Here is a 230,686-nt window from a genome sequence, read left to right on the forward strand (position 1 = left end):
GCCGGATCAACGAAGAGCCACCCAAGTGATCACCAACGCCGAACCCTAACGGCAATCAGCCGAACCGATCACCACAGACATAGAAGCGTCTTGCAGTTCCGGCCCCGACAAAGCGCGCCAAACCGGCGTCCCGGAGGCCGAAACTGCAAGATCGTCGGGCCGGGCCAGGCCGGGCCGGGGCGGGCCGGGGCGGGCCGGGGCGGGCCGGGCCGGGCCGGGGCGGTCAGGGCTTCAGGCGGTGGGTCAGCCAGGGGAGCAGGGACTCGCCCTGTAGGCGCTGGAATGCCCGTACGGTCGGGATGCCGGGAGGCGGTGGCTGGCGGGCGCCGTCGAGGAAGAACCCGGTGAACCCGGCGAGCACTCCGGTCAGGTCGGCCGGGTCCACGTCGGCGGCCACCGCTCGGGCGGCCAGCAGGGCGTCCGGGTCGTGTCCGCCGTACACCTGCACGTTGACCACTGTGAGCAGCGTGTCCAGCCAGGCCGGCCCGCGGCAGGCCCAGGGCCAGTCGACCACTGTGACCGATCCGTCCGGGCCGAGCAGCAGGTTGTCGGCGCGCACGTCGACGTGGCAGAGCGTGTCGCCGTCGAGTGCGGCCAGTCCCCGGTCGGCGGCGGCGCACAGTTCGGGCAGGTGGGACCGGGCCCACGGGTCGAGGTCGGCCGGCGGGTCGGACGCGAGGCGCCGCCAGCCGCCGAAGTCGTGTGCGAGCCGCTCGGCGGCGGTGGGGGTGGGCGCGGCGGCCGGCGCCGGGGTGAGCGCGCCGGCCATCGTCTCCAGCGTGGACAGCACGGCGGCCAGCTCGTCGGCCCGCCACGGGGTGACCGGGTGCCGGCCCTCCACGTCGGTGAAGACCAGCGCGATCCAGTCGCCGTCGTCGTAGCTGCCGCGCAGCCGGGGCGCGGGCGTGTCCGGCGGCAGGGCCGTGGCGATCCGGGCCTCGGCGCGGTGCAGGTCGGGACTGCGGTCGTTCTGCGCCGGGCTGACCGCCTTGACGAAGGCCCGGCCACCACCTGCGGTACGGACCCGGTCGGCGGTGCCGGGGGAGAAGCCGCCCGACTGGGACCGCGCCGCCACCACCCGGTCGCCGAGGACGGCCTCGACGCCGTCGCGGACGTGTGCGGGCAGTTCGTGCCAGTGCAGCCGGGTCTTCGTCACCGCTCCACGGTGCGTGCCGCCCGCCGTCCGGGGCAACCGGGTTAACCGTTGCGCGTGTAGTGCAGGACGACCACGCCGGCGTCGAACGGCCGCGCCGAGGTGAGCGTGAGCCGGCGCGGATCGAAGCCGCTGTCGACGAGCTTGATGCCGCTGCCGACGACCACCGGGTTGAGCTTGACCACCAGCTCGTCGATCTCGTCGAGGAGCTGACCGGCGAGCTGCCCGCCGCCGCAGAGCCAGATGTCGCGTCCGGGCCGGGTCTTCAGCTCCCGGACGAGGGCGGCCGGGTCGCCGTCGACGACGTGCACGTCCGGGTAGTCGGCAGGGGGCAGGGAGCGGCTGAACACGTACTGCTCGAGGTGGGCGTACGGGCTTGTCACGCCGAGCTGCAGACCCGGCTCGTAGCTGCCGCGGCCCATCAGCACGGTGTCGAAGCGGCCGTTCGGCGGGGAGTCGATGCCGAGCTGGGCGTGGGCGAACGTGGGCAGCGTCTGGGGCCACTCGGCCACCAGGTGGGGCGCCAGGTCGGGTGTGAGCGGGAGGAAGTCGAACGACCCGTCGGGTGCGGCGATGAAGCCGTCGAGGGTGCTGGCGACGAAGTAGACGAGCTTGCGCAAACCGGCTCCGATGTCCGAGGTGATCCACGACGGCTGTCGTGGTTCGGCGATGAATGTACAACACCTGTCGTGGTTATTGCTAGTGTGTTCGCGTGGCCAGGAATCCGGAACGCCGTACCCTGCTCGCCGACGCCGGCCTGCGGGTGCTCGCCGAGGCGGGCGCGCGCGGGCTGACCCACCGGGCGGTCGACGCCGAGGCGGGCGTGCCCACCGGCACCACCTCGAACTACTTCCCGTCCCGCGCGGCGCTGCTCGCCGGACTGGCCGAACGCATCTTCGACCGGATCGCGCCCGACCCGGCCGTGCTGGCCGACCTCGGCCGCCGCGAGCCGTCGCTCGCGCTGATGACCGACTACCTGCGCGACATCGTCGCCCGCACCACCCGCGAACCGGGCCTCACCCGGGCGCTGTTCGAGCTGCGGCTGGAGGCCGCCCGCCGCCCGGAGCTGCGGGCCGCGCTCGGCGGCGTGCTGCGCCAGGGGTACGCCGACGACGTCGCCCACCACACCGCCGCCGGACTGCCGGGCGGGGCGTACGAGGTGGCGCTGCTGCACTTCGCGGTCGACGGGCTCCTGCTCGACCTGCTCACCACCTCGATCGACGCCGGGTTCGACACCGATCAGGTGGTCTCGGACCTCGTCTCCCGTCTGGTCGGCGAAGCCACCGGTTGAGCCTCCTCGCCGTGCGTTAACCCGGGGCGGCCAGCGGGAACGCTGGCGCGGACGCCCCTGGGAAGGAGCAACGGATGAGGGAACGCACCGGACTGACCATCGGCGTGCTCGGCTCCTACGGCGGTCGCAACCTCGGCGACGAGGCGATCCTCACGGGTCTGCTGGACGATCTGCGCCGCCACGAGCCCCATGCCCGGATCATCGTCTTCTCCCGCAACCCGGCGCACACCGCGCTGGCCCACCCCGAGGTCGAGGCGGTGCCGTGGGAGGGCGTCAGCCGGGTCGACTCGTCCCCGGTGCTCAACCAGCTCGACCTGCTCATCCTCGGCGGCGGCGGGATCCTCTACGACAAGGAGGCCCGGCGCTACCTGCGGGTGGTCCGGGTCGCCCAGGAGCGCGGGCTGCCGCTGATCACGTACGCGGTAGGGGTCGGCCCGCTCACCGACACGCTGGACAGCGGCATGGTGCGCGAGACGCTGGCGCAGGCCGTCGAGGTGACAGTCCGCGACCAGGAGTCCCGGATGGTGCTGGAGGAGGCCGGCCTGGTCAACCCGATCACCGTCACCGCCGACCCGGCGTTCCTGCTCGAACCGGAGGAGTTCCCCCAGCAGTGGCTGCGTGAGGAGGGCGTACCGGCCGGCTCCCGGCTGGTCGGGCTGAGCGTGCGCGAGCCGGGCCGGGCCGCCGAACGGCTCGACGTGGACGGCTACCACCGCCTGCTCGCCCAGATCGGTGACTTCCTGGTGCACCGGATCGACGCGTACGTGCTGTTCGTGCCGATGGAACGCGACGACATCCGGCACTCCCACGGCGTGCTGTCGCACATGACCGCCGCCGATCGGGGCCGGATCCTGCACGGCGACTACCGTCCGGCGCAGATCCTCGGCCTGATGCGCCACTTCGACCTCGCGGTCGGCATGCGCCTGCACTTCCTGATCTTCGCGGCCATGATGGGCACGCCGTTCCTGCCGCTGCCGTACGCCGGAAAGGTCTTCGACCTGGCCCAGCGGCTCGGTGTGCCGGCGCTGCGCGGCGTGGAGCGGGAGGTGGAGGGCCCGTTGCTGGCCGAGGTGGACCGGCTGTGGGACGAACGGGCGGCCCGGGCCGACGAGACCGCGCGCCGGGTCGCTGAGGTCTGCGAGCAGGCGCGCGGCACCTCGCAGGTGACCCGCAGCGTGCTGGACAGCATCCGGGCCCGCACGCTGACGCCGGCGGTGTGAGCCGGGCCGTCAGACCGCCGGGCCGCGCCAAGCGTAGACCCACTCCCGGCCCGGCTGGTCGTCCGACTCCAGCTCGTAGATCTGCGCCTCCGCGAGGCCGTTCGACCCGAGGTGGTGGTGGGTCAGCGGCGGACGGCCGTTGACATCCAGCTCGACGGTGACGGTCTCGCCGTCGGCCGCGCCGCCCACCAGAGGGATCTGCACCGAGGAAGCCATGCGCCCATCCTGCCCCGGCCGGCCCGCCCGCGCAGGGGATCACGCGGGGCAGCGGACCGTACACACCGCGTACTAGGGTCCGGGGATGGCGCACCCGACGATCGATCCGGCACTCGGTCCGGTCCTCGCCCGCACGGGCGACGAACGGGCGATCCTCGACGCGTTCCTCGACTTCCACCGTGCCAACGTGCTGCGCAAGGCGCGCGGCCTGACCGACGCCGACGCCGCCCGGCGCCTGGTGCCCTCGCTGACCACACTGGCCGGGCTGCTCAAGCACCTGACCCTGGTCGAGGGGAACTGGTTCCGCTGCCTGTTCGCCCCCGAGCCGGGCGACGTCTACGTCACCTCCCAGGCCGACGCCGACGCCAGCTTCACGCTGGGCGCCGGCGAGACGGTCGAGACACTCGCCGCCGCGTACGAGGCGGCCTGCGAGCGGTCCCGCCGGGTCGCCGAGCGGTTCGACCTCGACCACGTGGTGCCGCACCCGCAGCTCGGCGAGGTGTCGCTGCGCTGGGTGCTGGTGCACCTGATCGAGGAGACCGCCCGGCACGCCGGGCACGCCGACATCCTGCGCGAGCTGACCGACGGCGAGACCGGCTCGATCTGACGGGTCACTCGCGGGGCAGCAGCCCGTCCGGGTACTCCATCCCGTCGTGGGTGCACGCGGCAGCCGCCACCCGGGCCGCGTACCGGGCCGCGTCGAGGATGCCCGCGCCGCGCAGCCGGGCGGCGATCACCCCGGCCGCGAAGGCGTCCCCGGCGCCGTTGGTGTCCACCACCGGCCCTGGCGGGGTGGCGGCGGGCACGTGCGTCGGCGGCACGCCGGGGGTGTGCAGCGTCGCGCCGGCCGCCCCGCCGGTGACCAGCACCGTGCGCGGCGCCAGCTCGGCCGCCTCCTTCGCGGCCCGCTCGCCGAGCCGCGTGTCGCTGACGAAGACCAGGTCCGCGATCCGGGCGAACGGGCGGTGGTAGTCGTTCTCGCCGTCCCAGTCGTGCAGGTCGGTGGAGATCGACGTGGCGGTGCGCAGCACAGCCAGCGAGTCCCGTGCCCAATCCATGATCGACAGGTGGACGTGGGTGGCCTCGGCGACGAGCGCGGCAAGCTCCGCCTCGCCGAACGGCGCCGGCCCCGACCAGGGACGCGGGTCGTGCAGCGACATCCGCCGCCCCGCCGGGTCGACCAGATTCACCGAGCGGCGGGTGCCGGCCGGCGCGTCGGCGAGCGTGGTCCGGATCGAGGTACGCGCCAGCGCCGCCCGCACCACGTCGCCGGCCGGGTCGGCGCCCAGCACGTCGACGAGCGCCACCCGCAGGCCGAGCGCGTGCGCGGCCAGCGCGACCCCGGCGCCGGTGTTGCCGATCCGCAGGTCGATCGGCGGCACCAGCAGCGAGTCGGCGACGGGCGGCGGCAGGGCGGGCACCCGGGCGCGGATGTCCACGCCGAGCCCGCCGATCACGAGAAGGTCGACCATGGCGCCGACGATAGCGGCGTCCGGCGGCCTATCCTGGCTCCCCGGGGCGCCGTCTTCCGGCCCCGGGGACGTCGTCGAGGGGGAACAGTGCTGGTCATCCACGGGTTGTGGCTGCCCGGCGCCGGGCTCGCCCTGTGGGCCGAGGACAGCACGCTTCCGGCCCGCGCGCCCCGCCGTCCCGGCCGCGTCCCGCGCGAGCGCCCGCACCCGTTCGCCGCCGGCCACGCCGCGCTCGCCGCCGCGCTCGACGGCATGCCGGGCGAGCCGATCTCCGTCCTGCTGGACCTGCCGACCCGGGCCGGCTCGCCGCTGGACTCGCCGGAACTGGTCCGGGCCACCGTCGGGGAACCGGTCCGCGGCCCGGTCACCCGCGCCGGATGGCGGGCTCCCGCCCTGGGGTACGCCCCGGACGACGCGTACGCGTTGCTGCGCGCCCCGATGCCGGGCCCGGTCGGGGCGAGCCTGCGGCACCTGTGCGAGCTGGCCGACTTCGCCGCCGACCTGGTCGTACGCGGGCGGCTGCTGCCGGGCGTGCTGGAGGCGTACCCCGGTGGTGTTCCCGACGGTGGACCGGCCGCGACCGGCCGGCGGACCTCGGCGGTGCGGGTGCCGGCGGCCTCGGGCGTCGCGGGGTCCGGGCGGCGGTTGCGTGCCGTGGGGGCGGACGACGTGGCGACCGGGTGGGCGCTCTGGCGGCCGCTGCTCACCGGCACCGACGCGACCTGGGCGCGTGACCTGGCGATGGCGTTGCCACCGGCGGCTCGCGCCGCCCGGGAATGGCGACCGGAGCCCTGGGGTGCGCCGGTGGCCGTCGCGGCGGCACCGGTCGGGGCGGGCGATCGCGGCGCGGCGGGCGGTCCGGCGGAGGACGCGTGGGGCGGGCGGGCCGACGACATCGGGGCGGGTGAGCTGGTCGCGGAGGCGCTGGACGCGCTGGTCGACGCCGCCGCCCGGGTGGCGCTGGCCGACACCCGGCTGCACCGGGGGATGCGTCCGGTCGGCGCGGTGCCGCGCTGGCTGGCCGCGCTGACCGGCCCGGAGCGCGCCTTCCCGGCCGAGCCGGACGCGCTGGCGACGCTGCGCGACGAGCTGGACGCCTGGCAGCGCGACGCCGCGGGCGGCGCGGTACGGGCCACGTTCCGGCTCGTCGAGCCGGCCGTCGACCCGGTCGCCGAACTGGTCGAGGACGCCGCCTGGCGGGTCGAGTTCGGCCTGCACCCGGCCGACGAGCCGGGACTCGTGGTCGACGCCGCACACATCTGGCAGCGGCCCGCACCGGCGCTCGCCGCCCGGGGCGTGGAGCCGCAGGAGACGCTGCTCGCCGAGCTGGGCCGGGCCAGCCGGCTGTGGCCCGAGGTGGACGCCGCGCTGCGTACCGCTGCGCCCGAGGGCATGGAGCTGGACGCCGAGGGCGCGCACCGGTTCCTGCGCGAGGGCGCGCCTGTGCTGCACGCGGCCGGGTTCGGGGTGCTGCTGCCCTCGTGGTGGCGGCGGTCCTCGTCGCGGCTGGGGGCGCGGTTGCGGGCACGCAGCCGTACCGCCCCGGGCGCTGTCGCCACCACCGCCGGGAAGCTGGGGCTGGACGCGCTCGTCGACTACCGCTGGGAGCTGGCGCTCGGCGACGAGCCGCTGACCGCCGAGGAACTGGCGTCGCTGGCCGACCTGAAGTCGCCGCTGGTCCGGCTGCGCGGCCGGTGGGTCGAGCTGGACCCGCAGCGGCTGGAGGCCGGGCTGAAGCTGCTGCGCTCCTCCGGTGAGCTGACAGTGGCCGACCTGCTGCGGATGGGACTGTCCGGTGACGACCGGGCCGGTGAGCTGCCGGTGCTGGACGTGGTCGCCGACGGCGCACTCGGCGAACTGCTGGCAGGTGAGGCGGAACGGCGGCTCACCCCGGCCGACCCGCCGCCGGGCTTCAGCGGGACGCTGCGGCCGTACCAGCGGCGCGGGCTGGCCTGGCTGGCGTTCCTCCAGTCGCTCGGACTCGGCGGGATCCTCGCCGACGACATGGGCCTCGGCAAGACCGTGCAGCTGCTCGCGCTGCTCGCCGGTGACCCGCCGGAGGCCGGGCCCACACTGCTGGTCTGTCCGATGTCGCTCGTCGGCAACTGGCAGCGGGAGGCCGCGAAGTTCGCGCCGGGGCTGCGCGTCCACGTGCACCACGGCGCCGAGCGCACCCGGGGCGAGGGCTTCGCCGCCGCGGTGGGCGAGGCGGACCTGGTGCTCACCACGTACTCGGTGGCCGCCCGGGACGCGTTCGAGCTGGCTGGCGTCGACTGGCACCGCGTGGTGGTGGACGAGGCGCAGGCGATCAAGAACGCCGCGACCCGCCAGGCCGAGGCGGTCCGGTCGCTGCCCGCGCGGCACCGGGTCGCGGTCACCGGTACGCCCGTGGAGAACCGGCTCGCCGACCTCTGGTCGATCATGCAGTTCGCGAATCCGGGGCTGCTCGGACCGGCCGCGACGTTCCGCAAGCGCTTCGCCGAGCCGATCGAGCGGCACGGCGACGCCGAGGTGGCCGAGCGGCTGCGCCGGATCACCGGCCCGTTCGTGCTGCGCCGCCTCAAGACCGACCCGTCGATCATCACCGACCTGCCGGAGAAGCTGGAGATGGAGGTGGTCTGCAACCTCACCGCCGAGCAGGCCGCGCTCTACCGCGCAGTGGTCGACGACATGATGGCGAAGATCGAGTCCAGCGACGGGATCGAGCGGCGCGGACTGGTGCTCGCCACCATGACCCGGCTCAAGCAGGTCTGCAACCATCCCGCCCAGCTGCTGCACGACGGCTCCGCGCTGGACGGCCGATCCGGCAAGCTGGAACGCCTCGACGAGATCGTCGACGAGGTACTCGCGGCGGAGGAGAAGGCGCTGCTGTTCACCCAGTACGCCGAGTTCGGCGGCATGCTGCGCGGGCACCTGTCGGCGCGTACCGGCCGGGAGGTGCTGCTGTTGCACGGCGGCGTCGGCAAGGCCGAACGGGACGCCATGGTGACCCGGTTCCAGACGCCGCAGGGTCCGCCGCTGTTCGTCCTGTCGCTCAAGGCCGGCGGCACCGGGCTCACCCTGACCGCCGCCAACCACGTGGTGCACGTGGACCGGTGGTGGAACCCCGCCGTCGAGGACCAGGCCACCGACCGGGCGTTCCGGATCGGACAGCGCCGCCGCGTGCAGGTACGCAAGTTCGTCTGCGCCGGCACGGTCGAGGAGAAGGTGGCCGCGATGATCGCCGACAAGCGCAGCCTGGCCCGGTCGGTGGTGGGCAGCGGCGAGCAGTGGGTCACCGAGCTGTCCACGGACACACTGCGCGACCTGTTCCGGCTGGAGTCCGGGGCGGTGGTCGAGTGAGCCCCGGGTTTGACGACTACGGCCCGCCGGTACGGGTCGAGGGTGGCCTGCGGGCGCGCAGCACCCGGGGCGCGATCGGGCAGTCCTGGTGGTCCCGGCGGTTCGTCGAGGTGCTGGAGTCGTTCGCGCTCGGCTCCCGGCTCACCCGTGGGCGGGCGTACGCGCGGCGGGGGCAGGTGCTCCGGCTGGATGTGTCGCCGGGGACTGTCACCGCCGAGGTGCAGGGATCCCGGCCGCGGCCCTACCCGGTGCGGATCGGGCTGGCCGCGTACCCGGAGGAGACGTGGCGGCGGATCGAGGCCGAACTGGCCGGGCAGGCGTTCTTCAGCGCCCGGCTGCTCGCCGGTGACCTGCCGGCCGAACTGGAGGAGCTGTTCGCCGAGGCGGGCGCGCCGCTGTTCCCGGCTGCGATCGGCGAGCTGGACCAGCGCTGCGGCTGCCCTGATTTCGCGGTGCCGTGCAAACATCTGGCGGCCACGTTCTACCTGCTCGCCGAGGCGTTCGACGCGGACCCGTTCCACCTGCTGCACTGGCGCGGCCGGTCCCGCGCCGAACTGCTCGACCGGCTGCGTACGCTGCGCGGCGCCGACGCCGGCAGCTCAGGTGGAACCGGCGGTGCGGGCGGAGCCGGTGGTGCGGGCGGAGCCGGCAGCTCAGGTGGAACCGGCGGTGCCGGCGGAACCGGCGGTGCCGGCGGAGCCGGTGGTGCCGGCGGAGCCGGTGGTGCGGGCGGAGCCGGTGGCGCGGGCGGAAACGGCGGTGCGGGCGCGGAGCCGGGCCCGGGTGCCGGGCCGGAGTCGGGCGCCGGGCCGGAGCCGGCCGGGACGACCGGTGTGCCGGTGGTCGGCGCGGCGCGGGCCCTGGCCGGGTTGCCGCCGGTCGAGGCGGAAGCCGAACCGGACCGGTTCTGGCTGTCGCCGGTGCCGCTGCCGGACCGGCCGCCCACGCTCGCCACCGGCTCGGAGCTGCTGTTGCGCCAGCTCGGTTCACCCGGTGCCATGATCGGCGGGCCGGGCCTGGCCGAGCGGCTGCGCCGGGCGTACCGGGAGTTCGGTCGCGGCGAGGCCGCGTCCCCCAGGGAGTTCGGTCGCGGCGAAGCCGCAGGCGAGCGTTAATAAGGGGCCCTTCCTCTACCGGAAGCGTTAAGAAGGGGCCCTTCCTTGCGCCTAAAGGAGGCGGCGGCGGAAGCGCCACATCACTGCGGCGTTGGCGACGAGCACCACCGCGCAGATCGCCCCGGCGAGCCGTCCGACGAGCACTGTCATCGCCGGCAGCGACGCCCACAGCACGATCGTCAACAGCATCATGTACCGGCCCCGGCGGCCCTTGATCCGGCTGTCCAACCGGGCGAAGAAGCGTGGATCACTCTCCCGCAGATGACGGGTGATCTGTTCGAACCTGCGCTGATCCTCTTGGCTGAGCATGGCGGTGCCCTTCCCCTCACGGCTTCAGCGGTTCGGCGGCATACCCGGATCGGAGGCCGGTCACGCGCCGCCGCTGCTGCTGTTTCGGCGGACCGGACAGGCGGAACGAGGTTCTCAGCGGAGGCTTATCCGTACCTTAATTTTCGGTGAGGCAATGAACGCCCCCGGCGGCGTCGCCGCTGTGCGAAACCTCGCATCCGGGCGGTGCGCGTCCGGGTCGGCCCTGCTCCGGACGCCGCCGCGCCCCCGCCGCCGCGGCGGGCCCTCCCTGGCGGGCCTGAGCACCGTCTTAAGTGCGCTCACGAGCGCGTTCGGCGCGCCTTGAGCGGCCGGGACGGCATGGCTACTTTCCCGTAGGCAACTTCTCCGGCAACCGTCGCCGCCCCTGCGCCACCCCGACCCCCATCGGGTGGCAGGCGTGCCGGCGCTCGAAGAAAACGGGATAGGTACATGGCCGACCTGAACGTGCCACCGCGTCGACCCCGGGACGACCGCGGCTGGGACGGATACCAGCACCCCCATCCGGACGGGTACCGCGACCCGCACGCGCCGCACCCCGGCGCCCACCCCGCCCAGGGCCCGCAGTGGGTCGGGCCGAACGGCTTCGCCCCCGCCGCGCCGGCCCCCGCCGGCTACCCCCAGTCCGGCGGCTACGGCCAGCCCAGCGGCGGGTACGGCCCGCCGCCCGGTGGTGGACTGCCCGACCTGGACGACGACGGCGACGAGGCCCCGAAGCGGGGCCGGCGCCGGGCGCTGGCCACCCTCGGCGGTGCCGTGGTGGTCGCCGGTGGCGCCGCCCTGGCCATGTCCCCGCAGGTGCGCGGCCTGTTCAGTGACGCGCCGGCCGGTGACGCCACCGGTACGGTGACCACCGACGGCAACGCGGCCCGGCCCAGCGGCCAGCAGCCGAGCACGGTACGGACCTACACCGAGCAGAACGAGAGCTACATGGGCTCCCGGGCCGGCGAGGCGCTCAAGCGCAACGCGCCGTCCGGTGGCCGGCTCTACGGCAGCCCGGCCGCCGCCGCCGAGGCGACCAAGGTGACTGTGAAGACGGTCCTCGCCAAGGACCCGATCCGGCACCTCGCCACCCGCACCACGTTCGCCGCCACCCCGAAGGTGATGGCCGACATCAAGCGGCTCGGCATCGACGACTGGCTGCGCCAGCAGCTCGAACCGGAGAAGATCGCCCCGACGAAGGCCGAGCTGAAGCTGGCCGAGCTGCAGTCGCTCAAGCTCAGCCCGACGCAGCTGCGCGACCAGCGCGAGCAGCTCAACGAGAAGGGCGTCGACCCGGCCCGCGAGACGGTGGACGCCACCATCGCCCGGCAGATCTGGTCGGACCGGCAGCTGTTCGAGGTGATGGTCGACTTCTGGAACGACTTCCTGCACGTCGCCGCCGACTTCGACGGCGGGGAGAACTACCGCAACGCGTTCGACCGGGACGTCATCCGCAAGCACGCGCTGGGCAGCTACCCGGAGATGCTCGTCGCCGCGAACAAGCACCCGGCGCTGCTGCTCTACCTGAACCAGGTCGACTCGCGCAAGGACGCGGTCAACGAGAACCTGGCCCGGGAGAACCTGGAGCTGTACTCGGTCGGCGTCGACGGCGGCTACACCGAGAAGGACGTCCGTCAGGCTGCGCTGCTCCAGACCGGACGGGGTGTCGCCGACGGCAAGTACAAGTTCTTCGCCGAGCGGCACTACCTCGGCAAGGTGAAGATCCTCGGGTTCAGCCACGCCAACAACTCCGACGACCCGGTGGCCGCCGACAAGGTCATCGACTCGTACATCCGCTACATCGCGATGCACCCGTCGACCGCCCGGTACGTGGCACAGAACCTCGCCACCCGGTTCGTCTCCGACACCCCGCCGAAGTCCGTGGTGGACCGGCTCGCGAAGGCGTACACCACGAACAAGGGACAGATCCGGCCGGTGCTGGCGACGCTGTTCAGCTCCTCGGAGTTCTGGGCGGCGATCGGCCAGAAGGTACGCCGCCCGATGGAGTACCTGGTCGCCACGTACCGGGTGCTCGGTGTCTCGCCGGAGGCGGCCCCCGGCTTCACCGGCGACAACCGGCGCACCCCGTTCGCGCAGGGCCTGCGGCAGATCCAGGACAAGATGCGCGAACTCGGCCAGTACCCGATGGGCAAGCCCACCCCGGACGGCTACGCCGACGTCTACCTGGCCTGGACCTCGGCCGGGACGATGATCGACGGCTGGAACGAGGCCGGTGATCTGATCGGCGGCTGGCGCAAGCAGTTCACTTTCGTCAAGCCGGAGAAGCTGGTCGCGAAGCCGCCGGCCACCGCCGGGGCGTACGTGGACGCGCTGGCCCAGCGGCTGGTGCAGCAGAAGCTCAGCGCCAAGGAGAAGAAGCTCGTGCTCGCCGTGGCCGGTGTGGCCGAGAGCGCCAAGGTCGACGCCACCTTCAACGGGGCCATCGCCGCTGTCGCGCGGACGATCCTCGCGTCCCCCCAGCACCACCTCCGGTGAGGCATTCGATGGAGATGACCGTGAACCCGTACCCCCTGCACCCCGAGTGCCCCGACCTGCGGCGGCTGGCCGACAACCCGGCCGAGGCGCTGCTGCGCGCGGAGGCGGACATCGTCGCGGCCGAGAACGCGGCCGAGGCCGACCGGTACCGCCGGCTGGAGGAGATCGAGGAGGCGCAGCAGGACGGCCGGGGCGTCACCCGGCGTACCTTTGTCGCCGGTGCCGCCGCGACCGCTACCGCGCTCGCGACGGCGCAGTTCGTCACCACCTCGGCGTCGTTCGCCGCGACCAAGACCGGCACGCTGATCCACGTCTTCCTCTACGGCGGGCTGGACGGGCTGAGCCTTGTCGCACCGGCCGACGACCCGGTGCTCGCCAAGGCGCGCCCCGACCTGCTGCTCGGTGACGACTCGCTGGCGCTGGCCCGCGGGTTCAAGCTGACCAGCGCGTTCGCGCCGCTGGAGAAGTGGCTCAAGGCCGGGCAGCTCGGCTTCGTGCCGGCCGTGTCGGACCCGCGGCTGTCCCGCAGCCACTTCCAGGCCGCCGACGCGTGCAACCTGGGCGGCCTGCCGGGCGAGACCGGCGGCCGGGGCTGGCTGGACAGCCTGGTCGACTCGCTCGGCAAGGGCACCGCGTTCCGCAGCGTCGGCATCGGCAGCACGCTGCCCCGCTCGCTGGTCGGCGTGAACGGCGCGATCTCCCTCAACAGCGTCGGCGACCTGCGGCTCAACGGCGACGACAAGTTCCGGGCGGCCACCGAGAAGGCGATCCGCGGCCTGTTCACCGGCATCAACCACCCGGTCGAGGAGGCGGTGCAGGAGGGGATGGGCGCGCTGGCCACCGCGCAGAAGCTCGCCGCCAAGCCGTACGCCGCCGCCGAGGGCGTCGAGTACCAGGGCGTCGGGAACGCGTTCAAGCAGCTCGCCCAGCTCATCAAGGGCGGCGCGAACGTGCGGGTGGCGACGGTCGGCATGGGCGGCTACGACACCCACGAGAACCAGGGCACCCGCGAGGGCGGCCAGCTCTGGCGGCGGCTCAACGAACTGGCGAACGCGATGGCGGCGTTCTTCACCGATCTGGGCGACCGGGCGGCGGACGTGACCATCATGGTGTCCAGCGAGTTCGGCCGCCGGGTCGGCTCGAACGGCGGCGGCACCGACCACGGGCACGGCGGTGTGGTCACCGTGCTGTCCGGCCGCAAGCTGGCCGGTTCGCTGCTCGGCACCTGGAACGGACTGGACAAGCTGGACAGCGGCGACGTGCCGGAGTACAACAACATGTTCAACGTCTACGGATCGGTCGCGCAGGGACGCTTCGGCCTGACCACCGCCCAGGTGGACAAGGTCTTCCCCCGGCAGAAGTTCACCCCGGTCAAGATCTACGCGTGACGTACCAGGACACCCGCGCCGCCGGCCGTCGTACCGGGCATCCCGCCCCGTACGGCGGCCGTCCGGCTGCCCCCGTACCCCCGGGTCGTCCGCGCCGCGGACCCGGCGGCCGGCGGGCGCTCGCCGTGCTCTTCTGGCTGGGCCTGGTCGCCGCGGTCCTGCCGTGGTGGCTGGACACCCCGGCCGGATCGCTCGCCGACACCGCCGACCTGCTCACCGCCGGTGGCCGGATCACCGGGCTGCTCGCCGGCTACCTGCTGCTGGTCCAGGTGCTGATGATGAGCCGGCTCGGCGTGCTGGAACGCGCGCTCGGCGGCGAGCGGATCTCCCGGCTGCACCGGGACTTCGGCGCGACGCTGCTGGTGGCGGTGCTCGCGCACATGTCGCTGCTGGTGGTCGGCTACTCCCGCCAGGAACGCAAGACGGTGCTCGGCGAGGTCGGCGCGCTGCTGACCGACTACGAGGACATGGTCTCCGCGTTCGTCGCCGCGGGCATCCTGGTCGCTGTCGCGTTCACCGCGGTACGCGCGGTGCGGCGCCGCCTGCCGTACGAGCTGTGGCACCTGCTGCACGCCGCCAGCTACCTCACGCTGCTGCTCGGGTACGCGCACCAGTTCAGCAACGGCGCGCAGCTCTACGAACCCGGTCCGGTGCGTACCGGCTGGATCGCCGCGTACCTGCTGGTCGTGGCCGCGCTGGTGTGGGGCCGGATGCTCGCCCCGCTGGTGTTCAACCTGCGGCACCGGCTGCGCGTCGCCGACGTGGTGGCGGAGAGCCCGGACACCGTCTCGGTCTACCTGACCGGGCAACGGCTCAACCAGATCGACCTGCTCGGCGGCCAGTTCTTCCGCTGGCGCTTCCTCAACCCCGGCTGCTGGTGGCAGTCGCACCCGTTCTCCGTCTCCGCCGCCGCCAACGACAGGTGGCTGCGGATCACCGTCAAGGTCGTCGGCGGGTACACCGCCGAGCTGCGCGACCTCACGCCCGGCACCCGGGTCTGGGCGCAGGGCCCCTCCGGTACGTTCACCGCCGCGCACCGCACCCGGGAACGGGCGCTGCTCATCGCCGGGGGCAGCGGCATCGCGCCGCTGCGGGCGATGCTGGAGGAGCTGCCGCCCGGCGCGGCGCTGATCTACCGGGCGCGTACCCCCGCCGACGTGCTGCTGCACCAGGAGCTGGACTGGCTCGCGCAGGCCCGGCAGACCTCCGTCTGGTACGTCGTCGGCCGCCGCGACGACCCCGGCCCCCGCCAGGTGATGAACCCCGACGGCCTGCGCCGGCTCGTGCCCGACCTGACCCGCCGCGACGTCTACCTGTGCGGCCCCGGCGGTCTGGTCGACGAGGCAGTCGCCGCGCTGCGTGCGGCAGGCGTGCCCCGCCGCCAGATCCACCTGACCGCGTTCGAGCTGTAGGAGAGGCACCGCCCATGCGTCGCGCGCTGCTCGCGATCACCGGCCTGGCCGCCGGCACCACCGCACTGGTGGTGCTCAAGGGCGCGCCGGGCGCCGGGCAGGCCGGAGCGGACGTACCGGCCGCGCTGGCCCCGGTCGCCCCGGGCGGCTCCGCCGCGCCCGAGCCGCCCTCGCCCACCGGCTCCGCGCCCGGCGTCACCCCGTCGCCGCGTGCCTCGTCGAAGCCCACCCCGAAGCCGTCCGCCGACCGCAGCGCGGCCAGCCGCGGTGGCACCCGCACGCGCACCACACCGGCCGCACCGCGGACCACCACCAGCGCGCCCAAGGCCACCACCCGCACGGTGACCGGGCCGTCGGTCACCTATGAGTACGGCTCGCTCCAGGTCCGGATCACGCTCAGCGGAAGCCGGATCGTCGACGCCACGGCGATCGGGCTGCCGCTGGGCGGGCAGTCCGGGCAGCGCAGCGATGACGTGCAGGCCCGCTACAGCGGCACCTCCGGCGAGGTCGTGGCCCGGCAGAGCGCCAACCTGAGCACCGTGTCCGGAGCCACCTACACCAGCACCGCGTACAAGCAGTCGTTGCAGGCCGCGCTGGACAAGGCGTGACCGTGCCGGCTCATGCCGGTGCCGTCGGTCCCGGTCCGTCCGCCCGGCGCGGCCTTCGCCGGGTCGAACACATCATGGGTACGGCGATCAGCCTCGACCTGGCCGACGACCTGCCCCCGGAGACCCTGCACGAGCTGGCCGAGGACACGTTCGGCTGGCTGCGCGAGGTGGACGCGCGGTTCAGCACGTACCGCGACGACAGCGAGGTGTGCCGGATCGACCGGGGCGAGCTGCGGGTCGCCGACGCCTCCGCCGACCTGCGGGCCGTGCTGGCGGCCTGCGCCGACCTGTGGACCGCCACCGACGGCTTCTTCGACGCGTACGCGACCGGTCGCCTCGACCCGTCCGGCTACGTGAAGGGCTGGGCGGCGCAGGTCGCCTCGGACCGGCTGGTCGCCGCGGGCGCGCCGAACCACTGCGTGAACGCGGGCGGCGACGTGCGCGTACGTGGCCACGACGCGGCCGGTGAGCCGTGGCGGATCGGGGTGCGGCATCCGTGGGACGCGGGGGCGACCTGTCTGGTGCTGACCGGCACCGACATGGCGGTCGCCACCTCCGGCGTGTACGAGCGCGGCCACCACGTGCTGGACCCGCGCCGGGGCGTACCGGCGACGGGTTTGCGCTCGGTGACTGTGGTGGGTCCGGACCTGGGCGTGGCCGACGCGTACGCGACAGCGGCGGTGGCGATGGGCGCATCGGGCCTGGCCTGGCTGGACCGCCTACCGTCCCCGTGGCAGCACGCCGTGGTCACGGACGAGGCACACCAACACCACTCCCGAACCCTCCCCACCCTCCCCACCCTCCCCACCTGACCCGCTGCCCCGGGCCCCTGCCCCTGCCCCTGCCCCGTCGATCATGAAGTTAGCGGCACCGACGCCCGGCGTGTCGCACCGCCAACTTCATGATCAACGGTGCGTTGAGCGGGCTGGGGGAGAGGGAGGGGAGTGGGAGGGGAGAGACAGGGGTGGGTCAGCGGAGGGGGCGGTGGAGGATGGCGGGGCGGGAGCCGGTGGGGCGAGGACGGCCGGGGCGCACGCCCAGCGGTCGGGTGAAGGCCCACGGGTGCAGGCGGCGGCGGGGCCGCGCCGGCTCGGTACCGCCGGTGTGGCGGGCAGCGTCGTCCCTGGACATGGTCAAACCCCCGCTCTGGCGCGGACGCGCCCTCGCCAGGAACAACGAGCCCGGTGCCGGGGAGGTCGCTGTCGGCCACCCGTCCGGGTCACCGGACCCGCTGTGACCAGTGAGAACGCTCGGCGTCGGAGCACGCGTTGCGGAAGCACCGGCCGGGTGCTGGGAGGTCAGCGGCCGCGGCGGGGCAGCGGGAGATGACCGGGGAACAGGTCGGCGCCGAGCGTCACCCCGGCCGCCCGTAACGCGGCGATCAGCGCGTTCTGCACCAGGTACGAGTCGGGTAGCTGCCACCGGGCCTGCTCGGGCGCGACCACCCAGCGCACCGTCCCCTCGGGCAGCCGGGTCGGTGGCGCGGGGATCCACGAGCCGGGTCCGTGGCGTACCACGTGGAAGCAGTGCTCCAGCTCGGGCCGCAGCGGGTCGCCGGGGCGTACCAGGAACATCCAGCGGCCGGTCGGGGTGACCAGCGCAGGGCCGCGTACGCCGAAGCCGGCGGGGTGGGTGGCGACCGCTTCCAGGACCTGCCGGCCCAGGTGGGCGGCGACCTCCAGGACGTCGAAGGCGCGGCCGGTGGGCAGCAGGATGCCGTGCGGGCGGCTGCGCCACCAGGTGGCCACCCGGGCCGGGTCGGCGCTGGCGGCGTGTTCCCAGTCCTCCAGCGCCGGGTGGCAGCCCACTGTGGGACAGCCGGCCCGCCCGCAGACGAAGCGGCTGTTCGCCAGGCAGGCGCCGGGGGTGACCGGCCAGCCGTGCAGCGCGTACCGCACCGCGACGCGGCGCAGCCGGACCCGTTCCAGCGGCGAGAGGTGAGCGACGCGCGGCCGGACGTTCCTCCACATGTCTGTCGTCCCCTCTGGTCCCGCCGAACCGTCCACAAGCCACACGTCGAAAGCCGTCACTGCCGTAACCCACGCTCGTTGAGGTGACTAACGGTCGGTGCAACTTGCACGAAAACTACGAGAACTGGCTGGACGGTGGACGCACAACCTGTGCGATCGGCGCGAGCCTGAGGGACGTGGGGGGACCGGCCGGCGCCGTGAGGGGGAGGGAGCGGGAATGGACGAACTGCCCATAGGCCGGCGGGTGGCGTACTGGCGGAGCCGCCGCAAGATGTCCCAGCAGGTCTTCGCCGACCGGCTCGGCAAGTCCAAGAGCTGGGTGGACAAGGTGGAGCGCGGCGTCCGCCGGCTGGACAAGTTCTCCGTGCTCTACGAGATCGCCGACATCCTCCAGATCGACGTGCAGTTGCTGCACGGCAAGGACCCGGAGCGGCGTACCGACGCGCTCAACTGCATCGACCAGGTCGAGGTGGAGGAGATCCGCACCGCCCTGGAGCGGTACGACTCGATGAGCGCCTACTTCGACGCGGCGCCCTACCCTCCGCCGCTGGCCGACATGCGCAAGGCGGTGAACCACGCCTGGCTCACCTACCAGTACGGCCGCTACGGCATGCTCACCCGCGCGCTGCCCAAGCTGCTGCGCGACGCCCAGGCGGCGGACGCCGGCTACGCCGCCGGCGACCAGGTACGCGAGGCCGCCCACCTGCTCGGGCAGGTCTACCAGATCGCCTCCTCGGTGCTGCGCAAGCTCGGCGAGTGCGACCTCGCCTGGCTCGCCGCCGACCGGTCGATGGCGGTGGCCCAGCGGGCCGACGACCCGCTGCTGGCCGGCATCGCCACCACGCGGGTCTGCAACGCGCTCGTCGCGATGGGCCGCCCCCGCCCGGCGCTGGAGCTGAACGTCCGCATCGCGGGGCGGCTCGCGCCCGGCGGCGACAACGACGTCCGGCCGGAACGGCTCTCGGTGTACGGCATGCTGCTGCTCCAGGGCGCGATGGCCGCCGCCCGGATCGGTGACTCGGCGACAGTGGACGACCTGCTCGCCGGCGCGGGTGAGGCGGCCAGCATGCTCGGCGGCGACCACAACCACTACTGGACCTCCTTCGGCCCGACCAACCTGGAGCTGCACCGCGCGGCGGCGGCGGTCGAGCTGGGCGACGGCGGCCGGGCGGTGGAGACCCACATGCGGCTGTCCGAGCCGGCGTTCAACGCGCTGCTGCCGGAGCGGCGCGCGCACCACCTGCTCGACCTGGCCCGCGGCTACTCCCAGATCGGTGACGTCGCCAACGCCGGGGACATGCTGCTGCGCGGTGACCGGCTCGCGCCCTCCGAGATCCGGTGCCGGCCGATAGCGCACGAATTGATGTCCGAGATTCTCCGTCGCACACGTGGTGCGCCGCCTCCGCCGATCGCGGAGTTGGCTGAGCACATGGGAGTCGGAGTATGAGCGGTCCGAAGACCGCCAGCGGGCACCGGCGGGTGCTCTACGTCATCGCCTGCGGTTCGCCGCTGGCCGGTCACGTCGGCCGGCTGGTCGACCTCGCCCAGCGGGAGGACTGGACGGTCTGCGTGGTCACCACGCCGGACGGCGCGAAGTTCGTCGACCGGACGGAGCTGGCCCGGCAGACCGGCCACCCGGTCCGTACGCACTACAAGAACCCGGGTGACCCGGACGTGCTGCCCCCGGCCGACGCCATGCTGGTGTGCCCGGCCACCGTCAACACGATCAACAAGTGGGCGGTCGGCATCACGGACACCCTGGCGCTGGGCCTGCTGATCGAGGCGCAGGGGATGGGGGTGCCGATCGCTGCCGTCCCGTACACGAACGAGGCGATGGCCGCGCACCCGGCGTTCCGGGCCAGCCTGGACCGGCTCGTGCAGTGGGGCGTCCGGATGGTCTTCGGCGACCACGTCGTACGCCTGCACCCGCCCGGCACGGGGGACCGGCGCGCGGACGCCTTCCCCTGGGACGCCGGCCTGGCCGCCCTGCGCGGCGCGGACCGGCCGGTCGCCCCGGTCGGCTGAGAGGCGCGGTGGGCACGGCCCTCGGCAGACGCCGGGGGCCGCGCCCGGCGACGGTCGGCGTGTACCGGCCCGGACGCCGGTAAGCTGGCCGCCCGTGAGCACAACCGGATCGCCGCACACCGTCGCCGACGTGGTGGCCGCCCTGGACCGCCGTTACCCGCCCGCGTGGGCCGAGGAGTGGGACCGGGTCGGCCTGGTGCTGGGCGAGCCCGACCACCCGGTACGCCGGGTCGCCTGCGTGGTGGACGTGGTCCCGGAGACCGTGGACGAGGCGCTCGACGCCGGCGCGGACATGATCGTCGCGCACCACCCGCTGCTGCTGCGCGGCGTCTCCTCGGTGGCCGCCACCACGTACAAGGGCCGGATCGTGCACCGGTTGATCAAGGCGGACGTCGCGCTGCACGTGGCGCACACCAACGCCGACGTGGCCGACCCGGGGGTCTCCGACGCGCTCGCCGCCCGGTTCGGGCTCACCGGGCTGCGTCCGCTGCACCCGCCCCGCCCCGGCTCGCCCGCCGCCGGGCCCGGCCGGGGCATCGGCCGCATCGGCGAGCTGCCCACCCCGATGACGCTCGCCGAGCTGACCCGGCTGGCCGCCGCCGTGCTCCCGGTCACCGCCTGGGGAGTTCGCGCCGCCGGGGATCCCGGGCGTATGGTTCGTACCCTCGCCGTCAGCGGCGGCTCGGGGGACGGCTTCCTCGCCGAGGCGACCGCGGCCGGGGTGGACGCGTTCCTCACCGCGGACCTGCGCCACCACCCGGCCGGGGAACACCTCGCCGCCGGCGGCCCGGCGCTGCTGGACGCCGCCCACTGGGCGACGGAGCGACCCTGGCTGGACGACCTGGCCGCCTACCTGGCCGCCGAGCTGGACGTCGAGACCGTGGTGTCCGACCTGGACACCGACCCGTGGACCGTGCACGCCGCCGCGCCCCGGCCGGACGACAAGGAGCCCCGACGTGAAGGCTGACCCGAAGGTGCAGCGCCGCCTGCTCGACCTCCAGGCGATCGACACCGCGCTGGCCCAGCTCGCGCACCGCCGCCGCACCCTGCCGGAGCGTGCCGAGCTGGAGGCCCTCGCGCGTGAGCTGTCCGCGCTGGAGGACGAGCGGGTCCGCGCCCAGGTGGCAGTCGACGACCTGGACCGGGACATCGCCCGGATCGAGAAGGACGTCGACCAGGTGCGCGCGCGCAAGAGCAAGGACGAGGCCCGGCTGGCCTCGGGCAGCGGCCCGGCCCGGGAGCTGGAGGCGATCCAGCACGAGCTGGTCTCGCTGAACCGCCGGCAGAGCGACCTGGAGGACGCCGAGCTGGAGCTGATGGAGCAGCGGGAGACCGCGCAGGGCGTGCTCGACGGCATCGAGAGCCGGCTCGCCGAGGCCCGTGAGCGCCGCGCCGCGACCGAGCAGCGCCGCGACGAGACCCTGGCGGAGATCGCCAAGGAGGAGGAGTTCAAGCGCACCTCCCGCCAGCCGCTCGCCGGTGACCTCCCGGCGGACCTGATCGGCCTCTACGACAAGATCCGCGAGGACACCGGCATGGGCGCCGCGCTGCTCACCGGTGGCCGCTGCGGCGGCTGCCGGCTGGAGATGTCCGGCGCCGACCTGGCCCGCATCCGCAAGGCCGACCCGGACGACGTGGTCCGCTGCGAGGAGTGCCGGCGGATCATGGTCCGGACCAACGAGTCGGGGCTGTAGCCGTCGTGGCGGTGCGCGCGGTGGTGATCGAGGCCGACGGCGGCTCCCGGGGCAACCCCGGTCCGGCCGGCTACGGCGCTGTGGTCCGGGACCCGGAGACCGGCGAGGTGCTGGCCGAGCGGTCGGAGTCGATCGGTACGGCGACGAACAACGTGGCCGAGTACCGGGGCCTGATCGCCGGGCTGGAGGCCGCCGCCGAGCTGGGCGCGGCCGAGGTCGAGGCGCGGATGGACTCCAAGCTGGTGGTCGAGCAGATGTGCGGCCGCTGGCAGATCAAGCACCCCGGGCTGCGTCCGCTCGCCGCCCAGGCGGCCGGGCTGGTCAGCCGGTTCGCCGCCGTACGGTTCACCTGGGTGCCCCGGGAGCGCAACCGGCACGCCGACGCGCTCGCCAACGCGGCGATGGACGCCGCCGCGTCCGGCGCCGCACCGGCAGCGGCGGCGGCCGAGGCGCGGGAGGCGACTGTCGTGCGCGCCACCGGCACCGACCCGGCCACCACGCCCGCCTCCTGGGAGCCGCGCCCGACCGAGGAGGCCACCCGGCTGATCCTGGTGCGGCACGGCGAGACCGAGCGCACCGTGCAGAAGCGCTACTCCGGCCGGGGCGACGTGCCGCTCACCGAGCGCGGCCGGGCCCAGGCCCGGGCCACCGCCGCCCGGGTGGCCGCGCTGGCGCCGTCCGTCGCCGCAGTGGTCAGTTCCCCGCTGTCGAGGTGTACGGCCACCGCCGAGGCGGTCGCCGCGCAGGTCGGCAACCCGCCGGTACGCACCGACGACGACCTGATCGAGTGCGACTTCGGCGTCTGGGAGGGGCACACGTTCGCCGAGGTACGCGAGGGCTGGGCGGCCGAGCTGGACGCCTGGCTCGCCTCCACCCGGGTCGCGCCGCCGCGGGGCGAGTCGTTCGTGACAGTCGCCGAGCGGACCGGGCGGGCGGTCGACCGGCTGCGGTCGGCGTACCCGGGGGAGACGGTCGTGGTGGTCTCCCACGTCTCGCCGATCAAGCTGGTGCTGCGCGACGCGCTCGCCGCCGGCGACGCGTTCCTGCACCGGCTCTACCTGGACACGGCCGGCATCTCGGTGCTGGACCTGTACCCGGACGGCGGCGTCGCGGTCCGCTCGGTCAACGACACCTCGCACCTCGCGGACGTCTGACGGCCGCTCGGCGCATGCCGGCGGCCGCTCGGCGCATCGACATCACCCGATCGGACGTGATCCCCGTCACAGGGTCGTAGCCTCCGGCCGTCACATGGCCCGCTACGAATGCCCGGAGGGGTGTCACATGTCCGCACCGGAACCGGAGGCGCTCGACACGGCGCGATCCAGGGCGAAGGACAAGAGTCCCTGGAACTGGTTGCTCTTCATCCCGATCGTGGTGCCGCTGATCCCGGCACTGTTCAACGCCGACTCGCCCCGGCTGTTCGGCTTCCCGCGCTTCTACTGGTTGCAACTGGTCTGGATCCTGCTCGGCGTCGGCACCACCACGCTGGTCTACCAGATGACCAAGAAGCGGGGTGACCGCTGATGTGGCGGGACCACCTCACCGAGATCATCGTCTTCACGCTGCTGTTCCTGCTGGTCAGCGCCATGGGTTTCGTGGCTGCACGGTGGCGCAGACCGACGGACATGGCCCACCTGGACGAGTGGGGACTGGGCGGGCGCAGCTTCGGCGGCTGGATCACCTGGTTCCTGGTCGGCGGTGACCTCTACACCGCGTACACGTTCGTGGCGGTCCCGGCGCTGATCTTCGGGGCCGGCGCGGCGGGCTTCTTCGCGGTGCCGTACACGATCGTCATCTACCCGCTGGTGTTCCTGGTGCTGTGCCGGCTCTGGTCGGTCTCGCACCGGCACGGATTCGTCACCCCCGCCGACTTCGTCCGCAACCGGTTCGGCTCGCCGATCCTGGCGCTGCTGGTCGCGATCACCGGCATCGTCGCCACCATGCCGTACATCGCGCTGCAACTGGTCGGCATCGAGGCGGTGCTCAAGACCATGGGCGTCACAGGGGACAGCGCGCTGGCCCGGCACCTGCCGATCATCATCGCGTTCGCGATCCTGGCCGCGTACACGTACCAGTCCGGGCTGCGCGCCCCGGCGCTGATCGCGTTCGTCAAGGACTCGCTGATCTACATCGTGATCCTGGTCGCGGTGATCTGGCTGCCGTACAAGCTCGGCGGCTGGGGCGCCATCTTCGACGCGGCAGACGCGAAGTTCCAGGCGTCACCCGCGCCCGGCGACGGCATCCTGCTCAACCAGAACAACCAGATCCAGTACGTGACGCTGGCGTTCGGCTCCGCGCTGGCGCTGTTCCTCTACCCGCACAGCATCACCGGTGTGCTGGCCAGCCGGAACCGCGACGTGATCAAGCGGAACATGTCCGCGCTGCCCGCGTACAGCCTGCTGCTGGGGTTGATCGCGCTGCTCGGCTACATGGCCATCGCGGCGAACGTGAAGCCGTTGCCCGGCGCGAAGGAGGGCACGACCGACGGCAACACTGTGGTGCCGCTGCTGTTCGACCAGCAGTTCCCGGACTGGTTCGCCGGGGTGGCGTACGCCGCAATCGGCATCGGCGCGCTGGTGCCGGCGGCGATCATGTCGATCGCGGCGGCGAACCTGTTCACCCGCAACATCTACAAGGAGTACCTGAAGCGGGACGCCACCCCGGCGCAGGAGGCGAACGTCTCGAAGATCACCTCGCTGGTGGTGAAGGTCGGTGCGGTGGCCTGCATCGTCTTCCTCGACCCGCAGTTCTCCATCGACCTCCAGCTCATCGGCGGCGTGATCATCCTGCAGACGCTGCCGGCGGTGGCGCTGGGCCTCTACACCCGCTGGTTCCACAGGGGTGCGCTGATCGCCGGCTGGGCGGCCGGCATGGGCCTGGGCATGTGGATGCTCTACCAGATCGGCAACCCGGCGACCGGGAAGAAGCACTTCGCCGGGTCGGCGTTCCCGCTGGAGAAGTTCGGTTTCGACACGCCGAAGACCATCTACGTGGGCATCGTTGCGGTGCTGGTGAACCTGGTGGTGGCCGCGCTGCTCACGCTGGTGCTGCGCGCCGCCAGGGTGGCCGACGGGCCGGACGGCACCACGCCGGACGACTACTTCGCCGACGAGGGCGACCCGCGCGTGACGGCGACCGCCGACCGCGGAGACTCCGCGCGGGAGCCGGTGGCGTGAAAGGAAGGGCCCCTTATTAACGCATTCTGCATAATAAGGGGCCCTTCCTAACACCTCAGCGGCGGCGGTTGCGCGTGTCGAGCGCCTCGTTGAGGCGGTGCAACATGTCCGCCAGTGTCTCCCGGTCCGCCTCGGGCCAGGCGGCGAGGATGTCGCCGTACAACCGGGTGCGGGCCGCCCGGACGGCGGCCATCCGCTGGAGCCCGGCCGCCGTCGCGGAGATCACCGTGCCACGCCCGTCGGCCGGGTCGGGGGTACGCGAGATCAGCCCGTCGCGCTGGAGCGCGGAGACCTGCCGCGTGACGGTGGAGCCGTCCAGGTTCAGCCGCGCGGCGAGCGCCGACACGTTCTGCGGGCCGGCCGCGTCCAGGTGCCGCAGGATCACGTACGCGGCGCGGTCCAGCAGCCGGTGCTCCATCGTGCCGGTGCCCCGGCGGGTGGCCTCACCCAGGCGCATCAGCAACGCGACCTCGGTTTCGATCCGGCCGAGGGTGACCTCGGGAGCGTGGACGTCGTCACTCATAGCTGTATGATACAAGAAAAATACCTGTACGATACAGCTATCTGGGAGGTTGCGGAGTGGATCGCCGATCCGAGCCCAACCGCAGTGCCATCTACGCCACCACGCTCGTGGCGTTCCTCGCCATCGCCGGCATCGCCGTCGTCGACCCGATCCTGCCCGCCATCGGCGAGGCCATCGGCGTCACCGCCTGGCAGGTCGAGCTGCTCTTCACCGCGTACATCGCGGTCATGGCCGTCGGCATGATCCCGGCGACGCTCGCCAGCGGACGGTTCGGTTTCAAGCCGGTGCTCGTCACCGGCGTCTCGGTCGTCGGCCTGGCCGCCATCGGAGCCTCGTTCAGCAACGACATCGTGCAACTCTCCGTGCTGCGCGGCGTCTGGGGCCTGGGCAACGCGATGTTCTTCGCCACCGCCATGGTCGTGCTGGTCAACCTCGCGAACGACAGGGAATGGGTGGTCGGCCTGTTCGAGACCGCCCTCGGGCTCGGCTTCGCGGTCGGCCCGCTGATCGGCGGCCTGCTCGGCGAGGTGAGCTGGCGGCTGCCGTTCTTCGTCTGCGGCGTGTTCATGGTGCTGGCGCTCGGCGTCGCCGCCCGCAAGCTGCGCGAACCGGCGAACAAGCAACAGCCGGTACGCCTCGGCCAGATCTTCGCCACCTACCGCAGACCCGCGTTCGTGGCGCTGTGCGTGGTCACCGCCGCGTACAACTTCGTCTTCTTCGTCGTGCTCGGCTACACGCCGCTGTTCCTGCGCCTCGACGTCATCCCGCTGGGCCTGGCGTTCACCGGCTGGGGCCTCGGCCTGGCCGCCGGCATCCTGCTGATCGGGCACCGGCTGGCCCACCGCATCGGCGCGGTGCAGACAGTCGGCGTCGCACTGCTCGGCCTGCTGGTCTGCATGGTCCTGTTCGCCACCTCCACCGGCACCGCCATGTCGCTCGTCGTCCTCGTCGTCGCCGGCCTGTTCATGGGCCTCGCCAACGCCAACCTGACCGACCTGGCGCTCGGGCTCGGCTCCGCCGACCGGCGCGTCGCCACCGGCGCGTTCAACCTGGTCCGCTGGGGCGCCGCCGCGCCCGCGCCGATCATCTCCGGCAAACTGGCCGAGCACGGCCTCGCGCTGCCGTTCTGGGTCGGCTTCGGGGTGCTCGCCGCCGGCGTGCTCGCGTACCTCGCGTTCGGGCACCTGATGGCGGCCGGCTACGGCGAACGGGTCATCTGGAACCGGGCCGCCCGCCGCGCCGAGCACGCACCGGAGGAGCCGGTGGGGGAGGCCTACTGAGGGGTCCGGTCTTGCCGGGTGGCGTCAGGTCAGCGCGCGCCACAGCAGGTAGAACCCGATGGCGGTGCCGAACACCACGATCACCGTCTTCAACACCACCTGCGGAAGCCGGCGGGCCAGCCGCGCGCCCGCGTACCCGCCGAACAGGGTGGCCGGCGCGACCACCGCGACGGCCGCCCAGTTCACCGGGCCGAACAGGGCGAACACCACGAGCGTGGTCAGCCCCACCACTGCCGAGAGCAGGTTCTTCATCGCCGACACCCGGGCCAGCGTCGCGTCGAGCACCAGCGCCAACCCGGCCACCAGCATCACCCCGAGGGCCGCGCCGAAGTAGCCTCCGTACACAGTGCCGAGCGCGACCATGGTCTGCACCGTGACGGTACGGCGGCGCGCGCCCAACCGTTCCGGATGGCCGACCAGCCGGCGCAGCGGACCCTGGAACGCGAGTACGGCGGTAGCGCCCAGCACGAGGAACGGCACCACCAGCTCGAACGCGCGCGCCGGAGTCGCCAGCAGCAACGCGCACCCGGCGATCGTGCCGAGGACGGCGGTGGGCAGCAGCGACCACAGCTCCCGCCCGCGCGGCAGGTCCACCCGGCTGCCCGCCACGCTCGCCACGTACCCCGGGAAGACCGACACCGAGTTCGAGACGTTCGCCGCCACCGGCGGCAGGCCGGTGGCGATCATCGCCGGGAACGTGATCAGTGAGCCACCACCGGCCACCGCGTTCACAGTGCCCGCGGCGAGACCGGCGGCGAGCAGGAGCGCGGCGTCGGAGAGATCCATGGTCCCCCGAGGCTAGTCGGTCGGGCGGCGAGCGCGCACCGCGCCAGTTCGGGCGCGCATCGCGCCAGTTCGGGCGCGCATCGCGCCAGTTCGGGCGCGCATCGCGCCAGTTCGGGCGCGCATCGCGCCAGTTCGGGGAAGTGGCGGTATCCCGGGCCGGTTGATGCCGCCACCTCCCCGAAGTGGTGGACGAGATGGTGGGGCGGGGTGGAAATGGGCGCGGCGGGTGCGTCGTTAGGATGAGGGCGCGACGGACGAGTCGACCGGGCGGTCGCGTCGACGGGCTCCGGCCCGTCGCCGAGGAACGTCCGGACTCCACAGGGCAGGGTGGTTGCTAACGGCAACCCGGGGTGACCCGCGGGACAGTGCCACAGAAAACAGACCGCCGGCCCGTAACGGGACGGTAAGGGTGAAACGGTGGGGTAAGAGCCCACCAGCACCCCGGGTGACCGGGGTGGCTCGGTAAACCCCACCCGGAGCAAGGCCAAGAAAGGGCCGTCACCGCAAGATGACGACCCGCGCAGACGCTTGAGGGCTGCCCGCCCGATGTCTGCGGGTAGGCCGCTGGAGCCTGCCGGCAACGGCAGGCCGAGATGGATGGCCGCCGCCGGTGCGCCTATGGGCGTGCCGGTCACAGAATCCGGCGTACAGGTCGACTCGTCCGTCGCCCACCCAGCTCAGAGCCGTGATCAAGGCTCTGAGCTGCTTCTAGTACGCGTCGACGGTCGTCGTTGGTCAGCAAGCTCTCGCTGTGCCGACGTCGCCCGTCGTCCCGGCGGTGCTGCCTCCGCGCGGCGTCGTCCAGCCAAACCGGCCGCACGTCGTCGGGATCCTCCGATGGCCGCCGTCTGTACCGGTCACCCGCTATCGGAACTCGTGGATGACCTCGATCGAACCGACGATGTGCGCGTTGAACTCGTCGAGTTCGTCGGCCGCAACCCACAGCATCGGAGCGGCGGATCCACCGAAGGACCGTGTCGAGTAGCGGCCCAGGAAGCCCGTCTCGACGTGGAAGCGGGCCACGTAGCGCACGGGTCCGAACAGGTTCCAGTTCTGCGCAGCCCTGACCGCGAAAGCCTCGTCGAGCATCGGGAAGAAGTGAGTTTGCTCCGGTGAGAGTGGCGGCCACCTGCGCCCCCCTGCCTCGCGGACGAGGTCAAGTTCCTGCTGTCCCAGGGGGCGCCACAGCACTGTGGTTACGTCGCTGCTCACGTCGCCCCCGCTGCCTTCTTGATCGGTCGTGATACCGGACAGTCCCGCCGGAGCGAACATCGCAGCACCTCGTGCCCGTTCAGTGTGAGATTTGCAGATGACCGTGCGGCCTGGAGGAGCGGAACTGAGCGTGCGACGGAGACTTCGGATTTTGCCACGAGCACCGACCACTGTCAGGCTTCGAAGATGACCTTGCTCAGACTGATCGAGACCACTCCCGGACAGTATTCGCTGCTGCTGGATGCCGGGACCACTCCAGTCGACAGTGTGATCGGGGAGCTTGGTCACGAGCCCAACGGGTACTTCTGGGCAGGTGTCGCGGAGGTTCTTGTCAGCACCGAGGCCCCGACGCTCGACGGTCGATTCGCCTACGACCCTGAGGCCGGCATGTTCTGCGCCTACGGCACCGATCGAGGCGCGCTGCAAGAGCTGGAGGCCTTGATGAAGGTGGTAGCCACCGGCGGCGAACGTATGCGGCGGCTGGTCAACGACGCCGAAGCGCGCGGGTTCGAGTTCGACGACTGACAGCTGAAGCGGGCGGTTGACGAGGGAGACGTGGCGCTCCACGCGGTGTCCACCGGCAACCTCCTCGACGATCGCGAGGCTCTGGCTCCGGAGTGGCCGCCGAATTCGCAGGAGTGCCAGGCGGTCGTGGCGCTAGCATCGGCCACCCGTCACTGTCGCGGCGGGCTCAGGGGAGGAGAGGCGATGGCGGACGTATCGGTCGATGTGCCGTCGCCCCTGCGTACGTGCATCGCCTTCTGCGAGGTCGAGTGCGTTGTCGGATGCTGCGGGATCGATGCCGTCTCCACGGACCCCGACCTGATCGAGGAATGGTGTCGCCAGGTGGGCTCGGCCGCGGTGATCGAGGCTCGGCTTCAACTCATCGAGCTGATCGAGGTGGTCGAGGACCGCTCCCGCTGCGTCGCGTCGGACGTCCTGAACCACCGCACGCATGACGAGGCCGCGCGGCGTGAGTTGCTGGACTTCCTGGCCGCGCTCGACGCCGGACTGGCTGCCGGCGATGCGTCCGTGAGCGGCGCTGACACCTAGGGAGCCGGTGGCCGGTCCGGGAACGGCTGGGTAGCCCGGGGGCCATCAGGACTTGCGATGATCCGGTGATGACCTCCTACGTGTCCCACACCACCGTGGACTGTGCCGACGCCTACGCCCTGTCCCGCTGGTGGGAAGCCGTCCTCGACTACCGGGAGGACCCGGACGATCCGAACGAGCCGGGCCACGAGGAGTGCATGATCTACTCGCGGGACGGGCGGCACCGCCTGCTCTTCATCGAGGTGCCGGACGCCAAGCAGGTCAAGAACCGCATCCACCTCGACCTGCGCCCGGTCGAGGGGACGCGCGACGAGGAGTTGGCCCGGCTGACCGGGCTGGGCGCGGCAGTGGTGGCCGACCGGCGAGAGAGCGACGGCACCGGCTGGGTGGTGCTCGCCGACCCGGAGGGCAACGAGTTCTGCATCCTCCGCAGCGACGCCGAGGTGGCCGCCAGCCGACCGTGACAGGTCCGTCCCCCTCCAGCGATCTTGGAGTTGTGGCGCCCGGAACAGCCCTTCCGCGCAGTTTGCGAGGTGCCACAACTCCAAGATCGACGAGTGCCGGAGCGCGGGGCGGCGGAGCGGCGGGGCGCCGCGCGGTGGCACGGCGCGGGGCACGGGGGCCGGTGTGGGACGCTGCGGGGGTGATCGAGCTTGCGGACATCCAGGCGGCCGCCGACCGGATCGCCGACGTCGTCGTACACACTCCGACCGTGCCCAGCCCGGGACTGACCGAGCTGCTCGGCGTACCGGTCACCGCCAAGCTGGAGCTGCTGCAACGTACCGGCTCGTTCAAGGCCCGTGGTGCGGCGGCCAAGCTGCTCGCGCTCGACGACGCGGAGCGGGCGGCCGGGGTGGTAGCGGTCAGCGGTGGCAACCACGGCATCGCGGTCGCGGTGATGGCCGGCGCGCTCGGGGTGGCGGCGACAGTGGTCATGCCCCGGACGGCGCCCGCCCGCGCGGTCGAGGTGGCCCGCGCCGCGGGGGCCGACGTGCGCCTGACCGAGGACATGGCCGGCGCGTTCGCGCTGATGAACCGGCTGCGGGATGAGGGCGTCACGCTGCTGCACCCGTTCGACGATCCGATTGTGCTGGCCGGGCAGGGCACTGTCGGGCTGGAGTTCGCCGACGACGCCGGTGAGCTGACCGACGTGCTGGTCAGCATCGGCGGTGGCGCGCTGATCTCGGGCGTGGCGGCGGCGCTGCGGGCGCGGCGACCGGGGGTACGGATCTGGGGCGTCGAGACCGAGGGCGCGCAGGCGATGTCGCAGGCGCTGGCGAAGGGCGGCCCGGTCGAGGTGCCGCTGTCGTCGATCGTCACCACGCTCAGCGCGCCGAGCGTCTCGCAGCTCACCTATGACCATGTGACCGCGCTGGTCAGCGACGTCCTCGTGGTGTCCGACGCCGAGGCGGTGCGGGGCACGCTGGAGTTGGCCGAGCACGCCAAGGTGTGGGCCGAGCCCGCCGCCGGGTGCCTGCTGCCTGCCGCCCGCCGGGTGGTCGAGCGGGTGGGCGCCGACGCCCGGATCGGCCTGGTGGTCTGCGGCGGCAACGCCACGGTGGCCGACGTGACCGCGTGGGCCGGCCGCTTCGGCCTCTGACCCGCCGCGCCGCGACGGCCGGGCCGCGACCGCCGCGGCAAGCGCGCGACCGCGCCGCTCGACCGCCGCGCCACACGAACGACAGAACCCGGGGGTACGCCGGCCGCCTCCGGTCCGGACGGGTGGGACCGGGACGACCGGCGTACGTCAGGACGTGGCCGGGCTGACGCCGTCGAGCAGTTCGGCGAGCCGGGCCGCGGTGGTCGGGGCGTGCAGGTGCAGCCGCGCCACGTTGATGCTGTCCGTGCCGACCACGGCGAGCAGCGCCTCTCCGTTGATCGCGTACACGCTGAGGTAGCCGCCCGCGTTGCGCACCGTGGACTGCTGGAAGTCGCCCTGTCCGAGCCGGAACCCGACCTGGCGGCCGAGTCCGTACGTGGTGGCGGCGAGCGCGGCCAGGTCGTCCGGGTCGGCGCCGTTCTGCAGGTTGTGCGTGACGAGCAGGCCGTCGACGCCGCCGAGGACGCAGCCGTGCACGCCGGGGATCTGCAACCGCAGCGCGGAGAGTTCCTGGGCGATGGCCGGGTACGGCAGTGCCGGGTTGCCGGCCAGCGACTGTGGAAGCGCCCGTGGTGGCGGCAGGGTGCCGGCTTGGGCGCGCGTACGGCGGGGGAGGTCGTCCACCCGGCTCACAGTTCCAGGCTCTCCTCGATCGTGCGCAGTTGGTGCCGCGCCATCGCGAGGTTGGCCCGGCTCTTGCTCACCATCAGGTAGAGGAACAGGCCCTTGCCGGTGCGGTTGCTCAGCGGGCGGATCAGGTGGTACTGGCTGCCGAGCGTGATCAGGATGTCCTCGATCTCGTCGTCGAGCTTGAGCATCTCGATGGTGCGCAGCTTGGCGCGTACGACGTCGGTGTTGCCGGCGGCGGCGACCGTCAGGTCGATCTCGCCGGTGCCGCCGGCGACGCCGAGGGTCATGCCACTTGTGTAGTCGACGAGCGCGGCCCCGATCGCGCCGTCGATGTTCATCGCGTTCTTCAGCGCGATGTCAAGGTTGCCCACGATTTTCTCTCCCCAGCTCGGGTCGCTGTCCGCTGGAAACGCGACAGCGGATTCGTCCGTCGAGGCTCGCATATGGAGCCGCGCGATGCACCCGGGCCACCGGTGATCCACCTGAGCGGGCCCTGCCGGACCGGCCACCGGTTCCGCCGAAGGGGACACACCGTCCCATTGTCGATCACCGTTCGTCCTGCTACCTCGGGTGCACCCGCCCTATGTAGAGTTCCGATAGAGTGCCGCTGTGCGACTGACCATCCCGGTGGCGAAGGTGCTCTCGGCGCTGCTCGCCGAGCCCGAGGCGCCGCGTTACGGCCTCGACCTGATGCGGCTCACCGGCCTGCCCAGCGGGACGCTCTACCCGGTGCTGCACCGTCTCCAGGCGGCGGGCTGGCTCGCCGCCGACTGGGAGGACGTCGACCCGGTGACCGCCGGCCGCCCGGCCCGCCGCTACTACCGCCTCACCGGCGAGGGCATCCGGTCGGCCCGGCTGGCGCTGGCCGAGCTGCGTGCCCTCGTACCCTCCGAACGTGCCGGCGGCGCGGACCCGGCCGGGGCGCCGGCGTGGTGACCCGGCGGGTGGCGGCGCTGCTGCTGCGGGTCGCGGTACGCCGGTGGCCGGCGGAGCTGCGTGCCGGCCTGGCCCGGGAATGGGCCGCCGAGCTGCACGAGCTGGCCCGCACCGGCCGCCGCTGGGGGATGCTCCGGTTCGCCGCGAGCCTGGCGGCCCGCCGGGCGGCCACACCACTGACCGGCCGGGCCGGGTCGCGGCGGCTGGGGCGTACCGCAGGGGTGTTGCTGCTCGCGCCGCCGGCCTGCGTCGCGGTGCTCGTGCTCGCCGGCGCGGTGATGGCCCTGACCCACGGGTGGCTGGAGATGCGCGTGCCGTGGGCCGCCGCCGCGCAGCTGCCGACCTGGTCGGCGCTCACCGCGCTGCTCGGTACGGCGCTCGCGCTCGGAGTCACCCGGGCCGCACGCCGGACCGTACGCGTGGGGGCGCTGCCCACCGCGCTCGGCGTGGTGCTGCCGATCGCCGCGACGGTGACCGCGACGCTCGCGCTGCTCGCCGCGCGAGGTGAGAGCCGGGTGTGGGAGACGGTGCCCGGGCTGCTGCTCTGGCTGGCGTTGCTGACGGCGGCGCTCTGGACCGCCGGGGCGCTGGCCCGCCGGGGCCGGGTCCGGCTCGCGTGGTCGGCCGGGCTGCTCGGCGCGCTGATGGCGGCCGACGCGGCGGTGGTGCTCGCGGTGGTCACCTCGATCCCGGCCACCGCGCCGGTGGCGGACGGCCTGCCGCCGGACGCGGTGAACCGGATCTCCGCGCCGCTCTGGCTGTTCACCTGCTGGACCGACTCGTCGTTCGGGCTGCCCCGGCCGACCGGGTGGGAACGGTTCCTCATCACCGACCGGGTGCTCGTCGAGCCGATGTTCCATCTGGCCTGCACGCCCTACGCCCTCGCGTACGCGATCGTGGCGGCCCGCCCGGCGCCCGCCGCCGTACCCGGTCCGGAGCCCGTCCCGGCACCCGCCTGAGCGTCAGGCGTTCCAGCTCAGCGCCCGGCCGGCCCGCTCGTAGTGCCCGGCCAGCTCGGCGTCGATCCGCGCGGCGCGCGTCCCGTCTCCACCCGCCAGGTGCCCGGCCCGTGGCCGCCGCGTACCGCGTTGCGTACCGCCGTGGCCACCGAGCCGGTCCGCAGCAGCGTGTCCAGCAGCCGCGACAGCGCCCAGGACGCCAGGTGCCCCAGCCACTCGCCGACCATCACCAGCAGCCCGCCGCCGTCGGACCCGCCCCGGGGCCGGAACAGGTCGGCGGCGTTGCCGAGCATGGTCAGCGCCGGCTGGGTCACCGGCCCACGGCGGACGTCGCCGTTGACGAAGTGGCCCAGCTCGTGGCCGAGCAGCGCGACCCGCGCCGGCCCGTCCAGGGCGCCCCACAGCGGCAGCCCGAGGCCGAGCACACGCCGCCGGCGCAGCCCCACCGACGTCGCGTACGCGTTGATGCCGCCGTCGACGCCGATCACGTGCGGCATCGGCGCGCCCACCGCCGTGGCCACCTCCCGGACCAGGGCGTGCAGCTCCGGCGCATCCCGTTCGGTGAGCACGTCCAGGTCCCGGTCGAGCCGGCCGAAACGCGGCCGCAGCGCCACCGCGAGCGCGATGAGCGCCACGCCGCCGACCACCGCGAGGTTCGGGAAGGGGTACGCGAACAGCAGCCACACCCCGTTCGGACGAGGGCGGGCATGTCCGGGGTCTTCCGCCGTTCCCCGCCGCAACCGCCCCGACCAGGTCTAATGTGGAGAAGGACGTGACTATTTGTGCCGTTCCGGTGGCGGCCGGGCGGTTCCCGGTGCACAGTGATCGCATGAGCGACGACGGAAGTGGTGGGCACTACTACTGGTGCACGCGACACCACCGGGTCGAGGCCGATGCCGACGTGTGCCCCGCCAAGCACGTTCTCGGACCGTACGCCTCAGCCGCCGACGCGGACAACGCCCTGCAGACAGTGCGGGAGCGTAACGACGCGTGGGACGCCGAGGACGCCCGTTGGGCCGGGGAGGGCCGCTAGACGGCGCGGGAGGGCCCGCGTCGAGGTGATCCGTGCTCCGCGAGGGCGAGAGCACGTCCCCAGGAAAGGGAACCGAGATGGCCGAAGCACAGCAGGCCACCCGCCCGGCCGCGAAACGGACGACCGCGAAGAGGACCGCCGCGGGCAGGACGACGACGGTCACCAAGGCGTCGCCGAACGCCTCGGGCGCCGGCGCCGGACGGACACCGGCGAAGAAGGCGGCGGCCAAGAAGGCGGCCGCCAGGAAGGTCGTGTCGGCGGCTCGTAAGGCGCCGGCCACCAAGGCCACCACCAGCAGGACGACGGCGAAGAAGACCGCCGCTCGTACGGCGCCGGCCGGCCGGGCCACCGCCAAGACCGCGCCGGCGAAGAAGACCACGGCGAAGAAGGCGACCGCGACGAAGACCACAGCGGCCAAGAAGACGGCGGCGAAGAAGACCACAGCGGCCCGGAAGACCACGACGCCCCGGACCACCGCGATGCCCCGGACCACCGCGACCGCGAAGAAGGCGCCGGCCCGCAAGACGACGGCGGCGAAGAAGACGACGGCGGCGGCCAAGAAGACCACCGGCGCGCGGAAGGTCACCTCGGCGGCGAAGAAGACGACCGCCGCCAAGAAGACCACAGCGGCGAAGAAGACCACAGCCTCGACGCGTCCCACGGCGCGCAAGGCGGCGGCGAAGAAGGCGCCCGCCCGCAAGACCACCACCGCGCGCAAGACCACCACGACGGCGAAGAAGACCACCGCCGCGAAGAAGGCGCCGGCCCGCAAGAGCACCGCAGCCAAGAGCACCACCGCACGTAAGGCGCCGGCCCGCCGCGCCTGACGCCGCGGACACCGCTCCCTCCCGGGGAGCGGAACGTGCGGGGCGCTGTCAGGATTGACCGCGTGGTGATCCGACGCGTACTGGCGCCCCGTATCGACTTCGGCGCGCTGCGCCGCGAGCTGGGACTGCCCGAGGGCTTCCCGGCCGCGGCGCAGCGCGAGGCCGACCTGGCGGCCGCCGCGCCGCCGCCCGCAGTCGCCGACCGGACCGACATCCCGTTCGTCACCGTCGACCCGGCGACCTCGCGCGACCTCGACCAGGCCATGCACCTCACCCGCCGTCCCGGCGGCGGCTACCGCGTCCGGTACGCGATCGCGGACGTCCTGACCCACGTACGCCTCGGCGGTGACCTGGAGGCCGAGACGTGGCGCCGCGGGCAGACGGTCTACCTGCCCGACGGCAACGTGCCGCTGCACCCGCACACGCTCAGCGAGGGGGCGGCCAGCCTGCTGCCCGACGCCGACCGGGCCGCCGTGCTCTGGACCGTCGACCTGGACGCCGACGGCGGCACCGCCGCGGTCACGCTGGAGCGGGCGCTGGTGCGCAGCCGGGCCAAGCTCGACTACGGCGGCGTGCAGCGCGACGCCGACGCCGGACGGCTGCCCGAGCCGATCGCCCTGCTGCCCGAGATCGGGGCGCTGCTCACCGCGCGGGGCCTGAGCCGGGGCGCGATCAACCTGCCGCTGCCCGAGCAGGACGTCGAGCCCGACGGCGACGGGTGGCGGCTGGTGCTGCGCGGCCCCGGCCCGATGGAGGAGCACAACGCGCAGATCTCGCTGCTGACCGGGATGGCCGCGGCCGACATCATGCTGGCCGGCCGGATCGGGCTGCTGCGCACCATGCCGCGCCCCCGCCCGGAGGCGGTCGATCGGCTGCGGCTCGCCGCCGGCCCGCTCGGCGTGCCCTGGCCGGACGGCACACCCGTGGGTCAGGTGCTCGACGGGCTGGACACCTCCCACCCCCGGGTGGCCGCCTTCGTCGACCAGGCCGCCGAGCTGATGCGCGGCGCCGCGTACACCGCGTTCGACGGTGACCTGCCCGAGCAGCCCGAGCACGGCGGGGTGGCGGCCGCGTACGCGCACGTCACGGCGCCGCTGCGCCGCCTCGCCGACCGCTACGCCACCGAGGTCTGCCTGGCGCTGCACGAGGGCCGCGAGGTGCCCGAGCAGGTACGGGCCGCGCTGCCGAAACTGCCCGAGGTGATGGCCGCGACCGACCGCACAGCGGGCGCCGCCACCCGGGGCGCTGTGGAACTGGCCGAGGCGGTGCTGCTCGCGCACCGGGTGGGGGAGACGTTCGAGGCGGCGGTGCTCGACGTGGACGAACCGCGTCCGGCGGGTAACGGCCGTCCCGGCCGTCCGCCCGGCGGCACGATCGCGCTCGACGAGCCGTCGGTGCGCGCCCGCTGCACCGGTGAGCTGCCGCTGGGCGAACGCGTCCGGGTACGCCTCACCGCCGCCGACCCGGCCCAGCGCCGGGTGGCCTTCGAACGGGCGTGACCAGCGCGGCGATTGTCACAGCATCGGGATGCACCGCTCGCGGCCCCGCTTTGCGAGGATGAGCGCATGGCTTACGACGCGACCACGCTGCCCGACGTCTCCGGGCTGACCGTCGGCATCATCGGTGGCACCGGCGACCAGGGACGGGGTCTCGCCTACCGGTTCGCCCGGGCCGGGCAGACCGTGCTGATCGGCTCCCGCACCGCCGAGCGGGCCACCCAGGCCGCCGCCGAGATCGCCGCCCTGCCGTACGTACCGGAGGGTGCCGTCGTCTCCGGCGGCGACAACGAGGACGTCGCCCGGCGCAGCGACGTGGTGATCGTGGCGGTGCCGTGGGACGGGCACGCGGCCACAGTCGCCGCGCTCGCCGGACCGCTGGCCGGCAAGATCGTGGTGGACTGCGTCAACCCGCTCGGCTTCGACAAGCAGGGCCCGTACGCGCTCACCGTCGCCGAGGGCAGCGCCGTTCAGCAGGCCGCCGCACTGCTGCCCGAGTCCCGGGTCTGCGCCGCGTTCAACCACGTCAGCGCGCCGCTGCTGGCCGACCCGGAGATCGACCGGATCGACCTGGACGTGCTGATCTGCACCGAGGACCGGGAACTGGTGGGCGTGGTCGGCGCGCTGGCCGCGCGGATCCCCGGCATGCGGGGCATCTACGCCGGGCGGCTGCGCAACGCCCACCAGATCGAGGCGTTCACCGCCAACCTGATCGCGATCAACAAGCGCTACAAGGCGCACGCCGGCATCCGGGTCACCGACCTCTGACGCGTCGCGCCGCCGTCGCGGCGGCGCGTGTTAAAAAGGGGCCCCTTCTCTACGCCAGGCGTTAAGAAGGGGCCCTTCCTTACACCTCAGAAGGTGTGCTCGGCCGCGGGGAACTCGCCGCCGCGCACCTCGTCGGCGAACCGGCGGGTGGCGTCGGTGAGCGCGCCCGCCAGGTCGGCGTACCGCTTCACGAAGCGCGGCGCCCGGCCGGTCCGCAACCCGGCCATGTCCTGCCAGACCAGCACCTGCCCGTCGGTGTCCGGGCCGGCCCCGATGCCGACGGTGGGGATGGGCAGCTCGGCGGTGACCCGCTTGGCCACCTCACCCGGCACCATCTCCAGCACCACCGCGAACGCGCCCGCCTCGGCCACCGCCCGCGCGTCGGCGAGCACCTCCTCGGCGGCCTCGCCCCGGCCCTGCACCCGGTAGCCGCCGAGCGTGTGCTCGCTCTGCGGGGTGAAGCCGATGTGCGCCATCACCGGGATGCCGGCGCCCGTGATCGCCTCGATCTGGGCGGCGCAGCGCCGCCCGCCCTCCAGCTTCACCGCGTGGCAGCCGCCCTCCTTCATGAACCGCACAGCGGTGCGCAGCGCCTGCGCCGGCCCCTCCTCGTACGAGCCGAACGGCAGGTCACCGACGATCAGCGAGTGCTTCGTGGCCCGTACCACGGCACGCACGAGCGGCAGCAGCTCCTCGGCGGTCACCGGCAGCGTGGTCTCGTAGCCGAAGACGTTGTTCGCCGCCGAGTCGCCGACCAGCAGCACCGGGATCCCCGCCTGGTCGAAGATCGAGGCCGTGTACTGGTCGTACGAGGTCAGCATCGCCCACCGCTCGCCGCGCTCCTTGGCGGCGATCAGGTCGCGGGTGCGTACCCGCCGGGTGGCCGGCCCGCCGTAGAGGGCGGCCACCTCGGCCGGGGTGGACTCCACCATGACAATCTCCTTCCTCGAGGCCGCGCACGCGGTCCCCGGGTTCCCCGCGATCGTCGCACCGGGCGGCGGGCCGCGGGCAGGTCGGAGTGGAGGATGTCACTCCCCGGCCGGGGGAGCGGTCAGCCGTCCTCGCGCCACCGGTTGGTGATCGGCAGCCGCCGGTCCCGCCCGAACGCCTTCATGGAGATCTTGGTGCCGGGCGCGGACTGCCGTCGCTTGTACTCGGCGGTATCCACCATCCGCAGCACCTTGTCCACCACGGCCGGGTCGTGGCCGGACTCGACCAGGCCGTCGCGGCCCAGGTCGCCGTCGACGTAGCCGATCAGGATCGGGTCGAGCACGTCGTAGTCGGGCAGCGTGTCGCTGTCGAGCTGGCCGGGGCTCAGCTCGGCCGACGGCGGCTTGCCGATCGAGTTCTCCGGGATCGGCGGCGTCTGCCCGCGCCGCACCGCGTCCGTGTTGCGCCACTTCGCCAGCCGCCACACGAGCGTCTTCCAGACGTCCTTGACCGGGTTGTATCCGCCCACCGAGTCGCCGTAGAGCGTCGAGTAGCCCACCGCCAGCTCGCTCTTGTTGCCGGTGGTGAGCACCAGGTGGCCCTCCTGGTTCGACAGCGCCATCAGGATCACGCCGCGTACCCGGGCCTGGAGGTTCTCCACCGCCACTCCGGACAGCGACATGTTCGCCAGGAACGTGTCCACCATCGGCTGGATCGGTTCGACCCGGTAGTCCAGGCCGGTGCGCTTCGCCAGGTCCTCGGCATCGGTGCGGGAGTGCTCGGAGGAGTGCTGGCTGGGCATCGAGACTCCGACGACCCGCTCCGGGCCCACGGCGTCCACCGCGATGGCCGCCGCCACCGCCGAGTCGATGCCGCCGGACAGGCCCAGCACCACCGAGGGGAAGCGGTTCTTGTCGATGTAGTCGCGCAGGCCCAGCACCAGCGCGTGCCACACCTCGGCCTCGTCGGCGACCGGCTCGATGATCCCGCCGTCCGCAGCCGGACCGGACGGCGCGGCCGGGATCGCCGGGATCTCGTGGCGGGCCACCCGCATCCCGTCGGCCGGCGCGACGGTCCCGCCGGGCGCCCCGGTCGCCGCCGGCAACTCCAGGTCGTGCACGAGCAGGTGCTCGACGAACTGCGGCGCCCGGGTCAGCAGCGTGCCGTCCGCGGCGACGACCATCGAGTCGCCGTCGTAGACCAGCTCGTCCTGGCCGCCGACCATGTTCACGTACGCGATGGCGGCCCCGGCCTCGGCGGCGCGCCGGCGCACCAGCGGCAGTCGCACGTCGTCCTTGTTCAGCTCGTACGGCGAGCCGTTGATGCTCAGCACCAGCCCGACGCCCGCCTCCCGGGCCACCGCGAACGGCCCGCCGGCCTGCCACAGGTCCTCGCAGATGGTCAGCGCCACGTCCACCCCGCCGACGCGCACCACTGTCAGCGTGTCACCGGGCACGAAGTAGCGGTCCTCGTCGAAGACGCCGTAGTTGGGCAGATGGTGCTTGAAGTAGGTGGCCACCACCTCGCCCCGGTGCAGCACCGCCGCCGCGTTGCGGGCGCCCCGGCCCGGTTCCGCGTCCGAGCTGACCTGGGGAGGGCCGTCCGCGTCCAGGTAGCCGACCAGGACCGGCAGGTCACCGAGGCCGTCGGCGGCCAGGTCGGCGGCGAGCCGGTGCAGCGCGGCGCGGGACGCGGCCACGAACGAGCGGCGGAACACCAGGTCCTCGACGGGGTAACCGGTGAGCATCAGCTCGGGGAACAGGACGAGCTGGGCGCCGGCGTCGGCGGCCTGACGGGTCCACGAGCGGACCAGGCCGGCGTTTCCGGCGAGGTCGCCTACCGTCGGGTTGACCTGGCACAGGGCGAGACGCAGGGTGGGCATGCGTTTATCTTCCCCCAGCCGTCCGGGCCGAATCCGACAGGTCGCGGGAGACCGGGGCGGCGCAGCGCGCGTCCCGCCCGGCCGGACACGGCGGGACGGCCGGCCGGGGAAGGCGTAACGTCGGCGTAACGAGCCCGGTGGAGACTGGGCGGTCAGGCCGGGCCGGCCCGACCGGTGCGGACGTACGTGTCACGAGGGGTGGAAGTGGACCGTCAGCAGGAGTTCGTCCTCCGCACGCTGGAAGAGCGGGACATCCGTTTCGTCCGGCTGTGGTTCACCGATGTGCTCGGCACGCTCAAGAGCGTCTCGGTGGCCCCGGCGGAGCTGGAGGCGGCCTTCGAGGAGGGCATCGGCTTCGACGGCTCAGCGATCGAGGGCTTCGCCCGGGTGTTCGAGTCGGACATGGTGGCCATGCCGGACCCGACCACGTTCCAGGTCTTCCCGTTCGAGGGCGGGGTCAGCGGCGAGAGCGCCCGGATGTTCTGCGACATCATGCTGCCCGACGGCAGCCCGTCCTGGGCCGACCCGCGGCACGTGCTACGCCGGATGCTCTCCCGGGCGGCAGACAAGGGCTTCACCTTCTACACCCACCCGGAGATCGAGTTCTTCCTGCTGGAGAACGGTCCGCAGGACGGCTCGGTGCCCACCCCGGTGGACACCGGCGGCTACTTCGAGCACACCACGCACGCCGTCGCGCGGGACTTCCGCCGCCAGGCCGTGCTGGCGCTGGAGCGGATCGGCATCTCGGTGGAGTACAGCCACCACGAGGTCGCCCCGGGCCAGCAGGAGATCGACCTGCGCTACGCCGACGCGCTCACCACCGCCGACAACATCATGACGTTCCGGCACGTGGTGAAGGAGGTCGCGCTCTCCACCGGCGTGCAGGCCAGCTTCATGCCGAAGCCGTTCACCGACCAGCCGGGCAGCGGCATGCACACGCACCTGTCGCTGTTCGAGGGGGAGCGCAACGCGTTCCACGACGCCGGCGACCCGATGAAGCTCTCCAAGGTCGCGAAGTCGTTCATCGCCGGGCTGCTCACCCACGCCCGGGAGTACACCGCCGTCACCAACCAGTGGGTCAACTCGTACAAGCGGCTGTTCCCGCAGGCGCTGCCGGACCGGATCACCGAGAGCCCCGCGTACGTCTGCTGGGGTCACCTGAACCGGTCCGCGCTGGTGCGGGTGCCCGCGTACGGCAAGCCGAACTCGGCCCGGGTCGAGGTCCGCTCGCTGGACTCCGCGACCAACCCCTACCTGGCGTTCGCGGTGATGCTCGGCGCCGGCCTCAAGGGCATCGAGGAGGGCTACGAGCTGCCCCCGGGCGCCGAGGACGACGTCTGGTCGCTGAGCAGCGCCGAGCGCCGCGCCATGGGGTACGAGGCGCTGCCGGAGAACCTGGCCGAGGCGATCGACGTGATGGCCGGTTCCGAGCTGGTGGCCGAGGTGCTCGGCGAGCACGTCTTCGACTTCTTCCTGCGCAACAAGCGCTCCGAGTGGGAGCAGTACCGCCGCGAGGTCACCCCGTACGAGCGGCAGCGCTACCTCTCGCTCTAGATCACGCTGGCGCGGTGCCGCTATCGTCTGCGGCACCGCCCCGGCACCACCGCCGGGCGGCGTGAGCCGGGGAGGCGTTGGTGCTGGGAGATCTGCTCGACGGGGCGTGGCAGAGCATCGTGTTCGGGATGGTCGGGGTCGCCCTGATGGCCGCCGGATTCCTGCTCGTCGACCTGCTCACCCCGGGCAAGCTGCGGGAGCTGATCTGGGTGCGCCGCAACGGCAACGCCGCGCTGCTGCTCGCCGCCAACCAGCTCGGCATCGCCGGCATCGTCTTCACCGCCGTGCTGACCAGCTACAGCTCGTTCACCAAGGGGCTCGCGTCCACTGTGGTGTTCGGGCTGGTCGGCCTGCTGGTGATGGCGCTGGCGTTCCTGGTGCTGGACCTGCTCACCCCGGGCAAGCTGGGCGACGTCATCGCCGCCGACGAGCCGCACCCGGCGGCCCGGGTCAGCGCCGCCACCCACTTCGGCGCCGCGCTGATCGTCTGCGCCTGCATCGCCTGAGGGGTGTCGTACCCCCGGGTTAGCGTCCGGGGGTGAACCGCACCGACCGCCTCTACGCCCTGGTCGAGGAGCTGCGGGCGGTCTCGCCGCGCCCGCGCAGCGCGACCTGGCTGGCCCGCCGCTTCGAGGTGAGCACCCGCACCGTCGAGCGCGACATCTCCGCGTTGCAGGGCGCCGGGGTGCCGATCTGGGCCGAGCCGGGCCGCACCGGCGGCTACGTGGTCGACCGGGCGCGCACGTTGCCGCCGGTCAACCTGACAGCGGCCGAGGCGGTGGCGATGGCCGTCGCGCTGCACCGCCTCGGCGGCTCACCGTTCGCCCCGGCGGCCGGCGCCGCGCTGCGCAAGCTGGTCGCGGTGATGCCGCCCGCCGCGGTGGCCGAGGCGCACCGCCTCGCCGGCCGGGTGCACCTGGTCGGCGACGGGCCGGGCACACCCGTCCCGGCCGCCGTCGCCGACGCGGTCGCCGCCGGGCGGGTGCTGCGCCTGCGGTACGCCGACCGCGGCGGTGCCGATTCGGCGCGCGACGTGGAGCCGCTGGCCTACCTGGGCAACTCGGTGCACTGGTACCTGGTCGCCTGGTGCCGGCTGCGCGACGGTCTGCGCTGTTTCCGCACCGACCGGATCCTGTCGGTGCATCCGCTGGCCGAGCCGGTGACCCGGGAGTTGCGTCCCGGCGACCTCGACGTGCCGGTCGATCGGGTGCGTCCGCTCACCCTGGTCTGATCCGGGTGGAAACACCGACAGGACGCTGTCGTGGCCCGATACGAGGCTGAATCCTGACGACGCCGGCCGACCGCCGGCGCGAACCTCAGGAGGAAGCATGTCCAGCACGCCCGTGACCTGGTTCGAGATCGGCTCCGACCGCCCGGACGAGGCGCAGCGGTTCTACTCCGAGCTGTTCGGCTGGAGTTTCGACGAGCAGGGCGGCCCGGGCCTGTCGTACCGGCAGACGGCGGCCGGCGGTGAGCGGGGGATCGGCGGCGCGATCCGGGACACGGACACCGGCAATTACGCGATCTTCTACGCCGAGGTGACGGACGTGCCGGAGACCTGCCGCCGGGCGGAGGCGACCGGCGGCACCGTTCTGACGGCGCCGGTGACCACACCGACCGGTCTGGTGCGTGCCCTGTTGCGCGACCCGTCGGGCAACCTGCTCGGCGTGTTCACCCCGCCCGCCGAGGGCTGAGCGCCGCGCCCTTGCTCCCGGCCCGGCTGGTCGCCGACCGGGAGCAAGTCGTTGCGGGCCGTGCAATCCGTTACGCCCATGTCTACTGTGAACCACTGGTTTCGTGGAATCGAAGCTGGTAACTTCCTGGCACCACGCGTCGCAAGTTCTTGCAACGCCTTCATCCCCTTGCGCCCGTCGTGCGGGCGTGGGTGTCAGGAGAGCGCCATGAGGGGCACCACCACCAACCGCCGCCGGTGGGGAGCGCTCGCGCTCGCCGCCGGCGTGCTCGCCGCGCTGCTGCCGTTCACCGCCGCCGCGGCGGCGAACACCGTCACCGTCTACTACCAGCCACCGGCCGCCTGGGGCACGTCCGTCAACATCCACTACGGCGTGGACGGGCAGGCATGGACGCCGGTGCCCGGCGTGCCGATGGACACCGCCTGCGCCGGCTGGCGTCGCAAGACCGTCGACCTGGGCGCTGCCACCGGCGCCCAGGTCGTCTTCACCAACGGCAGCGGCGTCTGGGACAACAACAACGCTGCCAACTACCGCCTCGGCGCCGGCACCGTGACCGTCGCCGCCGGCCGGATCGGCACGGGCGACCCGTGCGCCACCCCGTCGCCGTCCGGCACCCCGACTCCGAGCCCGTCCGCCACTGTCGCGCCGAGCCCGACGCCGGGGAACACCGCCGAGGTCTGGTACCACCTCACGCCGCGTGGCTGGACCGCCGCGAACCTGCACTACCGGCCCGCCGGCGGCGCCTGGACCACCGCGCCGGGCGTGGCCATGGAGACGCGCTGCGCCGGCTGGGCCCGCCGGATCGTCGACCTCGGCACGGCCACCGGCCTGACCGCCGCGTTCAACAACACCGCCGGCGCCTGGGACAACAACGGCGGCGCGGACTACACCCTGGGCGCGGGGCGCAGCGTCGTCGACAACGGCCGGGTCACCGCCGCCGCCGCGGACCCGTGCGCGCCGGTCACCCCGGACACCACCCCGCCGTCCACGCCGGGCGGCCTCACCGCCGTCGCCGACGGTCTGGCGGTCACCCTGACCTGGACCGCCGCCACCGACGACCGGGGCGTCACCGGGTACGAGCTGACCCGCACCGGGGGAGCCGGCGGCACCACGGTCACCAGCGCCACCACCCGGCACGTCGCGTACGACCTGCGGCCCGGCACCGCGTACACCTGGACCGTGCGGGCCCTGGACGCGGCCGGCAACCGGTCGGCGGCGAGTGCGCCCGCCTCCGCGACCACCGGCGCCCCGCAGACCGGCGGCGCCCCGCTGGGCGGCGACCCGCGCGAGGACACCATCTACTTCGTGATGACCGCCCGGTTCGCCGACGGCGATCCCACGAACAACCGCGGCGGCAGCCAGCACGTCGCCTCCGGCAACGCGGCCAACGACGACCCGATGTTCCGGGGCGACTTCAAGGGGCTGGTCGACAAGCTCGACTACATCAAGGCGCTCGGCTTCTCAGCGCTCTGGATCACCCCGGTCGTGCTCAACCGGTCCGACTACGACTTCCACGGCTACCACGGCTGGGACTTCTACCGGGTGGACCCGCGGCTGGAGAGCGCGGGCGCCTCCTACCAGGACCTGATCAACGCCGCGCACGCCAAGGGCATCAAGATCTTCCAGGACGTGGTCTACAACCACAGCTCCCGGTGGGGCGCCAAGGGCCTGTTCACGCCCACCGTCTACGGCACCCGCGACGACCAGTGGAAGTGGTACTACGACCAGCCGCAGGCCGGCCGGGAGTACGACCCGATGGTCGAGGCGACCGGGAACGACCCGGCGCTCACCCCGGCGCAGAACGCCAAGGCCAAGGGCCGGCCCTACAACGGCGACGTGTGGTCGTCCGCCGCGCCGGCCGGCAACCAGTGCCTGAACTGGGGTACGCCGACCGGCGGGCGCAGCCCCGAGGGCTACACGCTCCACCAGTGCCAGTGGCCGGTCCCGACCAGCAAGCTCTTCCCCGCCGACAAGTACCACCAGTGCTGGATCGGCAACTGGGAGGGTGAGGACTCACGCAGTTGCTGGCTGCACGAGGACCTGGCCGACTTCAACACCGAGAACGCCGCCGTGCAGCAGTACCTGATCGACGCGTACAACCGGTTCATCGACATGGGTGTGGACGGCTTCCGGATCGACACCGCCGTGCACATCCCCCGGGTCACCTGGAACCGGCGTTTCCTGCCCGCCATCCAGCAGCACGCGGTCGCCCGGTTCGGCGAGAAGGGCAAGGACTTCTACGTCTTCGGCGAGGTGGCCGCGTTCGTCAACGACAAGTGGAACCGCGGCTCGGTCAACCACTCCGCGCAGTTCTTCACCTGGAAGGAGCGCAAGGAGTACAGCCCGGACGACGTCCGCGCCGCGATCGAGCAGTACGACCACGAGCAGCTGCTCGGCCCGAACGGGCAGCCGACCACCGACAACGCGTTCCTGCGCGGCAACACGTACCACGCGCCGGACCGCTCGCAGTTCTCCGGCATGAACGTCATCGACATGCGGATGCACATGAACTTCTCCGACGCCGGCAACGCGTTCGGCAACGGGAAGGACTCCGACGACAGCTACAACGACGCCACGTACAACGTGGTCTACGTCGACAGCCACGACTACGGGCCGAACAAGTCCTCCACCCGGTACACCGGCGGCACCGACGCCTGGGCGGAGAACATGAGCCTGATGTGGACGTTCCGCGGCATCCCGACGCTCTACTACGGTTCGGAGATCGAGTTCCGCAAGGGCGCCCGGATCGACTGCGGGCCGACCTGCCCGCTCGCCACCACCGGGCGGGCCTACTACGGCGACCACCTGGCCGGCAGCGTCACCGCGAGCGACTTCGGGGTGGTCGGCTCGGCCGGCGGGGCGGTGGCCACCACGCTCGCCCAGCCGCTGGTCAAGCACGTGCAGCGGCTCAACCTGATCCGGCGGGCAGTGCCGGCCCTGCAGAAGGGGCAGTACTCGACCGAGGGTGTGAGCGGCGCGATGGCGTACAAGCGGCGCTTCACCCAGGGCACGGTGGACAGCTTCGCGCTGGTCACCGTGTCCGGCGGCGCCACGTTCCGCGGGGTGCCGAACGGCCGGTACGTGGACGCGGTCACCGGCGACGTGAAGACGGTCACCGACGGCACGCTCACCGCCGCGGTCGGCGGCAAGGGCAACCTCCGGGTCTACGTGCTCGACCTGCCCGGCAACCCGGCGCCGGGCAAGATCGGCGCGGACGGGCCGTACCTGCGCTGACACGGGCGCGGCGGGGTGGCGGTGCGAGTGCACCACCACCCCGCCGCGGTCCGAGGGGATCAGGCGTGGGTGGCCCCGCCGGGCGCCGGCCAGGAGGAGGGAACGGCCGGTGAGGGGCGGCGGGGCCACCGCGTCACTTGCCGCCCTGGCCCTCCTGCTCGGCCTCGGCGCCCTGGTCGGCCTTGCCCTCCGGGCCGCCCTTGTCGCCACCCTTGCCGTGGTGGCCGGGCCTGCCGTCCGGGCCGCCCTTGCCCGGGCCCGGGAACACGCCCGCCTCGGCGGCCTTGAGCACCGCGTCGGCCTGCTCCTGGGTGAGCTTGCCGTCGGTGACGGCCTGGTCCAGCCGCTCCTTCAGCGCGGCCTGCCGGTCCTCGGTCGACGGCCGCTCCGGCCGCTCCGGGCGATCGCCCTGGCGCTGCTCGTGCAGCTTCTCCAGCGCCGTGGTGACCTTGTCGGTCGAGACGCCCAGCTCCTTGGCGAGCGCCTCGGCGAACTCGGCCTGCCGGTCGGCGTGCTTCTGGCGGCGGTCGTCACCCTGGTCGGTGGTGCTGCTGGCGCTCGAAGACGGGTTCGGGCTCTTGTCGTCGGCGAGCGCCACCGTCGGGGCGGCGATCCCGACGCCGAGCACGCCGGCGGCGGCCAGGCCGGCCAGCAGGTGCTTCTTCGACATCGTGCGGATCATGCGATTCTCCTGTTCGGTGGTGGTGCGATGACGTCACCGACAGTGGTCGCCGGAACTGAGGGCCACCCGTGGCGAACCTGTCAGCGAGCTGGCAATCCCGTCCGGAAGGCCCGAATTATTCGTGTTGCCGGGGTGCCGGAGCGCCCGCGAGGCTAGGCGAAACCCGACGAAAGGCCACTCGATGACACAGCCCGCCATCCGCGAGATCCCGCTCACCGGGCCGGGCTCCGGGCCGTACTCGATCACGGTGGGGCCCGACGGCGCGCTCTGGCTGGCGCTGGCCGGCTCCGGCGGCGTCGCCCGGCTCGGCCTCGACGGTGAGGTACGGACCTACCGCGACGACCCGCCCGGCAGCCGCCCGCTGATCATCGTCGGCGGCCCCGACGGCGCGCTCTGGTACACCCGCTCGGGCGACGACCGGCTCGGCCGGATCACAGTCGACGGCGAGACCGGCTCGGTGGCGCTGCCGCCCGGCTGCGGCCCCTGCGGGCTGGTGGTCGGTGCGGACGGCGCGCTCTGGTACGCCGGCATGAGCGACGACACGATCGGCCGGGTGAGCGTCGACGGGGAGGTGACGTCCTTCCCGCTGCCGGTGACCAAGGGTTTCCCGTCGATGCTGGCGGCCGGCCCGGACGACGCGCTCTGGCTCACGCTCAACCAGGCGAACGCGATCGCCCGGGTCGGCCTGGACGGGTCGGTGACTGTGCATCCGCTGCCCACCGAGGCGGCCGGGCCGGTCGGCATCACCCGGGGCGGTGACGGCGCGCTCTGGTTCGTCGAGATCGTCGCCGGGCAGATCGGCCGGATCACGCCGGACGGGCGGATCGACGAGTTCCCGCTGCCGGACCGGGCGGCGCGCCCGCACGCCATCGTCGCCGATCCGGCCGGTGGCTGCTGGTTCACCGAGTGGGGCGCCAACCGCATCGGCCACATCGACCCGGACGGCCACATCACCGCCCACACCCTGCCCACCCCGGCCTCGGAACCCCACGGCCTCACGGTCACCCCCGACGGCGCGGTCTGGGCCGCCTTGGAGATCGGCGCCGTGGCCCACCTCACGCCCTCGCCGCGTTGATCATGAGGTTGGCGGCAGTTGTGGATCTCTGAACTGCCGCCAACCTCATGATCGCCGGGGTGGGCCTCAGCCTTGGCGGACGGCGGCGGTCGCCGTCAGGGTGCCTGTGGTGGCGTCCAGGGTGGCGGGGGTACCCACCGGGACGGTGAGCTGGTTGGGGCCGTGGCCGATGGGCAGGCCGCCGAGGACCGGCACGCCCAGGTCGCCCAGGCGGTCGGTGAGCACGTCCACGACCGTGGTGTCCCAGCCGTCCGCGCACTCGGTGAACTGGCCGACAGCCACCCCGGCGATCCCGTCCAGCGCACCGCAGCGGCGCAGGTGGGTGAGCATCCGGTCGATCTTGTACGGCGGCTCCTGCACCTCCTCGACCAGCAGGATCGCCCCGGTCAGGTCGGGCATGTCCGGGGTGCCGATGGACGCGGTGATCAGGCACAGGTTGCCGCCGAGCAGCCGGCCCTCGGCCCGGCCGGGCACCCGCACCGGGAACGTCTCCTCCGCCTCGACCGCCGTCACCGTCACCGGCTCGGCGCTGGTCAGCGCGGCGTGCAGCGACTCCGCCGAGCGGATCGGCGTGCGCTCGTCCCGCCACGCGGCGCCCGGCCCGTGCACCCCGGCCAGGCGGGCGCCCCGCCAGAGCGCGAACTGCAACGCGGTGATGTCGGAGAACCCGGCCACCACCTTCGGATCCCGGCGTACCGCCGCCATGTCGATCAGGTCGACCACCCGCTGCGCGCCGTAGCCGCCCCGGGTGCAGATCACCCCGCGGATCTCCGGGTCGGCGAACGCCGCGTTCAGGTCCGCGGCCCGCAGCGCGTCGTCGCCGGCCAGGTAACCCCGCCTGGCGTACGCGTTCGGCGCGGGCACCGGCCGCAGCCCCCAGCCGGTGAGCAGCTCGATGCCGCGGGCCACCCGTTCGGGACGGGTCGGCCCGGACGGGGACACCAGCATCACCGCGTCGCCGGGACGCAGGGCCGGTGGGCGCAGGCAGTCGTCAGGCACGATCGGAGCCTAGGGCCTGCCGGACCGTGCCCTGTCGGGCGTACCGGTTAGCCTCGACGTCGTGGCGACCGCGCTGGTGATCGAAAACGACCCGACCGACGACCTCCGCCGCCTGGGGGAGTGGCTCAGCGAAGGGGGCCTTGAGCTGCGCGTGCTGCGTCCGCACGCCGGTGACCCGCTCCCCGGCGACCTGGAGGGGTACGCCGCGCTCGTGGTGCTCGGCGGCGACCAGCAGGCATACCCGGGGTCCGACGGCGGCCCCGGCGCGCCCTGGTTCCCGGCGCTGGAGGGGCTGCTGCGCAAGGCGGTCCGCGGGCGCGTGCCCACGCTCGCCGTCTGCCTCGGCGCGCAACTGCTGGCCACCGCGCACGCGGGCCGGGTCGAACGCAGCCCGTCCGGTCCGGAGGTCGGTCCGGCGCTCGTCGGGCGGCGCGACGCCGCCGAGGACGACCCCCTGTTCCGGTACGTGCCGCTGATGCCCGACGTCCTCCAGTGGCACGCCGACGAGATCACCGAGCTGCCGCACGGCGCGACGCTGCTCGCCGCGTCCACCCGCTACCCGCACCAGGCGTTCCGGCTCGGCGACCGGGCCTGGGGCCTGCAGTTCCACATCGAGTGCGACACCGCGATGATCGCCGAGTGGTCCCGCGACTCGGCCGTGCTGGCCGAGCTGGGCTACGACCCGGAGCTGGTGGTGGCGGCCTGCGACCGGGTGATGGCCGACGTCGAGGAGGCGTGGCAGCCGTTCGCGATCCGGTTCGCCGCGCTCGCGCTCGGCGAACTCGGCGACGACAACCCGCGCCGTAGCCTGCCGCTGCTCGGGGCCTGACGGTGACCCGGCCGGCCCGCGGGCGCCTGGCCCGCTACGGATTCGCCGAGGGCGACGGCGCCACCCGCGCCGCGGACCTGCTCGGCCCGGACGGGCTTGCCCTGTGGCGGCCCGACACCCAGGAACCCGCCGACGAACGCGCCGCCGAACTGCTCGCCGCGCTGTCCCGCGCCGCCGACCCGGACCTGGCCCTGCGTCAGCTGCACCGGCTGGTCGAGTCCGAGCGGCGCTCCGGCGACGAGGTGGCCGTACGCGACGCCCTGGCCGCCGACCCCGGGCTGCGCCGCCGGCTGATCGCGGTGCTCGGCGCCTCGTCCGCGCTCGGCGACCATCTGGTCGCCAACCCCGGGCAGTGGGCGGTGCTGGCGACCGAGCCGGACGGGCTCGCCCCCACCGCGGAAGGGCGGCTCGACCTCGGCGTCGCCGCCCGGCTCACCACCGTCACCGGCGCGGTCCCGCTGCTGCGGCAGGCGTACCGGCTCGCGCTGCTGCGGATCGCGGCGGCCGACCTGACCGGCGGGCGCGGCCTGGAGCAGACCATGGCGGCGCTGTCCGGGCTGGCCGACGCCACGCTGGCCGCCGCCTACGACATCGCCGCCGACGAGCTGCCGGAGGGCACGCCGCGCCCCCGGCTCGCAGTGGTGGCGATGGGCAAGTGCGGTGGCGACGAGCTGAACTACGTCTCCGACGTCGACGTCATCTTCGTCTCCGCCACCGACGACGACCTGCCCGCCGCGACCCAGATCGCCACCCGGCTGATCCAGATCTGCGGGCTGGTGGCGTGGCCGGTCGACGCGGCGCTGCGTCCCGAGGGCAACCGGGGGCCGCTGGTGCGCACGCTCGCCAGCCACCTCGCCTACTACAAGCGCTGGGCGCGCACCTGGGAGTTCCAGGCGCTGCTCAAGGCCCGCCCGGCCGCCGGAGACCTGGAACTCGCAAAGGAGTGGATCGACGCGCTGGCCCCGCTCGTGTGGACCGCCGCCGAGCGCCCCGAGGCGGTCGAGGACGTCCGGTCCATGCGCCGCAAGATCCTCGACAACGTGCCGCCGAAGGAGCTGGAACGCGAGATCAAGCGCGGCCCGGGCGGGCTGCGCGACATCGAGTTCGCCGTCCAGCTGCTCCAGCTCGTGCACGGCCGGGGCGACGAGTCGCTGCGGGTGCCCGGCACCGTGCCGGCGCTGCGCGCGCTCGTCGCCGGCGGCTACGTGGGCCGCGCCGACGGGGAGGCTCTCCTGCGCGGCTACCGCTTCCTGCGCGCCGTCGAGCACCGGCTCCAGCTCCAGGCCCTGCGCCGCACCCACACCGTGCCGACCGAACCGGCCGCGCTGCGCTGGCTCGCCGCCGCGCTCGGCTACGCGGCCACGCCGGGCCGCAGCGCCGTCGAGGAGTTCCGCGCCGAGTGGGTCACCCACGCCACCGAGGTACGCCGGCTGCACGCCAAACTGCTCTACCGGCCGCTGCTCGAATCCGTGGCCCGCGTACCGGCCGAAGGGCTGCGCCTCACGCCCGAGGCGGCCCGGCACCGGCTGGAGGTGCTCGGCTTCGCCGACCCGGCCGGCGCGCTGCGGCACCTCCAGGCGCTCACCGGCGGGGTCAGCCGGACCGCCGCCATCCAGCGCACGCTGCTGCCGGTGCTGCTCGACGAGTTCGCCGACGCCCCCGAACCGGACCGCGGACTGCTCAACTACCGGCAGGTCTCCGACAAGCTCGGCAGCACCCCCTGGTACCTGCGCCTGCTGCGCGACTCCGGCCCGGTGGCGCGCCGGCTGGCCCGGGTGCTGTCCTCGTCCCGGTACGCGGCCGACATGCTGGCCCGCGAACCGGAGGCGCTGCGGCTGCTCGCCGAGGACAGCGAACTGACCCCGCGTCCACGGGAGACGCTCGTCGACGGCTTCGCCGCCGCTGCCGCCCGCCACGACGACCCGGTCGAGGCGATCCGGGCGGTCCGCGCGCTGCGCCGCCGGGAACTGGTCCGGATCGCCGCCGCCGACGTGCTCAGCCGCGCCGGTTCGCTCGCCCCGCTCACCCCGCGCCCGGTCGGCGGCGGGGAACGCCGGCCCACAGTGGTGGACGTGACGGCTGTCGGCACCGCGCTGTCGCACGTCGCCGACGCCACGCTCGCCGCCGCGCTGCGCGCCGCCCGTACCGTCCACCCCGGACCGTCCGGCCTGCGCTTCGCGGTGATCGGCATGGGCCGGCTCGGCGGGTACGAGTCGAACTACCTCTCCGACGCCGACGTGCTGTTCGTCTACGACCCGCCGCCCGGGGTGGAGGAGAGCGCGGCGAGCGCAGCAGCGCACGCCGTCGCCGAGGAGTTGCGCCGGCTGCTGTCCGCGCCCGCCCCCGACCCGCCGCTGGGCGTCGACGCCGACCTGCGCCCCGAGGGCCGGCAGGGCCCGCTGGTCCGCAGCCTGGCCGCGTACGCGCAGTACTACGCGCGCTGGTCCCGGGTGTGGGAGGCGCAGGCACTGCTGCGCGCCCGGTTCGTCTGCGGCGACGCCGACCTGGGCGCCGAGTTCGAGGCCATGATCGAGCCGGTGCGCTATCCGGCCGAAGGGCTGAGCCGCGAGCAGGTGGTCGAGATCCGCCGGATCAAGGCGCGGGTGGAGACCGAGCGGCTGCCCCGGGGCGCCGACCCGGCCACCCACACCAAGCTGGGCCGGGGCGGGCTGGCCGACGTCGAGTGGGCGGTGCAGTTGCTGCAGCTCCGGTACGCCGGTCAGGTGCCCGCCCTGCGCGGCACCCGTACGCTCGACGCCCTCGCCGCCGCCCGCGACGCCGGGCTGCTCGACGCCTCCGACGCCGCCGAGCTGGCAGCCGGCTGGACGCTCGCCGCCGAGGTGCGCGACGCGCTGATGCTGGTACGCGGCCGGGCCGGTGACCAGTTGCCCCGGCACGGGGTGGAGCTGGCCGGTGTGGTGCGGCTGCTGGGGCGCGAGGACCAGGGCGAGTTCCTCGACGAGTACCTGCGCACCGGCCGCCACTCCCGCACAGTCGTCCAGCGAATCCTGGAGTCCCCCCTCTAGACCCGGGCCCGGATGCCGGCCCGGGTGCCGCGGCGTGCCGGGGCCTCGCTGACCGCCTTCGCTGCTCCTCTACCGAGGCTTGTCCCGACACGCGAGCCATGCGTTCCGCATCTCGGGAGCGCCGAGAGATCTTGGTAGCAAACGGCCCCTATGAGGGCCTTTTCGTACCAAGATCTCTAGCCGGGTCAGCTCGTGAGGGTGTAGGTGCCGGGTTGGGGGACCGTTACGGTGGTCCACTTACCGGCTCGGGTGACCGTGGCGCCGTTGGAGACGGTGAGCCAGCGGTCGTGGCGTACCCGGATCGGGATCGGGCCGGGGGCGAGGGCGCGGAACGTGATCGAAGCGCCGTCCTGGCTGATCAGCTCACCCGGCGCGCCGACGATCGGGGTGGGTTCGGCCACCGCGTACAGCTTCCAGTGCCGGTTCGACCAGACCTCGGTCAGGTACGGCTGGCCCAGCTCGACCAGCTTCGCCTCGGATCGCCCCACCCAGGAGAACTCGGCATCGGGCACTGCCACGTACTGCACCGCGTTGTCGGCCAGCCAGTCCCGGTAGGTAACGGAGGTCAGCGGAATGCCGGTGCCGTCCGCGCCGGGCACCGTGGTGAAGAACAGCGGGTTGCGGTCGATGTCGGCCTGGCGTAGCCAGCCCCGGGCCAGCGGCACCTCACCCATCCGGGCCGCCTCCCAGTAGTTGCGGGTCGGCGGCACCTCCACCCGTCCGGTGAGCCCGCGCCGGGCCAGTTCCGCGCGCAGCGGAGCGAAGTACGCCGGGTCGGCCGTCGGATCGTCGGCGCTGCGCAGGTCGGCGGTGACCACCGGCGGCTGCCACCAGCAGACGACGGCGAGCAGGGCGGCCAGCCCGGCCGCTCCGACAGCCCGGCGGGACCGACCCTGGCCGAGCCGGCCAATGCCATGCGCGTCGCTGTCGGGACGGCCCGCGCCGAGTCGGCCCGCACCGAGTCGGCCGCCGAGGCGGCTCGCGGTGAACCATGCGGGGGTCGTCGCCGCGGCGGCCAGCACCGGCAGCGCGAACATCACCACCAGGCGGGTCGCGTTCAGCCCGACCGGCGTGTGCAGCAGCGCCGACGCCAGCACCCCGGCCGCGGACAGCAGCGCGCCCACCCGCACCGGCCGGTACGCCACGAGAGCCGCCACCACCAGGCTCGTCACCACGGCGTGCACGGTGTCGGCCGTGCTGATGTTCATCCAGCCGCCCTCGCCGAACAGCAGCCCGGTCACTGCGAGCGGCACCGCGGCCGGTACGGCGAGCAGCAGGCCGTCGGCGTACCGGCGGGACAGCAGCAGCGCGACGCCGGCGAGCCCGACGAACAGCCCGGCCACCGGGCTGGCCGCCGAGGCGAGCAGCGCGGCGGCACCGGCGGCGACGGCCGCCCAGACGTTCCGGCCGCCACCGGCAGCGACACCATCGGCAGCGGCGGCGGCGAATCGGGTGCGGCGGGCGGGCAGCGTGAGCGCGAGCAGCGCGGCCAGGCCGAACGCGACGCCGAGGGCGTACGTGACCCGGCCGGACACCAGGTTGCCGGCGATCGTGACCACGCCGACCAGGCTGCCGAGCAGCGGACGGGGCACCCGGGTCCGCACCAGCAGGGCGGCGAACGCGGTGGCGGAGGCGAGCAGGGCGAGCGCGCCGGTGACGCGTACCCCGAGCAGCGCCATCAGCGGCGGCGAGACGAGGCTGTAGCCCCACGGGTGCACGCCGCCGTACCAGCGCAGGTCGACCAGGGCGGCCCCGTGCTCGGCGAAGAACCCGGCGCGGGCGACCTGCGCGGACAGGTCCGAGCCGGTGGCCGGCAGCGTGAGGTAGAGCACGCAGAGGACGAGCGCCGACACGGCGGAGACCGCCACCACCCGACCGCCCCGCATGCCCACCTCCTGATCGCGAACCACCGTACTGGCAGCATGTCGGACGTGCCTCACCACCTCTCGCGCTGGATCGGCCTGGCGGGTTCGGTGCTGCTCGCCGTGGCCGCGTTCCTCGGCGGCGCACTGCCCGACGGCGAGTTGCGTCCCACCCCGGTCAGCATCTGGCAGGGCCCGAACGGGCCGCTGATCATCGGGTTGTGGCTGGTCGGCACCGCGCTGCTGGCGTGGGCCTGGTGGTCGCTGCGGGACCGGGTGCCGTCGTCCCGGTGGGTGCTGGTCACAGTCGCGCTGTGGCTGCTGCCGATGCTGGTCGCGCCGCCGCTGGGCAGCCGGGACGTGTACGCGTACGCCTGCCAGGGCGCCAGCTTCTCCGCCGGGATCAACCCCTACGAGCAGGGCGTCTCAGCGCTGCCCTGCCCCTGGCTGGACACCATCTCCTACATCTGGCGGGACACCCCGGCGCCGTACGGGCCGCTGTTCGTGCTGCTCGCCGGTGCGGTGGTGGAGGCCGCCGGTTCGCTGCTCGCCGCCGTCGCGCTGTTCCGGGTACTCGCCGTGGCCGGGGTGGCGCTCACCGCGTGGGCGCTGCCGGTGCTGGCCCGCCGGTGCGGGGTGCCGCCGCGGCGGGCGCTCTGGCTGGCGCTGGCGAGCCCGCTGGTGCCCGTGCACCTGGTCTCCGGCGCGCACAACGACGCGCTGATGATCGGCTTACTGGTCGCCGGGCTGGCGGTGGTGGCGGCCCGTCCGGGCCGGCCCGGACCGCTGCTCGCCGGTGGGGTGCTGCTCGGACTCGCCGCCGCCGTCAAGGTCACCGCGCTGGTCGTGATGCCGTTCGCCGCGCTGGCCGCGATCGTCGGGGCGTACCGGATCAGGACGCTGGTGCGCGACGGCGGGTGGGTGGTCGGCGGCTCGCTCGCCGCGCTCGCCGCCGTGACCCTCGCCTCCGGGCTGGGGCTGGGGTTCGTCGGCGGGCTGGAACAGGGCGGGCTGGTGGTGGCCTGGACGTCGCCGCCGACGGCGGTGGGGCAGACCGTCGGCTACCTGCTCGCGCCGTTCGGCGTGCACGTCGACGCGCTGCCGGTGACCCGGGCGATCGGCATGGTCGTGCTGGTCGCCGTGCTGATCTGGCTCTGGTTCCGGTCGTTCCGTCGCGGTGAGCCGTTCTGGCACGCCGGGCTGGCGCTGACCGCCACCGTCGCGCTCTCCCCGCTGTTCCACCCCTGGTACTGGCTGTGGCCGCTGGCCGTGCTCGCCGCCACCGCGCACCGCACGCTCTGGTTCTCGATCGTCACCGTGGTGTCGTCGTTCCTGGTGCTGGCCGACGGCACCGGTTTACCCCGGTACACCAAGATGCCCGGTGCGCCCTTGATGACCCTGTTCGTGATCGGGGTGGTCGTGTGGTTGGTACGGTCGGCTCGCAAGGGCCGGCAGCCGGTTCCCGTGGACTGAGGAGTGTGCCGGTGAGCGAGCCCGACGGACCCGTCCGGCCGATCGCCGCCGGTCTCGCCCGCTACGCCGGCCTCGCCGGTGCCGTACTGCTCACCGTCGCCGGATGGCTCGGCGGCGCGCTACCGGGCACACCACCGCGCGGCACGCTCGCCGCGATCTGGGCCGCACCGCACGGGCCGGTGACGCTCGGCTGCTGGCTGGCCGGGACGCTGCTGCTGGTGGGCGCCTGGTGGTCGCTGCGGTGGGGCGCCCCGTCCGGCCGGTGGGCGTACGTGACCGCCGGGCTCTGGTCGCTGCCGCTGCTCGCCGCGCCGCCGATCGGCAGCCGCGACGTCTACTCGTACGCCTGCCAGGGCTGGACGTGGACGCAGGGGCTCAGCCCGTACCGGGTGGGGGTCGCCGCGGCCGGCTGCCCGTGGACCGACTCGGTGTCGCCGATCTGGCGGGACACCCCGGCGCCGTACGGGCCGTTCTTCGTGCTGCTGGCCGGGCTCGCAGTCCTCGCCGGTGGCGGCCTGATCGGGACGGTCGTGGCGCTGCGGCTGGTCGCGGTGGCCGGGGTGCTGCTGGCCGCGCTCTGCCTGCCCGGCCTGGCCCGCGCCGCCGGGGTGCCCACCCGCCGCGCCGCCTGGCTGGTGCTCGCGTGCCCGCTGGTCGGGATCCACCTGGTGGCGGGCGCGCACAACGACGCGCTCGCGCTCGGGCTGCTCCTGCTCGGCCTGCTGGTGCTGGTCCGCCTGCCGGGCAAGCCGCGCGCGCTGCTGGTGGCCGGGGTGCTGCTCGGCCTGGCCGTGGCGGTGAAGGCGGTCGCCGTCGTGGCGCTGCCGTTCGCGGCGCTCGCCGCCGTGCTCGGCCGCTACACCTGGCGGGCGCTGCTGCGCGACGGCGGGCAGCTGGCCGCGTCGGTGCTCGGCACGCTGCTGGTCGTGTCGCTCGCCACCGGCCTCGGGCTGGGCTGGGTGGAGGGGCTCGGCCACAGCGGCGACTCGCAGCAGTGGACCTCCCCGCCCACAGCCGTCGGCTTCGTCATCGACTACGGCGGTGAGCTGGCCGGCCTACGACCGCAGGCGGTGTCGGTGACCCGGGGGGTCGCGCTGGTGCTGCTCGCCGGGACGCTCGTCGCCCTGTGGTGGCAGGCGTGGACGGCGCTGCGGCGGCTCAACGACACCCGGCAGCGGGTGGCCCGGTTGACGCTGGCCCGGCCCCGGGTGGCGCTGCTCGGCGCGGGGCTGGCGCTCGCCGCCACGGTGCTGCTCGCCCCGGTCTTCCACCCCTGGTACGCGATCTGGCCGCTGACAGTGCTCGCGGTCGCGGCGGTGCCGCTGGCCCGGCAGGTCTGGTTCGTGGCGCCCTGCGCGGTCGCCTCGGCGCTCACCCTGCCGGACGGATCCAACCTGGCCCGGTTCAGCAAGGCACCGGGCGCGGTGCTGATGACGGTGCTGGTGGTGGTCGTGGCGGTCGTGTGGACGTTCCCACGCGGTTCTAGGAGATGAAGGCAGGCCAGCGGTGCCTGCGCCACTCGTCCCAGGTGGCGAACCCGGCCGGTGGATCGTCGACAGGTTCACTGCCGTCCAGTTCCCCCGGCGTCGGGATGCTCATGACGGCAGCCCACGTGGCGAGTTCCTCGTCGGACATGTGCCAGGTCGTGTGCGGCTCCTCGGCCTGCCGCCGGTCAAGCCGTTGCCGCTGCTCGGCCGGTGTGAGCTGGAAGTAGCGCATCGTCACCGACGCTCCGAGGTCGGCTGCTGCCTGTCGTAGAGCCGAGCGCTCATCTCGGCCCCAGAGGCCGAAGTCGATGACGACGTTGACGCCGAGTTCGAGCGCCCGCAGCGCGATCTCGATGAGCCGTCCCTCGATGACGTCCGAAGCCGACGGCGGGTTCGCCAGCCCGTAGAGGGCCTTCACCCACTCGTCCTTCGTCAGACGAAGGGCCTTCTCCTCGACCTCTATGCGCCGCGCCTCCGTGGTCTTCCCGGTGCCCGGCAGTCCTACGGTCAGGAACAGCGTCGGTCGTGTTGTCATCACTACCCCTACGAGCGGTCGCCTCATCATCGCTGACATCCGGCCATGCCACGATCAGCACGCGACCGCTCGACACGAAACGGCGGCCACGCCGGCTGTGAGCCGGCATGACCGCCGTCCGTCAGGTCGGACCCGATTCGTGCGGGTCGGCGCCTTGATCTACCTCAGCAGTCGAAGTACATCGCGAACTCGTGCGGGGTCGGGCGCAGACGCACCGGATCGACCTCGTTGGCCCGCTTCCAGTCGACCCAGGTGGAGATCAGGTCCGGCGTGAACACGCCGCCGTCGAGCAGGTAGTCGTGGTCGGCCTCGAGCGCGTTGAGCACCTCGGGCAGCGAACCCGGGACCTGCTTGACGTCGCCCCACTCCTCCGGCGGGAGGTCATACAGGTCCTTGTCGATCGGCGCCGGCGGCTCGATCTTGTTCTTGATGCCGTCCAGGCCGGCCATCATCATCGCCGAGAACGCCAGGTACGGGTTGCTCGACGGGTCCGGCACCCGGAACTCGACGCGCTTGGCCTTCGGGTTGCTGCCGGTCACCGGGATGCGGGTGCACGCGGAGCGGTTGCGCTGCGAGTAGACCAGGTTGACCGGCGCCTCGAAGCCCGGCACCAGACGACGGTAGGAGTTCACCGTCGGGTTGGTGAAGGCCAGCAGCGACGGGGCGTGGTGCAGCAGGCCGCCGATGTACCAGCGGGCGGTGTCGGACAGCCCGGCGTAGCCGGTCTCGTCGTAGAACAGCGGCTCGCCGCCACGCCACAGGCTCTGGTGGGTGTGCATGCCGGAGCCGTTGTCGCCGAACAGCGGCTTGGGCATGAACGTGGCGGTCTTGCCGGCGGCCCAGGTCTCGTTCTTGACGATGTACTTGAACAGCTGGAGCTGGTCGGCGGCGTGCAGCAGGGTGGAGAACTTGTAGTTGATCTCCGACTGGCCGGCGGTGCCGACCTCGTGGTGCGACCGCTCGACCGTGAAGCCACCGTCGACGAGACGCCGCACGATCCGGTCGCGCAGGTCGGCGTAGTGGTCCACCGGCGGCACCGGGAAGTAGCCGCCCTTGTACGCGGTCTTGTAACCGCGGTTGCCGCCCTCCTCGATCCGGCCGCTGTTCCAGGCGCCCTCGATCGAGTCGATGTAGTAGAACGACTGGTGTGCCGAGGTCTCGTGGCGGATGGAGTCGAAGATGTAGAACTCCGCCTCGGCGCCGAAGTAGGCGGTGTCGGCGATGCCGCTCGCCGCCAGGTACGCCTCGGCCTTCTTCGCCACGTTGCGCGGGTCGCGGGAGTACGCCTCGCGGGTGAACGGGTCGTGGATGAAGAAGTTGAGCGCGAGCGTCTTCTGGGCCCGGAACGGGTCGATGAAGGCGGTGGCGACGTCCGGCAGCAGGAGCATGTCGGACTCGTGGATGGCCTGGAAGCCGCGGATCGAGGATCCGTCGAAGGCGAGGCCGTCGGTGAAGACGCTGTCGTCGAACGACTCGACCGGCAGGTTGAAGTGCTGCATCACGCCGGGCAGGTCACAGAAACGTACGTCGACGAACTTCACGTCCTCGTTGGCGAGGTATCGCAGGAGTTCCTCGGAATTGGCGAACACACGTCCTCCTGGCAGGTCCACTCCGTTAGCTGGCTACTGGCGACGCTATGGCCGGGGGGTTGCCCGGCCGTGTCTCGTCTGTTTCCGCCGTGTTACGTCGCTTGCGGAGCGTCATCCCGGCACCCTCTGATGCCGAATGTCGTATTTTTCGTCAGGGGTCGCGGCGGCGCTACCCTGGCCGCTGTGACCGATACCGCCGCCACACCGGTGCCGCCCGCCACCGACCCCGCCTTCACCCCGCCCAGCCTCGGCCGCCGCTTCGGCGCCCTGATCATCGACTGGGTGCTGTGCCTGATGGTCGCCCGGGCCTTCTCCGACCCGGTCCGCGACGGCTGGCCGCCGGTCCTGGTGCTGATCCTGGAGTACGGCTTCTTCATCGGCCTGTTCGCCCAGACCCCCGGCATGTACCTGACCCGGCTGCGCTGCGTGTCCTGGGCCGACGGCGGCCGGATCGGGTTGCTCCGCGGACTGCTGCGCGGCTTCCTGCTGGCCCTCGTGGTGCCGGCCCTGCTCATGGACGAGCACCGGCGCGGCCTGCACGACCGGCTCGCCGGGTCCGTCGTCACCGACGCCCCGCGCCGCTGACCCGCACGAAGAAGGAGCCGGCCCCGCACGGGACCGGCTCCTTTCTCGCGTACGCCGGAGGTCAGCGACCCCGGGTCTGCCGGAACGCGCCACGCGCCGGCCGCATGTTCTTCGGGATCGCGCCCTTGGGCATCTGCGGCCGCGCGGTGAGCGCCTTGAGCCGCTTGTCGAGCGCGTTGACGTCCTTCGGGGACAGGGCGCGGGGCAGCCGCATCAGCGTCATCCGCAGCTTGCGGACCGGCAGCTCACCCTCGCCCTGCCCGATCACGTAGTCGTGCAGCGGGGCGGTGCCGATCACCTTCGCCAGGCGGCGCTTCTCCTGGCCGAGCAGGCCGCGTACGCGCTGCGGGTTGCCCTCGGCCAGCAGGATCACACCCTGCCGGCCCACCACCAGGTGCACCATGTCCATCTGGGTGGTGGAGCTGACCGCCGGGGTGACCCGCCAGTCGCCGCGCATGCTCTCCATGATCTGCGCCGCCGCACCCGGCTGCCCCTCGGCGGCGTTCATCATCGCCTTGTTGGAGCGCAAGTTGAGCACGATCAGCACGGCGAGCAGGGCGAGCAGGATGCCGATCGGCAACCAGATCCAGCCCCAGGCGATCACCGCGACCACGGTGAGCGCGAGCGGGATCAGCACCGCCGCCGCGGTCAGCGGCGCGAACCACTTGTCCTGCTTGGCGGTGAACCGGAACACCATCCCGATCTGCTTCAGCCGCTGGCCGAACGAGACCTTCTCCTGGGGCTTTGCCATACCGCAGAGTCTAGTGGTCGGCGCGCACCCCGTTGATCCGTGGCCGCCCCCTGCGCCGTGGGCTGAGTACCTTACCGCCGCGCCGTCCCGAATCGGCCCGCCGGTAAGGAGGCGGGACGGCCGAAGATCAGGCGGCGTACCCATGCCCCGGGGGCACCTTCGCGTGGAGAGTCGATCTCGACAGGGACACACCGCACGACAGGGAGATCCGAGATGTTCGGCAACGACGCAGACCTCATCCTCAGCATCCACCGCAGCCACGCCGCCGAGCTGCAGGCCGACGCGGCCCAGGACCGGCTTGCCCGGTCGCTGCCACGCCGGCACCCGCGCGGCTGGCTCAGCCGCCGCCAGCACAACGCCCGCCCCGCCGACGCCCGCCGGTGACCACACCGGCGGCCGTCGCCGGGCTCGCCGGTGCGGCCGGTGCTGTGGGTCGTGGGGAGTTCGCCGGTCCGGCCGTCCCCGGGAATGTGGGCGCGGCCGGTGCCGTGGGGGAGTTCGCCGGTCCGGCCGTCACGGGGGCGGCCGGACCGGCGGCCTTCCGCCGTCCGATCGGCCCGGTAGGGCCGTCGGAGGGCCGTGGCATGCTCGACGGCGTGACCGTACGCGCCGCCAGCACCGTCCTCGTCGGCCGCCGGCCCGAGCTGGCCGCGCTCGGCGACGCGCTGGCCCGGTCCCGGACCGGCGAGCCGGCGACGGTGCTCGTCGGCGGCGAAGCGGGCGTCGGCAAGACCCGGCTGCTGGAGGAGTTCGGCACGCAGGTGGACGCCGCCGGCGCGCGCCTGCTCGTCGGCCAGTGCCTGGAGCTGGGCGAGGCGGGCCTCCCGTTCGCCCCGTTCGCCGCCGCGCTGCGCGACGTGCTGCGCCACGACGGGCCGGCCGCCTTCGCCGGCTACGAGGCGGAGTTCGCCCGGCTGCTGCCGGAGCTGGCCCGGATGCCCGCAGGCGTCGCCGCGCCCGCCGGGCCGGCCCTCGCCGACACCCCGCGCGGCTACCTGTTCGACCTGGTCGCCGAGCTGTTCCGGCGGATCGCCGAGGAACGCCCGCTGGTGCTGGTGATCGAGGACCTGCACTGGGCCGACCGGTCCACCCGGGATCTGATCGGCTTCCTGGTGCGGGCCGCCCGCGCCACCCGCCTGCTGGTGGTCTGCACGTACCGCACCGACGAGCTGCACCGGGGGCACCCGCTGCGGCCGTTCCTCGCCGAGCTGGACCGGGTCCGCGGCGTGGACCGGATCGAGCTGGGCCGCCTCGACCGCGACGGCACCGCCGCCGTGCTGGCCGACCTGCTCGGCACCGAGCAGGTCGCCCGGACCGTCGACGACGTGCACGAACGCACCCAGGGCAACCCGTTCTTCATCGAGGAGCTGGCCGCCGCCGGTGGCCCGGTCGGCTGCGCGGCCATCCCGGAGACGCTGCGCGACCTGCTGCTGGCCCGCGTCGACCGGCTGCCCGAGCCGGCCCAGCGGGTGCTGCGGATCGCCGCCGCCGGGGGCACCCGGTTCGCCCACCAGCTCCTCGCCGAGGTGGCCGGCCTGCCCGAGGCCGAACTGGAGGACGCGCTGCGCGCCGCCGTCGCCGGTCAGCTCGTGGTGGCCGACCCGGACGGCGACTACGAGTTCCGGCACGCGCTGGTCCGCGAGGCCGTGCACGACGACCTGCTGCCCGGCGAGCACGCGCGGCTGCACGCCCGGTACGCCGCGGCGATCGAGGCTCAGCCGCACCTGGTCGCCGCCGGTCGCGCGCCGGCTGAGATCGCCCACCACTGGTACGCGGCACACGACCACCCGCGCGCGCTCACCGCGGCCCGGGTCGCCGCCGAGGCGGCGGCCGAGCGGTACGCGTACGCCGAGCAGAGCCGGCTGCTGGAGCGCGTCCTCGAACTCTGGGAGCAGGTGCCCGACGCCGCCGACCGGCTCGGCATGGACCACCTGCGGGTGCTGGAGGACACGCTCACCGCGGCGGTGACCGCCGGAGACCTCAGCCGGGCGCTCACGCTCACCCGGGCCGCGCTGGCCGAGGTCGACTCCGACGCCGAACCGCTGCGCGCGGCGCGCCTGCTCGACCACCGGGGCCGGTTGTTCGCGCTGCTCGGCAAGAGCGACGGCGCGGCCGAGCTGCGCGAGGCGTACCGGCTGGCGGCGGGTGCGCCGCACGGCCCGGAACGTCTCGGCGTGCTCGCCGACATCGCGTCGCACCTGATGAAGGTCGACCCTCGGGAGGCCGCCTCGGTCGCCACCGAGGCCGCGGCCGGCGCGTCCGAGGTCGGCACCGACCTGGTGCTGCTGCCCACCCGGATCGCCCTGCTGCACCGCATCGACGGCACGCCGGAGCTGGGGCTGGCCGAGCTGCGCCGGGTGGAGGCGCGGGCCCGGGCGGCCGACGACTCGTGGGCCCTGGTCAGCGCACTGGTCTTCCTCTCCGACGTGCTCTACGAGCTGGGCCGCTACGACGAGTCCGAACAGGCGGCCGCGGCCGGGGTGAGCGAGGCGCGCCGGGTCGGCATCAGCCGCTCGATCGGGGCGTACCTGCTGTCGAACCGGGCCGAGGCACTGATCGCGCTGGGCCGCTGGGACGAGGCGGACGCCACCTGCGCCGAGGCCGCCCGCATCGACCCGCCCGGCGTGTCCGGGCTGCACTGGCTGCAACTGCGCGCCGGGCTCCACCTCGCCCGCGCCCATCCGGGCGCGGACGAGGTCGTCGGGCGGGCGCTGGCGTTCCTCGGCCGCCCGTACCTCTGGCCGAACCACCGGCTGCCGCTGCACGAGCTGCGCGTGGAGGCGGCGCTCGCCGCCGACGACAAGCCCGAGGCGGTACGCGCGGCGCGCGCCGCCCTGGCCGACGCGCACCTGGCCGACCTGCCCCGCGAGGGCTGGCCGGTGCTGAACGCGCTGGCGCGTACCGCCGCGCTGACCGGGGACGCGACGCTCGCCGCCGACGTGTCGGCGGTGGCCGCCGCGCTGCCGGCCCGGCACCCGGCCGAGCACGCCCACGCCGCCCACGTCACCGCGATCCTCGGCGGGACGGCGCCCACCGGTCCCGCCGACGCGCTCGCCGCGTGGCGGGCGACGGTGGCGGCGTGGCGGACGGCCGGGCAGCCGTACCCGCTGGGCCGGGCGCTGCTCGGGCTGGCCGAGGCGGCCGCGGCAGCGGGCGAGCGGGACGAGGTGGCCGCCGCGGTACGGGAGACGGCCGAGCTGGCCGCCCGGCTGGGTGCCACCCCGCTGGGCGAGCAGGCGGCGACGCTTGCCCGCCGGGTCGGGCTGCGCGGCACCGGGCGCCCCGGGCCGGACCTGCTGACCAGCCGGGAGCAGGAGGTGCTGCGGCTGGTCGCCGAGGGGCACAGCAACAGCCGGATCGCCGAGCGCCTGTTCATCTCGCCGAAGACGGCGAGCGTGCACGTCTCCCGGATCATCGCCAAGCTCGACGTGACCAACCGGGTGGAGGCCGCCGCGCTGGCGCACCGCCTCGGCCTGCTCGACCCTCCGCCGCCCGCCCCGGCACAGCGCCGCGCCCGGTAGCGCGCCGAACCATCCCGCTTCGCGTCAGGACGCGTCAGGCCGATCGAGCGCCGGGCCGGTCGGGCGTCGGGCCGGTCGGGCGTCGGGCCGGTCGGGCGTCGGGCCGGTCGAGCGTTAGGCCGGCCGGGCGCCGGGCCAGCGAGCGCCACAGCCGAGCGCCACAGCCGAGCGCCGGGCCGGGCCGGTAGCCGGCCGGGCTTGCGTCAGCGGCGGGGCAGGTAGATCCGCCAGCCGGCCACCGCGACCACGTCGAGCGCGTCCGATTCGGCGCCGACGCGTTCGTCCAGCCGCGCGGCCAGCGGCGAGCCGGCCGGTGCCACCCACGCCGCGTCCGGGTCGGCGGCCACCTCCCGCCGGTACGCGGGCAGCCTGTCGAAACCGGGGGTCAGGTCGTCGTCGACCACGGCGCAGAGCACGTTCTCGCCTGTCGCGTAGGTGAGCCGGTTGCACGTCCAGTAGCCGCCGCGGACGTTCCGCACGTCGAGCGCGCCGAGCGTGTCCACGAGCGACCGGTGCCGGTCCGCCTCGGCGTGCACGCCCGGCGCGGTCCGCGCCACGTCCACAGTGGCCGCCACGCCGGTGCCGAGCACCCCCGCGATAACCGCCAGCGCCCCGACCCCCGCCATCCGGGCCCTCCGCCCTCGCGCCGCCTTGATCGACTCCACTTCGGGGAGATGGCGGTATCCACCCTCCTCCGATGCCGCCACCTCGGCGAACTGGCGTTCGGCGGGCCGGTCTGATGCCGCCACCTCGCCGAACTGGCGTTCGGCGGGCCGGTCCGATGCCGCCACCTCGGCGAGCTGGCGTTCGGCGGGCCGGTCTGATGCCGCCACCTCGGCGAGCTGGCGGCGCGCCGTCAGCCGGTGAGCAGCGAGCGGGCGGGCGGCCTGCCACAGTGGCCAGAGCAGGGCCGGCACGGCGACCGCCAGGCACGACAGGTAGCGGCTGCTCTCGATCGGCGTCTGCCCGGCCGCGTTGCTCACCGCGTACGCGCCGAGCACACCCGCCGCGCCGCCGAGCAGCGCGAGCCGCACCCCGGCCTGCACCCGCTCCGGTGAGCCCGGCCCGCCCGAGGTACGGCGAAGCGTGTGCCACGCGGTGAACGCGGCGAGCACCAGCAGCACCGGGAAGACGACGGCCCACCAGAGCTGCCAGGTGGCACACCGGCCGGGGGAGCAGAAGCCCATCGCCAGCGGCGGCCCGAGGACCAGCGCGCCGTGCAGCCGGTCCGCCCAGTCGGCCGGTGTGCCCGTGCCACCGGCCGCCAGTACCGCGGTCACCGGGTTGCGGCCGTGCCGGATGCTGTCCACGAGCATCGGCGCCGCGCCCAGCAGCAGTGCGCCGGCCAGCACCACCCCGGCCCGGCCGGCCAGCTCCCGCCACCGGCGGGCTACGAGCAGCGCGCCGAGCGTCAGCACGTACGGCAGGATCAGCGGATCCACCCAGAGCAGCACTCCGGCGACCAGTCCCCAGGCCGCCCAGCGGGGCAGCCGCGCGCCCGCCCCGGTCAGGCAGAGCCCGACCGTCAGCAGCGCCAGCGCGGCACCGGCCGGGTTCAGCTCCGGGTAGCCGCCACCGGCGATCAGCTGGTTCTTCACCACCCGGTCCGCGCCGAGCGCCAGCACGGCGACCACCAGCAGGGCGTACCAGCGGTCACCGCCGAGCCGCCGGGTCAGCCGCCAGGACAGCAGCAGGAACAACGCGTACAGCGCCAGCGTGGGCACCCGCAGCACGAGCACCGACGGTCCGGCCAGCGCGACCAGCGGCGCGGCCAGGTACGCCTCCAGCGTGCCCATGTACGCCTGGCCGTAGAACCACACCGGGAAGCCGTCACCGCGGGCGATGTGCAGGGCGGCCAGCCCCATCGTCGCCTCGTCGCTGTTGGTGGGCGGCGCGTCGGCGAACAGCAGCGCCAGCCGGTAGCCCACACCGGCGAACCCGACGAGCAGGGCGAGCAGAGTGGGAAACGGCAGCCGCCGGGGCGTACGAGGGCGCACGGCTTCGCGTGGCTCCTCGCGTACCCCGGCGGTCATGCCTGTGATCATGGCATCCGGCAGGCGGCCGGCGGCGGGTGACGCGGTGGTCGGCCGGCCTCAGCCGGCGACGGTGACCTCCCGGCGGGCGTCGAGCGCCTGCTGGTAGAGGCGGCCCGCGCGGTACGACGAGCGGACCAGGGGACCGCTCATCACGCCCGCGAAGCCGATCTCCTCGGCCTCCTCGCGCAGCTCGACGAACTCCTCCGGCTTGACCCAGCGGGTCACCGGGTGGTGCCGGGGGGAGGGGCGCAGGTACTGCGTGATGGTGATCAGTTCGCAGCCCGCCTCGTGCAGGTCTCGCAGCGCCTGGGACACCTCGGCGCGCTCCTCGCCCATGCCGAGGATCAGGTTGCTCTTGGTGACCAGGCCGTCGGCCCGCGCCTGGCGGATCACGTCCAGCGAACGCTCGTAGCGGAACGCCGGGCGGATCCGCTTGAAGATGCGCGGCACGGTCTCCACGTTGTGCGCCAGCACCTCGGGCCGCGAGCCGAAGACCTCGGCGAGCTGCTCGGGCACGGCGTTGAAGTCGGGGATCAGCAGCTCGACACCGCAGCCGGACTGAAGCGCGTGGATCTGCCGGACCGTCTCGGCGTAGAGCCAGGCCCCGCCGTCGGGCAGGTCGTCGCGGGCGACACCGGTGATGGTCGCGTAGCGCAGACCCATCGCGGCGACCGACTCGGCGACGCGCCGCGGCTCGTCGGCGTCGAACTCGGCCGGCTTGCCGGTGTCGATCTGGCAGAAGTCGCAGCGCCGGGTGCACTGGTCACCACCGATGAGGAAGGTGGCCTCCCGGTCCTCCCAGCACTCGTAGATGTTGGGGCAGCCGGCTTCCTGGCACACGGTGTGCAGCCCTTCGCGCGAGACGAGCCCGCGCAACTGGGTGTACTCCGGGCCCATCTTGGCCTTGACCTTGATCCACGGCGGCTTGCGCTCGATCGGCGTCTCGGCGTTGCGCGCCTCGATCCGCAGCATCCGCCGCCCCTCCGGGGCGACAGTCGCGGTGCGCGCTGGCTGCTCAGTCGTCGGCGCGGATTGCTCGATCGTCACAAAACCGAGCGTACGCCGGTCGGTGCCGGTCGATGAACGAGGGCGACGGCCGTCACGCCGGAATGGCTGTGACACCGGACACCAGGGGCGAAAAAACCCGGTCACAGCGCGGCGCGTGCGGTGCTAGCGTGCCGGGCAGAGCTGTGACGGAGCCGAGTAACGGGCCGATCCGCCAGTCGAGAGAGCCGCCGGTTGCTGTGAGGCGGCCTGGCGCCGGTCCGTGAAGACCCTCCCGAGCTGCGGGAAGAACGGCGTTTCGCGCCCAGTAGAGCCCGCCCGGCCGGCCCCGGTGAAAAGGCGACGAACGAGGCTCCCGCCCTGGCGGGGGCGAAGGTGTGGTGGCACCGCGAGGTTCCCGCTCGCCCACACCTCCCTGGGGATCGCGTTGCGATTGGTCAAGGAGGTAGTCGTCGTGCAACGCATCCTGTCCACAGAACTCCCCGCCCGTGTGGGCGCCACAGTGCGGCTCGCCGGCTGGGTCCACCGCCGCCGGCTGCTCAAGTCGGTGGCCTTCCTGATCGTCCGGGACGCCGCCGGGCTCGCCCAGGTGGTGGTCGCCGCGCCCGCCGTGCGGGAGCAGGTCGAGGCGCTCACCGAGGAGACTGTCGTCGAGGTCGTCGGCACGGTGGTCGCGAACCCCACCGCGCCCGCCGGGGTCGAGGTCGTCGAGCCGACGGTACGTCCGCTCGGGCCGCCCGCCGTCCCGCCCCCGTTCGACCTGTACCGGCCGGTGCTCACCGCCACCCTGCCCACCCAGCTCGACCACGCGCCGGTCGCGCTGCGGCACCCGGTCCGCTCCGCCGCGCTGCGGATCTCGGCGGCGGCCGTGTCCGGCTTCCGGGCCACGCTCGACGGGCGGGGCTTCGTCGAGGTGCACACGCCGAAGGTGGTCGCCTCGTCCACCGAGAGCGGAGCTAACGTGTTCGCGCTGGACTGGTTCGGGCGGCCGGCCTACCTGGCGCAGTCGCCGCAGTTCTACAAGCAGCTCATGGTCGGCGTCTTCGAGCGGGTGTACGAGGTGGGGCCGGTGTTCCGCGCCGAGCCGCACGACACGGTGCGCCACCTGGCCCAGTACACGTCGCTCGACGTGGAGCTGGGCTTCGTGGCCGACCACCGGGACGTCATGGCGGTGCTGCGGGAGACGCTGGCCGGGATGGTGGCGACGGTCGGCGAGCGGGCCGGTGGCGCGCTGGCGACGCTCGGCGTGACGGTGCCGGAGGTGCCGGCCGAGATCCCGGCGGTGCACTTCACCGACGCGCTGAAGATCGCCGGAGCGCCGGCGGACGAACCCGACCTTGCGCCGGCGCACGAGCGGGCGCTGGGGGAGTGGGCGCTCCGCGAGCACGGCAGCGACTTCCTCTTCGTCACCGGGTACCCGATGGCGAAGCGCCCCTTCTACACCCATCCGGACCCGGCCCGGCCCGCGTACTCCAACGGTTTCGACCTGCTGTTCCGGGGCGTGGAGCTGGTGACCGGCGGGCAGCGGCTGCACCGGCACGCCGACTACCTGGCCGCCCTGGCGGCGCGGGGCGAGCCGGTGGAGCCGTACGCCGGGTACGTGGACGCGTTCCGGCACGGCATGCCGCCGCACGGCGGTTTCGCGATCGGGCTGGAGCGGTTCGTCGCCCGGCTGGCCGGGGCGGCGAACGTCCGGGAGGTGACCGCCTTCCCGCGCGACCTGCACCGCCTCACGCCCTGACGGCGGGGCGCGGGCTCGCCATCGGGACCGTCGGTCTCGCCGCCGCTCTCCGGAATCGGCTCGAATCTGCCACTGAGAGTGACGATAGGTCGCTCGGCCTTGCGGTCACGCTCGGTGAGGGTTGTTTCGGGGTGGTCGAGCTGCCCTCGACGCCAACGCATTGCGCTGAGCTGGGGTTATGGCGGACGGGCCTCGGGAGGGAGGGAAGGGTGTCTGCGCCCTTTGCTCTGCAGCCACTGGCGCAGCGGTTGACCGGGAGTGACCGTTGCGGATCCGGCTGCAGAGCAAAGTCGGCGGGAGGCCACATGCTGCGGGCGCAGCCTTGTTACTCACCGTGACCGACGGCGAGGCGGGGCCTGGGTGGGCGGCGGGCCTGGGCGGGCGGTGGCCCTGGGCGGGCGGCGATCCGGACCGGTCGCACACCGCGCCGCCGAGCGGTCAGGCCGGGCCGAGCAGGTCCCAGGAGTTGCCGGCGATGTCGCGGAAGACCGCGACCCGGCCGTACGGCTCGGTGCGGGGCGGCCGGACGAACTCGACGCCCGCGTCGACCATCCGGCGGTGCACCGCCTCGAAGTCGTCGACCTGGAGGAAGAAGCCCACCCGGCCGTGGGTCTGGTCGCCGACCGCGCCGGCCTGGTGCTCGCCGTCGGCACGGGCCAGCAGCAGGCCGGTGCCGCCGCCCGGCGGGCGTACGACCACCCAGCGCTTGGGCCGGCCGTCGTTCGTCAGCGACGGCTTGTCCTCGGCCAGCTCGAACCCGAGCACCTCGGTGAAGAAGGCGATCGCGGGGTCGTACTCGGTCACGACGAGCGTGACCAGGTCGAGCCGCACGGGGCTCAGACCTGCGTCAACGTCGGCAGGTGCCGCTCGACCACCGGCAGCACGTCGGCGACGGTGATCGGCCGGCCCAGCTCGGCGGTCAGCGAGGTGACCCCGGCGTCGCGGATGCCGCAGGGCACGATCCGGTCGAAGAAGCCCAGGTCGCAGTCGCAGTTGACGGAGAAGCCGTGCAGCGTGACGCCGCGGGCCACCCGGATGCCGATGGCGGCGACCTTGCGGGCCGGGCCCCGGTCGTCCTCCGGCACCCACACGCCGCTGCGTCCCTCGACCCGGCCGGCGGACAGCCCGAACTCGGCGCAGACGTCGATCAGGAGCTGCTCGGTGCGCCGGACGTACGCGACCACGTCGACCGGGTCGGGCAGCCGGACGATCGGGTAGCCGACGAGCTGCCCCGGACCGTGCCAGGTGATCTTCCCGCCGCGGTCCACGTCCACCACCGGGGTGCCGTCCATCGGCCGGTCCCACGGCTCGGTGCGCTTGCCGGCGGTGTAGACGCTGGGGTGCTCCAGCAGCAGCACCGTGTCGCCCTGCTCGCCGGCCACCACCGCCTCGTGCAGCCGACGCTGCTCGTCCCAGGCGGCCTGGTAGTCGAGCAGGCCTGCGCGGACGGCGGTCAGCCCGGAAGTCGTCACGCTCACCCGTCCAGCCTAGTCCCGTCCTCCGGGAACCGGACCCGTGAGCCTCGTCGCCATCGCGGGGGACACGGCGACGGTCAGGCCGGCACCCGCCACAGCCAGACGTCCTCCACCCGCTCGGGCGGGCCGAGCAGCGCGGTGGCGGTGCGCCGCAGCGCCTCCTCGTCGACGTCGAACTTGGCGCCGTGCACCCGGTCCGGCAGCACCACCGCCTGGACCCCCCAGTAGCGCAGGTCCGCCCGGGACTCGCGGATGCTGCCGTCGGTGATGATCGGCACCAGCCCGGTCCGGCCCGCCTGGTCCATCAGCGAGTCGAAGGTGCGCGGCACCGGGCCGATCCGGCCCCGGCCCTCCGGCCCGCCGGGCCCGAGGAAGAAGCCGGACGGGATCCGGAACTCACCCTGCCGGTGGGCGAGCGCGTACGCCTGCCAGCGCTGCCCGTCCGGGTAGACGTCCACGGTCAGCGGCAGCGGCGTCAGCACCCCGTCGGGCGGGACGTAGCGCTGCCAGGCGCCGCTGGTGATGAACTGCGGGATCGGTTCGCGGACGCTGGTCAGCAGCGGCGTGGGCACCAGCGGCAGCAGCGCCGCGGCGAAGCCCAGCGCCCAGGCGAGCCCGCTTACCCGGTGCCGTGGCGGCCGGGCATGCAGCGAGTCGATCGCGTACGCCAGCAGCAGACCGATGACCGGCGCGACCACGAGCGCCAGCCGGGACGGCAACGCCGCGTTGATCACCGGCAGGTTGTCCAGCACCCCGAACGGCAGCGTCTGGTCGAAGCGGCGGCCGTTCCACTTCACAGTCGGGCCCCACGACAGCACCGCGAAGACCACTGCGGTCACCCCGAGCGCCGCGAGGGTGGCCCGGAACGCGCGGTCCGCGCGCCGCCACAGCAGCGCGAAGCAGGCGGCGGCGAGCAGGAGCAGCGGTACGCCGAAGAACGAGTTCTCCTCCGTCGGGTTGGGCGCGAGCGAGGTGCCCCACCCGGCCCAGCCCGCGAGCGACCGGCGCGGGTAGGACCCGTACGCGGCGATGTCCTCGGAGTGGATCAACGGGTCGAACCCGGTGCCGTGGAACCGTTGCGGTCCGAGGAAGTGCAGCCAGAGCGGGTACGCCAGCAGTGCCCCGGCGACGAGCGCTGTCACGCCCAGCCCGGCCGCCATCCGGGGCAGCGCGGCGCGTACCTCGGACCGGCGGGCCGGGTGCAGCGCCCACACCGCGAGGAACACGCCGAGCGCCAGCGCGGTGAAGAACAGCCCTTCGGCGGCGATCGAGAACGCGACAGCCACCAGCAGGCCGAGCACGATCCCGCCGGTGACTGCCCGGCCCGGCCGGCGCAGCCGGAACACGCCCCAGATCAGCAGCGGCACCAGCCAGCCCGCTGTCCAGTTCAGGTGCGCGTTGGCGTGCGACACCATCGCCGGGCAGAAGGCGATGAACAGCGCGCCCACCCCGGCGGCCAGCCGGCTGCGGACCAGATGCCGGCTGAGCAGCCAGTACCAGGCCACCGCCGTCGCGGCCAGGTTGAGCGTGAGGATCACCAGGAACGTCGCGGGCGGCCCGATCAGGTACGTCAACGGCGCGAAGACCGCCGCGTACACGGTGATCGAGGTATTGACCGCGAGGTTCACCCCGTCCGGGACGTTGATCAAGGTGGTGTACAGCGGGTTCTGCCCGTGGGTCAGCGCGTGCCCGCCGAACGCCAGCAGCCACTCGAACAGCGCCTGGTCACTGGAGTTGACGGTGATCGCGCAGCTGTTCGGATCCCGCCACATGCCACTCGTCACCCAGAGGGCCAGGGCCAGCGCGGCGAGCGTGACCAGCAGGTCGGCGCGCCGGTCGCGGACGCGCGTCGGCGCCGGGCCGGCGGCCGGGGACGGGGAGGAGGGCACGCAGCGGACGTTACCAACCGGACCTGGGCAGACCGCCCGGACACGGAACTCGCCGCACACTTCGGTGACCGTGAATGTGTGAGCGGCGGCCATTCCGGTGTGACGAAACGCGGCCGTAACGTCTCGGCAACTCGGAGGTGACTCAGTTCACATTCCACGATCGGGAGGTCCCCGTGCCCCGCTCCTCATCCCTCATCGCCCGCGTCGCCGGGGCGGCGGCCGGGGTCGTGCTGGCCGCGGCCACCGCGCTGGTCGCCGCCCTTCCCGCCCAGGCCGCCTCGCTGACCCAGGTCACCGGGTTCGGCTCCAACCCCGGCAACCTGGCCATGTACGCGTACCGCCCGGACGGCCTGCCCACCGGCGCGCCCGCCGTGGTGCTGCTGCACGGGTGCGTGCAGAACGCCTCGACGTACGTCACCAACTCCGGCTGGCAGAAGTACGCCGACCAGTGGAAGTTCACGCTCATCGCGCCGCAGCAGCCCAGCGGCAACAACGCCAACTCCTGCTTCAACTGGTTCGAGACCGGTGACACCGCACGCGGCCAGGGCGAGGCGCTGTCGATCAAGCAGATGGTCGACTACGCCAAGACCACCTACGGCACCGACGGCGCCCGCGTCTACGTCAGCGGCCTCTCCGCCGGTGGCGCGATGAGCGCGGCCATGCTCGCCGCCTACCCCGACGTCTTCGCCGGCGGCTCGATCATCGCCGGCATCCCGTACCGCTGCGCCACCAGCACCGTCACCGCGTTCAGCTGCATGAACCCGGGCGTGGACAAGACCCCGGCGCAGTGGGGCGACCTGGTCCGCGGCGCGTACCCCGGGTACACCGGCAAGCGCCCCCGCGTGGCGATCTGGCACGGCACCAGCGACACCACCGTGGCGACCGCGAACGCCGCCGAGTCGCGGGACCAGTGGACGAACGTGCTGGGCGTGTCGACCACCCCGACCAGCACGTCCACGCTGCCGGCCGGCACGAGCCTGGAGGTCTACGGCGCCGACCAGGTCCGCCTCTACCGGGTCTCCGGGATGGGCCACGGCACCCCCGTCGACCCGGGTACGGGCGCGGACCAGTGCGGCACCGCCGGGGCGTACTTCCTGGACACCATCTGTTCGACGTACCGGGACGCGGTCTTCTTCGGGCTCGGCGGTGGCGGCGCCTCGCCGAGCCCGACCCCGACGGCCACGGCGTCACCCACGCCGACGGCCTCGCCCACGCCGACCGCCTCGCCCACGCCGACCAGCGCGCCGGCCTGCGTCACCGCCAGCAACTACGCGCACGTCGTGGCCGGGCGGGCCTACCAGTCCGGTGGCTACGCCTACGCGCTCGGCAGCGGGCAGCGGATGGGCCTCTACAACACCTTCTACAAGAGCACGCTGAAGCAGACCGGGCCCGCGTACTGGGTGATCGGCTGCTGATCCGCCGCGTCGCGCCGCCCTCGGCCGGTCACTCGGAGAGGGCGGCGCGCAGCGCGCCCGCCAGGTCCGGGTGCGCCCAGGAGAAGCCGGCCTTGTCGAGCACGGCGGGCAGCACCCGCGCGCTGGTCAGCGCCTCCTGCGCGAAACCGCCGAGCGCCACCTTCAGCGCCACCGCCGGGATCGGCATGATCGCCGGGCGGTGCAGTTGGCGGGCCAGTTCCTTGGTGAACTCGGCGTTGGTGACCGGCGCCGGGCCGACCACGTTCACTGCGCCGGCGATGCCGTCGCGGTTCAGCAGGAACTTCGCGGCGTCGAGCCAGTCCCGCATCGAGATCCACGGCAGCCACTGCCGCCCGTTGCCCAGCTTGCCGCCGACGCCGAGCCGGAACGGCAGCAGCTGCGGCTTGAGCAGGCCGCCGTCGCGGTGCAGCGGCAGTCCGGTACGCAGGCGCACCACCCGTACGCCGGCGTCCTCGGCCGGGCGGGTCGCGGCCTCCCAGACGCGGCAGACGTCGGCGAGGAACCCCTCACCCGCAGGTGCCTCCTCGGTTACCGTCCGGTCGCCGGTGTTGCCGTACCAGCCGACGGCGGAGGAGTTCAGCAGCACCGTCGGCCGGTCGGCGGCGGGCAGGCCGGCGATCGTGATGGCGAGCGTGGTGGTGCTGTCCACCCGGCTGGTCCGGATCACCTTCCGGTACTCGTCGTTCCAGCGCTTGTCGCCCACCCCGGCGCCGGCCAGGTTCACCACCACGTCGGCGTCGGCGACACACTGCGGGTCCAGCTGTGCGGCGGAGGGGTTCCACTGCCGTTCGACGGGTGTGCGTGGCGGGCGGCGGACCAGGCGGGTGACCTGGTGGCCGTCCGCGGTGAGGCAGTCGACCAGTCGGGTGCCGAGGAAACCGGACGCGCCGGCCATGAGGATCCGCATGCTCACATCTTCGAGTACGCGGCGCGATTCGGATGCGTTGAGCGAAATCACTCACTCGTCACGCCCACCGGTTGCGTACCGGCGCCGCCCTCAGCCGGCCGGCCCGGCCTGGCTGGTCAGGCGTCGGCCTTGGCGGTGCGCAGGTCGGCGAGCAGTCTTTCCACCTCGGCGAAGGCTGCCTCCGGCAGCGGCCCGTACGCCAGCGCGCCGAGATTCTCCTCGGCCTGCCCGACGGTCCGGCAGCCGGGGATCGGCAGGGTGTGCGGGCTGCGGGCGAGCAGCCAGCCCAGCGCGCCCTGGGCGAGCGTGCGGCCGTCGGCGGTCAGCGCCTCACGGACCCGGGCCACCCGCTCGGCCCACTCGGCGCGCGGTACGCCGCCGGTGAACCAGTCCAGCCACTCCGGTGCCACGCCGCGCACGTCGTCGTCGCCCCGGGCGGTGGGAGCATCCTGGTACTTCGCGGTGAGCAGGCCCATCGCCAGCGGCCCCCGGTTCAGGGCGGCCAGGTCGAACTCAGCGCAGACCGCGAGCATGGCGGCGTTGTCCCGCAGCACCGACTGGTCGTGCTGGATCGCCGAGCAGTGCGGTCCGGCCTCGGCGAAGGCGCGCGCCGAGGCGGGGTCGTCGGTGCTCCAGCCGTACGCCCGGATCTTTCCCTCGGCGACCAGGTCCTCCAGGGTGCCGACGAGGTCCAGCGCCCGCGGCACCGGCAGGCCGCCCAGGTGGAGCTGGTAGAGGTCGACGTGGTCGGTGCCGAGCCGGCGCAGCGAACCCTCCAGGCTGCGCCGTGCGTAGTCAGGGCTGGCGTCCTCGCCGAGCGCCTGGCGGGTCGCCTCGTCCGTGGGATAGCCGAACTTGGTGGCGATGACCGCGCGGTCCCGGCGGCCGGCGAGCGCGCGCCCGAGCACCCGCTCGCTGTGCCCCGCGCCGTAGTTGCTGGAGGTGTCGAACAGCGTCGCGCCCAGGTCGAGCGCCCGGTGGACGGTACGCACCGACTCGTCGTCGTCCACCTCGCCCCAGCCGAGCGGTTGGGTGCCGTCCCAGAGCGGGCCGCCGATCGCCCAGCAGCCCATACCGATCGCGCTGACCTCGATGCCGCTGCGGCCCAGCCGTCGTGTCGTCGTCATGCGCCCAGTGTTCACTTTCGAGTGTGCTCGAAGTCCAGCTCTTTTCCCGCCAGCCGGGGCAGGAGCGGGGCGAGCGCGTCGACGGCCCCGGCGCGTACCACGAAGCGGGTGACGCCCCAGCGGCGCCGGTGCCCGGCCACGGCAGAGACGATCTCGGCGGGCGTCCCGGCCAGCACGAACGGGGTGGCCAGCACCTCCGCCGGGGTGAGCCCGGTCTCGGCGGCCGTCCCGGCGGCGGCCGCCTCCGCGTCGTCGGTGACGGCGACGTGCTGGACCAGCGCCTCCAGGACCGGCGGCGTCTCCCGGCCGGCCGCTCCGGCCGCCACGTGCGCGAGCTGCGCCTCGATCTGGTCGGCCCGCCACCGGACGGTGTGCTGGTGGCCGTCGGGCAGCGTACGGCCGAAGCCGGCCAGGCCGACCACGTCGGCGTGCCTTCCGGCCCAGCGCAGCAGCGTCGAGTTGGAAGCGCCGACGGTCAGCGGGATCCGGTCCTGGACCGGGCGGGGCCGGTCGAGCCGTGCCGCGTACGTCGTCAGGTCCCCGGTGTCCACGGTGACCTCGTCGCCGGCCAGCAGCGCCCGGACCGCCTCGGCCACCTCGACGCAGCGGCGTACCCGGCCGGCGACGTCCGGGCGCTCGCGCCCGACGGCCCGCCACTCGGCCGGCGTGTGGCCGGCGCCGACGCCGAGCCGGGCCCGCCCGCCGGAGACCACGTCCAGGGTGGCCACGTCGGCGGCGAGCAGGATCGGCTCGCGTACGCCGGCGTTGGAGACGTACGAGCCGAGGCCCAGCCTGCTGGTCACGGCCGCCGCGGCGGCCAGCGCGACGAACGGCGACGCGCAGGAGCCGGGGTGGTCGGCTGCGAACAGCGCGTCGAAGCCGGCCGCCTCGACGGTACGGGCCAGCTCGGTCCAGCTCGCCGCGTCGGTGGGCTGCGCCTGTACGGAGAAGGTCGCCATCGCCTCAGCATCGGCGCACGCCGCGCCGCCGGCCACCCCGCACGCGCCGATTCTGCCGACGGCCGAACGTCACACGGCGGGGTTCATCCGTTCGCGTCGCGGTCCTCGGGTTGCTCGTGCCACCGGGCCCGCCAGGCCGCCTCGTGCGCCTCGTGGCTGGCGCGCTCCTCGAAGACCAGCTTGCGCAGCGCCTGCCGGCCCTCGGCGAAGACGATCACCTCGACGGCCACCATGCCCACTGTGAGGGCGGTCAGCATGCCCAGCGCGGCCAGCCCCGGCACCCGCTCCGCGACCGGGATGGCCACGCCGAGCAGCAGCACCGTCCCGACCCGGGTCCAGCTCACCGTGCGCAGGGTGCGCAGCTGGAACAGCATGTTGCCGCACAGGTAGCAGATCACGCCGCCGTACAGCAGCGGCACGCCCGGACCGTGTGCCGGCTCGCTCGGCGGCACGTTCGGGTCGGCGATCCCGTGCACGATCGTCTCGGCGCCGAGCGCGAACAGGATGATGCCCGCGATCATCGGCAGGAACAGGTATGCGTACGCGTCCCGGGCCATCGCCACCCGGGGACCGTCCTGCGCGACGTGCAGGGCGATCCGGGCGGCCGGCCCGACCATGTCGTAGTGCGCCCACCAGAGCGCGGCGGTGAAGAAGATGCCGAGCACCGCCGCCGCCACGGCCGGCCAGGTGGGCGGCTGGCCGAGCAGATTGCTGCCCACGCCGACGGAGATGACCGACTCGCCGAGCGCGATGATCAGGATGAGGTCGTATCGCTCGGTCCAGTGTTCGGCGGACGCGACGCCCCAGCCCCACGTGCCGGCGAGGATGCCGGTGCCGTACTGGAGCAGGATGACGCCGGCCCACAGCACGTCCCGCAGCACCGCCGCCGAGAACAGGTCGTCGATCCTCGGCGGTAGCAGCGCGGCGACCAGCAGCAGCGCGGTGCTGCCGACCACCTCGGGGGCGAACCGGATCAGTTGCCGGCGCTCGTTCGGGCTGTCCCGGACGGCGTGCCGGTAGAGCAGCAGGTGCACCAGCCGCAGGACGGTGTAGCTGAGCGCCGCGACCATCGGCCCGGCTTCGTTGCCGCGCGGGTCGCGGAACGCGTGCGGCAGCGACAGCGCGAACGTGAACAGCGCGGCCATGCCGACTGTCATGAGCACCGGGACGAAGCCCTCGCCGAGGCGTACCCGGGTGGCGACCACGCTGTGCACCACCCACGACCACCAGAGCACGGCGAGGACCAGCAGCGCGTGCAGCAGCGCCCCGCCGGTCACCTCGAGCGCGGTGGCCCGGGTGATGATGAAGAACGAGAAGACGAAGACCAGGTCGAAGAAGATCTCGAACCGGTCGACCCGGGCGCCCGGGGCCACCGGCACGGCCGGCCCCAGGCGTCCCCGCCACCCGTACGAGCCCACCGGCCGAGTCTGTCAGCGCCGGTCCGGGCCGCGGGCCGATTCCGGTCAGCCCGGCCGGTGGCGCAACCCGTCCATCAGCAGGTCGAGCAGGCGTCCGGCCTGGGCACGCTGGTCCGGCTCGCCCGCCACCAGGGAGACCCCGCTGAGGCTGGCGAGCACGTCGGCGGCGGCCACGTCGGCGCGTACGACGCCCGCTGCGGCGCCCGCCGCGAGCAGCGCCCCGAGCGCGGCGAGCAGCAGGTCGCGGCTCTGCGCGTACGGGTTGGCGCCGGAGGCGATGACCAGCCGCAGCGCGTCGGCCATGCCCCGCTTGGTGGCGAGGTAGTCGACGAACCGGTCCATCCAGGCGCGTAGCGCCGCGTCGGCGGGCTGGGCCGCGAGCAGCGCCGGAGCGGCGTCGCAGAGCTTCTCCAGCTCGTTGCGGTACGCCGCCTCGATCAGTGCCTCCCGGCTCGGGAAGTGGCGGTAGAGCGTGCCGATGCCGACGCCGGCGTCCTTGGCGACCCGGTCCAGCGTTACCTCCGGGCCGTCCTGGGAAAACGCCTGGACCGCGGCGTCCAGCAGCCGCTGCCGGTTGCGCAGCGCGTCCGCGCGCAGCTGTCGGTCGGGCACGGGCACTCCTCCCTCGACCGGGTCGCCGGCCCGGCACGATGGTAACCGGAGCCCCCTCCGATTATGCTGGCGGAGTAACGGAGGATCCTCCGCTTCTCATCGTAGCGGGCGGACATCGGTCCGCGTCGCCGTCGACAAGGATGGACCATGACCAGCTCGACACCAGTCACCACCCCGTTCTCCGCCGAGACAACAGCCCTGGAGGTGGTCCGCGACCTGGACCTGACCGACCGGCGGGCCGTCGTCACCGGCGGCGCCTCCGGGATCGGCGTGGAGACCGCCCGCGCGCTCGCCGCCGCCGGAGCCGACGTCACACTCGCCGTCCGCAACACCGAGGCCGGACAGCGCGCCGCCGACGACATCATCGGCACCACCGGCAACGACCGGATCCTGGTCGCCCCGCTCGACCTCGCCGACCTCGCCTCGGTGGCCGCGTTCGTCCGCACCTGGGACGGGCCACTGCACATGCTCGTCGACAACGCCGGGATCATGGCCTCGCCCGAGATGCGCACCGAGCAGGGCTGGGAGATGCAGTTCGCGACCAACCACCTCGGGCACTTCGCGCTCGCCACCGGGCTGCGCCCGGCGCTCGCCGCGGCCGACGGCGCGCGGATCGTCTCGGTCAGCTCGGCGGCGCACCTGCGCTCGCCGGTGGTGTTCTCCGACATCCACTTCCGGCAGCGGCCGTACGACCCGTGGCTGGCGTACGGGCAGTCCAAGACCGCGAACGTGCTGTTCGCGGTGGAGGCGACCCGCCGCTGGGCCGACGACGGCATCTACACCAACGCGCTGATGCCGGGCGCGATCCGGACCAACCTCCAGCGCTACATCAGCGAGGAGGAGCTGGCGCGGATGCGCAGCGGCAACGCGGCCGCCTTCAAGACCCCGGAGCAGGGCGCGGCGACCTCGGTGCTGGTCGCCACCTCGCCGCTGCTCGACGGCGTCGGCGGCCGGTACTTCGAGGACTGCCAGGAGGCCGGGCCGAACCAGCCGGGCACTCGCACCGGCTGGGCCGCGTACGCCCGGGACCCGGAGGCCGCCGAGCAGCTCTGGACCGTCTCCGAGGCGCACCTGCGCGGCTGACCCGCGGAAACGAGGAAGGGGGCGCGCGGCATGTCGCCGCGCGCCCCCTCGCCGTCTCGGATCTACAGACCCAGCTCGGCCTCGAAGTTGCCGCCCTCCAGCCGCTCCTTCACCGCGGTGAGGAAGCGGGCCGCGTCGGCACCGTCGATCAGCCGGTGGTCGTACGACAGAGCCAGGTAGACCATCGAGCGGATCGCCACGACCTCGCCCAGCTCAGCATCGTTCACCACGACCGGACGCTTCACCACGGCACCCGTGCCGAGCATCGCCGACTGCGGCGACGGCACGATCGGGGTGTCGAACAGGGCGCCCCGGCTGCCGGTGTTGGTGAGCGTGAACGTCGCCCCGGCCATCTCGTCCGGGGTGATCTTGTTGGCCCGGGTGCGCTCGGCCAGGTCGGCGATCCGCTTGGCCAGGCCACCCATGTTCAAGTCACCGGCGTTGTGGATGACCGGCGTGAGCAGCCCGCGCTCGGTGTCCACCGCGATGCCCAGGTGCTCGGCGCCCGGGTAGGTGATCGTCCCGCCGTCCAGGTCCATGCTGGCCTGGATGATCGGGTACGTCTGGAGCGCCTCGATCGCGGCCACCGCGAAGAACGGCAGGAAGGACAGCTTCACGCCGTGCTTGGCCTGGAACGAGTCCTTGGCCCGCGCCCGCAGCTTGGCGACCTTGGTGACGTCGACCTCGACGACGGTGGTCAGCTGCGCCGTCTCGTGCAGCGACTGCTGGAGACGCTTGGCGATGATCGAACGGATCCGCGGCAGCTTCTCCGCGGTGCCCCGCTTGGCGCTCGGCTCCGGCTTGGCGGCCGGCTTGGCCGGGGCGGGTGCGGACGGGGCAGCGGCGGCGGCCGGCGCGGGCTTGGCGGCCTTCGCCTTCTCGGCCGCCTCCAGCACGTCCTGCTTGCGGATGCGGCCACCCACGCCGGTGCCCTTGATCGAGCCCAGGTCCACGCCGTGCTCGGCGGCGAGCTTGCGCACCAGCGGCGTCACGTACCCGGCGGCGTCCTCGCCGTACTCGGACGGAACGCTCGGGCGCTGCGCGGCGGCCGGCGCGGCCGGCTGGGCCGCCTGCTCGGCCTTGGCCGGCTGCGCGGCCTGCTCCGCCTCGGCGGCCGGCTCGTTGTAGGACGCGCCCGGCGTGGGCTCCTCGACCTTCGGCTCCGGCTTCGGCTCGGGCTTCGCCTCGGCCTTCGGCTCGGGCTTCGGCTCGGGCTTCGCCTCGGGCTTCGCCTCGGGCTTCGCCTTCGCGGGCGCGGCGCCGGCCACCCCGACGATCGCCAGCACAGCGCCGACGTCGGCGGTCTCGTCCTCGGCGACCTTGATCTCCTGCAGCGTGCCGGCGACCGGCGACGGGATCTCGGTGTCGACCTTGTCGGTGGAGACCTCCAGCAGCGGCTCGTCCACCTCGACGGTCTCGCCGACCTGCTTGAGCCAGCGGGTGACAGTACCCTCGGTGACGCTCTCGCCCAGGGCCGGCATGGTCACCGGCGTGCCCTCGCCCGACGGCGCGGCGGGCTCGGCCGGCTCCTCGACGGCCGGCTGCTCGGCCTCGGCGCCCGGCTCGGCGGCGGCCTCCTCGGCCTCCTGGGCCTGCTCCGGCTCGGGGCCGGTGCCCTCGGCGGCGGCCGTCGGCTCGGTGGCCGGCTCGGCCTTCTCCGTGGGAGCCGCGCCCGCGTCCTCGCCCTCGCCGGCGATGACCGCCAGCTCGCTGCCGACCTCGGCGGTCTCGTCCTCGCCGACCACGATCCGGCTCAGCACGCCCGCCGCGGGGGACGGGATCTCGGTGTCGACCTTGTCGGTCGACACCTCGAGCAGGGGCTCGTCGACCTCGACGGTGTCACCCTCCTGCTTGAGCCAGCGCGTGACGGTGCCCTCGGTGACGCTCTCGCCGAGCCGGGGCATGGTGACCGATACCGGCATGTTCTCCAGACTCCTTCATTCCCCTGGTGGGATCATCGCCCGTCGCCGGACGCCGCGGTTGTCGTGTCAGGCGTGCGCGTGCAGCGGCTTGCCGGCCAGGGCCAGGTGCGCCTCGCCCAGAGCCTCGTTCTGCGTCGGGTGGGCGTGCACGAGCTGCGCCACCTCGGCCGGGTACGCCTCCCAGTTGTAGATGAGCTGCGCCTCGCCGATCAGCTCACCGACCCGGGCGCCGACCATGTGCACGCCGACCACCGGGCCGTCGTCCACCCGGACCAGCTTCACGTGGCCGGCGGTCTTGAGGATCTGGCTCTTGCCGTTGCCGCCCAGGTTGTAGTTGTAGGTCTTGATCTTGTCGGCGCCGTACTGCTCCTTGGCCTTCGCCTCGGTCAGGCCGACCGACGCCAGCTCCGGGTCGCAGTAGGTGACGCGCGGGATGCCGGCCTCGTCGATCACGGCCGGGTTCTTCCCGGCGATCTCCTCGGCGACGAAGATGCCCTGCTGGAAGCCGCGGTGCGCGAGCTGCAGGCCGGGCACGATGTCGCCGACCGCGTAGACGTTCGGCACGCTGGTGCGCAGCCGCTCGTCGGTCAGCACGTAGCCGCGGTCCATCTTGACGCCCTGCTCCTCGTAGCCGAGGCCGGCGGTGTTCGGACCGCGGCCCACGGCGACCAGCAGCAGCTCGGCCTCGACCGTGTCGCCGCCCTGAATGGTCAGCTTCACGCCCTTGTCGGTCTTCTCGACCTTCTCGAACGGCTTGCCGACCTTGAAGTTGATCTTCCGCTTGCGGAACGCCCGCTCCAGCGCCTTCGACGACTCCTCGTCCTCGGCGGCGACCAGGCGGGGCAGCGCCTCGACGATGGTCACGTCCACGCCGAAGGACTTCCAGACGCTGGCGAACTCGACGCCGATCACGCCGCCGCCGAGGACGATCGCCGACGACGGGACGCGGTCCAGGGTCAGGGCGTGGTCGCTGGTGATGATCCGCTCACCGTCGACGTCCAGGCCGGGCAGGCTCTTGGCGTACGAGCCGGAGGCCAGCACGACGTTGCGGCCGGTGTAGCGCTTGCCGTCGACCTCGACGACGTTCTTGCCGACCAGCTTGCCGGCGCCCGCCACGAAGGTGATCTTCTTGTTGCCGCCCACCAGGCCCTGGAGGCCCTTGTACAGGCGGGAGATCACGCCGTCCTTGTACGAGTTGACCGCCTTCATGTCGATGCCGACCAGCTCGGCCTTCACGCCGAACTGCTCGGACTCGCGGGTCTGGTCGGCGATCTCGGCGGCGTGCAGCAGCGCCTTGGTCGGGATGCACCCGTTGTGCAGGCAGGTCCCGCCCAGCTTGCTCTTCTCGATGAGGGCGACGGAGAGGTCCAGCTGGGCGGCACGCAGCGCCGCCGCGTAGCCGCCGCTACCACCTCCGAGGATGACGATGTCGAAGGTCGTGTCGTTCGGCTCGCTCACATCCAACTCCCAGGTCGCGTCACTGCATCGGGGGTTACGGCGGAGTAACAGGCACACCCCACCTCGGTCATCTTGTCACCACCACGGACCGAGCGCGTACCGAGGTGCCCAACGACACGTCGGTGACACGTACCCTTGGCACCGTCTTCGATGACGGCGCTGGGGGAGGAGTGGATTCGGTGGGGCTGTTCCGACGACGTAAGCGGGCGGCCCCGGCGAGCCGCGACCGCGCCGCCGACCGCGCCGATCTGGACCATCTGGAGAACTTCGTCCGGACCCGCAAGGGCGTCGAGGCGTACATCGAGCCCCGTACGACGGTCACCGAGACCACGATCATGCTGATCGCCGACGACGGCGAGTGGACCCGGCGGCGTGTCGGCGGGCCGGACGAAGCCCGCCGCTGGGCGCACCGGATCGCCATCCCGATCTACGACGTGCGGCTGATGGGCTATCCGCAGCGCATGCGCGACTACAACGAGCGCCGCAAGCGCCGCCCCGAGCTGTACTGACCCGGCTGCGCGCGGGTGTTAAAAAGGGCCCCTTCTACAACGCGAGGCGTTAAGAAGGGGCCCTTCCTTACCCGTCAGCCGTTGGTGGCGACGTCCTCGACCAGGTGCACGAGCGTGCGCACCGGCACGCCGGTGCCGCCCTTGGTCCAGTAGCCGGTCGCCTCGCCCGAGTGGTAGCCCGGACCGGCGATGTCGATGTGCGCCCACGCCACGTCGTCGGTCACGAACTCGCGCAGGAACACGCCGCCCTGGAGCATGTGCCCGGCCCGGTCCATCCCGGCGTTGACCTGCGAGATGTCCGCGACGTCCGACTCCATGCCCTTGCGCACGTCGTCGGGCAGCGGCATCGGCCAGGCCGGCTCGCCGGTCGCGTCACCGGCCACCCGCACCCGCTCGCACAGCTCCGGGGTGCCCATCACACCGGCGATCCGCTTGCCCAGCGCGATCACCTGGCCGCCGGTCAGCGTGGAGGTCTCGAACAGGTAGTCCGCGCCGTCCGCGCAGGCCCGCGCCATCGCGTCGGCCAGCACCATCCGGCCCTCGGCGTCGGTGTTGAGCACCTCCACCTTCTTGCCGTTGAACATGCTGATCACGTCACCCGGCCGGTAGCTGGTGCCCGACGGCATGTTCTCCGCCATCGGCAGGTAGCCGGTGACGGTGACCGACGGCTTGAGTGCCGCGACCGCCAGCATGGCCGCGCCGACCGCCGCCGCGCCGGCCATGTCCGACTTCATCTCCCACATGCCCTGCGCCGGCTTGATCGAGATGCCGCCGGTGTCGAACGTGATGCCCTTGCCGACCAGCGCGACCCGCTTGCCGTTGCCGCCACCGGCGGGCGTGTAGGTGAGCTTCACCAGCCGCGGCGGGGCCTCGGAGCCCTGACCGACGGCGAGGATGCCGCCGTAGCCGCCGGCCGCCAGCGCCGCCTCGTCCAGCACCTCGACCTCCAGCCCCGCCTCGCGGGCGGCGGCGGAGACGACGTCGGCGAACGCCGGGGGACGCAGCTCGTTCGGGGCGGTGTTGATCCAGTCCCGGCTGGTCCGCACCGCACCGGCCACCGCCTGTGCCCGCGCGATCTCGGCCTGGGCGGTCGCGTCGGCCGCGTCCGGCACCGCCACCAGCACCTCGGCCACCGGCTCGCGCCGGGCCGGCTGCGGCTTGGTCTTGTAGCCGGCGAACCGGTAGCCGCCCAGCAGCGCGCCCTCGGCGACCGCGCGCAGCGCGGCCGGGGCGTCGGCGTCGTCGGGCAGCGGCAGGGCCAGGGCGACGCGCGGGGCACCGGCCAGCGCCCGCACCGCGGCACCGGCGGCCCGGCGCAGCGACTCCGGGGCCGGAGCGGCGCCCGAGGGCTCCGGGCCGAGGCCGACCGCCACGACCAGCGGCGCGGTCACGGTACCCAGCGTGGCCAGCTTGATCACCTCGCCCGGGCCACCGGTCGCGCCGAGCAGGGCCAGCGTCTCGGTCAGCTTTCCGTCGAACGCGGCGGCGATGCTCTCCCCGCCGGTGGCCAGCAGCAGGGCGTGGGCGGGTGCGCCGTTGCCCGGCTCGGTGGTCTGGCTGTGCACGCCGATCACGATCGCGTCGACGGCGAGTTCGGCGGGGTCGGTGTCGACCAGGCTGAGGGTGGTGCGGGGCGATGTCACGAAAGCTACTCCGGGCGGGCCGGGCCGGCCGCGTCGTCGCGTACCGGCGATGAAGGTCTCTCCGGCGGCAACCTACCCGCCGGGAGGCGTGGCTGTCCCGCCGATGCGTGCCGACGGGATCCCGCCGATGCTAACCACAGCGGTCCGGGCCGGTAAGTTGCCACCCATGACCGAGGTGACCTCCGACGCCGCCGAGACCCGGCTGCGCCGATCCCCGCTGCACGAGCGGCACACCGCGCTCGGCGCGAAGTTCGCCCCCTTCGGGGGCTGGCAGATGCCGCTGGAGTACGCCGGTGGCGGCGTGCTCAAGGAGCACACGGCAGTCCGCGAGGGCGTCGGCGTGTTCGACGTCTCGCACCTGGGCAAGATCCGGGTCACCGGGCCGGGCGCGGCGGACTTCGTCAACGCCTGCCTCACCAACGACCTCGGCCGGATCACCCCCGGCCAGGCGCAGTACACGCTCTGCTGCGACGACGCCACCGGCGGCGTGGTGGACGACATCATCGCCTACCTGCACGCCGACGACCACGTCTTCCTGGTGCCCAACGCGGCCAACACCGCCGAGGTGGCCCGCCGCCTGCGCGCCGCCGCGCCCGCCGGCGTCACAGTCACCGACGAACACGAGGCGTACGCGGTGCTCGCCGTGCAGGGACCGCGCTCGGCTGAGCTGCTGGGCGCGCTCGGCCTGCCCACCGGGCACGACTACATGAGCTTCTCCACCGCCACGCTCGACGGGGTGGAGCTGACCGTGTGCCGCACCGGCTACACCGGCGAGCTGGGCTACGAGCTGGTCGTGGCGTCCGAGCACGCGGTCGCCGTCTGGGACGCGCTCTTCGCCGCCGCAGACGACGTACGCGCCTGCGGCCTGGCCGCCCGGGACACGCTGCGCACCGAGATGGGCTACCCGCTGCACGGGCAGGACCTGTCCCCGGAGATCACCCCGGTGCAGGGCCGCTCCGGCTGGGCGGTCGGCTGGGACAAGCCGGCGTTCTGGGGCCGCGACGCGCTGCGCGCCGAGAAGGCCGCCGGCCCGGCCCGTACGCTGCGCGGCCTCACCGCCGTCGACCGGGCCATCCCGCGCCCCGGGATGGCCGTGTACGCGGGCGACCGGCAGGTCGGCACCGTCACCAGCGGCACGTTCAGCCCGACGCTCAAGCACGGCGTCGCGCTGGCGCTGGTCGACACCGACCCGAAGCTGGCCGACGGCGACGAGCTGGAGGTGGACATCCGGGGCCGCCGTGCCCGGATGCGCCTGACCAGGCCGCCGTTCGTCAAGCCCTCGGTGCGCTGAGCCGCGCGGGTCAGTCCTCGCCGCGCTCCCCGGCGTCGAGGACTGCCTGCGTCCAGCCGCCCTCCAGCACGCCGGTGCCGTCCAGCACGGCCCAGTCGACCACGTCCGACGCCTCCACCACCACCGGCGAGCCGATCCGCACGCCCGGGTCGGTGTTGGCGTCGCTGGCGCTGGCGCCGACGATCCGTTCCGGGGTGTCCCACGAGGTCACCCCGGCCCAGACGTACTCGGGGCCGTCGTCGCCGGGCAGGCCGTACTTGACCACGAGCTGGCTCTCCTCGGGCAGCCGCCCGGCCAGGAACCGGGCCCGGATGTCGCCCAGCGCCTCTCGGGCGGTCTCCACCGCGCGGCTCATCGCGTCCCCGGTGCGGGTGTAGCGCACGTCCGGCTGAATGCCGTTGAACAGCGTCGCGCAGGCGGCGGCGAAGTAGCGGCCGGGCGGACCCGGATGCCCGGGCGGCGGGTTGAGGCTCAGGAACGAGTCGGCGTCCGGGTCGGTGGCCGGGTCCAGCTCCAGCCGCAGCAGCACCGGCGCGGTCGCGCCGTGCTGCTCCGGATTGCCGTACGCCACGGCGATGTCGTGCCCGGTCACCGTGGCCAGCACCGGAAGCTGCACGAACGCCGGCACCTCCTCCCCGGCGAGCCCGTCGGTCCAGTCCCGCAGCAGCCGCCGGGCCGCGCCGGTCATCACCGCGCCCCACGCCCGGGTCAGGTGGTCCGGTACGCCCTGCGCCTGCAACTCCAGCAGCCCGAACCGGCGCAGTCCCTTGGTGGTGAACCACAGCCCGTCGGAGTCCGAGGAGTAGGGCACCAGCACCCAGTCGACGAGCCGGATCCGGCCCTGCTCGTCGGGCAGCGAGCGCAGCGCCGCCGCCGGGTCGAGGAACTGGAGCCCGAAGACGTCCACCACGTCCCCGCCGACCGTCTCGGCCACCGCCGCGGCCACGGCGCGGGCGGCCCACTCGTGCGCGGGCGGCCAGCCCGGCCGGTACTCGGCCTGCACCACCACGAGGTGGGTGGCGGCGGCCAGCCGGGCCAGTTGCTCCTCGGTGGCGCCGAACGCGGTGAGCAGGTCCGGCGGCAGTTCGGGGAACTCGTCGACGGTGCGGGTGTCCACCGTCATCAGCGGGCTGTCGAGCATCTGCCGGGCCAGCCCGTGGACCGGCTCGGAGAGCCGGCCGGCCAGCCCTTCCACGGCTGTCTTCGGGCTCACCTTGGGCAGCCCGGTGATCGGCACCAGATAGGTCGCGTCGAGCGACTCGGGCACCGGTACCGGCAGGAAGTCGTCCGTGATGAGCATGCCGTCCCCCTCGACCGCGCCGGTGCACTCGCCCCGAACGCTACCCGCCCGGACCGGTGGCGCTCAGCCGGTCAGCACCAGTCCCAGGTAGGACAGCGTGGTGACGATCTCCACGAGCGCTCCGAGCACGTCGCCGGTGATGCCGCCGAAGCGGCGTACCAGGTGCCGCAGCAGCCCGGCCGCGACGGCGAGCGCGGCGAGGACGGCGAGCGGCCCCTGCCACGGACGGTCCGCGACGGCGGGCACCGCCGCCAGCGCGACGGCGACCGCGCCGACCGCCGGTGCGCCCCACCCGACAGTGCCGGCGACGAGCGCGCCCAGGCCCTCGGGCCGGGCCGCCGGCACGCCGCGCCGGCAGGCCAGGCCGACGGCGAGCCGCCCGGCCGCGGTGGCCGCGACCACGGCGGCGAACGCGGCGAGCGCGTTCCGGCCGGCCAGCTCCGCGAGCACCGCGCTCTGGAGCAGGAGTACGACCACGAGCGCGACCACCCCGAACGGGCCGACGTCCGGCTGCTTCATGATCTCCAGCGCGGCCGGACCGCGCCGGTACGAGCCGAGCGCGTCGACGGTGTCGGCCAGCCCGTCCAGGTGCAGGCCCCGGGTGAGCAGCGCGCCCAGCCCCACTGTGACCACCGCGGCGACGAGCGGTGGCGCGAGCGCGCCGGTGAGCAGCAGCACCCCGCCGAGTACGGCGCCGAGCAGCGCGCCGACCAGCGGCGCGAGCGCCATCGCGGTGCCGGCGGCGGCCCGGTCGACCCGTCCGGCGCGTACCGGGAGGGTGGTGAACGTGGTGAGCGCCAGCCGGATGCCGTCGGCGAGCCGCGCCTCAGTCGGCACGTCGGCCGGGGGAGACCGGCTCGTCCGACCCGATCGTGGTCGGTCCCGGCCCGGCCGGCTCCGGCTCGGCGAAGTCCGGTTCGGCCCCGCTGCCGGTCCGGTCGTCGTCGCTGCCGTCGTCGCCGGTGGGCTCGCCGGTGCCGGTGCCGGTGCCGGTGCCGGTGTCGGTGTCGGTGCGGTCGCCGGCGTCGTCGTCGGTGCCGCTGTCGTCGGGGCCGCCCAGCGACGGGTGCACCGGCAGCGTGGCGGCGAGCGTCAACGCGGAGCGCAGCAGCGGCAGCGCGGCCAGCGCGGTCGCCCCCTCGCCCAGGTCGAGCCGCAGGTCCACGAGCGGGGTCAGACCGAGCACGTCGGCGGCGAGCCGTACGCCCGGACGGCCGCCGTGGTCGGGCAGCAGGCACCAGTGCCGGGCCTGCCCGGCCAGGTCGCGGCTGACCATGGCGGCGGCGGTGCCGACCGGCCCGTCCAGCAGCACCGGCACCTTGCGGGCGGTGGCGCCCAGCAGTACGCCGGTGGCCAGCGCGATGTCGCCACCGCCCAGCTCGGCCAGGACGTCCTTGGCCTCCCGGGCGGAGCGCCGGGTGCGGTGCAGCGCGTCCCGCACCGCCGCGCAGCGGACCATCCAGGCGGTGTCGTCGATCTCGCCCTGCTCGGTGACCACCCGGCCGAGCACCGTCGGCGGCTCCGCGCCAGCGGTGGCCGCGAGTACCGCCGCGGCGGCGGCCTCGGCCCCCGCACCGCACGCGGCGAGCACCAGCAGCTGCACCCCCGCGTCGGCGGCCTGCTCGGCGAGCCGCCAGCCGTCGCGCAGCGCCGCCTCGACCTCGTCGGCGGACAGGGCCGGGCCGTCCTCCATCGGCGCCGCGACGGGCGCCTCGACGATCTGCAGGCCGGCCCGGTTCTCGGCGGCGAGCCGGGCCAGCGCGCCCCGGCCGGCGCGGGCCTGCCGGGCGCGGCGCGCCGACTCACCGGGCGTCGCGCCGGCCGACGCGCCGCCCTCGTGGTCGCCCTGGATCAGCAGGACGCGCACCGAGTCCCACGGACGCGGCGTCGAGGTGCCCTGGGTGGCGGCCGCGAAGCCGACCACCTGTTCCAGCACGCCGAGACCGGCGCCGGGGATGTCGAGGGTGGCGAGCCGGTCGACCGCCTGCGGTCCGGTGTAGTCGTCGGGCATCGGCAGTTCCATGCCCGGCTGGATGACCAGGCCGGTGGCGATCATCGGCAGCGCCATGGTGGGGGCGGCCCAGTCGCCCGTACCGGGCTCGTCGGATGTGGCCGGGGCGGGCACCGGGGCGGCGGCCGGGGTGAGCACCTCGGGCAGCGTCACGTCCCCGGCGCCGAGGTCGGCCGGTACGGCCTGGGCCGCCGCGTGATGGGGCGCGGCGGCGCGGCCGGGCTCGGTCTCGGGCGACGTGGTCGCGGGCGGCACGGCGTGCGCGGGGGCCGAAGTGGCCGGCTTCAGCCACGCCGTCTGACCGGCCACCACGAGCGCGACCGCGTCGCAGGCGTCGGCGACCGCGCGGTTGGTCGCGCCGAGCGCGTCGGTGAACGCCCGGCCCAGGGGCGTGGTGGGCACCAGGGACAGGCCCACCTCGGGGCTCACCAGCACCAGCCGGGCCGTGCTGGAGCGCACCGCCGCTGCCAGCTCGGCGATCGTCGCGGTGTCGTCGGCCGGCTGGTGGGCCGGGTCGAGCAGCACCGTCACCCAGCCGCCCAGGTCGTCCACGAGAAGCGTCTCGTTCGGCCCGGCGGCGACGATCACCTCGACCAGCCGGCCCGGATCCGCCGCGGTCTCCTCGGTGCTCCAGCTCCCCGGGCGGCGGGCGCGGTGCGCCGCGAGGCGGGTCGCCCACTCGGTGTCCTCCGGATCCCCGGCCGGGGCGGTGGCCACGTACCGGACCGTGGGCGCGTCGGCGACCAGAGACTCGGCGAACTCGGACTTGCCGGAGCGGATACCGCCGAGCACCAGGAGGGTGTGCCACCCGTCAACGGACATGCCCGTACCTTAGTTCGCCCGCCCGCGTTCCGGGCAGCTCGCCCCTCCCCGCCCTCGCCCCGCCCTCTCGCGGCGCTGATCTTGCACTTGTGGCCCCCGGGATGCCGGGAATGACCGCTCTGTCGGGGCGGAAACCGCAAGATCGCGGGTGCGGCCCGGCGGTGGGGGTGGGCATGATCCATGTGGTGGCGGGCCGTCGTCGGCGGGGCCGACTAGGCTTGCGGAGGTTTGGCGTCCCACGGGACGACGGCGGCGAGGGGAGACGCGGCATGGCGTGGAGCTGGCGGTACGAGGGCACGAACGGCGACGCGGCCGACGGGCCGGCCGAGTCGTTCCCGAGCCAGGCGGACGCCGAGTCGTGGATCGGCCAGGCCTGGCGGGAGCTCGCGGCATCCGGCGTCACCACAGTCGTGCTGGTCGAGGACGACCGGGTGGACTACCGGATGAGCCTGCAACCCCCGGCCGAATGACGGGCTACGACCGCCCGGGCGAGCCGCTGATCCTCGGCGTGCCCCGGGCGGCGTTCCGGCCCAGCCCGATCTTCCTGGCCCTGGTGGCACTCTTCGTCGCCTCCGGGGTGATGACCTGGAACCGGTACGGCAACGTCGGCTTCGACGTGTTCCTCTTCGTCGTCTCGGGCTGGCTGGTCTCGCTGTGCCTGCACGAGTACGCGCACGCCGTGGTCGCGTACCGGTCCGGTGACCGGGACATCGCATATCGGGGTTACCTCACGCTCAACCCGCTGAAGTACACCAGCCCGCTGCTGTCGATCGTGCTGCCGGTGGTCGTGGTGCTGCTCGGCGGCATCGGCCTGCCCGGCGGCGCGGTCTGGGTGGACCGGCACGCGATCCCCGGCCGGCTGCGGCACACGCTGGTCAGCCTGGCCGGGCCGGCGACGAACGTGCTGTTCACGCTGGTGCTGGTCGCGGCGGTGGCGTGGGGGCCGGAACTGGGCGGGCCGCTGGAGTTCTGGGCCGGCGTCGGGCTGCTCGCGTTCCTCCAGCTCACCGCCAGCGTGCTCAACCTGCTGCCGGTGCCGGGCCTGGACGGCGGCAACATGCTCCAGCCCTGGCTCAGCCCCGCCTACCGGCGGATGTACGACCTGTTCGCCCCGTACGGTTTCATCCTGCTCTTCGCGCTGCTGTGGAGCCCGCAGATCAACCGGGTGTTCTTCGGCGCGGTCTTCGCCGTCGGCGACGCGCTCGGCCTGCCGCGCGAGCTGTACCAGATCGGCTATGCCCTGATCCGCTTCTGGGAGTAGCCGGCCCGGTCGTTCCCGGGCCGGTCCGAGCCGGCCCGGGAACGACGCTACGTCACGGGCGCTGAGCCGGGCTCTCGGTCTTTGCCGGATCCCGCTCGGTGACCGGCTCGACGATCTCGTCGATCGCCTTGAGCAGGTCGGCGTCGAGCTTCACGCCCGCCGCCTTCACGTTGTCGTGCACCTGCTCCGGCCGGGACGCGCCGACGATCGCCGAGGAGACGTTCGGGTTCTGGAGCACCCAGGCGACGGCGAGCTGCGGCATGGTCAGCCCGGCCTGCTCGGCCAGCGGCTTGAGCCGCTGCACGCGGGTGAGCACGTCGTCGGTCATGAACCGGGCGATGAACCCGGCGCCGGACTTCTCGTCGGTGGCGCGGGAGCCCGCGGGCGGCGGCTGGCCCGGCAGGTACTTGCCGGACAGCACACCCTGGGCCATCGGCGACCAGACGATCTGGCCGATGCCCAGCTCCTCGCTGGTGGGGATCACCTCGGTCTCGATGACCCGCCACAGCATCGAGTACTGCGGCTGGTTCGAGATGAGCGGGATGCGCAGCTCACGGGCGAGCGCGTGCGCCTCGCGCAGCTGGGACGCCTTCCACTCGGAGACGCCGATGTAGTGCGCCTTGCCGGAGCGTACGACGTCGGCGAAGGCCTCCATCGTCTCCTCCAGCGGAGTGCTGTAGTCGTAGCGGTGGGCCTGGTACAGGTCCACGTGGTCGGTCTGGAGGCGGCGCAGCGAGCCGTCGATCGACTCCATGATGTGCTTGCGGGACAGACCCCTGTCGTTGCGACCGGGGCCGGTCGGCCAGTAGACCTTGGTGAAGATCTCCAGCCCTTCGCGACGCTCGCCCTTGAGCGCGCGGCCGAGCACCGACTCGGCGCGGGTGCCCGCGTACACGTCGGCGGTGTCGAAGGTGGTGATGCCGCTGTCGATCGCGGCGCGGACGCACGCGACCGCCGCGTCCTCCTCGACCTGCGAGCCGTGGGTGATCCAGTTGCCGTACGAGATCTCGCTGACCATCAGGCCGGAGCGGCCCAGGTGACGGAATTCCATGCTCCCGACCCTAGACCCGCCCGGTCGCGGACGCCGTCCGGCGTTCACGCCCCCAGCAGCGCGTCGCGCATCCGGACGGCGAGCCACTGCCGGAAACTCTCCTCCGTCCACCCGCACCGCTGCACCAGCGCCGCGTAGTGCGCCGGGTCGTTGTAGAACCACAGCGCGTCGACCGCGCGGTCGGTGCCCGCGTCCGGCCGGAGCGGGCCGTCCAGGGTGAGCAGCCGGTCGACCACCATGGCGGCGCCCGCGCGGCGGTTGCGCAGCAGCGTCTCCCACAGTTCGGCCACCTCGGGCGCCTCGTCCGCCGCGCGGCGGACCGTCTCGAAGGCGCCGGCCGCGCGGTGGCCGATCAGCGTGCAGACCCCGGCGTACGCGTCGAGCACCGCGCCCTGGTCGGACGCCTCCCAGACCGGCTGGAACCAGGGGCGGCGCGCCACCGGCACCGGCTCGTCGTCGCCGGCGAGCGCCTCGTCGAGCACCTGGCGCAGCAGGGCGGCCTTGGAGCCGAATGCGGCGAACACGGTGGGCCGGGCGACGCCCGCCTCGGCGGCCACGTCGGCCAGTGACGTCGCCGCGTAGCCGCGCGTCACGAACAGGTCGGTCGCCGCCCGCACGACCGCCTGACGGGTACGCCGGGCGCTCTCCTCGCGCACCGCCGAGCGGTAGGGGCGCGTCGACTTGCCGTCCTTGACTCCAGCCATGACCTCGCGATACTAACAATCTATTCACTAGACTCCTGGCTATCGAATGTTCCCGCGTTCACTGAAATCGGAGGTCACCCATGTCCGTCCGCCCCTACCTGCTCGGCCCCGACGACGGCGAGGCGTACTGGTTCCTCGGCAACCTGTGCACGTTGAAGGCCGGTGGCCGGCACACCCGGGACCGCCTCACCGTCGCCGAGTTCGTGAACCCGCCGGGCTTCGCCCCGCCCCTGCACCGCCATCAGGTCGAGGACGAGATGTTCTACCTGCTCTCCGGCACCGCCCGATTCCACTGCGACGGCGAGACGCTCACCGCCGGTCCCGGTGACTTCGTCCTGCTGCCGGTGGGCCTGGCGCACACGTTCGTGGTCGGCCCGGACGAGCCGTTGCGCGCGCTCCAGATCACCACCCCGGCCGGGTTCGAGCGGTTCGCCGCGGAAGCAGGCGTACCGGCTCCGCACCGCCGGCTGCCCGACCCTGCGCCGATCGACCCGGCAGCGCTCGGGCACGCCGCAGCCCGCAACGGCATCGAACTGCTGGGCCCTCCGCCGACGGCGTGAGCGGCCGAGCCGGGTCGCCGGGGCGGCCAGACGCTGACGGGCCGGGTCGCCGCCGCTCGAGGTGGCGTGCCGGGCGCGGGTCAGAGCACCGGGCTGGCGTCGGCGAGCAGCCGGTCGATCTCCGCGACCACCGCCGCGCGCCCCGGATGCACCGGGTCGATGAGCGGCTCGCCGCGCCGGTCCAGCGCGCCCCACCGGCCCGACTCGGTGGCGACCAGGAACGCCACCGGATGCACCACCACCGTCGGGTACGCCGGTGGCACCACCACCCGCCCGGCCCGGTCCACCACGCCGCGGCGACCGGCCAGCTCGACCACCGCCAGTCCGTCGGCGGTGAACCCGTCGACCTCGCGACCGTCCGCGAGCGGCGTGCCGAGACGGTGGTAGCGGGTCGGCACCACCACCTCGCCGGTCAGGTCCACCGCACCCCAGCCGCCGTTCTGCCGTACCGCCGCCAGGCCGTTGCGGAACGGCTTGGCCTCCTCGTACCCGGGCGGGATCTTCACGATGTTCATCCGGTCGACGGCCATCCACCGGCCCTTGCCGTCCATCGACACCCAGGACAGCCCTTCCGAGAAGGGCACCACCGCCCGGTAGCCGTTGTTCGCCTCGATCAGCGCCGCGCCGGACGTGTCGATGAGCGCCCACCGGGACGCCTCCGGCCGGCGCACCCAGGCCATTCCCTCGTGGAACGGCTGCGCCTCGGCGTACCGGTGCGCGATGACCATCTCGCCGTCGGCGTCCGCGTACCCCCAGAGCTCTTGCTCCTCGTCGAACGTCGCCGCCGGCGGACGCGGCGTGCCGAGCACCTCCTCGGGCCGGCGCGGCGCGGGCCCGAAGCCGTCGGCGGCGGCCCGCTCCGCGACCGCGTCCAGCGCGACCTCGACCCGGGCGTTGAGCTGCGCGTCCTCGCCGTGACGCAGGTCCAGCGCCCGCTCGAAGTGCAGGCACGCCTCGGTCAGCCGGCCCTGGTCGTAGCAGGACCGCCCGGCGTGCTCGTGCAGCAGCGCACGCAGCCGGTCCGGCAGCTCCGGCGAGTTCGCCTCCGCGAAGAGCCGGTCCGCCTCCGCGTGTTCACCCCGCCACCGCAGCGCCTCGGCGAGGCGCGCGCGGGCCAGCGCGGTCCGCCGGAACTCGCCGGTGGCCTCCGCGTACGTGACGGCGAGCCGCGCGTCCCCGAGCGCGTCGTCCAGGTCACCGAGGACCCGGGACGCCACCGCGCGCAGGCTGAGCAGCCGGGCCCGGCTGCGGTTGTCGAGCGTGGTGTCGAGCTTGCCGGTGAGCCCGTCCCGGATGACCCGCAACTGGGCCGGGTCGGGGGCCTGCTCGCGCAGCGTCAGCGGATCCAGCTCCCAGCCGACCGCGGCGAGGGCCTGCTCCGGGTCGACAGGAGGCGGCGGCTCGGCGTCCGCCGCAGGTCCGGCGCCGTCGTCGGTTCCGGCTTCTTCGGGGGTACGCCGATCCTGCGCGTCGTCGGCGTCGGCGTGCTCGGTGCTGTTGGTGTGCTCGGCGCTGCCGGCGTGGTCGGCGTCGTGCTCGGTGCTTGTCGGCGTCGGTTCGGCGTCGTCGGCCTGCGCCTGTTGCGCGGGTGCGGCAACGGTGGTGTCCGTATCAGCGGCCGCGTCGACCGGGTCCGGGGTGGACGATGTGGGCGCGGAGTGGTCGGTGCCGTCTGCCGCCGCTGGTCCCTGGGCTGTGCCGTCGGCGATGGTCTCGCGCGTCGTCTCGTCGGCAGTGCTCTCCGGTGCCGCGTCGTCCTGCCGGGTCTCGGTGGTGCCGGAGGCGGCGACATCGTTCGGAGTGCGCTCCGGCGCAGGGCTGAGCCGCTCGGGTGCGGCAGCCATCGCGCCGTGCGGCTCGGGCTCGGCGCGCGGACCGTCGGGTACGGGAACGCTGGTGTCCGCCGTCGTCGGCTCGGCCGTCGGCGGGGTGATCGGCGCGTGCACGGGTACGGCCGGTGCGTCGGTGGTCGTTGCGGCATCGGCCGATGCGCCGGCGGTCGACGCGTCCACGGCCGAGGCGGTGACGATAGGTGCCGGTGCCGGCGTGGGTGTGGGTGCCGGCGGTGCGTCGAGGGTGCCCGCGGGTTTGCTGGTGCTGGTGCTGGTGCTGGTGCTGGTGGGTGCGGGTGCAGGTGCGGGTGCGGGTGCGTTCGCATCGGCAGTGGACGCCGGTGCTGGACCGCCGCTAGCACCGGGCACGGTGAGCACGGGAGTGCCTGCTGGCACCACGGCATCGAGTTCCGGCGCCTTCCTCGCGTCCGCTGCGTTCGTCTCCACTGTGGTCGTTGCGGCTTCCGGCCCCTTCGCCGCCGATTCCGAAGCCCCCGCCACCGCTGGAGACCCGTCGTCAACGGTCGGGTGCGTGCCCAGCGTTGGCGCGCCGAGGGATGCCGTCGACGTCTCGACGGACTGCACCCCACTGCGCTCGCCACCCGACGGTGCGATCGAGTCCTGGCCGGGTAGAGATCTTGGTACGAAAGGGCCCCCAGAGGGGCCGAAATCGTCCAAGATCTCCGGCGGTTTCGGGGCTTCCGCGGGCTGGTTCGGGCGGAACCACGCCTCGGCGCCGGGGGACGGTGGAGGCGTCTTCTCCGCCGGTCGGCCGTTCTCCGACGGCTTGTCGCTCCGGTCAGAGGGAGTGCCGGCTCCGAGGCGTTCCGTGCCCTGTGTGGGCCGGGTGTCCGCGTCGGCTTCCGGACGGACGAGGTTCGCCCCGGACACAGCTTGGACGTCCACTCCGGCATCGGGCCGGCTTCCGTCCGAGCGGGACTCGGGCCGTATGCCTGCGTCGGCTCCCCGGACGCCTTCCTCTGCTGGGACGTCCACATCGGCCTGCGGCCGGCCGGTGGTCGGCGTGGCGTGGGTGGCGGTCCGGGACGTCGTCCCGGCGTGCGCGTCGACCACCGGACGGTCGACCACCGGACGGTCGGCGTCCGTGCTCGGCGTGATCGGGGTGCCGGGCGAGGTCCAGGGACGCGGGTCGGCTACGGGGCGATCGGCGTCCGCGCCCGGGACCGCACGGGTGCTGGTGCCGGGCGTCGCTCCGGAGTACGCGCCGGATCCGGGACCGTTGGTGCCCGCGCCCGCGCCCGTGCTCGTGCCCGTGGTGCCGGTGCCCGTGGTGCCCGTGCCCGTGCTCGTGCCCGTGCTCGTGCCCGTGCTCGTGCTCGTGCCCGTATTCGTGCCCGTGGCCGGCGCGGGTCGGATGCCTACTCCGGAGGTCGCTCCGGCGTCGGCTTCGAGACGGTTGGCGTCCGTGTGCGGAGCGGGTCGGCTGCCCGTGCCGGTCGTGGGCCGAGCCGCCTGTGCTTCCGGGGCGGCAGGGCCCATCGCCGGGACGACCGGTGGTGGCGTGGTCGGCCGGGCCGGGGCAGGGCCCGGATAGGTGGGCGGCGCGGGACGAGCCGGCGCGGCCTCGGTCGGCTGGACGGGACCGGCCGAAGGAAGCTCTTGACGTTCCTCGGTCCGCCCATGCGGCGGCGTGGGGTGGACGGGCTCCGCTCGTCCCGTGCCTGTCGGAGCCTGCGCATCGCCTCTGGGCGTGCCGACAGCCGGCGCGGGGGGAGCGGCCCCGCCGGAGACCGGTGCGCCGGAACCGGGCGCACCCGAGGCGGGCGCACCCGAGACGGGCGCACCGGGCTCGTCTCGGACGGGAACGGCCGGTGCGGAACCGCCGTCGGCGACGCGTCGGTCGGGCTCGGTCACCGGCGGACGGGTCGCCTCGTACCGACCCGGCGCCGGCATCCGGTGCTGCTCGTCCGTACCAGCTGGTGGCACGGGCCGCAGCGGGGCCTGGCCGGTCGACGGCGAGCCGTCACCGGAGTGCGCGGGCGTGCGCGGTGTCGACAGTGGATCCGGCACCGCCGGGACAGGGCGGGGACGGTCGTCGGGGCGCGGGTGCCCGACCGACCCGGCCGTGCTCCTGCCCTCGGCGCCTCGGACCGGATGAGCATCGGGCCATCGCCCAGGCCGCGTCGTCCCCGGTGCGTCCGGCGGCGTCCGGCGCTCGTCTGGCCGCGCCGTCCGGGAATCGTCGGAACGCGCGGCGACCTCGTCCGGCCGGCGACGGTCCTGCTCCGGCTGCGCTCGACCGGCTTCCGGGCGCGTCGGGGCGGCGTCGGGGCGCGACGGGGCGATGGGCGGCCGGGTGGCGTGGGGACGCGGACCGGTGCCGTCGGGCTGCGCGCCCGGACCGGCGGGCCGAGCGTCGCGTGGGTCCGGACGGACGGGACCGTCCTGCTCGGGACGGCGCGCGTCGGGGCGTGGACCGTCGGGGGGCGGCATCGGGTGCCGGGGCGGCATCGGCCGGTCCACGGGTGGGCGGTGCCGGTCGTCCGGCCGGTACGCGTCGGGTTCCGGCCGGGGGCGGGGCTCGATGACGGGCCACTCGCCCTGGTGCGGGCGGGGACGATCGGCCGGCGGGCGCTGCCAACGCTGGTCGGCGCCCGGCCGCACGGGGGCGGAGGCTTGCGGGTCAGCCGGACGGTGCCCCTGCGCGCCGTACCGGCCGGGTTCGCCCTGCTGCGCGGGCCGCCCGTTCTCGGGTGCCCGGCGCTGGGTCTCGGGGTAGGCGGCGGCCTCGCGGCCCGGCGCACGATCGTCCCACCGGCCACCGGCCGGGTCGCGCCGGTCCGCCGGGGGACGTGGGCCGGGCTCGCGCCAGCCGTCACGCCCGGGCTCACGCCGGCCGTCGTGGCCCGAACCGGCCCGACCGGGTTCACGCCGGCCGTCGTGGCCCGGCTCGCTCCAGCCTGGTTCGCGCCGGCCGTCGCGGCCGGGCTCGGCCCGGCCTGGCTCACGTCGGCCCGGCTCGCCCCGGCCGGCAGTGCTCCGCTCCGACGGCGGCACGGCCTGGTCACGCCCGTCGATGCCGGGACCGCGCCGACCACGGGCCGGATCGTCCGGTGACGGCTCCACGAAGGGGCTGCGACGACCATCGGGCAGGGGTTCGCGGCGTCCGCCGGGGGAGTGGTCCTGGCGAGCGTCGGGTGGCGTGCCCCATCGTTCACCGGAAGCCGCCGGACGACCGTCGGCCGGGGCGTGCCTGCGCGGAGCGGGATGCGGGGTCTCGTTCGGCTCCGGCATCCAGCCCGGTTGGACGGCCTGGCGCGGTGGGCCGTCGGGGCGTACCCAGCGTTGGTCGAGCCGTTCCGGAGGCGGACCGGGGCGGTGGGGCCGACGGCCGTCCGCGCCGGGGCCGTCGGGATGCCCGCGCCGCTCGTCCGGCCCCGCGGGACGGTGTCCGCCGGAACTTGCGGAACCGATCGGGTACGCCCCGCGCGAGGCGGCCGGCCCGTCCAGGTACGTGCCGCGTGGTCCTGCCGGCCCGTCTGAGTGCCCGCCGCGCGGCCCTGCCGATCCGCCCGGATGCACGCCGCGTGGCGCTGGCGTGTTCGAGTGCCCGCCGCGTGGCCCGGCGGGGCTGGTCGGGTGCACCCCGGGCGGGGCCGCGGGACTGATCGGGTACCCAACGCGCGGGACCGCCGGGCTGACCGGGTATGCGCCGTGCGGACCGGCCGGGCTGACCGGGTATGTGCCGTGCGGGCCGGCCGGACTGACGGGCTCACCGCCGCGCGGGCCGGCCGGGCTGACCGGATGACCGCCGGCCGGACTGACCGGGTAGGCGTCGCGTGGACCGGCCGGACCCGCCGGGCGTCCGCCCTCGTGCCCGGGGGGCCGGGAACCGGCGGGGCTCACCGGGTACGTGTCCTCGTCCGGCGCGGGGCTGACCGGCCGTACCTCGGCGCGGCCGACAACGGGGCGCGGACGCGGCGTCAGGTTCTCGATGCCGATGTCACCCGGGTAGCGCTGCCCGGGGAACTGCGGCTGCCACTCGTGGGTTGGCTCGGCGGCCCAGGCCGGTTCGGCCGGCTCGCGCCAGCTGCCCCAGCCACTCATCGGCAACCCCTCCGGCCGCTCGCGCGGGACGGCCCCGGGGCCGGCTCGCGTCGCTCGCTCACGGCGGTGTCACCTCATTGGAAATTCTCGCGCTGGGGCGCCGGACGTGCCGGTACAGTCGCCCGGTCCAGCACGTCGTGGCTGCGGAAGGAGGGTAACGGCGTGGGCTCGGTTACCGCCACTGTGGCACCACCCACCGGCGCACACGTTACCCCATGGTTTCGGACATTCGGCGCGATCGCGGCGGCCGGGTTCCGGCGGCACGCGACCTACCGTCAGGCCGCCGTGGCGGGGTTGTGCACCAACACCGTGTTCGGCTTCCTGCGCTGCTACATCTTCCTCGCGGCGACGGGTGCGGCGGGCACCGTGGCCGGCTACGACAGGGCGCAGCTCGCCACGTTCGTCTGGGCCGGCCAGGGGCTGCTGGCGGTCATCGCCATCTGGGGCTGGACCGATCTGGCCGACCGGATCCGCACCGGTGAGGTGGCCGCCGACCTGCTGCGGCCGGTGCATCCGGTGACCAGCTACCTCGCCACCGACCTGGGCCGGGCCGGGTTCGCGTCGCTGGCCCGGCTGGTGCCGCCGCTGGTGGTCGGCCCGTTCTTCTTCGCGGTGTACGTGCCCCGGCACTGGGCCACGGTGCCGCTGTTCCTGCTCTCCGCGCTGCTCGCGGTGGTGGTCTGCTTCGGCTGCCGCTACCTGGTCAACGCCACCGCGTACTGGTTGCAGGACGTGCGGGGCCCGATGATCCTGTGGACGCTCGGCTCCGGCGTGCTGGCCGGGCTCTACTTCCCGCTCGGTTTCCTGCCCGGCCCGCTGGAGGCGGTCCTGCGGTACGCCACCCCGTTCCCCAGCATCCTCCAGGTGCCGCTGGACGTGCTCGTCGAGCGGGAGCCGATGGCCACCGGTCTCACCCTGGTCGCGGTGCAGGCCGGCTGGGCGGTGCTGCTGCTGGCGCTGTGCCGGCTGGTGCAGCGTCGCGCCGAGCGCCGCCTGGTGGTCCAGGGTGGCTGAGCGCGCGAGCGCCCCCAGGGTGGCTGAGCGCGGCAGCGCGCCCAGGGTGGCTGATCTGGGTGAACTACGGGCGTACCGGGCGCTGCTCGGTGCGCAGGCGCGCTCGCAGGCGGCGTACCGCACGTCGTTCGTGGTGGACCTGGTCGGCAACGTGGGCGCCACCGTGTTCGACGTGGTCACCGTCTTGGTGATCTTCGGCGTGACGCGGGAGCTGGGCGGCTTCACGCTGCGCGAGACGCTCGTCGTGGTCGGCCTGTCGTCGTGCGGCTTCGCCACCGCCGACCTGCTGGTCGGCAACATCGAACGGCTTCCCCGGTACGTGCGCACCGGCCTCTTCGACGCTGTGCTGGTACGCCCGCTCGGTGCGCTGCCGCAGCTGCTGCTGATGGACCTGCCGCTGCGCAAGCTGTCCCGGGCCGTGTTCGGGCTCGCCGTGCTGCTGTTCGCGCTCGTCTCGGCCGGCATCGACTGGACGCCGGGGCGGGTCGCGCTGGCGGTGGTCGCCCCGCTGGCCGCCGTGGTCTTCTTCGGCTCGGTCTTCGTGCTGACCGCGACCGTGTCGTTCTACTGGGTCGACTCGGGCGAGCTGGCGAACGCGGTCACCTACGGCGGGCGCGACTTCACCTCGTACCCGATCACCGTGTACGGCGGCTGGTTCCGCGCGCTGTTCGCGTACGGGATGGGGTTCGCCTTCGTCAGTTACCACCCGGCGCTGGCGCTGCTGGGCCGCGCCGACCCGCTCGGCCTGCCGCCCTGGACGGGGTGGGCCGCGCCGGGCGTCGCGGTGGTCGCCGCGGCGCTGGCCGCCCTGGCCTGGCGCGTCGGGGTCCGTCACTACCGGAGTACGGGGTCATGAGCGTCATCGAGATGGACGGGCTGCGCAAGGAGTTCACGGTACGGGTGAAGGCCGGGCCGCTGCGGCGTGAGAAGCGGACGGTGACCGCCGTCGACGGGGTCGACCTGCGGGTGGAGCGCGGCGAGATGCTCGGCTACATCGGCCCGAACGGCGCCGGGAAGTCGACCACGCTGAAGATGCTCACCGGCGTGCTGACGCCGTCGGCGGGGCGGGCCCGGGTGTGCGGGCTGCGTCCGGTGGCCGACCGGACCCGGCTGGCGCTGCGCATCGGGGTGGTGTTCGGGCAGCGCTCGCAGCTCTGGTGGGACCTGCCGTTGCGGGACTCGTTCGACCTGTTGCGGCACGTCTACCGGGTGCCGGCCGGCGAGCACGCGGTCCGGCTGGCCCGCTGCCGGGAGCTGCTCGACCTGGACGGGTTCCTGGACACGCCGGTCCGGCAGCTCTCGCTGGGTCAGCGGATGCGCGGCGAGCTGACCGCGGCGCTGCTGCACGGCCCGGAGGTGCTGTTCCTGGACGAGCCGACGATCGGCCTGGACGTGGTGAGCAAGCAGGCGGTGCGCGGCTTCCTGGCCGAGCTGGGCCGGGCCGGGGACACCACGCTCGTGCTGACCACGCACGACCTGGCCGACATCGAGCGGCTGTGCCGGCGGCTCGTGGTGATCGACCACGGGCGGGTGGTGCACGACGGGTCGATCGCGGAGCTGCACCGCCGGTATGGCTCGCGCCGCATGGTGGTCGCCGAGCTGGACGCGGCGCTGCCCGAGCCGCCGGTGCTGCCCGGCGCGCCGGTGCAGCGGGTGGAGGCGGACGGGCGGCGGCTGGTCTTCGCGCTGGAACGGGCGAGCGTCGCCGAGGTGGTGGCCGGGCTGGCCGGCCTGACCACGCTGCGGGACATCTCGATCGTGGAGCCGGACATCGAGGAGGTGGTGACCCGGCTCTACCGGGCGCCGTCAGCGGTCACGGATGCTCCATGACGAGTACGGCGAAGGTGCCGGGGGCCAGCGCCTCGTACCGGTGCGGGGTGTCACCGGGGAAGGTGGCGTAGTCGCCCGGCTCCAGCTCGACCAGGTCGGTCTCGGGGCCGACCCGCATCCGCCCGGCGGCTACCACGACGTGCTCGACACTGCGCGGGGTGTGCGCCTCGGCGAGCCGGACCGCGCCGGGTTCCAGCTCCATCACGTAGACGTCGCGCCGGGCGTGCGGCGCCCCGGCCGCGAGCAGGGTGGCCGAGAAGTCGGCGTGCTCGGACCGGATCCGGGGCCCCTGCCCGGCCCGGACCACGCGGACGGCGGCGGTGGGTGGTTCGACCAGGCGGCTGAACGGTACGTCCAGCGCCACGCCGAGCGCCCAGAGCGTCTCCACGCTGGGGTTGCCGGACCCGGACTCCAGCTGGGACAGGGTGGACTTGGCGATCCCGGCGCGGCGGGCCAGCTCGGTCAGCGACAGGCCCGCGCGTTCGCGCTCGCGGCGCAGCGCGGCGGCGATGGTGGCGAGCGGGGGAGCGGGGTCGATCGCCATATGTTCGCTCCATCGGTCGTTTTGTTCGGTTTGACGAACCAGCGTACTTCCGTTCAGGATAATGGACATGCGTACGGCATACCGAACGGGCGACGCCCGGGTGCTCCGCGACGTCGCCGCCATCGGCGCGGCGATGCTCGCCGTGGGCGCGTCGTTCGGCGCCGTGGCGGTGGCCGCCGGCCTGCCCGTCTGGGCCACGCTCGCCATGTCGGCGGTCGTCTACGCCGGTGGCGCCCAGTTCATGGCCGTCGGGCTCGTCGCGGCCGGCAGCCCGCTCGCGGCGGTCCTCGCCGGTCTGCTGCTCAACGCCCGGCACCTGCCGTTCGGCCTGGCCCTCGGTGGTGCGCTCGGTCCGCGGCGCGCGCAACGGCTGCTCGGCAGCCACCTGATGACCGACGAGGCCACAGCGTTCGCGCTGGCCCGCCCGGCCGGGCCGGAGCGGCGCCGGGCGTTCTGGCTCGCCGGGGTGCTGCTGTTCCTGGCCTGGAACGCCGGCACCGCGCTCGGCGTGCTCGCCGGCGGCGCGGCCGGCGACCCGGCGACGCTGGGACTCGACGCCGCGTTCCCCGCCGGGCTGGCAGCACTGCTGCTGCCCAGCCTGCGCGACCGGGAGACCCGCCGGGTGGCGCTCCTCGGCGCCGGCCTCGCCGTGCTGGCGACCCCGCTGCTGCCGGCCGGGCTGCCAGTGCTGCTCGCGCTCGCCGCGCTGGCCCTGCCGCTACTGGCCCGCCGCCGGCTACCCGCCGCGCCGTCCGATGTGACGGCTGCGTCGCCCGATCCGGATGCCGCGCCGGACGGGACCGCTGACGAGGCGGCTGACGGCCGGAGCGTACGGGCCGGGGAGGTCTCGTGCTGATCGCCGTGATCCTCGCGCTGGCCGCCGGCACCTACGGCTTCCGCGTCGCCGGGGTGCTGCTGCGGGACCGGCTGGACCTGCCGGAGTGGTCCCGTCACCTGCTGCCGATCGGCGCCGCCACGCTGCTTGCCGCGCTCGCCGCCACCGCGGCGCTCACCGAGGCCGGCGGCTTCGCCGGCTACGCCCGGCCCGCCGGGGTGCTCGTCGGCCTGCTGCTCGCCTGGCGCCGGGCGCCGTTCGTGCTGGTCGTGGTCGCGGCGGCGGCCACCACCGCGGTGCTGCGCCTGCTCGGCGTGGCCTGAGGCCGGTCCTCGCACGAGAACGGCCCCTCACCGCCCGGGGGCGGGGAGGGGCCGAGTCGGGGCCGGTCCGGTCAGACCTTGTCGCCGATGTTCACGCGGGGCGCGGGCGCGCGCATCCGGCGGAACGTGATCGACCGCATGATCGCGTAGAAGTAGAGCGAGCCGAGCTTCTCGGTGCTCTTGGGGAAGCGCTCGCGGACCAGCCGCTTGATCTTCCGGGAGATCAGGATCGAGTCGATCAGCACGCCGAGCGCCAGCGCGCCCCAGAGCACGTTCGACAGCAGCCGCACGATCGGCGGCATGGCCTGGTTGGAGCCGAACAGCACGATCAGCGCGCCGCCGAAGAACCAGGTGCCGATCGTACGGCGGGAGTCGACCACGTTGCGGGCCAGCAGCCGCTCGGGGCCCCGGTCACGCGGGCCGCCCTCGCGGCGGAACTCGGCGGCGGCCTCGGCGCGGGCGGCGCGGCGCTGCGCGCGGGCCTCCTCCTTGGTCAGCGGCTTCGCCGGCGCGGTCGGCCGGCGACCGGCGACCGGACGCTTCGGCGTGACCTGCCCGAGTTCCTTCTTGCTGGGCGTGTAGCCCCGAGGGCGGGCGGCGGACTCCTCGTCGGTCGTCACAGTGGTGACGGAATCCTCGACGAGGTCGGCGGGCTTGCGGCGAAACAGCGACGGCACGCGGCAAGGGTAGCCAACCGGCCGCGTCCGGTGCACATCACGGGTGCACCGGGCGCGGCCGCTTCCGGTCGCGGCGCCGCGACAGGGGCGCTGTCGCGACGCGGAACGGGACGGTCAGGGACGCTCGACGTGGGCGCCGAGGTCGGCCAGCTTGGCCTCGAAGTCCTCGTAGCCGCGGTTGATCAGGTCCACGCCGTACACCCGGGAGGTGCCCTCGGCGGCCAGCGCCGCGATCAGGTGGCTGAACCCGGCCCGCAGGTCCGGGATGACCAGGTCGGCCGCGTGCAGCTTGCTCGGCCCGGCGATAACCGCGGAGTGCTTGAAGTTGCGCCGGCCGAAGCGGCACGGGGTGCCGCCGAGGCAGTCCCGGTAGACCTGGATGTTGGCGCCCATCGTGTTCAGCGCCTCGGTGTAGCCGAGCCGCTGCTCGTAGACCGTCTCGTGGACGATCGACAGGCCCCGGGCCTGGGTGAGCGCGACCACCAGCGGCTGCTGCCAGTCGGTCATGAAACCGGGGTGCACGTCGGTCTCCAGCGCCACCGCGTTCAGCTCACCGCCCGGGTGCCAGAACCGGATGCCGCCCTCCTGGCCCGGGCTGCCGCCGCGCGGCGGACGCAGGTCGGTGACCTCGTACTCGCCGCCGACCGACCGGAAGATGTTCAGGAAGGTCATCATGTCGGCCTGCTGGGCGCCCAGCACCTCGACGTGACCGCGGGTCGCCAGCGCCGCCGCCGCCCAGCTGGCCGCCTCGATCCGGTCCGGGATCGGCCGGTGGGTGTAACCGTGCAGCTTCTTGACGCCCTGGATCTCGATCACCCGGTCGGTGTGCACCTTGATGATCGCGCCCATCTTCTGGAGCACGCAGATGAGGTCGATGATCTCCGGCTCGACCGCCGCGTTGCGCAGTTCGGTGACGCCCTCGGCCATCACCGCGGTGAGCAGCACCTGCTCGGTGGCGCCCACGCTCGGGTACGGCAGCGCGAACTTCGTGCCGTGCAGCCCGTTCGGGGCGGACAGGTGCAGGCCCTCCGGGGTCTTCTCGACCGTGGCGCCGAACTCGCGCAGCGCCTGGAGGTGGAAGTCGATCGGGCGCGGGCCGATGTGGCAGCCGCCCAGGTCGGGGATGAAGGCGTGGCCGAGCCGGTGCAGCAGCGGGCCGCAGAACAGGATCGGGATCCGGCTGGACCCGGCGTGCACGTTGATCTGGTCGGTGCTGGCGCTCTCGACGTTCGTGGGGTCGAAGACGAGTTCGCCCTCCTCCACGCCGTCGCTGACCTTCACGCCGTGCAGGCCGAGCAGACCGCGGACCACCTCGACGTCACGGATACGCGGCACGTCGAACAGCCGGCTCGGTGTGTCGCCCAGCAGGGCGGCCACCATCGCCTTGGACACCAGGTTCTTCGCGCCGCGCACGCGGATCCGCCCTTCAAGCGGAGTGCCTCCGTGTACGACCAGGACGTCGTCGGTCAACGCAACCTCCAGCGCGTTGGGTGCTGCCGTGTCTAGTGATGGGTGCACGAAGTTCATCGCTACCCGGAACGCGGTCATGGGAAAACGGGCCGCGTGTGTCGTCGCCCCGGCAGCATAGCCCTCCGTGACGGGAATGGAATCGGTCACATCGCCAGCGAGGGCACGAACCGGGGTGTCCGGTGCGTTTCCGTGCCAGCAAGGTCACCGACGGTGATCAGGCTCCCGGAAGGGCGAGCATCTGGTCCAGCGCCGACCGGGCGTGTCGGGCGGTCTCCGGGTCGACGGTGATCTGGTTGACCACGCGCCCGGCGACCAGCTCCTCCAGCGCCCAGACCAGGTGCGGCAGGTCGATCCGGTTCATCGTCGAGCAGTAGCAGACCGCCCGGTCGAGGAACATGATCTGCTTGTCCGGGTGGGCCAGCGCGAGCCGGCGCACCAGGTTCAGTTCGGTGCCCACCGCCCACGCCGAGCCGGCCGGGGCCGCCTCGATGGTCCTGATGATGAACTCGGTCGAGCCGACCAGGTCGGCGGCGTTCACCACCTCGTGGCGGCACTCCGGGTGCACCAGCACGTTCACGCCCGGCACCCGCTCGCGTACGTCGTTGACGCTGTCGAGCGTGAAACGGCCGTGCACCGAGCAGTGACCCCGCCACAGGATCATCTTCGCGTCGCGCAGCTGCTCCGGGGTCAGCCCGCCGTTCGGCTTGTGCGGGTCGTAGAGCGCGCAGTCGTCGAGCGAGAAGCCCATCTCCAGCACCGCGGTGTTGCGGCCGAGGTGCTGGTCGGGCAGGAACAGTACCTTGCGGCCCTGCTCGAAGGCCCAGTCCAGGGCCCGCTTGGCGTTCGACGAGGTGCAGACCACGCCGCCGTTGCGGCCGACGAAGCCCTTGATGTCCGCCGAGGAGTTCATGTACGTCACCGGCACGGTCTCCGCCGCGATGCCCAGATCGGTGAGCGTGTCCCACGCGGCCTCGACCTGCGACAGCACCGCCATGTCGGCCATCGAGCAGCCGGCGGCGAGGTCGGGCAGGATCACCTTCTGCGCGTCCGAGGTGAGGATGTCCGCGCTCTCGGCCATGAAGTGCACGCCGCAGAAGACGATGTACTCCGCGTCCGGGCGGGCGGCCGCCTCCCGGGCTAGCTTGAACGAGTCGCCGGTCACGTCGGCGAACTGGATCACCTCGTCGCGCTGGTAGTGGTGGCCCAGGACGAACACCTTCGTGCCGAGCGCGGCCTTCGCGGCGGCGGCACGGGCCACCAGGTCGGGGTCGCTCGGCGCGGGGAGATCACCCGGACACTCCACGCCACGCTCGGTGGCGGGGTCGCTGCCGCGGCCGAGGAGCAGCAGCGCCGTGGCGGTGTTGGACGGCTCAACCCAGGTCGAAGTCACGCCCCCATGGTCCCACAGTGCGACCACCGCGCAGCCGTCCCCGATGTGGCCTGCCACACTGCTGCGCATGCGCGTGCTGCTCTGTCCGGACAAGTTCGCCGGCACGCTGTCGGCCCCCGACGTGGCCGCCGCGGTGGCCGACGGCTGGCGTGACGTCGCGCCCGGCGACGACCTGCTGGCCCGGCCGCTCGCCGACGGCGGGCCGGGGTTCGTCGACGTGCTCGCCGGGGCGCTCGGCGGACGCCGGGTGCCGGTGCCCACGGTCGACCCGCTGGGCCGCCCGGCCGCCGGTGAGATCCTGCTCACCGACGACGGCACGGCGTACCTGGAGAGCGCGCAGGCGTGCGGACTGCACCTGCTCACCGCCGCCGAACGCGACCCGAAGGCCACCACCTCGTACGGGCTGGGGCTGCTCGTCGCCGCCGCGGTCGAGGCGGGCGCGCGGACGGTGGTGGTGGGGCTGGGCGGCTCGGCCACCAACGACGGGGGCGCCGGGATGCTCGTCCCGCTGGGCGTCACGCCGCTGGACGGCGCCGGCCGGGCCCTGCCGTACGGCGGCGCGGCGCTCGCCGAGGTGGCCGCGCTCGACGGGGAGCCCCGGCTGCGCGGCGCGACGCTCGTCGCCGCCACCGACGTGGACAACCCGCTGCTCGGGCTGCACGGCGCGAGCAGCGTCTTCGGCCCGCAGAAGGGCGCCGACCGGGCCGACGTGCTGCTGCTGGACGCCGCGTTGACCCGCTGGGCGGAGGTGCTGACCGAGCGCCTGCCCGGCTGCCCGTCCGGGCTGGGCGCGCTGCCCGGCGGCGGCGCCGCGGGCGGCCTCGGTGCGGCGGTGCTGGCGCTCGGCGGCCGGTGCGAATCCGGCATCGGCCTGGTCACCCGCGCGGTGGGGCTGGACGCCGCGCTCGACGCCGCCGACCTGGTGATCACCGGCGAGGGCTCGTTCGACCACCAGTCACTGCGCGGCAAGGTGGTCGCCGGTGTGGCCGGGGCGGCCCGGGACCGGGGCGTGCCCTGCGTGGTGCTGGCGGGACGGGTGAGCACCGGGCGGCGGGAGGCGGCAGCGGCCGGTGTCACCGAGGCGCACAGCCTCGTGGAGCACTTCGGCGGCGAGGAGCACGGGGGAGTGGACGCGGCGATGGCCCGCCCGGCCGAGGGGCTGCGCGCCCTCGGCGCCCGCCTGGCGCGGCAATGGAGCCGCTGACCGGTTCCGCTGGTCACGCCGCGGGGTGGTGACGCCGGAGGCGGCGTACGATCGAAAGACGGACCACACCGGGAATCACTGGCGGACGTGCGGCGTTGGCCAGGACGTCCGGACCTCATACCGCGCAGGGAGACTTCCACGTGACCACGCCAGCGCAGACCGAGTCGACCGAGGCCAAGGCCCCCAGCACCGTCGTCCTCACCGACGTCGCGGCGCAGAAGGTCAAGGCCCTGATCGAGCAGGAGGGCCGCGACGACCTGCGGCTCCGGGTCGCCGTGCAGCCGGGTGGCTGCTCCGGCCTGCGGTACCAGCTGTTCTTCGACGAGCGCTCGCTCGACGGTGACGTCGTCACCGACTTCGACGGTGTCGAGGTCGTCGTCGACCGGATGAGCGCCCCCTACCTGGCCGGCGCCACCATCGACTTCGCCGACCGGATCGACGCCCAGGGCTTCACCATCGACAACCCGAACGCGGGCAACTCCTGCGCCTGCGGCGACTCCTTCAGCTGAGTCGACAGACCGACCGACAACGGCGGGCCGTCCCGGGTGGGGCGGCCCGCCGTTTCGTCGTACCCCCTGCGCGTGACGTCCGGATGTGCGCCGATCGACCGGTTGGTGACCGACCGCCGTCCGTGCGGCCCGGGGGCCGGTAGGCTGACCGCGCCGTGCTCCCGACCCCGAGGGTTGACATGAAGATCGCCGTGACCGGCTCGATCGCGACCGACCACCTGATGAGCTTCCCCGGCCGATTCGCCGACCAGCTCATCGCCGACCAGCTCGACAAGGTCTCGCTGTCCTTCCTCGTCGATGAGCTGGTGCTCCGCCGCGGCGGCACCGCGGCGAACATCGCCTTCGGCATGGCCCAGCTCGGGCTGCGCCCGGTGCTGCTCGGCGCGGTCGGCGCCGACTTCGCCGACTACCGCTCCTGGCTGGAGCGCCACGGCGTCGACTGCGACTCGGTGCACGTCAGCGAGGTCGCGCACACGGCACGCTTCGTCTGCACCACCGACACCGACATGTGCCAGATCGCCTCCTTCTACGCCGGGGCGATGAGCGAGGCCCGCAACATCGAGCTGGCCCCGGTGGCGCAGCGCCTCGGCGGTCTGGACCTGGTGCTGGTCAGCGCCAACGACCCGGCCGCGATGATCAGGCACTCCGGCGAGTGCCGGGACCGCGGCTACTCCTTCGTCGCCGACCCGTCGCAGCAGCTGGCCCGGATGGACGGCGAGGACGTGCTCGGCCTGATCGACGGTGCCGACTACCTGATGACCAACGAGTACGAGAAGTCGCTGCTCCAGAGCAAGGCCGGCCTTACCGACGAGCAGCTGCTGGACCGGGTCAAGGTGCGGGTCACCACGCTGGGCAAGCAGGGTGTGGAGATCGCCGGCCGGGAGATCGGCACGATCCGGGTGCCGATCGCGCGGGAGATGCAGGCGGTCGACCCGACCGGTGTCGGCGACGGCTTCCGGGCCGGTTTCTTCGCCGCGCTCGACTGGGGCGTCGGCCTGGAGCGGGCGGCCCAGGTCGGCTGCCTGCTGGCCACGCTCGTGCTGGAGAACTTCGGCGGCCAGGAGTACGAGGTCCGCCGCGACCTGTTCGTGAAGCGACTCGCCGAGTCGTACGGTGACGCGGCCGCCGAGGACGTCCGGCCGCACCTGCTGTGACCGGCCCGGCGGCCCCGGCCGGAGGGGTGGACCCGGAGGTCCGCCCCGGCGGCGGCGGTCCGGTGCTCGTCGCGTTCGCCGGGCTGCCGGGCGTGGGCAAGACCACGCTCGCCGCCCGGGTCGGCGCCGCCCTGCGCGCCCCGGTCCTGCCGGTCGACCCGGTCGAGCGCGCCCTGCACCGCTACGGCCTCACCGGCGACGTACCCGGCATGGCCGCCTACGGCGCGGTCGCCGGGCTGGCCGAGGTGCAGCTCGGCCTCGGGCTCAGCGTGGTGGTCGACGCGGTGAACCCGGTCGCCAGCGCCCGGGGCCTCTGGCACGACGTGGCCGAACGGGCCGGCGTGCCGCTGCGGGTGATCGAGGTGCACTGCGGCGACGAGGAGGAGCACCGCCGCCGGGTCGAGGCCCGCCCGCCCGAGGAACACGGCACCTGGGAGCAGACGCTGCGCCGCCGGGCCGAGTACGAGCCGCTGATCGGCCCGCGCCTGGTGGTCGACACCGCCGTGGCCGCCGACCCGCTGCCGGGCATCCTCGCGTACCTGCGCTGACGGCCGGTCGGCCGGCGTTAAGAAGGGCCCCTTCCTCTACCTGAGGCGTTAAGAAGGGGCCCTTCCTTACACCCGGACGTCGTAGGCGGGCCCCGGGCGCTCGGCGAGGAACTCGTGGCCGCGCATCCGGCACCACGCCGGGATGTCCACCGCCGCCGCCGGGTCGTCGGCCAGCACCCGTACCACCGCGCCGGCCGGCAGGCCGGGCACCAGCCGGGCGAGATTGATCACCGGTAGCGGGCAGCGCTGCCCCCGGCAGTCCAGCACCTCGTCCGGCTCGCTCACAGGTCCGTCACCCCCGCCTCCGCCCGCAGGTCCGCCACGATCCCGGGCAGCTCGGCCAGGAACCGCTCCACGTCCGCCTCGGTGGTCTCCCGGTGCAGCGACACCCGCACGTTGCCGTGCGACAGCACCCCCATCGCCTCCAGCACGTGTGACGGGCGCAACGTCGACGACGTGCACGACGAGCCGGAGGACACCGCGAACCCGCGCCGGTCCAGCGCGTGCAGCAACGCCTCACCGTCGACGTACAGGCAGGAGAACGTCACCAGGTGCGGCAACCGGTCCACCGGGTCGCCGACCACCTCCACGTCCGGCACCTCGGCCGGCACCCGCGCCCGGATCCGGTCGACAAGCGGACCCAGCCGGGCCGCCTCCGCCGCAGCGTCGGCCGCCGCCGCGCGCAGGCTCGCCGCCGCCGCGACCACCGCCGGCAGGTTCACCACCCCGGGGGTACGCCCCGACTCCCGCTCGTCGGCCGGGTACGGCGACTCCCACCGGGTGCCCTTGCGCACCACGAGCAGTCCGACACCGGGCGGCCCGCCCCACTTGTGCGCGCTGGCGGTCAGCACCGACCAGCCCGACGGCAGCGGCGCCCGGCCGGCCAGCTGCGCCGCGTCCACGTACAGCGGCACGCCCGCCTCGGCGCACAGCTCCGCCGCCGCGGGCACCGGCTGCACAGTGCCCACCTCGTGACTGGCCCCGATCAACGCCGCGAGGGCCACGCCGGGCGCGGCCACCGCCGCCGCCCAGGCGTCCAGGTCCACCCGGCCCGACCGGTCCACGGGTACGGACACCGCCGCGCCGCCACCTGCCGTGTGCCGCTCCGCGGCGTGCAGCACCGCCGAGTGCTCGATCGCCGAGTGCACCAGCGTCGCCCCGGCCCGCCGCCGCCCGGCCAGGCCTCCGAGTACGGCGGCGTGCGCTGCCGCCGTACCGCTGGGGGTGAAGGACAGCTCGTCGGCGCGGACGCCGAGCGTCTGCGCGGCGGCCTCGCGCGCGGCGTCGAGGAGCTGGCGGGCCCGGCGGGCCGCCGAGTAGAGCCGGGCCGGGTCCGCCCAGCCGTCGTCCAGTGCGGCCAGCATCGCCTGCCGCGCGACCGGATGCAGCGGCGCCGCGCTGGCGGCGTCCAGGTAGACCGGGGAGACGCTCATGAGGCTCCACGCTATCGCCCGGTTACGCCCAAGATCCCCCCGATGGGGGTGGACAGCGACCCCAAGACGGCCTGGCCGGTCATGGTCGAGTAATCTGCGACCGTCGGTGACGCCTTTGCCGTCGGTGTCAAGGAGAACAACCGCCGCGGCGCGCTAGGGAGGCAGGACCAGGTGGTCGCAAGGAGTTCGGAGGTACGGCGCTCGGCCGTACGGCACAGCGCTTCCCCGGGGGCCGGTGGACGCCGGCGGCGTGGTGCTGGTCGAATCGCCGGGCTCGGTCTCGGCGCGGCGGCGCTGCTGGTCTCGCTCACCGGCTGTGACGTCGGCAAGGCGTTCGGCGGGTTCGGCTGGCCGCAGGGCGGCATCACGCCCGAGTCGCACCGCATGTACGACCTGTGGATCGCGTCCTGCATCGCGGCGCTCGCCGTCGGCGTGTTCGTGTGGGGCCTGATCTTCTGGTGCGTGGTCCGCTACCGCAAGCGCGGCAACGAGCTGCCGGTGCAGACCCGCTACAACCTGCCGATGGAGTTCCTCTACACCATCGCGCCGATCCTCGTGGTCTCCGTGCTCTTCTACTACACGGCGGTCGTGCAGACCGACGTGAACAAGCAGTCGAAGAACCCGGACGTCACCGTCGAGGTCGTCGCGTTCAAGTGGAACTGGCAGTTCAACTACCGCGACGGCCAGGGCACCGAGGCCAACACCGTCGCCTCGGTGCTCGGCACCAGCGAGGTCATCCCGGTGCTGGTGCTGCCCAGCGGCCGCTCGATCCGCTTCGAGGAGACCAGCCGCGACGTCATCCACTCGTTCTGGGTGCCGGAGCTGCTGTTCAAGCGGGACGTCATGCCGGGCAACGTGCGCAACACGTTCGAGGTCTCCAGCATCGACCAGGAGGGCGCGTTCGTCGGCCGCTGCGCCGAGCTGTGCGGCAGCTACCACGCCTTCATGAATTTCGAGCTGCGGGTCGTCTCGCCGGAGAAGTACGACCAGTTCCTGGCGGCCAAGAAGGCCGGCAAGTCGACCCAGGAGGCGCTCGGCGCGATCGGTGAGGAAGAGTACGCCACCGAGACGAAGCCGTTCGACACCCGGCGCGACGTGAACAACTTCAACCCGTCCGACGCGACGGCCGGCGCGGGAAGCTGAGGGGTCCGGCATGAAGACCGAGTGGAAGATCTTCCTGACCATCGCCACGTTCCTCCTCGGCGCGACGATCCTCTACGGCGCCTGGACGTACGCCGACAGCGGCGGTCACGTCGAGTGGATCGGCACGGTGGCGCTGCTGCTGTCCTTCCTGCTCTGCGCGATGTGCGGCGGCTTCTTCTGGTTCGTCTCCCGCCGTATCGACCTGCGCCCCGAGGACCGGCCGGACGGCGAGATCGCCGACGGCGCCGGTGAGGTCGGCTTCTTCAGCCCTGGCAGCTACTGGCCGTTCGGGCTGGCGCTGGCCGCCGCGATCGCCGGTCTCGGCCTGGTGTTCTGGCAGTTCTGGCTGCTGGGACTGGGCCTGGTGGCGGTCGTCCTCGCCACCTGCGGGCTGCTGTTCGAGTACTACTCGGGCACCCGCCGTACCGCCGAGCACTGACAGACCCACCGCCGCAGGCCCGCCACCCCCCCCACCGGGGGAGGCGGGCCTGCCGCTTTCCCCCACCCTCCGCCTCCCGCCCTCCGCCCGTCCCCGTCGATCATGAAGTTGACGGCGCTGGCGGTCCTCTTTGTCCCCGCCAACCTCATGATCGCCGCCCGTGCGGTCGGCCTGGTGCCCGCTCCACCTCCGACACGCACCACCCGGGTTCTCGCTCACCGGGCCGTTCCATTCACCGGGAGCGCCGTTCCACTTGCCAGGACCACAGGAGATCTTGGAAGGAAAGCGCCCTCATAGGGGCCCTTTCCTTCCAAGATCTCGCTCACCACCGCTTGTCCGCGTTCAAGGCCGGGTGCCGTGACGAGTCAGGGCCGACACCTCACGCCCGAAGGCCCGACGCCCGCCCTCACGCCTTGCGCGCACCGCCGACCGCCCAGGCGAGCGCCGGCCACCGTGCGCTCCCGCGCCGGCCCGGCCTCGTTGATCAAGGAGTTTGAGGCACTTTCGCGCGCCGTCGATGACACAAACCCCTTGATCACCGGTTCGGCCGGGGAGAGCCCTCGCCACCCCGGCCACCAAGCGGTGATCAAGGAGTTTGGGTCCACCGGGGCGACCGTGGGGGACACAAACTCCTTGATCACGAGCGGCGGACGGTTGGGCTGGCGGGCGGGGTGGGGTGGGGCGGGGCGGAGTGGAGAAGGGTGGGCGGCCGCGCGCGGCACGGGGGCGCAAAGAGGCGCGAGGGCGCAAGAGGCGCGGACAGGCGCGGAGGCGCAAAGAGGCGCGGACAGGCGCGGGGGCGCAAAGAGGCGCGAGGGCGCAAGAGGCGCGGACAGGCGCGGGGGCGCAAAGAGGTGCGGACAGGCGCGGCGCGCGGACGGGCGGAAGGGCGGGAGGGCGGGATGGCCGGAGGGGAAGGAGCGGCGGTCAGGCGGCCCGGGGGTGGGACGGCCGGCGGGGTGTGCGGCGGCTCGCCAGGCGGGTCTCGCGGAACGTGAACGTGGCGATCACCACTGCCGCGCCGCAACCGGTGCAGATCAGCTCCGGGCAGTCGGCGCCGTGCCCGTCGCCGCACGGCGGCGCCTCGAACAGCACGACGCCCTCGCAGGTGTCACAGTGCAGCTCGCGGTCAGACACGGGAGGCTCCTCTCGCTCCGGGCACCGGCCCAGGCGGTGAGACGCCGGCCGGCGGACCAGAGACCGAAAACGGAAAGACCGAAAACGGAAAATAACTCCCGTGTAGTTTGGCACGCGGGTACGACAACACCCGCGCCAGCCGCCGTCAGGCGGCGCGCGCCACCTCGAGCCAGCGCTCCAGCGCGGCCGCGGCGGCGCCCGAGTCGACCGCCTCGGCGGCCCGGTCCAGGTTGGCCCGCAGCACCTCGTGCAGATCGCCGTCGAGCGGACCCTGGGTGGCAAGCGCGACAGCGGCGTTGACCAGCACCGCGTCCCGCACCGGGCCGGTCTCACCGGCGAGCAGGCGGCGGACGACGTCGGCGTTGTAGACCGCGTCCCCGCCGCGCAGGTCGGCCAGGGTGGCCCGGGGCACGCCGAGGTCCGTCGCGTCCAGCACGGCCTCGGTGACGCCGCCCTGCTGCGCCACCCAGACCCGGGTGGGGGCGCCGGTGCTGAACTCGTCCAGGCCGTCCTCGCCGCGTACCACGATCGCGGAGTCGCCACGGGCCGCGAAGACGGCGGCCATCACCGGGGCCATCCGCTTGTCGAAGCAGCCCACGGCGCCCGCGCGGGGCCGCGCCGGGTTGGTCAGCGGGCCGAGGAAGTTGAACGCGGTGGGTACGCCGATCTCGCGCCGGACCGGGCCGGTGTGGCGCATGCCGGGGTGGAAGCGGGCGGCGAAGCAGAAGCCGATGCCGGCCTCGGTGACGCAGCGGGCCACCTGCTCCGGTGCCAGGTCGAGGGGTACGCCGAGCTGCTCCAGCACGTCGGCGGTGCCACACGAGGAGGAGGCGGCCCGGTTGCCGTGCTTGACCACGCGGACCCCGGCCCCGGCGACCACCAGCGCCGCCATGGTGGAGATGTTCACCGTGTGCGCGAGGTCTCCGCCGGTGCCGACCACGTCCAGCGCGGTCGCGCGTACGTCCTCGGGCAGGTGCACCGGCACCGCGCGGGTCAGCATGGCCTCGACCAGGCCGCCCAGCTCGGCGGGGGTCTCACCCTTGGTGCGCAGCGCCACGGCGAACCCGGCGATCTGCGCCGGGGTGGCCGAGCCGGCCATGATCTCGCCCATCGCCCACGCGGTGTCGGCGGTGGAGAGCTCCTCGCCGCGCAGCAGCGCGTTGAGCAGAAGCGGCCAGGTCCGTTCGCCCATGGCGGGCCTCCCGAGCGGCGTGAGGAAAGCGGTTGGGGCGCGCCACGGCCGCGTCGCCGTGGCGCGCGAGGACCGGAGGGGTCAGGCCGCGGCGTGGGTGCGGCGCAGCAGCTCCGCCACGGTGCTGCCGGCGACCACCGGGTCCAGCGGGTGGGTCAGCGTGGCGTCGACCTCGGCGTACGCGGCCAGCCAGCGGTCGGCGGCGCGAGCCAGCACCACGCAGGTCGGCGGCGCGTCGTCCCGGTCGTCCTTGATCTGGCGGGCGATGCCGATGCCGCCGCCCGGGGTCGCCTCGCCGTCGAGCAGGAGCAGGTCGATCTCGTAGTCGTCGACCAGCCGGATGCAGGCGTTGTAGTCGTCGGCCTCGACGAACTCGATCTCGATCCCGGGCGCCGGCCGGGTGCCCACGGCGAGCCGCATCCGGTCGCGGACCTTCGGGTCGTCGCTGTAGAGCAGGACGGTGCAAAGACGATCGCTCATCGTGACGTGGCTCCCACCTCGTAGCTGCCCGCTGATCGTAGCGGTCGTCACATCCGGGCCGTCGCCCCGCCCGGCGGGCTCGGGGCGTACCCCGGAACGTGCCGTCAGGTGCTCGCCTCCGCGGCGCGCTGGCGGGCCTCCTGGCGGTCCAGCTCGCGGTCGAGCCGGCGGGCCTCGCGCTCGGACTGCTTGACCCACTGGACGACCAGGACGGCGAGCATGGTGACGCTGACGAACTCGCCGCCGGCCCACAGGATGCCGCCGGCGACCACCTGGTCGTTCCAGGGGTCGGACCAGGACAGGTTGAGCGACGGGTACCAGTCGCCGCCGAACAGCGTGGTGCTCTGCATGATGGTCAGGCCGAGGACGGTGTGGAACGGCACCGAGAGCAGCATGAGCAGCGCGCGCCCCGGGTACGGCCAGCGGCCGGGCAGCGGGTCCAGGCCGAGCAGCGGCCAGAAGAAGACGCAGCCGGTGGCGATGAAGTGGGCGTGCACCAGCTCGTGTGCCAGTTCGCTGCGCAGGGTGACCTCGTAGAGGCCGGTGAAGTACAGCGCGAACGGGTTCACCACGAAGATGGCGAACGCGACAAGCGGGAAGCTGTAGATCCGGGCCACCCGGCTGTGCACGATCGCGAGCAGCCGCTTGCGGGGCCGCACCGGCAGCGTGCGCAGCGCCAGCGTCACCGGCGCGCCGAGCGCCAGGAAGATCGGCGCGATCATGGACAGCACCATGTGCTGCACCATGTGCACCGAGAGCAGGGCGGTGTCGTACGCGCCGAGGCCGGTGAGCGTGACCAGGGCGATGCCGCCGAGGCCGGGGCCGAGGAACGACACGGTACGGACGACCGGCCAGCGGTCGCCGCGCAGCCGCAGCCGGTGCACCCCGTAGAGGTAGAGGCCGGCGGCCAGGACGATGCCCAGCGTGAGCCAGCTGTCCAGCCGGGTCTCGGTGAGGACCCGGGTCACGGTGAACGGCGGCGGGGCGCCCTCGCCTCCCGCCGCCAGTGTCGCCGGAACAGCCGAGGTGACGGCGCGGATCTGATCGACGTGCAGCACGCTTTTCAGGGTAGGTCAGGCGAAGCGGACCACCACGATCGGGCCACGGAAGGGACCGGTTTGGCACCCCGCTGATCGTCGGTCCCGGTCAGGGGCAATAATGACCGCGTGACTGCGGCCCCAGCCATTGACAAGAGCCGGATCCACTCCCTGACCCGACCCAACATGGTCAGCGTCGGGACGATCGTGTGGCTCTCCAGCGAACTCATGTTCTTCGCGGCGCTGTTCGCGATGTACTTCTCCATCCGCGCGGCGGCGCCGGAGCAGTGGGAGAAGCACACCGAGGTGCTGAACATCCCGTACGCGACCACGTTCACGGTGATCCTGGTGCTCTCCTCGATCACCTGCCAGATCGGCGTGTTCGCGGCCGAGCGCGGTGACGTCCACGCTCTGCGCCGGTGGTTCACGATCACCTTCGTGATGGGTCTGATCTTCGTGCTCGGTCAGCTGAACGAGTACCGGACCCTGGTGCACGAGGGTGTGAAGATCAACGAAGACGGTTACGGGTCGATGTTCTACCTCACCACCGGCTTCCACGGTCTGCACGTGACCGGCGGCCTCATCGCCTTCGTGATCTTCATGATCCGTACCACGATGGGCCGGTTCACCCCCGCCCAGGCGACCTCGGCGATCGTCGTGTCCTACTACTGGCACTTCGTGGACGTCGTGTGGATCGGGCTCTACGCCATGATCTACTGGCTCCAGTGATCTTGGCGCGTCACGAACCGCGCCGCTGCTCCGTCCCCTGAGACAAGGTCCAACCGGTTAAGGACACAGGTCATGACTTCTGACAACGACCGCCGACGCGGTCTGCTCGCGCGGCTGCGCGGGCGGCCCGTAGCGCGCAGCAGGGGCCGCCGCCGGCTGGGTGCCGCGGTCCGGCTGTTCGCCGCGCTGATGCTGGCCGGCGGTGCCTACACCGTCTTCGCCCCCGGCGTGCAGGCGCAGGACAACCCTCCGTTGACCGCCGCAGGCAACGAGGGTAAGGCGCTGTTCGACGTGAGCTGTGTGACCTGTCACGGTCGCAACGCCCAGGGCGTCGAGGGCCGCGGTCCGAGCCTGATCGGCGTCGGAGCGGCCTCGGTCGAGTTCCAGGTCAGCAGCGGTCGCATGCCGATGGCCCGGCAGGAGGCCCAGGCCATGCGCAAGCCGCCGCAGTTCACCGACGAGCAGGTGCGCCAGCTCGGGCAGTACATCCAGGAGCTCGGCGGCGGCCCGGAGGTCCCCAACGGCGACCTGCGTGAGGGCGCCAACCTGTCCACCGGTGGTGAGCTGTTCCGGATCAACTGCTCGCAGTGCCACGCCTTCAGCGGCGGCGGCGGCGCGCTGTCCTCCGGCAAGTACGCGCCGAGCCTGGCACCGGCCAGCGACCGGCAGATCTACGCCGCGATGCTGAGCGGCCCGCAGAACATGCCGGTGTTCGGCGACAACCAGATCACGCCCGAGGAGAAGGCGGACATCATCGCCTACATCCAGGAGACGCTGAAGCACGACGGCGATCCGGGCGGCTTCAACCTGGGCCGCTACGGCCCGTCGACCGAGGGTCTCGCGATCTTCCTGGTCGGCATCGTCGCGCTGGTCTTCGCGAGCCTGTGGATCGCGGGCAAGTCGTGACCGGACGGATCAATGCTTCCAGTGCTGTGGCGCCGACCCCCGGCGTCACCCGTAGCGAGGTGACGGCATGAGCACCCACACCGAGCACCAGGCCCAGCAGGGCCCGGAGCCGCTCGACGTGAACGACCCCCGGCTCTCCCGGTTCGACATCGTCCAGGAGGGCGCGCGGCGGGACGACATCGAGATCGTCCACTACGAGCCGCAGGTGGTTCCGGGCAGCAAGGCCGAGCGCCGGCTGACCCGCACGGTCGCCCTGATGTTCCTGCTGACCGGCGTCTTCGCGACCGCCTTCCTGGTGGTCTACATCTGGTGGCCGTGGCAGTGGGAGCCGGGTACCGGCGGCGACAAGCTCTACACGCCGCTGCTCGGCGTGACGCTGGGCTTGGCGCTGCTGGGCATCGGTTTCGGCATCCTGACCTGGGGCAAGAAGCTGCTGCCCAAGGAGGTCTCGATCCAGGACCGGCACGACCAGGCCGACGACCCGGAGGGTCGCAAGATCACCGGCGAGACCATGCTCTACCTGGCCGACGAGATGGGCGTCCGTCGCCGGCCGCTGCTCGGCATCTCGCTGCTCGCCGGCCTGGCGCCGGTGGGCGCGGTGGCCGCGGCCCCGCTGATCGGTGGCCTGATCGAGCAGCCGCACAAGAACAACCAGATGTTCACCACCGGCTTCCAGCCGGGCGAGGGCGGCAAGAAGATCCGGCTGATCCGTGAGGACGGCCGCCCGATCCGCCCGGCCGACGTCAGCGTCGGCGGCCAGCTCACCGTGTTCCCGGGCATCGACGGCGGCGTGAGCAACCTGCACGCCGACTCGCCGACCCTGCTCATCCACCTGCGGGAGGACGACGCGCAGAAGTCGCGCGCCGCGAACGAGCGCAAGGGCCACGGCGACTACATGTGGGGCAACTACGTCGCGTTCTCCAAGATCTGCACGCACGCCGGCTGCCCGGCCAGCCTCTACGAGCAGCAGACCAACCGCCTGCTCTGCCCCTGCCACCAGTCGCAGTTCCTCATCACCGACAACGCCAAGCCGATCTTCGGCCCGGCGAACCGGCCGCTGCCGCAGCTGCCGATCGAGGTGGACGAGGAGGGCTTCTTCGTGGCGAAGTCCGACTACACCGAGACCATCGGTCCCGACTTCTGGGAGCGGCCATGAAGCGCCGAAAGTTTGATGCAGCAGCGCTGCCGGCCAAGAGCGCGCGGGCGGTGGACGACCGCTTCCAGGTGGCCACGCCCCTGCGCAAGCTGCTGAACAAGGTCTTCCCCGACCACTGGTCGTTCCTGCTCGGCGAGATCGCGCTGTTCTCGTTCATCGTCCTGCTGCTCACCGGCGTCTTCCTGACGTTCTTCTTCGAGCCGGCGATGACCGAGGTCATCTACAACGGCAGCTACGCGCCGCTGCGGGGCACCCCGATGTCGGCCGCCTACGCCTCCAGCCTGGACATCTCGTTCGATGTCCGGGGTGGTCTGATCATGCGGCAGATGCACCACTGGTCGGCCTTGCTGTTCATGGCCGCCATCGTGGTCCACATGCTGCGGGTCTTCTTCACCGGCGCGTTCCGCAAGCCCCGTGAGACCAACTGGATCATCGGCTCGCTGCTGTTCTGGGTCGGCTTCCTGGCCGGCTTCACCGGCTACTCGCTGCCGGACGACGGCCTGTCCGGCACCGGTCTGCGGATCGCCTCCGCGATCATCCTGTCGATCCCGGTGATCGGCTCCTGGGTCAGCTCGTCGATCTTCGGCGGGGAGTTCCCCGGCACCATCATCATCAGCCGCTTCTTCATCGCCCACGTGCTGCTCGTCCCGGGTCTGCTGGTGGCGCTGATCAGCGTGCACCTCGGCCTGGTGTTCAAGCAGAAGCACACCCAGTGGCCCGGCCCCGGCCGGACCAACTCCAACGTGGTCGGCGAGCGGATGTTCCCGCGCTACGCGCTCAAGCAGGGCGGCTTCTTCATGGTCGTCTTCGGCGTGATCGCGCTGATGGGCGGCATGTTCCAGATCAACCCGATCTGGCTGTTCGGCCCGTACGAGGCGTGGGTGGTCTCGGCCGCCAGCCAGCCCGACTGGTACGTCATGTTCCTCGACGGCTCGACCCGCCTCATGCCGGGCTGGGAGATCCACATCCCGATCGGCAACGGGTATGTCATCCCACCGTTGTTCTGGCCGACTGTGGTGCTACCCGGAATCCTGGTCGGCCTGTCGACGATGTATCCGTTCCTGGAGGCGCGCCGCCTCAAGGACTACAAGCACCACAACCTGCTCCAGCGGCCCCGGGACGTTCCGGCCCGGACCGCCGTGGGCGCCATGGCGCTCGCCTTCTACGTCGTGCTGACCCTCTCCGGCGCCAACGACGTCATCGCGGACAAGTTCCACATCAGCCTGAACGCGATGACCTGGGGTGGCCGGATCGGCCTGCTGATCCTGCCGCCGATCGCGTACTACATCACGTACCGGATCTGCCTGGGTCTGCAGCAGCACGACCGGGAGGTGCTGGCCCACGGCGTGGAGACCGGCATCATCAAGCGGCTGCCCGACGGCCGGTTCGTCGAGGTCCACCAGCCGCTCACCTCGGCCGACGGCCACGACGGTCACCCGCCGGCGCTGGACTACGTCGGCTGGGTGGTGCCGAAGAAGATGAACCGGCTCGGTGCCCTCGGCCCGGCGATCCGGGGCTTCTTCTACCCGATCGAGAAGCCGGCCGAGGCGCCGGTCTCGCCGGGGCACCCGCCGGTCGAGGCCCGGCCGGAGCGGGAGGAGATCGGCAGCGGCGAGAGCCGTCGCTGACCCTCCCCGGTACGACTGACAGTGGCGCCCGCCGGATCTTCCGGCGGGCGCCACTGCCGTTTCCGCACCGGTCGTCCCGTTCCCTCCCGCGTACGGCGGGAGGCCGGTGCGCCGACGGCCGTCGCCCCCGACACGGACGGGTGGAATCGCAGGAATAACCCCGGTCAGCCGGGTATCCGTGCGGTCCGACGTCTCATGGGGGAGGAACGAATGTTGGGAATCAAACGCCTGGGCCTGCTGGCCGCGCTGGTGGTCGTGGGGCTGGCGCCCGCCGCCGCGGCGCAGGCGGCGGCACAGCCGTCGACGCAGGACACGCAGTACCTGCAGGCGGTTCACCAGGTCAACCTGTTCGAGATCACCGCCGGTAACCTGGCCCAGCAGAAGGGTCAGAACCAGCAGGTCAAGGACCTGGGCAAGATGTTCGTGACGGACCACACCCAGCTGGACCAGACGGTGCAGTCGACCGCGCAGCAGCTCAACGTGCAGTTGCCGGCCGACCCGACCGCCGACCAGCAGAAGGTCCTGGACAAGCTGAACAACCTCAGCGGGGCCGAGTTCGACAAGGCGTGGGTGACCGCGCAGCTCGCCGGCCACGTCCAGGCGATCCAGGCCACCCAGACCGAGATCTCGCAGGGCTCGGAGCAGTCGGTGGTGCAGATCGCGCAGGACGCGCTGCCGGTCCTCCAGGCGCACTACGACGCGCTTGTGGCCCTGGCCCAGACCCTGGGCGTCCCGGTTCCGCAGACCAGCGCCAGCGGCACGCCCAGCCCGGGCGGCACCACGTCCCCGGGTGGCACCGAGTCGCCGGCTCCGGGCGGCACCGAGACCGAGGAGCCCGCTCCGGGCACCACGGAGACCCCGGTGCCCAGCCAGAGCTGACGTACCGCACGGTCGACGGTGGCCGGTCCGCCCGCGAGGGCAGGCCGGTCACCGGCTCGTGTCAGTCGGCGTTCGCCAGCCCGATCGCGAACGCCTCCTCCAGGTCGTGCTGCGAGTAGGCGCGGAACGCGATGTGCGACTCGGTGTTGAGCACGCCCGGCACCTTCGAGATGCTGCCGGCGATGACCTGGGCGATCTGCTCGAACTCCCGGACCCGGACCATGGCGATCAGGTCGACGTGCCCGGCCACCGAGTAGACCTCGCTGACGCCGGGCAGGTTGGCCAGGGTCTCGGCCACCTCGGGGATGGAGTCGGTGGCGCAGTCGATCAGCACGATCGCGGTGATCACGGGACGGTTCTCCGTTCGTCGGCGACGAGGCCCATGCTAGAGCCCGCGCCCCTCATCGCGCCGCCGGGACGGTCAGGTCGTCCCCGGCCCGGATCACCTCGCGCAGGCGTTCCCCGGCCGCGACTGTCGCACCAGGCCACACCACCGACCGGTCCACGTCGCCGTGCACCCGCGCGCCCCCGCCGATCACCGAGCCGGTGACCCGGCCGTCCACCGTCGCGGCCGGGTCCACCAGTCCGTCCGGTCCGGCCGCGTGGAGGTTGGCGGCCAGGTAGTCGGCCGGGGTGCCGGTGTCGTAGAACGTCCCCCGGTAGGGCACGACTGTGAGCGCCCCGGCGGCCTCCGCGGGCCGCCACACCGCCCGGACCAGGTCGCCGAACGTGGGCGGCAGGTCGCGGACCAGCCGCCATGGCAGCAGCGAGAAACCCACGAACTCGTGGCCGTCGAAGGTCCCGGGGGCGTGCGGGTCGTCGGCGGGACGGCCGAGCAGGCGTACGCCGTGCCCGTCCCACCCGTCCAGCAGCGCGGCGATGTCCGGCCCGGGCGGGGCCTGCGGGTCGGCCAGGTACGCGTCGGCGTTGCCGACCAGCACGCCCCGGCCGCCGATCCAGTCCCGCAGCCGGCCCACACCTCCGGCGGTGCCCAGTGGAGCGTCCGGCTCGACCGACAGGTGAGCCCGTCCGCCCACCCGCGCGACCACCTGGTCGCCCAGGTAGCAGGCGTTCACCGCGACCTGCTCCGGGCCGGTCAGGCCGAGCCCGGCCAGCCGCGCCAGCGCCCGGTCCAGCAGCGGGACGTTTCCCACCGGGCAGAGCGCCTTCGGCACCCGCTCGGTGAGCGGGCGCAGCCGGGTGCCCTCGCCCGCGGCCAGCACCACCGCGCACACCTCGACCCCGGGTGCCGCAGTGCCTGCGTACGGGGTGCTCACGCGGCCGGTGGGTGCTCGCCGGCGCGCGGGCCGATGCCGTAGTAGCCGAGCAGGTTGGCGGTGGCGCGGCTGAGCCGGGGCAGGTCGTCGAGCGGATGGAAGGCGGCCTCGAACACCTCGGCGCCGTCCACCTTCAGCTCGGTGGTCGACGCCGGCACCTCCGCCTCGAAGACCACGTCGACCCAGCCCTTGGCGTGCACCACCGCGTTGGGCACCGCCGGGCGCAGCGCGTCGGGGGACAGACGGACGCCTGATTCCTCGTACAGCTCGCGGGCGGCGCCGACCACCGGGGCCTCGCCGCGTTGCAGCAGCCCGGCCGGCAGCGTCCAGCTGTAGCCGGGCGGCTGGCGCAGCAGCAGGATCCGGCCCGCGCCGGTGGCCTCCGTGTCCTTGACCAGCGTGACCGCGCCGACGATGTACTTCGGTACGGCCAGCCGGACCAGCCGCCGTCGCAGCGGGACCGGAAGCCGGTAGAAGATCTGGTAGCCGAGGGCCCGTCCGGTGGCACGCGCGCGGGGGATCATGCCGTCCAGGCTAGTGGTCCCGGCGCGGACCGGCTCCGTCTACTGCCTGTGGTCGACCAGATCGATCAACTGCTGGACCACGGTGTCCGGCTCGACGGTGCGGTCGAAGACCGCCACCAGCAGCGTCTCCAGGTCGGGGTAGCCCAGTTCCTCGGACAGCCGCAGCAGCGGCAGGTCGCTGGCCAGGCCCCGGCTGTGCTTGCGCAACGCCAGGCCGATCGAGGCCCGGCCGAGCCGGACCTTGTCGGCGATCGAGATGCCCGGCTCGGTGTGCTCGGCGAACCAGCGGTTGATCTGCATCTGGGCGTGCGGGGACTTCACGAAGCCCAGCCACTCCCGGCGCGGGCCGCGCGGGGCCACGTCCGCCTCGAAGCCGCTCTCCGCGTCGTTCTCGGTGAAGATCTCCACCACGTCGCCCTCTTCCAGTTCGGAGGACAGCGGCGCGAGCCGGCCGTTGATCCGGGCGGCCAGGCAGTGGTCGCCGCGCTCGGTGCCCAGCTCGTACGCGAGGTCGACAGGTGTCGCCCCGGCCGGCAGCACGACCTGCCGCCCGTCGGCCACCACCTGGATCTGCGCCTCGGACAGGTCGCAGCGCAGCGACTCCATGAACTGGGTCGGGTCGACCGTCTCCTGCTCCCAGTCGAGCACCCGGCGCAGCCAGGCCAGCTCGTCCGCCCGGTCGGCGCCCCGGCCCGCGGCCCGGGGGAAGCGGTAGTGGGCGGCCACGCCGTACTCCGCGGAGCGGTGCATCTCGGTGGTGCGGATCAGCACCTCGACCGTGCGGTCCTGCGGGCCGCAGACGCTCGTGTGCAACGACCGGTAGAGGTTGTTCTTCGGGGAGGCGATGAAGTCCTTGAACCGGCCCGGCACCGGCCGCCAGAGCCCGTGCACGGCGCCCAGCGCGGCGTAACAGTCGGTCGCCGGACCGTCCACCACGATCGCGATGCGGGGCAGGTCGAACGGGGCGGCGTGGTCGCCGGCGACCGTGTCCTTCCAGATCGAGTAGAGGTGCCGGGGGCGGGGGGAGACGTCGGCGTCGACCCGGTTGCGGCGCAACGCCGCCCGGGTGCGGGCCACCACGTCGGCCAGGTAGGCGTCCCAGCCGGGCCGGTCGTGCACGAACCGGGCGATCCGCGCGTGCTCCTCCGGCCGCAGGTGCAGCAGCACCACGTCGTCCAGCTCGCGTTTGAGCGTCTGGATGCCCAGCCGGTCGCAGAGCGGGACCAGCACCTCCTGGGTCTTGCGGGCGATCCGCTCCCGGGAGGCGGCCGAGCGGACGCCGAGCGTACGCATGTTGTGCAGCCGGTCCGCCAGCTTGATCACCAGCACCCGGACGTCCTTGCCGGCCGCCACGATCATCTTGCGGACGGTCTCCGCCTCGGCGGCCTTGCCGTAGAACGCCTTGTCGAACTTGGTCACGCCGTCGACCAGGTGGGCGACCTCGCGGCCGAAGTCCTCCTGGAGCGCCTGGAGCGTGTAGCGGGTGTCCTCCACCGTGTCGTGCAGCAGCGCGGCGACCAGGGTGATGGTGTCCATGCCGAGGTCGGCGCAGATCTGCGCCACCGCCAGCGGGTGGGTGATGTACGGCTCGCCGCTCTTGCGGAACTGGCCGCGGTGCATGTTCTCGGCGATCGTGTAGGCCCGGCGCAGCACCGAGGCGTCGGCGCTCGCGTGGATGCCACGGTGGGCGCGGACCAGTGTGGTGACCGGGTCGCCGTCGGCCGTCGGCCAGGTGAGCAGGGAACGCAGGCGGCGGGTGAGCGGTAGTTCGCCCTGGGTCGGGAGCGCGCCACCCAGGGCGGCGCCGTGTCCGGCGTCGACGTCCACCTGGGACACCTCCTCACCCCGGCCCTCGGCCACCGGGAACCGGCGACCGGGAGCAGAGCCCGCGAATCGGGCAGGTCTGCACTCCTTTAACAGACTAAGGGAGTCGAGGTAGTCCGATCGGTCAGTTGGTCATGAGCGTTCGGTCGAGAGTTTGGCGGATCCGCCGTTCTCCGCCTTCGTCAGCAGGTCGCGGAAACGCCCCGCACCGGCCACCGGCGAGGCCCACCCGTCTGTCGTCTCGACCAGCCGGGTCTCCGGTCGTTCCAACCAGGACAGGATCCGCTCGGTCTCCTCGGCGGTCGCGGCCGGCACCGGACCGTGCCCGGGCAGCACCGTCTCGGCGGTGGCGCGGATCGCCGCGATGGTGGGTCGCGGGTGGACACCCGGCGGGGACACGCCGGCCCCGGCGAGCCGGCCGTGCCGGATCAGCGCCAGCTCCCAGCCGCCCCGGGCGGCCGGACGGGCGGCGGCCAGCTCGGCGATACCGGTCAACGCGGCCAGCCGTTGCATCCGGACCGCCGCGCGCAGCACCGCCACCAGCCGGCCGCGGACCACAGCCGCCTCCTCGTACCGCTCGGCGGCCGACAGCACCTCGATGCGGGCGAGCAGCGCGTCCACCACCACTCCGGGGTCGTCGCTGGTGGCGGTGCGGAACGGCGTCGCCGCTGCCTCGTCGTACTCCTCGGGGGTGATCCGGTGCTCGCAGGGCGCCGGGCAGCGACCCAGCTCGGCCAGCGCGCAGGCCGGCATGGTGGTGCGCCGGGAGAGCCGGTGCGTGCACTGGCGCAGCGGCACCGCGTCGTGGAAGCCGGCGGCGGCCAGCTCCGCCGCCTGCCGGGACCGGAACGGCCCCAGGTAGGCCGTGTCGGTGGGCGCGATGTCGCGCACGATCGACAACCGGGGGTACGCCTCGTCGGTGAGCTTCAGCCACACCTGGCGCTCCGGATACTTCGACCTGCGGTTGTACGGCGGCGCGTGCGCCGCGATCAGCCGCAGCTCGCGGACCTCCGCCTCCAGCGAGTGCGCGCACTCGACCGCCTCGACGCGCTCGGCGGCGGCGAGCATCTCGGAGATCCGGGCCCGCTTCTCCGCGGCGGTGAAGTAGCTGCGGACCCGGGTGGCGATGTCGCCGGACGTGCCCACGTAGAGCGGCCGGTCGTCGGCGGCCCGGAAGATGTAGACGCCCGGCACCTTCGGCAGCCCGTCGGCGAGGTGCCGCTTGCGGCGCTGGGTGGGGGTGACCGCGCGGGCGAACTCGATCGCCTCGCCGACCGTGCCGACCCGGTGCCCGCCGAGGCGGCCGATCAGCCCGTGCAGCACGTCGACTGTGGCCTTCGCATCGTCGAGCGCGCGGTGGGTGGGCTGGGTCGCGGTGCGGAAGTAGGCGGCGAGCGTGCCCAGCTTGCGGTTGGGCACCTCGTCGCGGGTGAGCACCCGCCGGGCCAGCGCGGCCGTGTCCAGCACCCGGGGGTTGGGCCAGCGGTAGCCGTGCTTCGCGCAGGCCGCCTTGAGGAAACCCACGTCGTACGGCGCGTTGTGGGCGACGAGCACGGCGTCGCTGACGAACTCCAGGAAGCTCGGCAGCACCTGCTCGATCGGCGGGGCGGGCAGCAGCATGGCCTGGGTGATGCCGGTGAGCACGGTGATGAACGGCGGGATCGGCACGCCCGGGTTGACGAGCGTGGCGAGCACGCCCAGCTCCTCGCCACCGCGCACCTTCACCGCGCCGATCTCGGTGATCCCGCCGCCGTCGGGAGCGCCGCCGGTGGTCTCCAGGTCGACCACCACGAAGGTGGTCGCGTAGAGCGGCAGCGCCGGGTCGACACCGCTGCCCGCCGGGTCCAGGCCGGCCAGCGACTCCTGGACGTACTCCGCTCGTGTCACCCGCGGGACGCTAGCGGCACGGTCCGACACTCCTGTCACTGCCGCCCCAGGAGATACCACGGGGGTACGATGAGAGATCGGCTCACTCACCGGGCGGTGGGCCCGTTCGGGGTGGGAGACTTGCCTCATGCCCCTCACCGAGCCGTACGACGACCACTCCTCCGTGGAGGAGCCGGTGGTCGGCGTGCCCGCCGATGAGGACGCGCCACCCGCGATCGAGCCCGAGCCCGTGCTGCCCGAGCCGGTCCGGCAGCGGATCGTCACGCTGACCGCCGCCGTGCTGCCCGGCCTGCCCGCCGACGAGGTGCCGGTGCCGCTGCGGCGGGTCGCCAAGTTCGCCCCCAACCGCCGCGCCCGCCTCGGCGCGCCCGCGATCGCCGCGCAGCTCACCGCCGACCCGCTGTTCCGGCAGCGGATCACCGCCCGGGTCCTCGCCGACGCCGGTGACCTGGGCGCGGCTGTGGTCGAGGGCACCGCACCGGCCGCCGCCGACCCGGTCGAGGTGGCCGCCCTGGCCTACCTGGCCCGGCCCCGCGGCTGGCGGGAACTCATCGACGCCAGCGGCGAGGCGGTACGCGCCGAGGCCGACAGCGCGGTAGTGGCCGAACTGGTCCGCGAGGCCGAGCAGCGGGCCGCCCGCGCCGAGCACGACCGTGCGGTGGCCCGGGTCGAGGCGGAGAAGCTGCGCGACGAGCTGGCCCGGGTCCGGGAGGAGCTGGGGCAGCTCCGCGAGGAGGCCCGCCAGCTGACCCGTACCCTGCGGGAGACCCAGGCCCGGGAGCGCAAGGCCACCGAGATGCTCGCCACCGAGCGGGGGCGGGCAGCCCGCGCCGCCGCCGACGCGGACGCCGAGCTGCGCCGCGCCCGGGCCCGGCTGGCCGAGGCGGAGGCCGCCGCCGGAGTGGCCCGGGCCAGCGCCAAGGAGGCCCGCTCGGTCGACGACGCGCGGCTGTGGCTGCTGCTGGAGACGATCGGCCAGGCCGCCGTGGGGCTGCGCCGCGAGCTGGCGCTCGACCCGGTGGACAAGCTCCCGGCCGACTTCGTCGCCGACGCGTTCGCCGAGCAGCCGGGCGCCGCACCGGCCGGCCCGTCGACGCGGGCCCGCGACACCGACGACCCGGCCCGCCTCGACCAGTTGCTCGCGCTGCCGCGGGCGCACCTGGTGGTGGACGGCTACAACGTGACCAAGCGCGGCTTCGGCGAGATGTCGCTGGAGCAGCAGCGCAAGCGGCTCATCACCGGGCTGGGCGGGATCGCCGCGCAGACCGGGGACGAGGTCACGGTCGTCTTCGACGGCGCCGAGCGGATCCACGGCCTGCCACCGGCGCCACGCGGCGTGCGGGTGCTGTTCTCCCGCAAGGGGGAAACCGCCGACGAGTTGATCCGCCGGCTGGTCCGCGCCGAGCCGGCCGGGCGGCCGGTGGTCGTGGTCTCCTCGGACCGCGAGGTCGCCGACGGGGTACGCCGGCACGGCGCGTACCCGCTGGGCGCGGACTCGCTGCTGCGGCGCCTGGCGCGTTCCTGAGCCCGTCCTTTCTGCCGCTTGATCGACTCCAGTTCGGGGACGTGGCGGGGTCGCGCGCGTGCTGATCGCGCCACTTCGGCGTACTGGTTCGGGTTCGCGACGGCTGCTGCCTCGATGTCCGGTTCTGTCGTACCCGAGCGTTAGCGTCGTGGTGACCGACGGTGGTGGCTCCTTCCCCGGCCGCCGCCGGCGACCCGTCAGGAGGCGTTGATGCTGATCGACTGCGACACCTGCGGCAACCGTGGTGCCGGCTGCTCCGGCTGCCTGGTGACCGCCCTGTTCGACTCCGGCCCGGCCGATCTCGGCCCGGCCGAGCACCGGGCGATCGAGGTGTTCGCGCGGGCCGGATTCGACGTGGAGGTGCTGCCGTCCCCACCGGCTGAGACACGGGCACCGGCGCCCCGCCGTGGCGGCCGTCGCCGAATCGCCTGACACTGCCTGCCTGCCCGGGCTCTGTCGGCCGTTCGCTGCCCGGCCCTCGGCCCCGGCCCTCGGCCCCGGCCCTCGGCCCCGGCCCTCGGCCCCGGCCCTCGGCCCCGGCCCTCGGCCCCGGCCCTCGGCCCCGGCCCGGCTCCGGCCCCGGTGCCGTGCCTGAGCCCTGCCCGACTGATGCCGGGCCACGCTGTCGGGTCGCGCGTCGGGCACGGCGGTCCCGGTCGAGGGCCGGGCAATAGGATGGGCGGTCACGGCGGGAGGGGAGCGGCATGACGCGGACGGGGCACGACGGCGGGGTGGGTCGGTGACCCCGCGCGCCTGGGCGCTGCTGACCCTGGGCGGCCTGGTGGTCGCGCTGCTCGTGGCGGTGGCGCTGCTGGTGCCGTGGAGCCGCCCGCCGGCGCCTCGCGCCGACCAGCTCGCGGCACTGCGAGACCTCCCGGCCGAGCAGGTGACCCGGGGCCGGGCGTTCCACGGCGCGCTGCGCCCGGCGGCCTGGTCGGCGCTCGCAGTAGGGCTGGTGGTGGCGCTGCTGCTCGGGCTGACCCCGCTGGGCGGGCGCCTTGTCGAACTGGTCGGCCGGCCCTTCGGCGGGCACTGGATCGCGCAGGCCGTGCTCGGCGGGCTCGCCGTCATGTTCCTCGCCGACCTGCTCACGCTGCCGTTCGCGGCCTGGCGCCGGACCGTGCTGGTCCGCTACGGGCTGAGCACCCAGACCTGGGGCGGCTGGGCGGTCGACCTGCTCAAGTCGTACGCGGTCAGCGCGGTGATCGGCGCGCTGGTCCTGCTCGGCTTCTACACAGTGGTACGGCTCGCCCCGCGCTGGTGGTGGGCGTTCGGCGCGGCCGGCGCGGCGGTCCTGGTGGTGGTGCTGTCGTTCGTGCTGCCGGTACTGGTCGAGCCGGTGTTCAACCGGTTCACCCCGATGGAGCCGGGCCCGCTGCGCAGCGAGCTGACCGCGATGGCCGCCCGGGACGGCGTACCGGTGCGCGACGTGCTCGTCGCCGACGCGTCCCGGCGCACCAGTGCGGTGAACGCGTACGTCTCCGGGCTCGGCCCGACCCGGCGGGTGGTCGTCTACGACACGCTGCTGCGCGAGGCGGAACCGGCCGAGGTGACAAGCGTGGTCGCCCACGAGCTGGGGCACGCGAAGGACCGGGACGTGTGGACCGGCACGGTGCTCGGCGCGCTCGGCGCCGCCGCCGCGGTGGTGGCGCTCTACCTGATCGGCTCGTGGACGCCGCTGCTGCGGCTCGCCGGCGTCGACTCGATCGCCCAGCCGCGGGCGTTCCCGCTGCTGATCGTGCTGGTCACGGTCGCCGGCCTGCTCTCCACCCCGGTGCAGGCGCTCGTCTCCCGCCGGATCGAGGCCCGCGCCGACGCCCACGCGCTGGCGCTCACCGGCGACCCGGCGACGTTCGAGGCGATGCAGCGGCGACTGGCCGGGGTCAACCTGGCCGACCCCGATCCGCCGCGCTGGGAGCGCCTCTGGTCGGCGACCCACCCGTCCACCGTGGAGCGGATGGCCGCCGCCCGCGCCTACGCCAGGGAGTCCGGCCGATGAGCCGTACCTTGCTGATCACCAACGACTTCCCGCCGCGCCCCGGCGGCATCCAGTCGTTCGTGCACAACCTCGCGGTACGCCAGCAGCCCGGCTCGGTGGTGGTGTACGCGTCGAGCTGGCGCGGGGCGGAGAAGTTCGACGCCGACCAGCCGTTCGAGGTGGTCCGGGAGCGGACCCGGGTGCTGCTGCCCACCCCGCTGATCGCCCGGCGGGCGGCGCGGCTGGCGCGCGCGTACGACTGCGACACCGTGTGGTTCGGCGCGGCGGCCCCGCTGGGGCTGCTCGCCGCGGGCCTGCGGCGGCGGGCCGGGATCCGCCGGGCGGTGGCGCTGACCCACGGCCACGAGGTCGGCTGGGCGGCGCTCCCAGGCGCCCGGTCGGCGTTGCGCCGGATCGGGCGGGGCGTGGACGTGACCACCTACCTCGGCGAGTACACCCGGGCGCGGCTGGCCCGCGTGCTGGACGGGCTCACCGAGCTGCGGCGGCTCGCGCCCGGCGTGGACGTGGACACCTACCACCCGGACGTCGACGGCGGGCGGGTCCGGTCACGGCTCGGGCTGGCCGACCGGCCGGTGGTGGTGTGCGTGTCGCGGCTGGTGCCCCGCAAGGGCCAGGACATGCTGATCCGCGCGCTGCCGGAGATCCGCCGCCGGGTGCCGGACGCCGCGCTGCTCGTGGTCGGCGGCGGCCCGTACCGGTCGACGCTGGAGAAGCTGGCCCGGCAGGCCGGGCTGGAACGCGACGTGGTCTTCACCGGCTCGGTGCCCTCGGCCGAGCTGCCCGCCCACTACGCGGCCGGCGACGTCTACGCGATGCCGTGCCGTACCCGCAACCGCGGGCTGGACGTGGAGGGCCTCGGGATCGTCTACCTGGAGGCGAGCGCGACCGGGCTGCCGGTGGTGGCCGGAGACTCCGGCGGCGCGCCGGACGCGGTCCGCGAGGGGGAGACCGGGTACGTGGTCGGGGGCCGGGACGTGGCACAGCTCGCCGACCGGGTGGCCACGCTGCTCGCCGACCGGGATCTGGCCCGGCAGTTCGGCGCCGCCGGGCGCGCCTGGGTGGAGCGGGAGTGGCGCTGGGAGACGCAGGCGCAACGGATGGCCGCCCTGCTGGCCGGCTGACCTCGCACGGGCCGGGCCGCCAGGCCGCGTGCCGGCCGGATCAGGGCAACTGCGGGCCGGCCGGGTCAGGCGGCGGCGGGGTCAGGGCGGCGGCCGGGTCAGGGCGACGGCCGCGTCAGGAGGCCGCGTCGACGTGGGCGGGCACCCGGCCCAGGTGCGGCGCGGCCGGGCCGGGACGGCCGAAGTGCCAGCCCTGCCCGGCGTCGCAGCCGATCGCGCGCAGCCGGTCGGCCTGGTCGGCCGTCTCCACGCCCTCGGCGGTGACTGTGAGGTCCAGCGCGTGCGCCAGCGAGACGAGCGAGGCGAGGATCCGCTCGTCGGTGCCGCTGCCCGGCGCGCGCAGGCCGGTCACGAACTCGCCCGCCACCTTCAGCTCGTCGACCGGCAGGTCCCGCAGGTACGCGAGGTTGCAGTAGCCGGTTCCGAAGTCGTCGATGGCGACCCGGACACCGAGGTCGCCGAGCACCCGCAGGGCCCGCACCGGCTCGACCACTGTGCTCATCATGGTGCTCTCGGTGATCTCCAGTTGCAGCCGGTGCGGCGGCAGGCCGGTGCGCCCGAGCACGCCGCGTACCTCGGTCACCAGGTCGGTGCGGTGCAACTGCCGGACGGCGAGGTTGACGCTGACGAACGGCGCGTCGCCCTCCGCGTCCGGCCAGGTGCCCGCCTCGCGGCACGCCTCGGCCAGCACCCAGCTGCCGAGCCGGACGATCAACCCGGTCTCCTCGGCCAGCGGGATGAAGCTGTCCGGCCGCAGCACACCCAGCTCCGGGTGACGCCAGCGCACCAGCGCCTCCATGCCGAGCACCCGCCCGTCGCGCAACGACGTCAGCGGCTGGTAGTCGAGGTAGAACTCGCCCCGGTCCAGCGCGGCGGGGATCGCCGCGGACAGCGCGTACCGGGCCAGGTCGCGGCGGTTGCGGTCGGCGTCGAACAGCGACCAGCGGGCCCCGCCGGCGGCCTTGGCCCAGTGCAGCGTGCTGTCGGCCGCGCGCATCAGGTCCATCGGCGAGGTGCCCGCGACCGGGCGCTCCACGATGCCGATGCTGGCGGAGACGGTCAGCTCGTGGCCGTCGACGAGCGCCGGTTCGCGTACCGCGGCGAGGGCCGCCTCGGCGACCTTCACCGCGTCGTCGGTGCCGGCGGTGCGTTCGACCAGGATCACGAACTCGTCGCCGCCGAGCCGGGCCACCAGGTGCTCGCCGAGCGCCCGGTGCAGGCGCTGCGCCACCGTCACCAGCAGCGAGTCGCCGATCTGGTGGCCGAGGGAGTCGTTGACGACCTTGAACCGGTCCAGGTCGAGGAAGCAGACACCGACCCGGTCGGCGCCCCGCCCCGGCGCGGTGATCGCGGCGGTCAGCCGTTCGGTGAACAGCGTGCGGTTCGGCAGGCCGGTGAGCGGGTCGTGAGTGGCCTGGTGCCGGAACCGGGCCTCGCTGTCGCGCAGCGCCCGTTCCGCCTGCGCACGGGCCATCATGGCGGCCCGGCGGATGGACTCCTGCTCGTCCAGCGTGCGGTCGCGCAGGGCGCGGGCGTACCCGGTGGCGACCGTGGCGAGCAGCCGGGCCATCCGGTCCTCGACGTCGTCGACGACCAGGTCGAGGTCGCGAACCAGGCGCAGCTGGATCACCTCGACGGTGCGGCCCAGCCCTTCCGCGGAGGCGATGTGCGCCTGCACCAGCTCCGCGCCGACCTGCTGGCCGATCCGCAGGTCGAACGGTTCGGCGCGCAGCGCCTGGGCCAGCCGGTCGGTGAGCCGTTGCAGCATCTCCTCCAGCTGCGACTGGGTCATCGGCAGGTAGCTGGTGCCGGACACCGCCTTGGCCCAGGCCCGGGCGAAGACGCCGGGCCTGCTGCGGGCCGCGTCGTCACCCACCGAGCCGCCCGACCCCGCCCATGAAGACGGCCCGCTCGGCGTTCTCCGCCTGGTCGGGGGAGTCCGGCCGCCACTGCGGCACCCACACCACGCCCGGGTCGACCAGCTCGAAGCCGTCGAACAGCGCGGTCATCTCGGCCCGGCTGCGGATCCAGAGCTGGCTGTCGGTACGCCGGTAGACCCGCTCCGCCTCGGCCCGTTCGCCGGTGCCGGCACGGCCGTCCTCGCTGGCCTGGGAGAGCACCAGGTGACTGCCGGGCGCCAGCGCCCCGCGCAGCGTCCGCAGGATCTCCTCCGGGTGGTCGGCGTCCGGGATGAAGTGCAGCACCGCCACGACCATCACGGCGACCGGCCGGGTGAAGTCCAGCAGCCGGGTGACCTCCGGGTGAGCGAGGATCGCCTCCGGGTTGCGCAGGTCCTCCTGGAGCACCGCGGCGTGCTCGTTGCCAGCCAGGATCTCCTGGCTGTGCGCCACCGCCACCGGGTCCACGTCGACGTAGACCACGCGCGACTCCGGGTCGATCCGCTGCGCGATCTCGTGCACGTTGCCGACGGTCGGGATGCCGGAGCCGATGTCGAGGAACTGGCGGATGCCGGCCTGGGCGAGGTACTGCACCGCCCGGCGCAGGAACGCGCGGTTGGCCTGCGCCATCAGCGGCGCCTCCGGCACCGCCTCCACCATCGCGCGGGCGGCCGCCCGGTCGGCGGCGAAGTTGTGCGAGCCGCCGAGGTAGTAGTCGTACATGCGGGCGACGCTGGGGCGCTCGATGTCGATCGTCTCGGGTGCCCAGTCCGGCCGCTGCATGTCCTGCCCCTCGGGTGTCGGCGACACGCGGTCGTCACCGCCGCGCGGATCACCCGGGTATTCTGCCCCTCCGCCGTCGCGGTGCAAAGACCGCCGTCGCTACGCGTCCGGCTGCTCACCGTACGCGACCACACGTGGCCGGGAACGCCGAGAGGCCCGCGTCCGTGGTGGACGGGGCCTCTTCCGGCGGTACGCCTCAGAACTTCGGGGCGTCCGGGGCCTCCAGCAGCCCCAGCCGCAGCGCGGTCATCAGCGCCTGCGCCCGGTTGGCGGCACCCAGCTTCTCGTAGAGCTTGGAGATGTGGGTCTTGGCGGTCGACTCGCTGACGAACAGCTGCTTGGCGATGCCGGCCACGCTCATGCCGTCGGCGAGCAGCCGCAGCACCTGGCCCTCACGGGGGGACAGCTGCGGGCCGGACGGCGCCAGCCGGCGCTTCATCGCCTCGGCCAGGTCGGCGGCGGTGAACGCGCTGGGGGAGGAGGCGGCGTGCCGGGCGGCGGCCACCACCTCGTCGGCCGGGGCGGTCTTCGGCACGAACGCGCTCGCACCCGCCTCCAGGGCGCCGAAGAGCTGGTCGTCACCGGCGTACATGGTGAGCACGACGATGCCCATGGACGCACTGGACTTGCGCAGGGCGCGGGTGGCCTCCAGGCCGCTGCCGTCGGGCAGGCGGAGGTCCATGATCACCACGTCGGGCTGGAGCGCGCCGGCCTGGCGCACGCCCTCCGCAGCGGTGGCCGCCTCGCCCACGACCTCGAACTGACGGTCGCGCTCGAACGCGTGACGCAGCCCCTTGCGGATGAGGTCGTGGTCGTCGACCAGGAGAACCTTGGTACGGGTGGCCGGTGTCGGACTGCTGGTCATCCTCGGGTTACTCCCCTTCTGCTGCTGCGGCGCTGCCGCGCACCTTATCGCGCCGGGGCGACGAACCGAGCACCACCGCCACAGTCGTCCCACTCGGCTGCCGCGGCCTGATCTCCAACCGGCCTCGGATACGTTCCGCCCTCTCGGCCATGATCGCAAGGCCATAGTGCCCGTCCGGGCGCTGGTCACCGATGCCGTGACCGTCATCCGACACTTCGATTCGGGTGTACGGGGGATCCACCTCGCACGTGACCCACAGGTTCGACGCGCCGGCGTGCTTGCGCGCGTTCGTCACCGCCTCCTGCGCGATGCGCAGCAACTCGGCCTCGGTGGCGGCCGGCAGCCGGGCGGTGGACTCGTCCAGCGACAGGTGCACCCGCAGGCCGCCGGACGCGCCGACGGTGCGGGCGTACTCGGCGATGGCGGCGGCCAGGCCACCGTGCCGGTCCACCTCGCTGCGCAGCTCGAACAGGCTCAGCCGCAGCTCGGTGATCACCCGGGTGACCTCCTGGCGCAGCGTGCGCAGCGAGTCGGCGGTTTCCTCCGCGTCCTCGTGCACGGTGGCGAGCGCGTTGTCGATGCCGTACCCGACCATGACCAGCTCCTGGGCGACCCCGTCGTGGATCTCCCGGGCCAGCCGCTGCCGCTCCTCGTTGGTCGCCAGCGAGCGCACCTCGTCGAAGAGCAGCGCGGCTTCGAGCCGCAGCGCCGCCGGGCCGGTCAGCGCCGTCACCCGGGACACCACGGGCGGCGGGTACGCGGCGGCGGTGTCCGCCTCGATCACCACCAGGCCGACAGTGCGTACGCCCGCCACCAGCGGGACGATCAGCGCGGAGACCTCGCCGGAGCGCCGGGACCGGGCCTGCGAGCGGGCCGAGACGGTCGGCTGCTGGCTGGCCCAGGCGTCGGCGATGGCGGAGTCGGCGTCGAGCGTGGTCTCCCAGTCGACCCGGTCCGCGCCGATCTGCGCGAGCACCACGAGCCGGCCGCCGCCGCTGGCGGACAGCACCGCGCCCCGGTCGGTCTTGGCCACCACCCGCAGCTCCTCCAGCAGGTGCTCGGAGATGCCGCCCGGGTCGAGGGTGGCGCCGGGCAGCTGGCGGGCGACCGTACGGAGCTGGGTGAGCAGGCGGGTCGCCTCGGCGTACGGCTGGGGTTTGCCCTCGCCGCGCACCCGCATGACGCGCTGGAGCGTGCCGGCGGTGTAGAGGCCGAGCCCGGCGAGGATCAGCCACTGGGCGCAGACCGCGAGGTAGCCGACCTGGCCGAGCTGCGGCCCGCCGTCGACCTGCGTGAACGCGGCGCTGGCCAGCAGCGTCGCCGCCGCCACGGCGAGCAGCGCGGCGCCCTCGCGGAACCGGCGGCTCAGCGCGGTCACGGTGACCGGCACGGCGAGGTACGGCAGTACCGCCGAGGCGCCCACCCCGCCGGTCACGCCGGACAGATGGGTGTCGGCGGCGACCTGGCTGGCGGCCAGCCCGAGCACCACCACCTCGGCGAAGCGGCTGATCGGGGCGAGCAGCCGGTGTTGGGGGGCGAGCACGGCGGGCAGGCCGGCGACGCCCAGCAGCGCGATCCACCAGAGCTGGGTGGCGTCGCGGGTGGCGAACAGGGTCAGGGCGGCGACCAGCGCGAGGAGGACCGCGCGAGCCGCCGCCGCGAGGGGCTGCGTCGACGGCTGGCGGGATGTGGAGGCGGGCACGTGACGGATGGTAGTCAGCCCCGGTAGATCTCGGCGATCTCCGAGGCGTACGTCTTGTGCACGACCTGACGCTTGACCTTCAGCGACGGGGTCAGCTCGCCGGTGGTCTCGGTGAAGTCATGCGGCAGGATCCGGAACACCTTGATCGCCTCGGCCTTGGAGACCGCCTGGTTGGCCTGGTCGATCGCGGACTGCACCTCGGCACGCAGCGCCGCGTCGTCGCGCAGCTCGGCCATGCTCGTGGTCTCCGGACGCCCCTGCCCGGCCAGCCACTTCGGCAGCGCCTCCTCGTCGATGGTGACCAGCGCGGCGATGAACGGCTGCCGGTCGCCGACCACCACACACTGGCTGATCAGCGGGTGCGCCCGCACCTGGTCCTCCAGCACCGCCGGGGCGACGTTCTTGCCACCGGCGGTCACGATGATCTCCTTCTTGCGGCCGGTGATGCTCAGGTAGCCGTCGTCGTCCAGGTGCCCGAGGTCGCCGGTGCGGAACCAGCCGTCGGTGCTGATCGCCTCGGCGGTGGCCGCGTCGTTGTGCCAGTAGCCCTGGAAGACGATGTCGCCGGCGATCAGAACCTCGCCGTCGTCGTCGATCCGGATGGTCACGCCGGGCAGCGGTCGGCCGACGGTGCCGATCCGGGTGCCGGTGGGCAGGTTGGCGGCGGCGGCCGGCGAGGTCTCGGTGAGGCCGTACCCCTCGCAGATGGTCACCCCGACGCCGCGGAAGAAGTGCCCGAGCCGCGCGCCCAGCGGCGCGCCGCCGGAGATGGCGTCGCGGCACAGGCCGCCCATCGCCGCCCGCAGCTTGCGGTAGACCAGCTTGTCGAAGAGGGCGTGCTGCGCGCGCAGCCCGAGGCCGGGACCGCCCGGCAGCTCCTGGGCCTCGCTCCACGCGATGGCGACCTTCTCCGCGCGGTCGAAGATCTTGCCCTTCCCCTCGGACTCGGCCTTCTGCCGCGCGCCGTTGTAGACCTTCTCGAAGACCCGGGGTACGGAGAGCACGAACGTCGGCTTGAAGTCCTGGAGCTCGGCGACCAGGTTCTTGGTGTCCGCGCAGTGCGCCATGGTGGCCCGCGCGTGCACGACGCCGACCTGGATGAGCCGGGCGAAGGCGTGCGCGAGCGGCAGGAACAGCAGGGTGGAGGCGCCCTGGCGGAACAGGTTCGGCAGCACCGGCACCGCGTTGGCGATGTCGGAGTAGATGTTGCGGTGGGTCAGCACGCAGCCCTTGGGCCGGCCGGTGGTGCCGCTGGTGTAGATGATCGTGGCGACGTCGTCGGCCTTGAGCAGCGAGCGGCGGGTCTCCACCTCGGCCCGGTCCACCGACGCACCGGCGGCGACCAGGTCGTCGACGGCGCCCAGGTCGATCTGCCACACCTCGCGCAGCTCGGGCAGCCGGTCCCGGACGCCGGCGACCATGGTGGCGTGCGCGGTGCTCTCCACCACCACCGCCACGGCGCCGGAGTCGCCGAGGATCCAGGCGGCCTGCTCGGCGCTGGAGGTCTCGTAGATCGGCACGGTCACCGCGCCGGCCGCCCAGATCGCGTAGTCGAACAGGGTCCACTCGTAGCGGGTGCGGCTCATCAGGCCGACCCGGTCGCCGGGGGAGACGCCTGCGGCGATCAGGCCCTGCGCCACCGCAACCACCTCGTCGCGGAACTGGCGGCAGGTGACATCCTCGCGCGCGTCCGTTCCCGCGCCGGGGCGGACGAACTGCACGGTGTCCGGGGCGACCTCGGCGTTTTCCCAGACCGGGTCGGTCAGGTTGGCCGCGTCGCCGACGGTGACGATCGGCGGGACGGAGAACTCGCGCACCTGCACTCCCTCGTGCTCTACCGGCGGGGGCCGGCCTGGTCGGCTCTGTCGAAACCTACCCGCACACCCCGGGGGGTCTGCCAGGGAGGTTGCCCGCCCGGCTGGTGGGACGCCGTCCGGCGGGTGGAGCGGGACCGGCCGGGAGGCGGCCGGGTAGCCTCCCCACATGGCGGACTCCTCCACCCAGTCGATCATCGTCGGCGCGTCACCGGACCGGGTGGCGGCCGTCATCTGCGACTTCCCGAGTTATCCCGAGTGGGCCGAGGCGGTACGCCGGGCCGAGGTGATCGAGGAGTACGAGGACGGCTACGCCAGCCAGGTCCGGTTCACCCTCGACGCGGGCGTGATGGCCGACGAGTACGTGCTGGCCTACGAGTACGCCGAGGACATCTCCCGGATCGAGTGGCACCTGGTCGCCCCGTCGAAGATGCAGCGCTCCCAGCGCGGGTCGTACGACCTGGTGGGCAACCCGGACGGGACGACCACGGTGACGTACACCCTTGAGGTGGAGCTGTCCGTGGCGATGCTCGGCATGTTCCGCCGCAAGGCCGAGAAAATGATCATGGACGCGGCGTTGAAGCAGCTCAAGCGCCGGGTAGAAGCACCCGGTGCGGCGCAATGACCCGACCGTCGTCCCGGTAGTCATGCTGGAGGAGCCGAACCATGGGCACCACTGATCCGGGTTCGGCCCGGGAAGAGGCCGAGCGCCTCGTCGCCACACTGCTCGCCGGCGCGAAGATGGCCGCCGCCGCACCCGGCTCCGGCGCCTGGGGTCCGCTCGGTGGGATCCTCTCCGGTGTCCTCGGTCACACCCCGCCCGGCGCCGGCCCCGCTCCGGAGACGCCCGCGCTCGCCGGTTTCGCCACCGGCTCGCCGGAATGCTGTGTCTGCCCCGTCTGTCGCGGTATCGCCGCGTTGCGGGATCCAAGTCCCGAGTTCGCCGAGCGGCTTGCCACCGGCGCCGGGGACCTGGCGGCCGGGGTGGCCAGCCTGCTGCGCGCGTTCACCCCGGCCGAGCCGGAGCGAACCGCCGACGCCGGCACCGCCGCACCGGCCGGATCCGGGGACCACGTGTGGCGCGAGGCGACCCGTACCGGGCATGATTCTCAGCCGGCACCCGAGCAGGACGTGTGGTCCGCCGCCACCCGGGGGGAGGGCGCGGCCGATTCGGGTGCCACCGCCGACGCCGCCGGGCCGCCGGAGCCGGACACGAGCCGGACACCGGCCGGCCGTCCCGTGGTGCCCGCCTCGCGGGCGTCCGGAGAGGTGGGCGCGGACGCACCAGGCGACGGGGCCTGACCACCGGACATCCCGGGACCGTACGGCCGGTTCGGCCGGTCCCCGGGCAGCACAGCAGAGGGGAGTGGCAGCGGTGACGCTGACCATCGGAGTCGACGTCGGTGGCACGAAGGTGGCCGGCGGTGTCGTGGACGACGCCGGCACGGTACTCGTGCAGACGCGACGGGACACCCCCGCCGACGACGTGGCCAAGACCCGCGACGTCATCATCGAGGTGGTCACCGAACTGGCCGCCGGTCACGCCGTGGAGGCGGTCGGCATCGGCGCCGCGGGCTGGATCGACGCCTCCCGCTCCACCGTGCTGTTCGCCCCGAACCTGGCCTGGCGGGACGAGCCGCTGCGCACGTACGTCGGCGACGCCACCGGTCTGCCGGTGATCGTGGAGAACGACGGGAACGTGGCCGCCTGGGCGGAGTTCCGCTACGGCGCGGCCCGCGACGCCGACGACTCGATGGTCATGTTCACCATCGGCACCGGTGTCGGCGGCGGCATCGTGCTCGGCGGTGGCCTGGTCCGCGGCGCCAACGGCATCGCCGCCGAGCTGGGCCACATGCTCACCGTGCCGGACGGCCACCAGTGCGGCTGCGGCCGGCTGGGCTGCATCGAGCAGTACGCGAGCGGCAGCGCGCTGGTCCGCTTCGCCCGCGCCGCCGCCCGGCAGGAGCCGCACCGGGCGGCCGCGTTGCTGGAGCTGGCCGGGGGCGAGGCCGAGACGATCACCGGTCCGATGGTGACCGCCGCCGCGAAGGGCGGCGACCCGGTATCCACCGAGGCGTTCGCCCAGGTCGGCCGCTGGCTCGGCACCAGCCTCGCCGACATGGCGCAGATCCTCGACCCGCAGGTGCTGGTGGTGGGCGGCGGCGTGATCGACGCCGGTGACCTGCTGCTCGGCCCGACCCGGCGGTCGTTCGCCGACGCGCTGGCCCAGCGCAGCCGCCTGCCCGTCGCCGAGGTGCGCCCGGCCGAGCTGGGCAACACCGCCGGTGTGATCGGTGCCGCCGACCTGGCCCGGCGGATCTGACATGACTGATGCGGGTGTGCCGCTGCGGGTCGTGTCGTACAACATCCACAGCCAGCGCGACGACACGGCCGCGCTGGCCGAGGTGGTCCGGACGGCAGCCCCGGACGTGGTGATCGTCCAGGAGGGACCGCGCCGGTTCCGGTGGCGGCAGAAGACCGCCGCGCTGGCCGAGTCGTTCGGCATGGTCGTGGCGGCCGGTGGCCTGCCGTCGCTGGGCAACGTGCTGCTGACCAGCCTGCGGCTGCGGGTCGTCGACACCAGCTGCCAGCGGTACCCGCTGACGCCGGGACGGCACATGCGCGGCGCCGCGTATGCGCACTGCCGGGTCGGCGGCGTCGACGTGCTGCTGGCCGGCTCGCACCTGTCCACCGACCCGGCCGAGCGGCCCGCCCAGGCGGCGGCGTTCAAGCGTGAGCTGGCCGCGTCCACGCTGCCCGTGGTGGCCGGCGCGGACATCAACGAGGGCCCGGACGGGCCGGCCTGGCAGACGCTCGCCGAAGGGCTCACCGACACGGCGCTCGCCGCCGACCGGGCCGACCGGCACACGTTCTCCTGCGCCGACCCGCGCCGCCGCATCGACGCGCTGTTCGTCGACCCCCGGATCACGGTGGTCGACTACGACGTGGTGGACACGCCGGCGGCCCGCCGGGCCAGCGACCACTTCCCGGTCCTGGTCGACCTGCTGCTGCCCACCGCCTGACCGGCGAGGACCGCCGGGCCGCACCTCGTCCGGCGGTCCACCCGCGTCGAACGCCTGTCCGCGCCCACGCCGCGCGCCCGCCTGCGCCGCGCGTCCGCCCGCGCTTGCGCAGCGGCGGACCGCCGGGCCGTGACGCACGGTCAGGTGCCCGGCGGTCGGCAGGACAACCGCTTCGCCGCCTTTGCTCTGCCGCCATATGCGCACCAGCTACCCACCGTGACCGGCGGGCCGCGTCCCGGCCGGACGGCCGCGAGACATCGGCGCAGCTCCCGGCGGTGCTGCGTCCGTGGCTGCAGAGCAAAGGGCGAAACAGGGTGCGCCTCCCGCGCCGCCGGTCCACTCACGCTCGGTGACCGGCTCTGCGGTGACGCTGAGTCAGGGGAGCCGGGCGGGGCCGGGTGCCGGATCCGGTGGCTGGACAACGGCGGGCATTCTCGGCAGGATTTCGCTCCGACCCGGCACGCGTGCCGCACAAAGGAGAATTCGCGGTGTCCTCCTCCACCGACCCCGGCCGCCCCGATCCGGACCGGACGGACGTCCCGGTCCGCGACGACCGCCCGGTCTCCGACCGGGGCGACACGGTCTGCGTGATCGGCGCCGGCGCCAGCGGCCTGACCGCCGTGAAGAACCTGCGCGAGGCCGGCTTCGGCGTGGACTGCTACGAGCGGGAGACCGGCGTCGGCGGCGCCTGGAACTGGCGGCACGACCGCAGCCCGGTGTACGCCAGCACCCACCTGATCTCGTCCCGGCCGTTCACCCAGTTCCCCGACTTCCCGATGCCCGACGACTGGCCGGACTACCCGCACCACAGCCAGCTGGTGTCCTACTTCGAGCGGTACGCCGACCACTTCGACCTGCGCCAGCACGTCTGGTTCGGCACCGAGGTGGTTCGCGTCGAGCCGGTCGAGGGGGACCGCTGGGACGTGACCACGCGCAGCACCGGCGGCTACGGCCCCGAGCGCACCTCCCGGTACGCCGCCGTGGTGCTCGCCAACGGCCACAACTGGTCGCCCAAGCTGCCCCGCTACGAGGGGCTGGAGGAGTTCCGCGGCGAGGTCATGCACGCCTCGTCCTACAAGGACCCGGCGCAGTTGCGCGGCAAGCGGGTGCTCGTGGTCGGCGCCGGCAACACCGGCTGCGACATCGCGGTGGAGGCGGCCCAGCAGGCGTCACACTGCTGGCACTCCACCCGCCGCGGCTACTGGTACGCCCCCAAGTACGTCCTCGGCCGCCCCGCCGACCAGGTGAACGACACGCTGCTGGCGCTGCGGGTGCCGTTGCGCGTACGGCAGTGGCTCTACCACTGGACGCTGCGGCTGACCGTCGGCGACCTGACCCGGTTCGGCATGCCCAAGCCCGACCACCGGGTCTACGAGACGCACCCGATCGCCAACAGCCAGCTCGTCTACTACGTCGGCCACGGCGAGGTCACCCCGGTGCCGGACGTGGCCCGGTTCGACGACCGCGCGGTGGAGCTGACCGACGGCCGCCGGATCGACCCGGAACTGGTCGTCTTCGCCACCGGCTACCTGCCGCGCTTCGAGTTCCTCAAGGGCCGGGTGCTCGGCGACGAGGACGGCTCCGGGCGGCCCCGGCTGTGGCTCAACGCGTTCACCGCCGGTCACCCCACGCTCGCGGTGGTCGGCCTGGTGCAGCCGGACTCCGGCATCTTCCCGATCTCGCACTGGCAGAGCGTGCTGTTCGCCCGGCTGCTCACGCTGCGCGCCACCCGGCCGGAGCGGGCCGCCGCGTTCGACCGCAAGGTCCGGGCCGGCCTGGGCGAGCGGTACTCGGCGAAGGTCAAGGACAGCACCCGGCACTGGTTCGAGGTCGGGCACGCCGACTACCTGCGCGCGCTCCAGCGGGCGCTGCACGAGCTGGAGGAGGGTAAATGACGGCGGCCGAGCAGGTGCGGGTGGTCCGGTCCTGGGAGTGGGCCCGGCCGGAGCGGCCCGCCCGCCGCGAGGTGCTCGCCGCCCTGCCGGAGCGGGAGGAGGCGAAGCCGCCGCTGCTGTTCGTGCCCGGGTTCGGGCACGGGGCGTGGGCGTTCGCCGAGCACTGGCTGGGGCACGCCGCCGGTCGCGGCTTCCCGGCGTACGCGCTGAGTCTGCGCGGGCACGGCGGCAGCGAGCCGGCGCCGGAGGCGACGCTGCGGTCGTACACCCATGACGTGACGCAGGTGGCGGCGAGCCTGCCGCGGCAGGCGGTGCTGGTGGGGCACGGCGCCGGCGCCCGGGTCGTGGCGCACGCGATGGCCCGCTACCCGGCGCGGGCCGCGGTGCTGGTGGCGCCGGTGCTCGGCGGCTGGGGGACGTTCGGGACGGCGTTGCGGCGCAACCCGGTCGGCACGGTGCCTGCGGTCTTCGGCGCCGGACTGCGACTCAACCGGCGGCAGTTGTTCAGCCGGGAGCTGCCGGACGCCGACGCGCGGCGGCACCTGGCCCGGCTGGGCCGGGCCGGGCGGCGGGCGCAGTGGCAGCTGCTGACCGGCCGGTCGCCGGAGCCTGCGGTGGGCCGCCCGCCGGTGCTGGTGCTCGGCAGCCCGGACGACCGGGTGCTGCCGGCCACGGCGCTGACCAGGGCCGCCCGGCGATACGCCTCGGCGCCGCTGCTGTTCCCCGGCATGGGGCACGACCTGATGCTCGACGCCCGCTGGCGCGAGCCGATCGACGCGATCCTGGACTGGCTGGACAAGGACCCGGCGCCCGCCCAGGGGTGAGCGCCGGGGCTCGGGTCACCGGGTGGCGGGGCGGCGGCCGACGAGCGTTCCGCTCTCCTCCAGTGCGCTGAGGTAGGACGCCGCCCAGGCGTGGATGTCGTTGTGGGCCAGGTGTTCGCGCATCGCGCGCATCCGGGCCGCGACGTCCTCCGGGCCGGCGCGCAGCGCGGCCAGCAGCCCCTGCTTCAGGCCGTCGAGGTCGTGCGGGTTGACCAGGTACGCCTGCTCCAGTTCGGAGGCGGCGCCGGCGAACTCGCTCAGCAGCAGCGCGCCGGTGCCGTCGACCCGGGCCGCCACGTACTCCTTCGCGACCAGATTCATGCCGTCGCGCAGCGGCGTCACCGCCATCACGTCCGCGACCCGGTAGAGCGCCACCAGCTCGGCGCGGTCGAACGGCTGGGTGAGGTAGTGGATCGCCGGCTCGCCGACCCGGCCGAACTCACCGTTGATCCGGCCGACCTGGTGCTCCACCCGGTCGCGGAGGATCTGGTACTGCGCCACCCGGTCGCGGCTGGGCACCGCCACCTGGACCAGCACCGTGTCGCGGACCTTGATGTCGCCGTTGGCGAGCAGCTCCCGGTACGCCTTGAGGCGTTGCTCGATGCCCTTCGTGTAGTCCATCCGGTCGACGCTGAGGATCACCTGCTCGGGCCGGCCGAGGTCCTGCCGCAGCCGGCGGGCCCGCTCGGCGACCTCGGGGCGGGCGGCGAGCGCGGACATCTCGGCGGTGTCGATGGCGACCGGGAAGGCGCCGATGCGCACCACCCGGCCGTCCACACCGATCCGCCGGTCGGTGGCGGGCAGGCCGAGCACCTTGGCGGCGAGCTGGGCGAAGTTGTGCGCGGCCTGGGCCCGCTGGAAGCCGACCAGGTCGGCGCCGAGCATGCCGCGCAGCAGTTCGGCCCGGCGGGGCAGCTGCATGAACAGTTCCGGCGGCGGGAACGGCACGTGCAGGAAGAACCCGATCCGCAGGTCGGGGCGCAGCTCGCGGAGCAGACCCGGCACCAGCTGGAGGTGGTAGTCCTGCACCCAGACCAGACCGCCCGGCTCGGCCACCCGGGCCGCGGCCTCGGCGAACCGCTGGTTGACCCGCTGGTACGCCTCCCACCAGCGGCGGTGGTACTCCGGCTGCTCGACGGCGTCGTGGTAGAGCGGCCAGAGGGTGGCGTTGGCGAAGCCCTCGTAGTGGTCGCGGAAGTCCTCGGCGCTCAGCGGCACGGTGTGCATCCGGACGCCGTCCACGTCCGGCAGGTCGGGCGCGGGACCGGTGCCGCCGGCCCAGCCCACCCAGGTGGCGGGTGTGTGCCGCAGCAGCGGGTGCAGGGCGCTCACCAGGCCGCCGGGGCTGCGGCGCCACTCGAAGGCGCCGTCGGGCGCCACGCTGTCGTCGATGGGGAGGCGGTTGGCCACCACCACGAGGGGGCTCTGTCGCATCTCGGGCATTCCGCTCAGCAGGGGACCGGCAACCCGGAGGAGTCGCAAGCCGGACAGCCGGTGCGGGACGTGACGTTCGGCCTATTCCTACTGACTGTAAGTTACACGCTTGTTACGCCCCCGCCCAGGGCGGGCGGCGTCCCGCCATCCGGGCAGCGTCCGGTGCGCCGTCAGACGACCGCGCCGTCGTCCGGGTCGTGGTCGTCCCGGTCGCCCGGGCGCAGCCGCCAGATCAGCATGACGAAGCCGGCCAGGATGCCGGTGAAGCCGAGCAGCGTGACCACCGACGGGTCGACCAGCGACACCACGGTGGGGGACAGGAACAGCAGGAAGCCGAGCACGATGCAGGCCACGCCGAGCACCGCGTACTTGGAGAAGCGGGGCAGCGGGGGCGGCGGGGGCGGGGTGTAGTGCTCCTCGTCCGACGCCTCGTCGGGCAGGTTCGCGCCGAACGTGTCCAGGCCGTCGAGCAGCGAGGGCTCGTCGTGCCGGTCCCGGCTGAGCGAGACACCGGAGACGTCGGCGGCGTACGGCAGCCGGCGCACGTCGGTGGCGGTCGGGCCGGCGGGCTCCTCGGCCCGGCCGCCGGCGGCGGTGCCCGGCGCGGGCGGGTCGTCCACGTCCTCGGCGGCGGGCCAGGGGTGGCTGCCGGCGCTCGGCGCGGTGTGGAAACCGGCGACGATCTTCGCCCACTCGGCCTCGATGTCCGGCTCGTCGGCGCGCGGCGGGTCGCCCCCGCCCTCGTCGGCGAGCTGGGTCAGGTAGTCGCGGGCGGTGGTCAGGTGCGACCTGTCGACGTAGAGCCGGTCGACCGGGCGGGCCGGGACGGTGGTGGTGCGGGTCACCGGGTTCAGGTCGGCCGAGGGCTGGAGGTAGGCCGCGATGCCACCGGCGGCGAGCACGTCGAGCAGGTGCTCGCCGACGCGTGGATCGACGTCGCCCGCGATCGCGTACTCGGCCGCGTCGAGCCCGTTGTCCCGTCGTCCCCGACGGGGCCCGCCCCCTGACACCGGACACCCCCTTCGCCGATCCCTGCCCGTGCCCTGAATCGTGACACGTCGGCACCCGGTTCCGGGAGTGCGTTGTGGCGTGCCGCTCGTCGTTCGTACCCTCTTCCCGGACTCCCGTGGGCGCCGCCGGCGCCTCCGGGGCCACGCGGCGACCCGTCCGCCGCCACCGACACGGGAAGGACGCCGGTGCTGTACTGGCTGCTGAAGTACGTCGTTCTCGGCCCACTGCTGAGGTTGATCTTCCGCCCGCAGGTCGAAGGGCTGGAGCACGTTCCGGAGACCGGGCCGGTGATCCTGGCCAGCAACCACCTCTCCTTCTCGGATTCGATCTTCACACCGCTGATCGTCAAGCGAAAAGTTACATTCATCGCGAAAGCCGAATACTTCACCGGTAAGGGCCTCAAGGGCCGGCTCACCAAGATGTTCTTCGTCGGCTCCGGCACCATCCCGGTCGACCGCTCCGGCGGACGGGCAGCCCGGGCCGCCCTCGACACCCAGCTCTCCGTGCTGCGCGCCGGTGGCATCGCCGGGATCTACCCGGAGGGCACCCGGTCGCCCGACGGCCGGCTCTACCGGGGCAAGACCGGCGTGGCGCGGCTGGCGCTGGAGAGCGGCGCCCCGGTCGTCCCGATGGCCATGCTCAACTCCGACGCGATCCAGCCCACCGGCCAGATCGTCCCGAACCTGGGCCGGGTGCGGATCCGCTTCGGCCCGCCGCTGGACTTCTCCCGCTACGCCGGGATGGCCGGCGACCGGTTCGTCGAGCGGGCGGTCACCGACGAGATCATGTACGAGCTGATGGAGCTGTCCGGCCGCGAGTACGTCGACACGTACGCCCAGAAGGCCAAGAGCGCCGCGGTGGGGCAGCCGGTCCCGGCCTGACCTCAGCCCGCCCCGGCGATCCGGAGCAGCCCGGTGGCGGCGTGCCGGCCGGCGAACGCGCGTACCCGGGCCAGCGTCGCCGCCGCGGCCGGCGGGTCCGCCTCGGTCAGCGGCCCGACCGCCAGCGCGGACGCGATCATCTGGTCGGTGACGTCGGTCATCTCCGCGTACCCCTCGGCGGCGGAGGTGAGCAGCCGGCCCGCCCGCGCGGCGTCCCCGTCGCCCCGGGCCAGCGCCGCCTCGGCCGACCGCCCGGCCTCCCGTGCCCAGCGGGTCACCCGTGGCGCGTGGGCCAGCAGGTCGCGCACCAGCACCGCGGCGTCGCCGCCGAGCAGCGCGGCGACGTGACCGACCGCCGGCACCCACTCGGCGAACGGGATCATCTTGGTCTGCCGCCAGTCCTCGTCCAGCTCGGTCAGCAGCGCCATCGTCTCGTCCCGGCGGCCCTGCACCGCGCGGCAGAGCGCGGCGTGCGCCAGCGTGGAGCGCAGCACGCGCTGGAAGCCGCTGCGCCGGGCCGCGACGAGCGCCTGGTCCACCAGGTCCTCGCCGGTGCCCGGCCCGGCCGGGTCGTCGCCGAGCGCCCGGATCCAGCCGGACACGGCCACGATGTGCAGGTCCCACTCGTCGGTCGGGCGCCGCGTCGACCCCTCGGCCATCCGCAGCGCCGACGTCCAGTCCCCGCTGTAGTACGACCGGGCCCACTGGTCGCTGAAGCTCACCGTGAGGGCGTGCTCGCCGGCCAGGTCCAGCGAGCGCTGCTCGTCGACCAGCCGGGCCGAGCCGGTCAGGTCGCCCTCCTCCTGGAGCACCCAGGCCAGGTTGTGCACCGCGCGGCGGCGGCTGGTCAGCCGCTCCACCCGGCACTCCTCGGTCACGTCGGCCAGCTCGGCGTACGCCTCCTCGGCGCCGGCCTGGTAACGGACCACCGCCAGCGTGATGCGCGCGTTCGCCCGGGCCTCGCGCAGCTCCAGCCGCTCGGCCAGCTCGGCGGCGGTGCGCGCGGCCACGCACGCCGGCTCGGTCTCCGCGTCGAGCATGTGCGCCCGCGCCAGCTCCAGCAGCACGCCCACCTTGTCCTCGCTGTCCGGCAGCGTGGCGTGCAGCCCGATCGCCCGGTCCAGGCAGCGCATCAACTCCGAGCGGTCGGCCCGCGCGAAGGCGGCAGTGGCCAGCAGCCGCCACGCCTTCGCCGCACCGGGCCGGTCACCCGCGCCGGCCAGCCGGCCGGCCAGGGTGGTGAGCAGCGCCGTCCCGCCGCCGTCGAGGAAGCCGTCCCGGTCCCGGTAGAACGCCAGCTCGGCCTGGAACAGCTCGAGCGCCGGGTCCGGACCGCACTCCACACTCAACGCGCGGTCCACCAGCGTGGCCGCGGTCTCCAGCGCGTGCAGGTCGTACGCCCGGCGTGCGGCCCGGTGCAGCGCGGACCGGGTCGCGGCGGCGTGCGGGGTCTGGTCCAGCCCGACCGTACGGGCGATCTCGTGCGCCGCCCACCTGTGGTTGGCCAGCACCTCGGCCAGGTCGTGCTGCCGGCCGTCGGCGAGCTGCTCCAGCCAGTCGGCGGTGCGCTGGTGCCGGGCGACCCGCTCGGCCCGGGGCAGCCGCTGATAGCAGACGTCCCGGACCAGCACGTGCCGGAACCGGTACTCCGCCTGTCCGGGCATTGTCGACACGGGCAGCTCGTAGACGAGGTCACGGCGCTGAAGGTGGTGCAGCGCGCGTTCGACCCACTCCGCCGGGCGGCCGAGCGCCAGCGCCACCGGCGCGGCCCAGAACTGCACGCCGACGACGGAGGCGGCCTGGAGCACCGCGCGGTCGGCCGGGTCGAGCAGGTCCAGCCGGTTGGCGATGACCGCCTGCACAGTACGCGGCATCCCGGCGCCCCCGGCCGGGTCGACGAGCGCCAGCCCGGCGGTCCGCTCGGCCAGCCCGCCGTCGAGCAGCATCCGCGCGTACTCCTGGGCGTAGAGCGGGTTGCCGTCGGCGAACTCGATCAGCGGCGCCCGTGCGTCCTGCGGCAGCGTGGCCTGGCCGAGCAGCAGCGAGTAGAGCGTGTCGATGTCCCCGTCGTGCATCGGCGGCACCGAGATGGACATCGCCCCGCTGATCGTGCCGGTCCAGGCCGGGTGCCGCTCGCGCAGTTCCGGCCGGGCGGTCGCGACGACCAGCAGCGGCACGTTGCGGGCCGCCGCGCCGAGCTGCTCGACGAAGGACAGCATCGCCTCGTCGGCCCAGTGCATGTCCTCGAAGACGAGCACCGTGGGGCCGGTCGCGGCCAGGGTGAGCAGGAAGCGCCGCCACGCCGCCTCGGTCTCCGCCGAGGTGAGCCGTTCGCCGGAGACGCCGACGAGCGGGCCCAGCGCCTCGGCCAGCCGTATCGCGTGCGGGTCGGCGAGGTGGCCCAGTCGCTCGCGCAGCCGGTCCCGGATGGTGGCCGGGTCGTCGGCGCCGGTCAGCCCGGCCCAGCTCCGGACGATGTCGGCCAGCGCCGCGTAGGTGACGTTCTCGCCGAACGGCGGGCACTGGCCGGTCAGCCAGGTGACCCGGGTGCCGGGCAGGCTGGCGGCGTGCCGGGCCAGCTCGCGCAGCAGCCGGCTCTTGCCCACCCCGGCCGGGCCGAAGACGGTGAGCAGCTGCGAGGTGCGCTCGGTCAGCGTGCGGTGCAACGCGCTGACCAGCAGGCCCCGCTCGTGGTCCCGGTCGACCATCGGGGTCAGCTCGGCGGTCTGCCCGTCGCGCCGGGGCCGGGCCCGTACGGCCAGCCAGATCCGGCTCACCGACGACCGGCCGCGCAACGTCACCGGTGGCTGGTCGTCGTACTCCATCTCGCGCCGGGTGGCCGCCCAGGTGCTCTCGTCGACCACCACGCCGCCGACCGGGGCGAGCCCCTGCAACCGGCTGGCGGTGTTCACCACGTCGCCGGTGACGAACGCCTGGCCGCCGTCGCGCGCCGCGGCCAGGTCGACCAGGGCCTCGCCGGTGGCGATGCCGACCCGGAACCCGAGCGGCGGGTGTGGTCCGGCCGGCTGCCGGGCCAGGCTGCGTTGCAGCTCCAGCCCGGCGCGTACGCAGCGCAGCGCGTCGTTGTCGGTGGCCACCGGCGCGCCGAACAACGCCATGACCGCGTCGCCGATGTACTTCTCCACCACGCCGCCGTACTGGTGCACCAGCCGGCGCACCGTGGCGAAGTAGACCTGTTGCAGGCTGCGGGCCTGTTCCGGGTCGGCCCGCTCGGCGTATGTCGTGAAGTCGACGATGTCGATGAAGAGCACGCTGACCTGGCGGCGGTCCTCCTGCACCGTGACCGCGTGGTCGCGCAGCGGCTGACCGCAGTTGGTGCAGAAGTTGGCGCCGGTGTCGTTGGCGTGGCCGCAGCCTGGGCAGGCCGCGGCCAGCGGACGGCCGCACCCACCGCAGAAACGGTCGTCCGGCCCGGCGGTCCGGGCGCAGTGTCCACAGGTGAGGTCGATGTCCGGCTCCGTACGCGTGAGGTCCCCAGTGTCCCGCGCGGCCGCGCAGTCGGGTACCCGACGGGTCGGCGGGACGTCACGGCTGTTCGGCCGGGTCTAGTCTCCCCTAGCAGGAAGTCCCGTCGACAGGGAGATTGCCGTGCACGTCCGGCTGTCCGCCTCATGGACCGATCCACGGGGGACGGTGTGGGCCGTCGGTGACACGGTCGACGTGGACGCTGTCACCCTCGCCGAACTGGAGGAAAAAGGCATGGTGGAGCAGCCCGCGGGTAGCGGATCGACCGAGACCACGACCACCACGACGACCCCGCCGAAGAAGACCGACCCGTCGAAGATCGGCCCGGGGCCGAGCTCGCCCCCGGCCGACACCACGAACGACTGACCGGGCGTACGACTAACGGGCGTACGACGAACGCGGCGGGGGCCGGCGGGACGACCGCCGGCCCCCGCCGTCGTCGTGTCAGCGGTCGTTCATGCCGGCCCGGCGGCGCAGCGCGGCCACGTCGGTGACCACGATGCGGCGTCCCTCGGTCCGCAGCCAGCCCCGGCTGGCGAACGAGCCGATGGCCTGGTTGACGCTCTGCCGGGAACCGCCGGCCATCTCGGCGAGCTGGCTCTGGTTCAGCTCGATCGTGATCATCGGGGCCTGGCTCTCGCCGGCCAGCCGGACCAGCGTCTTTGCGACCCGGCCGGGCAGGTCGAGGAAGACGTGGTCGGCGTTCTGCTCGGTGAGCCGGCGGATCAGCTGGCCCAGCGAGCGCATCACCGCGTCCAGGATGCGCGGGTTGGAGTGCACCAGCTCCATGAACGCGGGCCGCGACAGCGCGAGCGCGGCGCAGTCCTCGATCGCCTCGGCCGACGCCGAGCGGGTGGAGGCGTCCAACAGGGACACCTCGCCGAGCACGTCCGGGGGTCGGATCACCGACAGCACCGCGCGCTCGCCGGTCGGGGCGGTGCGGAACACCGCCACCGCGCCGCGGCGCAGCACGATCAGCGACTCGCCGGGGTCGTTCTCGACGAAGAGCAGCTGGCCCTTGCGGTAGGTGCGCGGTACGGCCGCGGCGATGACACGCTGCCGCACCTCCGGCTCAAGCCCGGCGAACATCTCCACACCCGTGAGCGCGTCACCCGGCTCCGGCAGGCGAGACTCCACGGCTCAACCCCTCCCCGGTCAGAAGTCACGACTCGCACACCGGGTGAAGCTGTCAGTCCCGGTACGAGGCAGCTCAACCGGTTCGGCGCCCGACGGCGGTACACATCAGATCATGACGCTCTCGTCGCGTGCTGTACACCCCCGGAAACACTTCCGTGACCATGCCCGGCCGCCGACGGCACGCCCGCCGACCTCGGCGGACGCCCCGGCGACCGGCGCGTGCCGGTGATGGGCGAGGATGAGGGCGATGGTCTACCGCTATTTCTACGACTGCGAATTCATCGAGGACGGCCGCATCGTCGACCTGGTGTCGATCGGCGTCGTCGACGAGTACGGCCGCGAGTTCTACGCGGTCTCCACCGAGTTCGACGACTCCCGGGCGGTGCCCTGGGTGCGGCGCAACGTGCTGGACAAGCTCCCGTCGCCGGCCGACCGGGCCTGGCGCTCCCGCGCGCGCATCCGCGACGACCTGCACGAGTTCCTGCTGGAGCCGGTGCGGGACCGGCCGGGCGAGCAGCTGGAGCTGTGGGCCTGGTACGCCGCCTACGACCACGTCGTGCTGGCCCAGCTCTGGGGCGCGATGCCGGCGCTGCCGCGGGAGATCCCCCGCTTCACCAAGGAGCTGCGTCAGCTCTGGGACGACCGGGGACGCCCCCGGCTGCCGGACGCCGAGGCCGACCGGCACGACGCGCTGGTCGACGCCCGGCACAACCTGGCGCGGTGGCGGGCGATGACGGCGCGGGAGGTTTGACCGGTTCCGCCCAGGGCACCGGAGCGGCATCTGCGCCGATCCGAGACAGGAGTGCCCCATGAGCAATGAGCCGACCAACGCCGCGGACGCCCGCCGCCGGGTCACCGAGCTGATCCGGGACGCCCGGATCTGCCTGCTCACCACCACCGGCGTGGACGGGCGTCTGGTCAGCCGTCCGATGGGGTTACAGGAGGCGGACTTCGAGGGCGACCTGTGGTTCTTCGCGTACGCCGACTCGGCGAAGGTCCGGCAGATCCGGGTGAACCCGCAGGTGAACGTCGGTTTCTCCGACCAGCGTCACCATGCCTGGGTGTCGGTGGCCGGCACCGCCACCGAGGAGTGGGACGCCGACCGGGCGAAGGAGCTGTGGAGCCCGCTGCTGAAGGCGTGGTTCCCGGACGGGCTGGACACGCCCGGGATCACCTTGATCAAGGTGCACGCCGGGTCGGCGGAGTACTGGGACTCGCCCGGCAGCACCGTGGTCAACCTGCTCGGCTTCGCCAAGGCGGCGGTGACCGGCAAGCCGCCGAAGGTGGGGGAGAACCACGAGGTCGGCTACTGACGGGTAGCCCGTCCGCCGTCCGGAACGGCCCGGGGTGCGGTGCCGGCGTACACCTGCGCCGACTACAGTGCGCAGTGACGGCCCGCCCCGGGCCGGCAACGGCGCCGATGGTCTGATCTGACACATATCCTGGGGCTTATCCGGGCTTCACCTGATGCTCCAGGAGGATGAGCAGATCATGCGTATCGGCGTGCTCACCGGCGGCGGCGACTGCCCAGGTCTCAACGCGGTGATTCGGGCGGTGGTCCGCAAGGGCGTCGCCACCTACGGTCACGAGTTCGTGGGCTTCCGCGACGGCTGGAAGGGCCCGCTCGAGGGCCTGACCAAGCCGCTCGGCATCGCCGAGGTGCGCGGCATCCTGCCCCGTGGCGGCACCATCCTCGGCTCGTCCCGCACCAACCCGTTCAAGATCGAGAACGGCGTGGAGCGGATCAAGGACAACCTCGCCGCCCAGGGCGTGGACGCGCTGATCGCGATCGGCGGCGAGGACACGCTCGGCGTCGCGACCAAGCTGCACGAGCTGGGCGTCAACGTCATCGGCGTGCCGAAGACGATCGACAACGACCTCGGTGCGACCGACTACACGTTCGGCTTCGACACCGCCGTCAACATCGCCATGGAGGCGATCGACCGGCTGCACACCACGGCGGAGAGCCACCACCGCACGCTCGTGGTCGAGGTCATGGGCCGGCACGCCGGCTGGATCGCCCTGCACGCCGGTCTCGCCGGTGGCGCCAACGTGATCCTGCTGCCGGAGCGGCAGTTCGACGTCGAGCAGGTCGCCGGCTACGTCGAGAAGCGCTTCCAGCACCAGTACGCCCCGATCGTCGTGGTCGCCGAGGGCGCCCAGCCGCTCGACGGCCAGATGGTGCTGCACAACCAGGAGCTGGACGCGTTCGGTCACGTCCGTCTCGGCGGCATCGGCCAGTGGCTGGCCGAGCAGCTGGAGGCGAAGACCGGCAAGGAGGCCCGCACCGTGGTGCTCGGCCACATCCAGCGCGGTGGCACGCCGACCGCGTTCGACCGGGTGCTGGCCACCCGGCTCGGCCTGCACGCGATCGACGCCGCGCACGAGGGCGACTGGGGCAAGATGGTCGCGATGCAGAGCACGGACATCGTCCGCGTCCCGCTCGCCGACGCCACCCGCGAGCTGAAGACCGTGCCGCTGGAGCGGTACGCCGAGGCCGAGGTCTTCTTCGGCAGCTGATCGACGGCGCACGGGCGTGGCGGGCCGGTGACCCGGCCCGCCACGCCGTGCCCACGTGACCCGGGAAGGGGTACGGCTGATGGCACGCGAGGTGCACACGGTCGCGGTGATCGGCGCCGGCAAGATCGGTGAGCTGATGCTCTCCGGGCTGCTGCGTTCCGGCTGGCCGGTGGAGCGGCTGCTCGCCACCGCGCGGCGGCCGGCGCGGGCGCGGGAACTGGCCGACCGTTACGGCGTACGGGTGGTGGACAACCTCACCGCCGTGACCGAGGCCGAGGTGCTGGCCGTGTCGGTCAAGCCGCAGGACGCCGCCGCGCTGCTGGACGAGATCGGCCCGAAGGTGCCGGCCGACAAGCTGGTCATCTCGCTCTGCGCCGGTCTGCCGACCGCCTTCTTCAACCGCCGGCTGCCCGAGGGCACCCCTGTGGTCCGGGTCATGACGAACACCCCGGCGCTCGTCGACGAGGCGATGAGCGCGATCTCGGCGGGCGCGTACGCCACCGGCGAGCACCTGGCGCTGGCCGAGGAGATGTTCTCCCCGCTCGGCGCCACCGTCCGGGTGCCCGAGTCGCAGCAGGACGCGGTCACCGCGCTGTCCGGCTCCGGCCCGGCCTACTTCTACCTCCTGGTCGAGGCGATGATCGACGCGGGCATCCTGCTCGGCCTGCCGCGCCAGGTGGCGCACGAGCTGATCGTGCAAACCGCGATCGGCTCGGCGGTGATGCTGCGCGATTCCGGCGAGCACCCGGTGAAGCTGCGCGAGGCGGTCACCTCGCCCGCGGGCACCACCATCTCGGCGATCCGTGAGCTGGAGAACCACGGCGTACGCGCGGCCATGCTGGCGGCGCTGGAGGCGGCCCGGGACCGGGCGCGGGAACTCGCCGCCCAGGCCGACTGACGCCCAGGCCGACTGACGCCCAGGCGGACTGACGCTCAGCCGGGCCGCGACGCCGGTCCTGGTCGCCGGTGCCGGCGCAGCAGCAGGATCAGCACGGCCAGCGCGAGCGTCCCCCACAGCGGCACCCAGCGGGGCCGGTGCTGGGCGAGTGTGCCGACCGCGCCGCCGACGCTGTAGCTGACCAGGGCGAGCAGTCCGAGCAGGGTGCCCCGCCGGGCCCGGCCCCGGCCCGCGGTGGGGCCGAGCAGCCAGCGGGCGGCCCGCTCACCGGTCTTCGTCGTGGTGTCCGACTGGTACGTGATCGGCGTCGCGATGCCCGCGGTCCGGCTCGCCAGGGTGGTGAGGCTGCCCATGGCTACCGCGCCCGCGGCGGCGAGCAGCACCCGGGACGCCGTGCCGTGCCGGCCGTACGCGAGCACCAGGTTGAGCACCGCCCAGACGATCATGGCGGCCTCGGTGACCGCGATGTCGACGAGCGGCGCCACCGTCGGCCGGGTTCGGCGGCGGAGCAGATTCACCAGCCCGGCGGCGGTGGCGAACGCGACGATCGAGGCCGCCGAGACGGGCCACGTGGGATGCCCGCCGGCCGGCCCCATGCCGAGGAAGATGGCGTTGCCGGACTGGTTGGCGACGAACGCGCCGTACCGCAGGAACGCGAAGGCGTCCAGCGCGCCGGCGGTGACGACGGCGAGCACGAGCGCTGCGAGCGGGTGCCGGAACTCGCGGTAGGAGTCCGCGGGGCCGTACGGCGCCGACCGGTTCACCCTTCCCCCGTCCGTGTGCAGGAGCGACCCCGGCAGCGTCATCGTTTCGCTGTCGGACCGCTGCGGCGAACATACTATATGTCGCATATGTAGGTTTTCGGCCGTTTCGGGGGGCGGTCGCCGGCGGACGGGGTGACATGGCGGCGAGCGGACGCGCGGCCGGCCGGCCGCCCCGTCACAACCTCGTGGCGATCGTGTCGATCGTCGTCCTGTCCGGCGCGTTCTTCGGCTACAACCAGGGCGTCATCAGCGGCGCCCTGCACGACATCCGGCACACGTTCGACGTGGACACCTTCGAGGTGGAGGTGGCGGCGAGCTGGGTGACGCTCGGCGCGCTGGCGGGCGCGCTCGCCGGTGGTCACCTCGCCGACCGGATCGGCCGGCGCGGCGCGCTGTGGGTCGCCGCCGGGGCGTACGTCGTCGGCACGATCGTGCAGGCCGCGGCGCCGACCATCGGCGCCCTGCTCGGCGCGCGGCTGCTGCTCGGCGTGGGCATCGGCGTGGCCTCGGTCGCCGGGCCGATGTTCGCGGCCGAGGCGGCGCCGGAACGGATCCGCGGCGGCCTGCTCGCGGTCTACCAGTTCTCGACCACCTTCGCGATCTTCATCGGCTACCTGGCGGACGAGCTGTTCACCGGCGGCGAGTCGTGGCGCTACCTGCTCGGCGCGGCGGTCGTGCTGGGCGTGGCGCTGATCCTGGTGACAGTGGTGGTGCCGGACTCGGCGGTCTGGTACCTCAAGCGGGGCGACCGGCGCCGCGCCCGGGAGTCGCTGTGCCGGACCGTTCCCGAGCAGCGGGTGGAGCAGCGCCTCGGCGAGATCGAGAAGAGTCTGCACGGCCGCACGGCGAGCTGGCGGGAGCTGCTGTCACCGCAGTGGCGGCGTCCGCTCGCGCTCGGCGTCGGGCTGGCGCTGTTCCAGCAGACGACAGGGATCAACGGCATCATCTACTACGCCGACTCGATCTTCTCGGCGGCCGGATTCCGTACCCCGGAGGCACAGCTCTCCGCGACCACCTGGGCGATCGGCGCGGTGGACGCGGCGTTCGCGCTCGTCGCGGTGGGCCTGCTCGACCGCGTCGGCCGCCGGCCGCTGCTGCTGGTCGGCCTGGCCGGGATGGCGGTCTCGCTCGCCGTGGTGAGCGTCAGCTTCCTGGGCGCGGGCACCGGGCGCGGCGACGGCCGGATCACCACCTCGGGCCTGTTCCTGCTGGTCGGCGTGGTCTTCTTCGTCGCGTTCTACGCGGTGTCGATCGGGCCGGGCGCGTGGACCGTGATCAACGAGATCTATCCCGGTCCGATCCGCGGCCGGTGCGTGGCGATCGCGTCCGCGACCCACTGGGGCACCGAGTACCTGATCACGCAGTTCTTCCTGAGCCTGCTCGACGCGCTGGGCCGGTCGGGCGTGTTCGCGCTCTTCGCCGGGCTGTGCGTGCTCGGCTTCCTGTTCGTCCGGCGCTACCTGCCGGAGACCAAGGGCCGGACGCTGGAGCAGATCCAGCAGATGTGGGTCGCCGACTACCACCGGCGCGAGCGGGCCCACACCGGTTCCTGAAATCTCCCTGAACGGGCTGCGGGCTGACCAAACCGCTCTTACCGTGACGCAATAGCTGAAACCGTACAGAAGGTGCGGACGAAGGGATCGCGAAGTGCATCTCACGCCGAAGGAATTCGACAAGCTGACGATCCACTCGTTGGCGATGGTGGCAAACGCCCGCAAGGCGCGCGGGGTCAAGCTCAACCACCCCGAGGCGGTGGCGGTCATCTGCGCCGCGGCGCTCGAAGGCGCGCGCGAGGGCAAGACCGTCGAGGAGGTCATGAACGACGCGAGCCACGTGCTCACCGCCGACGACGTGATCCCCGGCGTGGCGGACATGATCCCGATGCTCCAGGTCGAGGCGGTCTTCACCGACGGGTCACGGCTGATCACCGTCCACTCACCCATCCAGTAGAGCAGCGACCGGAGGCCACGGTCTCCGGCAGAGCGGGGGCGACATGGCGAAGCAACACCCGGGACCGAACTCCAAGCACCTTCGGCCCATCGGCGGCTACAAGCTCAGCGACCAACCTCTGGAACTCAACGCCGGGCGGCCGGTGACCGAGGTGGTCGTGCACAACACCGGTGACCGGCCCATCCAGGTCGGCTCCCACTTCCACTTCTTCGAGGCCAACCGCTTCCTGGAGTTCGACCGTCCGTCGGCGTTCGGCAAGCGGCTGAACATCCCGGCCACGACCTCGATCCGGTTCGAGCCCGGCGACCGCAAGACCGTCCAGCTCGTCCCGTACGGCGGCTCCCAGCGGGTGTACGGCTTCAACGGCCTGGTCCAGGGCTGGACCGGCGACGGGCCGATCCCCGGCTACCGGCCGGACCGGGCCGAGGCGCTCCACCAGGCCCAGACGCGCGGCTTCAAGACCACGTCGCAGCAGCAGGACCAGGGCAAGGGCCAGAGCAAGGGTCAGGGCAAGGGCCAGGACAAGAGCGGCAAGGGCGACAAGTAGCCGGCAATCCTTCGACGCGCCAGAGCTGGAGCGACAACGCATGAGTCAGATCTCACGGCAGGAATATGCCGGAATGTACGGCCCGACCACGGGCGACCAGATCCGTCTGGGTGACACCGACCTCTACATCGAGATCGAGAAGGACCTGCGGGTCCTCGGTGACGAGGTCATGTACGGCGGTGGCAAGACCCTGCGCGACGGCATGGGCAGTGCCAGCCAGGCCACGAGCGCCGAGGGCGTGGTGGACCTGGTGATCACCAACGTGACCGTCGTGGACGCGCTGCTCGGCGTGGTCAAGGCGGACGTGGGGATCAAGGACGGCAGGATCGCCGGGATCGGCAAGGCCGGCAACCCCAACATCATGGACGGGGTGACCCCGGGCCTGGTGACCGGTCCGGGCACCGACGCGATCTCCGGTGAGCACCTGATCCTGACCGCCGGCGGCATCGACGCGCACGTCCACCTGGTCACCCCGCAGCAGGTGTACGCCGCGCTCAGCAACGGCGTCACCACGCTCTGGGGCGGCGGCACCGGACCGACCGACAGCACCAACGGCGTCACCATCACGCCCGGTCCCTGGAACATCCACAACATGATGCGGTCGTTCGAGAACCTGCCGATCAACATCGGCCTGCTGGGCAAGGGCAACAGCAGTGGCCGAGCGCCGCTCGTCGAGCAGATCATGGCCGGGGTGCCCAGCTTCAAGATCCACGAGGACTGGGGCGCGCCGCCCGCGGTGATCCGGTCCTGCCTGGCCGTCGCCGACGAGTACGACGTCCAGATCAGCATCCACACCGACACGCTCAACGAGAGCGGCTACATCGAGGACAGCATCGCCGCCTTCGAGGGCCGGACCATCCACACCTTCCACACCGAGGGCGCCGGCGGCGGGCACGCGCCGGACATCATCAAGGTCGCCGGCCAGATGAACGTGCTGCCCGCCTCGACCACGCCGACGGTGCCGTACGGCATCAACAGCCAGTCCGAGCTGTACGACATGATCATGGTCTGCCACAACTTCAACCCGAAGGTGCCCTCGGACGTCGCCTTCGTGGAGAGCCGGATCCGCACCGAGACGATCGCCGCCGAGGACGTGCTCCTCGACGAGGGCGTCATCTCGATGATGCAGAGCGACTCGCAGGCCATGGGCCGGGTGGGCGAGACCTGGCTGCGCACCGTCCAGCTCGCCGGGCAGATGAAGAACGTCCGCGGCAAGCTGGCCGAGGACTCCGACGCCAACGACAACTTCCGCGTCCTGCGCTACGTCGCCAAGATGACCATCAACCCGGCGATCACCCAGGGCGTCTCGCACGTCATCGGCTCGGTCAGTCCCGGCAAGCTCGCCGACCTGGTGCTCTGGGAGCCCGCGTTCTTCGGCACGAAGCCGAAGATGGTGCTCAAGGGCGGCATGATCGCCTGGTCGATCATGGGCGACCCGAACGCGTCGCTGCCCACCCCGCAGCCGGTCTACTACCGGCCCATGTTCGGCGCCACCGGCTCCCAGGTCGCCAAGAACTGCGTGACGTTCGTGTCCCGGGCTGCGCACGAGTCGGGGGTGGCCGAACAGCTCGGTCTGCAACGGCAGGTCATGCCGGTCTACGGCTGCCGCAACCTGACCAAGCGCGACATGGTGCGCAACGACCGTACGCCGAAGCTCGAAGTCGACCCGGAGACCTTCGCCGTGAAGATGGACGGCGTGCACGCGACAGTGCCGGCGGCCAAGAACCTCCCCCTCAGCCAGCTCTACTTCTTCAGCTGACCCGGCACGGCGCCCGCCCCCGGCCGGGCCGGTGGCGGGGTCGCGTGAAAGGAGAACACATGCTCGTCGAAACGGTACTCGGCAACGTGAACGAGCCGGCCTGGACCGAGCGGCTCCGGGAGGCCAAGGTCGACGACCTGGTCCTCGACCAGTGGGACGCCCAGAAGAGCCGGCTGCGCCGGACCACAAGCCTCGGCACCGAACTGGCGCTGTCCCTGGCCCGCGGCGTACGGCTGCGCGACGGCGACGTGCTGGCCTGGGACGACGCCACCGCGACCGCGGTGGTGGCCCGGATCGCGCTCGGCGAGGTGATGGTCGTGCACCTCGACACGCTGCACGGGGAGTCGCTGGACATGGTGATCCGCTCGGCCGTCGAACTGGGCCACGCGATCGGCAACCAGCACTGGCCGGCGGTGGTGAAGGGCACCAAGATGTACGTCCCGCTGACTGTGGACCGCAAGGTCATGGACTCGGTGATGCGGACCCACGCGTTCACCGGTCTCACCCACGAGTTCATGCCCGGCACCGAGATCATCGCGTACCTGGCCCCGCACGAGTCGCGGCGGCTGTTCGGCGGGGCCGACTCGACCCCGCACACGCACCTGCCCGCCGACCTGAACTGAGGGGCCGGGGTGTCCACGGTGACCGAGGCACTGAAACTGCTCCAGTTCGGCGACTCGGTCTTCCCGGTCGGCGCCTTCTCCTTCTCCAACGGGCTGGAGACGGCGGTCGAGCAGGGGGCGGTGCACGACCGGACCACGTTGCAGGAGTTCGTGCGTACCGTCACGCGCGCCGCCGCCACCGGCGACGGGGTGGCGCTGCTCGTGGCGCACCGCGCCGCCCGCGCCGGTGACCTCGACCGGATCCGGGCGGCCGACGAGGCCGTACACCTGCGCAAGATCAACGAGGAGACGCGGACGATGACCGTCCGCATGGGGCGCAAGCTGGCCGAGGCCGCCGAACGGGTGGTGGGGGAGTCCCTGCTGCGCAAGCGCGTCGCGGAGAGCGGCGGCGGCGTCCCGGTCACCTACCCGGTCGCGCTCGGCGTGCTCTTCGCCGAACTCGGCGTGGGCGAGGCGGACGCGTTCGCCGCCCACCAGTACGGCGCGGCCTCCATGGTGCTCGGCGCGGCGGTCCGGCTCATGCGGGTGGACCACCTCGACACCCAGTCGATCCTCTTCGCGGTCAACGAGCGGGTCGGCGAGGACTACGAGGAGGTGCGCACCGCCGGGCTCGACGACATGCAGAGCTTCGCGCCGCACCTCGACGTGCTGGCCGGCGCGCACCAGCACGCACACGTACGGATGTTCATGAGCTGAGCGCTCACCCACCTGAAGGGCTTTCGGAAATGAAATCAGCGAGTCGGATCGGCGTCGGCGGCCCGGTGGGCAGCGGCAAGACGGCCATCATCGAGGCCGTCGTGCCCCGCCTGGTCGAACAGGGCCTGCGCATCCTGGTCATCACCAACGACGTGGTCACCACCGAGGACGCCAAGCACGTCCGCCGCGCCCTGACCGGCGTGCTGGTGGAGGAACGCATCGTCGGTGTGGAGACCGGCGCCTGCCCGCACACCGCTGTTCGCGAGGACCCCAGCATGAACCTCGCCGCGGTCGAGGACATGGAGGCGCGGTTCCCGGACAGCGACGTCGTGCTCATCGAGAGCGGCGGCGACAACCTCACGCTCACCTTCAGCCCCGCGCTGGTCGACTACTTCATCTACGTGATCGACGTGGCGGCCGGCGACAAGATCCCGCGCAAGAACGGCCCCGGTATCTCCAAGTCCGACATCCTCGTGATCAACAAGACCGACCTGGCCCCGTACGTCGACGCCGACCTGGACGTGATGGCCCGCGACGCCGAGCTGATGCGCGGCGGCAAGCCGTTCGTCTTCACCAACTGCAAGACCGGCGAGGGCATCGACGACCTGGTGGACCTGGTCCGCCGCAACGCGCTCTTCGACGCCGAAGTCCTCGCATGACCACTCTGGACTCCGTCCGGGAACTCGCGCCGTACCAGGATCAGCCGGCGCAGCTGCCGGCTGCCGCGAACGGCAAGGTGGGCATCCTCCGGCTGGGGTTCGAACGGCGCGAGGACCGGACCATCATGCGCGACGTCTTCCGGCAGTCCCCGCTGCTGGTGCAGCGCGCGCTGTACTGGGACGAGGAGATGCCGGGCCTGCCCTGCGTCATGATCCTCACCACCTCCGGCGGCGTGCTCCAGGGCGACCGGCTCCGGATGGACGTCGACCTGGGGCCGGGCGCGCAGGCGCACCTGGTCACCCAGGCCGCCACCAAGATCCAGGAGATGGACGCCAACTACGGCACCCAGGCCCAGAGCTTCACCCTGGCCGAGGACGCCTACCTGGAGTTCCTGCCCGAGCCGGTGATCCCGTTCCGGCGCAGCCGGTTCGTCTCCGACACCGTGGTCCGGCTGCCGGAGACCGCCACCATGCTGTACGCCGAGGTGCTCCAGCCCGGCCGCAAGTACTACCGCGACGGCGAGATCTTCGCGTACGACCTGTTCTCCACCACCCTGCGGGCGCAGCGGCCCGACGGGCGGCCGCTGTTCGTCGAGAAGTTCGTCATCACGCCCGGCCGGTTCCCGGTGTCGCGGATCGGGATGATGGACCGCTTCCACGTCTTCGGCAACGTCGTGCTGCTCACCGACCCGGACCGGGCGGCCCGGGTCTTCGAACGGACCGCGACGCCGGTGTGGGACGAGCAGACACCGCTGGCCACCGCGGTCAGCCGGCTGCCGAACGACGCCGGCCTGGTGTTCAAGGTGCTCGGTCAGGAGACCGAACCGGTCCGCGCCGCGGTACGCGCGTTCTGCACTGCCGCCCGCGAAGAGGTGACCGGCTGCACCTTCCCGCCGGTCTTCAGCTGGCGTTGAGGCGAGGAGGGCAGCGACATGGCCGACATCGGACGAGGCTGGCGCCACCTGGCCGACCGGAACCCGCTGGTCCGGTTCGTCGACGCCGGCCTGCGCGGCGCCGCGCAGGTGGTGCTCCAGAACAACCCGCTCAGCGGCCTGCTCATCCTGATCGCGCTCGCCTGGGGCGCGTTCGAGAACGGGACGCCCCGCGTGTTCGGCGGCGGCGTGCTCGGCCTGGTCGTGGGCACCGCGACCGCGCTGGCGCTGCGGGTCGACATGTCGAGCTGGCGCAAGGGCCTGTTCGGCTTCAGCCCGCTGCTGACCGGGCTCGCGGTGCCCACGTTCCTCGACCAGCGCCCGCTGATGTGGCTCTACCTCGTGCTCGGCGCGATCGGCACGGTGGTGGTCACGCTCGCCCTCAACGCCGTCTTCAAACGCTGGAACCTGACCGCCTACACGTTCCCGTTCGTGCTCACGACCTGGTTCCTGCTGATGGCGGCGTACCAGTTCGACAGGTTCACAGTGCTCACCAAGCTGACGCCGAAGTTCCCCGGTGAGGGATCGCTGACCGGCGGCACGTTCGACTGGGGCCTCATCCCGGTCTTCTTCAAGGGCGTGTCCCAGGTCTACCTGATCGAGAGCTGGGTCACCGGCCTGCTCATCCTCGTCGCCCTGCTGATCAACTCCCGGTGGTCGGCGCTGTTCGCGGTGATCGGCGCCGTCGGCGCGACACTGCTGGCGCTCTGGTTCGGCGCCGACGGCGCGTCCCTGGACAAGGGGCTGTTCGCCTTCAACGCGGTGCTGACCGCGATCGTGGTGGGCGCTGTCGCGAACCGCCCCGGCGCGCTGGTGACCGTCTACACGCTGTTCGGCATCGCGCTGACGCTGTTCGTGCAGATGGCGCTGACCACCATGCTCACGCCGCTCGGCATCCCGGTGCTGACCGGGCCGTTCAACATCGCCACCTGGCTGTTGCTGCTGCCGGACCGGCACTTCGCGCCGGTACCGAACCACGAGCGGGTGAAGGACACCGTGCTGCACACCGTCCGCGACTCCGTCAACCTGCGATAGAAGGAGGGAAACCGTGTCCGCTCCGAACGCGGGTGACACCGCCTGGGTGCTCGTCTGCGCCGGCCTCGTCCTGTTCATGACGCCGGGGCTCGCCGCGTTCTACGGCGGCATGGTCCGAACCCGCAACGTGCTGGCGATGCTGCAACAGAACATGATCGCGCTCGGCGTGGTCAGCCTGACCTGGGTGCTCGTCGGCTACACGATCGCCTTCGGCGACGACGCCGGCAGCGGGCTGTTCGGCAACCTGGAACTGTTCGGGCTCACCGACCTGAAGGTGCCGCCCGCACCCAACCTGCACGTGGTCGACGGCCGGATCACCATCCCGACGCTGGCGTTCGTGCTGTTCCAGATGATGTTCGCGGTGATCACACCCGCGCTCGTCACCGGCGCCACCGCGGGCCGGCTGCGCTTCGGCGGCTGGGTGCTGTTCCTCGCGGTCTGGTCGATAGTGGTCTACGCGCCGATCGCGCACTGGATCTGGCACCCCGGCGGGTGGCTGGCGAAGTTCGGCACCCAGGACTGGGCCGGCGGGCTGGTCGTGCACGCCAGCGCCGGCGCCGCCGTCCTCGCCGTCCTGCTCGTCGTCGGCCGACGCCGGGACTGGCCGCACACCGCCGCGCCGCCGAACTCGATCCCGCTGACCATCGTCGGCGCCGGCGTCCTCTGGTTCGGCTGGTTCGGCTTCAACGGCGGCGACGGCCTCCAGGCCAACGGCCTCGCCGCCCAGGCCGTCCTCAACACGCACCTCGCCGCCGCCGCGGCGATGCTCGTCTGGCTGGCGCTGGAACGCGTCACCGACGGACACAGCACCGTCGTGGGCGCGGTCTCCGGCGCGGTGGCGGGCCTGGCGACGGTCACCCCGACCGCCGGGTACGTCAACGCGGCCTCGGCCGTCGCGATCGGCGCGCTGGCCGGCCTGGTCTGCCACTTCGCGCTGAAGCTGAAGTACCTGCTACGCCTCGACGACGCGCTCGACGTGCTCGCCGTGCACTTCGTCGGCGGCATGCTCGGCACGCTCCTGCTCGGCCTGTTCGGCAACCGCGGGGTCAACCCGCTCGGCGCCGACGGGCTGTTCCTCGGCGGCGGAGGCGGCCTGCTGTGGCGCCAGCTCGTCGGCGTGGTGAGCGTGGTCGCGTTCTCGTTCGTCCTGACCTGGCTGATCGCCGCCGGGGTGCAGGCGCTCATCGGCCTGCGTGTGCCGCCGGCCGATCAGGAACGCCTGGACCAGGCGCAGCAGGGCGCCGACGCGTACCACCTTGGTGGCGTGACCAGCCTGACCGCGCCGGGCGCGCCCCGGCGCCGTAGCGCGGCGGCGCCGGCCGGCGAAGCGTCCGTGCCACCCGGTCAGCGGGTACGGGTGGTCACCGCGCTGCTGGAACCGGACCCGGCCGCGAACAGCGCCGACCTGCGCGACGCGCTGCTGCGCGCGGGCGCGATCTCGGTCATCGTCAGCGACGCCGCCGTGGCGACGACGACGCCACAGGCGAGCCTGCTGCCGCGCGGCTACTGGCAGGACCAGCCGTTGTCGGCCCGGCTGCGCGTCACAGTGCTGGTGGGTGCGGACGGGGTGGGTGCGGTGCTGGACGAACTGGACCGGATGGGGGCCCGGCGGAGCGATACCTTCGTGCAGGAGGCGGAACGCGTCCAACCCTGACAGGCGGGTGCCTGCCATCGATTCGAGTCTGGTAACCCGTCCCCTCACTCGGCAAGCACATCGAGACGTCTGATCCTTGAGTGTTGGAACGCGATGACGCAGGCTGTGCGTATGGGGCGACAGCATCTGCCGAACCTCGACCCGCCACCCGGATACGGCCCTCGCCGTGCGCTGGGATCGGACGGCTCGTGCTAACGAGCAATGGCCGACTCGACAGGTCAAGCCGTCGAGTCCCGCGGCGGGACATGATCATCCGCCCATTCCCCGTCTTGGCGGCGGACCAACCGCCTGAGGCCGTCCTGGATCGCTTGCGTGGGTGGGCGGAGGGGCAGGCCGAGGACGCGGTTGCCTGGTACCTGCGCGACAAGGCGGTGCGCCGCACGATTTCCCGCCTGCTGCGCGGCTGCGCCATCCTGCTGGGGATCGCCGGCGGAGTCGTACCCCTGGTTAGCGCGGCGAGCGCTGGGAGCGGCGCCAGCTGGGGATATGTCCTGCTCGCCATGGCCGGTGGCTGTCTGGCCTTCGATCACTTCTTCGGCCTGTCCTCGGCCTGGATGCGCGACATCGCTACCGCGCAGGCGCTTCAGCGGGCGCTCACCGAGTTCCGGCTGGACTGGGTGACCACGGAACTGCGCACCTCAGCCACTGAGGAAGCGGTGCTACGGCGGCGCGAGGAACTGATCCGCGTGCTCGTGCTGCGGACGGCCGAGTTGGTCGAGGCGGAGACCGGCGAGTGGCTGAGTGAGTTCCGGAGCAACATCGGCGACCTGAACCGGCGGAACGGATGGTCGCCCGCAACGGGTCACCCCTCTGTCGGAGCGGGTCAATCGGCCGGCCCTGACGGCAAGCAGGCCGATATCACTTGAGGCCGCCTCGGTTGCGATGCTGCACGGAATGTGTAGTGCTCGCGTAACTCGTGAAATGCGTCAAGCGTTACGTCCGGCTCGTATTGCGGCGGATCATCGCTCTTGGCTTCTGCTGCGGTGACGGCCGCGGGATCCCAATGGGACAGCGCGACCAAGCCGCGCCAGAGGTCGGAATCGTGGTGGGTGCCGTAGCGGGCCCAGGCGGCGAGCATCCCCGCTCGCTTGGCCATTGCCACGTCCTTGCTCAAGCTGTCGCCCACGTACAGACAGTGGGCGGCTGGAACGCCCAGCTGCTCGGCGATCTGACGGGCGATCTCCGGATTGGGCTTGCGTGCCGTCGGTGGCAGTACCCGAACCTCGATTGCGGCCGGAACAGACCGTCGATCGGCGCCCAAAGGGTGAGGCGGCCCGACGAACCGGGGCGCGTAGATCGCCTCCAACATCGCGTCCAACCCGAGCGACCTCGCTCGACTGCTGATGTTCACGTCCTTGGCCTCGGTGTGCCCCACAACGTGACAACCTGTGGCCTTGATAGTCTGGAGCGTGCTTTCCACGTCCGGGTAGAGGTGGAGGTGGCGTCGCCGGACCTCGTTGAAGGCGGCGAAGGCCGGAAGCAGGTGCTCGTGTCGTGCTCGTTGGCTCATCCCGGGCAGGCGTCGCTCGACGGCCGAGGTCTCGAGCAGCGCGAAGGGGTGCTCGGTATTGCCGTGGTTGCGGTGCACGGCCTGGAGGTCGCTCCGCAACTCGTCCTCGGACACGTCGAGGATCTCGGCGGCCACGGCCACCATCGCCCGCACTGCGGGCACAAAGTACGCCACCCAGTCGTACAGCGTGTTGTCCATGTCGAGGATGAGGGCGTGCACGACCTGGCGCCTGGTGGTCATGGGGAAACGACCTTCCAGGGAGCAATCTCGAGTCGGCCGTCTGCCCCGGTTACCAGCGGGGCCCGCCAGGTCATGAAGCGCTCGAATGAGCCCTGCTGTTGACTCCGGTACATTTCCAACTCCACGACGGGACCCGCCATCCGGATCAGGTTGAAGAAGTTACGCCGCCCGTCTGACGATCTCGAGCCGCTGCTCCCACCACCGACGATGTTGAAGCGTCCCAGGTCCCAGCGTTCGTTGCTGTATTCGGGGAGATGGTACGCCTCGGTACGCCAGACGAACGCGCGGTGTTTGTGCCCGTGCACCGCGAGGTGCACCCCGTCACGGGCGGCCAGGCGCTGGATCCTGGGTGCGTCGATGGCGATCCCGAAACCGGTCGCGTACTCGTCGGGCGATTCGAGGTCCTCGGTCAGCGCGAGATGATGATGCAGCGCGAGCACGCGCAGGGCTGATCCAGGGTTCGACCAGGCGAGCGCGCTGGTCACCTCGCGGTACGCGGACTCCTGCACCCGGCCCATGCCCGCCAGGAACGACTGCCCCTGTTCCAGTGAGCTGGAGTTGACCGCGGCGATGTCGACAAGGTTGCCGCCAGGGAAGATGAAACGGCGAGCCATCGAGAGGTGGGGCGAGGCCGGGTATCCGTAGAGCGCTCGAAAGAACTCCCGGTAGTTGGCCGTTGCCGCCGCCGGAGCCACCTCGACCGGTGCTCCATATTCGTACGAGTCACCGCGGGTCCAGGCGATGTCGTGATTGCCGGGTATGACGACGAGGTGCTCCATGCCCAGCCCGAGCAGCCCATTGGTGAGCTTGAAGAGGCCAGCCCGCGCCGCCGCGAACTCGTCGCGGTGGGCGACATAGGTGAGATCGCCTGTGACGAGGACCGCTCCGACCGACCGCTGGTCACGAGCCAGGGCATCGGAGATCGCGTCGACCATGGTCGGGCGGGTAGCGCCGTCCTCGGTCTCCAGCCGCCACTGATGCTCCGACCGAAACCGCCCCGCCGCATAGTGCGGATCGGTGAGGTGCAGCAGCCACGGCCCCGGGCAGGCGATCGGCTCGGGAGACAGCGCGCCGTCCTGGCGTGGCGACGCTGTCAGGAACCGCTCGCTGGAGTCAGCCGGCTGGGCCGGCCGGATCTCCCAGATGGTGGTGTCCATCGCGCGCAGCTCGTCAGCGTCCAGGATCCGCTTACCCACCAGCCGCTCCAGTTGGCTCCGTGGATGATGGGGCAACGGCGGTGCGGAGGCGAAGGAGAACCTCCCGAAGAATTCCATCGGCTCCTCGGCCAGGGCCACCAGCCGTAGCCAGCCCCGGCTGTGCCGACTCGCCCGATAATAGGGTGGAACGCCGTCCCGTTCGGCGTCGGGCGGACTGAGCGAGGTGAAGGCCCCGAGTTCGTCCGGCTGCGGCAGGATCACGCGTTCGACGATGGCGGGATGAACGAGGCCCGTCCCGGAGTGGAACAGCCCGATCGGCACCCGACGTCCCTCCAGCGTCTCGCGTTCGAGCGCCTTCCACACCTCCAGCCGGCCGGGTTCGTTGGGTCGTTTCCACCAGCCCCACCAGCACCAACCACGCTCCTGCAGGACGGCGCGATGCTCGGGCAGGGTGTCGGCGACCAGGTCCCGGTACCGGAACAGGTACCGCGGGTCCGGGGTGCTGGAGCTGGGCGAACGATCGCTCATGCCAGTGAGCCTCCGACGACGGGCGAGGGGCGTCCGGGCAAGCCGATGGCCGATCCGGGAGGAACCATCTGTATACCCGAGCGCGACCATGCCCGATACCCGGCGCCGGTTTGCGGCGGTGACGCCCAGGCCCCGGCGTTTGACGACGTGCATCGAGGTGCGGCGTGTGCCGTGTGGAAGCTTCCCTCTGGACGGTCGTGCCGCATACTGGCCCGGTGTTCACTCTCGCCCAGGCGCGTCACCTGGTGGCCACGCTGCGGCCGCGCGTCGACGAGCTGATCCGGCTGCGGGCCGACCTGGCCGAGTTGCGGGTCGACCTGGCCGACCACGGCGTCAGCGCGCTCGGCGGGCTCGCCGAGGTGAAGGCGCTGGAGGCGCGGCTGCACGTGGTGGTGGACGAGTTCCACCAGCATGAGATCGCGGTCAAGGGGATCGCCCCGGTGCTGCTCGACTTCCCCGGTGAGCGCGACGGCCGGGCGGTGCTCTGGTGCTGGCTGGAGGGCGACACCGACATCCGGTGGTATCACCGGGTCGAGTGCGGTTTCGCCGGCCGCCGTCCGGTCTGAGCGGGCCGCCGCCCGGTCTGAGTCGACCCGTCCGCGCCTGATCTGCGTCGATCTGCCCCCACTGGCGGAATCCTTCAGCCCGATCCGCGAAACCGGCAGCGATTTGTAGGCGTAAGTCGCTATACGCGCCGGACCGCAAATCGGTGATCTTCCATACCCTGTGATCTTGTTGATATCTATCTCTCACCACCACTTCACGCCCCCAGGAGTGCGACGTGCGGAGATCCCGTCTTGCCACCCTCGCCCTGACCCTGGCCGCCTCGGTCGGGGTCACTCTGTCTCTGGCCGCCCCCGCCCAGGCGGCCCCGTCCGACCGCTACGTCGCGCTCGGCGACTCGTACGCCTCCGGCGTCGGCGCCGACAGCTACACCTCCGAGAGCGGTAACTGTCTACGCAGCACGAACGCCTACCCGGCGCTCTACAACACCAACATCAAGCCCGCGTCGTACCGTTCGGTCGCCTGCTCCGGCGCCACCACGGCGGACGTCATCAACAGTCAGCTCTCCGCGCTCTCGTCGACCACCACGCTGGTCAGCGTCACTGTGGGCGGCAACGACGTCGGCTTCGCCAACATCATGAGCACCTGCGTGCTCCAGGGGGAGACCCAGTGCGTGGCGGCCGTGCAGTCCGCCATGAACGTGGCCCGTACCTCGATGCCGGGCCGGCTCGCCAACGTCTACAACGGCATCAAGAGCCGCTCGCCCTCGGCCCGCGTCGTGGTGGTCGGCTACCCGGTCTTCTACCAGCTCGGCACTCCCTGCGTCGGGCTCAGCGCGACGTCCCGGGCGAAGATCAACGAGGGCATCAACCTGCTCGACGACATCACCCGCACGGCCGCCGTCTCGGCCGGCTTCACCTTCGCCGACGTCCGCTCCATCTTCGTCGGCCACCAGCTGTGCAGCTACGGGACGAAGTGGCTGCACGCGCTCAACGTGCTGAGCCTGAGCAAGTCGTACCACCCGACGGCCGCCGGGCAGTCCGGCGGCTACTACCCGGTGTTCCGGGCCGCCGCCGGCTGACCCGATCCGCGGCAGCGGCACGCCTCCCCGGGGGGCGTGCCGCTTCGCCGTGCCCGGCGGCGGGTGCGCCGGTCAGGCCGGCAGGACCTTCTCGATCGCCGCGCGCAGCTCGGGATCCTCGGGTGTGACCTGCGGGCCGAACCGGGCGGCCACCGTGCCGTCCGGCGCGACGAGGAACTTCTCGAAGTTCCAGCGCACGTCGCCGGTGTGCCCCTCGGCGTCCGGCGTGGACACCAGCTCCGCGTAGAGCGGGTGCCGGTCCGGCCCGTTGACGTCGACCTTTTCCGTCAGCGGGAACGTCACGCCGTAGTTGACCTGGCAGAACTCCTCGATCTCGGCGGCGCTGCCCGGCTCCTGGCCGGCGAACTGGTTGCACGGCACCCCGAGCACCGTCAGCCCGCGTCCGGCGTACGTGTCGGCGAGTTCCTGAAGGCCCGCGTACTGCGGGGTGAGGCCGCAGCGGGAGGCCACGTTGACCACGAGCAGGGCGCGGCCGCGGTAGCGGCCGAGGTCGGCCGGGCCGCCGGTGAGGGCGTCGATCTGGACGTCGAAAACGGTCATGGGACGAGGCTACGGGCCCTCGCGCCCACCGTCCCGCGTCACCCGTGAAATCGATGCATCTACATCTTGACGAAGTGGTGACGGCGTGAGTAGCGTCTCAGCAATCAATTTGGAAGGTTTCCTAACTATTGGAGGGACGCCGTATGAAGAGATCGCTCCGCCGGGCCCTGTGGGCCACCGGCGCCGTGGTCGCGCTCGCGGTCGCCGCGGTGCCCATGACCACCGCGTCGGCCGCCGGCAGCGTCACCGCCACGTTCGCCAAGGTGCAGGACTGGGGGACCGGCCACGAGGGACGGGTGACCGTCACCAACGGCACCAGCTCCACCCTCAACGGCTGGCGCATCGAGTTCACGCTGCCCTCCGGCACCTCGATTAGCAGCTCCTGGGACGCCGACATCACCCGCAGCGGTGACCGCTACGTGGCGGTCAACAAGAGCTGGGCCGCGACGCTCGCCCCGGGCGCCAGCTTCAGCTGGGGCTACAACGGCACCGGCGCGTACAAGGCGCCGGTGAGCTGCACGATCAACGGCGGCTCCTGCACCGGCGGCGGCACGCCGACGACCACCGCGCCGACCACGGCGCCGCCCACCACGGCACCGCCGACGACCGCGCCGCCGACGACCGCCCCGCCGACCACGCAGCCGCCCACCACGCCGCCGCCGGGCGGCAAGAAGATCGTCGGCTACTTCGCCGAGTGGGGCGTCTACGCCCGCAACTACCACGTCAAGAACATCCACACGAGCGGCTCGGCCGCGAAGCTGACCCACATCCTGTACGCCTTCGGCAACACCACGGGCGGCCGGTGCAGCATCGGGGACAGCTACGCCGACTACGAGAAGGCGTACACCGCCGCGGACAGCGTCGACGGCGTCGCCGACACCTGGGACCAGCCGCTGCGCGGCAGCTTCAACCAGCTGCGCAAGCTGAAGAAGATGTACCCGAACCTGAAGGTGCTCTGGTCCTTCGGCGGCTGGACCTGGTCCGGCGGCTTCACCCAGGCCGCGCAGAACCCGGCCGCGTTCGCCGACTCCTGCTACTCCCTGGTCAAGGACCCGCGCTGGGCGGACGTCTTCGACGGCATCGACATCGACTGGGAGTACCCGAACGCCTGCGGCCTCCAGTGCGACAGCAGCGGCCCGAACGCGTTCAAGAACGTGGTCTCGGCGCTGCGGAGCAAGTTCGGCTCCAGCTTCCTGGTCACCGCGGCGATCACCGCCGACGGCAGCAACGGCGGCAAGATCGACGCCACCGACTACGCCGGCGCCGCGAACAACCTCAACTGGCTGATGCCGATGACGTACGACTACTTCGGCGCCTTCAACGCCCAGGGACCGACCGCGCCGCACTCGCCGCTCTACTCCTACGCGGGCATCCCGCAGCAGGGCTTCTGGTCGGACGCGGCGATCCAGAAACTCAAGTCCAAGGGCGTACCGTCCAGCAAGCTGCTGCTCGGCGTCGGCTTCTACGGACGCGGCTGGACCGGCGTGACCCAGGCCGCACCCGGCGGCAGCGCCACCGGCGCGGCCCCGGGCACCTACGAGGCGGGCATCGAGGACTACAAGGTGCTCAAGAACAGCTGCCCGGCCACCGGCACCGTCGCCGGCACGGCGTACGCCAAGTGCGGCAGCAACTGGTGGAGCTACGACACCCCGTCGACCATCGGCGGGAAGATGAGCTACGCCAACAGCCAGGGCCTCGGTGGCGCGTTCTTCTGGGAGCTCTCCGGTGACACCAGCAACGGTGAGCTGATCGGCGCCATCAAGGGCGGTCTCGGCTGAGCCGAGGGCCGACGCACCACCCACCCGGCGGGGAGGGGCCGCACCGGCCCCTCCCCGCCCGCGTGCCGTCCTGGCCGAGCGCGCCGATCCGGGTCAGGATGGGGAGTCAACCGGCCGCTCGGGCCGGATGTGGCACACTCGCCGCTCGACGAGTCCACGCGACGGGAGGACAGATGGGTCGCAGCCACCGGGGCCGGTTCACCGGGCTCGCGCTCCTCGCGCTCCTCGCGCTCCTGCCGGCGGCCCTGGCCGCCTGCGGCTCGGGCGGCCAGAGCGGCGACACCCCGCCCACCGGGAAGGCTCCGGCCGAGGAGGCGGCGGCCAAGAGCCGGGAACGGGTGCAGGCGTACCTGGACGCGCTGACCGCCCGCGACGCCGCCGCCGGCCGCAGCCAGCTCTGCGCGCCCATGCACGCCGCCTTCGACTCCGCCGCCACCGGCCCGAACGGCGACTTCGCCGACCACTTCACGGTGCCCGAGGCGACGATCACCGAGGTCCGCTCCGGCCCGAACGGTCAGGAGGTCAGCGCCTCGATCACTGTTGCCGCCGGCTCGCGCAAGGCCGCCCGGTCGCTGCTGTTCACCGTCACCCGTAACGGGGCGGACTGGTGCATCTCCGGCGAGGCGCCCGGTAAGCGCGCGGTCGAGCCGACGGCCGACCCGGCGGGGCCGCCGCCGCCGGCGATGGCGCCCTCGCCGGTGTCCTCCCAGTGACCGGAACCATCCCCCTCGGCGGTGAGTGATCGCGACGGTCGCCGTACGCTTTCCTTCATGCGCCATGAGTGGCATCAGCTGAGTCACCCCGCCGTGGGCAGCCCTGGTCTGCAGACCAGCCGCCCGACCGCCGACTCCGCCGAGGACGCGGCCCTCGGCCTCGACCGATGGCGGGAGCTGCCGCGCGCGCAGACCCCACCCTGGGACGACCCGGCCCAGGTCGCCGAGGTCTGCCGGGTGCTGGACACGGTGCCCTCGGTGGTCGCGCCCTACGAGGTCGACCAGTTGCGGCAGCGGCTCGCGCTGGTCTGCGAGGGCAAGGCGTTCCTGCTCCAGGGCGGTGACTGCGCGGAGACCTTCGCCGACAACACCGAGAGTCACCTGCTCGCCAACGCCCGCACGCTGCTCCAGATGGCCATCGTGCTCACCTACGGCGCGTCGCTGCCGGTGGTCAAGGTCGCCCGGGTCGCCGGCCAGTACACCAAGCCCCGGTCGCTGCCGACCGACGCCCGGGGCCTGCCGGCCTACCGCGGCGACATGATCAATTCCCTGGAGGCCACGCCGGAGGCGCGGGTCGCCGACCCGCAGCGCATGATCCGGGCGTACGCGAACTCGGCCGCCGCGATGAACATGCTCCGGGCGTACCTGGCCGGTGGGCTGGCCGACCTGCACGCCGTGCACGACTGGAACAAGGACTTCGTCCGGCGGTCCCCGGCCGGCGAGCGCTACGACGCGATCGCCCGCGAGATCGACCGGGCGCTGGCCTTCATCCGCGCCTGCGGCATGACCGACGACGAGGCGCTGCGCACCGTCACGCTGCACTGCTCGCACGAGGCGCTGGCGCTGGAGTACGACAGGGCGCTGACCCGGATCTCCAACGGCAAGGCGTACGGGCTGTCCGGGCACTTCCTCTGGATCGGTGAGCGGACCCGGCAGATCGACGGGGCGCACATCGACTTCATCTCCCGCATCGCCAACCCGATCGGCGTCAAGCTCGGCCCGACGACCACCCCGGACGAGGCGATCGAGCTCTGCGAGAAGCTCAACCCGGACAACATCCCCGGCCGGCTCACGCTGATCAGCCGGATGGGCAACCACCGGGTCCGGGACGCGCTGCCGCCGATCGTCGCCAAGGTCACCGCCGCCGGGGCGAAGGTCGTCTGGCAGTGCGACCCGATGCACGGCAACACGCACGAGTCCTCGAACGGCTACAAGACCCGGCACTTCGACCGGATCGTCGACGAGGTGCTCGGCTACTTCGAGGTGCACCGGGGCCTGGACACCCACCCGGGCGGCCTGCACGTCGAGCTGACCGGCGAGGACGTCACCGAGTGCCTCGGCGGTGCCCAGGGCATCGAGGATCTCGACCTGCCCGACCGGTACGAGACCGCCTGCGACCCCCGGCTGAACACCCAGCAGTCGCTGGAGTTGGCGTTCCTGGTGGCGGAGATGCTCCGTGGCTGACGCGAGGAGTGAGCTTGCGAGCCCCGAACTGATCGATCTGCGGACGGACACCGTGACCCGGCCGACGCCGGGGATGCGGGAGGCGATGGCCGCCGCCGAGGTGGGCGACGACGTCTACGGCGAGGACCCGACGGTCACCGCGCTGGAGGCCGAGGTGGCCGCGCTGTTCGGCCACGAGGCGGCGCTGTTCGCCCCGAGCGGCTCGATGGCCAACCAGATCGCGCTCCAGCTGCACGTACCACCCGGCGACGAGCTGCTCTGCGACGCCGACGCGCACGTCGTCACGTACGAGGTCGGCGCCGCCGCCGCGTACGGCGGGATCTCCTCGCGGACCTGGCCCGCGGTGGGCGCGGAGCTGGACCCCGACGTGGTCGCCGGGATGATCCGGCCGGACGGCTACTTCGCGGTGCCCACGCGCGCGATCGCCGTGGAGCAGACCCACAACCGGGGCGGCGGTGGGGTGATCCCGCTGCCGACGCTGCGCCGGATGCGTGAGGTCGCCGACGAGCACGGGGTGGCCCTGCACTGCGACGGCGCGCGGATCTGGCACGCGCACGTGGCCGACGGGGTGCCGCTGGCCGAGTACGGCGTGCTGTTCGACACGCTCTCGGTGTGCCTCTCCAAGGGCCTCGGCGCGCCGGTCGGCTCGCTTGTGGTGGGCAGTGCCGAGAAGATCGCCCGGGCGCGGTTCCTGCGCAAGCGGATGGGCGGCGGCATGCGGCAGGTCGGCATCCTCGCCGCCGCCGGCCGGTACGCGCTGGCGCACCACGTCGAGCGGCTCGCCGACGACCACGTGAAGGCGGCCCGGCTGGCCGAGGCGGTCGCCCCGCACGGCGTGCTCGCGTCGGTGGTGCGGACCAACATCGTGCCGCTGGACCTGACCAAGCACCCGTTGGACGCGCACGCGCTGGCGGCTGCCGCGCGGGCGGAGGGGTTGCTGATCTCGGTGCTCGGCCCGCGTACCGCCCGGCTGGTCACCCACCTGGACGTCACCGACGCGCAGATCGACCGCGCCGCCACCATCCTGAACACCGCCCTGCGCGCCTGACCCCCGGCCCCACTGCGCCCCGCGCTCCCCGCGAGGGGGGAGGGAGCGGGCGGACCCGTCAGGGGTGGAGGCGCTTGAGGGCGGCTATGTCGGCGGCGTGGCCGATGTGCTTCTCCGTGGGGGTCTCCACCAGCACGGGCACCCCGGCGGTCGCCGGGTGGTGCATCAGCTCGGCGAACGCCGGCTCGCCGATGGTGCCCTTGCCGATGTTCTCGTGCCGGTCCCGGGTGGAGCCGCACAGGTCCTTCGAGTCGTTCGCGTGCACCAGCCGCAGCCGGTCCGCGCCCACCGTGGCGACCAGCGTGTCGAGCGTGGCGGTCATGCCGCCCTCGGCGGCCAGGTCGTGACCGGCCGCCCAGGCGTGACAGGTGTCGAAGCAGACCCCGAGCATCGGGTGCCGGTCGACCGCGTCCAGGTAGGGGCCGAGGTGCTCGACCCGGGACGCCAGTGACCGGCCGCCCCCGGCGCTCGGCTCGACCAGCAGCATCGGCCCGCCGGTGGCGGCGATCTCGTCGAGCAGCGGGAGCAGCGCCGCGCGGACCTGCCGCAGGGCCGCCTCGGCGTGACCGGCGTCGACAGCGCTGCCGGCGTGGAACACCACGCCCTCGGCACCGATCGCCCGGCCCCGCCGCAGCGCGTGCGCCAGCGTCTCCGCCGACCGGGTCACGGTCGCCGGGGTGGGGGAGCCGAGGTTGACCAGCAGCGAGGCGTGGATGAACACGGGCAGCCCGCGCTCGCCGCACCCGTCGCGGAACAACGCGTCCTGCGCCGGGTCGCCGGCCGGCAGCGCCCAGCCGCGCGAGTTCGAGACGTAGACCTGCACCACCTCGGACTCGGCCGCGTCCGCGTACGGCAGGGCCGCCCGGGCCAGACCGCCGGAGGTGGGGGTGTGCGACCCCACCCGCCGGCGTCCGTCACATCCGCTCACAGGCACGTCACAGTGATCGTCGTACCCGGCGGCACCGGCGTGTTCTCGACCGGGTTCTGGATCCGGACGATGCCGTTCGGGTTGAGCTGGACGTTGACCGGGAAGCCCTGGCTCTCCAGCGTCTGCTTGGCCTGCTGGCAGGGCATGTCGACCACCCGGGGGACGGCCACCTGCGGCGGGCCCTTGCTGATCTCCAGCTTGACCTGGGCGCCCTTCTCCACGCCGGTGCCGTCGGCCGGACTCTGGCCGAGGATCTCGTCCTTCGGCTTGTCGGAGTCCTTGACGTTCTCCACCGGCTTCAGCCCGAGCTGCGCGAGGATGGTGCGCGCCTCGGCGAGGCTCTTGCCGACCAGGTTGGGCACCGTCACCGGCGCGCGACCCTTGCTGAGGATCACCGTCACCTTCGCCCCGGGCTTGACCACCGTGCCCACCTTCGGGTCGGTGGCCAGCACCACACCCGCGGGCAGCGTGTCGTCGTACCGGGAGGAGCCCTTGGCCACAACCAGGTTGGCGCCCTCCAGCTCGGCCTGGGCCAGCGCGTAGTCCTTGCCCACCACGTCCGGCACCGGCAGCCGCTCCGGACCGAGCGACAGGGTCAGCGTGATCGTGCCGCCCTTGACGATCCGCGCGGCCGAGCCGGGGGACTGCCCGAGCACCGTGTCCTTGGGGACGTTCTCGTCGTGGCGCGGGGTGGCGTACTTCAGCGTGAAGCCGCCGCGCTGGGCCTGCGCCTCCGCGTCGGCCTTGGTCAGGCTGACCATCTGCGGCGCCACCGTGTAGCGGCCCACGCCGAACCACCAGCCACCCACCGCGGCGACCAGGCCGAGCACCACGACCGCCGCGGCGACGGCCAGCCGTCCGCGCGGCGAGCCCATGATCCGGGTACGCAGGGCGGCGAACCCGGTCCCCGGGCCGTCCTCCTCGACGGCGCGGCGCCGGTGCGGGCGCTGCGCGGCGCCGCTCTCGGGCAGCCGTGCCCACGCCGGGCGCTCGACCGGCTGGAGCGCGGCCACCACCTGGGTCGGCTGGCTCAGGACCGCCGTGTCGTCGCTGAGCTGCCGCAGCACAGTGGTGTGCGCGTGCGGGTTGCCCAACTCCTCGCGGGCCGCCTGCACCTCGCTCAGCAGCGCCGCGGCGTCGGCCGGGCGGCCGGCCGGATCGCGCCGCGTGGCCCGGGCGACGAGCGCGTCGAGAGCCGGCGGCAGCGTCGGCACCAGCGTCGACGGCGCCGGTACGTCCCGGTCGACGTGCTGCCACGCGACCTCCACGGGACGGTCGCCGTCGTAGGGCACCCGGCCGGTGAGCATCTCGAACAGCACGATGCCGGCCGAGTAGACGTCGGTGCGAGGGTCCGCGTGGCCCTGGGTGACCAGTTCCGGCGCCACGTACGCCACCGTCGCCATGAGCTGGTTGCCGTTCTCGTCCTCGGCGCTGGCCTCGACGGCCCGGGCCAGCCCGAAGTCGGCCACCTTGACCACGCTGTCGACGAGGTTGCGGCTCCCGCCGGTGGGCACCTCGGCGACGAGCACGTTCTCCGGCTTGACGTCGCGGTGCACCAGGCCGGCCCGGTGCGCGGCGGCGAGCGCGGCGAGCATCTGCTCGGTGATCGCGAGCGCCTCGTCCGGGTTGAGCCGGCGGCGCTCGGCGAGCACGTCGCGCAGTGTGCGGCCGCGGACGTACTCCATCACCAGGTACGGCAGGCCGGCGTGGATGCCCTGGTCGTAGACCGCCACCACGTTCGGGTGGGTGAGCCGGGCGATCGTCTTCGCCTCGTCGGTGAAGCGTTCGACGAAGCCGGCCATCCGGGCCTTGGCCTGCGGCGCCTGGGTCGGGTGAATGATCTTGACCGCCACGGTGCGCTCCAGGCGCTCGTCGGTGGCGGTGTACACGGTCGCCATGCCGCCACGGGCGACGCGCCCGCGAATGCGGTAGCGCCCCTCGATCAGCGAGCCCAGCAACGTGTCGGCGACCTGTGTGTCCATCGGCAGGCAGTCTATGTGTCGGAGGGATGAAGGTAGAACAGGATGCTACCGCCGGGTTGCGACAAGGGGGGACCGCCGCGCTCCCGGCGGCGGTGCGGGGTGCCGTGCACCGGGTCCGGCGGGCACGTGGCAGGGTGGTCGGGTGACCGATTCCGTACCCGCCGAGACCGGCCCCGAGCTGGCCGGACCGGCCGACCCGGCCGGATGGCTGACGCTGCCCGACGTGGCCGAGCGCCTGGACCTGTCGATCAGCAAGGTGCACCAGATGATCCGCGACCGTGAGCTGATCGCGGTGCGCCGCGACGGCGTCCGCCGGATCCCGGCCGACCTGGTGGCCAACCGCACCGTGCTCAAGCACCTGCCCGGAGTGCTCAACCTGCTCGCCGACGCCGGTTACGACGACGAGGAGGCGCTGCGCTGGCTCTACCGGGAGGACCCCACTCTTCCCGGCACCCCCGCCGTAGCCCTCGGCGGCGACCTGGCCCGAGAGGTGAAACGCCGAGCCCAGGCAGTCGCCTTCTAACCCCGAGGACCGCCTCACCGTTCTCGTTGATCATGAAGTTGGCGGCGGAGTCGATCTCCGAAAATGCCGCCAACTTCATGATCGACCGCTTCGGGGGCGGGTGTGGGGGCGGGTGGGCGGGTGGGCGAGGGGGCGGTCAGGCGGGGCGGCGGGTGGCGGCGATGGCCAGGTCGACCAGGGCCTGGCGGGCCTCGGTGTCCAGGTCGACAGCGGTGAGCGCGGCCAGGGCGCTCTCGGTGAGCGCGGTGATGTGCCGCTCGGCCCGATCCAGCGCGCCGCTCGTCGTGATCAGCTCACGCAGCCGGTCCACCCCGGCCGCGTCCAGGTCCGGTACGCCGAGACCGGCCAGCAGTGCCTCCCGGCCGGCCGGGTCGAGCGCCTCCAGTGCGGCCGCCACCAGGTACGTCCGCTTGCCCTCGCGCAGGTCGTCGCCGGCCGGCTTGCCGGTGCGCTCCGGGTCGCCGAACACCCCCAGCACGTCGTCGCGGAGCTGGAACGCCTCACCCAGCGGCAGCCCGTACGCCGAGTACGCGGCGTGCACCTCGGGCGGCGCGCCGGCCAGCGCGGCACCGAGCAGCAGCGGACGCTCGACCGTGTACTTCGCCGACTTGTACCGGGCCACCTTGGCGGCCCGGTCCAGCGAGGTGTCCCCGGTGGCCTGGGTCAGCACGTCCAGGTACTGCCCGACGGTCACCTCGGTACGCATCTCGTCGAAGACCGGCCGGGCCCGGGCCACGGTGGCCGGCGGCAGGCCGGAGGAGTGCAGCAGCTCGTCGGACCAGACCAGGCACAGGTCGCCCAGCAGGATCGCCGCGGCGTCGCCGAAGGAGTCCGCGTCGCCGCCCCAGCCGGCCGTGCGGTGCCGGGCGGCGAACCGCCTGTGCATCGCAGGCTCGCCGCGCCGGGTGTCCGACCGGTCCATCAGGTCATCGTGGATCAGCGCGCTGGCCTGCACGAACTCCAGTGCGGCAAGGGTGGCGACGACCTGGTCGGAGTCGACCCCGCCGGCGCCCCGGTAACCCCAGTAGCCGAACGCCGGACGCAGCCGCTTGCCGCCGCCCAGCACGAACGCCTCGATCGCCTCGGCGACGGGCAGCAGGCCGTCGTCGACGGCGGTCAGCCAGCCGCGCTGGCCGGCGAGGAACTCGGTGAGCGCCTTGTCGATCCGCTGGCGCAGGCCGGCACGGTCGACGGGGGATACGGGAGCAGCGTGGGTCACGCCACGACGCTAGCGGTTCGCACCCGTTCCCGCCGCGCCCCCGCCCCGGCGTGCCTCGTGGCTCACCGGCGCGGACTGTCGCGCAGGTGGCGCGGCACGCCGGACGGCAGGTAGGGGCGGGCCGCGGTGACCAGTCGCGCGTACCCCCGGGTGGCCGGACCGGGCGGCGCGTGCGCCAGGCCGCGACGGAACGTGGTGAGCTGGCCGACGGCCCGCGGGGATCCGGACCGGACCGCGTCGAGCAGCGCCTCGCCGGCCACCGCGCACGCCTCGGGCACCGCGCCCAGGCCCAGGTGCCCGCGGGCCAGCCAGCCGCCGTACACGGCCGACCGGCGCGGGCGGCCCCGCGCGCCCACCACCGGCGTCAGCAGCGGCACTGCGGCGGCGTGACGGCCCAGCGCGACGAGCGTGCGCCCGGTCATCGCCGCCAGTTCGGCCGCGTCGAGCCAGTAGAGCCAGGGCGGCTCCCGGCCGGGCTCCGGCGTGCCGACCCGATCGGCACCGGCCAGCGCCTGCCCGGCCGCGCGGGGACGCCCGGCGAGCGCGGCGGCGAGCGCCACCCGGTGCAGCAGCAGCGCCCGCAGGCCGGGCGAGGCGGTGGCACGGCCGGCGGCGTACCCGATCCGGGCCAGGACCAGCGCGCCGGCCGGGTCGCCGGCGTCGGCCAGCAGGTGACTGGCCGACGCGAGCACGTGCCCGGCCAGCGGCGCCTGCCCGGCGGCCACCGCCGCCCGCAGCGCCAGCCGGTACGCGACCAGGCCCCCGCCGAGGTCGCCCGCGTCGGCGGCCAGCCACCCGGCGAGCTGCGCCGACTCGGCGAGCGCGGGCAGCATCGCGCGACGGCCGGCGGGCCCGGCGCGCCGGTAGCCGCGGACCGCCTGCCGCAGCCGGCGGGCGCCGTGCCCGGCGAGGTCGCCGCCGCCGAGCATGTCGTCCCAGCGCCGCAGCGTGGCGAGCGTCACCCCGTCCGCCGGGTGACCACGACCGGAACCGGTGGGCTCGTCGTCCGGCCCGCGCAGGACGTGGACGCCGAGCGGCCCGGACTCGTCCGCGACGGACATGCGCGGGGCGGGACGGCCGGTCCGGTGCTCGTCGTCCCGTCCGGGACGGCCGGGCAGCGGCGTTGGCGCGGCGGCGAACGGACCGGCCGGCGTGCGGCCGCCCGGGTCGGCCGCCCAGCGGTACGCGAGCGTGAGCAGGGCCAGCCGGGCCCGGGACCCGGCCGGGTCGACCACCGCAGGCGCCACGCCCAGCCGGCGGCTGCGCGCGGCGGCCCCGGCCAGCACCTCGCCCGGCACCCCCAGGACCGTCGCCAGCCAGGCGGACCAGAAGTCGCCGGGAAGCCGCAGCTGGCGCTCCCAGCGGGACACCTCGTTGCGGGTCAGCGTGGGCACGCCGGAGGCGGCGCACAGCTCGGCGGCCAGCCGCTGCTGGCTCCAGCCACGGGCGGCCCGCAACTCGGCCAGCAGCGGCCCGAGCAGGCGCGGGCCCGGCGGCGGGGACGGGATCATCGGAACCTCCGGGGCGACGGCGCGGATGGCGACGCGGACGCCCGGCCAGTGGTGGCGCCGGCGCGTCGCCGTCGTGGCGACCCCCGCGCGGGCCCCCGGAACGGCCGTCGGCCGCCCCACCGCGCTGCCGCATTTCTACCCCCGGGGTACGACGTCGCGCCGGGACAGGTGTTCGCGGGCTGGGAAGATTCCCGATGCGGCGTGCCGTCCCGGTTACAGTCGGTCTGTGGCGCTCGGTCTTCCCTCGGTCCTTCCCAATCCCCAGCCGGCCATCGGGGAGCTGATCCGTGACGGCCGCCCCACGTTCTCCTTCGAGTTCTTCCCGCCGAAGACCCCGGCCGGGGAGAAACTGCTCTGGCAGGCCATCCGCGAGCTGGAGTCGCTGCGGCCCTCGTTCGTGTCGATCACCTACGGCGCGGGCGGCTCGACCCGCGACACCACTGTCGCGGTGACCGAGCGGATCGCCACCGAGACGACGCTGCTGCCGATGGCGCACCTGACCGCGGTGAACCACTCGGTGGCCGAGCTGCGGCACGTGATCGGCCGGCTGGCCTCGGTCGGGGTGCGCAACGTGCTGGCCGTGCGGGGTGACCCGCCGGGCGACCCGGGCGGCGAGTGGATCGCCCACCCCGAGGGCGTCCGGTACGCCGAGGGCCTGGTCCGGCTGGTCCGCGACAGCGGCGACTTCAGCGTCGGCGTGGCCGCGTTCCCGTACAAGCACCCGCGCTCGCCGGACGTGGACAGCGACACCGCGCACTTCGTCCGCAAGTGCCGGGCCGGCGCGGAGTTCGCGATCACCCAGATGTTCTTCGACGCCGACGACTACCTGCGCCTGCGCGACCGGGTCGCAGCCGCTGGCTGCGACACCCCGATCCTGGCCGGGGTGATGCCGGTGACCCAGATCGGCACCATCGAACGCTCGGTGCAGCTGTCCGGCGCGCCGTTCCCGCCGGCGCTGGCCGAGCGGTTCGAGCAGGTGGCCGACGACCCGGAGGCGGTCCGCCGCCTCGGCGTCGAGCAGGCGAGCGAGATGTGCGAGAAGCTGCTCGACGAGGGCGTGCCGGGGATCCACTTCATCACGCTCAACCGGTCCACTGCGACCCGGGAGGTGTGGCAGCGGCTGCGCGCCGCCGCACGGGTGTGACCACCCGCCACACGACACCCGCGCCGTGCTTCTACGGTTGATCCGTGGTGGGCACACAGCTGAACTGGGACCAGTACGCGACCGCGTGGGCGCGGCTGCACGGCGGCTTCGATCCGCGTACCGCCGCGCCGGTGGTGCGCGCCTGGCTGCGCTTCGCCTACCACGTGGGCTACGTGCTGGGCCGGCTGCGCGTCGGCCCGACCCCGGTGACCGTGTTCGGGGTGCTGCTCTGCTTCTGCGTACCCCTGTTCGTGGAGCGGCCGGGCAACGGGCCGTTCCTGGGCGCGTTGTTCGTGCTGCTGGCGGCCGTGGCCGACAGCGTCGACGGCGCGGTGGCGGTGGCGACCGGCCGCACCACCCGGCTGGGCTACGTGTACGACTCGGTCGCCGACCGGCTCGGCGAGGTGGCCTGGCTGGTCGCGTTCTGGCTGCTCGGCGCGCCGGGCGCGCTGGTCGCGGCGGCCGGTGGGCTGTCCTGGCTGCACGAGTACGTGCGGGCGCGCGCGGTCTCGGCCGGGATGCGGGAGATCGGCGCGGTGACTGTGGGGGAGCGGCCGACCCGGGTCTGCGTCGCGCTGGTCGGGCTGCTGGTCGCCGGGCTCACCGGGCTGATCGACGCCGACCTGACCGCCGGCACCATCACCATGGCCACCACGGTCTGGGTGCTGCTCGCCGGGTTCGGCCTGGGACAGTTGCTCTCCGCCGTCCGCCGCGCCCTGGTCGACGCCGGCTGACCGCCGCGCCCGCGCCCGCGTAGCCGGGGAGCGGGCGCGGCGGTCAGCCCGTGTTAAGAAGGGGCCCTTCCTCTACCGGAGGCGTTAAGAAGGGCCCCCTCCTTACACCCTCACCAGGCCGGGCCGACCGCCTCGGCGACGATCTCCGCGGACAACGTGACCATGGGCAGCCCGCCGCCCGGGTGGCTGGAGCCGCCGACCAGCCAGAGCCCGGCCGCCGGACCCCGGTTGGCCGGGCGCAGCAGCCCGCCCGCGGTGCCGTAGATCGCTCCGCCCGGCGCGCCGGTGGCCGCGTCCAGGTCGGCCGGGGTGCGGATCTCCCGGAACACCAGCCGGTCCCGCACGTCGGCACCGCGTTCGGCCAGCACGTCGAGGATCCGGTCCGCGTACGCCTCGGCCAGGCCGGGCCGCCGCCAGTTCACGGCGCTCGCGGCGGTGCCGTGCCGGGGCGCGTTGACCAGCACGAACCACGCCTCGTGGCCGTCCGGGCGGACCGCCGGGTCGTCGGCGGCGGTGACGAACACGGTCGGGTCGGGCGCCGGGCGGGCACGCACCCCGCGACCCGGGTCACCGAACACGGCGTCGAACTCGGCGTCGTAGTCGCGGGGGAAGAAGACGGTGTGGTGGGCCAGCCCGGAGTCGCCGCGTACGCCCAGCAGCAGCACGAACCCGGCCAGGCTGCGGTCGGTGAGCGCGGCCAGGCGGCGCGGGTCGGGCAGCAGGTCCCGGTAGACGGTGAGCGCGTCCACGTTCGCCACCACCACGTCGGCCGGGATCGGTGCGGCCGCCCCGGCCACGCGTACCCCGTGCACCCGCCCGCCCGCGGCGTCGATCCGGGTGACGGTGGCGTCGGTGCGCACCACCACGCCCAGGTCCAGGCAGCGCGACAGCAGCGCGTCGGCGAGCGTGCCCAGTCCGCCGCGCAGGTACCAGCCGCCGTACGCCAGCTCGGCGTAGGGGACGGCGACGAGCGCGGCCGGGGCGCGGCGCGGGTCGGCGCCGGTGTACGTGGCGTACCGGTCCAGCAGCATCCGCATCCGCGGGTCGGACAGGTGCCGGCGGCCCAGCCCGCGCAGGCTGCGGCCGGGGCCGATGGCGGCCAGGTCGCCCAGCCGCCAGGCCAGCGCCGCCAGGTCGCGGGGCGAGTCGACGGTACGGCGCAGGATGTCCCGGTGCGAGGCCGCCCACACCCGGTCGGCGCGCCGCCACAGCCCGCGCCAGTCGGCGGCGGACCGGTCCCCGAACGCGGCGCCGATCCGGGCGGCGAACTCGTCCGGGTCGGCGCAGGAGTCGAGCGCCTGCCCGCCGCCGGGGAAGACGTGCCGCACGATCGGGTCCAGCGGGACCAGGTCGAGGTATTCGTCGAGCTTCGCCCCGGTCGCCTCGAACAGGTCGTGGAAGACCTGCGGCAGGGTGAACAGGCTCGGCCCGGTGTCGAAGTGCCACACCCCCTCCGGGGTGTGGTGGGCGTACCGGCCGAGCTTGCCCCCGACCGTGCCGGCCCGTTCGAGGACGGTGACCTCGTGCCCGGTGACCGCGAGCCGGGCGGCGGTGGCGAGCCCGCCCACCCCGGCGCCGATGACCACGATGCGCGCCATGGCGTGCCCCTCCTAGGTGACCGGGCGACCCCGCCAGGTGAGCCGGCGTCGCTTCCGCAGATGGTACGACCGGACGGTCAGCCAACCGAGGACCACGACCGACACGGGGTGGCCCAGCGCGTCGGGCCACGCCCGCCCGCCGGTGGCGCGGGCGCTGACCACCCGCCCGGCGACGCCGGCCAGGTAGGCCAGGAACGCCACGGCGGCCACCGCCGGCGCGCCGGCGATCAGCGCCCCGGCGGCCAGCAGCGGCGGCGCGACGTAGAGCGCGACCAGCAGCGCCAGCACGGCCGCCGCCGCCGTGGGGTGCCCGAACGTCGCCCACAGCGACTTGGTGTAGCCGTCGCGCAGCTGCGGCCAGGTGTCGTACATCCGGCAGGACGCCAGCCGGGAGCCGTCAGCCAGCGCGATCCGCCCGCCGGCCCGCTTCACCGCCCGGGCCAGCTCGATGTCCTCCAGCACCTTGTCGGCCACCGCCGCGTGCCCGCCGGCCCGCAGGTAGCCGGCCCGGTCCACGACCAGGAACTGCCCGCCCGCCGCCGCGAGGGAGGGCCGCCGCGAGCGTTCCATCGCGCGCAGCGGCAGGAACGTGAGCCACAACCACTGCAACAGCGGCTGCACCAGCCGGTCGCCCACCGTCCGCACCACGATCCGGGGATACGGCGACAGCAGCGCCGCGTCAGCCGCGCGCAACTCGGTCACGGCCGCCGCCACCGCGTACGGGGTGAGCACCACGTCGGCGTCGACGAAGGCCAGCACTGCCGGTTCCGGGCCGGTACGGGTGGCGAGCTGCCAGCAGGCGTGCGGCTTGCCCAGCCAGCCCGGCGGCGGGGCGACGCCGGTGAGCAGCGTGACCCGGGGATCGTCACCGGCCACCGCGCGGACCACGTCGGCGGTGCCGTCGGTCGATCCGTCGTCGAGCACCACGATCCGCAGGTCCGGTACGCCGCGCTGGGCCAGCAGCGCGCGCAGGCACGGGGTGACCCGTTCGGCCTCGTCGCGCAGCGGCAGCAGCACCGCCACCGGCTCGTCCACCTCGGCCGGGCCGGTGGCCGGGCGGCGCAGCCAGGCGAGCGCGTTGACGAGCGTGTGCCCGGTGAGCGCGGCGACCGCCACGGCCAGCGCGAGGGCGGCGATCATGCCGGGGCGTCGACGCGCGACGCCGGCTCCGGCGCGCCGGCCCGGTCCCGCTGGCGGGCCCGCCACAGCGTCACCGCCAGCGGCACCGCCGCCACCGCCATCCCGGCCGCGCCCCACAGGGCCGACGCGGGCAGCCGCAGGAACACCGCGTGCGCCAGCACGCTGGAGGCGTACGTCCAGAGGTAGAGCGCGAACATCGGGGCGTCCCGGCCGTCGACCCGGTCCGCCGACGGCCCGGCGAGCGGGCGCAGCGCGACTGCGAGCAGCACCGCGAAGCCCAGCCAGCCGAGGTAGTTGCTGACCGGGATGCCGGGTAGCCCGGGCAGCGCCGGGGTGGCGTCGAGCCAGGTCCAGTAGCCCTCGGCCACCATCTGCGGGTCGAGGAACAGGTCCCAGGCGGCCAGTCCGACCGCCGAGAGCGCGATCCGCGCGATGCGGGAACGGACCAGCCGGACCGCGGTGAGCCAGGCCGGCCAGGCCATCCAGGTCCAGGCGAGCGGGATGATCAGCGGCACCCCGGCCAGCTTCGGGCCCAGCTCCCCGGAGTAGTCGTAGCTGCCGAACGGGAACCCGGTGGCCACGCCGATCGCCTCCACCGCGAACCCGCCGCCGGTGACGACCGCGACCAGCGCGACGGCGGTACGGACGCCGCGGGTGAGCAGCGCGTGGCCGACCGAGAGCAGCCAGCCGAGGACCACGGTGGCCACCGTGAGCCCGGCCCGGGTCGCGCCGCCGGTGAGCGGGTAGCAGATCTGGGCGAGCACCAGCACGGCCAGCAGCGCCCAGGGCAGCCGGGCGGCTTTCACTGTGCCGCCTTTCGTTCGCGACTGCGGGGCTCGCAAACCCGGCTCACTCCTCGCGCTCACGGTGTCGCCCTTTCGTTCGCGACTGCGGGGCTCGCAAACCCGGCTCACTCCTCGCGCTCACGGGGCATCCGGTGGGGGCAGCGGCAGGTCCCGGCCGAGCACGCCGAACGGCCGCTCGTCGCCGGGGAAGTGGAAGTGGCGCAGGACGTCGACGAAGCCGAACCGGCGGTACAGCCGCCAGGCCCGGGACTTCTCCTCGTCGGCCTCCGGCGTGGACAGCAGCGTGGTGTCGCCCTCGGCCACGGCGAGCAGCGCGCGCAACTGGCGGGCGCCCAGGCCGTGCCCCTGCGCGGGCGGGCGGACGTGCAGCTCCACCACCTCGAACGGGTGGGCCAGCCAGCGCTGCCGGGCCTGCGCGTTCAGCGCCCGGTGCACCTGGTCGTGCCACCACTGCCCGGTGGCGCCCCGGTAGCCGTACCCGAAACCGGCCAGGTGTCCCTCGTTGGTCAGGCTGGCGACGGCGCGGAAGCCGGGCCGGCGGACGTGGGTGGCGATGTAGCCGCGGCGGGCCTCCAGCAGGTCGGGCCGGTAGCCCATCGCCTCGCCGTAGACGGCCACCACGTCGTCCAGCCGCCGGACCAGGTCTTCCGGTGTCCACCGCACCAGCCTCATGCGTGCCCTCTCGCCGTCTCCGGGGCGCCCTCGGCGGCCCAGCCCAGCACCGTACGGTCGCCGACCACGTCGCCCACCGCGAACCGCGCGAACAGTTCCTCCGCGTACCAGCCCTCGGTGGGGGTACGGGTGATCGCGGCGCGGTGCTCCGGGGAACGGTACGCGAACGCGACCAGGTCCGCCGGGTCGCGCCACACGCTCACAGTGCCCTGCCAGCCCAGCGGCGCCTCGCCGACGCCGAACCGGGCGAGCAGGCCGGATGCGGCGTGCAGGGCGCCGGCGACCGGCGGGATCGCCCGCCAGAACGTGGCCGCGCGGCGGGCCCGCAGCCGGGCCCGGGTCAGCGCCAGCACCGGCCCGGTGACCCGTCCGCCGGACGGCGTGCCGAACGGCTCGCGGCCGGACCACCGGCCGCGGCTGGTCAGCGGGCGCAGGTCCACCCGTACCGCGGCGCGGGCGATCCGGGCCCAGGAGCGGGCGACCGGGGAGGCGTCGAAGCCGGCCGCGTCGGCGGGGGAGTCCCAGACCACGAGTGCGGCCCACCGGGTCAGGTCGGCGTCGCCGGGGCCGAAGCCGGTGCCGGTCCCGGTGCCGAGCAGTTTGGCGAAGCGGACGCCCGGCAGCCGGCGCAGCCGTGCCGGGTGGGTGGCCATCCGGCCCAGCACACCGGGTACGGCCCGGCGGGGCACACGCCACACGTGCAGCGTGACGAGTCCGGGGTTCACGCCACCTCGGCCGGGGTGCCGGCGGTGATCCGCAGCAGTTCCGCGTACGTGGTGGGGAACACCGCCCGGGGTACGCCGCCTGCGGCCCACACCTCGTCGTACCCGGCCAGTGCGGTGTCCACGACGGTGCGCAGCGGAGCGGGGTGGCCGACCGGTGCGACGCCGCCGATCACCTGCCCGGTGTGCTGCTTGACGAACTCCGGGGTGGCCCGGCGCAGGTGGGTCACGCCCAGCGTGGCGGCCAGCCCGGCGGTGTCCACCCGGTGCGCGCCGGAGGTGAGCACCAGCAGCGGCGCGTCGTCCGCGTCGAAGATCAGCGAGTTGGCGATGGCGCCGACGGCGACACCGAGCGCCTCGGCCGCCGCGGCGGCGGTGTGCACCGCGTCGGGCAGCAGTCGGACGAGGCTGGCCTCGCCCGATCCGTTCCGCGCGCCCGCGTCGTCGAGCGCGCGCTGCACCGCCTGCACGTTCGGGTGTGGCTGCATGTACCCATTCTTCCCCCACCCCGGGACGGCCCCGCCCGGGGGCCGTCGCCCTCCCGTGCGTCCCCGGCGCGTCACACGTTGCGTTTTCGTCGGTGGGGAGGTGTACTGTCAGGGTAGTTAGAACGAGTGTTCGATTCCGGCTCGAAGTCAGGTTCGCTCGACGTTCGGTTCGACCCGAACGGCAAGCGGCTCAGCTCCCCGGCTGGCCCGGCCTGATCCGAGCCGGTCGCGCACTCGTCGAACGCTCCGGAAGCGGTGTTTCGCGGCACCGGCTTCCGGGAGGTGCGGCACCGCGGGCCGCACCGGGTCTCGGACAGTCGCGAGTCCGGGCCCGTCAGGCAGGTCGTCGCCCGCCGCCCACGACCCCCGGGCGGCGGGCGACGGACCCGCCGGCACGCCGGCCGGGTGTGGGTGTGGGGAAGCGTCCACATCCGGCCGGCCGCCACCTGAAAGGTGCGTCTTCCTCCGCACCGACCGCTCCGGGCGACCGGGCGACGTTCCCCGTCGCGCGACCGCCCGCCCCGGCCACACGCGGAGGAGAGACCCATGCCGACCAGTCCGGCCCAGGCGCCCACGGTGCCCGCGCACGTGCTGCCGCACCGCACCCCCGCCCAGTTGCTCGCGGTGGCCCGCGACGGGCTGGCCGAGGCCGCCCGCACCCGCCCCGACGGCCTCCGGTACGCCGCCGCCCACCTGGCGGCGCTGCGCGCCGCCGCCGCCGTGCTCGCCGCCCGGGCCCGTCCCGCGCCCACCCGCCGGCACCGGATCACCAGCGTCTGGGTGCTGCTCGCCACCGTCGCCCCCGAGCTGGACGAGTGGGCCGCCTACTTCGCCGCCGGCGCGAGCAAGCGGGCCGCCGCCGAGGCCGGCATCCCCCGCGTGGTCACCGCCCGGGAGGCCGACGACCTGCTGCGCGCCGCCGAGGAGTTCGTGACGGTGGTGGAGACCGCCCTCGGCCTGGCGCACCAGCCGGCACTCGACGGCCTGCCCCGCCCGCTGCGGCTCGGCGCCTCCGACTCACCGCCCCGCCCCGGAGCAGCCGCCGCCTGATTCGTGGCGCCCGGCCACCACCGGCGGGACCCCGGGTGGCCGGGCGCCGCACCCACGGCACACGCGTGCCGCGCACGACACGATCCACAGCACCATCCACGGGCGAGGCCCGTGGCGAAACACGACGGGGGGTTGGTCCGATGGCGGGCCGCATGGTGGTCGGTTCCGCCGCCCTGGCCGATCTGGTCCGTCCGGCGAGCGCGCCCGACCCGGCCGGCGGTCACCGGGTGCTGCCCGTCCGGGCCGAGCTGACCGGGCTGCTGCCCAACCGCGGTCTGCGGCGTGGCAGCACCGTGGCGGTCGGCGCCGGCCAGCCCCGGCGCAGCGGCGCCACCTCGCTGATCCTCGCGCTGCTCGCCGAGGCGTCCCGGGCCGGCTCGTGGTGCGCGGTGGTCGGCGTACCCACATTCGGGGCGGGCGCCGCGGCCGAGGCGGGCATCGCCCTGGACCGGCTGGCCCTGGTGCCCGACCCCGGCCCGGAGTGGCCCACGGTGGTCGCCGCGCTCATCGACGGGGTCGACGTGGTGGTCACCGCCGTGCCGGCCACCGTCTCCGCCTCGGTCGCCACCCGGCTGGCCGCCCGCGCCCGGCAGCGCGGAAGCGTGCTCGTCCCGTACGGACGGTGGGACGGCGCGGACGTCACACTCCAGGTGGTCCGGGGCGTCTGGCAGGGGCTCGGCGCCGGTCGCGGGCGGCTGCGCCGCCGCGAGGTGACCGTCTCGGCCCGGGGCCGGGGCGCCGCCGCCCGTCCCAAGGAGATCAAGGTGTGGCTGCCCGGCGACGAGCTGACCCGGGTGATCCCCCGCTCGGCCGGGCTCGGCGCCCCGTCCGCCGCGCCGTCGCGCCGGCTGCGCGTGGTCGCCCCACCCGCCCGTACGCTCGCCGCGGCCGGTCCGGCGTGAGCGGCGAACCGCAGCGGACGCTGCTGCTCTGGTGCCCGGACTGGCCGGTCCTCGCCGCCGAGATCGTCGACGGGGTGCCCGCCACCGACCCGGTCGTGGTGCTGCACGCCAACCGGGTGATCGCCTGCTCCGAGCGGGCTCGCGCCGAGGGGATCCGGCGCGGGCTGCGCCGCCGCGAGGCGCAGGGGCGCTGCCCGCACCTCACCGTGGTCGACCACGACCCCGGCCGGGACGTGCGGGCGTTCGAGCCGGTGGTGGCCGCCGTGGAGGAGGTGGTCGCCGGCGTCGAGGTGATCCGGCCCGGCGCCTGCGCCACGGCGGCCCGGGGGCCGAGCCGCTACCTCGGCGGCGAGGAGGCGGCGGCCGAGCGGATCGTGGAGCACGTCGCGCAGAGTTGCGCGGTGGAGAGCCAGGTCGGCATCGCCGACGGGGTGTTCGCGGCCGGGCTGGCCGCCCGGGAGGGCCGGATCGTGACCCCCGGCGGCACCCGCGAGTTCCTGGCCGCCCGGCCGGTCGAGGCGCTCGGCCGGCCCGCGCTGGCCGACCTGCTGCGCCGGCTCGGCGTCCGTACCCTCGGCGAGTTCGCGGCGCTGCCGGCCGGGGACGTGCTGGCCCGGTTCGGTTTCGACGGGGCGCTGGCGCACCGGCTCGCCGGTGGCCGGGACGACCGTCCGCTGGCGGTCCGGCAGCCGCCCGCCGACCTGACCGTCACCGCCGACTACGACGAGCCGGTCGACCGGGTCGACGCCGCCGCGTTCGCCGCCCGCATGCTCGCCGAGCGGCTGCACGAACGGCTGGCCGGGTACGGGCTGGCCTGCACCCGCCTCGGCATCGAGGCGGTCACCGCCCACGGCCAGGAGCTGCACCGGGTCTGGCGGCACGACGGCCTGCTCACCGCCGCGGCCATCGCCGACCGGGTCCGCTGGCAGCTCGACGGCTGGCTCTCCGGCAGCAACGGCCGGGGCGGGACGCGTCCGGCCCGGCCCACCGCCGGGATCGTCCGGTTGCGACTGGTGCCGGACGGGGTGCTCGCCCAGGCGGGGCTGCAACCCGGGCTGTGGGGGGAGACCGGTGAGGAGCGGGAGCGGGCGCACCGGGCGCTCAGCCGGGTGCAGGGCATCCTCGGCCCCGAGGCGGTGGTCACCGCCGTGCTCGGCGGCGGGCGGTCCCCGGCCGACCAGGTGCGCCTGGTCCCGTGGGGCGACGAGCGGGCGCCCGCACGTCCCGGCCCGCCACCCCTGCCGCCCGCCGGGGCCGCTCCGGGTGCCGTGTCCGCCCCTGTCGTCGTACCCGCCGGGGGTGGTGCGGGGCGACGGGCCGGGCGGGGCCGGGCGGTGGCCGAGCCGCCGTGGCCGGGGCGGATTCCGCCACCGTCGCCGGCCGTGGTGCTGCCCACCCCGTTGCCGGCCGACGTGCGTGACGCCGCCGGGGAGCCGGTCGTGGTGAGCGCCCGGCTGGCGGTCAGCGCGGCGCCGGCCCGGCTCACAGTCGGCGACGGCCGCCCGGCCGAGATCACCGGGTGGGCCGGCCCGTGGCCGGTGGACGAACGCTGGTGGGCGCCGGCCGAGGCGCGCCGCCGGGCCCGGTTCCAGGTGAGCCTGGCCGACGGCGCCGCCCTGCTGCTCGCGGTCGAGGGCGGGCAGTGGCTGGTGGAGGCGATCTATGACTGAGCGCCGGGGGAGCGCGGGGTGAGCTTCCACAACCCGAAGATGCCCTGGTCGAAGCTGGAGCAGGTGCTCTCCGGCCGGGCCGGGGGCGAGCGGCACCTGCACGTGGTCGACCCGCTCGCGGTCGACGCCGACGGCGGCGACTCACCGGCCTGGAGCCGCAAGCGCCAGGAGTACCGGCCGCCGGAGCTGGCCCGCCCGGACGGCGTGGTGCCCTACGCGGAGCTGCACGCGCACTCCAACTTCAGCTTCCTCGACGGGGCCAGCCACCCGGAGGAACTGGCCGAGGAGGCGGCCCGGCTCGGGCTCACCGCGCTCGCCGTCACCGACCACGACGGCTTCTACGGCGTGGTGCGCTTCGCCGAGGCGGCCCGCGCGCTGCGGCTGCCGACGATCTTCGGCGCGGAGCTGTCCCTCGGGCTGCCCGGCCCGCAGAACGGCGAACCCGACCCGCTCGGCCGGCACCTGCTGGTGCTCGCGCACGGCCACGAGGGGTACGCGCGCCTGGCCGCCACCATCTCCCGGGCCCAGCTGCGCGGCGGGGAGAAGGGCCGCCCGGTCTACGGCGAGCTGGAGGAACTCGCCGCCGAGCTGCGCGACCACGTGCTGGTGCTCACCGGCTGCCGCAAGGGGCACGTGCCCGCGGCGCTGCTCACCGAGGGCGTCGACGCGGCGGCCCGGGAACTGGACCGGCTCACCGCGCTGTTCGGCGCGGAGACGGTGGCGGTGGAGCTGACCGACCACGGCCATCCGGTCGACGCCGACCGCAACGACGCGCTCGCCGACCTGGCCGCCGCGGCCGGGCTGCCCACCGTCGCCACGAACAACGTGCACTACGCCACCCCGGGACGGCGTCGGCTGGCCACCACCGTGGCGGCGGTCCGGGCCCGGCGCAGCCTCGACGAGATCGACGGCTGGCTGCCCGCCGCGGCCACCGCCCACCTGCGCAGCGGCGCGGAGATGGCGGCGCGGTTCGCCGCGTACCCGGGCGCTGTGGCGCGGGCCGCCGAGTACGGCGCGGAACTCGCCTTCGACCTTCAGCTCGTGGCGCCGAGGCTGCCGGCGTACCCGGTGCCGCCCGGGCACACCGAGATGAGCTGGCTGCGCCGGCTGACCATGGACGGCGCCCGCGAGCGCTACGGCCCGCCCGAGGCGCATCCGGAGGCGTACGCGCAGCTCGAACACGAGCTGCGGATGATCGAAGACCTCGGTTTCCCCGGCTACTTCCTGGTGGTCTACGACATCGTCGCGTTCTGCCGCGCGCAGGACATCTACTGCCAGGGCCGGGGCTCGGCGGCCAACTCGGCGGTCTGCTACGCGCTGCGCATCACCAACGTGGACGCGGTCCGGCACCGGCTGCTGTTCGAACGGTTCCTCGCCCCGGAACGCGACGGCCCGCCCGACATCGACGTGGACATCGAGTCCGACCGCCGGGAGGAGGTGATCCAGCACGTCTACGCCCGCTACGGCCGGGAACACACCGCCCAGGTCGCCAACGTCATCTCGTACCGGCCCCGGTCGGCGGTGCGGGACGTGGCGAAGGCGTTCGGCTTCTCACCCGGCCAGCAGGACGCCTGGAGCAAGCAGATCGACAGGTGGGGTTCGGTCGCCGCGGTCGACGTGGCGGACATCCCGGAGCAGGTGGTCGCGTACGCCAACGAGCTGCAGACGTTCCCCCGGCACCTGGGCATCCACTCCGGCGGCATGGTGATCTGCGACCGGCCGGTGATCGAGGTGTGCCCGGTGGAGTGGGGCCGGATGCCCGGCCGCAGCGTGCTCCAGTGGGACAAGGACGACTGCGCCGCCGTGGGCCTGGTCAAGTTCGACCTGCTCGGTCTCGGCATGCTCTCGGCGCTGCACTACGGCTACGATCTGATCGGTTCCCGCCTCGACCTGGGCGACATGACGCTGGACGACCCCGAGGTCTACGACATGCTCTGCCGGGCCGACTCGGTGGGCGTGTTCCAGGTGGAGAGCCGCGCCCAGATGGCCACGCTGCCCCGGCTCAAGCCGCGCGAGTTCTACGACCTGGTGGTCGAGGTGGCGCTGATCCGGCCCGGCCCGATCCAGGGCGGCTCGGTGCACCCGTACATCAGGCGCAAGAACGGCCAGGAACCGGTCACGTACGCGCACCCGCTGATGCGCAACGCGCTGGAGAAGACGCTCGGCGTACCGCTGTTCCAGGAGCAGCTCATGCAGCTCGCCATCGACCTGGCCGGGTTCGACGCGGCCGGCGCCGACCAGTTGCGCCGGGCCATGGGGGCGAAGCGGTCGGTGGAGCGGATGGCGCAGATCGCCGACCGGCTCTACGCCGGGATGGCCGAGCGGGGCATCACCGGCGAACTGGCCGACGACGTCTACCGCAAGCTCACCGCGTTCGCCAGCTACGGCTTCCCGGAGAGCCACGCGATGAGCTTCGCCTACCTGGTGTATGCCAGCTCGTGGCTTAAGCGCTACCACCCCGGCCCGTTCCTGGCCGCGCTGCTGAACGCCCAGCCGATGGGCTTCTACTCGCCGCAGACGCTCGCCGACGACGCCCGCCGGCACGGCGTCGAGGTACGCCGGCCGGACATCAACGCCAGCGGCGCCAAGGCGGTGCTGGAGTCCACGCCGGAGACCCGGTGGGGCAGCGTGCCGGGCGAGCCGCCGCACGCCTGGGGACTGGGCGGCCCGGCGGTACGGCTCGGGCTGGGCAGCGTCCGTACCCTCGGCGAGGACGTGGCCGAGCGGATCGAGGCGGAACGCGCCGCGCACGGGCCGTACCGGGACATGCCGGACCTGGCCCGCCGCGTCGGTCTCACCGCCGCGCAGCTGGAGGCGCTGGCCACCGCCGACGCGTTCGCCTGTTTCGGGCTGACCCGGCGGCAGGCCCTCTGGGCCGCCGGCGCGGCGGCTCAGGACCGGCCCGGCCGGCTGCCCGGCACGGTGACCGGCGCGGACCCGCCCACCCTGCCCGGCATGGCCGCGGTGGACCGCCTGGTCGCCGACGTCTGGGCCACCGGCCTGTCCCCGGAGAGCCACCCGGCCCGGTTCATCCGGGACCGCCTCGACGAACTGGGCGCGGTGCCGATCGCCCGCCTCGGCCAGGTGCCACCCGGACAGCGGATCCGGGTCGGCGGGATCGTCACCCACCGGCAGCGCCCGGCGACCGCCGGCGGCGTCACGTTCCTCAACCTGGAGGACGAGACCGGGATGCTCAATGTCACTTGCTCCCCGGGGTTGTGGCAGAGATACCGTCGAGTCGCCCGCACCAGCGGAGCACTTGTGGTGCGGGGCCGGCTGCAGCGGCACGAGGGCGTCACGAACCTCACCGCGGACCGGCTGGACGCGATCGAGCCCCCCGTCACACCGGCATCCAGGGATTTCCGTTGATGGAGTGATCCACATTACGGTTTCTCCGAGCCGGAGGCGGGAGACTCCCGACGCGGGTGGGCAGAGTGGCCCACCCGGGGTATGGGGGATGAACCGATGACCTTTCACCGTACGAACGCCGGTGGCGTGGCGAACGCCCGACGGACCCGCCTCGGCGCCGACTGGGCGCCCACCCACGAGGCCGAGCCGCGGGAATACCAGGTGACCGACGGCCCGGTGGCCAACCACCAGCGTTGCCGCGCCGAGGACGACCCCGCCGGCGGCGGCGAGTCCTGAACCCGGGCCGGGGGGTGACTAGGCTCGGCGCGTGGAGCAGATCCGAACCCTCACCCCCCGCACCGCCGTCATCTGGTCGGTGCTCCGGGCCGAGCTGGACCGGCGGGCCGGCGAACGACTCTCCGTGCTCGACGTCGGCGGCGGGACCGGCGGCTTCGCCGTCCCGCTCGCCGAGGCCGGTCACCGTGTCACAGTGGTCGACGCCAGCCCCGACGCGCTCGCCGCGCTGACCCGCCGGGCCGCCGAGGCCGGGGTCGCCGATCGGGTACGCGCGACGCAGGGCGACGCCGACGCGCTCACCGGACTCGTCGAGCCGGCCACCGTGGACCTGGTGCTCTGCCACTCCGTCCTCGAGGTGGTCGACGACCCGGAACCGGTGATGTCCGCGCTGGTCACCGCGTTGCGCCCGGATGGCGCGGCGAGTGTGCTGGTCGCCGGCCGGGCCGCCGCCGTGTTCGGCCGGGCGATGAACGGGCAACTGGACGCCGCCGCCGCGCTCGCCGCCGACCCGCACGGCACCACCGGCGGACGGGACACGCTGCGCCGCCGCTACGACGCCGCCGACGCGAGCGCGCTGCTCACCGCCGCCGGCCTCGTCGTGGAGGAGATCCACGGGGTACGGGTGCTCGCCGACCTGCTCCCGGCCGCGGTGGCCGACGGCCAGCAGGCCGCACTGGTGGAGCTGGAGCGTGCCCTCGCCGCCCGGTCCCCGTACCGCGATCTCGCCGCCCAGTTGCACCTGTTCGCCCGCCGCCCGGCATGACCGGCCCGGCTCCCGATCCGACGCCCGGTCCGACGCCCGGCCCGCTCGACCGGGTGGCACCGCGCTACGACGGCGGCAGCATGATCGACGTGCTGCCCAGCGCGCTGGCGCTGCTCGGCGTACCGGGCGCGACCGACCGGCTCGGCCTGGCCCCGCGCCTGGCCGGGGTACGCCGGATCGCGGTGCTGCTCGTCGACGGCCTCGGCTGGTACCAGATCCCCACCGCCGCTCCGTACGCCCCGACGCTCGCCGGCCTGGCCGCCACCGTCGGCCGGCCGCTCACCACCGGCTTCCCGTCCACCACCCCGACCAGCCTGGTCAGCCTCGGCACCGGCACCCCGTCGGGCGCGCACGGCGTGCTCGGCTTCACGGTCCGGGTGCCCGGCACCGATCGGGTGCTCAACCACGTCGACTGGACCGGCGACCCGGACCCGGCGAGCTGGCAGCCGGTGCCCACCTGGTACCAGCGGGCGCGCGCCGCCGGGGTCGCGGTGACTGTGGTCAGCCGTCCCGAGTTCGCCGGCAGCGGCCTGACGCTCGCCGCCAACCGGGGCGGCGACTACCGGGGTGCGGCAGGCGTGGACGCGCTCGCCGCCCGGATGCTGGCGGCGCTGGCCGCCGGGGACGGTCCCGCACTGGTCTCCGGCTACCACCCCGACCTGGACCGGCACGGGCACCTCAGCGGCGTCGACTCCGCGCCCTGGCGGACCGCCGCCGCCGAGGTGGACGTACTGCTGGCCCGGCTCGTCGACGGGCTGCCGCCGGACGCCGCGCTGCTGGTCACCGCCGACCACGGCCAGCTCGACGTGCCCGCCGGGCACCGGATCGACCTGGACACCGACCCCCGGCTGCGCGCCGGGGTACGGGTGGTCGCCGGTGAGCCCCGGGTCCGCTACCTGCACGTCGAGCCGGGCGCCGAGGCCGACGTGGTGGCCGCCTGGGCCGAGGTGCTGGGCCCGGCCGCGCAGGTGCTGACCCGGGCCGAGGCGGTGGCGACCGGCTGGTTCGGGCCGGTGCCCGAGGCACACCTGACCCGGATCGGCGACGTGGTGGTGGTCTGCCGGGACACGTACGCGGTGGTCGCCACCCGCTCCGAACCGCCGATGGCGTCGCGGCTGGTGGCGTATCACGGCGCGGACACCGCCGCCGAGATGACGGTCCCGCTGCTGGTGGTCCGGGGCTGATCCCGGTTCGTCCCTGCTGGTGGCCGCGGGTCCGGGTCGGCCCCGCCTCGTGCGGGGTCGGCGGGCGGTGGGGTTGTCGGACCGGCGGGCTAGCCTGCTGGCATGGGCCGCAGCCAGTCGTTGCCCCGAGGCGGTGACCCCCGCTTCGGGCCGGACGCCGACGACACCGGCTGCACCATCCTGCACGTCGACATGGACGCGTTCTACGCCTCCGTGGAGGTGCGCCGCCGTCCCGAGTTGCGCGGCCGGCCGGTGGTGGTGGGTGGCGTCGGCCCGCGCGGCGTGGTCAGCTCCGCCAGCTACGAGGCCCGGCGGTACGGCGTCCGCAGCGCGATGCCCACCGCCCGCGCCCGGGCGCTCTGCCCCGGCGCGGTCTACCTCCCGCCCGACTTCACCGCCTACACCGAGGCGTCCCGGGCGGTCATGCGGATCTTCCGGGACGTCACGCCGCTGGTCGAGCCGCTGTCTCTGGACGAGGCGTTCCTCGACGTGGCGGGCGCCCGACGGCTGTTCGGCCGGCCCGCCGACATCGCCGCGCTGATCCGCCGCCGGGTCGCCGAGGAACAGCGGCTGACCTGTTCGGTGGGCGTGGGGCCGAGCAAGTTCGTGGCGAAGCTCGGCTCCACCCGGGCCAAGCCCGACGGCCTGCTCGTGGTCCCGGCCGCCCGGGTGCTGGAGTTCCTGCACCCGCTGCCGGTGTCCGCGCTGTGGGGCGTGGGGGAGCGGTCCGCGGACGCGCTGCGCCGCCTCGGTCTGCGCACCGTGCGCGACCTCGCCGAGGCACCGGCCGGCCTGCTGCGCCGGGCGGTGGGCGAGGCGTCCGCCGCCCACCTGCACGAGCTGGCCTGGGGGCGTGACTCGCGCGGAGTCACGCCCGAGCAGGTGGAGAAGTCGATCGGCGCGGAGGTCACGTTCGACACCGACGTGAGCGACCCGGACGAGATCCGGCGGTCCCTGCTCGCGCTCGCCGACAAGGCCGGCGCTCGGCTGCGGGCGGCCGGGCAGGTGGGCCGTACCGTGTCGCTCAAGGTCCGTTTCGCCGACTTCCGGACGATCAGCCGCTCCCGCACGCTCGCCGTGCCCACCGACACCGCCCGGGAGATGTTCGACACGGCCTGGGCGCTGTGGGGCGCGCTGGCCCCCGGCGAGCCGGTTCGGCTGGTCGGGGTCCGGATGGAAGGTCTCGCCCCCGCAGGGGAGACCCCGCAGCAGCTCACCCTGGGTGCGCCCGAGCGAGGCTGGCGCGAGGCGGAGGCGGCGGCCGATGCGGCGGCTGCCCGATTCGGGCGGTCCGTCATAGGTCCGGCCAGTCTTCTCGGCCGTCGTGATACACGACAAGTCGAAAAACCGACCCGGCCGTAGGTCGTCCCGCTTTCCGACGCGCGGGGGCCCTCGTAGACTTGCGGGTAAGCAGCCGGTTGGCTGCCACGGTCTGTCGGCCCGCCCGGGCCGACCAACGTGACCGGGGAGGAGTGCCGTGCCGCTCTCGGAGCACGAGCAGCGGCTGTTCGAGCAGATCGAGCGGTCGCTTGCCGAGGACCCCAAGTTCGCCTCGGCCGTGCGCGCCAGCGACCCGCGTTTCCACGCGCGGCGTCGCGTGCTCGTCGCTGCCGGCGTGGTCGTCGCTGGTCTGGCCCTGTTGATCTACGGTGCCGTGATCAAGATTCCCGCGGTGGCCGTGGCGGGTTTCGTCGTCATGCTGGGCTCGTTGGGCTACGCGGTGCAGTCGCACCGCCGATCCCAGTCGCCCGACCTGCACGTGGTCGGCGGCACAACGAGCCGGCGTCGTCCCCGTGGCCGCAGTGGTGGTGGTCGCCGGGGCTCCTTCCTCGACCGGATGGAGGACCGCTGGCGGCAGCGCCCGGAGGGCCACCGCTGACCGCGTCCCGCCCCTGACCCGGGGCGGGGAACCGGCGGCGCCTCCGTAACAGGCCGGCAAGCGCCGCCGGGGTGACCTGCTGCCGGTCGCCGTGGCAACGCGGGCGAGAGCCCGCGCTCAGCCATGCCCGTAATCGGTCCCACCGTCCCGCCACTCGCCGTCCGGACCGCCGCTCGGCGCGCCCCCGGCGGTCCGCCTCCTCTGCACACCGCCGGCGCCTCCGTCAGCACATGGTGCCCGGATCGCCCCGCACGTGAGCGTGTGCACCGCGCCCGGGTCGCCCCGCCACGTCAGCATGTGCACCGCGCCCGGGTCGCGCCGCACGTGAGCGTGTGCACCGCGCCGGGTCGCCCCGCACGTGAGCATGTGCACCGCGCCCGGGTCGCGGCGGGGCAGCTCACCCCCTGTGCCCAAGCCTCCCCGCCTCAGCGCACGGCGAGCACCTCCCCGCCGCTCACCAGCAGGCGCACACCCGCCCTCACCCGCGATCTTGCACTTTCGGCCAGAGCGGTGCCCGGGATGTCCCGTTCACCTGGGCACAAACTGCAAGATCGCCGAGGCGGGGCGGGTGCCCAGCTCGCCTGATCAGCCATGCTCGCTCGGCAGGCGGGATGCGCTTCCCGTATCCCGGGAGCCGCCGTAGATCTTGGAAGGAAAGCGCCCCTATGGGGGCCATTTCGTACCAAGATCTCGTGCGCACCCGGCCCAGAAGCGGTGATCAAGGAGTTTGTGTCTTCAGCAGGGCTGGATTTGGACACAAACTCCTTGATCACCGCCGCGGGGGTGGGCGGGGCGGGACGGGGCGGGACGGGGAGGGCAGGGAGGGGCGGGCGGGGCGGTGGGCCAGGAGGCGGCGCGGGCTCCAGCGCGACATGCGCTGCCGGACCTGGCCGCTCGTGGTGACCACCCTCGCCGACCGCTCGGCCAGGCCGGTACGCCAACGCTGCAGCACCGACGGGGGCAGCAGCGCGGCCAGCAGCCGGGTACGGCGGTCCGCGCCCGCCGCCAGCGCGCCCCGGACCGTACGCAGCGCCGGCTGCAACTCCGTGTCGGTCAGCGGGTCACGGGCGTAACGGGCTCGTTCCTCGGCGCGGCCGAGCAGGCGTACCCCCGTTGCGGCGTCCCCCCTCTCGGCGAGCGCCTCCCGGGCCAGCCGCTCGGCGGTGGCCCGTGGGGTCTCTGTGCGGTCCACCCGGACGTGGAAGTCGACGAGCGTGTCGAGCAGCTCGTCCCAGGCGGCGTGCGCGTCGGCGCGGGCCGCCTCGGCGTCCACACCGACGACGACCTGCCGTGTTTCGCCGCGCTGGCCCGGCACCGGCAGCGCGGTGGCCGCGGGCGTGACCGCCCGGACGCGCCGGCGGCGGCGCAGGGCGGAGCGGCGCAGGGCCGGTACGGCGAGCAGCGCCAGCAGCGCCAGCGCGCCGGCCAGCCACCACGGCCAGACCGGGCTCTCCTCGGCCGGGCCGCCCTGGTTCAGCGTCAGGCCCTGGTCGGTGTCCTTGTCGAGCCGGTCCGCCTCGTTCGGCCCGGCCGACGGGCCGGCCGCGTCGGGAGCGCTGGTGCTGCCGGTCGAGGGGGTGACCTCCTCGGGGGCGTCGATGTCCGGCGCCCAGGCCGAGCGGACCGAGCCCGTCACGGCCGCCGCCGGGGTGGCGTCGAACGGCACCCAGCCGATCCCGCTGAAGTTGACCTCGGTCCAGGCGTGCAGGTTGCGGTTGGTCAGCACGTACGTGCCGCTGTCGGCCTTGCTGCCGTTGGTGAACCCGACGGCGACCCGGGCCGGGATGCCGGCGGCCCGGACCAGCCAGGCCATCGCCGCGGCGTACTGCTGGCAGTAGCCGACCTTGGTGGCGAGGAAGTCGGTGATGTCCTCGCCGCTGCTGCCGTTGCGGGTGGACAGCGCGTAGGTGAAGCCGTTCTCCACGGAGAAGTAGTCGTAGATCGCCCGGACCTTGTCGTAGTCGTTCGACTTGCCCTTGACCAGCTGCGCGACCAGTTCCTCGACGGCCGGGACGGACGGCCGCTCGGTCTGCTGCCGCATCACCGGGCTGTCCGAGGGCAGCGACGGGGCCGCGCGCAGCGCCGCCGGGCTGAATGTGGACCGTACGTAGTCGAACGAGTAGCTCTTGCCGCGGGCGTTGTCCCGGTTGGAGAAGACGACCTGCTGGTTCGGGTCGTACAGCCAGTTGCCGTTGAGGTCGTCGGTCTTGACCGGCTCGGCGTAGACCGGCATCAACGGCATGTTCAGGTTCTTCGTCACCTCGACCGTGGCGCGGTAGCGCTGCTGGTCGACGCCGCGCGGGGCGCGTTCCCCGGGGTCGGGCAGCGGGCGGGTGATCGGCCGCCCGGTCGGCACGCGTGCCTGGAAGCCACTGGGGCGCAGGTCGTCGACGACACCCAGGCGCAGGTAGAACGGCGTCGTCTCGTTGGTGCTGACCTTGACCAGATCGAGTTCCTCGCTCTGGTTGAGCTGGCCGCTGAGCGCCGCGAACAGGTCGACCCGGCCGGAGCTGCCGCCCTGGCCCGGCCGCCCGCTGCCGTCGCCGGGCCCGGCGCCGACGTTGTTCAGCAGCCCGCCGGTCATCCCGGGCACTGCGAGCGGCAGCGCCACCGCCACGATCACGCCGACCACTGCGAGCCGCCGTCCGGCCGCGGCCAGCGGGGACGCCTCCCAGACGTCCACGTCGCGGCCCTCGCCGGTGAACCGGCGGCCGAACCGGCGTACCCGGTCGACGTTGTCGGTGACCAGCAGCCAGAGGTAACCGGCGGCGCCCACCACGAACGGGGTGGCCGGGACGCTGTCCACGTAGACCGCGACCGGCACCGAGTAGATGGCGAGCATCGGCAGGCCGGCCAGCGCCGGACGGCGCAACCCGACCGCGAGCACGTCCACCACCACAGCGACCGCGCCGATGCCGAGCACCGCGAGGAACAGCAGCGAGTCGACGTCCGGCACCTTCACGCCGTACGAGCGCATGTCCTGCAACGACGTCTGGAGCAGGTCGCCGAAGTGGGCGAACGTGGCCGGGGTCGGTACGAACGCGAGCAGTTCGGTGCCGCCGGGGAAGACCCACGTCAGGCCCAGGGTGAGCCCGGCCAGCATGGCCAGCACCTGCCCCCACAGCGGCATCCGGCCCAGCCGGCTCAACGCGGCCGAGCCGGCCACCACGGCGACCACGACGGCGGCCTGGATCAGCCAGGTCCAGCGTTCGAAGATCGCCGACAGCGGGGCCGCCGCCAGCAGCGTCGCCGCCGCGGCGACGAACCCGATGTTGCGGTGCGGGGTCACAGGACCATCCCTCCGGTCATCGTCGTCCGCCGGCCACCGTCTCGGCCATGGCCGCCCGCAGCGCGAAGCCCTGCGAGCCCCGCCCGGCCTGCGGCCACAGCATCGGCAGGCGGGTGCCGTGCTCCACCCCGATGACCCGCCAGCCGCTCTGCAGCAGCGCGAGCGCGGCGGCGCCGTGCGCCCGCTCCGCCTCGGTCCGGGCGTTCGGGGGCAGGTTGAGCCAGGTGTTGCTGTCGAGCAGGAACGCCACGCAGGTGGCCCCGTTGCCGCGCAGCCCGGCCAGCAGTTCCGCCTCGGCGGTGCCGAGCGTGCCGAGCAGCGCGATGATCAGACCGCCGTCGGCCCGCTGCCGGACCTGCTGCACCAGCGTGGTGATCTCGCCGCGCCGGTCCAGGTGCACGTCGGCGAGGTGGTCGAGCAGCAGTCCCTCGCCGCCTGCCTCGGCGGCACCGACGTCGGCGCCGTTGCCGGTGACCAGCCGGAGCTTGTAGCCGGCCTCGCGCAGGTGCACGGCGATGCTGGCGGCGGCCGAGACCGCCCACTCGAAGCTGGCCGTCGGGCCCTCGCCCCGGTGCCCGGCGGCGCGGGTGTCCAGCACCACCGTCGCCCGGCTCTCCCACGGCTGCTCCTCGCGGCGCACCATCAGCTCACCGGTGCGGGCGGTGGACTTCCAGTGCACCCGGCGCAGGTCGTCGCCCATCCGGTACTCCCGGGTGGCGGCGTCGTCCTCGCCGTGCACCGCCACCGAGCGGGCCCGGCTGTCGCCGCTGCCGGCGTACTCACCGGGCAGCCGGACCGACGGCAGCGGGGTGACCTGCGGGATCACCGTGAGGTGGTCCGTGCTGGGGAACGACCGGGTCAGCTCGCACAGGCCGAACGGGTCGGTCAGCCGGATCACCAGCGGCCCCACCTCGTAGCGGCCGCGCACGTCCGCGCGGACCGTGTACGCCACCGAGCTGGCCTGGTGCGCGCCGAGCCGCTCCAGCACCACCCGGGGCCGGCTGCCCAGCGCGTACGGCAGGCGGTCCTCCAGCAGCAGCGTGCCGGTGGGCAGCCGGGACAGGTTCTGCAGCCGCAGCACCACCCGGGAGCTGGCGCCGACCGGCACCCGGTGCGGCTCCAGCGACCTGTTGCAGGCCAGCTTGTACCGGCTGCGCCCGACGTATGCGGCGGCCAGCAGCGGCAGCACGGCGAGCAGGACCGCCACCCGGAGCAGGTCCTTCTCGCCGAGGATGCCGGCGGAGATCGCGGCGGCCACCGCGGCCGCCAGGAAGGATCGGCCGCGGGTGGTCAGCCCACGCAGGCCGTCGCGCACGTCACGGCCTCCGCGGCTCGTACGGCCCGCGGCCGTTGTTGCCGCCGCCGGGGCGGGTGTCGTACGGCGACCGCTGCCGGTCGTGCGGCAGCGGCAGGCGGTGCACCAGCTCGGAGACGATCGCGTCGGTGGTGCGCCGGGCCAGCTGCGCGTCGGCGGTCGGGATGATCCGGTGCGCCAGCACCGGCACCGCGAGGACCTGGAGGTCGTCCGGCAGGACGTAGTCGCGGCCCTCCAGGGCGGCCACCGCGCGGGCGGTGCGCAGCAACTGGAGCGTGGCCCGGGGGGACGCGCCGAGGCGCAGGTCGGGCGCCTCCCGGGTGGCGGTGACCAGGTCGATCGCGTACTGCTTGACGGCGTCGGCGACGTGCACCTGCCGGACGTGGCCGATCAGCCGGCGGACGGTGGCCGCGTCGGAGACCGGCCGCAGCCCCGGCAGCGGGTCGGTGGCGCCGTGCCCGTCGAGCATGGCCAGCTCGGCGCGCGGGTCCGGGTAGCCCATGGCGATGCGGGCGGTGAACCGGTCGCGCTGCGCCTCGGGCAGCGGGTAGGTGCCCTCCATCTCGATCGGGTTCTGCGTCGCGATCACCATGAACGGCGTCTGCAACTGGTAGGTGACCCCGTCGACCGTGACCTGCCGCTCCTCCATGCACTCCAGCAGCGCCGACTGGGTCTTCGGCGAGGCCCGGTTGATCTCGTCGCCGACCACCAGGTTGGCGAAGACCGCGCCGGGGCGGAACTCGAAGTCGTGCGTCTCCTGGTTGTAGACGCTGACGCCGGTGACGTCGCTGGGAAGCAGGTCGGGGGTGAACTGGATCCGCCGGACCGAGCAGTCGATGGACCGGGCCATCGCCTTGGCGAGCTTGGTCTTGCCGACGCCGGGCACGTCCTCGATGAGCAGGTGACCCTCGGCCAGCAGCACCGCCAGGGCGAGCCGGACGGTGGCGGTCTTGCCCTCGATGACCTGCTCGATGTTGGCCACGATGGCCTCGCTGGCGGCGCGGAACTCGTCGTGCGGCAGCAGACCGCCCACCTCGTCCCAGGTCTGTTGTGTCACGGGCCTCCTCCTCGTCGCCTGGACGGCAGCTCTTTATAGAGCACCTGGACCCGCCGTTGGGTTCGCGACGCCGAGCCTCGTCTGCCGCAGAAATCTCATTGGTATCTCAGGCTAACCATGTTTGTCGTTACTGCCGACTCCCGCAGGTGGTCGGTCGGTTACGCCCGGAATATTCGCCGGACCGGGGGACCGGCCGCCGCGGGTGGAACGGGCGCGCCGTCGCCGAGGGGTGCGAGGTACACTGCCTGCATGGCCGGGTTCTTCCTGCTTCTTACCGAGCCGTGTTGATGCGCTGAACGCGCGACAGCACGGCCGCCCCTCCTGCGCGAGGGGCTTTTTTGTGCCCGCAGCAGACCGCCCACAATTTTTTCGAATCGATCCGCGCCGAGGAGACGCCATGAGTGAGGCAGCCGCACCGGCGACCGACATCCCCCCGTTCCGGTACACCGCCGCCCTGGCCGACGAGATCGAGCACCGCTGGCAGGACACCTGGGAGCGGGAGGGCACCTTCCATGCGCCGAACCCGGTCGGTCCGCTGGCCGACCCGGGCCACCCGCGGGCGGGCGCCGAGAAGCTGTACGTGCTGGACATGTTCCCGTACCCGTCCGGCGCCGGCCTGCACGTCGGGCACCCGCTGGGCTACATCGGCACCGACTGCTACGCCCGCTACCAGCGGATGGCCGGGCGCAACGTGCTGCACGCGATGGGCTTCGACGCGTTCGGCCTGCCCGCCGAGCAGTACGCGGTGCAGACCGGCACCCACCCCCGGACCACCACCGAGGCCAACATCGAGCGGTACCGGGAGCAGCTGCGCCGGCTGGGGCTGGGCCACGACGAGCGGCGGTCGGTGGCGACCATCGACACCGACTTCTACCGCTGGACGCAGTGGATCTTCCTGCAGGTCTTCAACTCCTGGTACGACGCCGAGGCGAAGAAGGCCCGGCCGATCGCCGAGCTGATCGCCGAGTTCGAGGGCGGCAACCGTGCCACCCCCGACGGGCGTCCGTGGGCCGAGCTGTCTGTGGGGGAGCGGCGGCGCGTCGTCGACGACCACCGGCTGGCGTACGTCTCGGAGGCGCCGGTCAACTGGTGCCCGGGGCTGGGCACCGTGCTGGCCAACGAGGAGGTCACCGCCGACGGCCGCTCCGAGCGCGGCAACTTCCCGGTCTTCAAGCGCAACCTGAAGCAGTGGATGATGCGGATCACCGCGTACGGGGACCGGCTGCTGGAGGATCTGGACACACTGGACTGGCCGGAGCCGATCAAGCTGCAGCAGCGCAACTGGATCGGCCGGTCGACCGGCGCGCACATCGACTTCCCGACCGCCGCCGCCCCGGTGCGGGTGTTCACCACCCGGCCGGACACCGTCTTCGGTGCCACCTACATGGTGCTGGCGCCCGAGCACGAGCTGGTCGACGTGCTGACGCCGGCCACCTGGCCGGAGGGGACGAAGGACGCCTGGACCGGCGGCCACGCCGGCCCGCGTGAGGCCGTCGAGGCGTACCGGAAGGCCGCCGCGGCCAAGACGGACGTGGAGCGGCAGGCGGACAGCAAGGAGAAGACCGGCGTCTTCGTCGGCGCCTACGCCACCAACCCGGTGACCGGCGGGCAGATCCCGATCTTCATCGCCGACTACGTGCTGGCCGGGTACGGCACCGGCGCGATCATGGCGGTGCCCGCCCAGGACGAGCGGGACTGGGACTTCGCCGAGGTCTTCGAGCTGCCGATCGTGCGGACCGTGCAGCCGCCGGAGGGCTTCGACGGCAAGGCGTACACCGGTGACGGCCCGGCGATCAACAGCGCCGCGCCGGAGCGCGGCATCGACCTGGACGGCCTGGGCGTCACCGACGCCAAGGCGCGGATCATCGAGTGGCTGGAGGCGAACGGGCACGGCGCCGGCGCGGTCACCTGGCGGCTGCGCGACTGGCTGTTCTCCCGGCAGCGCTACTGGGGCGAGCCGTTCCCGATCGTGTACGACGAGTCCGGTGCGCCGATCGCGCTGCCCGAGTCGATGCTGCCGGTCGAGCTGCCCGAGGTGGAGGACTTCTCGCCGAAGACGTTCGACGCCGACGACGCCGACAGCAACCCGGAGACCCCGCTGTCGCGGCGGCGCGACTGGGTGGAGGTGGAGCTGGACCTGGGTGACGGGCCCAAGCGCTACACCCGCGAGACCAACGTGATGCCGCAGTGGGCCGGTTCCTGCTGGTACGAGCTGCGCTACCTGGACCCGACCGACCCGCAGCGTTTCGCCGACCCGGAGAACGAGGCGTACTGGATGGGCCCGCGCCGCGACGGTGACTGCGGTGGCACGGACCTGTACGTCGGCGGTGCCGAGCACGCGGTGCTGCACCTGCTGTACGCGCGCTTCTGGCACAAGGTGCTGTACGACCTGGGCCACGTCTCGTCGTTCGAGCCGTTCCGCCGCCTGTTCAACCAGGGCATGATCCAGGCGTACGCGTTCGTCGACCCGCGCGGCGCCTACGTACCCGCCGAGGAGGTCGTCGAGGTCGACGGCCGCTGGTTCCACGGCGAGACCGAGGTCCGGCGCGAGTACGGAAAGATGGGCAAGTCGCTGAAGAACGTGGTCACCCCGGACGACATGTGCGCGGCGTACGGCGCCGACACGTTCCGGGTGTACGAGATGTCGATGGGCCCGCTGGAGGTGTCCCGCCCGTGGGAGACCCGGGCGGTGGTCGGCTCGTACCGGTTCCTGCAGCGGGTCTGGCGCACCGTCGTCGACGAGCAGACCGGTGAGCTGCGGGTCACCGACGAGCCGGCCGACGAGGCGACCCGGCGGCTGCTGCACAAGGCGATCGACGGGGTCCGCGCCGACATGGACGGGATCCGGTTCAACACCGCCATCGCCAAGCTGATCGAGCTGACCAACGGCCTGACCCGGCTGGCGCGTACGCCGCGCGAGGTGGCCGAGCCGCTGGTGCTGATGGTCGCCCCGTTCGCCCCGCACATGGCCGAGGAGCTGTGGCGCAAGCTGGGCCACGACACGTCGCTGGCGTACGCGGACTTCCCGGTCGCCGACCCGGCCCTGCTGGTGGCCGAGTCGGTCACCTACCCGGTGCAGGTGAACGGCAAGGTCCGGGGCCGGGTAGAGGTGCCCGCCGACGCGTCCGAGGACGTCGTCCGCGCGGCGGCGCTGGAGGCGGTCGCCGGCACGCTGGGCGGCAAGGAGCCGCGCAAGGTGATCGTGGTGAAGGGCCGGATGGTCTCGGTCGTCGCCTGACGCCCGCAGGTGGGCGTGTCCACTTCGGGGACACGCCCACCGACGGTCAGGGCGCGCGACGCCGTCGTTCGGCCCGCCACCAGCGGTGGATGATCAGCACGCTGGCGATCAGGCCGAGGCTCGCAGGCGCGGCCGCGTACCAGTTGATCGAACCGGGCGTGGTCACGGCCGCGCCGATCGCCGCGTAGCCGATGGCGGTGGGCGCGGAGGCGATCACGCTGCCGGCCAGGAACGGCATGACCCGGGCCGCGGTGGTGCCGTAGCCGTAGCTGACCAGCCCGAACCCGGCGATCGGCAGCAGCCGTACGGTGACCACGCCGAAGACGCTCTGCCGGGCGAACCAGCCGTCGAGGCGGGCCAGCCGGCCGCGTACCCGCTCGGCGACGAAGTCGCGGCCGAGCACCCGGCCGACCGTGAAGCCGATGGCCGCCGCGAGCAGCGCCGCGCCGAGCGCGTACGCGGCGCCCTGCACCGGCCCGAAGATCGCGCCCGCGGCCAGCGTGACGAACGTGCGGGGCACCAGCGCCACCAGCAGCAGCGCGCCGCCGACCACAGCCGCGGGCGGCCCGTAGCCACCCAGCGAGTCGGCGAGCCGGGGCAGGTCGGCCGGGTCCGGCCGGGGCACCAGCAGCAGCGTCACGCCGAACCCGGCGAGCAGCAGCAGGAGCAGCCCGAACCGGCGCGCCGAGGGCTGCCGCAGCAACCCGGCGAGCCGGCGGGCCACCGGTCGCCGCCCCGGCCGGGCGGCGTCGGTCACGGCCTCGGTGCGGCGGCCACCGCGGCGCGGCGCTCGGAGCGGAGGCGGTCGGCCCAGGTGTCGTCGAGCGGGGGGAGCTGGTGGATGCCGGTCGCCCAGCGCAGCAGCAGGTCGGCCAGGTCGGGGTTGCGCGCCAGCGCCGGGCCGTGCGAGTAGGTGCCGAGCAGCTTGCCCCGCCACGCGCCCTCGGTGGCCCCGTCGTTGCCGACCCCGGTGGTGACCCGGGCCAGCGGGGACACGCCCGGACCGAGGTGGGTGCGGCCGCCGTGGTTCTCGAACCCGGACAGGTGCGGGATGCCGAGCCGCGGGTCGACCTCGCCGGCCAGCTCGCCCACCGCCCGGGTGGGTCCGCGGTCGGAGGAGAGGTCGAGCAGCTCCAGCCCGGCGCACCGGGTGCCCTTGGCGAAGAACGAGGTGCCGAGAAGCTGGTAGCCGGCGCAGACGCCGAACACCACCGAACCCTGGGCCACCGCCCGGTGCAGGCCGCCGTCGGCGATCAGACGCTGGGCGCCGAGCGCCTGCGGGCCGTCCTCGCCGCCGCCGAGCAGGTAGATGTCGGCGGTGGCGGGCAGCCGCTGGTCGGAGCGGACCTCGAGCACCTCGACCGGCATGCCGCGCAGCTGGGCCCGGCGGGCCAGGATCAGCGCGTTGCCCCGGTCGCCGTATGTGGACAGCAGGTCGGGATAGATCCAGACGATGCGCAGGCTCTCAGTTGACACGGTCCAGCTCCGCTCGGATGTCCTGGAAGGCGGTGTAGTTGGCGATGGCCTCCAGCCGGCCCGGTGGCACGGCGCGGACGGCCTCGTCGAAGCTGCGGACGTGCTGGAACGGCACGCCGTTGACCTCCAGTCGCACCGCCAGGTCGTACGCCCGGTCGCCGGTGATCAGCACCTGCCGGCCGGTCAGCGGGGAGAAGTCCACGTCGAACAGCCACGAGGTGTCCAGCCCGTCGGGGTCACGGGCGTTGATGGACAGCAGTGTCGGCGCGACGTCGGCCATGTCGAACGCCTCCAGCCAGCTCGCCGGGTTCTTCGCCAGCAGCAGCCGGATGTTGCGCCCGTCGCGGTCCACCTGGGCGTAGCGGCCGGCCACCGAGGTGACGGTGCCGAGCCGGGAAACCGCGTCCACCGGGCGTACGCCGAACTCGGCGGCGACGGCCAGCGCGGTGGCCGCGTTGCCGAGGTTGACCTTGCCGGGGAGCTGGAGCTGGATCTTGTGCCAGGCGCCGGTGGGGTCGAGCACGCCGTCGTCCTCGACCGTCCAGTGCGGCTCGGGGCGACGCAGCGGGCAGCCGGTGCACCACCACTGCTCGCCGGAGCGCTGGATGGTGGAGCCGCACTCGGGGCAGACCCAGGAGTCGTCGTGCCAGCGCTGCCCGGCGCTGAACCAGGTGACGTGCGGCGGCACGTGGCCCTGGGCCGGGTCGGCCGGCGGGCAGGCGGCCCACACCACCATCGGGTCGTCGGCGTTGGCGACCACCCGTACCCGCGGGTGCCGGACCAGGGCGGCGCGCCAGAGCTGCGCCATCATGGCGACCTCCTTGGCGCGGTCGAGCTGGTCGCGGGAGAGGTTGAGCAGCGCCACCACGTGCGGCTCGGTCGCCTCCAGCACCTGGGCGAGGTAGTGCTCGTCCACCTCCAGCACCGCGTACGGCGTGCTGCCGGCCTTTGCGAGCGCCGAGGTGTGGCCGGTGGGCATGTTCGCGCCGAAGGAGTTGGTGGCGACCCGGCCCAGCACGCCGACCGCGGCGGTGGTGAGCCGGGTGGTGGTGGTCTTGCCGTTGGTGCCGGACACCAGGGCGATGGCGCGCCCGGCCGAGAGATGGGCGAGCAGGTCCGGGTCGATCTTGAGGCCGATCCAGCCGCCGATCACCGAGCCGTCGCCACGGCCCGCGGCCCGCGACAGCGCCGCGGCGGTGCGCGACACGGAGCTGGCCACCTTTGCCCGCAAGGGCATCTTCGCGTCCGTCACCCGAGCGAGGTTACCGGACCGCCACCTCCACCAGATCGCCGCCGACGGCGAACCGTTCGGCCGGGGACGGCCCGGCGGACGGGCGGAGCGCGCGGGGCCGGACGGCGGCGGTCGATGTCGGGTAGCGGACGGTGTGGGGCGCGCCCCACCCCCTCCACTCCGCCCCACCCGCGTTGACGTGCGGTTTTGCGCGCGGAAACGCCACGCCGCGCGGGCGATTCTGGTTGCAGGTGGAGGGAAGTGGAGTAGAGTGGGGCGCGATGGTGAGGCCGGGAGGGCCACACCGGCCCGGGGGGTCAGCGGCGCCGCGAACGCCGCTCAGGGCGAGGGGGTTGGGCCGATGTTCCTCGGCACCCACACTCCGCGCCTGGACGACAAAGGCCGGTTGATCCTGCCGGCGAAGTTCCGGGACGAACTGGCGGGGGGTGTCGTGATCACCAAAGGGCAGGAGCGCTGCCTCTACGTCTTCCCGATGCCCGAGTTCCAGCGGATCGCCGACCAGTTGCGCGCGCAGCCGATGACGAGCAAGGCGGCCCGGGCCTACAGCCGGGTCTTCTTCGCCAGCGCGCACGACGAGGTGCCGGACAAGCAGGGGCGGGTCACCATACCCGGCCACCTGCGGTCGTACGCGGCACTGGACCGGGATCTGGTCGTGATCGGAGCGAGCACCCGGGTGGAGATCTGGGACAAGGCGGCCTGGGAGGCCTACCTCGCGGAGAGCGAAGACGACTTCGCCGACATCGAGGAGGGGGTGCTGCCCGGCGGTCTGTAGGGCGTGACGGCGCCCGACGTACTGCGAGATCTCCAGCCGCTTTCGAGTTCCTGGCACCCCTTCCCCGGTGCCAGGCGCACGATCCGACACGGAGGGCCGCGGCCTCCGGCGGGCGGGAGCGGATGGGGATCTGGCGGTATGGCGAGGCGTCGTGGCGACGACGGACACGTGACGGAACGGTTGGCGAACGGGGTGGGGGTCGAGATGGGGGAGCTACGCGGCACGCACGTGCCGGTGCTGCTCGAGCGGTGTCTCGAGCTGCTGGCCCCCGCACTGGGCCGGCCCGGTCGCACCGTCCACGTCGACGCCACGCTCGGCCTGGCCGGGCACGCCGAGGCAGTGCTCTCGGCGCATCCGGACACGGTGCTGATCGGCCTGGACCGGGACACCGAGGCGCTCGCCCACGCGCGGGTCCGCCTGGCCCGGTTCGCCGACCGGATCCACCTGGAGCACGCCGTCTACGACGAGCTGCCCGAGGTGCTCGATCGGCTCGGTTACCCGGCGATCGACGGGGTGCTGTTCGACCTCGGCGTCTCGTCCCTGCAACTCGACGCGCCCGACCGCGGGTTCGCGTACGCGCAGGACGCGCCGCTGGACATGCGGATGGACCAGACCCGGGGGGTGACCGCCGAAGAGGTGGTCAACACGTACTCCCACCCGGACCTGGCCCGCCTGCTGCGGGTGTACGGCGAGGAGAAGTTCGCCGGGAAGATCGCCTCGGCGATCATCCGGGAACGGGAGCGCAACCGGATCACGTCCTCGGCCCGGCTGGCCGAGCTGGTCCGGGACGCCATTCCGGCACCGGCCCGACGAACCGGTGGACACCCGGCAAAGAGAACGTTTCAGGCTTTGCGGATCGAGGTAAACAGAGAACTGGCAGCGCTGGAGACGGCGCTGCCGGCTGCTCTGGACAAGCTCACAGTGGGCGGCCGCATGGTGGTCCTGTCCTACCACTCGCTGGAGGACCGGCTCACCAAGCAGGCGCTCGCCGACCGGGTCCGCAGTAAGGGCCCGGTCGACCTCCCGGTCGAACTGCCCGGGTCGGGCCCGACGTTCCGGCTGTTGAGCCGGGGCGCCGAGCTGCCCGGGGAGGCGGAGGTGGCCGCGAACCCGCGTGCCGCCTCGGTGCGGCTGCGGGCCGCGGAACGGCTCGACCCGGAGGCGGCCCGGCAGGGGCGTACCGACCGCGAACGGTACCGCCGCCGGGTGAAGGCGATGCACCAACCGGGGACGGGGTCACCGGGGTCCGGCAAGGACCCGCGGTCGGCCCCGGGGGACGCGAACGGGACGGACGAGGAGGGGGAGGGGACATGAACGTCGAGAAGCGCGACGGCCGGGGAGCCGTCGGGCAGCGCGCACCGCGGTCGGGGGGCCGGACCGCGGCGCAGCGCACCACGCGGGACACGACGGCGACCGACCGCCGGGAGGCAACTCGCGCCCGGGGGGCGCGCGAGTTCCCGACGCAGGGCAGTGCCGCCCTGCGGCCGGCCGAGCGTACCCGGGTCACCGGTGCGCCCGCGCCGCGCCTGCGGGTCGCCCCGCCGGCGCCGATCCGGGTGCCCCGGGCACCGTTCGTCGCGCTGATCCTGGTGCTGGTGGTCGGCGGGGTGCTGGGCATCCTGGCGGTCAACACCAAGATCAACGAGAACGCGTTCAAGCTGGAGAAGCTCCAGCAGCAGCAGGCCAAGCTGGACGTGGACGAGCAGGAGCTGAAGAAGGAGATCGCCAAGCAGGAGGCGCCCGGCAACCTGACCGCCAACGCCCGGCGGCTCGGCCTCGTCGAGTCCGAGGACCCGGCCTACATCCGGCTGCCGGACGGGCAGACCATCGGGGTGCCGCACCCCGCGCAGGGTGCCCCGTCGGTCACCAGCCAGCAGGGCAACGGAGGCTGAGCGATGCCGCCGAGATCGGATGATCCGCGCCGGGACGCCACGGGCTCCCGGCGCGGATCGTCGCGGGGGTCGGAGCCGCGCGAGCCGGGCCTCGGCGGGATCTCCGACGCCCGCGCGTACACGCCGCGCGGGCGGACCGTGCGCGAGGGCGGCGGCGCGGAGCAACGGCGTACCCCCCGCAGCAACCGGTCCGGCGACCCGTTCCGGCCCGCGTTGCAGGTGCTCGACGGCGGCCGGGCGGGGCGGGCCGGCACGCGCGAGCCCGCGACCGACGGCGCCCGGTCCGGCCGCCGGTCCACCGCCGCGGGCGGCCGGGCCGGCGTGGTGCGGACCGTCTCGTCCCGGCCGGTGCGGGAACCGTTCGACGACGACGACGAGGACGCGCCGCCGCGCCGCCGGTCCCAGCCGCGCCGCCCGGCCGCGCAGCCCCGCCGGCCGGTACGCAAGCCGCGCCGGCCGCCGCGACTCGGCGACCCGCGCCGGCGGCTGCGGCTCGGCACGGTGCTGGCGCTGGCGTTGTTCGCCAGCATCGGCGTGCGGCTGGTCTACCTCCAGACCGTGGACACCCCGGCGTACGCCGACGGCGGCCTGCCCAACCGGCTCGCCGTGGTCGAGCTGCCGGCCCCGCGCGGGGCGATCCTCGACCGCGGCGGCGAGCCGCTGGCGCACAGCGTCGAGGCCCGGTACGTGTTCGCCGACCCCACCCGGGTCAAGGACCGGTTCGCCACCGCGCGCCTGCTCTCCCCGCTGCTCGGCGTGCCCGTGTCCGACCTGGCCGAGAAGATGCGCAAGCGCACCCTGCCCGGGACCGACACCCCGTTGCAGTTCGTCTACCTGGCCCGCGGTGTGGAGATCGGCACCGCCAAGCGGATCATGGAACTCGACCTGGCCGGCATCAACGTGCACCGCGACGAGCGGCGCGAGGTGCCCGGCGGCGACCTGGCGGCGAACCTGATCGGCTTCGTCAGCCAGGACATGAACGGCCTGGAGGGGCTGGAGGCCAAGTACGACGACGTGCTGCGCGGACAGGCCGGCAAGCGGACCTACGAGGTGGGCCTCGGAGACCTGGCCGCGCCCATCCCCGGCGGCTACAGTCGCACCACCCAGCCGCAGCCGGGCAGCTCGCTGAAGCTCACCGTCGACCGGGACCTCCAGTTCATGACGCAGCGGATCCTGGCGAAGCAGACGGCCAAGGTGAAGGGCAGCGTCGGCGCCGCGGTGATCATCGAGGTGCCGAGCGGTGAGGTGCTGGCGCAGGCCAGCCAGCCGACGTACGACGCGGCCAACCCCACCAAGGTCGGTTCCCCGGCCGACCGGGACGACGCGGCCACCACGTTCGTGGTCGACCCCGGCTCGATCCACAAGGCGATCACGTACGGCGCGGCTCTCCAGGAGGGCGTGATCACGCCGGACACCGCGTTCCCGGTCGCCGACACGATCGTCCGGGGCGGCGTCACCTTCCGCGACACCCACCCGGTCGGCGGCCGCACCATGAGCATCCCCGGCATGCTCGCCTTCTCGTCGAACGTCGGCACCATCGAGATCGCCGAGAAGCTGGGCAAGGACCGGCTGTTCGATTACCAGAAGCGGTTCGGGCTGGGCCAGGCCACCGGTGAGGGCATGCCCGGCGAGGCGGCCGGCCGGCTGCTGCCGCCGGACCAGTGGAGCGGCTCGGCGTACGGGTCGGTGCCGATCGGGCACAGCGTGGACGCCACGCCGCTGCAGATGGCCGCTGCGTACGCCACCATCGCCAACAACGGCACGTACGTGCAGCCGCACCTGGTCAAGGAGACCATCGGCGCGGACGGCGAGCGCAGCCCCGCCGCGGCGCCCACCACCCGCTCGGTGCTCAGCCCGGCCAACGCGGCGGCGCTGCGCCGGATGATGGAGGCGGTCACCACGGTCGACGGCCCGGACGGCCGGGCGACCGGTCTGGCCGCCGCCGTACCCGGATACCGGGTGGCCGGCAAGACCGGCACCGGTCTGCGCTACGACGGCGGCAAACAGCAGCCCGGCGAGGTCGGCTCGTTCATCGGCATGGCCCCGGCGGAGAACCCCCGGTACGTGGTCGCGGTGTTCGTGTGGAGCCCCGGTGGCGGGGGCGGCGCGGTCGCCGCGCCGGCTTTCCGGGAGATGATGGGCTTCACTCTCCGCCACTACCGGGTGCCGCCGTCGCTCACCAACAAGTCCCCGAAGTTCGAGGTCTTTCCGCGCTGAGCGGGGACGGCGGGACATCATCGGTGAGTGGCGACGAACCACCGGGGCGGCTGTGCGGTCGGAACCGGACGACCGGGTAGGGTCTGACGCCGTGCCCGGCAATCCACGTCCCACAACCGTGCGTCCCGTACGGCTCGGCGACCTCGCCGACCGCGTGGCGGCGACCCCGCCGGAGGAGGCCGCCGACCTGGCCGTCACCGGCGTGACCCACGCCAGCCAGGAGGTACGCCCCGGCGACCTGTACGCCGCCCTGCCCGGTGCCCGGCGCCACGGCGCGGAGTTCGCCGCAGCGGCGGCGGAGGCGGGCGCGGTGGCCCTGCTGACCGACCCGGCCGGTGTGGCGCTGGCCGCCGGGACCGGCCTGCCCGTGCTCGTCGTCGCCGACCCGCGCGACGCGCTCGGCGAGGTGGCCGCGACCGTCTACGGCGACCCGACCGCCGGCCTGACCGTGATCGGGGTGACCGGCACCGCCGGCAAGACCTCCACCAGTTACCTGGTCGAGTCGGGGCTGCGGGCCGCCGGGCACGTCACCGGGCTGATCGGCACCGTGGAGACCCGCCTCGGCGACCTGGTGATCGACAGCGTCCGGACCACCCCGGAGGCCACCGACCTGCACGCCATGCTCGCGGTGGCCCGCGAGCACGGGGTGGACACGGTGGTCATGGAGGTGTCCAGCCACGCCCTCGCCATGGGCCGGGTCGGCGGCGTCCGGTTCGACGTCGGCGGCTACACCAACTTCGGCTCCGACCACCTGGACTTCCACGCCGACGAGGCGGACTACTTCGCGGCCAAGGCCAAGCTGTTCGACGGCCGCTGCCGGGTCGAGGTGCTCAACCACGACGACCCGGCGCTGCGTCCGCTGCACAAGCCGGGCACCGTCACCTACTCGGCGGCCGGCGACCCGGACGCGACCTGGTGGGCCGACGGGATCGACGGCGAGGGCTACGCGCAGCGCTTCACGCTGCACGGGCCGGACGGTCTGGCGCTGCCCACCGGCGTGGCGCTGCCCGGCCGGCACAACGTGGCGAACGCGCTGCTGGCGGTGGCGCTGCTGGTCGCCGTCGGGGTGGACCCGGAAACCGCGGCGCGCGGCGTGGCCGCCTGCGGTGGCGTGCCCGGCCGGCTGGAACTGGTCAGCGGCGACGCCCCGGTGCGCGGCGTGGTCGACTACGCGCACAAGGCCAACGCGATCGAGGCGGTGCTCACCGCGCTGCGCGGCCTGACCGAAGGCCGGCTGATCTGTGTGCTCGGCGCCGGCGGCGACCGGGACCGGGGCAAGCGGCCGGTGATGGGCGGCGTGGCCGCGCGCGGCGCCGACGTGGTGCTCGTGACCGACGACAACCCGCGGACGGAGGACCCGGCCGCGATCCGGGCCGAGGTGCTCGCCGGCGCGTACGCCGCCGCGACCCCGGCCCGCGTCATCGAGGTGCCCGGGCGGCGGGCGGCGATCGAGGAGGCGGTCCGGGTGGCCGAACCGGGTGACGTGGTGGCGGTGCTGGGCAAGGGCCAGGAACGCGGCCAGGAGATCGGCGGCGAGGTGCTGCCGTTCGACGACCGGGTGGAGCTGGCGGCGGCGCTGCGCGCCCGCTTCGGTGACCTGGTGGGTCAGCGGTGATCCCGCTGACGCTGGCCGAGGTGGCCGCCGCTGTCGACGGCCGGCTCGTCGGCGCCGACCCGGACGCCCGGGTCACCGGCACCGTGGAGTTCGACTCCCGCAAGGTGAACCGGGGCGGGCTGTTCGTCGCCTTCCCCGGCGAACGGGTGGACGGCCACGACTACGCGGCCGGCGCGATCTCCGCCGGCGCTGTCGCGGTGCTCGGCACCCGGGAGGTGCCGGGCGTGCCGATGGTGCTCGTCGGCGACGCGCTCGACGCGATGGGTCGGCTCGCCCGCGCGGTGGTGGACCGGCTGCCCGGACTGACGGTGATCGGGCTGACCGGCTCGTCCGGCAAGACCACCACCAAGGACCTGATCGCCCAGCTCGCGGTCCGGCTCGGCCCGACGGTGGCGCCGCCCGGCTCGTTCAACAACGAGCTGGGGCACCCGTACACGGCATTGCAGGCCACGCCGGAGACCCGCTACCTGGTGATGGAGAAGGGCGCCCGCGGGGTCGGGCACGTCCGCTACCTGTGCGACGTGGTGCCGCCGCGGATCTCCGTGGTGCTCAACGTGGGCGTGGCGCACCTGGGCGAGTTCGGCTCGGTGGAGACCATCGCGCTGGCCAAGGGCGAACTGGTCGAGGCGCTGCCCGACGATGGGCTGGCGGTGCTCAACGCCGACGACCCGCGGGTCGACGCGATGGCGTCGCGTACCCGGGCCCGGGTGGTCCGCTACGGCGAGTCGGAGCGCGCCGACGTGCGCGCCGTGGACGTGACAGTCGACGGCCGGGGACGGCCCTCGTACACCCTCGTCACCCCGGAGGGCAGCGCGCCCGTGCGGCTCGGGCTGACCGGCCGGCACCAGGTCTCCAACTCACTCGCCGCCGCGGCGGTCGGCCGGGAGCTGGGCCTGCCGCTGCCGGACCTGGCGGCGGCGCTGAACGAGCTGGGCCTGGTCTCGACCCGGCGGATGGACGTCTTCGAGCGTCCCGACGGGGTGACCGTGATCGACGACTCGTACAACGCCAACCCCGCCTCCACCGGCGTGGCGCTGCGGGCGTTGGCCAGCATGCGTGGCGAGGGGCGTACCGTCGCGGTGCTCGGCTACATGGCCGAGCTGGGTGACTTCGAACTTCAGGGGCATCAGCAGGTCGGCCGGCTCGCGGCCGAACTGGGAGTGGACCGGCTGCTCGTGGTGGGCGAGCCGGCGGCGCCGATCCACGAGGGCGCGACAGCGGTAGGTAATTGGGGAGGAGAGTCGGTGCTGCTCACCGATCAGGCGGCGGCCGTCGAGGTGCTGCGGAGCGAGCTGCGTCCGGGAGACGTGGTGCTGGTGAAGGGCTCCCGGTACCGGACCTGGGAGGTGGCCGACGCGCTGCGCGCGGACGCCCGGGAGGGTGCGACGGAGGGCGGCGCCGCATGAGGGCGGTCATCGTCGCCATCGGGGTCGCGTTCCTGATCTCGCTGTTCGGCACCCCGATCGCGATCAAGGTGTTCGCCCGGCTCAAGGCCGGCCAGCCGATCCGATCGAACCTCGGGCTCGCCAGCAACGAGGGCAAGAAGGGCACGCCGACCATGGGCGGCGTGGTCTTCATCCTGGCCACAGTCATCGCGTACGTGGCCGGGCACCTGGCTCTGACCACGCTGCCGGACGCGCAGATCGCCCAGGTCGAGCCGACCATCACGGCGCTGGTGCTGCTGGGGCTGATGGTGTTCTCCGGCGCGGTCGGCTTCATCGACGACTTCCTGAAGGTGCGCAAGCGCCACAGCGGCGGTCTCAACAAGCGGGGCAAGCTGGCCGGGCAGATCCTGGTCGGCGCGGTCTTCGGCGCGGTGGCGGTCTACTTCCCGTCCAGCATGACCGACGCCGGCGGCAACGCGACGAACACCGAGACCGTGGGCAGCACCACGCTGAGCTTCATCCGGGACATCCCGGCGCTGGAGATCGGCAAGATCGGCGCGGTGATCGTCATCATCATGGTGGTCATGGCGGCCACCAACGGCGTCAACCTCACCGACGGCCTGGACGGCCTGGCCACCGGCGCCTCGGTGATGGTGCTGGCGGCGTACGCGCTGATCGCGTTCTGGCAGTACCGGCACTGGTGCGCCGACCCGAACTACACCGAGTCGTACTGCTACACCGTGCGCGACCCGCTGGAGATCGCGTTGATCGCCGGCGCGGCGGCCGGCGCCTGCGTGGGCTTCCTGTGGTGGAACACGTCACCGGCGCGGATCTTCATGGGCGACACCGGCGCGCTCGGGCTGGGCGGCCTGATCGCCGGCATGGCGATGTCCACCCGCACCATCCTGCTGCTGCCGATCCTGGGCGGCCTCTTCGTGATCATCACGATGTCCGTGGTCATCCAGATCATCTCCTTCCGTACCACCGGCAAGCGCGTGTTCCGGATGTCGCCGTTGCAGCACCACTTCGAGCTGGCGGGCTGGAGCGAGGTCAACATCGTGGTCCGGTTCTGGATCATCGCCGGTATCGGCGTGGCCATCGCGCTGGGCCTGTTCTACAGCGAGTTCCTCGCCGCGGTCAGCTGACGCCTCGGGTGTAAGGAAGGGCCCCTTATTAACAGACGTCTGTTAATAAGGGGCCCTTCCTTCAGATCCGACACGCCGACCGGGCGGTTGCGCCACGGGCGGGCGGGTCGAGCGGCCATGATGGGCCTGTGGGGGAGGGACGAGACATCCAGGTGACCAGCGACCCGCCGGCCCGCCGTGCCCCGGCGGCGACGCCACCGGCCGACCCGCCCGCGGCGCGCTGGGATCCGGCCGGTGGCCTGGCCGCGCTGCGCGGCCTGCTGGCCCGGCCGCTGGCCTCGTACTACCTGCTGCTGTCCAGCGCCGGCCTGCTGCTGCTGATCGGCCTCACCATGGTCTTCTCCGCCACGAGCGTGAAGGACTTCGCCGAGGGCGGTGACGCGTCCGCGTCGCTGACCAAGCAGGCCGTGTTCGCGGTGATCGGCATCGGCGCGTTCTGGGCCTGCCAGCGGCTGCCCGCGCGCACGTTCCGGGCGGTGAGCCGCCCGGCGCTCGGCGTGGCGGTGGCGCTGCTGCTCACGCTCAACCTGTTCGTCGCGCTGAACTCGCTGTTCGGGGTGACGTCGATCGGGCCGCTGCGGGCCGAACTCCTCTCGCTCTCCCTGGGCCCGATCTCGCTGCAACCGGTCGAGGTGGCGAAGTTCGCGCTGGTGCTGTGGGCGGCGCACGTACTGGCCCGCAAGGGCGCCGCGCTGGGCTGGTGGAAGGAACTGGCGACACCGCTGTTCCCGGTGGTGGGCCTGCTGTTCGTGCTGGTCGGCTTCAACGACCTGGGCAGCATGCTCTGCCTGCTGGCGCTCGTGGTCGGGCTGCTCTGGGCGGCCGGCGTGCGGGGCCGGGTCTTCGCCGCGCTCTCCGCGATCGGCCTGGCCGGCATCGGCCTGCTGGTGGCCGCCGCCTCGCTCGGCGCCGGCTCCGGCTCCCGGGACGCGGACAACTACCGGCTCGGCCGTCTCACCATGTGGCTCGACCCGCCGGATCCGAAGACCTGCTTCGAGCAGAAGCTGGACTACTGCTACCAGCTCGTGCAGGCCCGCTACGCGATCGGCAACGGCGGCTGGTTCGGCGTCGGCCTGGGCCAGAGCTCGCTGAAGTGGAACTACCTGCCCGAGGCGCACAACGACTTCATCTTCGCCATCGTCGCCGAGGAACTGGGCGTGGTCGGCTGCACAGTGGTCCTGACGCTGTTCGCCGTGCTCGCGTACACCGGGATGCGGATCGCCCGCCGGGTCGAGGACCCGTTCCGCCGGCTCGCCGCCGCCGGCGTGACCGCCTGGCTGGTCGGCCAGGCCGTCATCAACATCGGTGGCGTCACCGGGCTGCTGCCGCTGACCGGCGTACCGCTGCCGTTCATCTCCGACGGCGGCAGCGCCCTGGTGGTGACGCTCGCCGCGATCGGCATGCTCGCCTCGTTCGCCCGCGCCGAGCCGGACGCGGCGCGAGCGCTGCATGCCCGTCCGCCCGCCCGATGGGTCCGACTAGTGTGGGCCCCGTTGCCGCCGCTTCCCGGCCGGCGCCGCAGACCGGCGCCGCCCCCGGCCGACCGAGGGTCCGTGCCCCGGTCCCGGCAGCGGCGGCAGGACGATCAGGCCGCGCCCCGCGGCGCCCGGTCCGACCGGGCGCGCACCGGCGCGGCGAGCGAGAGGAGACGCTGATGGGTCCGCTGCGTTCGGTGGTGCTCTGCGGAGGGGGTACGGGCGGGCACATCTACCCGCTGCTCGCCTTCGCCGACTGCCTGCGCCGACACGACCCGAGCGTCCGGATCACCTGTCTGGGCACACCCAAGGGGCTGGAGAACGAGCTGATCCCGCCGGCCGGCTACGACCTGCGGCAGATCCCGGCCTACCAGCTTCCCCGGTCGGTCAACATGAGCCTGGTGCGTACCCCGGACCGGATGTGGAAGGCGGCGCGCGCCGCGGGCAAGGTGATCGACGAGGTCCAGGCCGACGCCGTGGTCGGCTTCGGCGGGTACGTCTCGGTGCCCGGTTACCTGGCCGCGTGGCGGCGGGAGCTGCCGATCGTCATCCACGAGGTGAACGTGCCGCCAGGCGTGGCGAACCGGCTCGGGATGAAGTTCACCAAGAACGTCGCGGTGGGCTTCCCGCACCAGCCGGCCCAGGCCGAGGCGCTGCGCGACGCCCGCGTGGTCGGCGTGCCGCTGCGCCGGGGCATCGCCGGGCTGGACCGGGCCGCGCTGCGCGACGCCGCCCGCGCCCACTTCGGACTCCGTCCCGACCTGCCGGTGCTGTTCGTCGCCGGCGGCTCGCAGGGCGCCCGCTCGATCAACCTGGCCGTCTCCGGCGCGGCGAAGGAGCTGGCCCGCAACGGTGTGCAGGTGCTGCACGTCATCGGCGCCCGCAACGAGCCGGTCTCCGTGCCCACCGACCTGCCGGTGCCGTACGTCACGCTGCCGTACCTGTCCGAGATGGAGCTGGGTTACGCCGCCGCCGATCTGATGCTGGCCCGGGGCGGCGCGATGACCTGCGCCGAGGTGGCCGCGATCGGCCTGCCCACCATCTACGTGCCCTACCCGCACAGCAACCAGGAGCAGAAGCGCAACGCGCTGCCGGTGGTGGAGGCGGGCGGCGGTCTGCTGGTCGACGACGCCGAGATGACCCCGGCGTGGCTGGAGCGGACGGTGATCCCGCTGATCCGCGACCCGCAGCGTCTGTACGCGATGGGCGCCGCCGCAGCCGGGTACGGCCGCCGCGACGGCGACGTGGCGTTGCTGAACTTCGTCTACGAGGCGGTGGCCCGCTGATGTGCGGAACCGCGACGGGAAGGTACGTCTGATGAACACCGCGCAGTTCACGCCCGCCGGCACCATGACGGCGGAGGACCTGGGCCGGATCCACCTGATCGGGGTGGGCGGGGTCGGGATGGCCGGGCTGGCCCGGCTCTTCCTCACCCGGGGTCTGCCGGTCTCCGGCAGCGAGCTGCGGGAGTGGCCGTCGCTGGCCGGCCTGCGGGCGCTCGGCGGCACCATTCACTCCAGCCACGAGGCGTCGAACCTCGACGGGGTGGACACGGTGGTCTACTCCTCCGCCATCCCGCAGGACCACCTGGAGATGGTCGAGGCGCGTCGCCGGGGCCTGCGGGTGCTGCACCGCTCCGAGGCGCTCGCCGCCGCGATGACCGGGCGCCGCACGGTGGCGGTGGCCGGCACCCACGGCAAGACGTCCACCACGTCGATGGTCACCATGGTGCTCCAGCAGGCCGGCACCGACCCGTCGTTCGTGATCGGCGGCGAGATCTCCGAGGTGGGCTCGGGCGCGCACCACGGCACCGGCGAGCACTTCGTGGTCGAGGCGGACGAGAGCGACCGCTCCTTCCTCATCTACCGCCCGTTCGTGTCGATCATCACGAACATCGAGGCGGACCACCTCAACACCTACGGCGACCTGGCCACGCTGGAGGCGGCGTTCGCCGAGTTCGCCCGGCTCACCGACCCGGCCGGCTTCGTGATCATCTGCGCCGACGACGCGGGCGGGCGCCGGCTGGCCGAGACGCTGCGCGCTGAGGGCCGCCGGGTCTGGACGTACGGCGAGTCCGCCGACGCGGACCTGCGGATGAGCGAGGTCGTCTCGTCCGCGCACGGGGTGCGCTACCAGGCCGAGGTCGAGGGCCGGCCGCTGGGTGAGATCCGGCTGCCCGTACCGGGCCGACACATGGCGCTCAACAGCGCCGCCGCGGTGCTCGCCGCGTACCTGCTGGACCTGCCGGTGGCCGCGGCGGAGGCCGCGCTCGGCGCGTTCCCCGGCGTGCGGCGCCGCTTCGAGCGCAAGGGCGCGGCGGACGGTGTGCTGGTCTACGACGAGTACGCCTACCACCCGACCTCGATGACGCTGGCGTTGCAGACGCTGCGCGAGGTGGCCGGCGACGGCCGGCTGATCGTGGTGTTCCAGCCGTACCGGCTCTACCGCACCCGCGACAACCAGGCGGAGATCGCCGCCGCGCTCGGCATCGCCGACGAGGTGGTGCTGCTGGAGGTCTTCGGCCCCGGCGAGACGCGCCGTCCCGGCGAGGGTTCGGCCGCGCTGATCCAGGAGGTGCCGCTGCCGGCCGAGCGCAAGGTGTTCGTCGAGGCGTGGGACGACGTGCCGGGCGAGGTGGCCCGGCGGGCGCGGACCGGCGACGTGGTGGTGACGATGGGCGCGCCGCCGATCTCGCTGATGGGTGACCAGTTGCTCGACGCCCTGCTCGCCCGCTCCGCCGGGGGCACGGGGCTCGGCGCCGGCGTCGACCCGGACGGCGCGGCGACCCCCGCCGGATGAGTCCCGGTCCGGCCCGCGGCCGTACCCCCGGACCGGACGGCGGGGCGGGGCGGCGCAGCCCGGCCCGGCGCTGGCAGCTCGTGCGGGCGAACGCGGACGCCGTGCCGCCGTCGACCCGCCGGTTCATGGCCCGGGCCCGGCAACGGCGGATGCGGGCCGCGCTGCCCTGGGCGGTCGCCGCGGCGGTGCTCGC

General features: G+C 73.6%; 206 protein-coding genes and 1 other RNA gene (1 of these 207 cut by a window edge). 124 read left to right on the forward strand and 83 right to left on the reverse strand.

The features are described 5' to 3' along the window. Window positions 1–223 precede the first annotated feature (223 nt). Window positions 224–1,156, reverse strand: coding sequence for a phosphotransferase (locus tag FB455_RS00010; RefSeq protein ID WP_123111266.1), 933 nt, complete (start codon window positions 1,154–1,156; stop codon window positions 224–226). Between the two features lie 41 nt (window positions 1,157–1,197). Beyond that, the gene (locus FB455_RS00015) at window positions 1,198–1,773 is read right to left on the reverse strand and encodes a dihydrofolate reductase family protein (protein ID WP_013475646.1); all 576 of its coding nucleotides are present in this window, start codon (window positions 1,771–1,773) and stop codon (window positions 1,198–1,200) included. A 92-nt stretch (window positions 1,774–1,865) separates the two neighbouring features. Between FB455_RS00015 and FB455_RS00020 the strand changes: the two genes are divergently transcribed. Beyond that, window positions 1,866–2,444, forward strand: a complete 579-nt coding sequence (locus FB455_RS00020; RefSeq protein WP_013475647.1) for a TetR/AcrR family transcriptional regulator — start codon at window positions 1,866–1,868, stop codon at window positions 2,442–2,444. Window positions 2,445–2,518: 74 nt separating this feature from the next. Next, on the forward strand, window positions 2,519–3,664 hold the full coding sequence (locus tag FB455_RS00025; RefSeq protein WP_013475648.1) for a polysaccharide pyruvyl transferase family protein: 1,146 nt from the start codon (window positions 2,519–2,521) through the stop codon (window positions 3,662–3,664). Window positions 3,665–3,673: 9 nt separating this feature from the next. On the opposite strand, the gene FB455_RS00030 is transcribed toward FB455_RS00025, so the two are convergent. Next, on the reverse strand, window positions 3,674–3,880 hold the full coding sequence (locus FB455_RS00030; RefSeq protein ID WP_013287802.1) for a hypothetical protein: 207 nt from the start codon (window positions 3,878–3,880) through the stop codon (window positions 3,674–3,676). 85 nt (window positions 3,881–3,965) lie between these two features. Between FB455_RS00030 and FB455_RS00035 the strand changes: the two genes are divergently transcribed. Then, entirely contained in the window at window positions 3,966–4,487 is a 522-nt protein-coding gene (locus tag FB455_RS00035; protein WP_013287801.1) for a DinB family protein, read from the forward strand. Window positions 4,488–4,491: 4 nt separating this feature from the next. Here the strand turns inward: FB455_RS00035 and FB455_RS00040 are convergent, their stop codons facing one another. Continuing rightward, window positions 4,492–5,352 (reverse strand): carbohydrate kinase family protein, encoded by an 861-nt coding sequence (locus FB455_RS00040; RefSeq protein WP_145751695.1) that lies wholly within the window; start codon window positions 5,350–5,352, stop codon window positions 4,492–4,494. Window positions 5,353–5,439: 87 nt separating this feature from the next. On the opposite strand from FB455_RS00040, the gene FB455_RS00045 reads away from it, so the two are divergent. Both FB455_RS00045 and FB455_RS00050 read left to right on the forward strand, forming a co-directional pair. Continuing rightward, on the forward strand, window positions 5,440–8,694 hold the full coding sequence (locus tag FB455_RS00045) for a DEAD/DEAH box helicase (protein WP_145751697.1): 3,255 nt from the start codon (window positions 5,440–5,442) through the stop codon (window positions 8,692–8,694). Next, on the forward strand, window positions 8,691–9,809 hold the full coding sequence (locus FB455_RS00050; RefSeq protein WP_145751699.1) for an SWIM zinc finger family protein: 1,119 nt from the start codon (window positions 8,691–8,693) through the stop codon (window positions 9,807–9,809). Before FB455_RS00045 ends, FB455_RS00050 begins: the two co-directional genes overlap by 4 nt. Window positions 9,810–9,860: 51 nt before the next feature. Here the strand turns inward: FB455_RS00050 and FB455_RS00055 are convergent, their stop codons facing one another. Beyond that, window positions 9,861–10,118: a DUF3040 domain-containing protein gene (locus tag FB455_RS00055; protein WP_018787065.1), complete on the reverse strand. Its 258-nt coding sequence runs from the start codon at window positions 10,116–10,118 to the stop codon at window positions 9,861–9,863. A gap of 450 nt (window positions 10,119–10,568) precedes the next feature. On the opposite strand from FB455_RS00055, the gene FB455_RS00060 reads away from it, so the two are divergent. The 5 genes from FB455_RS00060 to FB455_RS00080 all read left to right on the forward strand — a co-directional run bounded on the left by FB455_RS00060 (window position 10,569) and on the right by FB455_RS00080 (window position 16,834). Then, complete coding sequence (locus FB455_RS00060; RefSeq protein WP_145751702.1) at window positions 10,569–12,614, forward strand: DUF1800 domain-containing protein; 2,046 nt, start codon at window positions 10,569–10,571, stop codon at window positions 12,612–12,614. 14 nt (window positions 12,615–12,628) lie between these two features. Further along, window positions 12,629–14,002: a DUF1501 domain-containing protein gene (locus tag FB455_RS00065; RefSeq protein ID WP_457113986.1), complete on the forward strand. Its 1,374-nt coding sequence runs from the start codon at window positions 12,629–12,631 to the stop codon at window positions 14,000–14,002. Further along, window positions 13,999–15,414, forward strand: a complete 1,416-nt coding sequence (locus FB455_RS00070) for a ferredoxin reductase family protein (RefSeq protein ID WP_145751706.1) — start codon at window positions 13,999–14,001, stop codon at window positions 15,412–15,414. Before FB455_RS00065 ends, FB455_RS00070 begins: the two co-directional genes overlap by 4 nt. A gap of 14 nt (window positions 15,415–15,428) precedes the next feature. Continuing rightward, complete coding sequence (locus tag FB455_RS00075) at window positions 15,429–16,022, forward strand: FMN-binding protein (protein WP_013287793.1); 594 nt, start codon at window positions 15,429–15,431, stop codon at window positions 16,020–16,022. 74 nt (window positions 16,023–16,096) lie between these two features. Then, a complete protein-coding gene (locus FB455_RS00080) occupies window positions 16,097–16,834 on the forward strand; it encodes an FAD:protein FMN transferase (RefSeq protein WP_145751709.1) in 738 nt (245 codons plus the stop codon). Between the two features lie 486 nt (window positions 16,835–17,320). Here the strand turns inward: FB455_RS00080 and FB455_RS00085 are convergent, their stop codons facing one another. Next, window positions 17,321–17,992, reverse strand: coding sequence for a bifunctional DNA primase/polymerase (locus tag FB455_RS00085; protein WP_071098208.1), 672 nt, complete (start codon window positions 17,990–17,992; stop codon window positions 17,321–17,323). Window positions 17,993–18,209: 217 nt separating this feature from the next. Between FB455_RS00085 and FB455_RS00090 the strand changes: the two genes are divergently transcribed. From FB455_RS00090 to mctP, 7 genes are all read left to right on the forward strand, one after another. Then, window positions 18,210–19,439, forward strand: coding sequence for a helix-turn-helix domain-containing protein (locus tag FB455_RS00090; protein ID WP_145751711.1), 1,230 nt, complete (start codon window positions 18,210–18,212; stop codon window positions 19,437–19,439). Continuing rightward, on the forward strand, window positions 19,436–20,017 hold the full coding sequence (locus FB455_RS00095) for a flavoprotein (protein WP_145751713.1): 582 nt from the start codon (window positions 19,436–19,438) through the stop codon (window positions 20,015–20,017). Before FB455_RS00090 ends, FB455_RS00095 begins: the two co-directional genes overlap by 4 nt. A 94-nt stretch (window positions 20,018–20,111) precedes the next feature. After that, a complete protein-coding gene (locus FB455_RS00100; protein ID WP_013287788.1) occupies window positions 20,112–20,984 on the forward strand; it encodes a Nif3-like dinuclear metal center hexameric protein in 873 nt (290 codons plus the stop codon). Further along, on the forward strand, window positions 20,974–21,711 hold the full coding sequence (locus FB455_RS00105) for a zinc ribbon domain-containing protein (RefSeq protein WP_030273148.1): 738 nt from the start codon (window positions 20,974–20,976) through the stop codon (window positions 21,709–21,711). Before FB455_RS00100 ends, FB455_RS00105 begins: the two co-directional genes overlap by 11 nt. A 5-nt stretch (window positions 21,712–21,716) precedes the next feature. After that, on the forward strand, window positions 21,717–22,865 hold the full coding sequence (locus FB455_RS00110; RefSeq protein ID WP_041799089.1) for a bifunctional RNase H/acid phosphatase: 1,149 nt from the start codon (window positions 21,717–21,719) through the stop codon (window positions 22,863–22,865). A gap of 127 nt (window positions 22,866–22,992) precedes the next feature. Then, the gene (locus tag FB455_RS00115; protein WP_013287785.1) at window positions 22,993–23,235 is read left to right on the forward strand and encodes a DUF3311 domain-containing protein; all 243 of its coding nucleotides are present in this window, start codon (window positions 22,993–22,995) and stop codon (window positions 23,233–23,235) included. Further along, the gene (mctP, locus tag FB455_RS00120; RefSeq protein ID WP_013287784.1) at window positions 23,235–24,887 is read left to right on the forward strand and encodes a monocarboxylate uptake permease MctP; all 1,653 of its coding nucleotides are present in this window, start codon (window positions 23,235–23,237) and stop codon (window positions 24,885–24,887) included. The genes FB455_RS00115 and mctP overlap by 1 nt, the downstream gene beginning before the upstream one ends. Window positions 24,888–24,942: 55 nt before the next feature. On the opposite strand, the gene FB455_RS00125 is transcribed toward mctP, so the two are convergent. Next, window positions 24,943–25,410: a MarR family winged helix-turn-helix transcriptional regulator gene (locus FB455_RS00125; RefSeq protein WP_013475663.1), complete on the reverse strand. Its 468-nt coding sequence runs from the start codon at window positions 25,408–25,410 to the stop codon at window positions 24,943–24,945. A gap of 56 nt (window positions 25,411–25,466) precedes the next feature. On the opposite strand from FB455_RS00125, the gene FB455_RS00130 reads away from it, so the two are divergent. Next, window positions 25,467–26,690, forward strand: coding sequence for an MFS transporter (locus tag FB455_RS00130; RefSeq protein ID WP_145751715.1), 1,224 nt, complete (start codon window positions 25,467–25,469; stop codon window positions 26,688–26,690). Window positions 26,691–26,714: 24 nt separating this feature from the next. On the opposite strand, the gene FB455_RS00135 is transcribed toward FB455_RS00130, so the two are convergent. Next, the gene (locus FB455_RS00135; protein ID WP_013287781.1) at window positions 26,715–27,476 is read right to left on the reverse strand and encodes a sulfite exporter TauE/SafE family protein; all 762 of its coding nucleotides are present in this window, start codon (window positions 27,474–27,476) and stop codon (window positions 26,715–26,717) included. Window positions 27,477–27,731: 255 nt separating this feature from the next. Here FB455_RS00135 and rnpB point away from each other — a divergent pair. Further along, an RNA gene (gene rnpB / locus FB455_RS00140) (RNase P RNA component class A) lies at window positions 27,732–28,140 on the forward strand. A gap of 200 nt (window positions 28,141–28,340) precedes the next feature. Here the strand turns inward: rnpB and FB455_RS00145 are convergent. Then, the gene (locus FB455_RS00145) at window positions 28,341–28,748 is read right to left on the reverse strand and encodes an ADP-ribosylation/crystallin J1 (protein WP_486481481.1); all 408 of its coding nucleotides are present in this window, start codon (window positions 28,746–28,748) and stop codon (window positions 28,341–28,343) included. Between the two features lie 126 nt (window positions 28,749–28,874). On the opposite strand from FB455_RS00145, the gene FB455_RS00150 reads away from it, so the two are divergent. The 4 genes from FB455_RS00150 (at window position 28,875) to FB455_RS00165 (ending at window position 31,341) form a co-directional block, all read left to right on the forward strand. Further along, entirely contained in the window at window positions 28,875–29,213 is a 339-nt protein-coding gene (locus tag FB455_RS00150) for an immunity 51 family protein (protein ID WP_145751717.1), read from the forward strand. 30 nt (window positions 29,214–29,243) lie between these two features. After that, complete coding sequence (locus tag FB455_RS00155) at window positions 29,244–29,741, forward strand: DUF6331 family protein (RefSeq protein WP_486481482.1); 498 nt, start codon at window positions 29,244–29,246, stop codon at window positions 29,739–29,741. A 68-nt stretch (window positions 29,742–29,809) separates the two neighbouring features. Further along, window positions 29,810–30,205 carry a VOC family protein gene (locus tag FB455_RS00160; RefSeq protein ID WP_013287775.1) on the forward strand — a complete coding sequence of 132 codons (396 nt, stop codon included), beginning with the start codon at window positions 29,810–29,812 and terminating at the stop codon, window positions 30,203–30,205. Window positions 30,206–30,384: 179 nt separating this feature from the next. Next, window positions 30,385–31,341 carry a threonine/serine dehydratase family protein gene (locus FB455_RS00165; protein WP_013287774.1) on the forward strand — a complete coding sequence of 319 codons (957 nt, stop codon included), beginning with the start codon at window positions 30,385–30,387 and terminating at the stop codon, window positions 31,339–31,341. Between the two features lie 147 nt (window positions 31,342–31,488). On the opposite strand, the gene FB455_RS00170 is transcribed toward FB455_RS00165, so the two are convergent. After that, window positions 31,489–31,974, reverse strand: coding sequence for a roadblock/LC7 domain-containing protein (locus FB455_RS00170; RefSeq protein WP_013287773.1), 486 nt, complete (start codon window positions 31,972–31,974; stop codon window positions 31,489–31,491). Beyond that, window positions 31,971–32,342 carry a hypothetical protein gene (locus FB455_RS00175; protein WP_013287772.1) on the reverse strand — a complete coding sequence of 124 codons (372 nt, stop codon included), beginning with the start codon at window positions 32,340–32,342 and terminating at the stop codon, window positions 31,971–31,973. The genes FB455_RS00170 and FB455_RS00175 overlap by 4 nt, the downstream gene beginning before the upstream one ends. Before the next feature lie 238 nt (window positions 32,343–32,580). Between FB455_RS00175 and FB455_RS00180 the strand changes: the two genes are divergently transcribed. Further along, entirely contained in the window at window positions 32,581–32,907 is a 327-nt protein-coding gene (locus FB455_RS00180; protein WP_013287771.1) for a PadR family transcriptional regulator, read from the forward strand. Then, window positions 32,901–33,866 carry a hypothetical protein gene (locus tag FB455_RS00185; protein ID WP_244879659.1) on the forward strand — a complete coding sequence of 322 codons (966 nt, stop codon included), beginning with the start codon at window positions 32,901–32,903 and terminating at the stop codon, window positions 33,864–33,866. Before FB455_RS00180 ends, FB455_RS00185 begins: the two co-directional genes overlap by 7 nt. Before the next feature lie 17 nt (window positions 33,867–33,883). Here FB455_RS00185 and FB455_RS00190 read toward each other — a convergent pair whose 3' ends face one another. Further along, window positions 33,884–34,552 (reverse strand): M48 family metallopeptidase, encoded by a 669-nt coding sequence (locus FB455_RS00190; RefSeq protein WP_049794841.1) that lies wholly within the window; start codon window positions 34,550–34,552, stop codon window positions 33,884–33,886. Between the two features lie 143 nt (window positions 34,553–34,695). Here FB455_RS00190 and FB455_RS00195 point away from each other — a divergent pair, with 143 nt between their 5' ends. The 4 genes from FB455_RS00195 (at window position 34,696) to npdG (ending at window position 37,990) form a co-directional block, all read left to right on the forward strand. After that, the gene (locus FB455_RS00195; protein WP_244879658.1) at window positions 34,696–34,899 is read left to right on the forward strand and encodes a hypothetical protein; all 204 of its coding nucleotides are present in this window, start codon (window positions 34,696–34,698) and stop codon (window positions 34,897–34,899) included. Window positions 34,900–34,976: 77 nt separating this feature from the next. Then, window positions 34,977–35,726 carry a histone gene (locus FB455_RS00200; protein ID WP_244879657.1) on the forward strand — a complete coding sequence of 250 codons (750 nt, stop codon included), beginning with the start codon at window positions 34,977–34,979 and terminating at the stop codon, window positions 35,724–35,726. A gap of 62 nt (window positions 35,727–35,788) precedes the next feature. After that, on the forward strand, window positions 35,789–37,225 hold the full coding sequence (locus FB455_RS00205; protein WP_013287767.1) for an RNB domain-containing ribonuclease: 1,437 nt from the start codon (window positions 35,789–35,791) through the stop codon (window positions 37,223–37,225). A 66-nt stretch (window positions 37,226–37,291) separates the two neighbouring features. Beyond that, window positions 37,292–37,990, forward strand: coding sequence for an NADPH-dependent F420 reductase (gene npdG, locus FB455_RS00210; protein WP_013287766.1), 699 nt, complete (start codon window positions 37,292–37,294; stop codon window positions 37,988–37,990). A gap of 86 nt (window positions 37,991–38,076) precedes the next feature. Here npdG and panB read toward each other — a convergent pair whose 3' ends face one another. Both panB and FB455_RS00220 read right to left on the reverse strand, forming a co-directional pair. Next, on the reverse strand, window positions 38,077–38,922 hold the full coding sequence (gene panB / locus FB455_RS00215; RefSeq protein ID WP_013287765.1) for a 3-methyl-2-oxobutanoate hydroxymethyltransferase: 846 nt from the start codon (window positions 38,920–38,922) through the stop codon (window positions 38,077–38,079). 119 nt (window positions 38,923–39,041) lie between these two features. Then, window positions 39,042–40,802 (reverse strand): NAD+ synthase, encoded by a 1,761-nt coding sequence (locus tag FB455_RS00220; RefSeq protein WP_145751719.1) that lies wholly within the window; start codon window positions 40,800–40,802, stop codon window positions 39,042–39,044. Window positions 40,803–41,006: 204 nt separating this feature from the next. Between FB455_RS00220 and glnA (FB455_RS00225) the strand changes: the two genes are divergently transcribed. The 5 genes from glnA (FB455_RS00225) to FB455_RS00245 all read left to right on the forward strand — a co-directional run bounded on the left by glnA (FB455_RS00225) (window position 41,007) and on the right by FB455_RS00245 (window position 47,284). Continuing rightward, window positions 41,007–42,356, forward strand: coding sequence for a type I glutamate--ammonia ligase (gene glnA / locus FB455_RS00225; protein WP_013475676.1), 1,350 nt, complete (start codon window positions 41,007–41,009; stop codon window positions 42,354–42,356). Between the two features lie 80 nt (window positions 42,357–42,436). After that, window positions 42,437–42,862: a DUF350 domain-containing protein gene (locus FB455_RS00230; protein ID WP_013287762.1), complete on the forward strand. Its 426-nt coding sequence runs from the start codon at window positions 42,437–42,439 to the stop codon at window positions 42,860–42,862. 32 nt (window positions 42,863–42,894) lie between these two features. Then, a complete protein-coding gene (locus FB455_RS00235) occupies window positions 42,895–43,587 on the forward strand; it encodes a helix-turn-helix transcriptional regulator (RefSeq protein ID WP_013287761.1) in 693 nt (230 codons plus the stop codon). A gap of 97 nt (window positions 43,588–43,684) precedes the next feature. Continuing rightward, complete coding sequence (locus tag FB455_RS00240) at window positions 43,685–44,050, forward strand: VOC family protein (protein ID WP_013287760.1); 366 nt, start codon at window positions 43,685–43,687, stop codon at window positions 44,048–44,050. 207 nt (window positions 44,051–44,257) lie between these two features. Then, window positions 44,258–47,284 carry a carbohydrate binding domain-containing protein gene (locus FB455_RS00245; protein ID WP_013287759.1) on the forward strand — a complete coding sequence of 1,009 codons (3,027 nt, stop codon included), beginning with the start codon at window positions 44,258–44,260 and terminating at the stop codon, window positions 47,282–47,284. 133 nt (window positions 47,285–47,417) lie between these two features. Here the strand turns inward: FB455_RS00245 and FB455_RS00250 are convergent, their stop codons facing one another. Further along, window positions 47,418–47,966 carry a hypothetical protein gene (locus tag FB455_RS00250; RefSeq protein ID WP_013287758.1) on the reverse strand — a complete coding sequence of 183 codons (549 nt, stop codon included), beginning with the start codon at window positions 47,964–47,966 and terminating at the stop codon, window positions 47,418–47,420. A gap of 181 nt (window positions 47,967–48,147) precedes the next feature. Here FB455_RS00250 and FB455_RS00255 point away from each other — a divergent pair, with 181 nt between their 5' ends. Then, complete coding sequence (locus FB455_RS00255) at window positions 48,148–49,041, forward strand: Vgb family protein (RefSeq protein WP_013287757.1); 894 nt, start codon at window positions 48,148–48,150, stop codon at window positions 49,039–49,041. Between the two features lie 66 nt (window positions 49,042–49,107). Here the strand turns inward: FB455_RS00255 and FB455_RS00260 are convergent, their stop codons facing one another. Continuing rightward, a complete protein-coding gene (locus FB455_RS00260; protein WP_221488452.1) occupies window positions 49,108–49,989 on the reverse strand; it encodes a S66 peptidase family protein in 882 nt (293 codons plus the stop codon). Window positions 49,990–50,101: 112 nt separating this feature from the next. Between FB455_RS00260 and FB455_RS00265 the strand changes: the two genes are divergently transcribed. Both FB455_RS00265 and FB455_RS00270 read left to right on the forward strand, forming a co-directional pair. Beyond that, complete coding sequence (locus FB455_RS00265) at window positions 50,102–50,869, forward strand: type 1 glutamine amidotransferase (RefSeq protein ID WP_013287755.1); 768 nt, start codon at window positions 50,102–50,104, stop codon at window positions 50,867–50,869. Window positions 50,870–50,871: 2 nt separating this feature from the next. Continuing rightward, complete coding sequence (locus tag FB455_RS00270) at window positions 50,872–53,895, forward strand: bifunctional [glutamine synthetase] adenylyltransferase/[glutamine synthetase]-adenylyl-L-tyrosine phosphorylase (RefSeq protein ID WP_013287754.1); 3,024 nt, start codon at window positions 50,872–50,874, stop codon at window positions 53,893–53,895. A 185-nt stretch (window positions 53,896–54,080) separates the two neighbouring features. Here the strand turns inward: FB455_RS00270 and FB455_RS00275 are convergent, their stop codons facing one another. Continuing rightward, on the reverse strand, window positions 54,081–55,781 hold the full coding sequence (locus tag FB455_RS00275) for a hypothetical protein (protein WP_145751722.1): 1,701 nt from the start codon (window positions 55,779–55,781) through the stop codon (window positions 54,081–54,083). A gap of 36 nt (window positions 55,782–55,817) precedes the next feature. On the opposite strand from FB455_RS00275, the gene mptB (FB455_RS00280) reads away from it, so the two are divergent. Continuing rightward, on the forward strand, window positions 55,818–57,230 hold the full coding sequence (mptB, locus tag FB455_RS00280; RefSeq protein ID WP_091331074.1) for a polyprenol phosphomannose-dependent alpha 1,6 mannosyltransferase MptB: 1,413 nt from the start codon (window positions 55,818–55,820) through the stop codon (window positions 57,228–57,230). 11 nt (window positions 57,231–57,241) lie between these two features. Then, window positions 57,242–58,723: a polyprenol phosphomannose-dependent alpha 1,6 mannosyltransferase MptB gene (gene mptB, locus FB455_RS00285; protein WP_145751724.1), complete on the forward strand. Its 1,482-nt coding sequence runs from the start codon at window positions 57,242–57,244 to the stop codon at window positions 58,721–58,723. Here the strand turns inward: mptB (FB455_RS00285) and FB455_RS00290 are convergent. Continuing rightward, window positions 58,713–59,252: an ATP-binding protein gene (locus tag FB455_RS00290; RefSeq protein WP_013475688.1), complete on the reverse strand. Its 540-nt coding sequence runs from the start codon at window positions 59,250–59,252 to the stop codon at window positions 58,713–58,715. The two genes, mptB (FB455_RS00285) and FB455_RS00290, sit on opposite strands and share 11 nt — an antisense overlap. A 164-nt stretch (window positions 59,253–59,416) precedes the next feature. Next, window positions 59,417–60,841, reverse strand: a complete 1,425-nt coding sequence (gene glnA, locus FB455_RS00295; RefSeq protein WP_013287749.1) for a type I glutamate--ammonia ligase — start codon at window positions 60,839–60,841, stop codon at window positions 59,417–59,419. 129 nt (window positions 60,842–60,970) lie between these two features. On the opposite strand from glnA (FB455_RS00295), the gene FB455_RS00300 reads away from it, so the two are divergent. Continuing rightward, window positions 60,971–61,426 (forward strand): RDD family protein, encoded by a 456-nt coding sequence (locus FB455_RS00300; RefSeq protein ID WP_013287748.1) that lies wholly within the window; start codon window positions 60,971–60,973, stop codon window positions 61,424–61,426. 61 nt (window positions 61,427–61,487) lie between these two features. On the opposite strand, the gene FB455_RS00305 is transcribed toward FB455_RS00300, so the two are convergent. Continuing rightward, window positions 61,488–62,177: a DUF4191 domain-containing protein gene (locus tag FB455_RS00305; RefSeq protein ID WP_013287747.1), complete on the reverse strand. Its 690-nt coding sequence runs from the start codon at window positions 62,175–62,177 to the stop codon at window positions 61,488–61,490. Window positions 62,178–62,390: 213 nt separating this feature from the next. On the opposite strand from FB455_RS00305, the gene FB455_RS34140 reads away from it, so the two are divergent. Next, entirely contained in the window at window positions 62,391–62,561 is a 171-nt protein-coding gene (locus tag FB455_RS34140; protein ID WP_013287746.1) for a hypothetical protein, read from the forward strand. Between the two features lie 212 nt (window positions 62,562–62,773). Then, a complete protein-coding gene (locus FB455_RS00310) occupies window positions 62,774–65,698 on the forward strand; it encodes an ATP-binding protein (RefSeq protein ID WP_327652137.1) in 2,925 nt (974 codons plus the stop codon). Window positions 65,699–65,901: 203 nt separating this feature from the next. Here FB455_RS00310 and FB455_RS00315 read toward each other — a convergent pair whose 3' ends face one another. After that, window positions 65,902–67,731 (reverse strand): DUF423 domain-containing protein, encoded by a 1,830-nt coding sequence (locus FB455_RS00315; RefSeq protein ID WP_486481483.1) that lies wholly within the window; start codon window positions 67,729–67,731, stop codon window positions 65,902–65,904. 60 nt (window positions 67,732–67,791) lie between these two features. Beyond that, window positions 67,792–68,781 carry a lipoyl synthase gene (gene lipA, locus FB455_RS00320; protein WP_013287743.1) on the reverse strand — a complete coding sequence of 330 codons (990 nt, stop codon included), beginning with the start codon at window positions 68,779–68,781 and terminating at the stop codon, window positions 67,792–67,794. A 412-nt stretch (window positions 68,782–69,193) separates the two neighbouring features. Here lipA and aspS point away from each other — a divergent pair, with 412 nt between their 5' ends. Continuing rightward, on the forward strand, window positions 69,194–70,480 hold the full coding sequence (gene aspS / locus FB455_RS00325; RefSeq protein WP_013287742.1) for an aspartate--tRNA(Asn) ligase: 1,287 nt from the start codon (window positions 69,194–69,196) through the stop codon (window positions 70,478–70,480). A 438-nt stretch (window positions 70,481–70,918) separates the two neighbouring features. On the opposite strand, the gene FB455_RS00330 is transcribed toward aspS, so the two are convergent. From FB455_RS00330 to FB455_RS00340, 3 genes are all read right to left on the reverse strand, one after another. After that, window positions 70,919–71,311, reverse strand: coding sequence for a VOC family protein (locus FB455_RS00330; RefSeq protein WP_013287741.1), 393 nt, complete (start codon window positions 71,309–71,311; stop codon window positions 70,919–70,921). Window positions 71,312–71,316: 5 nt separating this feature from the next. After that, window positions 71,317–71,958, reverse strand: a complete 642-nt coding sequence (lipB, locus tag FB455_RS00335; RefSeq protein WP_030273076.1) for a lipoyl(octanoyl) transferase LipB — start codon at window positions 71,956–71,958, stop codon at window positions 71,317–71,319. A gap of 74 nt (window positions 71,959–72,032) precedes the next feature. Beyond that, complete coding sequence (locus tag FB455_RS00340; RefSeq protein ID WP_186466360.1) at window positions 72,033–73,844, reverse strand: DUF6311 domain-containing protein; 1,812 nt, start codon at window positions 73,842–73,844, stop codon at window positions 72,033–72,035. A 173-nt stretch (window positions 73,845–74,017) separates the two neighbouring features. Between FB455_RS00340 and FB455_RS00345 the strand changes: the two genes are divergently transcribed. Then, complete coding sequence (locus FB455_RS00345; RefSeq protein WP_145751732.1) at window positions 74,018–75,259, forward strand: extracellular catalytic domain type 1 short-chain-length polyhydroxyalkanoate depolymerase; 1,242 nt, start codon at window positions 74,018–74,020, stop codon at window positions 75,257–75,259. A gap of 28 nt (window positions 75,260–75,287) precedes the next feature. Here FB455_RS00345 and FB455_RS00350 read toward each other — a convergent pair whose 3' ends face one another. The 5 genes from FB455_RS00350 to FB455_RS00370 all read right to left on the reverse strand — a co-directional run bounded on the left by FB455_RS00350 (window position 75,288) and on the right by FB455_RS00370 (window position 80,303). Continuing rightward, window positions 75,288–76,187, reverse strand: coding sequence for a TIGR01777 family oxidoreductase (locus FB455_RS00350; RefSeq protein ID WP_145751735.1), 900 nt, complete (start codon window positions 76,185–76,187; stop codon window positions 75,288–75,290). A 116-nt stretch (window positions 76,188–76,303) separates the two neighbouring features. Next, entirely contained in the window at window positions 76,304–77,314 is a 1,011-nt protein-coding gene (locus FB455_RS00355; protein WP_145751737.1) for an aldo/keto reductase, read from the reverse strand. Window positions 77,315–77,325: 11 nt separating this feature from the next. Next, a complete protein-coding gene (locus FB455_RS00360) occupies window positions 77,326–78,273 on the reverse strand; it encodes an LLM class flavin-dependent oxidoreductase (protein WP_145751739.1) in 948 nt (315 codons plus the stop codon). 83 nt (window positions 78,274–78,356) lie between these two features. Continuing rightward, complete coding sequence (locus tag FB455_RS00365; protein ID WP_114921059.1) at window positions 78,357–79,691, reverse strand: low temperature requirement protein A; 1,335 nt, start codon at window positions 79,689–79,691, stop codon at window positions 78,357–78,359. A 45-nt stretch (window positions 79,692–79,736) separates the two neighbouring features. Beyond that, window positions 79,737–80,303, reverse strand: a complete 567-nt coding sequence (locus FB455_RS00370; protein ID WP_013475705.1) for a TetR/AcrR family transcriptional regulator — start codon at window positions 80,301–80,303, stop codon at window positions 79,737–79,739. Window positions 80,304–80,450: 147 nt separating this feature from the next. Between FB455_RS00370 and FB455_RS00375 the strand changes: the two genes are divergently transcribed. Further along, a complete protein-coding gene (locus FB455_RS00375) occupies window positions 80,451–81,386 on the forward strand; it encodes an SDR family NAD(P)-dependent oxidoreductase (protein ID WP_047892935.1) in 936 nt (311 codons plus the stop codon). A gap of 62 nt (window positions 81,387–81,448) precedes the next feature. Here the strand turns inward: FB455_RS00375 and sucB are convergent, their stop codons facing one another. Both sucB and lpdA read right to left on the reverse strand, forming a co-directional pair. Then, window positions 81,449–83,308 carry a 2-oxoglutarate dehydrogenase, E2 component, dihydrolipoamide succinyltransferase gene (gene sucB, locus FB455_RS00380; protein WP_145751742.1) on the reverse strand — a complete coding sequence of 620 codons (1,860 nt, stop codon included), beginning with the start codon at window positions 83,306–83,308 and terminating at the stop codon, window positions 81,449–81,451. 66 nt (window positions 83,309–83,374) lie between these two features. Next, entirely contained in the window at window positions 83,375–84,766 is a 1,392-nt protein-coding gene (lpdA, locus tag FB455_RS00385) for a dihydrolipoyl dehydrogenase (RefSeq protein WP_123111638.1), read from the reverse strand. Between the two features lie 179 nt (window positions 84,767–84,945). Here lpdA and FB455_RS00390 point away from each other — a divergent pair, with 179 nt between their 5' ends. Continuing rightward, a complete protein-coding gene (locus tag FB455_RS00390; RefSeq protein ID WP_064448299.1) occupies window positions 84,946–85,275 on the forward strand; it encodes a hypothetical protein in 330 nt (109 codons plus the stop codon). 74 nt (window positions 85,276–85,349) lie between these two features. On the opposite strand, the gene FB455_RS00395 is transcribed toward FB455_RS00390, so the two are convergent. Further along, the gene (locus FB455_RS00395) at window positions 85,350–86,918 is read right to left on the reverse strand and encodes a leucyl aminopeptidase (RefSeq protein WP_123111639.1); all 1,569 of its coding nucleotides are present in this window, start codon (window positions 86,916–86,918) and stop codon (window positions 85,350–85,352) included. A 166-nt stretch (window positions 86,919–87,084) separates the two neighbouring features. Between FB455_RS00395 and gcvT the strand changes: the two genes are divergently transcribed. Further along, window positions 87,085–88,209 carry a glycine cleavage system aminomethyltransferase GcvT gene (gene gcvT, locus FB455_RS00400; RefSeq protein WP_030273057.1) on the forward strand — a complete coding sequence of 375 codons (1,125 nt, stop codon included), beginning with the start codon at window positions 87,085–87,087 and terminating at the stop codon, window positions 88,207–88,209. Window positions 88,210–88,219: 10 nt separating this feature from the next. Here the strand turns inward: gcvT and FB455_RS00405 are convergent, their stop codons facing one another. The 3 genes from FB455_RS00405 to FB455_RS00415 all read right to left on the reverse strand — a co-directional run bounded on the left by FB455_RS00405 (window position 88,220) and on the right by FB455_RS00415 (window position 92,342). After that, entirely contained in the window at window positions 88,220–89,509 is a 1,290-nt protein-coding gene (locus tag FB455_RS00405) for a DUF2314 domain-containing protein (protein WP_145751744.1), read from the reverse strand. Window positions 89,510–89,572: 63 nt separating this feature from the next. Next, the gene (gene cobS / locus FB455_RS00410; RefSeq protein WP_145751747.1) at window positions 89,573–90,346 is read right to left on the reverse strand and encodes an adenosylcobinamide-GDP ribazoletransferase; all 774 of its coding nucleotides are present in this window, start codon (window positions 90,344–90,346) and stop codon (window positions 89,573–89,575) included. Then, window positions 90,336–92,342 carry a bifunctional adenosylcobinamide kinase/adenosylcobinamide-phosphate guanylyltransferase gene (locus FB455_RS00415; RefSeq protein ID WP_145751749.1) on the reverse strand — a complete coding sequence of 669 codons (2,007 nt, stop codon included), beginning with the start codon at window positions 92,340–92,342 and terminating at the stop codon, window positions 90,336–90,338. Before FB455_RS00415 ends, cobS begins: the two co-directional genes overlap by 11 nt. A 269-nt stretch (window positions 92,343–92,611) precedes the next feature. Between FB455_RS00415 and FB455_RS00420 the strand changes: the two genes are divergently transcribed. After that, the gene (locus FB455_RS00420; RefSeq protein ID WP_013287723.1) at window positions 92,612–92,812 is read left to right on the forward strand and encodes a hypothetical protein; all 201 of its coding nucleotides are present in this window, start codon (window positions 92,612–92,614) and stop codon (window positions 92,810–92,812) included. Further along, the gene (locus tag FB455_RS00425) at window positions 92,809–93,603 is read left to right on the forward strand and encodes a site-2 protease family protein (protein ID WP_145751751.1); all 795 of its coding nucleotides are present in this window, start codon (window positions 92,809–92,811) and stop codon (window positions 93,601–93,603) included. Before FB455_RS00420 ends, FB455_RS00425 begins: the two co-directional genes overlap by 4 nt. A 52-nt stretch (window positions 93,604–93,655) precedes the next feature. Here the strand turns inward: FB455_RS00425 and FB455_RS00430 are convergent, their stop codons facing one another. After that, window positions 93,656–94,654, reverse strand: a complete 999-nt coding sequence (locus FB455_RS00430; protein WP_013287721.1) for an aldo/keto reductase family protein — start codon at window positions 94,652–94,654, stop codon at window positions 93,656–93,658. A gap of 44 nt (window positions 94,655–94,698) precedes the next feature. After that, the gene (locus FB455_RS00435) at window positions 94,699–95,358 is read right to left on the reverse strand and encodes a TetR/AcrR family transcriptional regulator (protein ID WP_013287720.1); all 660 of its coding nucleotides are present in this window, start codon (window positions 95,356–95,358) and stop codon (window positions 94,699–94,701) included. An 80-nt stretch (window positions 95,359–95,438) separates the two neighbouring features. Between FB455_RS00435 and FB455_RS00440 the strand changes: the two genes are divergently transcribed. Next, window positions 95,439–95,918: a cupin domain-containing protein gene (locus FB455_RS00440; RefSeq protein ID WP_013287719.1), complete on the forward strand. Its 480-nt coding sequence runs from the start codon at window positions 95,439–95,441 to the stop codon at window positions 95,916–95,918. An 80-nt stretch (window positions 95,919–95,998) separates the two neighbouring features. Here FB455_RS00440 and FB455_RS00445 read toward each other — a convergent pair whose 3' ends face one another. Further along, the gene (locus tag FB455_RS00445) at window positions 95,999–97,864 is read right to left on the reverse strand and encodes a WG repeat-containing protein (protein ID WP_030273048.1); all 1,866 of its coding nucleotides are present in this window, start codon (window positions 97,862–97,864) and stop codon (window positions 95,999–96,001) included. 2,379 nt (window positions 97,865–100,243) lie between these two features. Between FB455_RS00445 and FB455_RS00460 the strand changes: the two genes are divergently transcribed. The 4 genes from FB455_RS00460 to FB455_RS00475 all read left to right on the forward strand — a co-directional run bounded on the left by FB455_RS00460 (window position 100,244) and on the right by FB455_RS00475 (window position 104,662). Continuing rightward, window positions 100,244–100,828 (forward strand): hypothetical protein, encoded by a 585-nt coding sequence (locus FB455_RS00460; protein WP_145751753.1) that lies wholly within the window; start codon window positions 100,244–100,246, stop codon window positions 100,826–100,828. A gap of 1,152 nt (window positions 100,829–101,980) precedes the next feature. Then, window positions 101,981–102,832 carry an ABC transporter permease gene (locus FB455_RS00465; protein ID WP_071098274.1) on the forward strand — a complete coding sequence of 284 codons (852 nt, stop codon included), beginning with the start codon at window positions 101,981–101,983 and terminating at the stop codon, window positions 102,830–102,832. Between the two features lie 55 nt (window positions 102,833–102,887). After that, complete coding sequence (locus FB455_RS00470) at window positions 102,888–103,688, forward strand: ABC transporter permease (protein WP_041784219.1); 801 nt, start codon at window positions 102,888–102,890, stop codon at window positions 103,686–103,688. Then, on the forward strand, window positions 103,685–104,662 hold the full coding sequence (locus FB455_RS00475) for an ABC transporter ATP-binding protein (protein WP_145751756.1): 978 nt from the start codon (window positions 103,685–103,687) through the stop codon (window positions 104,660–104,662). Before FB455_RS00470 ends, FB455_RS00475 begins: the two co-directional genes overlap by 4 nt. On the opposite strand, the gene FB455_RS00480 is transcribed toward FB455_RS00475, so the two are convergent. Continuing rightward, window positions 104,646–105,206: a helix-turn-helix domain-containing protein gene (locus FB455_RS00480; protein WP_013287712.1), complete on the reverse strand. Its 561-nt coding sequence runs from the start codon at window positions 105,204–105,206 to the stop codon at window positions 104,646–104,648. The two genes, FB455_RS00475 and FB455_RS00480, sit on opposite strands and share 17 nt — an antisense overlap. Before the next feature lie 67 nt (window positions 105,207–105,273). Here FB455_RS00480 and FB455_RS00485 point away from each other — a divergent pair, with 67 nt between their 5' ends. Further along, window positions 105,274–106,062, forward strand: coding sequence for an AzlC family ABC transporter permease (locus FB455_RS00485; protein WP_013287711.1), 789 nt, complete (start codon window positions 105,274–105,276; stop codon window positions 106,060–106,062). Then, entirely contained in the window at window positions 106,056–106,364 is a 309-nt protein-coding gene (locus tag FB455_RS00490; protein ID WP_013287710.1) for an AzlD domain-containing protein, read from the forward strand. The genes FB455_RS00485 and FB455_RS00490 overlap by 7 nt, the downstream gene beginning before the upstream one ends. Before the next feature lie 71 nt (window positions 106,365–106,435). On the opposite strand, the gene FB455_RS00495 is transcribed toward FB455_RS00490, so the two are convergent. From FB455_RS00495 to nadA, 3 genes are all read right to left on the reverse strand, one after another. Continuing rightward, window positions 106,436–107,041, reverse strand: coding sequence for a DUF3043 domain-containing protein (locus tag FB455_RS00495; protein WP_013287709.1), 606 nt, complete (start codon window positions 107,039–107,041; stop codon window positions 106,436–106,438). A 114-nt stretch (window positions 107,042–107,155) separates the two neighbouring features. Continuing rightward, a complete protein-coding gene (gene murA / locus FB455_RS00500) occupies window positions 107,156–108,511 on the reverse strand; it encodes a UDP-N-acetylglucosamine 1-carboxyvinyltransferase (RefSeq protein WP_030273035.1) in 1,356 nt (451 codons plus the stop codon). Window positions 108,512–108,725: 214 nt separating this feature from the next. After that, window positions 108,726–109,901: a quinolinate synthase NadA gene (nadA, locus tag FB455_RS00505; RefSeq protein WP_186466361.1), complete on the reverse strand. Its 1,176-nt coding sequence runs from the start codon at window positions 109,899–109,901 to the stop codon at window positions 108,726–108,728. 43 nt (window positions 109,902–109,944) lie between these two features. On the opposite strand from nadA, the gene FB455_RS00510 reads away from it, so the two are divergent. The 4 genes from FB455_RS00510 (at window position 109,945) to FB455_RS00525 (ending at window position 113,316) form a co-directional block, all read left to right on the forward strand. After that, entirely contained in the window at window positions 109,945–111,105 is a 1,161-nt protein-coding gene (locus tag FB455_RS00510) for a glycerate kinase family protein (protein ID WP_186466362.1), read from the forward strand. Window positions 111,106–111,245: 140 nt separating this feature from the next. Next, the gene (erpA, locus tag FB455_RS00515; protein WP_013287705.1) at window positions 111,246–111,614 is read left to right on the forward strand and encodes an iron-sulfur cluster insertion protein ErpA; all 369 of its coding nucleotides are present in this window, start codon (window positions 111,246–111,248) and stop codon (window positions 111,612–111,614) included. A 179-nt stretch (window positions 111,615–111,793) separates the two neighbouring features. Further along, window positions 111,794–112,768 carry a carbohydrate kinase family protein gene (locus FB455_RS00520; protein ID WP_013287704.1) on the forward strand — a complete coding sequence of 325 codons (975 nt, stop codon included), beginning with the start codon at window positions 111,794–111,796 and terminating at the stop codon, window positions 112,766–112,768. Then, entirely contained in the window at window positions 112,765–113,316 is a 552-nt protein-coding gene (locus FB455_RS00525) for a P-loop nucleotide/nucleoside kinase family protein (protein ID WP_030273028.1), read from the forward strand. The genes FB455_RS00520 and FB455_RS00525 overlap by 4 nt, the downstream gene beginning before the upstream one ends. A 66-nt stretch (window positions 113,317–113,382) precedes the next feature. On the opposite strand, the gene FB455_RS00530 is transcribed toward FB455_RS00525, so the two are convergent. Both FB455_RS00530 and FB455_RS00535 read right to left on the reverse strand, forming a co-directional pair. Beyond that, window positions 113,383–113,601 carry a sulfurtransferase TusA family protein gene (locus FB455_RS00530; RefSeq protein ID WP_013287702.1) on the reverse strand — a complete coding sequence of 73 codons (219 nt, stop codon included), beginning with the start codon at window positions 113,599–113,601 and terminating at the stop codon, window positions 113,383–113,385. Then, entirely contained in the window at window positions 113,598–114,749 is a 1,152-nt protein-coding gene (locus tag FB455_RS00535) for a cysteine desulfurase family protein (protein WP_145751758.1), read from the reverse strand. Before FB455_RS00535 ends, FB455_RS00530 begins: the two co-directional genes overlap by 4 nt. 171 nt (window positions 114,750–114,920) lie before the next feature. Between FB455_RS00535 and ctaC the strand changes: the two genes are divergently transcribed. After that, window positions 114,921–115,892: an aa3-type cytochrome oxidase subunit II gene (gene ctaC, locus FB455_RS00540; RefSeq protein WP_013287700.1), complete on the forward strand. Its 972-nt coding sequence runs from the start codon at window positions 114,921–114,923 to the stop codon at window positions 115,890–115,892. A gap of 10 nt (window positions 115,893–115,902) precedes the next feature. After that, window positions 115,903–116,331 (forward strand): cytochrome c oxidase subunit 4, encoded by a 429-nt coding sequence (locus tag FB455_RS00545; RefSeq protein ID WP_013287699.1) that lies wholly within the window; start codon window positions 115,903–115,905, stop codon window positions 116,329–116,331. 927 nt (window positions 116,332–117,258) lie between these two features. Here the strand turns inward: FB455_RS00545 and FB455_RS00555 are convergent. The 4 genes from FB455_RS00555 to FB455_RS00570 form a co-directional block, all read right to left on the reverse strand. Next, window positions 117,259–117,468, reverse strand: coding sequence for a hypothetical protein (locus FB455_RS00555; RefSeq protein WP_013287698.1), 210 nt, complete (start codon window positions 117,466–117,468; stop codon window positions 117,259–117,261). Between the two features lie 145 nt (window positions 117,469–117,613). Next, window positions 117,614–118,660 (reverse strand): anthranilate phosphoribosyltransferase, encoded by a 1,047-nt coding sequence (gene trpD, locus FB455_RS00560; RefSeq protein WP_145751763.1) that lies wholly within the window; start codon window positions 118,658–118,660, stop codon window positions 117,614–117,616. A gap of 81 nt (window positions 118,661–118,741) precedes the next feature. Next, window positions 118,742–119,140 (reverse strand): response regulator, encoded by a 399-nt coding sequence (locus tag FB455_RS00565; RefSeq protein WP_013287696.1) that lies wholly within the window; start codon window positions 119,138–119,140, stop codon window positions 118,742–118,744. A 104-nt stretch (window positions 119,141–119,244) separates the two neighbouring features. Further along, window positions 119,245–120,198, reverse strand: coding sequence for a cytochrome c oxidase assembly protein (locus FB455_RS00570; protein ID WP_145751765.1), 954 nt, complete (start codon window positions 120,196–120,198; stop codon window positions 119,245–119,247). Window positions 120,199–120,306: 108 nt separating this feature from the next. On the opposite strand from FB455_RS00570, the gene ctaE reads away from it, so the two are divergent. The 5 genes from ctaE (at window position 120,307) to FB455_RS00595 (ending at window position 125,475) form a co-directional block, all read left to right on the forward strand. Further along, window positions 120,307–120,906, forward strand: a complete 600-nt coding sequence (gene ctaE / locus FB455_RS00575) for an aa3-type cytochrome oxidase subunit III (protein WP_013287694.1) — start codon at window positions 120,307–120,309, stop codon at window positions 120,904–120,906. A 72-nt stretch (window positions 120,907–120,978) separates the two neighbouring features. Beyond that, entirely contained in the window at window positions 120,979–121,812 is an 834-nt protein-coding gene (gene qcrC / locus FB455_RS00580) for a cytochrome bc1 complex diheme cytochrome c subunit (protein ID WP_013287693.1), read from the forward strand. A 67-nt stretch (window positions 121,813–121,879) separates the two neighbouring features. Beyond that, entirely contained in the window at window positions 121,880–122,968 is a 1,089-nt protein-coding gene (gene qcrA / locus FB455_RS00585) for a cytochrome bc1 complex Rieske iron-sulfur subunit (protein WP_013287692.1), read from the forward strand. Continuing rightward, complete coding sequence (gene qcrB / locus FB455_RS00590) at window positions 122,965–124,596, forward strand: cytochrome bc1 complex cytochrome b subunit (protein WP_013287691.1); 1,632 nt, start codon at window positions 122,965–122,967, stop codon at window positions 124,594–124,596. The genes qcrA and qcrB overlap by 4 nt, the downstream gene beginning before the upstream one ends. Before the next feature lie 210 nt (window positions 124,597–124,806). Continuing rightward, entirely contained in the window at window positions 124,807–125,475 is a 669-nt protein-coding gene (locus tag FB455_RS00595) for a DUF4142 domain-containing protein (RefSeq protein ID WP_013287690.1), read from the forward strand. A 61-nt stretch (window positions 125,476–125,536) separates the two neighbouring features. Here the strand turns inward: FB455_RS00595 and FB455_RS00600 are convergent, their stop codons facing one another. The 5 genes from FB455_RS00600 to FB455_RS00620 form a co-directional block, all read right to left on the reverse strand. Continuing rightward, the gene (locus FB455_RS00600; protein WP_013287689.1) at window positions 125,537–125,824 is read right to left on the reverse strand and encodes an Lrp/AsnC family transcriptional regulator; all 288 of its coding nucleotides are present in this window, start codon (window positions 125,822–125,824) and stop codon (window positions 125,537–125,539) included. A 52-nt stretch (window positions 125,825–125,876) separates the two neighbouring features. Continuing rightward, window positions 125,877–126,752, reverse strand: a complete 876-nt coding sequence (locus tag FB455_RS00605; protein WP_145751768.1) for a sugar phosphate nucleotidyltransferase — start codon at window positions 126,750–126,752, stop codon at window positions 125,877–125,879. After that, window positions 126,749–127,276: an NUDIX hydrolase gene (locus FB455_RS00610; RefSeq protein WP_013287687.1), complete on the reverse strand. Its 528-nt coding sequence runs from the start codon at window positions 127,274–127,276 to the stop codon at window positions 126,749–126,751. The genes FB455_RS00605 and FB455_RS00610 overlap by 4 nt, the downstream gene beginning before the upstream one ends. 39 nt (window positions 127,277–127,315) lie before the next feature. Further along, complete coding sequence (locus tag FB455_RS00615) at window positions 127,316–129,103, reverse strand: RelA/SpoT family protein (protein WP_030273955.1); 1,788 nt, start codon at window positions 129,101–129,103, stop codon at window positions 127,316–127,318. Window positions 129,104–129,232: 129 nt separating this feature from the next. Continuing rightward, complete coding sequence (locus tag FB455_RS00620) at window positions 129,233–130,987, reverse strand: DEDD exonuclease domain-containing protein (RefSeq protein WP_145751770.1); 1,755 nt, start codon at window positions 130,985–130,987, stop codon at window positions 129,233–129,235. Between the two features lie 127 nt (window positions 130,988–131,114). Here FB455_RS00620 and FB455_RS00625 point away from each other — a divergent pair, with 127 nt between their 5' ends. The 4 genes from FB455_RS00625 (at window position 131,115) to FB455_RS00640 (ending at window position 135,632) form a co-directional block, all read left to right on the forward strand. Next, window positions 131,115–132,512 carry an NYN domain-containing protein gene (locus FB455_RS00625; protein ID WP_013475730.1) on the forward strand — a complete coding sequence of 466 codons (1,398 nt, stop codon included), beginning with the start codon at window positions 131,115–131,117 and terminating at the stop codon, window positions 132,510–132,512. A gap of 210 nt (window positions 132,513–132,722) precedes the next feature. After that, window positions 132,723–132,944 (forward strand): hypothetical protein, encoded by a 222-nt coding sequence (locus tag FB455_RS00630; RefSeq protein ID WP_013287683.1) that lies wholly within the window; start codon window positions 132,723–132,725, stop codon window positions 132,942–132,944. A 307-nt stretch (window positions 132,945–133,251) separates the two neighbouring features. Further along, complete coding sequence (locus tag FB455_RS00635; RefSeq protein ID WP_013287682.1) at window positions 133,252–134,511, forward strand: M48 family metallopeptidase; 1,260 nt, start codon at window positions 133,252–133,254, stop codon at window positions 134,509–134,511. Beyond that, on the forward strand, window positions 134,508–135,632 hold the full coding sequence (locus FB455_RS00640) for a glycosyltransferase family 4 protein (RefSeq protein ID WP_013287681.1): 1,125 nt from the start codon (window positions 134,508–134,510) through the stop codon (window positions 135,630–135,632). The genes FB455_RS00635 and FB455_RS00640 overlap by 4 nt, the downstream gene beginning before the upstream one ends. Before the next feature lie 115 nt (window positions 135,633–135,747). Here FB455_RS00640 and FB455_RS00645 read toward each other — a convergent pair whose 3' ends face one another. The 5 genes from FB455_RS00645 to FB455_RS00665 form a co-directional block, all read right to left on the reverse strand. Further along, the gene (locus FB455_RS00645) at window positions 135,748–137,424 is read right to left on the reverse strand and encodes a putative bifunctional diguanylate cyclase/phosphodiesterase (protein ID WP_225319615.1); all 1,677 of its coding nucleotides are present in this window, start codon (window positions 137,422–137,424) and stop codon (window positions 135,748–135,750) included. Window positions 137,425–137,500: 76 nt separating this feature from the next. Beyond that, window positions 137,501–138,313: an SAM-dependent methyltransferase gene (locus FB455_RS00650; protein WP_013287679.1), complete on the reverse strand. Its 813-nt coding sequence runs from the start codon at window positions 138,311–138,313 to the stop codon at window positions 137,501–137,503. A 196-nt stretch (window positions 138,314–138,509) separates the two neighbouring features. Next, on the reverse strand, window positions 138,510–139,178 hold the full coding sequence (locus FB455_RS00655) for a response regulator transcription factor (protein ID WP_013287678.1): 669 nt from the start codon (window positions 139,176–139,178) through the stop codon (window positions 138,510–138,512). Between the two features lie 7 nt (window positions 139,179–139,185). After that, window positions 139,186–140,880: a sensor histidine kinase gene (locus FB455_RS00660; RefSeq protein WP_013287677.1), complete on the reverse strand. Its 1,695-nt coding sequence runs from the start codon at window positions 140,878–140,880 to the stop codon at window positions 139,186–139,188. Window positions 140,881–140,894: 14 nt separating this feature from the next. Next, window positions 140,895–142,697, reverse strand: coding sequence for an AMP-dependent synthetase/ligase (locus tag FB455_RS00665; RefSeq protein WP_013287676.1), 1,803 nt, complete (start codon window positions 142,695–142,697; stop codon window positions 140,895–140,897). Between the two features lie 166 nt (window positions 142,698–142,863). On the opposite strand from FB455_RS00665, the gene FB455_RS00670 reads away from it, so the two are divergent. The 6 genes from FB455_RS00670 to FB455_RS00695 all read left to right on the forward strand — a co-directional run bounded on the left by FB455_RS00670 (window position 142,864) and on the right by FB455_RS00695 (window position 148,436). Next, a complete protein-coding gene (locus FB455_RS00670) occupies window positions 142,864–143,319 on the forward strand; it encodes an SRPBCC family protein (protein ID WP_013287675.1) in 456 nt (151 codons plus the stop codon). A gap of 41 nt (window positions 143,320–143,360) precedes the next feature. Then, a complete protein-coding gene (locus FB455_RS00675) occupies window positions 143,361–143,996 on the forward strand; it encodes a hypothetical protein (RefSeq protein WP_013287674.1) in 636 nt (211 codons plus the stop codon). 73 nt (window positions 143,997–144,069) lie between these two features. Next, the gene (locus FB455_RS00680) at window positions 144,070–145,017 is read left to right on the forward strand and encodes an ROK family glucokinase (RefSeq protein WP_013287673.1); all 948 of its coding nucleotides are present in this window, start codon (window positions 144,070–144,072) and stop codon (window positions 145,015–145,017) included. A 1-nt stretch (window position 145,018) separates the two neighbouring features. Continuing rightward, the gene (locus tag FB455_RS00685; RefSeq protein WP_013287672.1) at window positions 145,019–145,717 is read left to right on the forward strand and encodes an endonuclease/exonuclease/phosphatase family protein; all 699 of its coding nucleotides are present in this window, start codon (window positions 145,019–145,021) and stop codon (window positions 145,715–145,717) included. A 488-nt stretch (window positions 145,718–146,205) separates the two neighbouring features. After that, a complete protein-coding gene (locus FB455_RS00690; protein WP_013287671.1) occupies window positions 146,206–147,612 on the forward strand; it encodes a flavin-containing monooxygenase in 1,407 nt (468 codons plus the stop codon). Beyond that, window positions 147,609–148,436, forward strand: coding sequence for an alpha/beta hydrolase (locus FB455_RS00695; protein ID WP_145751774.1), 828 nt, complete (start codon window positions 147,609–147,611; stop codon window positions 148,434–148,436). The genes FB455_RS00690 and FB455_RS00695 overlap by 4 nt, the downstream gene beginning before the upstream one ends. Before the next feature lie 15 nt (window positions 148,437–148,451). On the opposite strand, the gene FB455_RS00700 is transcribed toward FB455_RS00695, so the two are convergent. Next, complete coding sequence (locus FB455_RS00700; protein ID WP_013287669.1) at window positions 148,452–149,870, reverse strand: alpha,alpha-trehalose-phosphate synthase (UDP-forming); 1,419 nt, start codon at window positions 149,868–149,870, stop codon at window positions 148,452–148,454. Window positions 149,871–150,040: 170 nt separating this feature from the next. Then, on the reverse strand, window positions 150,041–150,880 hold the full coding sequence (locus tag FB455_RS00705; protein WP_013287668.1) for a DUF308 domain-containing protein: 840 nt from the start codon (window positions 150,878–150,880) through the stop codon (window positions 150,041–150,043). Window positions 150,881–151,066: 186 nt separating this feature from the next. On the opposite strand from FB455_RS00705, the gene FB455_RS00710 reads away from it, so the two are divergent. Continuing rightward, window positions 151,067–151,762, forward strand: coding sequence for a lysophospholipid acyltransferase family protein (locus FB455_RS00710; protein WP_013475739.1), 696 nt, complete (start codon window positions 151,067–151,069; stop codon window positions 151,760–151,762). Window positions 151,763–151,764: 2 nt separating this feature from the next. On the opposite strand, the gene FB455_RS00715 is transcribed toward FB455_RS00710, so the two are convergent. Next, window positions 151,765–155,232 (reverse strand): adenylate/guanylate cyclase domain-containing protein, encoded by a 3,468-nt coding sequence (locus tag FB455_RS00715; protein ID WP_145751786.1) that lies wholly within the window; start codon window positions 155,230–155,232, stop codon window positions 151,765–151,767. Between the two features lie 139 nt (window positions 155,233–155,371). Between FB455_RS00715 and FB455_RS00720 the strand changes: the two genes are divergently transcribed. Further along, the gene (locus FB455_RS00720; RefSeq protein WP_013287665.1) at window positions 155,372–155,614 is read left to right on the forward strand and encodes a hypothetical protein; all 243 of its coding nucleotides are present in this window, start codon (window positions 155,372–155,374) and stop codon (window positions 155,612–155,614) included. 78 nt (window positions 155,615–155,692) lie between these two features. Here FB455_RS00720 and FB455_RS00725 read toward each other — a convergent pair whose 3' ends face one another. Next, window positions 155,693–156,385: a Crp/Fnr family transcriptional regulator gene (locus tag FB455_RS00725; RefSeq protein WP_013287664.1), complete on the reverse strand. Its 693-nt coding sequence runs from the start codon at window positions 156,383–156,385 to the stop codon at window positions 155,693–155,695. A gap of 247 nt (window positions 156,386–156,632) precedes the next feature. Between FB455_RS00725 and FB455_RS00730 the strand changes: the two genes are divergently transcribed. From FB455_RS00730 to proC, 4 genes are all read left to right on the forward strand, one after another. Beyond that, the gene (locus tag FB455_RS00730) at window positions 156,633–157,136 is read left to right on the forward strand and encodes a polyadenylate-specific 3'-exoribonuclease AS (RefSeq protein ID WP_013287663.1); all 504 of its coding nucleotides are present in this window, start codon (window positions 156,633–156,635) and stop codon (window positions 157,134–157,136) included. Window positions 157,137–157,194: 58 nt separating this feature from the next. Beyond that, window positions 157,195–157,698, forward strand: a complete 504-nt coding sequence (locus FB455_RS00735) for a pyridoxamine 5'-phosphate oxidase family protein (protein WP_145751788.1) — start codon at window positions 157,195–157,197, stop codon at window positions 157,696–157,698. A 178-nt stretch (window positions 157,699–157,876) separates the two neighbouring features. Further along, window positions 157,877–158,905 carry a 6-phosphofructokinase gene (locus FB455_RS00740; protein ID WP_030273929.1) on the forward strand — a complete coding sequence of 343 codons (1,029 nt, stop codon included), beginning with the start codon at window positions 157,877–157,879 and terminating at the stop codon, window positions 158,903–158,905. Window positions 158,906–158,984: 79 nt separating this feature from the next. Continuing rightward, window positions 158,985–159,803, forward strand: a complete 819-nt coding sequence (proC, locus tag FB455_RS00745; protein WP_013287660.1) for a pyrroline-5-carboxylate reductase — start codon at window positions 158,985–158,987, stop codon at window positions 159,801–159,803. 35 nt (window positions 159,804–159,838) lie between these two features. Here the strand turns inward: proC and FB455_RS00750 are convergent, their stop codons facing one another. Continuing rightward, window positions 159,839–160,567 carry a YoaK family protein gene (locus FB455_RS00750; protein WP_236619233.1) on the reverse strand — a complete coding sequence of 243 codons (729 nt, stop codon included), beginning with the start codon at window positions 160,565–160,567 and terminating at the stop codon, window positions 159,839–159,841. Window positions 160,568–160,761: 194 nt separating this feature from the next. Here FB455_RS00750 and FB455_RS00755 point away from each other — a divergent pair, with 194 nt between their 5' ends. The 11 genes from FB455_RS00755 (at window position 160,762) to FB455_RS00805 (ending at window position 171,288) form a co-directional block, all read left to right on the forward strand. Beyond that, the gene (locus tag FB455_RS00755; RefSeq protein WP_486481484.1) at window positions 160,762–162,120 is read left to right on the forward strand and encodes a sugar porter family MFS transporter; all 1,359 of its coding nucleotides are present in this window, start codon (window positions 160,762–160,764) and stop codon (window positions 162,118–162,120) included. Between the two features lie 94 nt (window positions 162,121–162,214). Beyond that, on the forward strand, window positions 162,215–162,517 hold the full coding sequence (locus tag FB455_RS00760; protein WP_013287657.1) for an urease subunit gamma: 303 nt from the start codon (window positions 162,215–162,217) through the stop codon (window positions 162,515–162,517). 43 nt (window positions 162,518–162,560) lie between these two features. After that, a complete protein-coding gene (locus tag FB455_RS00765) occupies window positions 162,561–163,064 on the forward strand; it encodes an urease subunit beta (protein WP_030273923.1) in 504 nt (167 codons plus the stop codon). A gap of 40 nt (window positions 163,065–163,104) precedes the next feature. Beyond that, window positions 163,105–164,823 (forward strand): urease subunit alpha, encoded by a 1,719-nt coding sequence (locus FB455_RS00770; protein ID WP_030273921.1) that lies wholly within the window; start codon window positions 163,105–163,107, stop codon window positions 164,821–164,823. A 59-nt stretch (window positions 164,824–164,882) separates the two neighbouring features. Further along, window positions 164,883–165,446, forward strand: a complete 564-nt coding sequence (locus FB455_RS00775; protein WP_013287655.1) for an urease accessory protein UreE — start codon at window positions 164,883–164,885, stop codon at window positions 165,444–165,446. 18 nt (window positions 165,447–165,464) lie between these two features. Then, window positions 165,465–166,142 carry an urease accessory protein UreF gene (locus FB455_RS00780; RefSeq protein WP_223201363.1) on the forward strand — a complete coding sequence of 226 codons (678 nt, stop codon included), beginning with the start codon at window positions 165,465–165,467 and terminating at the stop codon, window positions 166,140–166,142. Window positions 166,143–166,171: 29 nt separating this feature from the next. Further along, window positions 166,172–166,801, forward strand: coding sequence for an urease accessory protein UreG (gene ureG, locus FB455_RS00785; protein WP_013287653.1), 630 nt, complete (start codon window positions 166,172–166,174; stop codon window positions 166,799–166,801). Beyond that, entirely contained in the window at window positions 166,798–167,715 is a 918-nt protein-coding gene (locus FB455_RS00790) for an urease accessory protein UreD (protein ID WP_047893003.1), read from the forward strand. Before ureG ends, FB455_RS00790 begins: the two co-directional genes overlap by 4 nt. Window positions 167,716–167,733: 18 nt before the next feature. Continuing rightward, complete coding sequence (yut, locus tag FB455_RS00795) at window positions 167,734–168,768, forward strand: urea transporter (RefSeq protein ID WP_030273918.1); 1,035 nt, start codon at window positions 167,734–167,736, stop codon at window positions 168,766–168,768. A gap of 13 nt (window positions 168,769–168,781) precedes the next feature. Continuing rightward, window positions 168,782–170,422 carry an ammonium transporter gene (locus FB455_RS00800; RefSeq protein ID WP_030273916.1) on the forward strand — a complete coding sequence of 547 codons (1,641 nt, stop codon included), beginning with the start codon at window positions 168,782–168,784 and terminating at the stop codon, window positions 170,420–170,422. A 245-nt stretch (window positions 170,423–170,667) separates the two neighbouring features. Continuing rightward, window positions 170,668–171,288 (forward strand): SLATT domain-containing protein, encoded by a 621-nt coding sequence (locus tag FB455_RS00805; protein WP_013287649.1) that lies wholly within the window; start codon window positions 170,668–170,670, stop codon window positions 171,286–171,288. On the opposite strand, the gene FB455_RS00810 is transcribed toward FB455_RS00805, so the two are convergent. Together FB455_RS00810 and FB455_RS00815 are read right to left on the reverse strand one after the other, a co-directional pair. Then, complete coding sequence (locus tag FB455_RS00810; protein ID WP_013287648.1) at window positions 171,246–172,172, reverse strand: HAD family hydrolase; 927 nt, start codon at window positions 172,170–172,172, stop codon at window positions 171,246–171,248. The genes FB455_RS00805 and FB455_RS00810 overlap by 43 nt on opposite strands. Next, complete coding sequence (locus FB455_RS00815) at window positions 172,169–173,857, reverse strand: anti-phage phosphoesterase (protein WP_030273914.1); 1,689 nt, start codon at window positions 173,855–173,857, stop codon at window positions 172,169–172,171. Before FB455_RS00815 ends, FB455_RS00810 begins: the two co-directional genes overlap by 4 nt. A 215-nt stretch (window positions 173,858–174,072) precedes the next feature. Here FB455_RS00815 and FB455_RS00820 point away from each other — a divergent pair, with 215 nt between their 5' ends. Next, a complete protein-coding gene (locus tag FB455_RS00820; protein ID WP_041784221.1) occupies window positions 174,073–174,423 on the forward strand; it encodes a DUF2203 domain-containing protein in 351 nt (116 codons plus the stop codon). 215 nt (window positions 174,424–174,638) lie between these two features. Next, window positions 174,639–175,442, forward strand: coding sequence for an SGNH/GDSL hydrolase family protein (locus tag FB455_RS00825; protein ID WP_013287645.1), 804 nt, complete (start codon window positions 174,639–174,641; stop codon window positions 175,440–175,442). Between the two features lie 72 nt (window positions 175,443–175,514). Here FB455_RS00825 and FB455_RS00830 read toward each other — a convergent pair whose 3' ends face one another. Continuing rightward, complete coding sequence (locus FB455_RS00830) at window positions 175,515–176,003, reverse strand: glutathione peroxidase (protein WP_013287644.1); 489 nt, start codon at window positions 176,001–176,003, stop codon at window positions 175,515–175,517. A gap of 143 nt (window positions 176,004–176,146) precedes the next feature. Between FB455_RS00830 and FB455_RS00835 the strand changes: the two genes are divergently transcribed. From FB455_RS00835 to FB455_RS00850, 4 genes are all read left to right on the forward strand, one after another. Further along, the gene (locus tag FB455_RS00835; RefSeq protein ID WP_145751790.1) at window positions 176,147–177,781 is read left to right on the forward strand and encodes a glycosyl hydrolase family 18 protein; all 1,635 of its coding nucleotides are present in this window, start codon (window positions 176,147–176,149) and stop codon (window positions 177,779–177,781) included. Window positions 177,782–177,954: 173 nt separating this feature from the next. Then, window positions 177,955–178,494, forward strand: coding sequence for a hypothetical protein (locus FB455_RS00840; protein ID WP_145751792.1), 540 nt, complete (start codon window positions 177,955–177,957; stop codon window positions 178,492–178,494). Between the two features lie 57 nt (window positions 178,495–178,551). Next, a complete protein-coding gene (locus tag FB455_RS00845; protein ID WP_013475760.1) occupies window positions 178,552–179,958 on the forward strand; it encodes a class II 3-deoxy-7-phosphoheptulonate synthase in 1,407 nt (468 codons plus the stop codon). A gap of 28 nt (window positions 179,959–179,986) precedes the next feature. Next, window positions 179,987–181,006, forward strand: coding sequence for a threonine aldolase family protein (locus FB455_RS00850; RefSeq protein ID WP_145752131.1), 1,020 nt, complete (start codon window positions 179,987–179,989; stop codon window positions 181,004–181,006). A 58-nt stretch (window positions 181,007–181,064) separates the two neighbouring features. Here FB455_RS00850 and FB455_RS00855 read toward each other — a convergent pair whose 3' ends face one another. Together FB455_RS00855 and pknB are read right to left on the reverse strand one after the other, a co-directional pair. Beyond that, the gene (locus FB455_RS00855; protein ID WP_145751794.1) at window positions 181,065–181,907 is read right to left on the reverse strand and encodes a deoxyribonuclease IV; all 843 of its coding nucleotides are present in this window, start codon (window positions 181,905–181,907) and stop codon (window positions 181,065–181,067) included. A 23-nt stretch (window positions 181,908–181,930) separates the two neighbouring features. Then, window positions 181,931–183,916, reverse strand: a complete 1,986-nt coding sequence (gene pknB, locus FB455_RS00860) for a Stk1 family PASTA domain-containing Ser/Thr kinase (protein WP_145751796.1) — start codon at window positions 183,914–183,916, stop codon at window positions 181,931–181,933. A 142-nt stretch (window positions 183,917–184,058) separates the two neighbouring features. On the opposite strand from pknB, the gene FB455_RS00865 reads away from it, so the two are divergent. Next, window positions 184,059–184,439, forward strand: a complete 381-nt coding sequence (locus FB455_RS00865; RefSeq protein WP_013287637.1) for an Rv2175c family DNA-binding protein — start codon at window positions 184,059–184,061, stop codon at window positions 184,437–184,439. 136 nt (window positions 184,440–184,575) lie between these two features. On the opposite strand, the gene FB455_RS00870 is transcribed toward FB455_RS00865, so the two are convergent. Next, window positions 184,576–185,658 carry a polyprenyl synthetase family protein gene (locus FB455_RS00870; RefSeq protein WP_013287636.1) on the reverse strand — a complete coding sequence of 361 codons (1,083 nt, stop codon included), beginning with the start codon at window positions 185,656–185,658 and terminating at the stop codon, window positions 184,576–184,578. A 62-nt stretch (window positions 185,659–185,720) separates the two neighbouring features. Further along, window positions 185,721–187,169 (reverse strand): helix-turn-helix domain-containing protein, encoded by a 1,449-nt coding sequence (locus FB455_RS00875; RefSeq protein ID WP_030271888.1) that lies wholly within the window; start codon window positions 187,167–187,169, stop codon window positions 185,721–185,723. Window positions 187,170–187,395: 226 nt separating this feature from the next. On the opposite strand from FB455_RS00875, the gene metF reads away from it, so the two are divergent. Further along, window positions 187,396–188,313, forward strand: a complete 918-nt coding sequence (gene metF / locus FB455_RS00880) for a methylenetetrahydrofolate reductase [NAD(P)H] (RefSeq protein ID WP_013287634.1) — start codon at window positions 187,396–187,398, stop codon at window positions 188,311–188,313. Between the two features lie 44 nt (window positions 188,314–188,357). After that, entirely contained in the window at window positions 188,358–189,047 is a 690-nt protein-coding gene (locus tag FB455_RS00885; RefSeq protein ID WP_013287633.1) for a CDP-alcohol phosphatidyltransferase family protein, read from the forward strand. A 110-nt stretch (window positions 189,048–189,157) separates the two neighbouring features. Here the strand turns inward: FB455_RS00885 and FB455_RS00890 are convergent, their stop codons facing one another. The 6 genes from FB455_RS00890 to FB455_RS00915 all read right to left on the reverse strand — a co-directional run bounded on the left by FB455_RS00890 (window position 189,158) and on the right by FB455_RS00915 (window position 194,473). After that, window positions 189,158–190,645: a phytoene desaturase family protein gene (locus FB455_RS00890; protein ID WP_013475765.1), complete on the reverse strand. Its 1,488-nt coding sequence runs from the start codon at window positions 190,643–190,645 to the stop codon at window positions 189,158–189,160. 12 nt (window positions 190,646–190,657) lie between these two features. Next, window positions 190,658–191,785, reverse strand: coding sequence for a glycosyltransferase family A protein (locus FB455_RS00895; protein ID WP_145751798.1), 1,128 nt, complete (start codon window positions 191,783–191,785; stop codon window positions 190,658–190,660). Then, entirely contained in the window at window positions 191,782–192,591 is an 810-nt protein-coding gene (locus tag FB455_RS00900; RefSeq protein ID WP_145751800.1) for a carotenoid biosynthesis protein, read from the reverse strand. The genes FB455_RS00895 and FB455_RS00900 overlap by 4 nt, the downstream gene beginning before the upstream one ends. 117 nt (window positions 192,592–192,708) lie before the next feature. Next, on the reverse strand, window positions 192,709–193,263 hold the full coding sequence (locus FB455_RS00905; RefSeq protein ID WP_145751802.1) for a GNAT family N-acetyltransferase: 555 nt from the start codon (window positions 193,261–193,263) through the stop codon (window positions 192,709–192,711). Continuing rightward, window positions 193,260–193,988, reverse strand: coding sequence for a monooxygenase (locus FB455_RS00910; protein WP_145751804.1), 729 nt, complete (start codon window positions 193,986–193,988; stop codon window positions 193,260–193,262). The genes FB455_RS00905 and FB455_RS00910 overlap by 4 nt, the downstream gene beginning before the upstream one ends. After that, window positions 193,985–194,473 carry a YbaK/EbsC family protein gene (locus FB455_RS00915; RefSeq protein ID WP_013287627.1) on the reverse strand — a complete coding sequence of 163 codons (489 nt, stop codon included), beginning with the start codon at window positions 194,471–194,473 and terminating at the stop codon, window positions 193,985–193,987. The genes FB455_RS00910 and FB455_RS00915 overlap by 4 nt, the downstream gene beginning before the upstream one ends. A gap of 546 nt (window positions 194,474–195,019) precedes the next feature. On the opposite strand from FB455_RS00915, the gene FB455_RS00920 reads away from it, so the two are divergent. The 9 genes from FB455_RS00920 to FB455_RS00960 all read left to right on the forward strand — a co-directional run bounded on the left by FB455_RS00920 (window position 195,020) and on the right by FB455_RS00960 (window position 205,566). Further along, on the forward strand, window positions 195,020–195,523 hold the full coding sequence (locus tag FB455_RS00920; protein WP_013475768.1) for an SAV_6107 family HEPN domain-containing protein: 504 nt from the start codon (window positions 195,020–195,022) through the stop codon (window positions 195,521–195,523). Window positions 195,524–195,663: 140 nt separating this feature from the next. Next, the gene (locus tag FB455_RS00925; protein ID WP_013287625.1) at window positions 195,664–196,425 is read left to right on the forward strand and encodes a hypothetical protein; all 762 of its coding nucleotides are present in this window, start codon (window positions 195,664–195,666) and stop codon (window positions 196,423–196,425) included. After that, on the forward strand, window positions 196,422–198,095 hold the full coding sequence (locus FB455_RS00930) for a Y-family DNA polymerase (protein ID WP_145751806.1): 1,674 nt from the start codon (window positions 196,422–196,424) through the stop codon (window positions 198,093–198,095). The genes FB455_RS00925 and FB455_RS00930 overlap by 4 nt, the downstream gene beginning before the upstream one ends. A gap of 18 nt (window positions 198,096–198,113) precedes the next feature. After that, on the forward strand, window positions 198,114–201,464 hold the full coding sequence (locus FB455_RS00935) for an error-prone DNA polymerase (RefSeq protein ID WP_013475771.1): 3,351 nt from the start codon (window positions 198,114–198,116) through the stop codon (window positions 201,462–201,464). Window positions 201,465–201,560: 96 nt separating this feature from the next. After that, the gene (locus FB455_RS00940) at window positions 201,561–201,740 is read left to right on the forward strand and encodes a hypothetical protein (protein WP_145751808.1); all 180 of its coding nucleotides are present in this window, start codon (window positions 201,561–201,563) and stop codon (window positions 201,738–201,740) included. 31 nt (window positions 201,741–201,771) lie between these two features. Then, window positions 201,772–202,503 carry a methyltransferase domain-containing protein gene (locus FB455_RS00945; RefSeq protein WP_013475772.1) on the forward strand — a complete coding sequence of 244 codons (732 nt, stop codon included), beginning with the start codon at window positions 201,772–201,774 and terminating at the stop codon, window positions 202,501–202,503. Continuing rightward, window positions 202,500–203,687: an alkaline phosphatase family protein gene (locus FB455_RS00950; protein WP_145751810.1), complete on the forward strand. Its 1,188-nt coding sequence runs from the start codon at window positions 202,500–202,502 to the stop codon at window positions 203,685–203,687. Before FB455_RS00945 ends, FB455_RS00950 begins: the two co-directional genes overlap by 4 nt. Before the next feature lie 102 nt (window positions 203,688–203,789). Beyond that, on the forward strand, window positions 203,790–205,049 hold the full coding sequence (locus FB455_RS00955) for a DNA polymerase IV (RefSeq protein WP_071098316.1): 1,260 nt from the start codon (window positions 203,790–203,792) through the stop codon (window positions 205,047–205,049). Between the two features lie 115 nt (window positions 205,050–205,164). Then, window positions 205,165–205,566: a DUF3040 domain-containing protein gene (locus FB455_RS00960; RefSeq protein ID WP_013287618.1), complete on the forward strand. Its 402-nt coding sequence runs from the start codon at window positions 205,165–205,167 to the stop codon at window positions 205,564–205,566. Between the two features lie 769 nt (window positions 205,567–206,335). On the opposite strand, the gene FB455_RS00965 is transcribed toward FB455_RS00960, so the two are convergent. The 3 genes from FB455_RS00965 to FB455_RS00975 are packed head-to-tail and all read right to left on the reverse strand — an operon-like array spanning window position 206,336 to window position 211,227. Next, window positions 206,336–208,855: a transglutaminase TgpA family protein gene (locus FB455_RS00965; RefSeq protein WP_145751812.1), complete on the reverse strand. Its 2,520-nt coding sequence runs from the start codon at window positions 208,853–208,855 to the stop codon at window positions 206,336–206,338. A gap of 16 nt (window positions 208,856–208,871) precedes the next feature. Further along, window positions 208,872–210,170 (reverse strand): DUF58 domain-containing protein, encoded by a 1,299-nt coding sequence (locus FB455_RS00970; RefSeq protein WP_030271900.1) that lies wholly within the window; start codon window positions 210,168–210,170, stop codon window positions 208,872–208,874. Between the two features lies 1 nt (window position 210,171). Beyond that, a complete protein-coding gene (locus tag FB455_RS00975) occupies window positions 210,172–211,227 on the reverse strand; it encodes an AAA family ATPase (RefSeq protein ID WP_013287615.1) in 1,056 nt (351 codons plus the stop codon). 397 nt (window positions 211,228–211,624) lie between these two features. Here FB455_RS00975 and leuS point away from each other — a divergent pair, with 397 nt between their 5' ends. Then, window positions 211,625–214,465, forward strand: coding sequence for a leucine--tRNA ligase (gene leuS, locus FB455_RS00980; protein WP_145751814.1), 2,841 nt, complete (start codon window positions 211,625–211,627; stop codon window positions 214,463–214,465). Between the two features lie 46 nt (window positions 214,466–214,511). Here leuS and FB455_RS00985 read toward each other — a convergent pair whose 3' ends face one another. From FB455_RS00985 to FB455_RS00995, 3 genes are read right to left on the reverse strand one after another with little or no spacing between them, the layout of a single operon-like run. Next, complete coding sequence (locus tag FB455_RS00985; protein WP_377648918.1) at window positions 214,512–215,189, reverse strand: TVP38/TMEM64 family protein; 678 nt, start codon at window positions 215,187–215,189, stop codon at window positions 214,512–214,514. A 29-nt stretch (window positions 215,190–215,218) separates the two neighbouring features. Next, a complete protein-coding gene (locus FB455_RS00990) occupies window positions 215,219–215,941 on the reverse strand; it encodes a type 1 glutamine amidotransferase (protein ID WP_091331119.1) in 723 nt (240 codons plus the stop codon). Then, window positions 215,931–217,178 carry a MurT ligase domain-containing protein gene (locus tag FB455_RS00995; RefSeq protein WP_145752134.1) on the reverse strand — a complete coding sequence of 416 codons (1,248 nt, stop codon included), beginning with the start codon at window positions 217,176–217,178 and terminating at the stop codon, window positions 215,931–215,933. Before FB455_RS00995 ends, FB455_RS00990 begins: the two co-directional genes overlap by 11 nt. A 355-nt stretch (window positions 217,179–217,533) precedes the next feature. On the opposite strand from FB455_RS00995, the gene mraZ reads away from it, so the two are divergent. The 11 genes from mraZ to FB455_RS01050 all read left to right on the forward strand — a co-directional run. Continuing rightward, window positions 217,534–217,965, forward strand: coding sequence for a division/cell wall cluster transcriptional repressor MraZ (gene mraZ / locus FB455_RS01000; RefSeq protein ID WP_013287610.1), 432 nt, complete (start codon window positions 217,534–217,536; stop codon window positions 217,963–217,965). Window positions 217,966–218,169: 204 nt separating this feature from the next. After that, window positions 218,170–219,279: a 16S rRNA (cytosine(1402)-N(4))-methyltransferase RsmH gene (gene rsmH / locus FB455_RS01005; RefSeq protein WP_030271908.1), complete on the forward strand. Its 1,110-nt coding sequence runs from the start codon at window positions 218,170–218,172 to the stop codon at window positions 219,277–219,279. Further along, complete coding sequence (ftsL, locus tag FB455_RS01010; protein ID WP_013287608.1) at window positions 219,276–219,857, forward strand: cell division protein FtsL; 582 nt, start codon at window positions 219,276–219,278, stop codon at window positions 219,855–219,857. Before rsmH ends, ftsL begins: the two co-directional genes overlap by 4 nt. A gap of 3 nt (window positions 219,858–219,860) precedes the next feature. Continuing rightward, window positions 219,861–222,074, forward strand: a complete 2,214-nt coding sequence (locus FB455_RS01015; RefSeq protein WP_071098318.1) for a peptidoglycan D,D-transpeptidase FtsI family protein — start codon at window positions 219,861–219,863, stop codon at window positions 222,072–222,074. 52 nt (window positions 222,075–222,126) lie between these two features. After that, window positions 222,127–223,689 carry a UDP-N-acetylmuramoyl-L-alanyl-D-glutamate--2,6-diaminopimelate ligase gene (locus tag FB455_RS01020; RefSeq protein ID WP_186466363.1) on the forward strand — a complete coding sequence of 521 codons (1,563 nt, stop codon included), beginning with the start codon at window positions 222,127–222,129 and terminating at the stop codon, window positions 223,687–223,689. Continuing rightward, window positions 223,686–225,095 carry a UDP-N-acetylmuramoyl-tripeptide--D-alanyl-D-alanine ligase gene (locus FB455_RS01025; RefSeq protein WP_145751817.1) on the forward strand — a complete coding sequence of 470 codons (1,410 nt, stop codon included), beginning with the start codon at window positions 223,686–223,688 and terminating at the stop codon, window positions 225,093–225,095. The genes FB455_RS01020 and FB455_RS01025 overlap by 4 nt, the downstream gene beginning before the upstream one ends. Further along, complete coding sequence (gene mraY / locus FB455_RS01030) at window positions 225,092–226,219, forward strand: phospho-N-acetylmuramoyl-pentapeptide-transferase (protein WP_013287604.1); 1,128 nt, start codon at window positions 225,092–225,094, stop codon at window positions 226,217–226,219. The genes FB455_RS01025 and mraY overlap by 4 nt, the downstream gene beginning before the upstream one ends. A 152-nt stretch (window positions 226,220–226,371) precedes the next feature. Next, window positions 226,372–227,874, forward strand: a complete 1,503-nt coding sequence (locus FB455_RS01035) for an FtsW/RodA/SpoVE family cell cycle protein (protein WP_013475786.1) — start codon at window positions 226,372–226,374, stop codon at window positions 227,872–227,874. Continuing rightward, window positions 227,874–228,980 carry an undecaprenyldiphospho-muramoylpentapeptide beta-N-acetylglucosaminyltransferase gene (gene murG, locus FB455_RS01040; RefSeq protein ID WP_013475787.1) on the forward strand — a complete coding sequence of 369 codons (1,107 nt, stop codon included), beginning with the start codon at window positions 227,874–227,876 and terminating at the stop codon, window positions 228,978–228,980. The genes FB455_RS01035 and murG overlap by 1 nt, the downstream gene beginning before the upstream one ends. Window positions 228,981–229,011: 31 nt before the next feature. Beyond that, window positions 229,012–230,493, forward strand: a complete 1,482-nt coding sequence (gene murC / locus FB455_RS01045; RefSeq protein ID WP_145751820.1) for a UDP-N-acetylmuramate--L-alanine ligase — start codon at window positions 229,012–229,014, stop codon at window positions 230,491–230,493. Continuing rightward, window positions 230,490–230,686: the 5' end (the start) of a cell division protein FtsQ/DivIB gene (locus tag FB455_RS01050; protein ID WP_013287600.1), read on the forward strand. It continues 622 nt past the right edge of the window; the window shows 197 of its 819 coding nt (coding positions 1–197); it begins with the start codon at window positions 230,490–230,492; its stop codon lies beyond the right edge, outside the window. Before murC ends, FB455_RS01050 begins: the two co-directional genes overlap by 4 nt.

Source organism: Micromonospora sp. CNZ296 (genome assembly GCF_007827635.1).

Coding starts and splice junctions, on each gene's coding strand:
- FB455_RS00025 (WP_013475648.1), top strand. CDS start 2,519: ATGAGGGAACGCACCGGACTGACCATCGGCGTGCTCGGCTCCTACGGC.
- FB455_RS00030 (WP_013287802.1), bottom strand. CDS start 3,880: ATGGCTTCCTCGGTGCAGATCCCTCTGGTGGGCGGCGCGGCCGACGGC.
- FB455_RS00035 (WP_013287801.1), top strand. CDS start 3,966: ATGGCGCACCCGACGATCGATCCGGCACTCGGTCCGGTCCTCGCCCGC.
- FB455_RS00040 (WP_145751695.1), bottom strand. CDS start 5,352: ATGGTCGACCTTCTCGTGATCGGCGGGCTCGGCGTGGACATCCGCGCC.
- FB455_RS00055 (WP_018787065.1), bottom strand. CDS start 10,118: ATGCTCAGCCAAGAGGATCAGCGCAGGTTCGAACAGATCACCCGTCAT.
- FB455_RS00060 (WP_145751702.1), top strand. CDS start 10,569: ATGGCCGACCTGAACGTGCCACCGCGTCGACCCCGGGACGACCGCGGC.
- FB455_RS00065 (WP_457113986.1), top strand. CDS start 12,629: ATGACCGTGAACCCGTACCCCCTGCACCCCGAGTGCCCCGACCTGCGG.
- FB455_RS00075 (WP_013287793.1), top strand. CDS start 15,429: ATGCGTCGCGCGCTGCTCGCGATCACCGGCCTGGCCGCCGGCACCACC.
- FB455_RS00080 (WP_145751709.1), top strand. CDS start 16,097: ATGGGTACGGCGATCAGCCTCGACCTGGCCGACGACCTGCCCCCGGAG.
- FB455_RS00085 (WP_071098208.1), bottom strand. CDS start 17,992: ATGTGGAGGAACGTCCGGCCGCGCGTCGCTCACCTCTCGCCGCTGGAA.
- FB455_RS00090 (WP_145751711.1), top strand. CDS start 18,210: ATGGACGAACTGCCCATAGGCCGGCGGGTGGCGTACTGGCGGAGCCGC.
- FB455_RS00095 (WP_145751713.1), top strand. CDS start 19,436: ATGAGCGGTCCGAAGACCGCCAGCGGGCACCGGCGGGTGCTCTACGTC.
- FB455_RS00115 (WP_013287785.1), top strand. CDS start 22,993: ATGTCCGCACCGGAACCGGAGGCGCTCGACACGGCGCGATCCAGGGCG.
- mctP (WP_013287784.1), top strand. CDS start 23,235: ATGTGGCGGGACCACCTCACCGAGATCATCGTCTTCACGCTGCTGTTC.
- FB455_RS00125 (WP_013475663.1), bottom strand. CDS start 25,410: ATGAGTGACGACGTCCACGCTCCCGAGGTCACCCTCGGCCGGATCGAA.
- FB455_RS00135 (WP_013287781.1), bottom strand. CDS start 27,476: ATGGATCTCTCCGACGCCGCGCTCCTGCTCGCCGCCGGTCTCGCCGCG.
- FB455_RS00145 (WP_486481481.1), bottom strand. CDS start 28,748: ATGTTCGCTCCGGCGGGACTGTCCGGTATCACGACCGATCAAGAAGGC.
- FB455_RS00150 (WP_145751717.1), top strand. CDS start 28,875: ATGACCTTGCTCAGACTGATCGAGACCACTCCCGGACAGTATTCGCTG.
- FB455_RS00160 (WP_013287775.1), top strand. CDS start 29,810: ATGACCTCCTACGTGTCCCACACCACCGTGGACTGTGCCGACGCCTAC.
- FB455_RS00195 (WP_244879658.1), top strand. CDS start 34,696: ATGAGCGACGACGGAAGTGGTGGGCACTACTACTGGTGCACGCGACAC.
- FB455_RS00200 (WP_244879657.1), top strand. CDS start 34,977: ATGGCCGAAGCACAGCAGGCCACCCGCCCGGCCGCGAAACGGACGACC.
- npdG (WP_013287766.1), top strand. CDS start 37,292: ATGGCTTACGACGCGACCACGCTGCCCGACGTCTCCGGGCTGACCGTC.
- panB (WP_013287765.1), bottom strand. CDS start 38,922: ATGGTGGAGTCCACCCCGGCCGAGGTGGCCGCCCTCTACGGCGGGCCG.
- FB455_RS00220 (WP_145751719.1), bottom strand. CDS start 40,802: ATGCCCACCCTGCGTCTCGCCCTGTGCCAGGTCAACCCGACGGTAGGC.
- FB455_RS00240 (WP_013287760.1), top strand. CDS start 43,685: ATGTCCAGCACGCCCGTGACCTGGTTCGAGATCGGCTCCGACCGCCCG.
- FB455_RS00245 (WP_013287759.1), top strand. CDS start 44,258: ATGAGGGGCACCACCACCAACCGCCGCCGGTGGGGAGCGCTCGCGCTC.
- FB455_RS00250 (WP_013287758.1), bottom strand. CDS start 47,966: ATGATCCGCACGATGTCGAAGAAGCACCTGCTGGCCGGCCTGGCCGCC.
- FB455_RS00255 (WP_013287757.1), top strand. CDS start 48,148: ATGACACAGCCCGCCATCCGCGAGATCCCGCTCACCGGGCCGGGCTCC.
- FB455_RS00260 (WP_221488452.1), bottom strand. CDS start 49,989: ATGCTGGTGTCCCCGTCCGGGCCGACCCGTCCCGAACGGGTGGCCCGC.
- FB455_RS00275 (WP_145751722.1), bottom strand. CDS start 55,781: ATGCGGGGCGGTCGGGTGGTGGCGGTCTCCGCCGTGTCGGCGCTCGTC.
- mptB (WP_091331074.1), top strand. CDS start 55,818: ATGTCGGACGTGCCTCACCACCTCTCGCGCTGGATCGGCCTGGCGGGT.
- FB455_RS00290 (WP_013475688.1), bottom strand. CDS start 59,252: ATGACAACACGACCGACGCTGTTCCTGACCGTAGGACTGCCGGGCACC.
- FB455_RS00300 (WP_013287748.1), top strand. CDS start 60,971: ATGCCGAATGTCGTATTTTTCGTCAGGGGTCGCGGCGGCGCTACCCTG.
- FB455_RS00305 (WP_013287747.1), bottom strand. CDS start 62,177: ATGGCAAAGCCCCAGGAGAAGGTCTCGTTCGGCCAGCGGCTGAAGCAG.
- FB455_RS34140 (WP_013287746.1), top strand. CDS start 62,391: ATGTTCGGCAACGACGCAGACCTCATCCTCAGCATCCACCGCAGCCAC.
- FB455_RS00315 (WP_486481483.1), bottom strand. CDS start 67,731: ATGACCGCCGGGGTACGCGAGGAGCCACGCGAAGCCGTGCGCCCTCGT.
- FB455_RS00350 (WP_145751735.1), bottom strand. CDS start 76,187: ATGCGGATCCTCATGGCCGGCGCGTCCGGTTTCCTCGGCACCCGACTG.
- FB455_RS00355 (WP_145751737.1), bottom strand. CDS start 77,314: ATGACGACGACACGACGGCTGGGCCGCAGCGGCATCGAGGTCAGCGCG.
- FB455_RS00360 (WP_145751739.1), bottom strand. CDS start 78,273: ATGGCGACCTTCTCCGTACAGGCGCAGCCCACCGACGCGGCGAGCTGG.
- FB455_RS00375 (WP_047892935.1), top strand. CDS start 80,451: ATGACCAGCTCGACACCAGTCACCACCCCGTTCTCCGCCGAGACAACA.
- sucB (WP_145751742.1), bottom strand. CDS start 83,308: ATGCCGGTATCGGTCACCATGCCCCGGCTCGGCGAGAGCGTCACCGAG.
- gcvT (WP_030273057.1), top strand. CDS start 87,085: ATGACCGAGGTGACCTCCGACGCCGCCGAGACCCGGCTGCGCCGATCC.
- FB455_RS00405 (WP_145751744.1), bottom strand. CDS start 89,509: ATGCTCATCACGGACGACTTCCTGCCGGTACCGGTGCCCGAGTCGCTC.
- FB455_RS00415 (WP_145751749.1), bottom strand. CDS start 92,342: ATGTCCGTTGACGGGTGGCACACCCTCCTGGTGCTCGGCGGTATCCGC.
- FB455_RS00420 (WP_013287723.1), top strand. CDS start 92,612: ATGGCGTGGAGCTGGCGGTACGAGGGCACGAACGGCGACGCGGCCGAC.
- FB455_RS00425 (WP_145751751.1), top strand. CDS start 92,809: ATGACGGGCTACGACCGCCCGGGCGAGCCGCTGATCCTCGGCGTGCCC.
- FB455_RS00430 (WP_013287721.1), bottom strand. CDS start 94,654: ATGGAATTCCGTCACCTGGGCCGCTCCGGCCTGATGGTCAGCGAGATC.
- FB455_RS00435 (WP_013287720.1), bottom strand. CDS start 95,358: ATGGCTGGAGTCAAGGACGGCAAGTCGACGCGCCCCTACCGCTCGGCG.
- FB455_RS00440 (WP_013287719.1), top strand. CDS start 95,439: ATGTCCGTCCGCCCCTACCTGCTCGGCCCCGACGACGGCGAGGCGTAC.
- FB455_RS00475 (WP_145751756.1), top strand. CDS start 103,685: ATGAGCGTCATCGAGATGGACGGGCTGCGCAAGGAGTTCACGGTACGG.
- FB455_RS00480 (WP_013287712.1), bottom strand. CDS start 105,206: ATGGCGATCGACCCCGCTCCCCCGCTCGCCACCATCGCCGCCGCGCTG.
- FB455_RS00485 (WP_013287711.1), top strand. CDS start 105,274: ATGCGTACGGCATACCGAACGGGCGACGCCCGGGTGCTCCGCGACGTC.
- FB455_RS00510 (WP_186466362.1), top strand. CDS start 109,945: ATGTGGCCTGCCACACTGCTGCGCATGCGCGTGCTGCTCTGTCCGGAC.
- FB455_RS00520 (WP_013287704.1), top strand. CDS start 111,794: ATGAAGATCGCCGTGACCGGCTCGATCGCGACCGACCACCTGATGAGC.
- FB455_RS00535 (WP_145751758.1), bottom strand. CDS start 114,749: ATGAGCGTCTCCCCGGTCTACCTGGACGCCGCCAGCGCGGCGCCGCTG.
- FB455_RS00545 (WP_013287699.1), top strand. CDS start 115,903: ATGAAGACCGAGTGGAAGATCTTCCTGACCATCGCCACGTTCCTCCTC.
- trpD (WP_145751763.1), bottom strand. CDS start 118,660: ATGGGCGAACGGACCTGGCCGCTTCTGCTCAACGCGCTGCTGCGCGGC.
- FB455_RS00565 (WP_013287696.1), bottom strand. CDS start 119,140: ATGAGCGATCGTCTTTGCACCGTCCTGCTCTACAGCGACGACCCGAAG.
- qcrC (WP_013287693.1), top strand. CDS start 120,979: ATGACTTCTGACAACGACCGCCGACGCGGTCTGCTCGCGCGGCTGCGC.
- qcrA (WP_013287692.1), top strand. CDS start 121,880: ATGAGCACCCACACCGAGCACCAGGCCCAGCAGGGCCCGGAGCCGCTC.
- qcrB (WP_013287691.1), top strand. CDS start 122,965: ATGAAGCGCCGAAAGTTTGATGCAGCAGCGCTGCCGGCCAAGAGCGCG.
- FB455_RS00595 (WP_013287690.1), top strand. CDS start 124,807: ATGTTGGGAATCAAACGCCTGGGCCTGCTGGCCGCGCTGGTGGTCGTG.
- FB455_RS00610 (WP_013287687.1), bottom strand. CDS start 127,276: ATGATCCCCCGCGCGCGTGCCACCGGACGGGCCCTCGGCTACCAGATC.
- FB455_RS00625 (WP_013475730.1), top strand. CDS start 131,115: ATGCCCCTCACCGAGCCGTACGACGACCACTCCTCCGTGGAGGAGCCG.
- FB455_RS00630 (WP_013287683.1), top strand. CDS start 132,723: ATGCTGATCGACTGCGACACCTGCGGCAACCGTGGTGCCGGCTGCTCC.
- FB455_RS00640 (WP_013287681.1), top strand. CDS start 134,508: ATGAGCCGTACCTTGCTGATCACCAACGACTTCCCGCCGCGCCCCGGC.
- FB455_RS00645 (WP_225319615.1), bottom strand. CDS start 137,424: ATGACCCAGTCGCAGCTGGAGGAGATGCTGCAACGGCTCACCGACCGG.
- FB455_RS00650 (WP_013287679.1), bottom strand. CDS start 138,313: ATGCAGCGGCCGGACTGGGCACCCGAGACGATCGACATCGAGCGCCCC.
- FB455_RS00655 (WP_013287678.1), bottom strand. CDS start 139,178: ATGACCAGCAGTCCGACACCGGCCACCCGTACCAAGGTTCTCCTGGTC.
- FB455_RS00670 (WP_013287675.1), top strand. CDS start 142,864: ATGGCGGACTCCTCCACCCAGTCGATCATCGTCGGCGCGTCACCGGAC.
- FB455_RS00675 (WP_013287674.1), top strand. CDS start 143,361: ATGGGCACCACTGATCCGGGTTCGGCCCGGGAAGAGGCCGAGCGCCTC.
- FB455_RS00685 (WP_013287672.1), top strand. CDS start 145,019: ATGACTGATGCGGGTGTGCCGCTGCGGGTCGTGTCGTACAACATCCAC.
- FB455_RS00695 (WP_145751774.1), top strand. CDS start 147,609: ATGACGGCGGCCGAGCAGGTGCGGGTGGTCCGGTCCTGGGAGTGGGCC.
- FB455_RS00700 (WP_013287669.1), bottom strand. CDS start 149,870: ATGCGACAGAGCCCCCTCGTGGTGGTGGCCAACCGCCTCCCCATCGAC.
- FB455_RS00730 (WP_013287663.1), top strand. CDS start 156,633: ATGGTCTACCGCTATTTCTACGACTGCGAATTCATCGAGGACGGCCGC.
- FB455_RS00735 (WP_145751788.1), top strand. CDS start 157,195: ATGAGCAATGAGCCGACCAACGCCGCGGACGCCCGCCGCCGGGTCACC.
- FB455_RS00740 (WP_030273929.1), top strand. CDS start 157,877: ATGCGTATCGGCGTGCTCACCGGCGGCGGCGACTGCCCAGGTCTCAAC.
- proC (WP_013287660.1), top strand. CDS start 158,985: ATGGCACGCGAGGTGCACACGGTCGCGGTGATCGGCGCCGGCAAGATC.
- FB455_RS00765 (WP_030273923.1), top strand. CDS start 162,561: ATGGCGAAGCAACACCCGGGACCGAACTCCAAGCACCTTCGGCCCATC.
- FB455_RS00770 (WP_030273921.1), top strand. CDS start 163,105: ATGAGTCAGATCTCACGGCAGGAATATGCCGGAATGTACGGCCCGACC.
- FB455_RS00775 (WP_013287655.1), top strand. CDS start 164,883: ATGCTCGTCGAAACGGTACTCGGCAACGTGAACGAGCCGGCCTGGACC.
- ureG (WP_013287653.1), top strand. CDS start 166,172: ATGAAATCAGCGAGTCGGATCGGCGTCGGCGGCCCGGTGGGCAGCGGC.
- FB455_RS00790 (WP_047893003.1), top strand. CDS start 166,798: ATGACCACTCTGGACTCCGTCCGGGAACTCGCGCCGTACCAGGATCAG.
- yut (WP_030273918.1), top strand. CDS start 167,734: ATGGCCGACATCGGACGAGGCTGGCGCCACCTGGCCGACCGGAACCCG.
- FB455_RS00805 (WP_013287649.1), top strand. CDS start 170,668: ATGATCATCCGCCCATTCCCCGTCTTGGCGGCGGACCAACCGCCTGAG.
- FB455_RS00810 (WP_013287648.1), bottom strand. CDS start 172,172: ATGACCACCAGGCGCCAGGTCGTGCACGCCCTCATCCTCGACATGGAC.
- FB455_RS00815 (WP_030273914.1), bottom strand. CDS start 173,857: ATGAGCGATCGTTCGCCCAGCTCCAGCACCCCGGACCCGCGGTACCTG.
- FB455_RS00830 (WP_013287644.1), bottom strand. CDS start 176,003: ATGACCGTTTTCGACGTCCAGATCGACGCCCTCACCGGCGGCCCGGCC.
- FB455_RS00835 (WP_145751790.1), top strand. CDS start 176,147: ATGAAGAGATCGCTCCGCCGGGCCCTGTGGGCCACCGGCGCCGTGGTC.
- FB455_RS00840 (WP_145751792.1), top strand. CDS start 177,955: ATGGGTCGCAGCCACCGGGGCCGGTTCACCGGGCTCGCGCTCCTCGCG.
- FB455_RS00845 (WP_013475760.1), top strand. CDS start 178,552: ATGCGCCATGAGTGGCATCAGCTGAGTCACCCCGCCGTGGGCAGCCCT.
- pknB (WP_145751796.1), bottom strand. CDS start 183,916: ATGGACACACAGGTCGCCGACACGTTGCTGGGCTCGCTGATCGAGGGG.
- FB455_RS00875 (WP_030271888.1), bottom strand. CDS start 187,169: ATGATCCCGTCCCCGCCGCCGGGCCCGCGCCTGCTCGGGCCGCTGCTG.
- FB455_RS00890 (WP_013475765.1), bottom strand. CDS start 190,645: ATGGCGCGCATCGTGGTCATCGGCGCCGGGGTGGGCGGGCTCGCCACC.
- FB455_RS00895 (WP_145751798.1), bottom strand. CDS start 191,785: ATGATCGCCGCCCTCGCGCTGGCCGTGGCGGTCGCCGCGCTCACCGGG.
- FB455_RS00905 (WP_145751802.1), bottom strand. CDS start 193,263: ATGAGGCTGGTGCGGTGGACACCGGAAGACCTGGTCCGGCGGCTGGAC.
- FB455_RS00915 (WP_013287627.1), bottom strand. CDS start 194,473: ATGCAGCCACACCCGAACGTGCAGGCGGTGCAGCGCGCGCTCGACGAC.
- FB455_RS00920 (WP_013475768.1), top strand. CDS start 195,020: ATGCCGACCAGTCCGGCCCAGGCGCCCACGGTGCCCGCGCACGTGCTG.
- FB455_RS00925 (WP_013287625.1), top strand. CDS start 195,664: ATGGCGGGCCGCATGGTGGTCGGTTCCGCCGCCCTGGCCGATCTGGTC.
- FB455_RS00940 (WP_145751808.1), top strand. CDS start 201,561: ATGACCTTTCACCGTACGAACGCCGGTGGCGTGGCGAACGCCCGACGG.
- FB455_RS00950 (WP_145751810.1), top strand. CDS start 202,500: ATGACCGGCCCGGCTCCCGATCCGACGCCCGGTCCGACGCCCGGCCCG.
- FB455_RS00955 (WP_071098316.1), top strand. CDS start 203,790: ATGGGCCGCAGCCAGTCGTTGCCCCGAGGCGGTGACCCCCGCTTCGGG.
- leuS (WP_145751814.1), top strand. CDS start 211,625: ATGAGTGAGGCAGCCGCACCGGCGACCGACATCCCCCCGTTCCGGTAC.
- FB455_RS00995 (WP_145752134.1), bottom strand. CDS start 217,178: ATGCCCTTGCGGGCAAAGGTGGCCAGCTCCGTGTCGCGCACCGCCGCG.
- mraZ (WP_013287610.1), top strand. CDS start 217,534: ATGTTCCTCGGCACCCACACTCCGCGCCTGGACGACAAAGGCCGGTTG.
- rsmH (WP_030271908.1), top strand. CDS start 218,170: ATGGGGGAGCTACGCGGCACGCACGTGCCGGTGCTGCTCGAGCGGTGT.
- ftsL (WP_013287608.1), top strand. CDS start 219,276: ATGAACGTCGAGAAGCGCGACGGCCGGGGAGCCGTCGGGCAGCGCGCA.
- FB455_RS01015 (WP_071098318.1), top strand. CDS start 219,861: ATGCCGCCGAGATCGGATGATCCGCGCCGGGACGCCACGGGCTCCCGG.
- mraY (WP_013287604.1), top strand. CDS start 225,092: ATGAGGGCGGTCATCGTCGCCATCGGGGTCGCGTTCCTGATCTCGCTG.
- murG (WP_013475787.1), top strand. CDS start 227,874: ATGGGTCCGCTGCGTTCGGTGGTGCTCTGCGGAGGGGGTACGGGCGGG.
- murC (WP_145751820.1), top strand. CDS start 229,012: ATGAACACCGCGCAGTTCACGCCCGCCGGCACCATGACGGCGGAGGAC.